The organism is Gordonia sp. w5E2 (assembly GCF_036540975.1).
Classification (GTDB): Bacteria; Actinomycetota; Actinomycetes; order Mycobacteriales; family Mycobacteriaceae; genus Gordonia; species Gordonia jacobaea.
The window spans coordinates 4,435,968-4,666,653 of record NZ_CP144213.1; the positions used below are offsets into that span (position 1 = coordinate 4,435,968).

211 protein-coding genes, 2 tRNA genes and 12 pseudogenes (2 of these 225 only partly in view) are annotated in these 230,686 nt (G+C 65.2%); 120 read left to right on the forward strand and 105 right to left on the reverse strand.

Going from position 1 to position 230,686, the window contains the following annotated elements; translation table 11 throughout:
• The 3 genes from RND64_RS20060 to RND64_RS20065 all read left to right on the forward strand — a co-directional run.
• The gene (locus tag RND64_RS20060) for an IS3 family transposase (RefSeq protein WP_227918568.1) occupies positions 1–198 on the forward strand; it begins 1,067 nt to the left of the window's first position. Within the gene, positions 1–198 belong to an annotated coding region that runs on past the window's edge; the region does not span the whole gene.
• On the forward strand, positions 158–403 hold the full coding sequence (locus RND64_RS23180; protein WP_227923718.1) for an integrase core domain-containing protein: 246 nt from the start codon (positions 158–160) through the stop codon (positions 401–403). Before RND64_RS20060 ends, RND64_RS23180 begins: the two co-directional genes overlap by 41 nt.
• Positions 404–1,197: 794 nt before the next feature.
• A complete protein-coding gene (locus RND64_RS20065) occupies positions 1,198–1,320 on the forward strand; it encodes a hypothetical protein (RefSeq protein ID WP_265416843.1) in 123 nt (40 codons plus the stop codon).
• A gap of 121 nt (positions 1,321–1,441) precedes the next feature.
• On the opposite strand, the gene RND64_RS20070 is transcribed toward RND64_RS20065, so the two are convergent.
• The 3 genes from RND64_RS20070 to RND64_RS20080 all read right to left on the reverse strand — a co-directional run bounded on the left by RND64_RS20070 (position 1,442) and on the right by RND64_RS20080 (position 3,319).
• On the reverse strand, positions 1,442–1,999 hold the full coding sequence (locus RND64_RS20070) for a hypothetical protein (RefSeq protein ID WP_005179606.1): 558 nt from the start codon (positions 1,997–1,999) through the stop codon (positions 1,442–1,444).
• Positions 2,000–2,161: 162 nt separating this feature from the next.
• Entirely contained in the window at positions 2,162–2,362 is a 201-nt protein-coding gene (locus tag RND64_RS20075; protein WP_040519378.1) for a hypothetical protein, read from the reverse strand.
• A gap of 762 nt (positions 2,363–3,124) precedes the next feature.
• The gene (locus RND64_RS20080) at positions 3,125–3,319 is read right to left on the reverse strand and encodes a hypothetical protein (RefSeq protein ID WP_005179596.1); all 195 of its coding nucleotides are present in this window, start codon (positions 3,317–3,319) and stop codon (positions 3,125–3,127) included.
• Positions 3,320–3,536: 217 nt separating this feature from the next.
• Between RND64_RS20080 and RND64_RS20085 the strand changes: the two genes are divergently transcribed.
• The gene (locus tag RND64_RS20085; RefSeq protein ID WP_005179594.1) at positions 3,537–6,161 is read left to right on the forward strand and encodes an AAA family ATPase; all 2,625 of its coding nucleotides are present in this window, start codon (positions 3,537–3,539) and stop codon (positions 6,159–6,161) included.
• Positions 6,162–7,125: 964 nt separating this feature from the next.
• On the opposite strand, the gene merB (RND64_RS20095) is transcribed toward RND64_RS20085, so the two are convergent.
• From merB (RND64_RS20095) to merA (RND64_RS20105), 3 genes are read right to left on the reverse strand one after another with little or no spacing between them, the layout of a single operon-like run.
• Positions 7,126–7,767: an organomercurial lyase MerB gene (gene merB, locus RND64_RS20095; protein ID WP_005179592.1), complete on the reverse strand. Its 642-nt coding sequence runs from the start codon at positions 7,765–7,767 to the stop codon at positions 7,126–7,128.
• A complete protein-coding gene (locus RND64_RS20100) occupies positions 7,709–8,260 on the reverse strand; it encodes a MerR family transcriptional regulator (protein WP_005179589.1) in 552 nt (183 codons plus the stop codon). The genes merB (RND64_RS20095) and RND64_RS20100 overlap by 59 nt, the downstream gene beginning before the upstream one ends.
• A 24-nt stretch (positions 8,261–8,284) precedes the next feature.
• Positions 8,285–9,721: a mercury(II) reductase gene (merA, locus tag RND64_RS20105; RefSeq protein WP_005179588.1), complete on the reverse strand. Its 1,437-nt coding sequence runs from the start codon at positions 9,719–9,721 to the stop codon at positions 8,285–8,287.
• 124 nt (positions 9,722–9,845) lie between these two features.
• Here merA (RND64_RS20105) and RND64_RS20110 point away from each other — a divergent pair, with 124 nt between their 5' ends.
• Positions 9,846–10,223 carry an ArsR/SmtB family transcription factor gene (locus RND64_RS20110; RefSeq protein WP_005179587.1) on the forward strand — a complete coding sequence of 126 codons (378 nt, stop codon included), beginning with the start codon at positions 9,846–9,848 and terminating at the stop codon, positions 10,221–10,223.
• A 612-nt stretch (positions 10,224–10,835) separates the two neighbouring features.
• On the opposite strand, the gene RND64_RS20115 is transcribed toward RND64_RS20110, so the two are convergent.
• The 3 genes from RND64_RS20115 to RND64_RS20125 form a co-directional block, all read right to left on the reverse strand.
• On the reverse strand, positions 10,836–11,057 hold the full coding sequence (locus tag RND64_RS20115) for a hypothetical protein (RefSeq protein ID WP_005179582.1): 222 nt from the start codon (positions 11,055–11,057) through the stop codon (positions 10,836–10,838).
• Between the two features lie 135 nt (positions 11,058–11,192).
• Positions 11,193–12,980 carry an MMPL family transporter gene (locus RND64_RS20120; RefSeq protein WP_235434486.1) on the reverse strand — a complete coding sequence of 596 codons (1,788 nt, stop codon included), beginning with the start codon at positions 12,978–12,980 and terminating at the stop codon, positions 11,193–11,195.
• Complete coding sequence (locus RND64_RS20125; protein ID WP_005179572.1) at positions 12,905–13,453, reverse strand: hypothetical protein; 549 nt, start codon at positions 13,451–13,453, stop codon at positions 12,905–12,907. The genes RND64_RS20120 and RND64_RS20125 overlap by 76 nt, the downstream gene beginning before the upstream one ends.
• A 115-nt stretch (positions 13,454–13,568) precedes the next feature.
• On the opposite strand from RND64_RS20125, the gene RND64_RS20130 reads away from it, so the two are divergent.
• From RND64_RS20130 to RND64_RS20155, 6 genes are all read left to right on the forward strand, one after another.
• On the forward strand, positions 13,569–13,958 hold the full coding sequence (locus RND64_RS20130) for an ArsR/SmtB family transcription factor (protein WP_005179570.1): 390 nt from the start codon (positions 13,569–13,571) through the stop codon (positions 13,956–13,958).
• Positions 13,955–15,919: a heavy metal translocating P-type ATPase gene (locus RND64_RS20135; protein ID WP_005179568.1), complete on the forward strand. Its 1,965-nt coding sequence runs from the start codon at positions 13,955–13,957 to the stop codon at positions 15,917–15,919. Before RND64_RS20130 ends, RND64_RS20135 begins: the two co-directional genes overlap by 4 nt.
• Complete coding sequence (gene lspA / locus RND64_RS20140; protein ID WP_005179567.1) at positions 15,916–16,446, forward strand: signal peptidase II; 531 nt, start codon at positions 15,916–15,918, stop codon at positions 16,444–16,446. Before RND64_RS20135 ends, lspA begins: the two co-directional genes overlap by 4 nt.
• Positions 16,397–17,974: a DHA2 family efflux MFS transporter permease subunit gene (locus RND64_RS20145; protein WP_049701014.1), complete on the forward strand. Its 1,578-nt coding sequence runs from the start codon at positions 16,397–16,399 to the stop codon at positions 17,972–17,974. Before lspA ends, RND64_RS20145 begins: the two co-directional genes overlap by 50 nt.
• A 93-nt stretch (positions 17,975–18,067) precedes the next feature.
• On the forward strand, positions 18,068–18,658 hold the full coding sequence (locus RND64_RS20150) for a cadmium resistance transporter (protein ID WP_005179560.1): 591 nt from the start codon (positions 18,068–18,070) through the stop codon (positions 18,656–18,658).
• Between the two features lie 312 nt (positions 18,659–18,970).
• Positions 18,971–19,312, forward strand: a complete 342-nt coding sequence (locus RND64_RS20155; protein WP_005179558.1) for a hypothetical protein — start codon at positions 18,971–18,973, stop codon at positions 19,310–19,312.
• Positions 19,313–19,455: 143 nt separating this feature from the next.
• Here RND64_RS20155 and RND64_RS20160 read toward each other — a convergent pair whose 3' ends face one another.
• On the reverse strand, positions 19,456–20,013 hold the full coding sequence (locus tag RND64_RS20160; RefSeq protein WP_005179554.1) for a hypothetical protein: 558 nt from the start codon (positions 20,011–20,013) through the stop codon (positions 19,456–19,458).
• Positions 20,014–20,850: 837 nt separating this feature from the next.
• On the opposite strand from RND64_RS20160, the gene RND64_RS20165 reads away from it, so the two are divergent.
• From RND64_RS20165 to RND64_RS20185, 5 genes are all read left to right on the forward strand, one after another.
• Complete coding sequence (locus RND64_RS20165) at positions 20,851–21,561, forward strand: helix-turn-helix transcriptional regulator (RefSeq protein WP_235434485.1); 711 nt, start codon at positions 20,851–20,853, stop codon at positions 21,559–21,561.
• The gene (locus RND64_RS20170) at positions 21,558–21,746 is read left to right on the forward strand and encodes a hypothetical protein (RefSeq protein ID WP_005179548.1); all 189 of its coding nucleotides are present in this window, start codon (positions 21,558–21,560) and stop codon (positions 21,744–21,746) included. Before RND64_RS20165 ends, RND64_RS20170 begins: the two co-directional genes overlap by 4 nt.
• Before the next feature lie 57 nt (positions 21,747–21,803).
• The gene (locus tag RND64_RS20175) at positions 21,804–22,493 is read left to right on the forward strand and encodes a helicase associated domain-containing protein (RefSeq protein ID WP_005179533.1); all 690 of its coding nucleotides are present in this window, start codon (positions 21,804–21,806) and stop codon (positions 22,491–22,493) included.
• Complete coding sequence (locus RND64_RS20180) at positions 22,493–23,161, forward strand: helicase associated domain-containing protein (RefSeq protein WP_005179528.1); 669 nt, start codon at positions 22,493–22,495, stop codon at positions 23,159–23,161. The genes RND64_RS20175 and RND64_RS20180 overlap by 1 nt, the downstream gene beginning before the upstream one ends.
• A tRNA-Leu gene (locus RND64_RS20185) sits at positions 23,112–23,231 on the forward strand. Before RND64_RS20180 ends, RND64_RS20185 begins: the two co-directional genes overlap by 50 nt.
• 93 nt (positions 23,232–23,324) lie before the next feature.
• On the opposite strand, the gene RND64_RS20190 is transcribed toward RND64_RS20185, so the two are convergent.
• Positions 23,325–24,632 carry a tyrosine-type recombinase/integrase gene (locus RND64_RS20190; RefSeq protein ID WP_331436278.1) on the reverse strand — a complete coding sequence of 436 codons (1,308 nt, stop codon included), beginning with the start codon at positions 24,630–24,632 and terminating at the stop codon, positions 23,325–23,327.
• Between the two features lie 269 nt (positions 24,633–24,901).
• Here RND64_RS20190 and RND64_RS20195 point away from each other — a divergent pair, with 269 nt between their 5' ends.
• From RND64_RS20195 to RND64_RS20265, 15 genes are all read left to right on the forward strand, one after another.
• Entirely contained in the window at positions 24,902–25,144 is a 243-nt protein-coding gene (locus RND64_RS20195; protein ID WP_331436279.1) for a hypothetical protein, read from the forward strand.
• Positions 25,141–25,281: a hypothetical protein gene (locus tag RND64_RS20200; protein WP_331436280.1), complete on the forward strand. Its 141-nt coding sequence runs from the start codon at positions 25,141–25,143 to the stop codon at positions 25,279–25,281. Before RND64_RS20195 ends, RND64_RS20200 begins: the two co-directional genes overlap by 4 nt.
• A gap of 2 nt (positions 25,282–25,283) precedes the next feature.
• Positions 25,284–25,529, forward strand: coding sequence for a hypothetical protein (locus RND64_RS20205; protein ID WP_270485634.1), 246 nt, complete (start codon positions 25,284–25,286; stop codon positions 25,527–25,529).
• Positions 25,526–25,771, forward strand: a complete 246-nt coding sequence (locus RND64_RS20210; RefSeq protein ID WP_331436281.1) for a hypothetical protein — start codon at positions 25,526–25,528, stop codon at positions 25,769–25,771. The genes RND64_RS20205 and RND64_RS20210 overlap by 4 nt, the downstream gene beginning before the upstream one ends.
• Positions 25,768–26,598, forward strand: coding sequence for a hypothetical protein (locus RND64_RS20215; RefSeq protein WP_331436282.1), 831 nt, complete (start codon positions 25,768–25,770; stop codon positions 26,596–26,598). Before RND64_RS20210 ends, RND64_RS20215 begins: the two co-directional genes overlap by 4 nt.
• A gap of 2 nt (positions 26,599–26,600) precedes the next feature.
• A complete protein-coding gene (locus RND64_RS20220; protein ID WP_331436283.1) occupies positions 26,601–26,900 on the forward strand; it encodes a hypothetical protein in 300 nt (99 codons plus the stop codon).
• The gene (locus tag RND64_RS20225; RefSeq protein WP_331436284.1) at positions 26,897–27,202 is read left to right on the forward strand and encodes a hypothetical protein; all 306 of its coding nucleotides are present in this window, start codon (positions 26,897–26,899) and stop codon (positions 27,200–27,202) included. Before RND64_RS20220 ends, RND64_RS20225 begins: the two co-directional genes overlap by 4 nt.
• A gap of 129 nt (positions 27,203–27,331) precedes the next feature.
• Positions 27,332–29,983 (forward strand): phage/plasmid primase, P4 family, encoded by a 2,652-nt coding sequence (locus RND64_RS20230; RefSeq protein ID WP_331436285.1) that lies wholly within the window; start codon positions 27,332–27,334, stop codon positions 29,981–29,983.
• A 34-nt stretch (positions 29,984–30,017) separates the two neighbouring features.
• Complete coding sequence (locus RND64_RS20235) at positions 30,018–30,641, forward strand: hypothetical protein (protein ID WP_270485646.1); 624 nt, start codon at positions 30,018–30,020, stop codon at positions 30,639–30,641.
• Positions 30,642–31,920: 1,279 nt separating this feature from the next.
• Positions 31,921–32,142 carry a hypothetical protein gene (locus RND64_RS20240; protein WP_331436286.1) on the forward strand — a complete coding sequence of 74 codons (222 nt, stop codon included), beginning with the start codon at positions 31,921–31,923 and terminating at the stop codon, positions 32,140–32,142.
• Entirely contained in the window at positions 32,142–32,588 is a 447-nt protein-coding gene (locus RND64_RS20245) for a hypothetical protein (protein WP_331436287.1), read from the forward strand. The genes RND64_RS20240 and RND64_RS20245 overlap by 1 nt, the downstream gene beginning before the upstream one ends.
• A 4-nt stretch (positions 32,589–32,592) precedes the next feature.
• The gene (locus tag RND64_RS20250) at positions 32,593–32,871 is read left to right on the forward strand and encodes a hypothetical protein (protein WP_331436288.1); all 279 of its coding nucleotides are present in this window, start codon (positions 32,593–32,595) and stop codon (positions 32,869–32,871) included.
• A gap of 83 nt (positions 32,872–32,954) precedes the next feature.
• Positions 32,955–33,383 (forward strand): hypothetical protein, encoded by a 429-nt coding sequence (locus tag RND64_RS20255; RefSeq protein WP_331436289.1) that lies wholly within the window; start codon positions 32,955–32,957, stop codon positions 33,381–33,383.
• 106 nt (positions 33,384–33,489) lie between these two features.
• Entirely contained in the window at positions 33,490–33,804 is a 315-nt protein-coding gene (locus RND64_RS20260) for a hypothetical protein (RefSeq protein ID WP_331436290.1), read from the forward strand.
• A 92-nt stretch (positions 33,805–33,896) separates the two neighbouring features.
• Positions 33,897–37,910: a transglycosylase family protein gene (locus RND64_RS20265; protein WP_331436291.1), complete on the forward strand. Its 4,014-nt coding sequence runs from the start codon at positions 33,897–33,899 to the stop codon at positions 37,908–37,910.
• A gap of 1,040 nt (positions 37,911–38,950) precedes the next feature.
• Here RND64_RS20265 and RND64_RS20270 read toward each other — a convergent pair.
• Together RND64_RS20270 and RND64_RS20275 are read right to left on the reverse strand one after the other, a co-directional pair.
• Entirely contained in the window at positions 38,951–39,163 is a 213-nt protein-coding gene (locus RND64_RS20270) for a hypothetical protein (RefSeq protein WP_005179525.1), read from the reverse strand.
• 516 nt (positions 39,164–39,679) lie between these two features.
• Complete coding sequence (locus RND64_RS20275) at positions 39,680–40,042, reverse strand: Rv2640c family ArsR-like transcriptional regulator (RefSeq protein ID WP_005179521.1); 363 nt, start codon at positions 40,040–40,042, stop codon at positions 39,680–39,682.
• Positions 40,043–40,139: 97 nt separating this feature from the next.
• Between RND64_RS20275 and RND64_RS20280 the strand changes: the two genes are divergently transcribed.
• Positions 40,140–40,625, forward strand: coding sequence for an ArsI/CadI family heavy metal resistance metalloenzyme (locus RND64_RS20280; protein ID WP_005179519.1), 486 nt, complete (start codon positions 40,140–40,142; stop codon positions 40,623–40,625).
• Between the two features lie 22 nt (positions 40,626–40,647).
• Here RND64_RS20280 and RND64_RS20285 read toward each other — a convergent pair whose 3' ends face one another.
• Genes RND64_RS20285 through RND64_RS20305 form a run of 5 tightly spaced genes read right to left on the reverse strand, consistent with a single transcriptional unit; the run spans position 40,648 to position 43,660 of the window.
• Complete coding sequence (locus RND64_RS20285) at positions 40,648–41,058, reverse strand: arsenate-mycothiol transferase ArsC (protein ID WP_005179518.1); 411 nt, start codon at positions 41,056–41,058, stop codon at positions 40,648–40,650.
• Positions 41,055–41,480: an arsenate reductase ArsC gene (locus RND64_RS20290; protein WP_012834432.1), complete on the reverse strand. Its 426-nt coding sequence runs from the start codon at positions 41,478–41,480 to the stop codon at positions 41,055–41,057. The genes RND64_RS20285 and RND64_RS20290 overlap by 4 nt, the downstream gene beginning before the upstream one ends.
• 41 nt (positions 41,481–41,521) lie before the next feature.
• Complete coding sequence (locus RND64_RS20295) at positions 41,522–42,205, reverse strand: arsenate reductase ArsC (RefSeq protein WP_005179509.1); 684 nt, start codon at positions 42,203–42,205, stop codon at positions 41,522–41,524.
• Positions 42,198–43,301, reverse strand: a complete 1,104-nt coding sequence (arsB, locus tag RND64_RS20300; protein ID WP_005179505.1) for an ACR3 family arsenite efflux transporter — start codon at positions 43,299–43,301, stop codon at positions 42,198–42,200. The genes RND64_RS20295 and arsB overlap by 8 nt, the downstream gene beginning before the upstream one ends.
• The gene (locus tag RND64_RS20305) at positions 43,298–43,660 is read right to left on the reverse strand and encodes an ArsR/SmtB family transcription factor (protein ID WP_005179499.1); all 363 of its coding nucleotides are present in this window, start codon (positions 43,658–43,660) and stop codon (positions 43,298–43,300) included. The genes arsB and RND64_RS20305 overlap by 4 nt, the downstream gene beginning before the upstream one ends.
• A gap of 156 nt (positions 43,661–43,816) precedes the next feature.
• Between RND64_RS20305 and RND64_RS20310 the strand changes: the two genes are divergently transcribed.
• Complete coding sequence (locus RND64_RS20310) at positions 43,817–45,097, forward strand: integrase core domain-containing protein (protein ID WP_174299167.1); 1,281 nt, start codon at positions 43,817–43,819, stop codon at positions 45,095–45,097.
• Between the two features lie 224 nt (positions 45,098–45,321).
• Here the strand turns inward: RND64_RS20310 and RND64_RS20315 are convergent, their stop codons facing one another.
• Together RND64_RS20315 and RND64_RS20320 are read right to left on the reverse strand one after the other, a co-directional pair.
• The gene (locus RND64_RS20315; protein ID WP_227918563.1) at positions 45,322–45,696 is read right to left on the reverse strand and encodes a hypothetical protein; all 375 of its coding nucleotides are present in this window, start codon (positions 45,694–45,696) and stop codon (positions 45,322–45,324) included.
• A 4-nt stretch (positions 45,697–45,700) separates the two neighbouring features.
• A complete protein-coding gene (locus RND64_RS20320; protein ID WP_227918562.1) occupies positions 45,701–46,105 on the reverse strand; it encodes a DUF2637 domain-containing protein in 405 nt (134 codons plus the stop codon).
• Between the two features lie 122 nt (positions 46,106–46,227).
• Between RND64_RS20320 and RND64_RS20325 the strand changes: the two genes are divergently transcribed.
• The 3 genes and pseudogenes from RND64_RS20325 to RND64_RS20335 form a co-directional block, all read left to right on the forward strand.
• Positions 46,228–47,577 (forward strand): Mu transposase domain-containing protein, encoded by a 1,350-nt coding sequence (locus tag RND64_RS20325; RefSeq protein WP_005180194.1) that lies wholly within the window; start codon positions 46,228–46,230, stop codon positions 47,575–47,577.
• A pseudogene (locus RND64_RS20330) lies at positions 47,574–47,807 on the forward strand (IS21-like element helper ATPase IstB); the annotation flags it as partial. The gene RND64_RS20325 and the pseudogene RND64_RS20330, both read left to right, overlap by 4 nt.
• A gap of 148 nt (positions 47,808–47,955) precedes the next feature.
• A pseudogene (locus tag RND64_RS20335) lies at positions 47,956–48,771 on the forward strand (DUF4158 domain-containing protein); the annotation flags it as partial.
• A gap of 57 nt (positions 48,772–48,828) precedes the next feature.
• On the opposite strand, the pseudogene merB (RND64_RS20340) reads toward RND64_RS20335, so the two are convergent.
• The 3 genes and pseudogenes from merB (RND64_RS20340) to merA (RND64_RS20350) form a co-directional block, all read right to left on the reverse strand.
• A pseudogene (gene merB, locus RND64_RS20340) lies at positions 48,829–49,404 on the reverse strand (organomercurial lyase); the annotation flags it as partial.
• A complete protein-coding gene (locus RND64_RS20345) occupies positions 49,289–49,699 on the reverse strand; it encodes a MerR family transcriptional regulator (RefSeq protein WP_235434484.1) in 411 nt (136 codons plus the stop codon). The gene RND64_RS20345 and the pseudogene merB (RND64_RS20340), both read right to left, overlap by 116 nt.
• A gap of 34 nt (positions 49,700–49,733) precedes the next feature.
• Entirely contained in the window at positions 49,734–51,170 is a 1,437-nt protein-coding gene (gene merA / locus RND64_RS20350; RefSeq protein ID WP_004018625.1) for a mercury(II) reductase, read from the reverse strand.
• Positions 51,171–51,292: 122 nt separating this feature from the next.
• On the opposite strand from merA (RND64_RS20350), the gene RND64_RS20355 reads away from it, so the two are divergent.
• The 7 genes from RND64_RS20355 (at position 51,293) to RND64_RS20385 (ending at position 54,927) form a co-directional block, all read left to right on the forward strand.
• Positions 51,293–51,679, forward strand: coding sequence for an ArsR/SmtB family transcription factor (locus RND64_RS20355; protein ID WP_004018626.1), 387 nt, complete (start codon positions 51,293–51,295; stop codon positions 51,677–51,679).
• Positions 51,676–51,999 (forward strand): hypothetical protein, encoded by a 324-nt coding sequence (locus RND64_RS20360; protein ID WP_005180211.1) that lies wholly within the window; start codon positions 51,676–51,678, stop codon positions 51,997–51,999. Before RND64_RS20355 ends, RND64_RS20360 begins: the two co-directional genes overlap by 4 nt.
• A gap of 86 nt (positions 52,000–52,085) precedes the next feature.
• Positions 52,086–52,601 carry a TlpA family protein disulfide reductase gene (locus RND64_RS20365; RefSeq protein WP_005180213.1) on the forward strand — a complete coding sequence of 172 codons (516 nt, stop codon included), beginning with the start codon at positions 52,086–52,088 and terminating at the stop codon, positions 52,599–52,601.
• Positions 52,601–52,939, forward strand: coding sequence for a hypothetical protein (locus RND64_RS20370; protein ID WP_442903978.1), 339 nt, complete (start codon positions 52,601–52,603; stop codon positions 52,937–52,939). Before RND64_RS20365 ends, RND64_RS20370 begins: the two co-directional genes overlap by 1 nt.
• Positions 52,909–53,400, forward strand: coding sequence for a helix-turn-helix transcriptional regulator (locus RND64_RS20375; protein ID WP_442903958.1), 492 nt, complete (start codon positions 52,909–52,911; stop codon positions 53,398–53,400). Before RND64_RS20370 ends, RND64_RS20375 begins: the two co-directional genes overlap by 31 nt.
• Positions 53,401–53,410: 10 nt before the next feature.
• Positions 53,411–53,797, forward strand: a complete 387-nt coding sequence (locus tag RND64_RS20380; RefSeq protein WP_005180136.1) for a VOC family protein — start codon at positions 53,411–53,413, stop codon at positions 53,795–53,797.
• 143 nt (positions 53,798–53,940) lie between these two features.
• Positions 53,941–54,927, forward strand: coding sequence for an IS481 family transposase (locus RND64_RS20385; protein ID WP_331436292.1), 987 nt, complete (start codon positions 53,941–53,943; stop codon positions 54,925–54,927).
• Between the two features lie 183 nt (positions 54,928–55,110).
• Here the strand turns inward: RND64_RS20385 and RND64_RS23185 are convergent.
• The 6 genes and pseudogenes from RND64_RS23185 to RND64_RS20410 form a co-directional block, all read right to left on the reverse strand.
• Positions 55,111–55,323 (reverse strand): annotated as a pseudogene (locus RND64_RS23185) (type II toxin-antitoxin system RelE family toxin); the annotation flags it as partial.
• Positions 55,320–55,595, reverse strand: coding sequence for a type II toxin-antitoxin system Phd/YefM family antitoxin (locus RND64_RS20390; RefSeq protein ID WP_039857037.1), 276 nt, complete (start codon positions 55,593–55,595; stop codon positions 55,320–55,322). The gene RND64_RS20390 and the pseudogene RND64_RS23185, both read right to left, overlap by 4 nt.
• A gap of 427 nt (positions 55,596–56,022) precedes the next feature.
• Positions 56,023–56,229 (reverse strand): hypothetical protein, encoded by a 207-nt coding sequence (locus tag RND64_RS20395; RefSeq protein WP_152930178.1) that lies wholly within the window; start codon positions 56,227–56,229, stop codon positions 56,023–56,025.
• 104 nt (positions 56,230–56,333) lie between these two features.
• A complete protein-coding gene (locus RND64_RS20400; RefSeq protein WP_049701070.1) occupies positions 56,334–57,506 on the reverse strand; it encodes a low temperature requirement protein A in 1,173 nt (390 codons plus the stop codon).
• A 96-nt stretch (positions 57,507–57,602) separates the two neighbouring features.
• Positions 57,603–58,397, reverse strand: a complete 795-nt coding sequence (locus RND64_RS20405) for an aldo/keto reductase (RefSeq protein WP_235434494.1) — start codon at positions 58,395–58,397, stop codon at positions 57,603–57,605.
• 856 nt (positions 58,398–59,253) lie between these two features.
• On the reverse strand, positions 59,254–60,345 hold the full coding sequence (locus tag RND64_RS20410; RefSeq protein WP_005180116.1) for a hypothetical protein: 1,092 nt from the start codon (positions 60,343–60,345) through the stop codon (positions 59,254–59,256).
• A 638-nt stretch (positions 60,346–60,983) separates the two neighbouring features.
• Between RND64_RS20410 and RND64_RS20415 the strand changes: the two are divergent.
• The 3 genes and pseudogenes from RND64_RS20415 to RND64_RS20425 form a co-directional block, all read left to right on the forward strand.
• A pseudogene (locus RND64_RS20415) lies at positions 60,984–61,196 on the forward strand (integrase core domain-containing protein); the annotation flags it as partial.
• Positions 61,197–61,506: 310 nt separating this feature from the next.
• Positions 61,507–62,889 (forward strand): IS1380 family transposase, encoded by a 1,383-nt coding sequence (locus tag RND64_RS20420; protein WP_064868524.1) that lies wholly within the window; start codon positions 61,507–61,509, stop codon positions 62,887–62,889.
• A 236-nt stretch (positions 62,890–63,125) separates the two neighbouring features.
• Positions 63,126–64,270 (forward strand): IS3 family transposase gene (locus RND64_RS20425; RefSeq protein ID WP_373279128.1). Its coding sequence is split into 2 segments (ribosomal slippage): positions 63,126–63,393 and positions 63,393–64,270, totalling 1,146 coding nucleotides; the frame shifts between segments, so codons are not numbered across the junction.
• 311 nt (positions 64,271–64,581) lie between these two features.
• Here RND64_RS20425 and RND64_RS20430 read toward each other — a convergent pair.
• Positions 64,582–67,017 (reverse strand): AAA family ATPase, encoded by a 2,436-nt coding sequence (locus RND64_RS20430; RefSeq protein ID WP_049701071.1) that lies wholly within the window; start codon positions 67,015–67,017, stop codon positions 64,582–64,584.
• Between the two features lie 648 nt (positions 67,018–67,665).
• Between RND64_RS20430 and RND64_RS20435 the strand changes: the two genes are divergently transcribed.
• Together RND64_RS20435 and RND64_RS20440 are read left to right on the forward strand one after the other, a co-directional pair.
• On the forward strand, positions 67,666–68,109 hold the full coding sequence (locus RND64_RS20435) for a hypothetical protein (RefSeq protein WP_233425552.1): 444 nt from the start codon (positions 67,666–67,668) through the stop codon (positions 68,107–68,109).
• A gap of 28 nt (positions 68,110–68,137) precedes the next feature.
• On the forward strand, positions 68,138–68,467 hold the full coding sequence (locus RND64_RS20440; RefSeq protein WP_005180014.1) for a hypothetical protein: 330 nt from the start codon (positions 68,138–68,140) through the stop codon (positions 68,465–68,467).
• Positions 68,468–68,520: 53 nt separating this feature from the next.
• Here RND64_RS20440 and RND64_RS20445 read toward each other — a convergent pair whose 3' ends face one another.
• The 3 genes and pseudogenes from RND64_RS20445 to RND64_RS20455 all read right to left on the reverse strand — a co-directional run.
• A complete protein-coding gene (locus RND64_RS20445) occupies positions 68,521–68,901 on the reverse strand; it encodes a BlaI/MecI/CopY family transcriptional regulator (RefSeq protein ID WP_005180013.1) in 381 nt (126 codons plus the stop codon).
• 47 nt (positions 68,902–68,948) lie between these two features.
• Complete coding sequence (locus tag RND64_RS20450) at positions 68,949–70,181, reverse strand: sensor histidine kinase (protein ID WP_005180010.1); 1,233 nt, start codon at positions 70,179–70,181, stop codon at positions 68,949–68,951.
• Positions 70,171–70,533 (reverse strand): annotated as a pseudogene (locus RND64_RS20455) (winged helix-turn-helix domain-containing protein); the annotation flags it as partial. The pseudogene RND64_RS20455 and the gene RND64_RS20450, both read right to left, overlap by 11 nt.
• 54 nt (positions 70,534–70,587) lie before the next feature.
• Here RND64_RS20455 and RND64_RS20460 point away from each other — a divergent pair.
• A complete protein-coding gene (locus RND64_RS20460) occupies positions 70,588–71,979 on the forward strand; it encodes an IS256 family transposase (protein ID WP_227918570.1) in 1,392 nt (463 codons plus the stop codon).
• Positions 71,980–72,040: 61 nt separating this feature from the next.
• Here RND64_RS20460 and RND64_RS20465 read toward each other — a convergent pair.
• A pseudogene (locus RND64_RS20465) lies at positions 72,041–72,421 on the reverse strand (response regulator transcription factor); the annotation flags it as partial.
• A gap of 243 nt (positions 72,422–72,664) precedes the next feature.
• Between RND64_RS20465 and RND64_RS20470 the strand changes: the two are divergent.
• The 7 genes and pseudogenes from RND64_RS20470 to RND64_RS20500 all read left to right on the forward strand — a co-directional run bounded on the left by RND64_RS20470 (position 72,665) and on the right by RND64_RS20500 (position 81,363).
• Positions 72,665–73,801, forward strand: coding sequence for a PLP-dependent cysteine synthase family protein (locus RND64_RS20470; RefSeq protein WP_005180004.1), 1,137 nt, complete (start codon positions 72,665–72,667; stop codon positions 73,799–73,801).
• Positions 73,802–73,804: 3 nt separating this feature from the next.
• The gene (locus tag RND64_RS20475) at positions 73,805–75,073 is read left to right on the forward strand and encodes an MFS transporter (RefSeq protein ID WP_005180002.1); all 1,269 of its coding nucleotides are present in this window, start codon (positions 73,805–73,807) and stop codon (positions 75,071–75,073) included.
• A 103-nt stretch (positions 75,074–75,176) separates the two neighbouring features.
• A complete protein-coding gene (locus RND64_RS20480) occupies positions 75,177–75,383 on the forward strand; it encodes a heavy-metal-associated domain-containing protein (protein ID WP_005195294.1) in 207 nt (68 codons plus the stop codon).
• A 92-nt stretch (positions 75,384–75,475) separates the two neighbouring features.
• Positions 75,476–76,435 (forward strand): hypothetical protein, encoded by a 960-nt coding sequence (locus tag RND64_RS20485; RefSeq protein ID WP_007239618.1) that lies wholly within the window; start codon positions 75,476–75,478, stop codon positions 76,433–76,435.
• A 62-nt stretch (positions 76,436–76,497) separates the two neighbouring features.
• Positions 76,498–78,855, forward strand: a complete 2,358-nt coding sequence (locus RND64_RS20490) for a heavy metal translocating P-type ATPase (protein WP_005179994.1) — start codon at positions 76,498–76,500, stop codon at positions 78,853–78,855.
• Positions 78,852–81,014, forward strand: a complete 2,163-nt coding sequence (locus RND64_RS20495) for a copper-translocating P-type ATPase (protein ID WP_007239617.1) — start codon at positions 78,852–78,854, stop codon at positions 81,012–81,014. The genes RND64_RS20490 and RND64_RS20495 overlap by 4 nt, the downstream gene beginning before the upstream one ends.
• Positions 81,011–81,363 (forward strand): annotated as a pseudogene (locus tag RND64_RS20500) (metal-sensitive transcriptional regulator). Before RND64_RS20495 ends, RND64_RS20500 begins: the two are co-directional and overlap by 4 nt.
• 22 nt (positions 81,364–81,385) lie before the next feature.
• Here RND64_RS20500 and RND64_RS20505 read toward each other — a convergent pair.
• Positions 81,386–82,321 carry a M23 family metallopeptidase gene (locus RND64_RS20505; RefSeq protein WP_005179985.1) on the reverse strand — a complete coding sequence of 312 codons (936 nt, stop codon included), beginning with the start codon at positions 82,319–82,321 and terminating at the stop codon, positions 81,386–81,388.
• A 269-nt stretch (positions 82,322–82,590) separates the two neighbouring features.
• Here RND64_RS20505 and RND64_RS20510 point away from each other — a divergent pair, with 269 nt between their 5' ends.
• Positions 82,591–83,244 carry a DUF305 domain-containing protein gene (locus RND64_RS20510; protein ID WP_007239616.1) on the forward strand — a complete coding sequence of 218 codons (654 nt, stop codon included), beginning with the start codon at positions 82,591–82,593 and terminating at the stop codon, positions 83,242–83,244.
• A gap of 28 nt (positions 83,245–83,272) precedes the next feature.
• Here RND64_RS20510 and RND64_RS20515 read toward each other — a convergent pair whose 3' ends face one another.
• Positions 83,273–84,223, reverse strand: coding sequence for a M56 family metallopeptidase (locus RND64_RS20515; protein WP_005179979.1), 951 nt, complete (start codon positions 84,221–84,223; stop codon positions 83,273–83,275).
• A gap of 235 nt (positions 84,224–84,458) precedes the next feature.
• Between RND64_RS20515 and RND64_RS20520 the strand changes: the two genes are divergently transcribed.
• Both RND64_RS20520 and RND64_RS20525 read left to right on the forward strand, forming a co-directional pair.
• Positions 84,459–84,776 carry a hypothetical protein gene (locus RND64_RS20520; RefSeq protein ID WP_039994217.1) on the forward strand — a complete coding sequence of 106 codons (318 nt, stop codon included), beginning with the start codon at positions 84,459–84,461 and terminating at the stop codon, positions 84,774–84,776.
• Between the two features lie 135 nt (positions 84,777–84,911).
• On the forward strand, positions 84,912–85,706 hold the full coding sequence (locus RND64_RS20525; RefSeq protein ID WP_005179971.1) for a F510_1955 family glycosylhydrolase: 795 nt from the start codon (positions 84,912–84,914) through the stop codon (positions 85,704–85,706).
• A 274-nt stretch (positions 85,707–85,980) separates the two neighbouring features.
• Here RND64_RS20525 and RND64_RS20530 read toward each other — a convergent pair whose 3' ends face one another.
• From RND64_RS20530 to RND64_RS20575, 10 genes and pseudogenes are all read right to left on the reverse strand, one after another.
• On the reverse strand, positions 85,981–86,151 hold the full coding sequence (locus tag RND64_RS20530) for a hypothetical protein (protein WP_157227924.1): 171 nt from the start codon (positions 86,149–86,151) through the stop codon (positions 85,981–85,983).
• Entirely contained in the window at positions 86,148–87,005 is an 858-nt protein-coding gene (locus RND64_RS20535) for a DUF6338 family protein (RefSeq protein ID WP_005179968.1), read from the reverse strand. Before RND64_RS20535 ends, RND64_RS20530 begins: the two co-directional genes overlap by 4 nt.
• Before the next feature lie 341 nt (positions 87,006–87,346).
• Positions 87,347–87,844, reverse strand: coding sequence for a hypothetical protein (locus tag RND64_RS20540; protein ID WP_005179966.1), 498 nt, complete (start codon positions 87,842–87,844; stop codon positions 87,347–87,349).
• A 121-nt stretch (positions 87,845–87,965) separates the two neighbouring features.
• A complete protein-coding gene (locus RND64_RS20545) occupies positions 87,966–90,794 on the reverse strand; it encodes a DNA methyltransferase (protein ID WP_049701056.1) in 2,829 nt (942 codons plus the stop codon).
• 1,264 nt (positions 90,795–92,058) lie between these two features.
• Positions 92,059–93,203, reverse strand: a protein-coding gene (locus RND64_RS20550) for an IS3 family transposase (RefSeq protein WP_373279128.1) whose coding sequence is annotated in 2 segments (ribosomal slippage) — positions 92,059–92,936 and positions 92,936–93,203 — 1,146 coding nt in all. Because the reading frame shifts where the segments join, the coding sequence is not laid out codon by codon here.
• Positions 93,204–93,268: 65 nt separating this feature from the next.
• The gene (locus tag RND64_RS20555; protein ID WP_331436293.1) at positions 93,269–93,604 is read right to left on the reverse strand and encodes a hypothetical protein; all 336 of its coding nucleotides are present in this window, start codon (positions 93,602–93,604) and stop codon (positions 93,269–93,271) included.
• Between the two features lie 142 nt (positions 93,605–93,746).
• A complete protein-coding gene (locus RND64_RS20560; RefSeq protein ID WP_235434497.1) occupies positions 93,747–94,787 on the reverse strand; it encodes a hypothetical protein in 1,041 nt (346 codons plus the stop codon).
• A 77-nt stretch (positions 94,788–94,864) separates the two neighbouring features.
• Positions 94,865–95,068: a hypothetical protein gene (locus RND64_RS20565; RefSeq protein WP_040519553.1), complete on the reverse strand. Its 204-nt coding sequence runs from the start codon at positions 95,066–95,068 to the stop codon at positions 94,865–94,867.
• 294 nt (positions 95,069–95,362) lie between these two features.
• A complete protein-coding gene (locus RND64_RS20570; protein ID WP_040519555.1) occupies positions 95,363–96,040 on the reverse strand; it encodes a hypothetical protein in 678 nt (225 codons plus the stop codon).
• Between the two features lie 117 nt (positions 96,041–96,157).
• Positions 96,158–96,580 (reverse strand): annotated as a pseudogene (locus RND64_RS20575) (helicase associated domain-containing protein); the annotation flags it as partial.
• Positions 96,581–96,684: 104 nt separating this feature from the next.
• On the opposite strand from RND64_RS20575, the gene RND64_RS20580 reads away from it, so the two are divergent.
• From RND64_RS20580 to RND64_RS20595, 4 genes and pseudogenes are all read left to right on the forward strand, one after another.
• The gene (locus tag RND64_RS20580; RefSeq protein WP_005180243.1) at positions 96,685–97,077 is read left to right on the forward strand and encodes a hypothetical protein; all 393 of its coding nucleotides are present in this window, start codon (positions 96,685–96,687) and stop codon (positions 97,075–97,077) included.
• Entirely contained in the window at positions 97,074–97,826 is a 753-nt protein-coding gene (locus RND64_RS20585; RefSeq protein WP_005180242.1) for an RES domain-containing protein, read from the forward strand. Before RND64_RS20580 ends, RND64_RS20585 begins: the two co-directional genes overlap by 4 nt.
• Positions 97,811–98,134 carry a helicase associated domain-containing protein gene (locus tag RND64_RS20590; RefSeq protein ID WP_005180240.1) on the forward strand — a complete coding sequence of 108 codons (324 nt, stop codon included), beginning with the start codon at positions 97,811–97,813 and terminating at the stop codon, positions 98,132–98,134. The genes RND64_RS20585 and RND64_RS20590 overlap by 16 nt, the downstream gene beginning before the upstream one ends.
• 120 nt (positions 98,135–98,254) lie before the next feature.
• Positions 98,255–98,878 (forward strand): annotated as a pseudogene (locus RND64_RS20595) (IS1380 family transposase); the annotation flags it as partial.
• On the opposite strand, the gene RND64_RS20600 reads toward RND64_RS20595, so the two are convergent.
• Positions 98,874–99,893 carry an IS481 family transposase gene (locus RND64_RS20600; protein ID WP_168699674.1) on the reverse strand — a complete coding sequence of 340 codons (1,020 nt, stop codon included), beginning with the start codon at positions 99,891–99,893 and terminating at the stop codon, positions 98,874–98,876. The pseudogene RND64_RS20595 and the gene RND64_RS20600 overlap by 5 nt on opposite strands.
• Before the next feature lie 113 nt (positions 99,894–100,006).
• Here RND64_RS20600 and RND64_RS20605 point away from each other — a divergent pair.
• From RND64_RS20605 to RND64_RS20640, 8 genes and pseudogenes are all read left to right on the forward strand, one after another.
• Positions 100,007–100,771: pseudogene (locus RND64_RS20605) on the forward strand (transposase); the annotation flags it as partial.
• A gap of 155 nt (positions 100,772–100,926) precedes the next feature.
• Positions 100,927–101,103, forward strand: a complete 177-nt coding sequence (locus RND64_RS20610) for a hypothetical protein (protein ID WP_157227934.1) — start codon at positions 100,927–100,929, stop codon at positions 101,101–101,103.
• 25 nt (positions 101,104–101,128) lie between these two features.
• Complete coding sequence (locus tag RND64_RS20615; RefSeq protein ID WP_049701078.1) at positions 101,129–102,124, forward strand: DUF3560 domain-containing protein; 996 nt, start codon at positions 101,129–101,131, stop codon at positions 102,122–102,124.
• 410 nt (positions 102,125–102,534) lie between these two features.
• On the forward strand, positions 102,535–102,780 hold the full coding sequence (gene nrdH / locus RND64_RS20620; RefSeq protein ID WP_005180267.1) for a glutaredoxin-like protein NrdH: 246 nt from the start codon (positions 102,535–102,537) through the stop codon (positions 102,778–102,780).
• Positions 102,781–102,866: 86 nt separating this feature from the next.
• Positions 102,867–103,523 (forward strand): DnaB-like helicase N-terminal domain-containing protein, encoded by a 657-nt coding sequence (locus tag RND64_RS20625; RefSeq protein ID WP_005180269.1) that lies wholly within the window; start codon positions 102,867–102,869, stop codon positions 103,521–103,523.
• Between the two features lie 5 nt (positions 103,524–103,528).
• On the forward strand, positions 103,529–103,738 hold the full coding sequence (locus RND64_RS20630) for a hypothetical protein (RefSeq protein ID WP_005180271.1): 210 nt from the start codon (positions 103,529–103,531) through the stop codon (positions 103,736–103,738).
• Positions 103,739–103,822: 84 nt separating this feature from the next.
• Entirely contained in the window at positions 103,823–104,005 is a 183-nt protein-coding gene (locus RND64_RS20635) for a hypothetical protein (protein WP_040519563.1), read from the forward strand.
• Positions 104,005–104,847 carry a Fic/DOC family protein gene (locus RND64_RS20640; protein WP_005180276.1) on the forward strand — a complete coding sequence of 281 codons (843 nt, stop codon included), beginning with the start codon at positions 104,005–104,007 and terminating at the stop codon, positions 104,845–104,847. Before RND64_RS20635 ends, RND64_RS20640 begins: the two co-directional genes overlap by 1 nt.
• A gap of 7 nt (positions 104,848–104,854) precedes the next feature.
• Here the strand turns inward: RND64_RS20640 and RND64_RS20645 are convergent, their stop codons facing one another.
• Together RND64_RS20645 and RND64_RS20650 are read right to left on the reverse strand one after the other, a co-directional pair.
• Entirely contained in the window at positions 104,855–105,190 is a 336-nt protein-coding gene (locus tag RND64_RS20645) for a hypothetical protein (protein WP_005180278.1), read from the reverse strand.
• Positions 105,191–105,277: 87 nt separating this feature from the next.
• Entirely contained in the window at positions 105,278–106,018 is a 741-nt protein-coding gene (locus RND64_RS20650) for a winged helix-turn-helix transcriptional regulator (protein ID WP_231894080.1), read from the reverse strand.
• Between RND64_RS20650 and RND64_RS20655 the strand changes: the two genes are divergently transcribed.
• The 5 genes and pseudogenes from RND64_RS20655 (at position 106,017) to RND64_RS20675 (ending at position 111,276) form a co-directional block, all read left to right on the forward strand.
• A complete protein-coding gene (locus RND64_RS20655) occupies positions 106,017–106,403 on the forward strand; it encodes a hypothetical protein (protein ID WP_005177618.1) in 387 nt (128 codons plus the stop codon). The two genes, RND64_RS20650 and RND64_RS20655, sit on opposite strands and share 2 nt — an antisense overlap.
• Positions 106,400–106,732, forward strand: a complete 333-nt coding sequence (locus RND64_RS20660; RefSeq protein ID WP_005177612.1) for a TfoX/Sxy family protein — start codon at positions 106,400–106,402, stop codon at positions 106,730–106,732. The genes RND64_RS20655 and RND64_RS20660 overlap by 4 nt, the downstream gene beginning before the upstream one ends.
• A gap of 76 nt (positions 106,733–106,808) precedes the next feature.
• Entirely contained in the window at positions 106,809–107,795 is a 987-nt protein-coding gene (locus RND64_RS20665; protein WP_227918561.1) for an IS481 family transposase, read from the forward strand.
• 935 nt (positions 107,796–108,730) lie between these two features.
• A pseudogene (locus RND64_RS20670) lies at positions 108,731–109,354 on the forward strand (TetR/AcrR family transcriptional regulator C-terminal domain-containing protein); the annotation flags it as partial.
• A 239-nt stretch (positions 109,355–109,593) separates the two neighbouring features.
• The gene (locus tag RND64_RS20675; protein WP_049700462.1) at positions 109,594–111,276 is read left to right on the forward strand and encodes an acyl-CoA dehydrogenase family protein; all 1,683 of its coding nucleotides are present in this window, start codon (positions 109,594–109,596) and stop codon (positions 111,274–111,276) included.
• Here the strand turns inward: RND64_RS20675 and RND64_RS20680 are convergent.
• On the reverse strand, positions 111,251–112,162 hold the full coding sequence (locus RND64_RS20680; protein WP_268760686.1) for a LysR family transcriptional regulator: 912 nt from the start codon (positions 112,160–112,162) through the stop codon (positions 111,251–111,253). The genes RND64_RS20675 and RND64_RS20680 overlap by 26 nt on opposite strands.
• A gap of 200 nt (positions 112,163–112,362) precedes the next feature.
• Positions 112,363–113,730 (reverse strand): FAD-binding oxidoreductase, encoded by a 1,368-nt coding sequence (locus RND64_RS20685; protein ID WP_049700460.1) that lies wholly within the window; start codon positions 113,728–113,730, stop codon positions 112,363–112,365.
• A 125-nt stretch (positions 113,731–113,855) separates the two neighbouring features.
• Between RND64_RS20685 and RND64_RS20690 the strand changes: the two genes are divergently transcribed.
• The gene (locus tag RND64_RS20690; protein ID WP_049700459.1) at positions 113,856–114,800 is read left to right on the forward strand and encodes a serine/threonine-protein kinase; all 945 of its coding nucleotides are present in this window, start codon (positions 113,856–113,858) and stop codon (positions 114,798–114,800) included.
• 266 nt (positions 114,801–115,066) lie between these two features.
• Positions 115,067–116,548: an amino acid permease gene (locus tag RND64_RS20695; RefSeq protein ID WP_049700458.1), complete on the forward strand. Its 1,482-nt coding sequence runs from the start codon at positions 115,067–115,069 to the stop codon at positions 116,546–116,548.
• Between the two features lie 22 nt (positions 116,549–116,570).
• On the opposite strand, the gene RND64_RS20700 is transcribed toward RND64_RS20695, so the two are convergent.
• On the reverse strand, positions 116,571–117,734 hold the full coding sequence (locus RND64_RS20700; protein ID WP_083444452.1) for an amidohydrolase family protein: 1,164 nt from the start codon (positions 117,732–117,734) through the stop codon (positions 116,571–116,573).
• A gap of 142 nt (positions 117,735–117,876) precedes the next feature.
• On the opposite strand from RND64_RS20700, the gene RND64_RS20705 reads away from it, so the two are divergent.
• Positions 117,877–119,028 (forward strand): FAD-binding oxidoreductase, encoded by a 1,152-nt coding sequence (locus RND64_RS20705; protein WP_049700456.1) that lies wholly within the window; start codon positions 117,877–117,879, stop codon positions 119,026–119,028.
• Between the two features lie 16 nt (positions 119,029–119,044).
• Here the strand turns inward: RND64_RS20705 and RND64_RS20710 are convergent, their stop codons facing one another.
• From RND64_RS20710 to RND64_RS20735, 6 genes are all read right to left on the reverse strand, one after another.
• Positions 119,045–120,229: a hypothetical protein gene (locus tag RND64_RS20710; protein WP_049700455.1), complete on the reverse strand. Its 1,185-nt coding sequence runs from the start codon at positions 120,227–120,229 to the stop codon at positions 119,045–119,047.
• A gap of 96 nt (positions 120,230–120,325) precedes the next feature.
• Positions 120,326–120,718 carry a heat shock protein transcriptional repressor HspR gene (locus RND64_RS20715; RefSeq protein WP_049700454.1) on the reverse strand — a complete coding sequence of 131 codons (393 nt, stop codon included), beginning with the start codon at positions 120,716–120,718 and terminating at the stop codon, positions 120,326–120,328.
• 3 nt (positions 120,719–120,721) lie between these two features.
• The gene (gene dnaJ / locus RND64_RS20720; protein ID WP_049700453.1) at positions 120,722–121,927 is read right to left on the reverse strand and encodes a molecular chaperone DnaJ; all 1,206 of its coding nucleotides are present in this window, start codon (positions 121,925–121,927) and stop codon (positions 120,722–120,724) included.
• A 137-nt stretch (positions 121,928–122,064) separates the two neighbouring features.
• Positions 122,065–122,652, reverse strand: a complete 588-nt coding sequence (grpE, locus tag RND64_RS20725) for a nucleotide exchange factor GrpE (protein WP_049700452.1) — start codon at positions 122,650–122,652, stop codon at positions 122,065–122,067.
• Complete coding sequence (gene dnaK / locus RND64_RS20730; protein ID WP_049700451.1) at positions 122,649–124,502, reverse strand: molecular chaperone DnaK; 1,854 nt, start codon at positions 124,500–124,502, stop codon at positions 122,649–122,651. Before dnaK ends, grpE begins: the two co-directional genes overlap by 4 nt.
• A gap of 295 nt (positions 124,503–124,797) precedes the next feature.
• On the reverse strand, positions 124,798–125,151 hold the full coding sequence (locus tag RND64_RS20735) for a hypothetical protein (RefSeq protein ID WP_270486314.1): 354 nt from the start codon (positions 125,149–125,151) through the stop codon (positions 124,798–124,800).
• A 213-nt stretch (positions 125,152–125,364) separates the two neighbouring features.
• Between RND64_RS20735 and RND64_RS20740 the strand changes: the two genes are divergently transcribed.
• Positions 125,365–125,892, forward strand: coding sequence for a DoxX family protein (locus tag RND64_RS20740; RefSeq protein ID WP_049700450.1), 528 nt, complete (start codon positions 125,365–125,367; stop codon positions 125,890–125,892).
• Positions 125,893–125,958: 66 nt separating this feature from the next.
• Here RND64_RS20740 and RND64_RS20745 read toward each other — a convergent pair whose 3' ends face one another.
• Positions 125,959–127,539: a molybdopterin-dependent oxidoreductase gene (locus tag RND64_RS20745; RefSeq protein ID WP_049700498.1), complete on the reverse strand. Its 1,581-nt coding sequence runs from the start codon at positions 127,537–127,539 to the stop codon at positions 125,959–125,961.
• Positions 127,540–127,740: 201 nt separating this feature from the next.
• On the opposite strand from RND64_RS20745, the gene RND64_RS20750 reads away from it, so the two are divergent.
• Positions 127,741–128,409 carry a fasciclin domain-containing protein gene (locus RND64_RS20750; RefSeq protein ID WP_049700497.1) on the forward strand — a complete coding sequence of 223 codons (669 nt, stop codon included), beginning with the start codon at positions 127,741–127,743 and terminating at the stop codon, positions 128,407–128,409.
• A gap of 94 nt (positions 128,410–128,503) precedes the next feature.
• On the opposite strand, the gene lon is transcribed toward RND64_RS20750, so the two are convergent.
• On the reverse strand, positions 128,504–130,840 hold the full coding sequence (lon, locus tag RND64_RS20755) for an endopeptidase La (protein WP_049700449.1): 2,337 nt from the start codon (positions 130,838–130,840) through the stop codon (positions 128,504–128,506).
• A 430-nt stretch (positions 130,841–131,270) separates the two neighbouring features.
• Here lon and RND64_RS20760 point away from each other — a divergent pair, with 430 nt between their 5' ends.
• The 3 genes from RND64_RS20760 to RND64_RS20770 all read left to right on the forward strand — a co-directional run bounded on the left by RND64_RS20760 (position 131,271) and on the right by RND64_RS20770 (position 135,838).
• Positions 131,271–132,647, forward strand: a complete 1,377-nt coding sequence (locus RND64_RS20760; protein ID WP_160318056.1) for a hypothetical protein — start codon at positions 131,271–131,273, stop codon at positions 132,645–132,647.
• A gap of 9 nt (positions 132,648–132,656) precedes the next feature.
• On the forward strand, positions 132,657–133,526 hold the full coding sequence (locus RND64_RS20765) for an immunity 49 family protein (protein WP_083444451.1): 870 nt from the start codon (positions 132,657–132,659) through the stop codon (positions 133,524–133,526).
• A gap of 221 nt (positions 133,527–133,747) precedes the next feature.
• Entirely contained in the window at positions 133,748–135,838 is a 2,091-nt protein-coding gene (locus RND64_RS20770; RefSeq protein WP_049700496.1) for an MMPL family transporter, read from the forward strand.
• Positions 135,839–135,854: 16 nt separating this feature from the next.
• Here RND64_RS20770 and RND64_RS20775 read toward each other — a convergent pair whose 3' ends face one another.
• Together RND64_RS20775 and RND64_RS20780 are read right to left on the reverse strand one after the other, a co-directional pair.
• Positions 135,855–136,685 carry an SDR family NAD(P)-dependent oxidoreductase gene (locus RND64_RS20775; RefSeq protein ID WP_049700446.1) on the reverse strand — a complete coding sequence of 277 codons (831 nt, stop codon included), beginning with the start codon at positions 136,683–136,685 and terminating at the stop codon, positions 135,855–135,857.
• A gap of 49 nt (positions 136,686–136,734) precedes the next feature.
• A complete protein-coding gene (locus RND64_RS20780; protein WP_235434446.1) occupies positions 136,735–137,220 on the reverse strand; it encodes a MarR family winged helix-turn-helix transcriptional regulator in 486 nt (161 codons plus the stop codon).
• 104 nt (positions 137,221–137,324) lie between these two features.
• Between RND64_RS20780 and RND64_RS20785 the strand changes: the two genes are divergently transcribed.
• Positions 137,325–137,672 carry a DoxX family protein gene (locus RND64_RS20785; RefSeq protein ID WP_049700444.1) on the forward strand — a complete coding sequence of 116 codons (348 nt, stop codon included), beginning with the start codon at positions 137,325–137,327 and terminating at the stop codon, positions 137,670–137,672.
• A 45-nt stretch (positions 137,673–137,717) separates the two neighbouring features.
• Here RND64_RS20785 and RND64_RS20790 read toward each other — a convergent pair whose 3' ends face one another.
• Both RND64_RS20790 and RND64_RS20795 read right to left on the reverse strand, forming a co-directional pair.
• Positions 137,718–138,557, reverse strand: a complete 840-nt coding sequence (locus RND64_RS20790; protein WP_152930137.1) for a hypothetical protein — start codon at positions 138,555–138,557, stop codon at positions 137,718–137,720.
• Positions 138,535–139,164 (reverse strand): TetR/AcrR family transcriptional regulator, encoded by a 630-nt coding sequence (locus RND64_RS20795; protein WP_235434445.1) that lies wholly within the window; start codon positions 139,162–139,164, stop codon positions 138,535–138,537. Before RND64_RS20795 ends, RND64_RS20790 begins: the two co-directional genes overlap by 23 nt.
• Positions 139,165–139,252: 88 nt before the next feature.
• On the opposite strand from RND64_RS20795, the gene RND64_RS20800 reads away from it, so the two are divergent.
• A complete protein-coding gene (locus tag RND64_RS20800) occupies positions 139,253–140,131 on the forward strand; it encodes an alpha/beta fold hydrolase (RefSeq protein ID WP_049700441.1) in 879 nt (292 codons plus the stop codon).
• On the opposite strand, the gene RND64_RS20805 is transcribed toward RND64_RS20800, so the two are convergent.
• On the reverse strand, positions 140,089–141,573 hold the full coding sequence (locus RND64_RS20805) for an MFS transporter (protein ID WP_049700440.1): 1,485 nt from the start codon (positions 141,571–141,573) through the stop codon (positions 140,089–140,091). The genes RND64_RS20800 and RND64_RS20805 overlap by 43 nt on opposite strands.
• Positions 141,574–141,713: 140 nt before the next feature.
• Here RND64_RS20805 and RND64_RS20810 point away from each other — a divergent pair, with 140 nt between their 5' ends.
• Complete coding sequence (locus tag RND64_RS20810; protein WP_235434444.1) at positions 141,714–142,256, forward strand: hypothetical protein; 543 nt, start codon at positions 141,714–141,716, stop codon at positions 142,254–142,256.
• On the opposite strand, the gene RND64_RS20815 is transcribed toward RND64_RS20810, so the two are convergent.
• Positions 142,244–142,732: an SRPBCC family protein gene (locus RND64_RS20815; RefSeq protein WP_049700494.1), complete on the reverse strand. Its 489-nt coding sequence runs from the start codon at positions 142,730–142,732 to the stop codon at positions 142,244–142,246. The genes RND64_RS20810 and RND64_RS20815 overlap by 13 nt on opposite strands.
• 12 nt (positions 142,733–142,744) lie before the next feature.
• Entirely contained in the window at positions 142,745–144,163 is a 1,419-nt protein-coding gene (locus RND64_RS20820) for a glucose-6-phosphate dehydrogenase (protein WP_083444457.1), read from the reverse strand.
• 103 nt (positions 144,164–144,266) lie between these two features.
• Here RND64_RS20820 and RND64_RS20825 point away from each other — a divergent pair, with 103 nt between their 5' ends.
• Complete coding sequence (locus RND64_RS20825; protein WP_049700439.1) at positions 144,267–146,045, forward strand: glycoside hydrolase family 15 protein; 1,779 nt, start codon at positions 144,267–144,269, stop codon at positions 146,043–146,045.
• A 22-nt stretch (positions 146,046–146,067) separates the two neighbouring features.
• On the opposite strand, the gene RND64_RS20830 is transcribed toward RND64_RS20825, so the two are convergent.
• The 3 genes from RND64_RS20830 to RND64_RS20840 are packed head-to-tail and all read right to left on the reverse strand — an operon-like array spanning position 146,068 to position 147,569.
• Positions 146,068–146,502, reverse strand: a complete 435-nt coding sequence (locus tag RND64_RS20830; protein ID WP_049700438.1) for a nuclear transport factor 2 family protein — start codon at positions 146,500–146,502, stop codon at positions 146,068–146,070.
• Between the two features lie 17 nt (positions 146,503–146,519).
• Positions 146,520–146,900 (reverse strand): DUF427 domain-containing protein, encoded by a 381-nt coding sequence (locus RND64_RS20835; protein WP_049700437.1) that lies wholly within the window; start codon positions 146,898–146,900, stop codon positions 146,520–146,522.
• A 12-nt stretch (positions 146,901–146,912) separates the two neighbouring features.
• A complete protein-coding gene (locus RND64_RS20840) occupies positions 146,913–147,569 on the reverse strand; it encodes a nitroreductase family protein (RefSeq protein ID WP_049700492.1) in 657 nt (218 codons plus the stop codon).
• Between the two features lie 124 nt (positions 147,570–147,693).
• Here RND64_RS20840 and RND64_RS20845 point away from each other — a divergent pair, with 124 nt between their 5' ends.
• A complete protein-coding gene (locus RND64_RS20845) occupies positions 147,694–148,800 on the forward strand; it encodes a lipase family protein (protein ID WP_235434443.1) in 1,107 nt (368 codons plus the stop codon).
• A gap of 250 nt (positions 148,801–149,050) precedes the next feature.
• Here the strand turns inward: RND64_RS20845 and RND64_RS20850 are convergent, their stop codons facing one another.
• The 3 genes from RND64_RS20850 to RND64_RS20860 all read right to left on the reverse strand — a co-directional run bounded on the left by RND64_RS20850 (position 149,051) and on the right by RND64_RS20860 (position 152,947).
• Complete coding sequence (locus RND64_RS20850; RefSeq protein ID WP_049700436.1) at positions 149,051–150,571, reverse strand: catalase; 1,521 nt, start codon at positions 150,569–150,571, stop codon at positions 149,051–149,053.
• Between the two features lie 155 nt (positions 150,572–150,726).
• Positions 150,727–151,464, reverse strand: a complete 738-nt coding sequence (locus tag RND64_RS20855) for an IclR family transcriptional regulator (RefSeq protein WP_049700435.1) — start codon at positions 151,462–151,464, stop codon at positions 150,727–150,729.
• Between the two features lie 13 nt (positions 151,465–151,477).
• Positions 151,478–152,947, reverse strand: a complete 1,470-nt coding sequence (locus RND64_RS20860) for an APC family permease (protein ID WP_235434442.1) — start codon at positions 152,945–152,947, stop codon at positions 151,478–151,480.
• Between the two features lie 486 nt (positions 152,948–153,433).
• On the opposite strand from RND64_RS20860, the gene RND64_RS20865 reads away from it, so the two are divergent.
• The gene (locus RND64_RS20865; RefSeq protein WP_082938021.1) at positions 153,434–154,939 is read left to right on the forward strand and encodes an amidase; all 1,506 of its coding nucleotides are present in this window, start codon (positions 153,434–153,436) and stop codon (positions 154,937–154,939) included.
• A gap of 14 nt (positions 154,940–154,953) precedes the next feature.
• On the forward strand, positions 154,954–155,979 hold the full coding sequence (locus RND64_RS20870; RefSeq protein ID WP_049700434.1) for an esterase/lipase family protein: 1,026 nt from the start codon (positions 154,954–154,956) through the stop codon (positions 155,977–155,979).
• On the opposite strand, the gene RND64_RS20875 is transcribed toward RND64_RS20870, so the two are convergent.
• On the reverse strand, positions 155,955–156,956 hold the full coding sequence (locus RND64_RS20875; RefSeq protein ID WP_049700433.1) for an oxidoreductase: 1,002 nt from the start codon (positions 156,954–156,956) through the stop codon (positions 155,955–155,957). The two genes, RND64_RS20870 and RND64_RS20875, sit on opposite strands and share 25 nt — an antisense overlap.
• Positions 156,957–157,112: 156 nt before the next feature.
• On the opposite strand from RND64_RS20875, the gene RND64_RS20880 reads away from it, so the two are divergent.
• Positions 157,113–158,141 (forward strand): alpha/beta hydrolase family protein, encoded by a 1,029-nt coding sequence (locus RND64_RS20880; RefSeq protein WP_083444450.1) that lies wholly within the window; start codon positions 157,113–157,115, stop codon positions 158,139–158,141.
• 131 nt (positions 158,142–158,272) lie between these two features.
• Here the strand turns inward: RND64_RS20880 and RND64_RS20885 are convergent, their stop codons facing one another.
• The gene (locus tag RND64_RS20885) at positions 158,273–159,637 is read right to left on the reverse strand and encodes a styrene monooxygenase/indole monooxygenase family protein (RefSeq protein ID WP_049700431.1); all 1,365 of its coding nucleotides are present in this window, start codon (positions 159,635–159,637) and stop codon (positions 158,273–158,275) included.
• Positions 159,638–159,787: 150 nt separating this feature from the next.
• Between RND64_RS20885 and RND64_RS20890 the strand changes: the two genes are divergently transcribed.
• Together RND64_RS20890 and RND64_RS20895 are read left to right on the forward strand one after the other, a co-directional pair.
• Positions 159,788–161,956 (forward strand): acyltransferase family protein, encoded by a 2,169-nt coding sequence (locus tag RND64_RS20890; RefSeq protein ID WP_049700430.1) that lies wholly within the window; start codon positions 159,788–159,790, stop codon positions 161,954–161,956.
• 220 nt (positions 161,957–162,176) lie between these two features.
• Positions 162,177–163,436, forward strand: a complete 1,260-nt coding sequence (locus RND64_RS20895; protein ID WP_049700429.1) for an acyltransferase — start codon at positions 162,177–162,179, stop codon at positions 163,434–163,436.
• Here the strand turns inward: RND64_RS20895 and RND64_RS20900 are convergent.
• The 3 genes from RND64_RS20900 to RND64_RS20910 form a co-directional block, all read right to left on the reverse strand.
• Positions 163,429–164,289: a transporter substrate-binding domain-containing protein gene (locus RND64_RS20900; RefSeq protein WP_049700428.1), complete on the reverse strand. Its 861-nt coding sequence runs from the start codon at positions 164,287–164,289 to the stop codon at positions 163,429–163,431. The genes RND64_RS20895 and RND64_RS20900 overlap by 8 nt on opposite strands.
• 94 nt (positions 164,290–164,383) lie before the next feature.
• Positions 164,384–165,331 carry an alpha/beta hydrolase family protein gene (locus tag RND64_RS20905; RefSeq protein WP_235434441.1) on the reverse strand — a complete coding sequence of 316 codons (948 nt, stop codon included), beginning with the start codon at positions 165,329–165,331 and terminating at the stop codon, positions 164,384–164,386.
• A 218-nt stretch (positions 165,332–165,549) separates the two neighbouring features.
• Positions 165,550–166,170, reverse strand: coding sequence for a SanA/YdcF family protein (locus RND64_RS20910; RefSeq protein ID WP_331436294.1), 621 nt, complete (start codon positions 166,168–166,170; stop codon positions 165,550–165,552).
• Positions 166,171–166,289: 119 nt separating this feature from the next.
• Between RND64_RS20910 and RND64_RS20915 the strand changes: the two genes are divergently transcribed.
• Complete coding sequence (locus RND64_RS20915) at positions 166,290–167,684, forward strand: WS/DGAT/MGAT family O-acyltransferase (protein WP_049700426.1); 1,395 nt, start codon at positions 166,290–166,292, stop codon at positions 167,682–167,684.
• Between the two features lie 34 nt (positions 167,685–167,718).
• Here the strand turns inward: RND64_RS20915 and RND64_RS20920 are convergent, their stop codons facing one another.
• Entirely contained in the window at positions 167,719–168,978 is a 1,260-nt protein-coding gene (locus RND64_RS20920) for a glycoside hydrolase family 26 protein (RefSeq protein WP_235434440.1), read from the reverse strand.
• A 49-nt stretch (positions 168,979–169,027) separates the two neighbouring features.
• Here RND64_RS20920 and RND64_RS20925 point away from each other — a divergent pair, with 49 nt between their 5' ends.
• On the forward strand, positions 169,028–170,017 hold the full coding sequence (locus RND64_RS20925) for a glycoside hydrolase family 26 protein (protein ID WP_235434439.1): 990 nt from the start codon (positions 169,028–169,030) through the stop codon (positions 170,015–170,017).
• Here RND64_RS20925 and RND64_RS20930 read toward each other — a convergent pair.
• Both RND64_RS20930 and RND64_RS20935 read right to left on the reverse strand, forming a co-directional pair.
• The gene (locus RND64_RS20930; protein ID WP_049700424.1) at positions 169,953–170,891 is read right to left on the reverse strand and encodes an STAS domain-containing protein; all 939 of its coding nucleotides are present in this window, start codon (positions 170,889–170,891) and stop codon (positions 169,953–169,955) included. The two genes, RND64_RS20925 and RND64_RS20930, sit on opposite strands and share 65 nt — an antisense overlap.
• Before the next feature lie 38 nt (positions 170,892–170,929).
• On the reverse strand, positions 170,930–172,591 hold the full coding sequence (locus tag RND64_RS20935; protein WP_049700423.1) for a glycosyltransferase family 2 protein: 1,662 nt from the start codon (positions 172,589–172,591) through the stop codon (positions 170,930–170,932).
• A gap of 758 nt (positions 172,592–173,349) precedes the next feature.
• Between RND64_RS20935 and RND64_RS20940 the strand changes: the two genes are divergently transcribed.
• From RND64_RS20940 to RND64_RS20960, 5 genes are all read left to right on the forward strand, one after another.
• Positions 173,350–176,937 carry a (Fe-S)-binding protein gene (locus RND64_RS20940; protein WP_049700422.1) on the forward strand — a complete coding sequence of 1,196 codons (3,588 nt, stop codon included), beginning with the start codon at positions 173,350–173,352 and terminating at the stop codon, positions 176,935–176,937.
• Between the two features lie 151 nt (positions 176,938–177,088).
• On the forward strand, positions 177,089–178,342 hold the full coding sequence (locus tag RND64_RS20945) for a pyridoxal phosphate-dependent aminotransferase (RefSeq protein ID WP_039854185.1): 1,254 nt from the start codon (positions 177,089–177,091) through the stop codon (positions 178,340–178,342).
• 163 nt (positions 178,343–178,505) lie between these two features.
• On the forward strand, positions 178,506–179,507 hold the full coding sequence (locus tag RND64_RS20950) for an alpha/beta fold hydrolase (RefSeq protein ID WP_331436295.1): 1,002 nt from the start codon (positions 178,506–178,508) through the stop codon (positions 179,505–179,507).
• Between the two features lie 26 nt (positions 179,508–179,533).
• Positions 179,534–180,496 (forward strand): metal-dependent hydrolase, encoded by a 963-nt coding sequence (locus RND64_RS20955; RefSeq protein WP_270486281.1) that lies wholly within the window; start codon positions 179,534–179,536, stop codon positions 180,494–180,496.
• A 23-nt stretch (positions 180,497–180,519) separates the two neighbouring features.
• Positions 180,520–181,659 carry a PDR/VanB family oxidoreductase gene (locus RND64_RS20960; RefSeq protein WP_049700419.1) on the forward strand — a complete coding sequence of 380 codons (1,140 nt, stop codon included), beginning with the start codon at positions 180,520–180,522 and terminating at the stop codon, positions 181,657–181,659.
• Here RND64_RS20960 and RND64_RS20965 read toward each other — a convergent pair.
• Positions 181,621–183,225 carry an MFS transporter gene (locus RND64_RS20965; RefSeq protein ID WP_331436691.1) on the reverse strand — a complete coding sequence of 535 codons (1,605 nt, stop codon included), beginning with the start codon at positions 183,223–183,225 and terminating at the stop codon, positions 181,621–181,623. The two genes, RND64_RS20960 and RND64_RS20965, sit on opposite strands and share 39 nt — an antisense overlap.
• Before the next feature lie 48 nt (positions 183,226–183,273).
• Here RND64_RS20965 and RND64_RS20970 point away from each other — a divergent pair, with 48 nt between their 5' ends.
• Together RND64_RS20970 and RND64_RS20975 are read left to right on the forward strand one after the other, a co-directional pair.
• Positions 183,274–183,852: a TetR/AcrR family transcriptional regulator gene (locus tag RND64_RS20970; RefSeq protein ID WP_049700417.1), complete on the forward strand. Its 579-nt coding sequence runs from the start codon at positions 183,274–183,276 to the stop codon at positions 183,850–183,852.
• A 16-nt stretch (positions 183,853–183,868) separates the two neighbouring features.
• The gene (locus RND64_RS20975) at positions 183,869–184,723 is read left to right on the forward strand and encodes a MerR family transcriptional regulator (RefSeq protein ID WP_049700486.1); all 855 of its coding nucleotides are present in this window, start codon (positions 183,869–183,871) and stop codon (positions 184,721–184,723) included.
• Here the strand turns inward: RND64_RS20975 and RND64_RS20980 are convergent.
• Both RND64_RS20980 and RND64_RS20985 read right to left on the reverse strand, forming a co-directional pair.
• Positions 184,700–186,091 carry a hypothetical protein gene (locus RND64_RS20980; protein WP_235434438.1) on the reverse strand — a complete coding sequence of 464 codons (1,392 nt, stop codon included), beginning with the start codon at positions 186,089–186,091 and terminating at the stop codon, positions 184,700–184,702. The genes RND64_RS20975 and RND64_RS20980 overlap by 24 nt on opposite strands.
• 136 nt (positions 186,092–186,227) lie before the next feature.
• Positions 186,228–187,649, reverse strand: coding sequence for a UDP-glucose dehydrogenase family protein (locus RND64_RS20985; RefSeq protein ID WP_049700416.1), 1,422 nt, complete (start codon positions 187,647–187,649; stop codon positions 186,228–186,230).
• Between the two features lie 222 nt (positions 187,650–187,871).
• Here RND64_RS20985 and RND64_RS20990 point away from each other — a divergent pair, with 222 nt between their 5' ends.
• The gene (locus RND64_RS20990; RefSeq protein WP_049700415.1) at positions 187,872–189,158 is read left to right on the forward strand and encodes a M20 metallopeptidase family protein; all 1,287 of its coding nucleotides are present in this window, start codon (positions 187,872–187,874) and stop codon (positions 189,156–189,158) included.
• Positions 189,159–189,162: 4 nt separating this feature from the next.
• Here the strand turns inward: RND64_RS20990 and dcd are convergent, their stop codons facing one another.
• The 3 genes from dcd to RND64_RS21005 form a co-directional block, all read right to left on the reverse strand.
• Entirely contained in the window at positions 189,163–189,741 is a 579-nt protein-coding gene (gene dcd, locus RND64_RS20995; RefSeq protein WP_049700414.1) for a dCTP deaminase, read from the reverse strand.
• Positions 189,742–189,841: 100 nt separating this feature from the next.
• Positions 189,842–190,393: a hypothetical protein gene (locus RND64_RS21000; RefSeq protein ID WP_331436296.1), complete on the reverse strand. Its 552-nt coding sequence runs from the start codon at positions 190,391–190,393 to the stop codon at positions 189,842–189,844.
• A gap of 72 nt (positions 190,394–190,465) precedes the next feature.
• The gene (locus RND64_RS21005) at positions 190,466–191,236 is read right to left on the reverse strand and encodes an SDR family NAD(P)-dependent oxidoreductase (RefSeq protein ID WP_049700413.1); all 771 of its coding nucleotides are present in this window, start codon (positions 191,234–191,236) and stop codon (positions 190,466–190,468) included.
• A gap of 168 nt (positions 191,237–191,404) precedes the next feature.
• Between RND64_RS21005 and RND64_RS21010 the strand changes: the two genes are divergently transcribed.
• Positions 191,405–191,475: transfer RNA gene (locus RND64_RS21010), tRNA-Gly, on the forward strand.
• Positions 191,476–191,516: 41 nt separating this feature from the next.
• On the opposite strand, the gene RND64_RS21015 is transcribed toward RND64_RS21010, so the two are convergent.
• Positions 191,517–192,155 carry a TetR/AcrR family transcriptional regulator gene (locus tag RND64_RS21015; protein ID WP_049700412.1) on the reverse strand — a complete coding sequence of 213 codons (639 nt, stop codon included), beginning with the start codon at positions 192,153–192,155 and terminating at the stop codon, positions 191,517–191,519.
• Between the two features lie 59 nt (positions 192,156–192,214).
• Here RND64_RS21015 and RND64_RS21020 point away from each other — a divergent pair, with 59 nt between their 5' ends.
• Positions 192,215–192,739 (forward strand): ester cyclase, encoded by a 525-nt coding sequence (locus RND64_RS21020; protein ID WP_049700483.1) that lies wholly within the window; start codon positions 192,215–192,217, stop codon positions 192,737–192,739.
• Positions 192,740–193,108: 369 nt separating this feature from the next.
• The gene (locus tag RND64_RS21025; RefSeq protein WP_152930135.1) at positions 193,109–193,366 is read left to right on the forward strand and encodes a hypothetical protein; all 258 of its coding nucleotides are present in this window, start codon (positions 193,109–193,111) and stop codon (positions 193,364–193,366) included.
• 46 nt (positions 193,367–193,412) lie between these two features.
• On the opposite strand, the gene RND64_RS21030 is transcribed toward RND64_RS21025, so the two are convergent.
• The 3 genes from RND64_RS21030 to RND64_RS21040 all read right to left on the reverse strand — a co-directional run bounded on the left by RND64_RS21030 (position 193,413) and on the right by RND64_RS21040 (position 199,839).
• A complete protein-coding gene (locus RND64_RS21030; RefSeq protein ID WP_290722836.1) occupies positions 193,413–195,539 on the reverse strand; it encodes an FUSC family protein in 2,127 nt (708 codons plus the stop codon).
• A gap of 160 nt (positions 195,540–195,699) precedes the next feature.
• Entirely contained in the window at positions 195,700–198,324 is a 2,625-nt protein-coding gene (gene mgtA / locus RND64_RS21035) for a magnesium-translocating P-type ATPase (protein ID WP_083444448.1), read from the reverse strand.
• A gap of 120 nt (positions 198,325–198,444) precedes the next feature.
• Positions 198,445–199,839: a carotenoid oxygenase family protein gene (locus tag RND64_RS21040; RefSeq protein WP_049700481.1), complete on the reverse strand. Its 1,395-nt coding sequence runs from the start codon at positions 199,837–199,839 to the stop codon at positions 198,445–198,447.
• Between the two features lie 237 nt (positions 199,840–200,076).
• Between RND64_RS21040 and RND64_RS21045 the strand changes: the two genes are divergently transcribed.
• The gene (locus RND64_RS21045) at positions 200,077–200,757 is read left to right on the forward strand and encodes a YoaK family protein (protein WP_049700409.1); all 681 of its coding nucleotides are present in this window, start codon (positions 200,077–200,079) and stop codon (positions 200,755–200,757) included.
• A 30-nt stretch (positions 200,758–200,787) separates the two neighbouring features.
• On the opposite strand, the gene RND64_RS21050 is transcribed toward RND64_RS21045, so the two are convergent.
• Both RND64_RS21050 and RND64_RS21055 read right to left on the reverse strand, forming a co-directional pair.
• A complete protein-coding gene (locus tag RND64_RS21050; protein WP_049700408.1) occupies positions 200,788–201,453 on the reverse strand; it encodes a phosphoribosyltransferase in 666 nt (221 codons plus the stop codon).
• A gap of 16 nt (positions 201,454–201,469) precedes the next feature.
• Entirely contained in the window at positions 201,470–201,931 is a 462-nt protein-coding gene (locus RND64_RS21055) for a nuclear transport factor 2 family protein (protein ID WP_049700407.1), read from the reverse strand.
• A 100-nt stretch (positions 201,932–202,031) separates the two neighbouring features.
• Here RND64_RS21055 and RND64_RS21060 point away from each other — a divergent pair, with 100 nt between their 5' ends.
• Positions 202,032–202,997, forward strand: coding sequence for an ABC transporter substrate-binding protein (locus RND64_RS21060; RefSeq protein ID WP_049700406.1), 966 nt, complete (start codon positions 202,032–202,034; stop codon positions 202,995–202,997).
• 124 nt (positions 202,998–203,121) lie between these two features.
• On the opposite strand, the gene RND64_RS21065 is transcribed toward RND64_RS21060, so the two are convergent.
• Entirely contained in the window at positions 203,122–204,003 is an 882-nt protein-coding gene (locus tag RND64_RS21065) for an SCO6745 family protein (RefSeq protein ID WP_049700405.1), read from the reverse strand.
• Between the two features lie 161 nt (positions 204,004–204,164).
• Between RND64_RS21065 and RND64_RS21070 the strand changes: the two genes are divergently transcribed.
• The 5 genes from RND64_RS21070 (at position 204,165) to RND64_RS21090 (ending at position 211,607) form a co-directional block, all read left to right on the forward strand.
• Positions 204,165–205,790, forward strand: coding sequence for a DUF222 domain-containing protein (locus tag RND64_RS21070; RefSeq protein ID WP_049700404.1), 1,626 nt, complete (start codon positions 204,165–204,167; stop codon positions 205,788–205,790).
• 88 nt (positions 205,791–205,878) lie between these two features.
• Complete coding sequence (locus RND64_RS21075) at positions 205,879–206,586, forward strand: TetR/AcrR family transcriptional regulator (protein ID WP_290722851.1); 708 nt, start codon at positions 205,879–205,881, stop codon at positions 206,584–206,586.
• A complete protein-coding gene (locus RND64_RS21080) occupies positions 206,583–207,863 on the forward strand; it encodes an MFS transporter (protein WP_049700403.1) in 1,281 nt (426 codons plus the stop codon). Before RND64_RS21075 ends, RND64_RS21080 begins: the two co-directional genes overlap by 4 nt.
• 110 nt (positions 207,864–207,973) lie before the next feature.
• Positions 207,974–210,094: a neutral/alkaline ceramidase gene (locus tag RND64_RS21085; protein ID WP_235434437.1), complete on the forward strand. Its 2,121-nt coding sequence runs from the start codon at positions 207,974–207,976 to the stop codon at positions 210,092–210,094.
• A gap of 115 nt (positions 210,095–210,209) precedes the next feature.
• Positions 210,210–211,607, forward strand: a complete 1,398-nt coding sequence (locus tag RND64_RS21090) for an amidohydrolase family protein (RefSeq protein ID WP_268760687.1) — start codon at positions 210,210–210,212, stop codon at positions 211,605–211,607.
• Positions 211,608–211,649: 42 nt separating this feature from the next.
• Here the strand turns inward: RND64_RS21090 and RND64_RS21095 are convergent, their stop codons facing one another.
• Positions 211,650–212,816 carry a carboxylate--amine ligase gene (locus RND64_RS21095; RefSeq protein WP_049700402.1) on the reverse strand — a complete coding sequence of 389 codons (1,167 nt, stop codon included), beginning with the start codon at positions 212,814–212,816 and terminating at the stop codon, positions 211,650–211,652.
• A gap of 273 nt (positions 212,817–213,089) precedes the next feature.
• Here RND64_RS21095 and RND64_RS21100 point away from each other — a divergent pair, with 273 nt between their 5' ends.
• Positions 213,090–214,328, forward strand: coding sequence for a DMT family transporter (locus RND64_RS21100; RefSeq protein ID WP_049700401.1), 1,239 nt, complete (start codon positions 213,090–213,092; stop codon positions 214,326–214,328).
• Here RND64_RS21100 and RND64_RS21105 read toward each other — a convergent pair.
• From RND64_RS21105 to RND64_RS21135, 7 genes are all read right to left on the reverse strand, one after another.
• Entirely contained in the window at positions 214,316–215,287 is a 972-nt protein-coding gene (locus RND64_RS21105) for a hypothetical protein (RefSeq protein WP_049700400.1), read from the reverse strand. The two genes, RND64_RS21100 and RND64_RS21105, sit on opposite strands and share 13 nt — an antisense overlap.
• 10 nt (positions 215,288–215,297) lie before the next feature.
• On the reverse strand, positions 215,298–217,913 hold the full coding sequence (locus RND64_RS21110; protein WP_049700399.1) for a helix-turn-helix transcriptional regulator: 2,616 nt from the start codon (positions 217,911–217,913) through the stop codon (positions 215,298–215,300).
• A gap of 98 nt (positions 217,914–218,011) precedes the next feature.
• Positions 218,012–218,800 (reverse strand): ABC transporter permease subunit, encoded by a 789-nt coding sequence (locus tag RND64_RS21115; RefSeq protein ID WP_083444447.1) that lies wholly within the window; start codon positions 218,798–218,800, stop codon positions 218,012–218,014.
• The gene (locus tag RND64_RS21120; protein WP_049700476.1) at positions 218,800–219,717 is read right to left on the reverse strand and encodes an ABC transporter ATP-binding protein; all 918 of its coding nucleotides are present in this window, start codon (positions 219,715–219,717) and stop codon (positions 218,800–218,802) included. The genes RND64_RS21115 and RND64_RS21120 overlap by 1 nt, the downstream gene beginning before the upstream one ends.
• A gap of 141 nt (positions 219,718–219,858) precedes the next feature.
• Positions 219,859–220,665: a thiazole synthase gene (locus tag RND64_RS21125; RefSeq protein ID WP_049700398.1), complete on the reverse strand. Its 807-nt coding sequence runs from the start codon at positions 220,663–220,665 to the stop codon at positions 219,859–219,861.
• A gap of 1 nt (position 220,666) precedes the next feature.
• Positions 220,667–220,864, reverse strand: a complete 198-nt coding sequence (thiS, locus tag RND64_RS21130) for a sulfur carrier protein ThiS (RefSeq protein WP_005209103.1) — start codon at positions 220,862–220,864, stop codon at positions 220,667–220,669.
• Positions 220,861–221,997 (reverse strand): FAD-dependent oxidoreductase, encoded by a 1,137-nt coding sequence (locus RND64_RS21135; protein ID WP_049700397.1) that lies wholly within the window; start codon positions 221,995–221,997, stop codon positions 220,861–220,863. The genes thiS and RND64_RS21135 overlap by 4 nt, the downstream gene beginning before the upstream one ends.
• 163 nt (positions 221,998–222,160) lie before the next feature.
• Here RND64_RS21135 and thiE point away from each other — a divergent pair, with 163 nt between their 5' ends.
• Entirely contained in the window at positions 222,161–222,871 is a 711-nt protein-coding gene (gene thiE / locus RND64_RS21140) for a thiamine phosphate synthase (RefSeq protein WP_049700396.1), read from the forward strand.
• A gap of 311 nt (positions 222,872–223,182) precedes the next feature.
• Positions 223,183–223,566: a hypothetical protein gene (locus RND64_RS21145; protein ID WP_049700395.1), complete on the forward strand. Its 384-nt coding sequence runs from the start codon at positions 223,183–223,185 to the stop codon at positions 223,564–223,566.
• Between the two features lie 34 nt (positions 223,567–223,600).
• Here RND64_RS21145 and RND64_RS21150 read toward each other — a convergent pair whose 3' ends face one another.
• Positions 223,601–224,080 (reverse strand): NUDIX hydrolase, encoded by a 480-nt coding sequence (locus RND64_RS21150; RefSeq protein WP_049700394.1) that lies wholly within the window; start codon positions 224,078–224,080, stop codon positions 223,601–223,603.
• A 248-nt stretch (positions 224,081–224,328) separates the two neighbouring features.
• Between RND64_RS21150 and RND64_RS21155 the strand changes: the two genes are divergently transcribed.
• The 3 genes from RND64_RS21155 to RND64_RS21165 are packed head-to-tail and all read left to right on the forward strand — an operon-like array spanning position 224,329 to position 229,330.
• Complete coding sequence (locus RND64_RS21155) at positions 224,329–225,771, forward strand: hypothetical protein (RefSeq protein WP_049700393.1); 1,443 nt, start codon at positions 224,329–224,331, stop codon at positions 225,769–225,771.
• Positions 225,768–226,808, forward strand: a complete 1,041-nt coding sequence (locus tag RND64_RS21160; protein ID WP_049700392.1) for a glutamate ABC transporter substrate-binding protein — start codon at positions 225,768–225,770, stop codon at positions 226,806–226,808. The genes RND64_RS21155 and RND64_RS21160 overlap by 4 nt, the downstream gene beginning before the upstream one ends.
• Before the next feature lie 11 nt (positions 226,809–226,819).
• Entirely contained in the window at positions 226,820–229,330 is a 2,511-nt protein-coding gene (locus tag RND64_RS21165) for a serine/threonine-protein kinase (RefSeq protein WP_049700391.1), read from the forward strand.
• Positions 229,331–229,356: 26 nt separating this feature from the next.
• On the opposite strand, the gene RND64_RS21170 is transcribed toward RND64_RS21165, so the two are convergent.
• Both RND64_RS21170 and pta read right to left on the reverse strand, forming a co-directional pair.
• The gene (locus tag RND64_RS21170) at positions 229,357–230,574 is read right to left on the reverse strand and encodes an acetate kinase (RefSeq protein ID WP_049700390.1); all 1,218 of its coding nucleotides are present in this window, start codon (positions 230,572–230,574) and stop codon (positions 229,357–229,359) included.
• Positions 230,571–230,686: the end of a phosphate acetyltransferase gene (gene pta, locus RND64_RS21175; protein WP_049700389.1), read on the reverse strand. Its footprint extends 1,987 nt past the window's final position; 116 of the gene's 2,103 nt are visible here — the last part of the coding sequence; its start codon lies off the right edge, out of view; its stop codon occupies positions 230,571–230,573. The genes RND64_RS21170 and pta overlap by 4 nt, the downstream gene beginning before the upstream one ends.

The window sequence follows — 230,686 nt, forward strand, 5'->3', positions numbered from 1 at the left end:
GCGGAATTAATTTACGGACCCGCCCGCACCGGTCCATGGAAAACGGTCGACGACGTCGAACTGGCGACCCTGGGCTGGGTGCACTGGCACAACACCGAACGCCTCCACGGCTATCTCGGCAACATCCCACCCGTCGAGTTCGAAACCATCATCTACGATCAGTCACGGGCCGACCAACACCGGGTCGGAATCCCATAACCCGAGCCTCCGGGAAACCCAGGGCGCATCATGCCTCAACCGCAACTGCTGGCCGACGTTGCTCGAGGCCCGTGTAGTCATCGCCGACTTCAAAGACGACCACAACCATCGGCACCGCCACTCGGCACTGGGCTACCAGACCCCGGCCGAGTACAGTGCCGGATGCACCCACCGGCATCACCCCGTGGGCTGCGAGATCGACTGATCAACTGCAAGTTAGGAACTGGCTCTAGAACTGACTGGACCGGTTATCGGGGACCTGCCAACTCGAGCTCGGTCACATCGTCCAAGACGCGTCCCTCCAAGAAGCTGGACAAGTATGGACACCCGGTTCTCGATGGATGGCCGCGACGCCTGGTTCTTCTGGTCCAGTACACCGTCGACTGACATTCGAGCCGTGCGTGTCGTCGTGGTCGGCGCGTCCGACCTTTGCGGGGTCTGGTCACCCTGCCCGTCGGTACGGACCACGCCTAGTCTAGGGCCGGGCGAACCTGAGTCCGCTAGCGACCGACGAACACAGACACCCAAGGACACGTTTCCCGCAGCCGCGGCCTGACCCCCCTTGTCCCTGTTGTACGCAAGTGGGCGCAAGCATTGCTGCAGTAGTTGCAACCGGCACGTTTGTCAACCGGACCCGTGCCTGGCGCCGCCGTTAACCACCGTGCCGTCCTCTCGGCTCCAACCGCTACAGGGCCTGGTAGCACCGGCACATACCGTCAGGCGTTACCTCATCGGTTGTCGACAACAGATAAGGCGACCTACTGGCTTGCGGGAAGGCCAGTAGGTCCCCATCCGGAAGCCATGAGGCGGCTGGGTTATCCGTGACCAGCGATCCGGATAGTCTTGTTTTGCACGATGATGCTGCATCGCTCGCGTCGACAGTTTCGGCACCGTGGCGCGCGGGCTGCGGCGGCGAAGCATCCGGGATGTAACCGCCCCAATAGGAATGGCACTCACGTCGCCGGACTCATCCGGACCGACACCTCAGGTAGCGGACCAGTGCCGGCCCCACCGGCACTGTTGACCCGGATCGCGCGCATCCTCACCACCGCAGCCGAGCACACAAGCAACACCGACCTGGCCGCAACGCTGCGCCGCGATGTCATGCGCGCCTCGGGCTAGTGGGTGGCGTGTAGCCGCGTAGTGAGGCTACAATCGGAGCCGCAGCCAGCCCATTGCGGTGGGTTTGGAAGTGAGCCACAGGATTACTCGCCGGACGACGAGGCCTGTGGCTCGCGGTCTTTTAGGGGCCGATGGTGTGTATTTCGACACCGGCGCCGAGTATGTCGAGATAGTCCCCGCGGCCGCACCGCTGTTGCACCACGGCACCGCACACGATGTCGGCAACCCACAGCGCCGGTTCGTGACGGCCGATAGCGTGGTCAATTCGCAGAGTCGGGGCGACGGCTTGTCGGGCGCGGAGCTTTTGCAGCATGTCCATGTCGCTTGCGTCCTGTTGGCCTCGGGATTCCAGCGTGATCGTGGCGCAAGGCATGTCGGCCAGGTGCGGCAGTAGGAACTCCATGCATTTGCATCGGTGCCAGCGATCCGAGGATTCCTTGTCGACGTGCACGACGACGAACCCTGTCAGGGGTAGTTCGGCGATCGCGGTGACGAGTTCGGTTCGTCGTTGCTCGCTGCTGCCGTGCCAGTGCACCTTCGGCTCGGCCAAGCGCAGCGCTTCCATAGCTGCGCGGAGGGTGTCGACGTCGTCTTCGTCGCAGAGGGCTGCGGACATCAGGTACGCGCCGGGGTCCATGTCCGGGCGCGACCCGCTCTCGTCTGCCCACGCCGTCAACATGATGGAACACCCTATTGGTCTGGTACGACTCGACAGGGCTCAGGGGACACACATGGACGGCTTTCTGAGCCCCTCCTCTCGCTCAAACGTCACCACTCCGCTCATGTGGCAACCGACCGCGGGGAGGGCGGCAGCGCAGCGCAGCGGAGAAGCTGTTTGTGACTATTGGAGCCGGTCGGCCTGTCCCCCGGTCTGATCGGCGTACGCCTGGGCTTCGTCGAGCTCGTTGGCGGTGTAGGTGCGGATGCCGGCGGGTTGGCCGGCCGGACGCACGATGAGCGTCAGGTCAGGCAACTCGACGCGGCCGCGTTTGGGTGCGACGCGGTTGGTGGGGCCTGCCCCCGTGTCATTGTTGTCAGTCATTGCGGTGCTGGGCCCTCTCGCGGTTGCAGTGCTTCGGGCGGCACCCACATGGTGATGGTGGCCGAGGAGACGCGGTTGGCGCTCTCGACTGGCATCTGACATATCCCGCGCCAGAGGCCGTTTGAGGTTTGGAGCCACGCTAATAGCAGTGCGGGCATGGTCGGCTCGATCCGGGCTCCGAATGCGCGGACTCGCAGTGACACTCCCCCGCCGGCCGCATAGGAGCGGCCGCACGAGGGGGCCGCGATCGCGATGTCGACAACAACGGGCTTCGGCGGGTCGAACACGCGCAGTGTTCGGGTGTCGGGGCCAGTGGTCGAACATGCACAGAGTGTCATCTCGCAAGACATCGGTGACAGTTCTGCATCAGGCCATAGGTGACAGAGTGAGGGGTCTTGGTGGTGACACTTCTTCATTTGGTTTCCGCCACGCACCGCTATGTGCCTTGCGTTGCGTGGCGCGGTTGCCTATGAGGGGGGCCTGACGCAGGTGCTCAACTGACCGCGCCTGCGACGGTTCAGCAGCACCCCGTGATGGCGCTGAGAACGCTGCGCAGCGCTTCCAACGACTCTGGCCGGGCACGGTAGTAGACGGGTGATAGAGCTGCAGCCTTGTTGATCGCGCTGATCGTGGAGGGGGTCAAATCGATTCTCGGAACAGCCTGGGCGGCGATCCGCGCGGTAGCCGCCTGAACTTTCTTCGAGGAGTCGGTACTATCGCTCTCCGACGGACTCATGTCGCCCCCTTCAGTAGCCCTCCTGACTAGCCTACTGGGCAGTTCCGCCACACCCGGAGATTATGTGCGCCGCTGGCGATGCTTGCCACGCCTGCCTCGTCGGTGAGGTCGATTCTGGTGGCACCGATCCGCTCGCAGAGAGTCTCGACGTCGGGACAGCCGTCCCAGATCAGGTAGTAGCACTCGTCAGGGGTGGTGGTGTGACGGGTCAGATGTGTCATCGCGACACCGATCTGCCAGATCTCTGAGGGGCCGGGCTCGCCGAAGTCAGGGATGTGCGCCTCACTTTCCTTCTGACCTATGACCGGGGCCGACAGAACGCAAACGGCTCGATGCGGACTGGCAGTCTCTGTATCGTCGATCGAGGTTTCGCAGCGTTAGCCGACTGCGTGTCAGCCTGCCCCATGTTTTCTCAGGCGATCGGAGGGTTGTCGATCAATGACTGCTGCAGCGCGCTTCTGGGCAGTTGATCTGCACGTTCACACGCCCGGTTCTAGCGACGCCAAGGACGAGCATTACGGCACGCCCGGAGACATTGTCGAGGCCGCGCTTGCCGCCGGCCTTGACGCTATCGCCATCACAGACCACAACACGGTCTCCTGGTGTAGTCACATCGCCGACGCAGCGGTCGGCACTCCACTCGTCGTCCTGCCCGGGGTCGAGATCAGCACCAACGAGGGCCATCTGCTCGCCATCTGGGAGCAAGGAACTGACCCGGCGCTGATCGAAGAGGTCCTGGTGAAGCTCAACATCGGCCAAGCAGACCGCGGCAAATTGGACATCAGCGCCAACGCTGGCTTCGCCGACGCCGCGACGAAGATCGCAGCCTCCGGTGGGTTGGCCATACCTGCCCACATCGAGAAGGACAAAGGGCTGATGCGGTTGACGGTTCCGGCTCACGTCAGGGAGATCTTGCTGCACGACGACGTCTGCGCCGTTGAGATCGTTCATCTCGACACCGCAGACGACGTCCGTAACAAACTCGGCGAGCAACGAAACATGGCCTTCGTCCGCGGATCGGACACCTGGGACAAGGACGAAAGCCATCATGCGCTGTCCGGAATCGGTGCGCGCCGCACCTGGATAAAGGCCAGCCGCCCGGATCTGATTGGACTCCGCCACGCGCTCGCCGACCCGCAGTTGCGCGTCTTGCTGCAGCAGCCAGCTCCGACCACCTACACCCGCATCGAAGACATTGAGTTCCTGGGTGGATTCCTCGGCGGCGAACGCATCCGCTTCTCGCCAGACTTAAATTGCCTTCTTGGCGGCACGGGGGCGGGCAAGTCTTTGGTACTGGAGGCGATTCGATTCGTTCTGAGCCAGCAGGTCGACGCCATCGCTTTTCCTCACATTCGAACCGAGATCGACTCGCGGATGGACAAGGCGCTGATGAACAACAGCACGGTCGTCGTGCATGTCGCCGGCGACGGCGTGCGATACCGGATGGAGCGGACGTACAACGCCGGCGGATCGCCAGCTGCCCGCGTCCTGCAACAGACCGGAAGCGACTGGGCTGAAATCAACGACGACCCCGCCCTCATCTGCCCGATCGCGGCGTTCTCGCAAGGAGAGATCCTCGAGTACTCCCGAGAGCCGGTTGGTCGCATGGCCCTGGTTGACGCGTCGATCGACCTGGAGGCGGTCAACGCCTCCATCGAAGCCGCGATCGGGGGCCTGCGGGTCAACGCCGGAAAACTGATCGCGGCTCGGCAACGCGTCCAGCGATTAGAATCCGAGACCGCTGGCGGGGCGGAACTTGGCGAACAAGTTCGCCAACTCGAGGAACTGTTCAAAACCGAGACGGTGAAGGAGCAGTCGGGGTGGACCGCAGAGCAGACCAGCTTGCACGGCACACGGAACGACCTCGCCGACCTCGACGCGCCCGCGTTCAATCTGCCCGAAGCCGAATTGCACGAGTCAGTGGGCGAGAACGCTGGCTTGTTCCTCGAAGCCAATGCCGTGCTGGCACTTCTACGCGAACGCCTCGACACGGGACGCACGCAGATTCTCGAAGCGATCGCCGAGGCTGCGAAGGCCATGGCGCGCATTGAGGGTCAGTGGAGAACGCGGTTCGACGAGTTCAAGATCCGCCTCGATGAAGAACTCGACAAGATTGATCCGGAAGCATCTCTTACGGCTTTGCGCGCGAGCCTCGAACAGTTGCAGTCCAAACTCACTCAACTCCAGGCTGCCAGGGCCGCGCTTGAACATCGCGCTCGGCCCGATCTGGCTCGACTGGAGCAGGAAAGACATGACCTCACCGACGCCCTTCACGCTGCGCGACGCACACGGCGGGACATGCGCCGGGCGCGGGTCATAGACCTCAACGCGAAGGCGGCTGGCTTCGTCAAGCTCGACGTTCCCAACCAAGGGGACCAGTCTGAGTTTCGCCGTGCGCTCGACCTGATCAAGGTGGGCTCACGGGTCAGGGAGGACTTCCTGAATGAACTCGCGCTTCGGACGCATCCGCTGAGGTTCGTCCGCTCAATGTGGTCGCATAACCTCGCCGAACTCGTAGATATCGATCATGGAATCGACATGGCGAGTCTCGCCAAGCTGCTCACGAACATCGACGAACGCAATTTGTGGGAGGACCTACTGAATCTGCAGGCCATCGACCGTCCCGATGTCCTCACCATCAAGTTCAAGAAGCCCGGCGACCAAACCTACACGGCGATCGAACAACTCGCTCATGGCCAGCGATGCACGGCCATCCTGGTCATTTTGCTCGCCGACGGTGACACACCGGTGCTCGTCGATCAACCAGAGGATGCGCTGCACGCCCCGTGGATCGAGGAGTACCTCGTCGATCGTCTACGTTCGCTGCGCAGCAGCCGCCAATATCTGTTTGCCACCCGCAGTCCGGGCATAGTCGTGAGCGGCGATGCGGAGCAGATCGTGACGATGAAAGCAACCGCCGGACATGGCCAGATCGAAGCGGTGGGTTCACTCGAGCGGTACGAACTTAACGCCTTGGCGTTGGAACACCTTGAGGGAGGCCGGGTCCCATTCAGTAGACGTACGTTGAAGTTGAAAGTGTCCGTCGACCCACCAACGCCCTAAAGCGACCGTGCCCCGTCGAACTCGACCGGTTGCACCACGTCGATGCGTTCGATCCCGTGATTCCGGCACACTTTCGTCACTGGTGACGAAACATATTGCAGTGCAAAGCAATTCGCCGATAACGTATCTTATGTCAAGTAAGCCCCTGCATATTGCATCAGATGCAACACGTGGCCTGAGATCCGTCATTTGGATGTCAGTTGGCGACCTGGGGATTCGTCACTCGTGTCAGTAGCGCTCGTCACCGGAGTCATCTACCCGTGCGTATCTCGAGCGCGCACCGCCACCCTGACTCTCGATCTGTAGATCAGCGGATGCCTTCGGCCGCCAGGCCCTCGCGCTGCTGGGTGGCGTCGATGCTGAATGCGCCGCCGTGGATCAGCTCACCGAGGCCACTACCGAGGCATTCCAGCAGTACCCCGACTACGCGGTGATCACCAGTTTTCCTGGCCTGGCTGACCTCTCCGGCGCTCGGGTGCTCGGCGAGATCGGCGACGACCGCGAGCGGTTCACCGACGCCCGTTCGCTGAAGGACCTACGCCGGTTCTGTGCTGATCACGCGGGCCTCCGGGCGCAGCATCTCGATTACCCGCCGCGTGGTGAAGAACAACCGACTCAACGCTGCAGGATTCCTTTGGGCGTTCGCCGCGATGGCGAAAGCCGGCGCACCCCAAGACCATTAACGCCGAGGACGCGACCGCGGCGATCGGCACGCCGCTGCGCTTCGGCACCTCTTCGACCGCTTGCTCGGGCAGCTCCACTACTGCTTGCAAACCGGTCAGCACTACGACCCGATCAAGGCGTTCGGGCCCGCTCAGGACGCGTCCTTCGAGATCGCGGCTTGACCTCTTGGTGTGATCGGAGGTCTTCTTCGGCGCGTTCAAGACCGATATCGACGCCGAACTCGCCCAGCTCGGCCCGACCGGGTACCGGCCCTTGTGGGTGCGCGACACCCTGTTCTGAGTCAGCAGCACGGCGCCTCGCCGGCCGGGTCGATGAGCGCCTCGGCCAGTGGGCGTGCGAGCTGGGTGTAGGCGTCGGCGACCGGTAGCACGGTCATCCCAGGATGCTCGGATCGCCACTGCTCGGCGGCGTCGGGAGTGGCCAGGAACATCTGCGGATTGCAGCAGGTGGCGCGGACCTGCCCGCCCCGGATCCCGGCGGGGTCGACGAAGGCCACCATCGCGGCGGCCGGTTGCAGGTCGGTGACTCCCGTGACTGGATCGACGGTCAATCGCACGGCGCTGACGGTAACCGGGCACTCGGATTCGACGTGTGCGCTCGCCCCGATCACGGCGGGGAAGACGAGCGTGTCGGGCGCACACCAGGTGTAGAGCTGATGGCCTGCGACGGTGAATCGGTGCGGGGTCGGATTCAGGGTCAATCCCCACCCGAGGACCCGGCCCTGCTCGTCGTATTCGATGTCGGCGCCGATCGGTGTCTCTTCGAGATCTCCGGCGTCGACACCGGCTGCGGCCGCCAACTCCGTGACGGTGACCGGCGCTCCGTGGGCCAGCAGCCGCAGCGCGGCCCGCAGCAGCGCCCGGTCACGGTCGGCTGGTGCGATCGTGGCGAAAACGTCGGCGGGAATGGAGTCGGTGCTCATGAGAGTCAGCCTTTCCGAGAATGCGTCGGGTGCGATGTCGATGACGGTAGGGTCTGCCCCCGGGGGCAGAGTCAAGCCCGCGTCGGGCATCGGCACGGACCTCGGTCCAGCACACATCGTCGGCGGCCCACCGCGCACGGTGGATGCTGGTGAAGTCGTCGATGCGGTCGAGGATCTGCTGGGCGTCGCTGATCCGGCGGTGCAGCCGCTGTCGCGACCGCTCCAGTAGCTCGGCCAGACGCGCGCCGACCGCTCCGTCTCCACTATCGACGGCGTCATCGGTGAGCTGGCAGATCTCGGCGATGGTGAGCCCAAGCCCGCGCAGCTCGCCGATGAACCGCACACACCACAGTGCGTCATCGGTGTACAGGCGGTAGCCGGCCGCGCTGCGCCCCAGGGTGTGGATGAGCCCGAGGTCGGTGTATTCACGCAACGCCTTCACCCTCACCCCGGTCCGCGCCGACAACACGCCGATCGTCATGTGCCCGTTCATCTCGGCCTTTCCTGGAGGAGATCGTCAGCCTGCGCAGCAGGACAGTTTCGTCACGTCGGTGGTGAAGGTCTGGGCGGTCAGTTTCAACGCTTCGGCCATGGTCAGATACGGCGCCCAGCTGTGGGCGAGCCGGTCGACGGTCATACCCGCGGTCATCGCGTATCCGGCGGCGGTGATCAGGTCTCCGGCACCCTCGGCCAGCGCGTGCACGCCCAAGATCCGGCCGGTATCGGCGTCGGCGACGATCTTGGCCAGGCCACGGGTATCGCGATTGACCAGCGCCCGCGCCACACTCGACAACGCCAGCGTCCGGCACCGGCACCGGTATCCGGCCGTCACCGCCTCGGCCTCGGTGAGCCCCACGGCGGCGATGGCGGGGCTGGTGAACGTCAGCCGCGGCACTGTGGCGTAGTCCAGGACCCGATCCGCGTCGGCGAACGCGTTGTCGGCCACCAGCGTTCCCTGCGCGGCGGCCACATACACGAACTGCGGGCCCCCGGCCACGTCCCCGGCCGCCCAGATCCGGGCATTGTCGGTGCGCTGACGGTCATCGACGATCACCGCGCCGCGCCCGTCGACACCGACCCCGACCGCCTCCAGGCCCAGCCCCGCGGTGTTCGGGCGGCGACCGGTCGCGACCAACACGTGTTCGGCCCGCAGCTCGCTGACCCTGGCCCGAGTGCGCACGCTCACCAGCTTGTGGCCGCCACCGGCCAGGACCTTCTCGACGGTGGCCGCGGTCAACACGGCGATATGCTCATCGGCGAAGACAGCCTCGATCGCGGCCGAGATTTCCGGTTCCTCGCCCGGCGCCAGCCGCCCCAGGGCCTCGATCACCGTCACCCGGGTGCCGAGGCGGGCGAACAACTGGGCTTGTTCGAGCCCGACAGTGTTGCCGCCGATCACGATCAGCGACTCCGGGAGCCGCTTCAGGTCCATGGCGGTGGTCGAGGTCAGATACCCGGCCTCGACCAGACCGTCGATCGGCGGGATCCACGGCGTCGCACCGGTCGCGATCAGGTAATGGCCAGCCTCGATCACCCGGGTCCCGCCGTCGTTCGCTCCGACCCGCAACCCCGGCGCCGCACTCGTGCCGTCGAACACTGCCGTGCCGGAGACGATCTCCCACCCGTACTCGCCCGCCAGCTCGATGTACTTGTTTGCCCGCAGCTGCGCGACCAGCGCGTCCTTACCGGCGATCAGGCCCGGAAAATCCAGCGGCACCGCAGCGGCACCCAGGCCGGGAAACCGGTCGGCGGCGGCTGCGGCGTGGCGGGCCTCCGCGGCGGCCAGCAACGTCTTCGACGGCACACACCCGACGTTCACGCAGGTGCCACCGACGGTGTCGCGCTCGATCATCACCACGGACCTGCCGTGGCCGACCGCGGCGATAGCGGCGGCGAACGCCGCCGAACCGGACCCGACGATCGCCAGATCCGGACGGGATTGTGTCGTGGCCACGCCTGCCTCCTGAGGGGTTGAGCAACCGCGTCGCCAGCCAACGGCTGCTATTCGCATTGACGAATACCTACAGGGCTCATACTATGCGCTTAAGCGAATAGTTCAAGTGGTGTGGAGGTGCCCCATGTCCCGGTCCACGACCGCCGTGCCCGGCGACGAGCTGGCGTGCACACATCTGGATACGACGGCGAAGTTCTTTCGCGCCCTGTCGGATCCGACCCGGTTGAAGCTGCTGGAATACATCCTCGCCGGCGAACGCACCTCGGCCGACTGCGTCGCCCACGCCGGCATCTCCCAGCCGCGGGTGTCGGTGCACCTGTCGTGTCTGGCCGATTGCGGATACATCGTCGCGCGCCGTGACGGCAAGAAGCTGCGGTACACGGTCGGAGACCCGCGCGTGGCCGAACTGGTGCTGCTCGCCCGGTTGCTCGCGGCCGACAACGCCGCCGCCCTGACGTGCTGCACCCGCATCGACCAGGTACCGGACGGTGACCGGACATGAACGCCCTCGACAGCCCTCACGTCTCGGCAGCCGCTCACCGTCGGCGGGTTCACCGCGGCTGGGACTGGGTGTCAAGCTCGCCGAGGTCGATGCCGAGCTCGCCGAACTCACCGCGGTCCGGCGACACCCTGGCCGCCGCGCTGGCGGCCGGACGCGAAGACCTGCTCGAGCGCAGCGAATCCCCCTGCTGCCCTGTCCCATCGACACCGAACCCAGCGCCAGGCAGCGGTGGCTCGGCGAGCTGCGGGGGAGGCCGTTGTGGCTGCTGCGACCTAGACACGCCGCTGGCGGGCTTGCATCGGGACCGCGGCACTGCTGCCTGGGCTGTTGCGCGGTGGTGCCCCGCTGCTGATCGCGGCCGTAGCACTGAGCAGCGGCACGCTGCTGGTGAGCCTGTCATGGCTCCAACCGCTCGGATTCGCCCATCGGACTCGGGCTCCTCGGACTGATCTGGTCCCGCCAATGACTCGCGCCCGCGGCTGCGATGAGGGCTGCGCAGCCACACCTTCCGGCGACGCGGGCACTCCGGCCCGCACCACCGCCGCGACCTGGCTCAGGCCGTCACCGAGTTTGGCGCCTGCGAGGCCACCACGGTGATCAGCACCGTAGCCATCAACGGCGCCATCGCCGGTGCTCACCGCGCGCCGAGACCCGCTGCCCGGTCCCGGCGCGCGGTACACCTGGGGTGAGCCACGCCAGCGTCAGTGGGATGACGATCAACACGAGGAACGCTTCCAGGAACGGTCCGGCCTCCACGAACTCGGCCAGATCCGACGTAGAGCCGCAGCTGGTGGCAGGGACACCGCTCCGCCGCGCCAGCTGGGTAATACGCATCATCACCACCCCGCGACCCTGAACCTTCGACTCGACTCGAAGGTCAGACCGGCCGTGACGGTTGCCCCCGAGGGCGGTGTGGCCCCGGCGGCCGGTCCCGTGTCCGCGACGAATCAACCTGGTCTGATCGCCGCGCTACTCAGCGGCGGCCCGTGGTGCGCGAGTGTTGGGTGGGCGAAACCTGAGGGCGGGCAGCCACCAGTTCCAGCCGCCGAGCAGGCGCATGAGGGCGGGGACGAGGACGAGGCGGATGAGGACGGCGTCGATGGCGACGGCGACGGCAAGGGCGAGTCCGAGTTGTTTGAGTTCGAGGATGTCGGCGGTGAGGAAGCTTGCGAAGATGGCGATCATGATCGCGGCGGCCGCGGTGATGGGGCGTGCGGTGTGGGTGAGCCCGGCCGCGACGGCGCGCTGGTTGTCGCCGCTGGCGTCCCAGTATTCGCGGATGCGACGAATCAGGAACACCTCGTAGTCCATCGAGAGCCCGAACAGTAGCGCGAACACCACGGTGGGTAGGTAGACCTGCACGAATCCGGGGCTGGTGAAGTCGAGGACGTTCTCGCCCAGACCCCACTGGAACACCGCGACGGTGATACCGAGGGCGGCGCCGGTGGCGAGCAGGTTCATCGCGATGGCCTTGAGGGGTAAGGCGATACTGCGGAAAGCGGCGATGAGGAAGACCAGCGAGGCGGTCAGCACCAGGGCTACGACCAGCGGAAGTTTGGTGGTCATTTCGTCGGAGAGATCGACGAATTCGGCGGTGCTGCCGCCGATGCGGATCTCGGCTCCGGCTGCGCCGGCGGCTGTGTTGCGCAGGTCGCGGACGAGGTCGGTGGCGGCCATCGAGTCGAAGGTGACCGAGGGGATCGCCATCGCGAGCATTCGACCGTCATTGAGCTGGGCGGGCAGGACGGTGTCGATGCGGGCGTCGCCGTCGATCTCGGTCAGGAATCGGTTGACCCGTGCTTCGGCGTCTGCGGTGAGTGGGGTGTCGCTGGGGCCGGTGGCGATGATCTCGACCGGGGAGAGTGCTCCGGGCGGGAAGTTGGTGTTCAATGCGGTGCTGGCGCGTCCGGTCGGGGTGTCGTCGAGGGCGGTGGTGCCCATGTCGAGGCCGTAGCGGATCCCGAATACCGGCAGCGCGGCGAGGACCAGCACCGCTGCGGCCGCGGTGCCGAAGAGGACGGGTCGGCGCATGACGAGATACGCCCAGCGCGCCCAGCGGCCACCGAGAACGCCGGGAGCGTCGGTGGCGCTGTCGGCAGGGCGCCAGCGGGCCGGGAGACTACCGCGGTTGACAGCCGGGCCCAAGGCGGCGAGCAGGGCGGGTAGCAGGGTGACGGCGACGGTGAGCATACTGGTGACGGCGGTGGCGACGCCGATGGCGATGCCACGGAAGATCGGTGCCTGGATGATGATCAACGCGCACAGCGAGATCATCACCACCAAGCCCGAGACCAGAATCGTTTTGCCTGCTGTGGCGAGGGAGCGACCGACGGCGCCGCTGATCGCGGCATGGTCTGGCCCGGTGTGGTGGGTGAGTTCTTCGCGGAAGCGGCTGACGATGAACATCGCGTAGTCGATACCGACGCCGAGGCCCACCATGGTGGCCATGGCCACGGTCAGCGAATCGAACGCGGTCACAGCAGTGAGGGTGAACAACACTCCGACCGCGGTCAGCATCCCGGCGATGGCCACTGCGATCGGGACCGCCGCTGCGGCCAGGGCGCCGAGGGCGAGGACGAGCAGGACCAGCGCGACCGGGATGCCGATTGCCTCGGCGCGGGCCAGGTCGGCGTTCTGCAGTTCGGTGGCCGCGTTCTGTACCGCCGAGTACCCGGTGACCCCTACGTCGATGGAATCGTCGCCGGTGGTGGCGATGGCGTCTTGCAGGTCGCGCGCGACTTTCGCGCGTTCGGCCATGTCGCCGTCCATGCCGGCGAGCGCGATCGCGACGTGACCGTCGGCCGAGATCTGGGATCAGATCCGGGCAGCCCGTCGTAGGGGCCGACGACGTCGACCACGCCCTCGACCGCGGTGGCGGCGGTGATCGTGCGAGCCACCGCTGCACGGAACTCGGCGTCGGTGGCGGTGACCGCGCCAGACTGCAGCACGATGACCGCCTGTTCCGTACCGAACTGCGGGAAGTGCCGGGCAACCAGGCGATCCACCTCGGTGGACTCCGAGCCCTCGACACCGAAATCCATCGCACCGAGCCGGTTCTCGAGCAGCGGGTAGGCCACCGCGCACACCACCAGCAGCAGTCCCCAGACCGCCAGGACCGCACGTCTGCGCCGGGCCATCAGAACGCCCCACCGATATAGCACTCCGGGCGAGCCCGGCGGCGATGGTTGCTGAGGCGAGTTCTCGACGACGGCGGACTTCTGCTGGTTCACGCGTTCTCCCTCCGTAGCGACCACGAATTGATCGCCATATCACGATGTAATCGTTGAAACGAGATTAATCACACTCTCACTCGATATCAATAGCTTTCGCCGCTATCATCGCTTTATGGCGATTAATGACGGCGGGGGTTGCCTCGTCGAGACGCAGGGGTTGGATCCGGCGGTGGCCCTGTTCCACAGCCTCTCCGATGCGACACGGTTGGCGATCGTGCACCGGCTGGCGTGCGGGGAAGCGCGGGTCTTGGACCTGATGGCCGGGCTCGGACTGGCTCAGTCAACGGTATCGGCGCACGTAGCGTGCCTGCGCGACTGCGGGCTGGTCGTGGGCCGCCCGCAAGGGCGGCAGGTGTTCTACAGCCTGGCCCGCCCGGAGTTGATGGACCTACTCGCCTCGGCAGAGACCTTGCTCGCGGCGACAGGCAATGCGGTGGCGTTGTGCCCGAACTACGGCACCGACTCCACCACCGAGACGGAGAGCGCGGAGGTACGAGCATGAGCGACGCATGCGGCTGCGGCCACGACGAACCCGCCGGTGACGGCGAGGCCGAGGAACGCGAACCCGAAAAGCTCTGGGAAGTCAGTGAACTGCGCGTCGCCGCGGTCGCCGGAGTGCTGCTGGTCGCGGCACTGATCGTCGGCTGGACCGGCGGCCCACGCGCCGTCGAGTTGGGGTTGGAGATCGCCGCACTGCTCGTCGGTGCATACACCTTCGTCCCCTCCACGCTCAAACGGCTGGCCAAGGGCAAGATCGGTGTCGGCACGCTGATGACGATCGCCGCGATCGGCGCGGTGATCCTCGGCGAGGTCGGCGAAGCCGCCATGCTGGCGTTCCTGTTCTCCATCAGCGAGGGCCTCGAGGAGTACGCGGTCGCGCGCACCCGCCGCGGGCTGCGCGCCCTGTTGAACCTGGTACCGGACCGGGCCACCGTGCTACGCGACGGCACCGAAACCGTCATCGCCCCTGCCGAGCTGCGCGTCGGGGATCGGATGCTGGTGCGCCCCGGTGAGCGGGTCGCGACCGACGGGGTGATCGTCGACGGGCGTAGCGCGCTGGATGTTTCGGCGATCACCGGCGAATCGGTACCGGTGGAAGCCGGGCCGGGCGCGGAGGTGTTCGCCGGGGCGATCAACGGCACCGGTGTGCTGACCGTCGAGGTCACCACGACCGCCGAGGACAACTCCCTGGCACGGATCGTGCGGATCGTGGAGGCCGAGCAGGCCCGCAAGGGCGACGCTCAACGCTTGGCCGACAAGATCGCCAAACCGCTGGTGCCCGGCATCATGATCGCCGCCACAGCCATCGCGGTGATTGGCGCGCTCTTCGGGGATCCGGTCACCTGGATCGAACGTGCGCTGGTGGTGCTGGTCGCCGCCTCACCGTGCGCGCTGGCGATCTCGGTGCCGGTGACCGTGGTCGCCGCGATCGGTGCGGCGAGCAAGCTGGGTGTGCTGGTCAAGGGCGGTGCCGCACTCGAGGCGATGGGCCGGGTGCGCGAGGTCGCGCTGGACAAGACCGGCACGCTGACGGCGAACAAGCCTGCCGTCGTCGAGATCGCCGCCACCGGCGGTGTGCACGGGGACCGGGTGCTGGCGGTCGCGGCCGCGCTGGAATCGCGCAGTGAACATCCCCTCGCCCGCGCCATCCTCGCCGCCGTCGACACCGTCACTCCCGCCACCGACGTCGAGGCGGTCACCGGTGCCGGGTTGACCGGCCGCGTCGACGGACGCCGGGCGCGGCTGGGCCGTCCGGGCTGGATCGAACCGGGTGTTCTGGCCGCCGATGTGGAACGGATGCAGCACGCGGGGGCGACCGCGGTGCTGATCGAGCTCGACGGCCAGGTGATCGGTGCGATCGCTGTGCGCGACGAACTGCGGCCCGAGGCACACGAGGTCATCGACCGATTGCACGCGCTGGGAATCCGGGTCTCGATGCTCACCGGTGACAACGCCCGCACCGCCGCCGCTCTGGCCGCTGAGGCGGGGATCGAGGACGTGCACGCGGATCTGCGCCCGGAGGACAAGGCCCACATCGTGGGCGAACTGCGCAGCGACCGGTTCACCGCGATGGTCGGCGACGGCGTCAACGACGCCCCCGCACTGGCAACCGCCGACCTCGGTGTGGCGATGGGCGCGATGGGCACCGATGTCGCTATCGAAACCGCGGATGTGGCGTTGATGGGTGAGGACCTGCGGCACCTGCCGCGGGCTCTCGAGCACGCTCGTCGGGCTCGCCGGATCATGTTGCAAAACGTCGGTTTGTCGTTGGGGTTGATCACGATCTTGATCCCGCTCGCGCTGTTCGGGATTCTCGGGTTGGCGGCGGTGGTGCTGGTGCACGAACTCGCCGAGATCGTCGTCATCGCCAACGGTGTCCGCGCCGGACGCACCAAACCCCTGGCCTCGCTGACCGATTCGGCGGCAAAGCCCGCACCGGTACTGGCCGGAGCGCCCGCGTGACCGCCACCGCGTCGTCTGCTCCCACCGTGTCGCGGTGGGGGCGGCGACTGCGGTGGGTCGCTGCCGCGGCCGCGCTGGCCGGTATCGACCTCACGCTCAAAGCGTGGGCGCAGACCACGCTGGCCGGGGCCCCGATCGAGGCGGGTCCGGTGGACCTTAAGTTGGCGTTCAACCCGGGAGCGGCGTTCTCGATCGCCGCCGACGCACCGAGCTGGGTGATGCTCACGCTCACCACGGTGATCACCACCGCGGTCGCGGTCGGCGGATGGGTGGTCGCGCCGCGCGCGAACCTGCTCACCCGCGTCGCGCTCGCCGCGATCCTGGGCGGTGCCGCCGCCAACGTCATCGACCGGGCCCCCGACGGTGTGGTCACCGACTACCTGCACACCGGCTGGTGGCCCACCTTCAACCTCGCCGACACCTTCATCGTGCTCGGCGCGACCGCCCTCATCATCGCCACTCTGATCGGAAACTCCGATGAGCGAGAACCACTCTCACCCGAACACCACGCCGACGACCGGGACTGAGCCGGGCCCGTCACGTCGGTGGGCAGGGCTGGCGGCGCTGGTCGTCGCCCTGCTCACCGTCGGGCTGGACCTGATGGTTCTCAACGTCGCCCTGCCCACCCTGGCCCAAGACCTCGGCGCGAGCACCACCCAGTTGCAGTGGATCGTCAACGCCTACACCCTGGTCTTCGCCGCGCTCATGCTGCCCGCCAGCGGCTTCGGTGACCGCTACGGTCGCAAACGGCTGCTGCTGATAGGTTTGGTCGCCTTCGTCGCCGCCTCGGCCTGGGCCGCTTTCAGCGGGTCCACCGGCTCGCTGATCGCCGCCCGCGCGGTCATGGGCATCGGGGCCGCGATCATCGTGCCGCTGTCGCTGGGGATCCTGCCGACCCTGTTCGGCCCCGACCAGCGTCGCCGCGCGATCGCGGTGTGGGTCGGTGCACTGGGTGTCGGGTTGCCGCTGGGGCCGATCGTCGGTGGCTGGCTGCTGCAGCATTTCTGGTGGGGCTCGGTGTTTCTGATCAACGTCCCGGTCGGTGTCGCCGCCCTGGTTGCCTGTGTGGTGCTGTTGCCCGAATCGGTCGACCCGCATGCACCGGCGTTGGACTGGCTCGGGATCCTCACCGCCGTGCCCGGTACGGCGGCGCTGGTATTCGGCATCATCCAGGCTCCCGCGTACGGGTGGACCGATCCCGTCGTGCTCGCGGCTCTGGCGGCCGGTGTGTGGCTGATCGCGGGATTTCTGGTGTGGGAAAGCCGTGCCCGCGACCCATTGGTCGATCTGGCACTGTTCACCAATCCGGCCTTCACCTGGCCCACCCTGGCCGCAACCGCGGGCACCTTCACCCTGGTCGGCGTGCTGTTCGTGCTGCCGCAATACCTGCAGATACTGCGCTACCACGACGCCTTCGGCACCGGCCTGCGCTTGGTGCCTCTGGTGCTGGCGATCATCGTCGCCGCAGCCGCTGTGGACAAGATCGTGACCCGACTCGGCGCCAAAATCCCGATCGCCACCGGCATGGTGATCGCCGCGGCCGGATTCGTGCTCGCATCCCGCATCACCGTCGACTCCGGCTACGGCTTCGTCGCGGTGTGCCTGGCGACCGTGGGCCTGGGAGCCGGGCTGGCGTTGGCGCCGGCTGTCGACGCGGTCATGGCGAGCCTGCCCGAGCATCGCAGCGCCGCAGGAGCTGGGTTGCTGATGGCCATTCGACAGGTCGGTGCCGCGTTCAGCGTCGCGATCCTGGGCACCCTGCTCACCGTCGTTTACACCCGCGACCTCGACCCCCACCTGAGCGGCCTGCCCGAACCAGTGGTCAGCGCGGCGCGTGACAACATCGCCGGAGCGCAACTTGCCGCGACCCAGATTCCCGGCCCAGCGGGCGCCGATCTGGCCGCGTCCAGCGCCCACGCCTACAGCCACGCCATGTCCGCAGTGTTCCTTGCCAGCGCCGCCATCAGCGCACTACTGGCCGCGGCCATCGCCGCCAAACTCCCCAACCACACTCCTGCGCCCGCGCCGACATCACCGGCGCGTGATCGAAACTGAAATAGCCACTCCCATGACAGCGGCTACGGCACGCGACACAACTGCGTGTCAGCCGAGCAGCAGTGCACTCCCAGAGAAAGGGCATCCGCCGGAATGGTTACCTCGATCCTGCAGGCCATCGGACTCTTCCTGGTGACCAACATCGACGACATCATCGTGCTTTCGCTGTTCTTCGCCCGCGGCGCGGGAACCCGCGGAACAACGGCCGCCATCGCGACCGGACAATATCTCGGTTTCGGAGCGATCCTCGCCGCGTCGGTCCTCGTAGCGCTGGGAGTCACGGCGCTGCTGCCCGAAGAAGCCATCGCCTACTTCGGGCTCATTCCTCTGCTGCTCGGTCTGCTCGCCGCCTGGAGAGCATGGCGCAACAACGGCGACGACGATGAACGGTTCGAGGGCAAGAAGGTCGCGGTCTGGACGGTGGCGGCGGTGACCTTCGCCAACGGCGGCGACAACATCGGCGTCTACGTCCCGGTCTTCGCGACCGTGGGTACAGCGGCGATCGTCGCCTACTCGGTCGTGTTCCTGCTCTTGGTCGCCGTGCTGGTGTTCACCGCGAAGTTCCTCACCACCCGCAAGGCCATCGCCGAGATCTTGGAACGGTGGGAACACATCCTGTTCCCGCTCGTGCTGATCGTTCTCGGAATCGTCATCCTCGTCAGCGGCGGCGCATTCGGCCTCTGACCGTCGTCCCGGTCTGCACGGCCCAGATCACGGAGGACAGCGGCGATCGGCTCCAAAGAATGAAGTGCTATTCGAGGCCGTAACCGGTAGACAGCCGTCCTTCGGTTGGTCCATGGTTGTGCTCAGGGGCGCTGCACCGTTGTGGCACTACTACCACTGTGGCACTACTACCATCGACGTAGTTCAAGGCCTCCGGCAACGTGGGGCTTCTACCGCGCCTAGCGGCGGCCGAACGATGATCGTCGTCGGCCGTCGGCCGAGATTGTCGGCTGGTTGTTGCGGTGCGATTGCGCCAGCCGGTCCAGTTCCGCGGTGTCGACCTGGACCGATCCGGTGCAGTGGGCGCGGGTGCCCTCAGCGTCCCTCGAGGACCTCGCCCGGCATCGCGTGTTCGCCCCCGACAGCGACGTCGATGCCGACGATCGGCCTGAGGTCGCGGAGGCCGCACGCGCGGTGTGGCAGCGTGACCATCTCGACCCTCTCGATGTCGAGGCCGAGATCCGCGCCGCCGCGGATGCCCGCAGGGAGGCTGACGCGCGACTCGACGTCGCGGTGGCTAGGGCTCGCCGTTTGGGCCGGTCATGGGCTGACATCGGGGCAGCGGCCGGGATGACACGGCAGTCGGCGAACGAGCGCTGGAGGGACAGGGTGTGACAAGCCTTCACGGCGTCGGGCGTGGGTGGCGTGTAGCCACGTAGTGAGGCTACAATCGGAGCCGTAGCCAGCCCATTGCGGTGGGTTTGGAAGTGAGCCACAGGATTACTCGCCGGACGACGAGGCCTGTGGCTCGCGGTCTTTTAGGGGCCGATGGTGTGTATTTCGACTCCGGCGCCGAGTATGTCGAGGTAGTCCCCGCGGCCGCAGCGATGTTGCACGACGGCGCCGCACACGATATCGGCAACCCACAGGGCCGGTTCGTTACGACCGACAGCATGATCGATCCGCAGTGTCGAGGCCACGGCGCGTTGCGCGCGGAGCTTTTGCAGCATGTCCATATCGCTGGCGTCCTGTTGACCGCGTGATTCGAGAGTGATCGTGGAGCACGGCATATCAGCGAGATGTGGGAGTAGGAACTCCATACACTTTCGTCGGTGTCGCCGATCCGAGGAGTCCTTGTCAACGTGCACAACAACGAACCCGGTCAGAGGGAGCTGCGCGACCGCAGTGACGAGCTCAGTTCGGCGTTGTTCGCTGCTGCCGTGCCAGTGCACTTTAGGCTCGGCTAGGCGTAGAGCTTCCATCCTGTGACGGAGGGCGTCTACGTCTTCTTCATCGCACAGGGCGGCCGACATCAAGTACGCGCCGGGGTCCATGTCCGGCCGCGACCCGCTTTCGTCGGCCCAGGCTGTCAGCATGGGGAACAACCTTATGCGAGGGGTCCGACGCGGCCTGAAAACGTCGAGACGGCTACCGGACGTGACGACGCCACTTCTGCGGCAACCGACCGTCGAGGGAGGGCGGCAGAGCGCACCGGAGACGGGTTTACGACTTACGCGAGCCGGTCGACCCGTCCTCCGGTCTGGTCGGCGTGCGCCTGGGCCTGGGCCTGGGCCTCGTCGAGCTCATCAGCGGTGTAGTACGGAGCTCCCGGCGGGTTGGCCGGGTGGCCGCCCGCACGATGAGGGCCAGGTCGCCAGCTCGACGCGGCCGCGTTGCCGAGGTTCCCACCGCAACACGATCCCGCCGCCTCTACATCAGCTACGGATCGGCGACCGGCTCCTCGCACTGATAGCGAGTCGCGAAGCGCACCGCCGGACGCCTACATGCCCAATCCGCCGGGTTACCAACGCCGGATCGACAGAAATCTGAGATCACCTCAATGGTCTTGTCGCGAAACAAGCGACTACGCGTATCTGCAAAATCGAGGTGTGGCATCTCGCATCAGCGTCGCATAAGTGTCGCACTTAGCATCGCACTAAGTATCGCATTCCCTATGAGATGGAACGGCACCGCAATCGGCAGGCTTCCGATCCGGATTCGATAGGTTCCCGTTTCGTGGCAAGCTGACGCTCATGGACAAGCAAATTCCGGCGTCTGGATCTGGCACGGTCCCCTCGCCTCCCCCACCCGCACCGAGCCCAGGTGCGACGCGGGAGAAGTTGCTCTCTTGGTCGCCGCGCAGGTACTCAGTCAACCGGTTTGTCCTCGTCCAACAGCCTGATGAGACGAAGCCGCGGCCGAGCACGGTGGGCGTGCTGACGAAGGGTCGGCATCACCGCGCGCTGGTCCTCTATCTGCTGCTGCTGACGTGGTGGCCGTGGCTCTCCTTGCGACACACTCCGCTGGCGGCCGAGGTGTGGGTTCGCGCACTGACCGCGGAGGGGCCGGGGACAGCGAACGCGCTCACCTGGTCGCCGTCTACGTTGTCGCGAACGTGGGGCGAGCTCGAGGAACTGGGACTGGTCGAACGTAAAAGGGAAGGGCGACTGACCCGCATCGTCCCGCGTCGCGAGGACGGGAAGGACGACTACGTTGCACCGGCTGGTCAGAAGAAGGATTGGTACAACGCCTACTTCACCCTCCCTCATGAGTTCTGGACAGAGCAGCACTTCGCGACGCTGAGTCCTGCCGCCCTCGCGGTGCTGCTGATCGTCTTGAAGGAGACAACGAAGAAGCCTGACGTCGAGCTCCTCCGGGAGAAGATGCAGGACTGGTACGGGATCTCAGGCAAGACGGTGACAAAGGGTATCCAGGAGCTGATGGCCGCTGGCCTGATAGAGGAGCGACTGCGGTGGGAGGAAGACCTGTCCGCGAAGCTCGGGTACGTCAAGCATCACCACTATGGGTTGACGGGTGTTTTCAGCACCGAGGAGAGGGCGGGGCGACGACGCGTAGCGCGGCGCAAGCGCAGGTTGAACGAACGCAAGAAGTCCAAAAAGGCTGCCCAGGAGGCGAAATCATGACTGCGAGCACACCGCCACCGTGGCCGCCGCACACGTGGTCGAAGTACGCATGGAAAACGATCGGCCAGGCGATGCGGTCGACGGCCACAACCGTCCGTTTCGTGGCGATCTTGGCAGCGATCTTCGTGCTGCCCAGCGTTGCCGCTGCGATCTCGTTCGTGATCGTCCGTTCCGTGTACTTCTAGGACTGGAACCGATGACGCTGATCCGGGGTGCTGATCGAGTGAGCTGGAGAGCTTCGAATGAGTAGTTATGAGGAGCGGTTCGAGGCCGGGCTCGCGCATCTGCATCGCTACGTCGCCGCGCACGGTTCGAGCTCGCCGCCGCACGGTTCGACGATCGACGGATTTCTGATCGGGAGTTGGGTCGGCAGCCGGCGCACCGAGTACCGCAGGGGCCGGTTATCGGCCGAGCGGATCCGCCGTATCGAGACCGAGTTCCCGGACTGGCGGTGGAACGTACGGGAGGCGATGTTCGACGTCGGCCTGGCGCATCTGCGCCGCTACGTCGCCACCCATGGGACGAGCCGCGTGGGTTACGACGAGGTGGTCGACGGATTCCCGTTGGGGCAGTGGACGAGGGATCGTCGCGCCGACTTCCGCACAGGCCGACTGTCTGCGGAGCGGATCGAGGTGTTTGAGCGCGAATTCCCTGACTGGCAATGGACCCCTCAGACCGCAGTATTCGCGGCCGCGTTCGAGACCGGGATCGGGCACCTGCATCGGTATGTCGCCGCGCACGGCACCCCCAACGCCCCCCGGCGTGATGTGATCGACGGATTCCCGATCGGCACCTGGATCCAGAGCCGCCGCGCCGACTACCGCAAAGGCCGGTTGTCGGCCGAGCGGATCCGCCGTATCGAGACCGAGTTCCCGGACTGGCAGTGGACCATCCGAACCAGCTCGACTCAGGGCACGATCGGTGGCCTGTAATGGGTGGTCCTGATGACCGACGGTTCGAGGTCGGGCTCGCGCATCTGCATCGCTACGTCGCCGCACAGGGTTCGAGCTCTCCCCCGCGCGGCGCAAGGATCGACGGGTTCCCGATCGACGTGTGGGTGGCCAGCAGACGCACCGACTACCGCAAGGGCCGACTGTCGGCCGAGCGGATCGAACGGCTCGCGACCGAGTTCCCGGACTGGCAGTGGAGTGTGCGCGACGCGCAGTTCGACGTCGGCCTGGCGCATCTGCGCCGCTACGTCGCCGCACATGGGACGAGCACCGTGAGTCAGCATGAGGTGTTCGACGGATTCGCCCTCGGACAGTGGGTGACGAATCGTCGCGCCGACTACCGCAAAGGCCGACTGTCGGCGGAGCGGATCGAGGTGTTTGAGCGCGAGTTTCCTGACTGGCAGTGGTCGCCTCAGGCCACGGCGGCGGCCGCCGCATTCGAGGTCGGGATCGCGCACCTGCATCGGTATGTCGCCGCGCACGGCACCAGCAACGCCCGAAATCGGGCGGTGATCGAAGGATTCGCGATCGGACAGTGGGTCGCCAACCGCCGCGCCGACTACCGTAGAGGTCAGCTCGCCACCGAGCGGATCCGCCGCATCGAGGCCGAGTTCCCGGACTGGCAGTGGACCGCACAACGCCGCTCCTGATCCGACATACGGCGCGCGGTGAGGCAACGGATTCAAAACCCGTCCAGTGTGAGTTCGAGTCTCACCGAGGGCACTAGAAATACCAGGTCAGAGTACGTTTTTGACCACATACCCGCCAGGGGTAACCCGCCAACTGCTCGCAACTGCTCGCAGGAGCATTCAGCTATGAGCCTGCGAGCAGGTCCGAGAGCGTCGATATTTGCGTTGGTGAGAGGTCGAGCATGGACACGATCTGCGCGATGTCGGCGGTCGATTCGGCAGGCTTCAGCGCGGCCGTGCGAGCGTCGTTCAGGGCCGTTGCCAGCGCGTCGAGTTCGTCGTTAAACAGGTGCCCATAGCGGTCGAGGGTGAGCGTCGCCGACTTGTGCCCGAGCATCCGTTGTACGACCTTCACGTTGGCGCCGGAGCGGATGGCCAGCGAGGCCGCGGTGTGCCTCAACTCATGGGGTGTGAGGCCCCCGACACCGGCAGCGGTCGCGGCCGGATCGAATCGCCATCGGAACTCGCCCGGTGTCATCCAGCCGTCACGGCCACCGAACACGAGAGTGCCGGTCGCCTTCGGCAGGGTGCCCAGGTGCTCGCGCAGCATTTCCACCAGGAACGCGGGGACGGGCACCGACCGCGCTTCGTGCCCCTTCGTCGTCCCCTCCACAGCCCCTTGTTCACGCACCCACGTCACCGACCGAGCAACGTCGAGGCGCCCGTCGTCGAGGTTCACGTCGACCCGGCGCAGCGCGACCGCTTCGCCGTAGCGCAGGCCCCCGTAGGCGAGCACGTACACCATTGCGCGATCCGCGACCGACGGCATCGCGTCGGCGAGCGCCTCGACCTGACCGTGATCAAGGAACCGCTTCGGCGCTTCGGCCTTCCGGGGCAACTCGACGCCGTCTGCGGGGTTCGCCGGGAGCAATTGCAACCGCACAGCGTCGCCGAGGACCTGCCGCAGCACTTGGTGAGCTTGGATCACGCGCGACGCCGAGAGCGCCCGTCGACGGGCACCTTCGGGCACGGCGTGTTCTCCCGCTTGCATCGCCAGCACCCACGACCGAACACCGGCGAAGTCGACACCAGCCAGCGGAGTGTCGCGCCACGTCGGAAGAACGCACGTGTCGAGTAGGGAGCGGTACCCTGCCACTGTTTTTGGCTTGCGCGCGGCCTTTGCCGCTATCCACTGTTCGGCGATCTCTCCAACGGTGCGCTCGCCCGCGGCCTTGCGGACGAACTTGCCTGTGACGAGATCGGCCGTGTTCTGGTCGACCCACTGCTGCGCGGCATCCTTCAGTGCAAAGGTTTTCATGTGCTCGTGGCCGTCAGCGTCGACGAACCGGCCTTGCCACCGGTTGCCCTTGCCGTACTTTGTTGATCGCTTACGGCGCCCGGTGACCGGGTCCTTCGCGCGGGTGTGCCAACGGTCCTCGACCCCGCCGCGGCGCCCGCGCTTCGGTGGTTGTTGTTCATCGGTCGTCGTCATGCCTCGACTGTACGGGTTAACGATCAATTGCGAGCAGACCCGTACACCCCAATGTGATATACATCACACGTTTGATTAGTTGTCACGGTTGGCGATCACGGCAATTTTCATCGCCGCAGGTAGCGCTATTTTCGGCAAAATTAGGGTGCCCTATAGTTGTCACGGTTGACGAACATAGATGCAGTTCAGAGCGATATTGACATTTGACGATCTCGTTTTGCTTGGTCATTGTTTGGGGTGTCAGAAACACCAAAGAAACCGGAGACAAAATGACCACCACGAACGTCGAGATTCGACGATTCACCCTCGACGAGGTCGCGAACATCATCGGCACGTCGCCCGCAGGTGTCCGCGAAATGCACAAGTACGGCCGCGGACCCGTCATGTACATCTTGGGCAAGCGCCTTGTGTGCGACGAACCGGACTTCGCCCGGTGGGTCGAGTCGCAGAAGGCGAAGAGCGCCCGCGGGGAGCTCGCCGACCAGTTCCGCGACCCGGCCGAGTTCGCATGACCGACGCCGAGCAACTGCGCACGATCCGCGAACACGCGCGCAAGGTCGCCGCCAGCGCACCCCCGCTCACTGAAGAGCAGCGCACCACGATCCGGCTCGCGTTCGCGAGTCGACCCCTCACCCACCAGGAGAACTAGTCATGCCCGAGAACACCGCAGCCGCCCGCGTCGACGTCGTCGGCGACATCACCACCATCACGACCGAGGCAGGCGCCCGAGTCGACCTCACCGCGACCGATCTGCTCACGCTCGCACCCGCGCTCTATGGCCTCGCCCGTTTCTGCTTGGCCGCATCGCCCCTCGACGAGGCCGAGACCGCCGAGCAGCTTCAGCAACTCGACACGGCGATGCAGGCCAGCGAAATCGAGTGGAGCGCGCTCCGGTGACCGCCGACACTATCCCCGAACCGTTCACGATCCCGGAGCGCGTCGACGTCGGCGAGATCGGCCGTCGGTTCGGGATGCGATGGCCGACCGGCACCGTCCCGCCGAAGCGATCCCTTGTCGTCCGACTCTCGAAACGCATTGTGCGAATGCGCGATTCGGGCACGACCCCCTACTACTCGGACCTCTCGCAGACCTTCCGTTGGGGTGTGCGTTTCAACTATCAGGGAGACCCTAACCGATGACCACGAACATCACCGAGACCCCGCCCGCCGCACTCGAAGGCCGCACGTCGAGCGCCGCAGCGAAGGCCTCCGACGAGCGCCTGCGCATCGCGACCGAGAGCACATCGTCGGCCATCGCCAGCGCCCATCGCAACGACGACCGGCCGCGTCCGAGCCTGAAGGCCGTGGTCAGCGGCCGAGCCCTTGAACTTTGGGAGCCTGTCATCAAGCGCACGCTCCGTGGGCACCAGCGGGCACTCGGCGCGCTCACCGTGCCGGAGTCGGCCGACCCGACCGCGCGCATCGTCAAGGAGATGCGCGCCAGCGGTGCAGCGGGCGAGCCCGTGGACCCGGACGGCGCACACGTCGCCGCGCTCACTGAGTTCCACCGCGCCCGCAACGACGCGGACGCGATGTCCGCAGCCCGCCACGAGGTCACCCGACAGACCGCGCGGGCACTCACCGACGACATCGCCGGGATGCGCCGAGAACTGTTGTCGGCGGTCGCCGCCGACCTTCGGGACGTCGCTGCCGACGCCGAGCAGATCGCCCCGGCCCTCGACGGTGTCACGACCGCCGACGAGGCGATTACCCGCGGGGTGGTCAGCGCGTGGAAGTCACGCGCCGACATCGCCGAACGCACGCTCGACGTTGCGAACGCGCTGCACTGGGTGCGCCGTCGTTGCGACCGCGGGTTCATCGTCGACGCGACGTCTCGGCCGGATGCGTGGCCCGTGGGGAATGACCACCGGCACACGTCGGCCGAGACGTGGGCCGTGGTCGACGACATCCTCGACCGGCTCGAAGTCACCGACGCTGCGCGTCGCCTGATGACCGGAGAGGCCTGATCATGGCGGGATTCGGAAAGTACCTGCTTACCGACGCGCAGGTCGAGGCGAATCGGCGCAAGGCGCCCGGTTACCGTCGCGGTTTCGGGCAGCACCTCGACGGCAGCAGAGACGCCCGGAACCTCAAGCGCAGCCAACTCGCCCGGCAACGGCGCCAGCGCATCGCCGAGGCGCAGCGGGCAGGCACGGCGAACTACGACCGGCAGGGCAAGCCGCTAGACCCGCTCGCCGACCAGCCCGATCTGATCGAAGAGAAATGGCGCGACGAGTTCGGGCCGAAGGATGACGGCGACGCGGCATGATCACCAACCGGCGACGTGAGGCGCAGTTCTTCGACCCGGACGGCACCACGTATCCCGTGTGCCGGACGTGTTGGTCGATGTCGGCGGTGCTTCGGCGTGGCGAAATCCACGTCGAGCGCCGTCGCACCGGCGGGGCAATCGCCCACCAGCGGCCGAAGTGCAAGGCGATTGTGCCGGGTTCGGACGTCGACCGCGACGTGTTTCTCGCGTACTTGGAACCTTCGCCAGTTGACGTCAACCGATACCGAAAACGACTGACCGGCAACGTTTCTCGCGACCGCAGTTCGCGCGTCGCGGGCTGATCGCAAGGTACAATCGACGCCGTAGCGGGTAGCGCCGCAACGACGAGAACAGGGATACACACACCGGGTCGAGCTACGGCGGGGACCGGGGAAGACGGTGTGTGTTCCCGATTATCTGAACGGAATACGATGTCGCACAACGAAAAACGCCCCCGCGAGGCGAGGGCGAGTTCCGAGCGTGTTACCGACGAGAAGGCGGAATACGCCTCCGAGTCTAGCACGCTCCTCACGGCCGCAGCCGAACTGATCGCATCCGGTCTCGGAACCCCGTTGCCGTTGCCGGAGGGCCAGAAATATCCGCCCCCGAAGGACACCACCGGCGGCAAGAATCCCCGGCCTACCGACGACGAAGCCCTCGCTCGGTTCGACGACCTCGTCGGCAACGTGTGCCTGCGCGTTGCCGACGGCGTGATCGGCATCGACGTCGACATCTACGGCGACAAGCACGGTGACCAGACCATGCGCGCGAAAGTGGAGCAGTGGGGACCGCTGCCAGACACCTACATGTCGACCTCGCGCGACCCCGAGACCGGTTCGGGCATCTACTACTTTCGGGTGCCCGCCGGGTTCAAGCTGAAGGGCAAGGTCGGCGCGGACGTCGAGATCATCCAACCGGGACACCGTTACGCCGTGGTCGCGCCGTCGGTCGTCGAGGGACGCGCCTATCGGTGGTTCGGCCCGGACCTCGAACCGTGCGACCCGCCGAACGTCGAGGACCTCCCCGAGCTACCGGCTGAGTGGTTCGATCACTACCTCGAAGGCGCCGCCGACGCACCGCGCGCAGACGTCGAGGAGATCGACGACCTCGCCGAGGCTCTCGCTTGGCTCGAAGAGAACATCCCCGGCTACGACGCGCCGATGTCCGGCCAGATGAACCGTCAAACAGACCCCGACAAGCTCGCCGAAGAGGCGACCGGCGGTGCCCACGACGCGATGCTCGCAAGGGTTCACGAGGTCGTCCGGCTCGCCAGCGAAGGCCATCACGGGCTGAAGGCTGCACTTGACCGGATCGAGTCGGCGTTCGCCGACGAGACGCTCGGCGCCAAGGGCGAAGCCCGGCGCGACCTGACCAGCGCCCGGCTCGAATGGAACCGCTCACTGTGCGGGGAAGTCTCAGACCTCGCCGACGACGTCGAGAACGACCGCGTGCGCATCTCGAAGGTCGGCGGTTACACCGCGGGGGACGCCGAGATCGACATCGAAGGATGGCACGCGAAGATGATCACTCAGCTTGCCGACCGGATCGAACCGGTCGACGCAACGCAGTTCGACCCCAACGACACCGGCGCCGGTTATATCTTCATCGCCGCATACGGGGACAACGTTCGGCCGGTCCTCGATAGTGAGGATTGGGTCTACTGGGACGTGCGCGCGGGTGCGCTGCGCCGACTCACGCCCGAGCAGATCAACGGCGAGTTGTGGGATCGAGCCGTTCCTACGGCGTGCCGTGGGACCGCCGACGACCTCGACGCAAAGGCGCAGGTTGCCGAAGACAGCGGCGAGGGTGACCCGGATGAACTCCGCAAGCAGGCCGCGGCTATGCGGCAACTCGCGGTGAAGATGGGCTTCCGCGCAATGATCACCAACGGGCTGAAGCAGGCTCACAGCCGTCACCCGAACCCCGTTGATCCGGCCGAGTTCGACGGCGGCGGTCTGCTCTTGGGAGTGGCGGACGGCGTTGTCGACTTCGGCGAGGCCGTGCCCAACGCTGACGGCGAGATCGGCGACCCGTACGCGCGCAAGGGCACTCCCGAGGACCTCGCGTTGACCTCGACGCAGGTGCCCTACGTGCACGGCTACACACACCCGCGGTGGGAGAGCTACCTCGACACGTTTCTTTCCGACCCCGATTATCGGCGCTACGTGCGCAAGGTGTTGGGGTACGCGGCGCTGTGCGCGCACAACCCGCTGAGGAAGATGATCTTCCTTCACGGTGGCACGTCCACCGGCAAGTCGACGATGGTCGAAGCCATGCAGGCCGCGGTTGGTGAGTACGCGGCGACGGTCGACATGAACGCGATGTTCCGACAGAAACGCGACGGTGGTCCGAACCCCGAGATGCTCGCCGCCTTCCCTCGCCGAGTCATCTTCGCGAGCGAGGTAGGGCAGCGTAACCGGTTGCACTCCGACATGATCAAGCGCCTCACCGGCGGGGACAGCATCACCACGCGCGCGCTCTACAGCAACAAAATGGTGCAGCGGGTGCCGCGGTTCACCCCGGTCATCGCGACCAACTCAATGCCCACCGTCGAGGACGCCGATGAGGCTTTCGACGGTCGATTGTTGGTGCTTCCGTTCACCCATCGCGCCGCGCCGCTGAAGGCCAGCGAGGGCCCGCTATGCGCTGACCCTGACGTTCTCCCCGCGGTGTTGGCATGGCTGGTCGCCGGATATGCCGACTACCTCGCCGAAGGCATCGCCGACGACTACAGCGACGCCCCCGACGTGGTGCGCAAGGCTCGGCGCCGTGCCCTGTCTGACGTGAACGACTTCCGGCGGTTCTTCACCGACAACCTGCGCGAGACCTCGACGAAGGTCACCACCGCGACGAGTCCCAAGCACTACCCCGTGACCGAGGCCGCGCTGGTCGACGAGTACGCGAAAGCGACCGACGTAAGGAAGGAGCAAGCGCGCCGCGAGATTCGAGCGCAGATGGACAAGTACCGGCCCGCATACCGAGATCGCCCGTATCACCGGGCGACCGGCGTCAAGGCGAAGAACCCGTGTCAGTGCTACCGCGGGGTGAGTTGGAAGACCCAAGTCCGCATCGTTGCGGAGTGATTGTGTTGCCGCGCAACGGCATCACGGAAAGTGAGTGACCAAAGTGAGAACCGACGAATACACCCGCAGCGCCGAGAATACGTTGCCGCACGAACAGGCCGCGTTCGATCTGGCCAAACGCGGCGTTCTCGAATATCGACCGCTGACACTCTCCCGTGCCGACCTCGGCGTCGCGCGGATGGCTTACGATCTTGCACCCCTGATCATCGCAAGCCTTCAGGCTGGCCATTGGCGACGCTACGACCCGGAGTCACACCCGCGTTTCTGCCATTGGCGGCAGACGCACAGTGAGACGCAGGTGTTGGGCAACCCCACGGAACCGGCCGAAGGGCCGTTCGCCCCGGAACTTCAGGCCGTGGTGTTCGCGGTCACCGATTGGCTTACCGGCGACGGGCAACGGGTATTCGACGATTGCGACGATTGCACTCTGACGTTCTACGGCACGAACGGCGAGCAACACCCCGCCGACTACGCCGGTGTCTACGGCCCGTTCGCCGTTCTCGCCGGTGTCATGGCGTGGGTCGAGGAACGCGGCCAATTGATCACCCGTGACGATTCGGTCTGTCTGTCATCGACGGCGCGCGGCCCCCGCAAGTGGGATTCGAGCGAGGGAGGCACCGGAGCGTTCGGGAGCATCTTGGTCGGGCTCGCCGCATAGCTCGACGACCTCACGGCCCCATGCCCTCGCTGGTGTGGGGCCGTTGTCGTGCCAGGGCTACCCCGCGATGGGTGGCGGCAGGGGTCGCCCACAGTGGGCAGGGTTGACGCTCAAGTGTGAGAGGTAGGGGTCCGGTTGACGCTCAACCGTGTGAGGTATGTGTCAGAGCCAGGGGTCTGTGACCAGGGCGTTTGCACAGTGACACAGCTTCTGACACAGCCCTTTGCGCAGGTCAGACCCCGGTTCTGTGTCACTGTGTCAGTACGGGATGCAAAGTCCCCCCTATACGTGCGCGCGACGCGCTTACCCCCTACACCCGATGGGGACTCTCTATAGAGATACTTCGTACATATTTGTTGACACAGTGACACAACATAGGGTCTGACCAGTGAAAAGGCTTGTGTCAACGTTGTGTCAGTCTTACAAAAGACCAGGTCACTCTGACACAGAGTTGACACAGCGAGGGGTCTGACCAGGGTTATCGGCCCTGAGATCGTCTCTGTCGTCCGTGTCGTGGTCGGCGAGCGGTTGCCGGTCGTCGGCCGGTTCGGCCGTTGGCGAGCGCGTCAGCGGGCGGTGAGGCATCGTGGAGCGTGGACGAGTAGGTGGGGGGGGGTGGGGACCCCTCCCCGGTCCGATGGCACGGAGCCCGCCCCGTACTGCGGGAATCCGCGTGAGACCCCCATAAGGGCACTATGTAGGGGTGCATAATCGGCCCTGACCAGCGGGTTTAGCCCCCTGAGAGCCCCGGAGCCGCCCACCGCCGCGGGGTGAGCCACGACGCCCCCACCAGCACAGACGCGCGAGACACGTTGTCGCGCAAGCCCTTTCGCCATACCCGCAGGCCAGACCCGCAGGCCCACGCCGAGCCCCACGCCGAGCCGCCGCCTTCGCGGGGTCACCACCCGCCGCCCTCGCGGCCCTCAGACGCCCGCAGGCACCCCCGGACCCCACACCGACACCCGAACCGCACGAAAACCCGCGAGCGGGCGAATGAGACCGCAGGAACGACGGCCGCATTGCGACCCGACCGGCACGCCCGGGACCATCGAGACGCTCACCCCACCCCCGCACCCGCGGGGTGAGCGTAGCCGGCAGTTGTCACGGTTGACGTCAACCGAAACCGAGATCGGTTGCAGGACAGACGAGTTCGGCGTGTCACTTTTGACAGACATGGGAGGATGGACCTCGACCGGCCCGCCAACACCCGCGCGCAACCCAGGTGACCCCCGCGGGCCGGTCACACAAGCACCGGCGACCAAACGACAGGAGCCCACCGATGCCCGAACAGAGCGCAACCCGACACCTCGACCTAGCCGAATCGCAGTTGGCCGAAGCGGAGACACTGTTCGGCGAAGGGCTGAAGGGCATCGGGTCGTTCAACGAGGTCCGCGCCGAGCGTCTGCTACAGACCGCAGGCCTACACCTGGGCATCGCGACCGCGAAGATGAACGAGGCGCCGTTCAATGCGCTGAACAACATCACCGACGGCGACGCCTGATGACGACCAAGCGCAAGCCCAGCACGACCGGCGCCGCGCTGCGACGGCACTACACCGAGTGGGCACGTGAGGAAGGTGTCGACCTCGACCCGTCCGATCACGCGCTGATCGAGCGGTTGGCCGTCGCAACCGACCTCGCGCGCAAGCTCGAAGCGAGCATTGCGAAGACCGGCCCGGTCGTCATCACGCCCGTGACCGGTGTCGAGAAACCGAACCCGCTGTTGCCATCGCTGCGCGGTCAGACGGAACTCTGCGCGAAGTTGGTGCACACCCTCGACCGGCGTATCAGCGACGCGGCGTCGGGCACCCCGGCCCACACCGGCGGGGTACAGCCGTTCACGGTCCGAGGGCAGTACGACAACACCGCCAAGACCGGCACCACCGATGACGACGCGGTGAGCATCGCCCGCAAGCCCAGCCGCACCCGACCGAAGAAACGGACGTAGCACGTTGGCACGCAAACGCAGCACCGCACCCACGGCGCCGACCGCAGCGCCGAAGCCCGAACCGCGCACCGAGGCCGAACTTCTCGCCGCGATCTCGGTCGAACCGAAGACCGCGGAGGAGTTCGCCGCCGCCTACGACGGACATACGGCCCGGTGCATCAGCACGCGGGAATGTTCCTGTAATCCGTTCGCGGAACACCCGCGGGTGGTCGCCGTCGAGGAGTGCGTGCCGTGGCGGCATTGGCGCGATGATCTCGCACACCGTCGATGGTTGGCCGCGTGACCGACCACCGATTGCACGTGCCCGCCGAGTGCGGCCGCGGACACGAATTAACCCCGCGCACAACGCATGTGCGACTTCGCACCATGCGAAACGTAATCATGCCCGCCGGGTGGGAATGCCTGCGCTGCTTGCGCGCCGAGTGCTACCGAGCCCACTATGGCCGTGACGCCGCGGTGCCCGATCACGTGCTCGACGAGACGTGTTTTCGCCGCCAGCCGCGGGGTGATGGCAACAAGGGCCGTGACGGCACCGCGTGGCCGGATCACACACAGGGACGATGGTGGACGCGGGTCGACTTCGCAGTTGGGTGGCAATTCACCGACCCGGACCCCACGCCGGAACTTCGCGCCGAGCGCGAGGCAGCACAGCGCGCACGGATCGCACGGGAGTTGGACGAACTCGAATTGCGCGACGCTCGCCAGCGGGCCGCGCAGCGACGGGCCGAGGCCGAGCAGGCGACGGACGCCATCCGGGCCGCGATGAGTGCAGCGAGGGGTGGGGTGGCGTGCTGAGTTCGGCGTGTCGCGGCGCTTCGGCGGGGTACGATGGTCACACCCTCGATACCCGCCATGGTGCTCGCGAAACCCAGACCTCGACCGCGGGGTCGGGGGTATTTTCATGCGCGTAGCACTGTGCATTTTCGGGTTCGAGGTGCTCGCGGTTGAGGTCGACGGTTACGAGGAGGACGTCGACCTCAGCGATTATGAACTGTCGAGCGAGACCGAGAGAGCCGACCTCGCCGCATGGCGTGAGGAGCATGACGAGGACGCCGAACCGCGGCCAAGGATCATCGCCGCCGGTGCCCACCGGGCCCGTCGTCGCCGCGCGCCCGTGATCGCGATCGGGACCAAGCACCGCAACGGGCCGGTTGACGTCAACCCAAAAACTAAGGGCACCAACGGGTTCGGGTTCGGGTCGTCGATTGAGTTTTGACAGACCATGAGACAATGGAACCGACGGCGCGGGAGCATGAAACCCCGCGCGACCGGGGAGGGTCGCACGTCGTTAGTTAGGTGATCCCTCACATGGCGGGGAAGACATTCCAGGTCGGCCAGGGTGCCGTCGCTTTGGTGCCCGATGCGCGTGGTTTTCACACCAAGGCGCGCAACGATCTGCGCCGAGAGAAGTTGACCGCCGACGTTGACCTACGGGCCGATGTCGGCCGGTTCGCCCGCGACACCAAAACCGCGCTTGGTGCGCAGGACTTCCGGGTCAAAGTCGCGATTACGCCGGAGGTCACCGAGGCCGCGTGGACCAAGTTCGAGGTCGACGTGAACCGTCGTCTGCGCCGAATGGACCTGCGCGTGGAGGTCTCGCCGTCCATCAACGAGGCCGCGTACAGGGCCACGCAAGCACGCCTTCGCGATCTCGCCCAGAACCGAACCAGCACGATCACGACCCGACACCGCAACGTCGGCGGGAGTGGCGCCGAGAACTTCGGCCGCGCGTTCGCCGGTGTCGCCGGTGCAACCAACACAATCGCCGGGCTCACCGGCGCACTCGGCGCCGCATCCCTCGCCGCGGGGTCATTGGTGCCGCTGGTCGGTGCGCTCGCGGTCGGAATCGGTGCGGTGGGTGTCGCCGCCGGTGGCGCAGGCGCCGCCGGTATGGGTGCCCTTGCCATCGGGATCGGAACCGTCAAGACCGCGACCGCCGGAGTCGGCGACGCGCTCAAATCGGCGTTCGACCCCGCGGAGTTCGACAAGTTCGCCGAGGCAATGGCGAAGCTCTCACCGCAGGCTCAAACCGCAGTTCTCGCGATCAAAGACCTTGGCGCGCAGTACAAGACCATCGTTCAGCAACCGGTGCAAGATTCGTTCTTTGCCGGGCTCGCGCCGCAGATTCAGCAGTTGACGCAGTACCTCGCCCCGCTACGCGACGCCATGCTCACCGTCGCCGACGGGTTCAACGAGGGCATGGTGTCCGCGCTGGGATTCGTGAACTCGGCGCAGGGCGTCGCGCAGGTCGGCACCCTGCTCACCAACTCGGCGAACATGACCGCGAACTTCGGGTCGGCACTCGGCAACCTTGTGCCCGGTCTCGCCGCAGTCGGTGCCGGTGCCTCGCAGGTCTTCGGACCGATGACCGACGGGATCGCCGGAGCCGCACGGGAGTTGTCCAACTTCCTGATCGAGGCGCAGCAGTCGGGACAAATGCAGGCGTTTCTGACCGACGCCGTGTCGATCGCCAAGCAACTCGGTTCAGTGCTGGGCCAGGTCGGCGGGATCGTCGCCGGTATCTTCAGCGCCGCCGGTTCGGCGGGAACCAACCCGCTCGCGGGCATCCTGAACACGCTCACGCAGATACACACGTGGGTCGATTCGATGGCCGGACAGGACGCTTTGGGGTCGTTCTTCACCAGCGCACAGGCCGCTATGGCCGCGATTGTGCCCGTGTTGCTTCAGGTCGCCCAAGTCATCGGGACCGAGGTCGCCCCGGTCGTCTCGCAGATGATTCAGCAACTCGCACCGGTGCTACTCCCCGCGATTCAGGCCGTCGGCGAGGGCATCGCGCAGGCCGCGCCGCAGTTCGTCGGGCTCGCGCAGGTGCTCGGCGGTCTGGTCGTCACGCTCACCCCGCTTATCCCGAGCTTGGTGCAACTCGCCCCCGCGATCCTCGCCATCACCGGCGGGATCAAGGCGTGGTCGATCGCGCAAGGGTTGCTCAACATCGTCATGTCGGCGAACCCGATAGGCCTGATCGTCATCGCGATTGCCGCGCTGGTCGCCGGGATTGTGTGGGTCGCAACGCAAACGACGATCTTTCAGGACACGTGGAACACCGTGTGGAACGCGGTTAAGGCCGCGTGGGACTGGGTGTGGGGCGGGCTCAAAGCGGGGTTCGAGGCGTTCGTCGGGTTCTTCACCGACACCATCCCGAACGCGGTCGGCACCGGTGTGCAGTGGGTCAAGGACAAGTGGAACGACGCCGTCGGATTCTTTAAGGCTTTGCCGGGCAAGGTGTCTCAGGCATTGTCGGGGCTCTGGGACGGCGTCAAGTCCGGACTTGCAACCGCGCTCAACTGGGCCATCGACAAGCTCAATTCGTTCATCGGGTTGCTGAACAAGGTGCCCGGTGTCGACATCTCGCCGGTGCCGCACGTGTCGTTCGCGACCGGTGGCTACACCGGTGCCGGTGGCAAATACCAGGTCGCCGGTGTGGTGCATAAGGGTGAGTACGTCGTGCCGCAGGAAGGCGTCACGCCCGCTTCGATGCCCCTACTCGCCGCGCTGCGCGCGGGTTGGGTGCCGAGCGCGGAGTTCCTGCGCGGCATGTTCGGGGACATGCCCGGATATGCCGACGGCGGCGCAGTCGGCTACGGCTTGCCCGCGGGGTCGTCCGGCGGTTTCCCCGATTGGATCAAGCAACTCGGCGCAGCCCACGGGGTGACGCCGTCGACGTACTCCGGACACCAGGAAAGCGACCGGCAAGAGGCCGGATACGCGCCGAACCCGCAGCACCTCAATCGGGGGGTCGACTGGTCGGGACCGGCCGATAAGATGCACGCATTTGCCCAGTACATGATGGGTGTCGCCGCGAAGGACCCGGCCGTCGAGCAGGTCATCTTCCAAGACCCCTCGACGGGTCAGCGCTTCGGTTGGGCCGGTCGATCCGACGTGTCGAACACTGGCTACTACGACAGCGATTACCCCGGCCATCAGGATCACGTGCATACGCGGTTCAACGCCGCGCTTGGCGCCAACGCCGCAGCACCGACCGCCGACCCGACCGCAGGCGCCGCAGCCGCAGCGGCCGGTGCCGGGTCGACTTTCAACGGTAAGACCAGCGGCAAGCTCACGCCGGAGTTCGAGAAGGGCACGCCGTCGCTCGACGAGGCGATGAAGGACCCAAAGCTCACCAAGGTTTTCGTGGTGAACATGCCGTCGGCGTGGAACTTCACCGCCGACACCAGCGGCACGTCCGGCGGGTCGAGCGGGTCGCCGTCCGTGTCGTCGAGCCCCTCGATGTCGGCACCGAGCAGCGCACCGAAGGCCAGCAGCGTCGACACCATCGCCCTGAAGAAAAACCCCGACGGCACTTACTCGGCCACCGACCCGGAGTGGAACAAGCTCATCCAGCGGGAATCGGGTGGACGGGCCGATGTCGTCCAGGGGATCAGTGACGCCAACTCCGGCGGCAACGAGGCCTCGGGGCTTTTCCAGATCGCAAAGGGCACGTGGGCCGGATATGGAGGCACGAAGTACGCGCCGACGGCCGGGCAGGCCACCGCCGAGCAGCAGGCCGAGATCGCGGCTGCCATCTTCAACAAGTCCGGCGGGAGCCCGTGGGGTTCGGGTGCCGGTCAGAACTTCGGCCGCGAGGACGAAGCGAAGCTACGCGCCGGGATTCAGCGCAAGGGAGCGCCGTCGGCACCCGTGCCGGTCGAGGTCACCAACCCGGCACCCGCTGCGCCCACGACGCCCGTCGACACCACCCCGGCACCCACCGCACCGAGCACCACGCCGAGCACGCCGTCGAGCACGCCGAGCGCAGCGCCGACGACCTCGACGCCGCAGCAGCAGACACAGCAAGAGTCGATGCTGAGTCGGTGGATGAAGGATCAGTTCGCCGCGGTCGTCGGCACGCCCAAGACCGACGGTTCGGGCAACGCAGCGCAGTTGACCCCCGACCAGCAACTCGCCCTTGACACGGCTAAGTCGTTCGCGACTCACACACCGCTGGGCATTGGCGGGCCGCAGTTGTCGACGATCGGCAAGAAGGCACCGGCGGTCGCCGAGATCGGGGCCGGGATCGCCAAGGCAGCACCGGCCTACGCGGCCCTGCTCGCGGGTAACCCTGCGCCCCTGCTCGCGCAGTCCGGCGAAGCGCTAGCACAGTGGGGCGCCAAAACGGCTACCGACTTCGCGTCGTATCTGCCCGAGGCCGCGCCGGGGATGCTTGAGAGCCTGCTCTCGGGGGTTGCCGGGCCGCTAGTCGGAACCATCAACACCGGCGCGTCGACCGATCAGGTGATGAGCACAATGCAAGACCTTCAGAATCGCCAAGCGCGGCGAACGAAGTTGGGCAGGCGAGGATGACCAAGCGACCCGACCCGGACCGCAGCCCGCAAGCGTACGAGGCGCACATGCGCGACCTCGATCTCGACTCGCGGTTGCGTCGGCAAGACCAGCGATATTCGTTCAGCCGCTACTGTCCGCCGGACGACCAGAGCGAAGCTCGGAGGGGTCACTGAGACAAGTCGGAGGCCGGTGGGAAAACCCGTAACCCACCGGCCTTTGTCGGCTTGTCCGACTGGAAAGGGCACCACCGGCGAGATCGTCGCGAGTGGTGCCCTTGTCGGCGATCAGCAACGGACCGGGGAGGTCGTCAGAGACGCCGACACGCTCACGGTATGGCGCCGCGATCTTGGTTGTCCAAACTCGCGGTTGCTGCTCGCAGGCTGCTCGCAGCATTCGAGATACCGGACGATAGTTGTTGTTGGTTGTTCGTGACGGTTGAGTGAGTCAATCCGTTGTGGCACTTGTATATTCACCGTTCAACCGTCACCAACACGCTAGAATCGCTCACATATCGCGACCTGCGAAAACGTGTTTGCACGGATTCAAAACCCGTCCAGTGTCAGTTCGAGTCTGACCGGGGGCACCAGGGCCCTCGCAGGCAAGCGCACATCGCTCGCACCAAATTCTCCTGGGAAACCTATTGATCTCCGGCATGTGACGTGCTAAGTTTCACATCCCTCTTTCTATGAGGGCTTCCCTCCAACTCTGAGGGTCTGATTGTGGTCACAGGTCCAGGCGGAGCTATATCCGCACCCAGGGCCCACGTGGTTCAGCCACTCAGACCTTCGGAAGGGGGTGAAAATGGAAGCGATGGTCATCCTCGGGATCATCCAGATCCTCATCGCAACAGCCCATCTCGTTGTAGACATCCTCAGCTAGCCCCAGCGAGGGGGCCGGGCACTCGCCCGGCCCCTCGCCTCGCCTGGCGGCATCCTTCGTGGAAAGGCTTGCGTACCGACAAAACCCCGGGCTGCGAATCGCCCACCTGCACAACGCAACCACGATGGCCCTGTGGCAACCGACCCGCCGGGGAGGGCGGCAGCGCAGCGCCAGCGGAGTCAGCTCGTGGCTTCCCCGAGTCGTTCGACCTGTCCGCCAACCTCGTCGGCGTACGCCTGAGCCTCGGTCGCCTCATTGTCGGTGTAGACCCGGACGTCTGCCGGCCTACCGGCCGGCCGCACGATCAACGTCAGCTCCCCTATCGCGACGCGACCGCGTTTAGGTGCGACGCGATTGGTGGGCCCGGCCCCGGCATCGTTGTTCTCGGTCATCGCTCGGCGGCGTCCTGTCTCGGTTGCAGCGCCTCGGGCGGCACCCACATGGTGATCGTGGCCGAGGAGACGCGGTTGGCGCTCTCGACTGGCATCTGACATATCCCGCGCCAGAGGCCGTTTGAAGTTTGGAGCCACGCTAAGAGAAGCGCGTTCATGGTGGGTTCGATCCGGGCACCGGATGCGCGGACTCGCAGTGACACTCCCCCACCGGCGGCATACGAGCGTCCGCAGGACGGGTCAGCGATCGCCATGTCGATCAGCACGGGCCTCGGTGGGTCGACCACGCGTAGTGTTCGGGTGTCGGGCCAGTGGTCGAACATGCCATCAGTGTCATCTCGCAAGACATCGGTGACAGTTCTGCATCAGGCCATAGGTGACAGAGTGAGGGGTCTTGGTGGTGACACTTCTTCATTTGGTTTCCGCCACGCACCGCTATGTGCCTTGCGTTGCGTGGCGCGGTTGCCTATGAGGGGGGCCTGACGCAGGTGCTCAACTGACCGCGCCTGCGACGGTTCAGCAGCACCCCGTGATGGCGCTGAGAACGCTGCGCAGCGCTTCCAACGACTCTGGCCGGGCACGGTAGTAGACGTTCATCCCTCGTCGGTCAGGTGCGACCATGCCGGCCTTGCGGAGCTGCCCCAGGTGGTGGCTCGTGGTGGCCTCGGTGAGGCTGACCGCGGTCGCGAGGTCGCAGGTGCAGATCCCCTCACCGGTGTCAGTGAGCAGAATCGAGACGAGTTTGATCCGGACCGGATCGGCCAGCGCCTTGAGCCGCAGAGCGATTTCTAGGGCGGTGTCGTCATCGAGAGGGGCCGCCGACACGGGCGCACAGCAGATCGGGGCACTGATGTCGACCATCGGCAGGGCCTTCGGCATGACCCGACCATACCCTGGTACTTGACATATGTCGAAAAGGTGGCACCCTGCAGGTGTCAGTAGTTCGATATATGTCTCACAGGTGAAGGTGATGGTCATGTCCCGTATGCAGCTCGCGCTCAATGTCGATGATCTCGATACCGCGATCGAGTTCTACTCCAAGCTGTTCAACACCACCCCGGCCAAGCGCAAGCCGGGATACGCCAACTTCGCGATCGTCGAGCCGCCACTGAAGCTGGTGCTGCTGGAGAATCCCGGCCAGGGCGGCACGATCAACCATCTCGGCGTCGAGGTCGAGTCGAGCGAGAAGGTGCACGCCGAGATCGCCCGGTTGTCCGGGGAGGGTCTGTTCACCCAGGAGGAGATCAACTCCACCTGTTGTTTCGCGACGCAGGACAAGGTGTGGGTGACCGGGCCGGCGAAGGAGAAGTGGGAGGTCTACACCGTGCTGGCTGACTCCGAGACGTTCGGGACCAGCCCGAAACTGTTGGAACAGAACGCCACCGAGGACGCCGAGCAGGGTTCGGTGTGCTGCGGCGGCAACGCCGCAGACCAGGCCGAGGCGCGCACAGCCTGCTGCTGACAGCCTCGGTTCGCGTTCTCGCCTACCGCGCGATGCGGTCGGCGAGGGCGCGGATCCGGTTGGTGATGTCGTCGCGGATCAGCCGCATTCGTTCGATACCGTCGATGCCCCGTCCGGAGGGTTCGTCGGTGTCCCACACTTCGAGGGCGACGCCGTCGGGTGGGGTGACCTCGGCGGTGCCGACCACCACGACCAGGTCCACGGCTTGCATCAGTTCATCGGTGAGTTGCCGCGGCTGATGTCCGACGACGTCGGCGCCGACTTCGGCGAGTACCTGGGCGGACAGTTCGTTGACCTGGCCGCCGATTTTCGCGTTGGTGCCGGCTGAGGATGGGGTGATCCGGTCGGTGACTGTCGGTGTGAGGTGTTCGGCCATCACCGATTTGCCGCGGTTGGACACGCACACGAACAACACCTGCGGTGGTGTGCTCATTGGCCGACCTGCTGGTCGGCGGGTACCAGTTCGTCGAGGAGGTTCGCGACGAGTCCGCGGATCTGATCGCGGATGGGGCGGACCGCGTCGATGCCTTGGCCGGCTGGGTCGTCGAGAGCCCAGTCCCGGTAGCTGACGCCGGGGAACACCGGGCACGCATCGCCACAGCCCATGGTGATCACGACGTCGGAGGATTCGACGGTGTCGGGGGTGAGGATCTTCGGTGACTGTGCGGAGATGTCGATACCGACTTCAGCCATCGCCTCGACCGCGGCCGGGTTGATGGAGTCGGCGGGAGCAGATCCGGCGGAGCGGACCTCGACGCTGCCCTGGCTCAAGGCGGTGAGGAAACCGGCGGCCATCTGCGAGCGGCCAGCGTTGTGGACACACACAAATAGCACCCTAGGTCGAGATGTAGACATGAGACACAAGCCCTTTCAGCTGTGAAGGAACATCAGATACGTCACACACGTTCGGTGGTGAGTTCGGTGAGAAGACCACGAACTCGGGCGTCAAGATCGTCGCGGATCGCGCGAACCTCGTCGAGGGGACGGCCCTGGGGGTCCGCGACCGTCCAGTCCAGATAGCGTTTGCCGGGATAGATCGGACACGCGTCGCCGCAACCCATGGCTACGACCACGTCGGCGGCGGCGACTACATCGTCGGTGAGCGGTTTGGGGTACTGCGTGCCCATGTCGACGCCGATCTCGGTCATTGCTTCGACGACGGTCGGGTTGATCGAGTGCGCGGGGGCTGACCCGGCGGAGCGCACGTGTACCCGCCCGGCGGCGTGGTGGGTCAACAATCCGGCGGCCATCTGTGAGCGGCCGGCGTTCTGGACGCAGACGAACAGAACTTCGGGCACATCCTTGGGCACCGATCCATCGGACTGGGCCAGGGCGCGTAACCGATCAGCCGCGAACCTGCCCGCCAAGGTCGTCAGGTGCGCATGCACCCGGGAGGTGCGCCGTAAGGCGGTGTAGGACTCGAACACACAGCGTTCCACCGTCTGGCGAGACACCACCCCCTCATACTTGGCGGCCAGGTCAGCGGCGGTACGGGCGAGCACGGCATGGGGCATCAACAGTTCGGGCTGCGCGCGGTGTTCACTGCGACTTAGCTGCTCGTCCAACAGATCCTCAGGCATCGCGAGCCGGCTCCTTCGACACATCCGGGCTGGAGGCAGTGGTTGGGGTGGTGAAGCGTTTCCGCAGTGCCAGGGACACGTACACGAGGGCGACGAGGACGGGGACCTCGATGAGTGGTCCGATGACTCCGGCCAGGGCCTGGCCGGATGTTGCACCGTAGGTGGCGATCGCGACGGCGATGGCGAGCTCGAAGTTGTTGCCCGCGGCGGTGAACGCCAGCGTGGTGGTTCGCGCATACCCCAGCCCCATCGCGGCCCCGAGCACGAACCCACCGCCCCACATCACCGCGAAGTAGATCAGCAGCGGCAGAGCGATCCGCACGACGTCCCACGGCTGCGACGTGATCTGCTCACCTTGCAACGCGAACAGGATGACGATGGTGAACAGCAACCCGTAAAGGGCCCACGGCCCGAGACGCGGCAGGAACGAGGACTCGTACCAGTCGCGGCCTTTGGTTCGCTCGCCGATGCGGCGGGTGAGGAAGCCTGCGACCAGGGGTATACCGAGGAAGATCAGCACCGACTTCGCGATCTGCCACGGCGAGGTGTCGATGGTGGTCTGCTCCAGGCCCAGCCATCCGGGCAACACCGAGAGGTAGAACCAACCCAGCACGGCGAACATGACCACCTGGAACACCGAGTTCAGTGCGACGAGAACAGCAGCGGCTTCGCGGTCGCCGCACGCCAGGTCGTTCCAGATGATGACCATCGCGATGCATCGGGCCAGGCCGACGATGATCAGTCCGGTCCGGTACTCCGGCAGATCCGGGAGCAGGAGCCAGGCCAGCGCGAACATCAACGCCGGTCCGATGATCCAGTTCAACGCCAACGACCCGAGTAGCAGGCGACGATCACCGGTGACCGAGTCGAGTCGGTCGTAGCGCACCTTGGCCAGCACCGGATACATCATGATCAGCAATCCGAGGGCGATCGGCAGCGAGATGCCGTCGAGCTCGACCGCCGCCAAAGTGTCACCCAGGCCGGGGACGACTCGACCGAGCAGCAGTCCGGCGACCATCGCGGCGCCGATCCACACCGGCAGAAACCGGTCCAGCGTCGACAACTTGCCCGCGACCGCGGTGTCGGTGGCGGTCACTGGTCGGCCTCACACGACCGCGTTTCCCCCACGACCGTGGCGAGATCGCCCAGCAGGCCCGACAGTTGTTGCAGCGCTTCGGTGTTCACCCGGTAGTACACCCAGGTCGCGCGGCGCTCGCTGGTCACCAGACCCGCCTGGCGCAGCACCTTCAGATGGTGCGAGATCGTCGGCTGCGACAGCTCGAACGGCCCGGAGATGTCGCACACGCACGCCTCGCCGCCCGGATGCGCAGCGACCTCCGACAGCAACCGCAGTCGAACCGGATCAGCGAGTGCCTTCAACAGTGGGGTGACAGCCTCGGTCTCGTCGCTACTGAGGCCGCGGCCGGGTGGCAGCAGGAGATTCTTATTCGACACGCGTCAATATTGACACACGTCGATGCAGGCGACAAGGTGGCCGACCTGGAAGCAGGCTTGCGCTTTCGCGTTGGTGTCCACGACAAGCAACCGGTTGGGCTCCGATCGAACCGCCATCCTCGGGTCAGCTCACGTGCCGCATTCAACGCTCAGACGGTGGCTGTTAATGAACCTATCGACCCTGTCGTCCGGCTAGCTATCTCGCAGTGGCCTGATGATGCACCCCGCGGAGCGGTCTCAACATTCTGCGTCGAACACGGAATTTCTCGAAAGTCGTTCTACGAGCTGCGTAAACGCGCCAAAGTCGAGGGGCCCGCGGCAGCCCTCGAACCGCGGACCCGCCGCCCAAAGTCGAGCCCGTCAGCGCTCAGTGACGAGGTCAAGTCACAAGCGGTGGCGGTGCGCGCCGCCTTGGAAAGGTCGGGTCTGGACCACGGACCGATCAGCGTGCACGACAAGATGCGGTCGATGGGCATGGCACAGGTCCCCTCGACAGCATCGCTGGCCCGCATCTTCCGCGATGCCGGAGTAGCCCGGCGTGAACCGAAAAAGAAGCCCCGCTCGGCGTGGCGGCGGTTCGTCTATCCCGCACCGAATGCGTGCTGGCAACTCGACGGCACCGAATACGTTCTGACCGGCGGACGTACGTGCGTCATCCTGCAACTGATCGACGATCACTCTCGCTACGCCGTGGGCTCCCACGTGGCCGCCGGTGAGACCTCCGACGCCGCGATCGCGGTGTTCGACAAGGCGGTGACCGCTCACGGCGTGCCCCAGCGACTCCTCACCGACAACGGGCCCGCTTTCAACCCCTCACGCCGCGGCCGCATCGGTCAACTCGTCGAACACGCCCACGCGCTCGGAGTCGAAACAATCACCGGCAAGCCCTACAAGCCCACCACGCAGGGCAAGAACGAACGCTTCCACCAGACACTGTTCCGCTACCTGGACAAACAGCCACTTGCCGACACCCTGGCCGAGTTGCAGGCCCAGGTCGACGCGTTCGACCACATCTACAACACCGAGCGGCCTCACCAAGGACTGCCCGGGCGGGTCACACCGTTGACCGCCTGGCAGGCAACACCGAAAGCCGACGCGCCACACCCCAAATTCGGTCGGCCGTTGCTCGATCCGCCGACACCACGCCCTCGGCCCGCACAGCGGCAACCCACCGACCTACCCGACGGCGTCCTGGCCAGAACTGTCAGCACCTCCGGCACCATCAGCGTGGACGCAGTCACCTACATGGTCGATGTGGACCACGCCTTCGACCAGGTCCTCGTTGTCACCGACGACAACACAATCGTCATCGCCAACACCGAAGGCGAAGTCCTCGTCGAACACCCCCGACCCGCCCCAGGAATCACCTACGTCGGAAATCGACAACCCCGCGGCCCACGCCCCACCAAGAAGACCGCACCGTCACCGAAGTCCTGACACACCAAGTGTCACCAATGTCCAGATGCAGAAACGTCACCGATGTCCCGATACATCACACGAACATGCACAGAGTCTAACCCCGGTTCTCGAATGGGTGTTCGATGCATGTGTAGTCTGTTCGGGTAGGTGGGGGTGTGCCTGGAACGGGAAGTCTGGGACCACACGCACCCCCGCCGACTCATGTATTCACGGCGTACTCACGAGACGATTGCCTGGCGTGCTCAGTGGGCGTGGGCGAGTGCGGGCTGATCCGCTGTGTGCACACGCTCGCTGCGCGGCGACGCGTCGGCGGTGCACTCGGCCGCGAGGTCGCGCCAACGGCCGATCGTGGTTCTGTGCACGCCGGTGAGGTCGGCGGTCTGCTCGCGGTGGACTCGGAGTCGTTCGGCGACGAGTACGCGCGCGACCACACGGTCGTCGTTGCGACCTCGGCTGCACACGAGTCGGGCCAGGTCGAGGTCGGAGTCGGTGATCTGTGCGTCGAGGTCCGTGAGGCTCAGTGGCGAGGTGTCTGCGTCGTCCTGTGCATTGTTGTGTTGCGGGTGCGGCTCTGTCGGTGCGCTGACCTGCGGGTGTGCATGGGGTGCACTGTCCACAGGGTCATGCTCGACGTCCGGCGTCCGGTTGTGCGCGGTTACTCCCCCGCCGGCCCAGACGTGCATGACCAGGCCGTGGATGCTTGCCAGCAGGGCCAGGGGCGCCACGATGGCGATGGCCACGGCCATCAGGCCGTGCATGACCCCTGGTCGCTGGCCAGGAATGCGTGGCCGGCATTGCCGGCGACACTGACTGTGCTGGAGATCGCCAGCATCGCGAAGTGGTATCGCTTGCCGGCGTCGTCGCGGCGTAGACGCACCAGGTGGCTTGCAGAATGAAGACGTCGATCACGACGGGTAGGAGCCAGGTCAGGCGGTCCGGGATGGCCCCGGACATGCGGGCGAGGTCGCTCAGTGCTGTGAAGCTCAGGGTGAATGAGGCCGCAACGACGATGATGACGGCGCTCATCGAAATTCCCCAGTGATGCTCATCTGAATTCCCCACCCGTGTGGCACCGCCAGAGTAGGCGGGCCTCCCGTGATGCTGATGGTCTCTGACCACTCACCAACTATCTCGGGAGGCCCGCTTTCATGTTGACACGGGAGAACGATGTGGAAGTACATGCACTACACAAACGGGGGTGGACGATCTCGGCGATCGCCCGCCACACCGGGCACGACAGGAAAACCATTCGCGCCTACCTCAAGGGTGAGCGCAGCCCGGGCGAGCGTAAGAAGTCGGCGGCGGATCCGTTCGAGCCGTTCCTGGCCTACGTCACCGCGCGTCTGGTTGAGGACCCACATCTGTGGTCACGGACGTTGTGCGACGAACTCGAGGACCTCGGCTACACCCAGTCCTATCCGACATTGACCCGCCAGATCCGGCAACGTGGCCTGCGTCCGACATGTGAGGCGTGCGCCCTGGTGACGGAGCGGGCGAACGCGGTCGTCGAGCATCCGCCGGGTGAGGAGACGCAATGGGATTGGGTGGAGTTACCGAACCCGCCGGACGAATGGGGTTGGGGTTCAACAGCATTCCTGCTTGTCGGGTCGTTGGCGCATTCCGGCAAATGGCGGGGCTACCTGGCGCCGGATATGACTCGCCCGCAGGTGATCGCCGGGATCGACCGCATCACCCGCCGACTCGGCGGGGTCACCAAGTCGTGGCGATTTGACCGGATGGCGACGGTTTGCCACCCGTCGACCGGCGCGTTGACCGCCGAGTTCGCTGACGTGGCCAAGTATTACGGGGTCTCGGTCGATGTGTGCCCACCTCGCAGAGGCAATCGCAAGGGTGTGGTGGAGAAGTCCAATCACACTGCTGCACAACGCTGGTGGCGCACCCTTCCCGACGAGACGACACCCGAACAAGCGCAAACCAGCTGCGACACCTTCTGCCGCACCCGCTCGGATGCACGGATGCGCCCGACCTCTGATGGTCGGGCGAGTGTGATCATGGTGGCCGCTCGCGAACCGCTCAGCGCCCCACCAGCGGCTCCGTATCCGGCCACGCTCACCGAGATGCGCACGGTATCGCGCCAGGCGCTGGTGGCGTGGCGCGGCAACCAGTACTCGGTGCCGCCGGAGGTGGCGATGAGTGAAGTCACCGTGAGCGAGCGGCTCGGGGACGGACACATCGACATCGCCACCGATTCGGGCATCGTGATCGCGCGGCACCGCCTCGCCACGCCCGGGTCGGGCGCCCAAGTGCGTGATCACGGGCATGTCGTCGCGCTGGAGACCCTGGCCAAAGCCGGCGCCTCCAGCAGCCGTCGGCCGCATCGCCGCAAAGAACGTATCCCACCCGGCCAGGCCGCCCGAGACGCCGCAAACACACTGCGCCACAACACAACCAACACCGACGATACCGGCCCGCAGGCATCGATCATCGACATGAGCGTGTACGAACGCGCCGCACAGAACAGGACCCACCTCCCATGACCACCAACACCAACACCGACACCGACACCGACAATGCTGGGCTGGACTCTTCGAATAGTGTTGGGCCACAGTCACAATCAGCGATCTCGGTCTACCAGCAACTACGCGGACATCTCGCCGTCCTCAAACTCGACGCCGCAGCCGAAGCCCTGCCCCAAGTCTTGGCGGCCGCCAGCGAGCACGAGTGGTCGATGACCCAGACTCTCGAGCACCTGCTGGGCATCGAGGTCGGGGTCCCGGTAGTAATGGCGCAAAAAACAACGAAGTTCGCGTAGTGCCTGGTCAGCGGCGATTTCTCGGTTCGGGCTGCGGGCCGGGGTGGTTGGTGCTTGGCTTGTCTGCCGATGAGGTTGGTCGGCGTGTTGGAGGCTGGGGTTCGTGGCGACGCGGGTATTCGCGGACGAGGAGTTGCAGCGCCTGCGGGAGTTCCCGGAGATCAGTCGTGAGGAGTTGTTCCGGTACTTCACGCTGACCCCGGCGGATCTGGCGTTTGTTGCTCCGCAGGGCAGGGGCCCTGCGGTCCGTCTGGGCCTGGCGGTGGCGTTGTGCACCTTGCCGTGGCTGGGGTTCGTGCCGGACAAGGTGCCGTCGGCGCCGCCGGTGGCGGTGGCCCGGCTGGCGGATCAGCTGAATATCGATGCAGCGCAGCTTCGTTCGTATGGCAAGCGGGCGCAGACGCGGACCGAGCATGTGCGGCTGGTGGCCCAGTATCTGGGGTGGCGGCCTGCCGGGGCGATGGAGTTGAAGGAGCTGGATGAGTTTCTGCTGGCGCGGGCGATGGAGCACGATTCGCCGACGCTGTTGTTCCGGCTGGCGTGTGAGTACCTGATCTCGGCGCGGGTGATCCGGCCGGGCCCGGAAACGGTGGTCCGCCGGGTCGCGCACGCTCGCACGCGGGCGCAGCGGGAGACCTACGACCGGTTGGCGCGCGAGTTCACGCCGCAGCGGTGTAAGGAACTGGATGCGTTGCTGGTCGTCGACCCGTCGATCGAGATGTCGCGGTTGCGGTGGTTGTCGACCGGCCCGGTGGAGGCGTCGGCGACCGCGGTGAAGGCCGAGGTCGAGAAGCTGGTGTTCCTGCGCAACCTGGGCGCGGATGAGCTGGACATGTCGGTGCTGCCGGCGGAGCGGCGGCGGTTCCTGGCGACGGTGGGCCGCCGCTTGACGGGCCAAGCCCTCGAACGCCGGGATCCGGTCGGGGTCGACGAAGGCCACCATCGCAGTGGCCGGTTCCAGGTCGCTGACCCCGGTGACGGGGTCGATGGTCAGGCGCACGGTGGTGCCCGTGATCGGGCAGTCGGATTCGATGCAGGCGGGTGCGCCGATGACGGCGGGGAAGATGAGGGTGTCGGGGGCACACCAGGTGTAGAGCTGGTGGCCACCGACGCTGAACCGGTGCGGGGTCGGGTTGAGGGTCAGGCCCCAGCCGACGATCCGGCCGGCCTCGTCGTATTCGACGTCGGCGCCGATCGGCGTCTGCGCGGGGTCGAGGTCGGGCACTCCCGCGGCGGCGGCGAGTTCGGTGACGGTGACCGGGGTGCCGTGGGCGAGCAGCCGCAGCGCGGCGCGCATCAGCGCCCGGTCCCGGCCGGCGGGCAGGATCTTGGCGAAAACGTCGGCAGTGAGGTTGTCGGTACTCATGGGATCGGACTCCTCGAGGGCGATCGGACAGTGACGGTGCCGACGGTAGGGTCTGTCCCCGGGGTGAGGGTCAAGCCCGTAGCTCGCATCCGCACGGGTCACCGGCCCAGCACAGGTCGTCGGTGGCCAGATGCGCACGGTGTGCGGTTTCGAAGGCGTCGATGCGGTCGAGGATCTGCTCGGCATCGGCGATGCGCTGGCGCAGCCGCTGCCGCGACCGCTGCAGCAGCTCGGCGAGATGGGCGCCGACCGAACGGCCGTGGTCGTCACGGTCGGTGGAGGTGAGCTGGCAGATCTCGGCGATGGTGAGCCCGAGGCCGCGCAGCTCGCCGATGAACCGCACGCACCACTCCGCGTCGTCGGTGTAGAGGCGGTAGCTGGCCGGGCTGCGGCCCAGGGTGTAGATCAGGCCGAGGTCGGTGTACTCGCGCAGCGCCTTCACCGGCACCCCGGTGCGGGCCGAGAGGTCCCCGATCGTCATGTGTCCGTTCATCACTGCCTCCCGTCCGACGGCGTCAGCCTGCGCAGCAGGACAGTTTGGTGACGTCGGTGGTGAAAGTCTGCGCGGTCAGTTTCAGCGCTTCGGCCATGGTCAGGTACGGCGCCCAGGTGTGGGCGAGCCGGTCGACGGTCAGACCCGCGGTCATCGCATAGGTGGCGGCGGTGATCAGGTCCCCGGCGCCGTCGCTGAGGGCGTGCACGCCCATGATCCGGCCGGTGCCGGCTTCGGCGACGATCTTGACCAGGCCGCGGGTGTCCCGGTTGACCAGCGCCCGCGGCACGCTCGACAACCCCAGCACCCGGCACTGGCAGGCCAGCCCGGCCGCGGCGGCTTGCGCGTCGGTCAGTCCGACCGAGGCGATCGCGGGGCTGGTGAACGTCACGCGCGGCACCGTGGTGTAGTCCAGGACGCGATCGGCACCGGCCAGGGCGTTGTCGGCGACCAGGGTGCCCTGCGCGGCGGCCACGTACACGAACTGCGGATCCCCGGCCACGTCCCCGGCCGCCCAGATGCGCGGATTGCTGCTGCGCTGGCGGTCGTCGACCACGACCGCGCCCCGCTCGTCGACGGCGACGCCGACCGCATCCAGGCCCAGCCCGGCGGTGTTGGGGCGGCGGCCGGTGGCCATCAGCACCTGCTCGGCCCGCAGCTCGGTGCTGGCGCCGCCGCCGGTGCGCACGGTCACCACCTTGTGCCCGTCGTCGGCGAGGACCTTCTCGACGGTGGCGGTGGTGAGCACGTCGATGCGCTCGTGGGCGAAGACGGCCTCGAGCGCGGCCGAGATTTCCGGTTCCTCACCCGAGGTCAGCCGGCTACGCGCGATCACCGTGACCTTGCTGCCCAGGCGGGCGAACAGCTGGGCCTGCTCGAGCCCCACATAGCCCGCACCCACCACGATCAGCGACTCCGGCAGCTGCTGGAGGTCCATGGCGGTGGTCGAGGTCAGATACCCGGCCTCAACGAGGCCGTCGATCGGCGGAGCCCAGGGCGCGGCACCGGTGGCGATCAGATACTGGTCGGCCTCGATCACCCGTACACCGCCCTCGGCGCGCGCGACCCGCAGCACGGGTGCCTCGGCGCTGCCGTCGAACACCGCGGTGCCGGAGACGATCTCCCACCCGTAGTCGGCGGCCAGGTCGACATACTTCTCCGCCTGCAGCTGCCCGACCAGCGCGTCCTTGCCCGCGATCAGGGCGGGGAAATCCAGCGGCACCTCGGCGGGGGTGAGCCCGGGGAACCGGCCCGCCGCCTCGGCGGCGTGGCGGGCCTCGGCGGCGGCCAGCAGCGCCTTCGAGGGCACACACCCGACGTTCACGCACGTGCCCCCGACCGTCCCGCGCTCCACCATCACCACCCGTTTGCCGAGGTTGACCGCGGCGATGGCGGCGGCGAACGCCGCCGAGCCGGAACCGATGATCGCCAGATCGGCGCGGGAATCTGTCAAGGTCACGAGGGTGCCTCCTGGTCGGGCAACCGCTGAACCGACAACGGCTGCTATTCGTGTTGACGAATATCTACCGGAACCATATTATGCGCTTATCCGAATAGTTCAAGTCTCGTGGAGGCGATCCCATGGCCCGGTCCACCACCGCCACTGTCACCGTGCCCGGTGCCGAGTCGGCGTGTACGCATCTGGATACGACGGCGAAGTTTTTTCGCGCCCTGTCGGATCCGACCCGGCTCAAGCTCCTCGAATTCATCCTCGCCGGGGAGCGCACCTCCGCCGACTGCGTCGAACACGCCGGCATCTCGCAGCCCCGGGTGTCGGTACACCTGTCCTGCCTGGCCGACTGCGGGTATGTCCTCGCGCGCCGCGACGGGAAGAAACTGCGGTACTCCGTGGGTGATCCGCGGGTAGCTGACCTGGTGATGCTGGCGCGGTCGCTGGCGGCCGACAACTCCGCCGCGCTGGGCTGCTGCCCGCGCATCCCCGCCGCGGACGGTAGTGGGCGGCGATGAACACACCCGACAACAAGGCGATGAACACACCCGACAACGACTCGGGCGGGTTCGGTGGTCTGCTCGCAGTGGCCGGTGGCGTGCTGGTGATGGTCGCCTGCTGCGCCGGTCCCGCCCTGATCGCCGGCGGCGTGCTCGCCGGTCTCGGCGGTGTCTTGACCAGCCCGTGGCTGCTTGCCGCAGGCGTGCTGGTCGTGGCCGCCGCCGTCGGCTACACCCTGCGGCGCCGCGCCCGTAAGGCCACGGGGTGTTGTCCGCCCCGACCCGGATCCCCTCGGTCGGCTCCGGCCGACCGCGACCGGACGGAAACCCCGGCATGACCGTCTCGAACTCTGACACCCCGATGAGCGGTCGCGAGACCGCGCTGACACTCCCTCGCCCCCGCACGAAAGGCCACTGTCCTCGAATGGCCACTCTGCCACGCTTTCGCCGCCCCGCCCTCGCCGCCGCCGCGCTGGCGCTGTCCGCAGCCCTGGCCCTCACCGGGTGCACCTCGACCGACACGACGGCGCAGGATCCGGTGGCGCCGGTGCAGGTCGACACCGTCACCGGCACCTCCATCAGCGTGCCCGGTGACAAGCCGACCGCGTTGTTCTTCTTCTCCGTCGGCTGCGGCGAATGCGTGGGCGGCGCGAAATCGGTGGCGCAGGCGGCCGGACAACTCGGCGACAAGGCGTCGTTCGTGCTGGTCGACATGGATCCGGGTGAATCCGCGCAGACGGTGGCCGGGTTCCAGGACTTCACCGGCACCCAGGCGCTGCCCGCCGTGATCGACACCGGCGCCACCCTCACCACACGACTCTCGGTGGCGTCGCTCTCGACGCTGGTCGTGGTCGATCCGGCGGGCAAGGTCACCTACCGCGCCACCGACCCGTCCGCCGACCAGATCACCACCGCACTGCGCGACGCGGGAGCGGCGTGATGGGCGGACTGCTGGCGCTGGCGTTCACCGCCGGGATGCTCGCCCCGGTCAACCCGTGCGGATTCGCGCTGCTGCCCGCCTGGATCACCCACACCCTCGGCGACACCACCACCGACGCGTTCCCGGTCCGCATGGCGCGCGCCCTGCGCGCCGGGACCGCGCTCACCCTCGGATTCGCGGGCACCCTCGCCGCGGCGGGCCTGGCCGTCAGCGCCGGCGCCCGCGCGCTCATCGCCGCGGCCCCCCCGCCTCGGCCTGGCCGTCGGCGCGGCGCTGGCGGTGCTCGGGCTGGTCATGCTCACCGGCCGTGGCCTTGGCCGGCTCGATGGTTGATGTGAATGATCTCTCGTGGCCCAGGCACCTGCTCGACCAGCTGCGGCAGTCAATGTGGCCACGACGGTTCCACCTCTTGGCGGCATTCCTCACCAAGAGGCTCGAGCAGCATCCTCATGCACCGCGCGCAGACCTGGTCGAGGCACTCGCGCGGATCCATCGGACCCGAGGCACGATCCCCATCTCCGGCCTGGCTCAGGACGTTGGCCTGTCCAGACGGCGGCTCTCAAGCCTGTTCGACCTCGAGACCGGTCTCTCGCCCAAGCGGGTGGCGCGCATCGCTCGCTTCACCCATGCCAAAGACTTGGTCCAGCGTGGCGCCCAGCCCTCGGACGTCGCGGCGATGGCCGGCTACAGCGACCAACCGCACCTGTCCCGGGAATGGAAGTCGATGACTGGATGGACGCTGCGCCAGTCGAAGGACGATTTCCCATTGCTTCAAGACACCGACATGCTTCCGGCGTGAGGCTAGAGCCATGACGACACCACAGCTGTTCCACTGCCTGCGCTATACAAACGCCGATCGAGGCATCGACTTCCTCCAAGCCATCGGCTTCACCACCGCCATGATCGTGCGGGATCCTGATGACGCGACCTTGGTGGCCCATGCGCAACTTGCCTGGCGTGACAACGGGGGCATCATGCTCGGCTCTGTTCGGGACGATGACCCGCATTACGGGCCGGGGATCTGCAACCTGGTGGTCGCCAGTGATGAGGACGTGGACAGCCTCTTCGCCGCAGCCCTGGCACACGGCGCGACCACCGTCACGGAGCCCAACGACGCCCCCCACGGAGGGCGCAACGCATGTGTCGCTGACTTCGATGGCCACTGGTGGAACCTCGACTCCTACCCAGGAGCCTGAGCCGGGGAACACCCCTCGACACCGTCATGTGCCACGGCTCACGAGTTCGTGCACATCTCAATGAGCCCTGACCCACACAATCTCGCCGCCCGCGGCGGCAACTGGCCTTCCTGGGCGGCGCATGCCCCCAGGAAGGCCTCGTCATGTCCCACGCGAACGCCGCTCTCACCCCTCGCCACCGCCTGATCGTCGGCCGCTTGGTCGTCGATGACGGCTGGCCGATCAGCCAGGTCGCCGCCAGGTTCCAGGTCTCCTGGCCCACGGTGAAGCGCTGGGCCGACCGCTACCGCACCGGCGAGCCAATGCAGGACAGGTCATCCAGGCCGCATCACTCACCGAACAAGACCAACCAGCAGACTGCCAGGCGCTGCGTCCGTCTTCGCCTGCGACTACGGGAGGGGCCGGTGCAGTTGGCCAGCCGACTTGGGATAGCCCCGTCCACGGTCCACCGCATCCTTACAGACGTGCACTTGAACCGGCTGTCGCACGTCGACCGCGCCACGGGAGAACCGGTGCGCCGTTACGAGCACGATCACCCAGGTTCGATGCTGCACGTCGACGTGAAGAAGCTCGGCAACATTCCCGACGGCGGAGGATGGCGCTACGTCGGGCGGCGACAGGGCGACAAGAACCGGGCCGCTACACCCGACAAGCCGAAGAACAAGCACTACGACCCGTTGATGGGCATGGCTTCCGTCCATACCGTCATCGACGACCACTCCCGCGTCGCCTATGCCGAGATCCACGACGACGAAACCGCCCGCACTGCCACCGCCGTGCTGGTCCGAGCCGTCGAGTGGTTCAACGCCCGCGGCGTCACCGTCGAGCGGGTCCTGTCCGACAACGGCGGCGCGTACCGCTCACACCTGTGGCGCGACACCTGCGCCGAACTCGGTATCCGGCACAAGCGCACCCGGCCCTACAGGCCGCAGACCAACGGGAAAATCGAGCGCTTCCTCCGCACCCTGGCCGACGGATGGGCTTACGCCCGCTGCTACACCTCCGAAGCCGAACGACGGGGCGAGCTGGACGACTGGCTGCACTACTACAACCATCACCGGCCGCACACGGCCTGCGGGAACCTCCCGCCCTTCTCGCGATTGATCAACGTCTCCGGGCAGTACAGCTAGTGCTCGACTGGAACCACCTCCGAGCACGTCGCGTCGACGCTCCCGCGTCGCCCCTGGACGACCCACTCGACACGCCCGCAGCACAGGTCATCAGCGACAGTCCCGCTTCGCGGACGGTCGGGGTTGGGTGGCTGTGATGTCGCTGCGTTCTCGTCGAGAGGATCAGCAGACCCGATCAGAGCCGATTGGGAAGTCACCTCGGCGGGCGCTGTGAAGGTCTGCGAGGTCGTCACGTAGCGGCTTGCTAAGCCGGTGCGGATTCTCGGCGAGCGGCCCGGAGATGAATTCGATGACAGCGTGAACGATCCGGGATGGTAGACGCCCGAGATCGCGGCGAGCTGGGGATGCGACCTCAGCTCGGTACGGGCTGACCGAGTCGGGCGGTGCATCGCTCATTTCGGCGGCATGCCGTGTTCGGCGCGCAGGTCGTCGATGGACACGGTTTCACCGGCCGCGTACTCGGCGTGTGCGGTAGCGACGTCGTCGCGGACGCCGGCGTGTGAGAGCCAGTAGATCGTGTCGTGCAGCGATTCGAGGTCGTCGGCCGACATCAGCACCGCGGCAGGTTTGCCGTGCTTGGTGATCGTGATGATGTCGTGCGTGCTCTCGGCGCTGTCGATGAGCGCGGAGAGCTTGTCCTTGGCTTCACCGAGGGGCACTGTCGTCATACGTTCAGTGTAGCCGCCACGCTGGCCAGGATATGGCCTGATTTTTAGCCGATAATCTACGTTATGTCACCACCCTGGCGTAGGCGGCCATCGCTCCGGCCAGCACGATTCCTCTGACGCCGACTTCAGCGCGACATCGAACCGGTGGCGCAGACCGCTGCGGGTCTAGTGAGCGTGCCGGGGCCGCGCGGCGTGTAGCTGGCGGTGCGCGGCGGCGAGTTGGTGGCGCAATCGAGCGTTTTCGGCAGCGAGGTCCGGGTTGTGACGGTGTCGGCTTTCTGTGGGTAGGGCGGTCGCGTCGGGCGTGGTGGGTCTTTCGGCTGTAGCGGCGGCCGAGGCTCTGATGCGGGCGAGGATGTCGGGTTGGGTGTAGATCCATGAGCGTGCGACGCCGGCTCGTTGACCTGGGGGCCTGACCCCCCCCGGCTCAGCCAGGCCCGGTCGCGAAGACGAGGTGGCGCAGGGTCTGGGAGAAGCACCACTCTCCCTCGACCGAGACGTCGACTGCGCCGTCCGGGAGCGCCGATGCGCGGTCGGTCGCCTGGCGCCATGAGCCGTCTACCGCGCCCCATGCCCCGCGCAGTCCCTCGGCGTCCTCGGCGCGCCGCTGCGTCCCGCAGGCTCCTGCCGACAAAGCGGGCACCCTCGAGCTTCAGCGAGTGGGGACCGCGGACACGTCTTCGAAGGTGCCAGCCGACCCCTGGATTCATTGTCAGACACGCCCTAGGCGTTCCGGCCTCAGTGGACTTGGCCGGCGGCTGCGGGACCGATCCGCGGCCGTCGCACGAGTTCGCACGTCAGGCGCAGGGCGCCGACCGCGGTGAGAACCGTCAACACTGACCATGCGGGCATGATCAGTGCTGGCGGGATGATGAGCAGGGATGCGGCCGCCGTGAGGAGGCGGTCCGGCACGAGCTGATGGTGATCGCGCCATCGGTAGGCGACATCGGCGGCGTAGAACAGACCCACCCCGCCACTGAGGGCGATGGCCGGCAGCAGCGGTAACGGGTCGAACACGTGCTCGAGCGCCACGCTGGCGCCGAAGCCGAAGAAGGCGACCCCGGCGACCAGGGGAAGGTGGAGGTAGCTGTAGGCGTCGCGGGCCAGTCGGGCGCGTTCGGGCCCGTCGGCGTCTTTGAGGCGTTGCTCGGCGCCGGCGGTCAGACCGAAGTAGGTCCACCACAACGAGGCGGCGATCAGGACTCCGAGGACAGCGGCGGCGAGCACGACCGGTTGCTGCAGGTGCTCGCTGGCCCCGGTGCCCAGCCCGACGACGGCTTCACCGAGCGCGATGATGATGATGTTGCCGTGGCGCTCGACGAAGTAGGAGGGCATTACCCGGAAAACCTCGACCCCGGCGACCAGGGGTCCGCCGAAGTCGATGATGGCTGCGCCGATCCAGAGCAGCTCTCGGTAGGGGGCTGGGAAGGCGGCGGCGACGGCGATCAGGACTGGTGCGATGAGCAGGCTCGGGGCCAGCCGCAGGAGGCCTGCACGGAGGTGTTCGTCGTCGTGGGAGGCGTCCACGACGAACAAGACCAGGTGGATGACGCGGATGGCGAGCAGGGCAAGCCCGAAGACGAAGGCTCCGGTGCTGAACGCGGTCGGGAGTGCGCTTACGGCCAGCAGCATCGCAGCCATGGCGGCGATGACCAGGCAGCGAAATACCACCCGATTCGTGGTGAAGGTGTTGGTGAGCCAGGTGTAGCAGACCCAGGCCCACCACACCGCCAGTAGGCCGAGCACACCATGACCGAAACCCCGCCACGAAACGTCGTCCCGCACCAGCTCGGTCAGCTGCGCCATGGCGTACACGAACACCAGGTCGAAGAACAGCTCTAGGTTGCCCACCGACCCGCTGCCGCTGTCCCGCGCGTCGGCCTCGCTGCCCGGCTCAGAGTTCTCTGACATCCGCGAAATCATCCCCTTTCAAGCCCGGCAACTCCCACCCTCACCGACGGTGCTGCCGCGCTGCCCGGACCGACCGGGCTGCGCCCTTGGTCAGGGTCACAGCATTTCTAGTGGTCGCGGTCCGCTCGGGGGCGGGAACGCACGGTCCAGAGCATCCAGGTCTTCGCGGGTCAGCTCCACGTCCAGTGCTGTGGCGTTGTCTCGCACGTGCTGCGGGCTGCTCGCCTTGGGGATCGTGCAGAGCGAGTCGCGGCGCAGCACCCAGGCGATGGCCGCCGCCGCGGCGCTGACGCTGTGACGCGCCGCGACGTCGTTCAGCGTCGTGTCGTGAAGGATGCGGCCCTGCTCGATCGGCGAATACGCCATGACCGGCAGCTGGTGGTCGGCGCACCACGGCAGGAGGTCGTACTCCGGTCCTCGCCGCGACAGGTTGTACAGCACCTGATCCGTGGCCAGCCCGCTGCTGCCCGGCACGTCCTGCAGGTCGGCGAGGGCCCGGTGGTCGAAGTTGCTGACGCCCCAGTATCGGATTTTCCCGTCCTCGACGAGCTGTTGGAAGGCCGCGACGGTGTCCTGCAGCGGGTACCTGCCCTGCCAGTGCAGCAGGTAGAGGTCGATCCGATCGGTGCCCAGGCGTTTCAGGCTGCGTTCGCAGGCCGCGATCGTGCCGGAACGGGAGGCGTGGGACGGAAGGACCTTGCTGACCACGAATGCCTCGTCGCGGCGACCCGCCAATGCTTCACCGACCACCTCCTCCGCGCCGCCGTCGGCGTACATCTCGGCGGTGTCGACCAGCGTCACGCCCAGCTCGAGGCCGGCGTGCAGCGCGGCGACCTCGTCGCCGCGGCGGCCGGGGTCCTCACCCCAGCCCCAGGTGCCCTGGCCCAGCACAGGGATGGACTCCCCGCTCGGCAGCGTTATCCGTCGCATCCGCGATCACTTCCTTCTGGTTGTCCTGAGGTGGGACGTGGGCTGAGATCCTCGAAGACATCTCAGGGGTGCAAGGTGTCAAGCGGCGAGGTTGATGCGGTGGCCCCAGGCGGTGTGTTCGTCGTAGAGAGTGCGGTGGGTGCTACGAGTAGTATTCTCCCCCAGTGCTTTTCAAGTGCCGATAATTTACCTTATGTCAGGTAAACCACTGCATATTGCATCAGATGCATCACCTCGCCACTCCTCCTGGTCCTGACCGCGGTCACGAATCCCGTTGCTTAGCAGCGGCATTCGAGCAAGCAACACGGCTTTGACGCGAGGCTGGGCGCTTGAGGCCGGGCTGCGTTGCCAGGAAGTCAACCCGATGACCTGCGGAGTGGCGTTGATGATGCATTGGATGAAATCAATGATGCATCAGATGAGACGCCCCGGCGATCTGTAAAAGGATTGCTGTGGCAACCCGGTCCGGCGCATAGTCGTGGCATGCTGCGCTTCTGTGCTGATGTCTCGGCCGCGGACTGGATCACGCGAAGTCGTGACGCGACCGACGACGTCGCGTCGGGCCAGGCATGGAAGTCACTAGCACTGTTCGGCCCTCCTGAGTTCGAGGCCTACGCGCGGGTCCGCTTCATGCCGGATCCCGGATCGACAGGTACAACAGCGCCCGCCCGCACACCCGCCTCGGCAACGCCCCACCCGCCGAGTACGAGGCAGCGCACTGCGCTGAGCCCACCAAGTCATCGCGACCGGCAATGACACCTGCATAGACGTGGCATCAACGCGTAGATGTTTCAGTTTCTTCTGTGCTGGGGCTGTGTCAGGTGCTGGACCGGGTGTAGGCAGCGGCGCGCACCACATCGTCGTCCTCCAGTCCAGCTCCTATTGCTCCGCCCACGGTGGCCAGGCTGGCGGTGAGCCAGCTGATCTTCGCGTAGTCCAAAGCGTTCACTGGGTGACCGGCGACACCGGCCAGTACCTGCTCGTCGATGAGCAGCAGCGCGCCGACCCAGGACAGTATGAATAAGCCGAGGTAGAACACCACAACCCCGATGGCCACGGTCGCGGTGGTGGCCAAATTGAACAGGATCACCTGCTCACGTTGGGCTCGCCGCCGTGGGCGCTCCCACAAGTCGGCTCCCAGGATCAGGGTGGCACCCACCGCCCCGATCGCCATCACCGCCAGCAGGACCAGGCGCACCGGCCCGTAGGCCATGGCCAGTACCCATAGGTCCGAGGCCACCAATGTCAGCATGCCGGTGGCCGCTGCCCCGACCAGCGCCCGGGAGAGCCGGGCCACGAAGGCCCAAGGCTGGTTGGCGCGGATCATGCCCAGCAGCAACCGCACGTTGCCGCTCAGCACTCGGGCCGTGAACTGCACGACGTTGTCGTCCGGGCGTTCGTCGAGATCGGTGGACAGCTGGTGGGCTCTTCGAGCAAGATCCCGCTGGGCGTTGGGGTCTTCGGCGTCGTAGCCCAGGAGCTGCCCGACCACGTGCACGGTGGTCTCTTGCACCTTCTGCCGCACGTGCACGGGTCCCAGGGTTGGGACGGAGACCAGTCCTACCCCGTGCACGGGGCTGAGCTGGGTGAGCACCGGACGTCGGCCGGTCTTCAGGGGGATCTCGGTGAGCACCACGGCCAAATCCCAGTTCTCCTCCAGCACGCGGTTTCGGGCCGCCTCCAGCAGGTCCAAGGTCTCGGTGGGTGGATCGACCAGCCGGTCTTCGGCCATCTTCAGTTGCCAGCGCACTCCCGGATACCGCTGCACCAAAATCTTGCGCACCGAGGTGGTGACCTCGGGGCCGAGCACCGCACTCAGGGATGGTGAGACCACCAGGCCGATGAGCAGCTCGGCATCGGAAAGGGGTTCGGCAGGATCGGCGGTGGATCGGCAACGCTCAGCAGTCACCCCTCCATGGTGAGGCAACCACGGTCGGATTGCCACTGGCTCGATGGAGCCCCCAAGGTTTCGCGCAGCACCGCGGGCCGGATTCGGTGGTCGCCTCGATCCCGGAAAGAGCGGTGCTGCTCACTGCGAAATCCTCTCCCCGCCGACGCCGCCAGCGCGAAGACATCACAGCCAGCGGGCCCGGCACCTGCCGGTGTCGAGGACGGCTTCTCGATGATGCTGCAGTGACGGATCGGTTAAAGTGCTTCGGCGGTGTGGGAGCAGTGATCAGCGTGGGGCCGGTCGATTCCGTTCGGACAGGTGATGCATCGACTGCCCAGCGGCAGGTGCGGTATCTGGCAAGTCCAGCCGTCACCGACCTCGAGAGGGTTGCTAGACATGAACCCGTCAACGTCGGACATGTAGGTGTCGGCGGCCCGCTTGGCGGCCCCACAATCAACGCCGGGAGTCAACGCCACAATGTCCAGGATGCCGTCTGGTCCCCAGGCCACCCCGCAGCTACGGTCCCTGATCCATGCCGGCGGCGGGGGAGTGACGATAGTGGTGGGCGCCTGGGTCGGCGACGAACTGGAGCCACTCGATGCAGTGTCCTCGCTGTCGCTACAGCCAACTGTGGTCAGTGCGATGGCGACCAGGCCGGGTTTATCGAGTCGTTCAACAACCGGCTGCGCGACGAATGCCTCAACCGCAACTGCTGGCCGACGTTGCTCGAGGCCCGTGTAGTCATCGCCGACTTCAAAGACGACCACAACCATCGGCACCGCCACTCGGCACTGGGCTACCAGACCCCGGCCGAGTACAGTGCCGGATGCACCCACCGGCATCACCCCGTGGGCTGCGAGATCGACTGATCAACTGCAAGTTAGGAACTGGCTCTAGAACTGACTGGACCGGTTATCGGGGACCTGCCACCGGGTCGAGCGGCCGGACGGACCACTCCGTCATTTCGGCAAGAACTTTGTCGGCCGATGTGAGAGTTCGCGTCGGAAACCACGCAGCTCAGCGCCTTCGAGCGTCTCAGGTATGTGTCATCGAGTCTTAACCTCGATCCACCGATTCGTATTCGTTTGGGCGGTGAGGGATAGACGAAATGCCCTGTCTGAGTGACAGAATGGGAATTGTCTAGGTTTCCATCCGTGCACGCAGAAGGGCATCTCGTAGATGCGATTGTCTCACAGTCATCCGGTCCGGTCTGCATCCTGTGATGATCCGAATCTCCTCGGCGCGGCGGGGTTGGTGCCGGTGATGACGTTGGCCGAGCAAGCGGGCCTGTCGGGGTTGGCTCTCGAGCATCTGACGGTGCCGACCGACAAGGGCGCCAATCCGGATCGGAAGGTGTTCTCGCTGGTCGCGGGCATGGTGGCCGGTGCCGACAGCATCGATGACATGGCCGTACTGCGGCACGGTGCGATGGGGAAGGTGTTCGACCATCCGTATGCCCCGTCGACGTTGGGGTCGTTTCTGCGCGAGTTCCGGTTCGGGCATGTCCGGCAATTGGATGCGATCGCCGCCCGCACGCTCGCTGGCCTGCACACCCACACCCCGGTACTGGCCGGGATCGACGGGCCGGTGATGGTCGACATCGACGACTCGATCATCGAGGTCCACGGCCCGGCCAAACAGGGCGCTGGGTTCGGCTACACCCGGGTACGGGGGCTCAACTCGGCGATCACCACCATCAGCACCGCCCACGGTGCACCGGTGATCGCTGCTCAACGACTACGCAAAGGAGCATGCAATTCCGCCCGCGGAGCCCATCGGTTGATCGCCGACACACTGGCTAGCGTGCGGCGTCTGCGGTCGACTGACGCGTCGGGGCCGGTGCTGGTGCGGGCGGATTCAGCGTTCTACGGTCACCGCGCCGTCAGTGCTGCGATCGGTGCCGGCGCCCAGGTATCGGTCACCGTGCGCCAAGACTTGCGGATACGTGCGGCGATCAGCGAGATCGCAGCCGATGCGTGGACAAAGATCGAGTACACCGACGCGATTCTCGACGCGGACACCGGACTGTGGATCTCACGTGCCGAGGTCGCCGAGATAGCGTTCACCGCGTTCACCTCCAAAGCCAAAGCGCTGCAGGTTCCCGGGCGGCTGGTGGTGCGCCGTATCCCCGACTTCCGACCCGAGGGCGACGGCCTGTTCGATGTGTGGCGATTCCACGCCTTCTTCACCACCAGCGACCTCGACACCGTCACCGCCGACAAGACCCACCGCGCCCACGCGGTCATCGAACAAGTTCACGCCGATCTCAAAGCCTCCGCGCTCGCGCATCTGCCGTCGGGAAAGTTCTGCGCGAACGCCGCCTGGCTGGTGTGTGCGGTCATCGCGTTCAACCTGACTCGTGCTGCCGCCAGCCTCAGCGGCGGGCGTCTGGCCAAAGCCACCACATCCACGGTCCGCCGCACCCTGATCTGCATTCCGGCGCGTATCGCGTCCTCAGCCCGGCGCATCACCATGCACCTACCCGCCCGATGGCCGTGGGAAACCGAATGGAACCTGTTGTTCGACAACACTATTCACCGAAGACCGCCAACCTGGCCCTAACCACCCCGGCCGAACAGCCTCGATCCCGAAACCCGGTGAAACAAGCCGACATCAGAGATCGGCAACTGACTCATGCCCGCCACCCAGGCCGAACGTGCTCAACACTTTTCACCACACCGCAAAAGCCGATCGGTGGATCGAGGCTTAACTAGGGTGGCGTGTCCCCCGTGAGCCGGTCCGGGTTGTTTTAGAGTCCTGATTGCCCTGATGAGGGCGGAGAAGGGACGATGAAGAACATGGCAGGACGCAAGCGTCACTCGGCGGAGGACATCGTGCGCAAATTGCGCCGGGCCGATGAGTTGGCCGCGGAAGGCAAGACCGGCGAGGAGATCGCTGCCGATCTCGAGGTGTCGGCGGCCACGTTGTACAACTGGCGCCGCCAGTACGGCGGTATGGACGGCGACGCCGCGAAGGAACTCAAAGAGCTGCGCGAGCAGAACAGCCGACTCAAGCGGCTGCTCGCCGATGCCGAGCTCGAGAAAGACGCGCTGCGGGAGATCGCCAAGGGAAAATTCTGAGCCCGACCGCCAAACGCGCCGCCATCGACATGCTCAAGGACGTCAAGAACATGTCAGAACGCATGGCGTGCAAGGTAGTTGGGCTTTCCCGTTCCGCCTATCGACGGCTGCCGCAAGCGCACACCCCGGCCGACCCCGACGCCGCACTGCGCGAGCAGCTACGCACGTATGCCCGCAAGAACCCCCGGCACGGGTTCCGGCGCGCGTGGGCACACCTGCGCTTCGACGACGGCATCGAGATCAACAAGAAGAAAGTGCATCGGTTGTGGAAAGAAGAGGGCCTGCAAGTGCGGCGCGCTCGGCGCCGCAAACGCGCCGGCCAGTCATCGGTCCCGGTCGTTGTCGCGGACGCACCGAAAGTGGTGTGGGCATTGGACTTTCAGTTCGATTCCACCGTGGATGGGAAGAAGATCAAGATCGCGTCCATGGTTGACGAACACACCCGGATGTCGTTGCTGAACATCGTGGACCGCTCGATTCCGGCTGAGCGGTTGATCGAGGAGTTGGAGAAGACGTTCGCGATCTGGGGTGGCCCGCCGATGGTGCTGCGCATGGACAACGGCCCTGAGTTCATCTCAGAAGCCCTGCAGGCGTTCTGTGCAGGGTCGGTCGGGATCTCCTACATTCCGCCCGGCACACCGTGGAACAACGGGTTCATCGAGTCGTTCAACAACCGGTTGCGCGACGAGTGTTTGAACCGCAACTGCTGGCCCACACTGATCGAGGCCCGCGTGGTCATCGACGACTTCAAAGACGACCACAACCACCGACACCGGCACTCAGCGCTGGGCTACCAAACGCCGGCCGAGTACGCTGCCGGATGCACCCACCAACATCACCCCGTGGGCTGCGAGATCGACTGACGATCACAACAAGGAACTGGCTCTAGAACTGCCTGGACCGGTTATCGGGGACCTGCCAAGGGTGTCAAAGTCCCAACTGCGTTGTCATCCGACAGAGGCGCCTTCATCCGCAGTCAAGAACAGCGGTCAATATCAGTACTGGTAATCCTGCATATTCGATTGCTGCATATTATGGCTCTGCGCCGTTCAGTGCTGACGAGTCATACGGCCAGCCAAACAGCGGCGATCGAAAGACAACCCACGTGGACGCGCCTGAGAGAGGCGCGGTTCCGCATACCGCTTTCCGGTCTGAGCTGTGGTGCACACGGAGCTTAAGCAGCGGGTGTTGGCCCGCCCTTAGAAGGCTTGCGCCTTGATGGCGATCTCGTCGCCGAGCCTTCAGGGACCGCGCCTCCAAGCTGCTCGCGGAAGAACTGCCGCGGCAGCTTCAACAGGTCAGGCAACGACTCCAAGAAGCCCGTTCCATCTTCGACGGCCGTGAGTGGATCTGTAGACAACTTGTGGTGCCTGCGAAGTTCGCTAAGACGCCGGCGGATCGGATCGTGTTCGTCGGTATCTTCTAGCACAGCTTCGACATCCCGCAAAACCCTACTTGCTGCGTCGCGAGACATCCCATCGGCGTGATCACGCACGAAAGACTTGATAACTCGTTCGACGCGGTCCAGGTCGCGAACGTTAGATTCCGAGGACGCCGCATCGTCGAGCCTATCTCGAAGGAAAGAAACGAGAGCCGCGAAATTCTGCTCAAACGCAAGCAACCCCGGGGGCCTCGGGGTAGCAGCAACCGCGTTCTCAAGGTAGTGAACCAATTCCTTGCTGAACCCGACCTTTTGTAACTTTCTACCGGAAAAGGCGCTCGAGAATGCCATTTGAAGTGCAGGGAACAGGCTCCCCCCGGTGCTCGCAAGGCTGGCATTTACATCATCGGATCGGAGCAGATTTACATCCGAAGCAGGAATACCTAAGAAACGACGGGCATAAAATCTAGCGCCTTCGACAGCGATGGCCACTGGAATCAGGTCCTCGGGCTCAGCAACGGTCACCCCTGACGCGACATTGATGTCAGCCCCCTTTGCCCAATCACCCAGATTGACGATGTGTCGATCTTGGAGTACTCGCTGTCGATCTGCCTCGCCTTGCGCCAATCGCGTTATTGCCTCCCGACCGGCGTCATCGTCGTCAAGCAAGGCCACGCACGGAGGCTTAAGCGTGTCACGTCCACGTGCCAGGTAGGCCATGTATGGCACATGGCTCGCAGAGGCGCAGGCCACGATCGTGACTTCATTGAGATCGATCAGTGTGCTCGGAGTTAGGCCCCGCCGGCGCAGCAGCGCTAAGGCACCAGTAAGCAAGATCTGATCTGTAGGGCCTTCGACAAGAAGGTTATTGCCGCCAATGAAGGCAGTTTCCGCAACGTGAGCACCGATCGACGTCCGAAGAGGCTCATAGTGATTATTTACAACGTCTCTGACGAGCCGCGTGCCCTCTTGGTCCGATCCCTTGTCGAGTACTCGGATCCGGTGACCGGCATTCTTATTGATCAAGAAGGGGGAGTGCGTCACATATATCACTTGATCCGTACGACCCCCCGCTTCTGGACGTGCAAACTCGTCCAGAACCCTCAAAAGATCGGCCTGAGCGGCACTCGACAAATACGCATCAGGTTCGTCCATGAGTAGGACCTCAGTATGAGTCAGCGAGCGTTCGTGAGCTCGTAGTTGTACGTAGTAGCCAAGAAAGTAGGTGAGACCCCTGCTTCGCTCGCTAAAAGAATAGTCTGTGCCAGTCTTGTCGCGTATAGTGAACGCGACCTCTCGTTCACGCGGGGCGAGGCGCAACTCGAAGTCCCGGTCCTGCCGCCACCAGCGGCGAAAGTTGAGGTGCCGTGCTATCGAACGGTTCATCTGCTCAATTAGTGCACCAACTTGCCCCTCCTTGCCGTCTCGGATCGCGCATTCCAGTTCTGAAAACTTGCTTGGGGAGATTCTTGCGACATTAAGCAATAGGTCGCGTCCAAGCTGTTCCGACTTCGCCACCGATGTATCTTCAAGCTCGACTGGATTCTCAGCTGGATCTGCTACACCAGCGATGCCATTAATCAACTGCGGCCAGGAGGATATCCCGCCAGAGCGCGGATTATCATCAAACTTGAATCGGTCGCGCCTTCTGCTAAGGAGACCGGGCTTTCGGTCAAGGAGAGCATCGAACGAGATGACATCCGGGATTCTAGCCCTCGTCTCCAATTGAAATGGCTTTGGAAGGACCGCTTGCAAACCGGCAAGGGTGCTGGCATCAAGCGGAGCCGGGGGATGTCCTTTTTGGATCAACATGTTATCCCCGGCTCCCATACGGAGTAACGTGACGCGGTCATCAAGGGCCAATTTCACGCCCGCGGCTCGCAGAGCATCGACGTCGTCCTGCGCGGTCAAAACAAACTCCGCACCGAAGTCAGGGCTACGAATCTCTCCAACCTCGACCGAGTACAACTGCGAGTAACGACAGAAGTCCCCTGACGAGATGTCCGCCCCAGACAGTGCGCGCATCGTCGCGCCGATGAGATGGCTCTTGCCCGATTCATTTGCACCGACGATCGCAGTCACTTCGGGGTCGATGTCGATCTCTACGAACGGAAACCACCCACGTCCCTGGATCACCTCCCAGTCGTACTCAGCTCCTCTGACCGCCTTCGCTTCCTGGTCATAGTTGAACGACCGATAGAACCGAACCAGCACTCGGGTTAGCAGCATTGGAGCCTCCGGCGAAACGACGTTGACTCGATAGTAGGGGCTAGGTCGACAGATGCGCCCGGCAACGTCGCATACGGTGAAGAAGAGCCGGCGGGAGGCTTCATTCCGCAGGCTGCCGGAACTTCTAAGGAGTCGCAACTCACCCTTTGACTCACGACGCACTCAACTGGGTCTCGATTACTCGGCGCAGTTCGCGTGAACGAGACCTGCGCGATCCAAGATCTGACGAGTTCCGAATTCCGGATACGTAACCTTGAACGATTTCCAGTGTTTCGTCTCCAGGAAGATTTAGTATCTCCGAGAGCTCGACCAACACTCCAGTGTTCTGCGACTTCCCAATTCTCTTGGTATCCGAAACCGCCCGTTGAAATATATCAAGAGCCCAAGAGACGCGTCGACCCGGGAGGCCTCGCCCCATCCACGGGGATATAGGGCTACTCCCCCTCCACTCAGCGCCCTCCGGTACACCTGAACTACTATCGAGGATAGTTTCAAACTGGTGTTGTTGGAGGCGTGGTGATCGCAAACATTGTGGCCCAAGGTGTACTCCTGGGACTGTTCGGTGCGGTCACAGCGTGTGGTGTCGCCGCCCGTCAGCCGGATCGAGGTGGGGAGGCGTGGCGGGCGCTTGTTTCGTGTGCGGTGGCCGTGAGTGCGGCCGTCGGCGTGATGGTGGTTGCTCCCCAGGGTGTTTTCGCGTCGGTGATCGTGTTGGCGCTGCTCTGTGTTGGGGCGCTCATGTTGTTTTCTGCTCATCTGCACGGTGCGTCGTTGGCTGTAATGGTTGACCCGCTGGTGTGGATGGCCTCGTCGATGTGGGTGTTCATCGTGTTCGCGGCCACGGGCGCGTCGATCGAGATTGGCGTGGTGCCTGCTGATCCGATTGCCGAGTTGGCGTTGAGGGCAGAGCTCAATCGACCCCCGAGGTGGGTCCGTACTGGCAGTGTGATCGCGATTTTCGGTCTGGTGGCCGCGATAGTCTTCCGTCTGGCCCGGCCGGCCTCCTGTGGTGATTGCTTCGAGACCCTCGTTCCCGGCGCCCACGCCCGATGGCCACAAAATACGAAGGTGGTTAGTAGAAGTGGGGTGTGATGCGGGTGTGCTGAGGAGATGGTTGGGCATGACTGACGGTGTCGAGGTGCGGCGTGCGGGTCGGTTCGGCCCGCGCGGTCCTGCCCGTACGATCTCCCGTGCGGTGGGTCTTGCTGTGGTGATGTTTGAGGCGGTGGCCGCGTTCTGGCTGGTGATGCTGCTCCGAACGTCGGATCTCGTGCCATCCGACCCCCGCTCAGGAGTCGGGCGCGGTGATCCGGTTGAGCTGCGGGTGCTGACCGCTGTGGATGTGCACGACTGGGTGTCGGCTCTGAGTGCTGCGGCCTTCGCTGCGGGTGTGGCCGGTGCGCTGGTGGCGCGTCTACTCCCAGCAGTCAAGGGGCGCGCGACCGGTTGAGTAGTCGGGCCTGGGCCTCGCCGGAGTTTCCCTTGTCGGAGGGTTTCTATGGCTTAGGCTTTGGTGCCGCCGCCGCGGGTGTGGCGAGGTTTAAGGGTGAGGTATTCGCTGAGCACTTCACGCTCGGCGGGTGTCACGGTCTGGGCGAAGTGCATCAGTACTGCCGCGGAGTCCCCGCTGGCGTCGAGGACCTGACGCAAGGTGCGTGAGGTGGCCTCTTCACGGGTCTGCATGGGGAAGTACCGGTAGGCGCGGCTGACTTTTTCTCGACCGACGAACCCTTTTTTGTGCAGGTTGGTGACGACGGTGAGCACTGTGGTGTAGGCCGGTTCGCGGTCGTGGAGTTCCTCGACTAGGTCGTGCACCGACATCGCCGCACCGGCTGACCACAGCACGTCCATCACTGCGCGTTCCAGTGAACCCAGCCCAGTCATTTTCACCCACCATCTCTAGATGCGGGTCAATCTTACGACGGACTACCTCAGTTAGTAGCTTGGTCCCGTTGGAGCGCATCGGCAGCGCCGCGACGCGTGCGGTGTTTGAAGGCCACGGAGAATTCGGTTCCAGGGGTGCTGCGGTGGATGTGACGTCGGGTGGTGGTCGGCAACGTGATGGTGAAGGTGGCTCCGTGTCCGGCTCCCAGGCTTTCGGCGAGCAAGGTGCCCCCATGGTCTTCGACGATAGAGCGGGCGATGGTGAGGCCGATTCCGCTGCCGCCGGCGTCTCTGGTGCGTGAGGAGTCGGTGCGGTAGAAGCGGTCGAAGATGTGTGGAAGGTGTTGAGGGGGAATGCCGTCACCGCAGTCGACGACGCTGATGCGCACCGCGTGTGCCGGGGCGGTGTCGGCTTTCACTACGACTCGCTGGCCCGGGGAGCTGTGTCGCAGCGCGTTGGTGAGCAGATTGAGCAGTACTTGGCTCATTCGTTCGGCGTCGACATGGACGTGTACGCGCGCGGCGGTGGTGACGATGCCTAGCGTGACTTTGGCGTCGGTGAACAGGTCGGCGGCTTCTTCGTAGGTCGCGATGAGCAGTTCGTTGACAGTGATCGTCGCCGGGTGGAGGGGCATCTGATGCTCGTCGGCGCTGGATACGGTCGCGATGTCCTCGGCGAGACGCTGCAGGCGGGTGGTGGCGGTGCGCACGACGTCAAAGGTCTGTGAGTCGGGAGCCCGGATTCCGTCTTCGATGGCGTCGGTGATCGCGCCGATGGTGGTCAGTGGGGTGCGCAGTTCGTGGGCAAGGTCTGAGAGCATCCGCTTACGGATGTCGTCTTGTGAATCCAGCCGTTGTGCAAGTTGGTTGATAGCTCGGCTGAGCTGGGTGAACTCGGTGCCGAGCTGGCGATCGGGTACGCGCGTGCGGTAGTTGCCGGCGCCAATAGCCACGGCTGAGCGGGCGACACTGGCGACTGACTGTTGTACGCGGCGAGCCAGGAACCAGCTGACGGCCGTGGCCAGGATCGTCGAGGTGATCAATGCGACAGACATTGAGACGACGATCGAGGAAGTGAACGCGGCTTCGACATGGTCGGCCTGAACTGACCCTGGCTCGAGGCGAGCTTGGCCGAGGTGGTCGTGGAAGGTGTGTGGAGCCACGAATAGTGCCACGATCGCGACGCTGATGCCGCCGCCGGCGATGACGATAGCTTGAGCGAGCATGAGCCGGGAGCCGAAGCTGCCGGGGATATGCAACCGTCGACGTTCATCGTTCATCGCTGGCTCCTCGAGGTTGGCCGTCACCCATCCGGTAGCCCACTCCGCGAACGGTGCGGATGAATCGGCCGGCTACGGCGCTGTCACCGAGTTTGCGGCGCAGACTGGCGACATGGACTTCGACGACGTGGGCATCGCCGACCCAGTCGGGTCCCCAGATTTCGGTGAGCAGTTGCTCTCGACTGAACACAACACCGGGCCGCCGCGTGAGCGCTTCGAGAACGTCGAACTCAGTCCGAGTCAGCTCCACGGGTGTGCTCTCCACCTGGACTTCACGACCCTGAGGGTCGAGGGTGAGCTCCCCTATCGTCCGCGGGTGCGACTCGCCGGTTGGGGTCGGCCGTGGTCGGCGGGGGGTGTCAGATGGTCTGTGTAAGTCCAGTGCTCATTAGTGAGAGGAAGATTTATGAGCATGGCGTTAGACGACAAGCAGCAGGACAACGACGACCACCCACCGCTGCCTGAGCTCGCAGAGCCGCGTTCGACTGCGGAGGTGGCCGAAGCGTTGCAGGCCTCGGGCATGGTCGATGAGTTGTTGGCCCAGATCGATTCGGGTCAGGTGCAGGTCACCGGGGACGGTGGCTTGATTCCGGGCTTGATCAAACTCGCCCTCGAACGCGGTTTGAAGGCCGAGCTGACCGATCACCTCGGCTACGAGAAGGGCGACCCGGCAGGCCGGGAACTGCCCAACGCCCGCAACGGATCAACCCCGAAAACGGTGGCGTCTGAGGCGGGGCCGGTCGAGCTGAAGGTCCCTCGTGACCGTGACGGCACCTTCACCCCACGTCTGGTGCCGAAGGGATCGCGTCGGCTCGGCGGCCTCGATGACATCATCATCTCGCTGTACGCCGGAGGCATGACGTTACGCGACATCCAACATCATCTGGCCGCCACGGTGGGCACCGATCTGTCGCATGAGACGATCTCCAAGATCTGCGACGAGGTTTGCGACGCGGTCGATGAATGGCAGAGCCGGCCGCTGGAAGCGTTGTATCCCGTCCTCTATCTCGATGCCCTGGTGGTCAAGGTCAAAGACGGTGCTCACGTTCGAAATAAGCACGCCCACATAGCTATTGGTGTCGACATGGCTGGCGTCAAGCATGTGCTGGGCATCTGGATACAGGCTGAAGAGGGCGCGAAGTTCTGGGCCGGGGTGTGCGCGAATCTGGCCAACCGCGGCGTCAAGGACGTGCTGATCGTGTGCTGCGACGGGCTGACCGGATTCCCCGAGGCGATCGAGGCGACGTGGCCTTTGGCCACCGTACAAACCTGCGTCGTGCACCTGATCCGCAACGCGATGCGGTTCATCAACTACAAAGACCGCAAACAGGTCGCCCGGGCGATCAAACCGATTTACACCGCCCCCGACGCCGAGACCGCGCGCCGAGAATGGGAGATCTTCCGAGATTCGGCGTTGGGTGTCACATATCCGAGTGCGGCACAGGCTTTCGACCGCGCCTGGGACAGATTCATCCCATTCCTGGCCTTCCCACCCGAGTTGCGCAAGGTCATCTACACCACCAACTCGATCGAGTCGCTGAACTATCAACTCCGCAAGGTCATCAAGAACAGGGGACACTTCCCCAACGACGTCGCGGTCCGCAAACTGCTCTGGCTGGCTATCTGCGACATCGAGGACAAACGAGCCAGGCAACGCGAGAAGGAACGCGGCAAGCCAGCCAGTCAGCGTAAAGCGCCCGGACGACTCGTCGAAGGGCAAGTCGTGACCAGCTGGAAACAGGCCCTCGGACAACTCGCCCTGGCCTACCCCGACCGCATCGAACCCCACCTCAACTAGACACCGAAAGCGAACCCAAGAAATCAGGAGTTACGTTCTTACACAGACATCTTGACAAGCTCGGTCGGCGCAGCATGGCGTCGATGCGCGCCATCAGCTCACGAGGGCGAAATGGTTTCGTGAGGTAGTCATCGGCCCCCACCGACAGGCCAACGACTGTGTCGACTTCGTCCGCGCGGGCCGTGACCATCACGATGTAGGCGTTGGTGAAGGTGCGCAACTGTCGACAGACCTCGACGCCATCGAGTGACGGCAAGCCCAGGTCGAGGATGACTACTGCCGGACTCGCCGTGCGTGCGGCGGCGACTCCCTCCTGGCCGTCGGGCGCAACGGTGACCGTGAATCCGCTGCGCTGCAGGTAGTCAGCAACGACTTCGGCAATGTCGGGCTCATCTTCGATCACCAGGGCGTGCAGACCGTGCGGTGGTCGGACCACCGGCATATGGAGGTCGTCGACGACGTTGCGATCTTGGGGCACGCTCCTATGGTGGCGGTGGTCTACACGATCATCCAACCTCGTGGGCATTCTTGAGCAGATCTTGATCCACGCTGCCGATCAGCCTTGAGGTTCGGTGGGCAAGGTGGCGGTGTCGCCGGGTGGAACGTTACGACACAGTTCCCTCTCACACTGATGATCTGATTTCTGCCCGGCGGCGTCCTGTTCAACAACGCAGAGGATGCCCGTGTGACTGTCTCCTACAGCCTCACCACCAGTGATCCATTCGCCAGTACCTTCCCCGCCGAAGCCGCGTCGCCCCGTGCTGGGCTGAGTCGTCAGCTGGTGGGCGGCACCCCGGTGTTGCGCATCGAGGAACCCTTCGCCGAGCACGGGCGCGGCTTCTGGGCCAAGCTGGAAGGCTTCAACCCCGGTGGTATGAAAGACCGGCCTGCGCTGCACATGGTGGAACGCGCCCGCGCCCGTGAAGAGCTGGCCCCGGGGGCGCGGATCATCGAATCAACTAGTGGGACACTGGGATTAGGCCTGGCTTTAGCGGGCATCGTGTTCGGGCATCCGGTGACCTTGGTGACCGATCCAGGACTGGAACCGATCTTGCGGCAGATGCTCGCCGCATACGGCGCCCAGGTCGATGTCGTCAGCGATCCCCATCCGGTCGGGGGTTGGCAACAAGCCCGCCGCGACCGCGTGCGCACCCTGCTCGAGCGCGACGAGGCTGCGTGGTGTCCCGACCAGTATTCCAACCCCGACAACGTGACCGGTTACAGCTCGTTGGGTGTGGAGTTGATCGCGCAGCTGCGACATATCGATGTGCTGGTGTGCTCGGTGGGCACCGGTGGGCACTCAGCCGGTGTGGCTCATACTCTGCGGCAGTTCAACCCTGAGCTGGAGGTTGTGGGCGTAGACACCATTGGCTCGACGATTTTCGGCCAGCCGGCACAGTCACGGATTATGCGGGGACTCGGCTCGAGTATCTACCCCCGCAACGTTGCCTATGACCAGTTCAGTGAGGTGCACTGGGTGGCGCCGGCCGAGGCAGTCTGGGCATGTCGCACCCTGGCCGCCACGCATTACGCCACCGGCGGCTGGAGCGTGGGCGCGGTGGCCCTGGTCTCGGGCTGGCTGGCGCGTACTCGTTCGGCCGATACGCGCATCGCGGCGGTGTTCCCCGATGGCCCCGCTCGCTACTACGGAACCATTTACAACGATGAGTACTGCCGCGCTCACGACCTGATCGGCGCCCCGGCGCCGCCCACTGAACCCCGCACCATCAGCGATCCGCTCACTCAGGTCGCGAGCAGCTGGACGCGGTGCCCTACCATCATCGACCCCACTTGCGTGCCGCACGCCGAGCCCACGAGCTGATCTATGCGACGCCTCTACCGCAGTTTCCGCAGCTTCGATCGCCCCAGCCAAGTGCTGATGGTCAATCAGTTCACCATCAATCTCGGCTTCTACATGCTCATGCCCTACCTCGCCGCCTACCTCGCCGGCCCGCTGGCCCTGGCCGCATGGGCAGTGGGCCTGGTCCTGGGGATACGCAACTTCTCCCAACAGGGCATGTTCCTGATCGGGGGAACACTCGCTGACCGCTGGGGTTACAAACCGCTCATCATCGCCGGATGCCTGATGAGGGTCATCGGATTCGTCCTACTGGCCCTGGTCAGTTCGCTGCCGGCGATCCTGATCGCCTTGGCGGCAACGGGATTCGCCGGGGCGCTGTTCAACCCCGCCGTACGGGCCTACCTGGCCGCCGACGCCGGTGAGCGCCGCATCGAAGCATTCGCCGTGTTCAACGTGTTCTACCAGGCCGGGATCCTGCTCGGGCCGCTGGTCGGACTAGCCCTGACCGCCCTGGACTTCCGGCTCACCTCTCTCTGTGCGGCAGCAGTTTTCGCGGTCCTGACCCTCGTGCAGATCAAAGCGCTACCCGCAACAACACCTGCCCCGAGCAGCACCTCAATCATTCAGGACTGGCGCAGCGTCGTCCGTAACCGGCGATTCCTGCTCTTCGCTGCGGCGATGGCCAGCTCTTACGTGCTGTCCTTCCAGGTCTACCTCGCCCTGCCCCTACATGCCGACCGCATAGCAGACAACCCCACCCTCGCCACCAGTGTTGTCACCGCAATGTTCGTGGTGACCGGTCTGGTGGCCATCGCCGGCCAGCTACGCATCACCACATGGTTCGGCAACCGCTGGGGCAGCACCGGCAGCCTGAGCGTGGGAATGACGCTGATGGCTGCAGCTTTCCTGCCCCTAGTCGCCAGCACCGCAACGCATCAGCGCAACATCGCCCTCAACATCGCCGCCCTGCTACTCACCGCAGCTCTGCTCGCCGCCGCCACCGCAGCAGTGTTCCCATTCGAAATGGACACGGTGGTGGGACTGGCCCGCGGCACGCTTGTCGCCACCCACTACGGGCTCTACAACACCATCGTCGGGATCGGGATTCTGCTCGGCAACGCCGCGACCGGGTGGCTGTTCAGCGCGGCCACCACCCGCGACATGCCCGAACTGGTGTGGATCGCTCTAGTCCTCACCGGCATGGCGGCGGCGTCTGCCCTGTTGCTGTTGCACCGCCGCGGATGGCTCAGTGTCGCCGCCCCCACCGAAGCTCAGCCCACCACAACCCATTGATTACCCTAGGGGGGTAAGGTATAACGGTGGTGTGGCGAGACGCCACAGCGACAGACCCCCTGAGGGTCGTTGGCACCACTGCTGTACCGAAAGGGCACATCTCATGAGCACATCGACAGTGATCGTCTCCGGAATGACGTGTGGGCACTGCGCGGCGTCGGTGCGTGAAGAAGTCGGCGCGCTGGCCGGCGTAACTGACGTCGACGTCGACGTGGCCAGCGGGCGAGTCACCATCTCTAGCTCGGCCCCGATCGAGGCCGACGCGATCCGCGGCGCGATCGAAGAGGCCGGCTACCACCTGGCGCAGTAGCCGACGAGGGGCTGAAGTGTCTGCCCCACTGGCGACTTCAGCCTCTCCCGGGCGGCGTGGGTGTCGCCACCACCGATGACAGGAATCCAGCGATGAATGTTCCAACCAAGCTCGGCGTCTTCGCCGCGGCCCTGCTGATAGTTTTCGCTGCGGCGTACGCCATCGCCGCTGGTGTCGCTCCCGACAGGGCGTCGACCTCCCCGGCTGAGTCCGCCCATGCCGATCACAATGCTGCACCACAGTCGCGAACATCCGCCTCGTCTCCGGGGGCCGATCAGGTTCGCGGAGTTTCGATGGCAGCAGCCGGCTTCATCCTGGGGAATGTGGTGGCACCCCATGCGTCCGGGGTGCAGGCTCCATTGAGCTTTGAGATCCTCGATGCCGCCGGGACCGCGGTCACCGACTTCGCCACCGAGCACGACAAGCAGCTGCACCTGATCGTCGTCCGCGCGGATGGCACCCACTTCCGACACGTGCACCCCACCCTCTCGCCCGAAGGGCGCTGGACGCTGCCCTGGCAGTGGGCGACGGGAGGCAGCTACCGGATCTACGCCGACTTCGTGCCCGCCGCCACCGGCCAACCCCTCACCCTCACCAGCACCGTCGAAGTCAGCGGTGACTACCAGCCGGCCCCACCCACCGCCGAATCACGACAGTCATCCGTCGACGGGTTCGACATCGAGCTGGCCGGTCATCTGCGCGCGGGCGCCGAGTCCGAACTGACCGTCACCGTGCGCCGAGCAGGACAACCGGTTACCACCCTGCAGCCGTATCTGGGCGCTTTCGGTCACTTGGTGGCCCTGCGTCAAGGCGACCTGGCCTACCTGCATGTTCACCCTGAGGGCGTGGCACCGACCGCCGGTCAACTAGCGGGACCACAGGTCCGCTTCGCCACCACCGCCCCCACCCCGGGCCGCTATCTGCTCTACCTCGACTTCCAGGTCGACGGCGCTGTGCACACCGCCACCTTCGTTCTCGATGCCCCCACCGGCACCCCTGCCCCGACACCTGACTCCACGGCCCCCTCGGCCGATCCGCACGCCGGACACTAACTCGCTGACCAGCGCCACCCCGGGGCATTGCGCCGAGGCATTCACCCACGAGGAACTCCCCCATGACCACCTCAGCTCCGATCCACCCACCTGCGGCCACCGCCGAGCAGACAGGCGCCGTCGATGTCGAACTCGCCGTGTCGGGCATGACGTGTGCATCGTGCGCGGCACGCATCGAACGCACACTGAACAAACTCGACGGAGTGAGCGCCTCGGTGAACTACGCCACCGAAAAAGCTCACGTCAGCGCACCCGCCGGTGTCGACCCACACCTGCTGATCGAGACCATCGAACAGGCCGGATACCACGCTGCGCTGCCCGCCACTCCCACCAAAGGTGCCGCCCCCGACGATGACCCTTCGGACGACGACGGGGAGCTCGTGGCCTTGCGTCACCGACTGATCGGTGCGGTGGTTCTCTCGGTACCGGTGATCGCGCTGGCAATGGTCCCGGCGTTGCAGTTCACCTACTGGCAGTGGGCGTCGTTGACGTTGGCCGCGCCAGTGATCGTGTGGGCGGCATGGCCGTTTCATCGCGCCGCGTTGCTCAACCTGCGCCACGGTGCGGCCACCATGGACACCCTCATCTCGGTCGGCACCACCGCGGCGCTGTTGTGGTCGTTGTATGCGTTGTTCTTCGGCACCGCCGGACAACCAGGCATGACCCACGGATTCACCCTGACGGTCAGCGCTTCTGACGGTGCAGGCAACATCTACCTTGAGGTAGCCGCGGGGGTCACGATGTTCGTCCTGGCCGGCCGATACTTCGAGAAGCGGTCCAAACGGCGCGCCGGTGCGGCGTTGCGGGCCTTGTTGGAGCTGGGCGCCAAAGACGTCACAGTGATCAGGGACGGCCACCAGCATCGGATCCCGATCGGCGAGCTCGCCATTGACGACGAGTTCAATGTGCGCCCCGGCGAGAAGATCGCCAGCGACGGTGTGGTGGTGTCCGGCACCTCGGCAGTCGATGCCAGCATGGTCACCGGCGAGTCGATGCCAGTCCAGGTCGCCCCCGCCGACACCGTGACCGGCGGAACGGTCAACGCCGGCGGGCACCTGCGGGTGCGGGCGACCCGCGTGGGAGCGGACACCCAACTCGCGCAAATGGCCGCGATGGTCGAACGCGCCCAGACCGGCAAAGCCCACGCCCAGCGACTGGCCGACCGGATCTCAAGTGTCTTCGTGCCGGTGGTCATCGCCGTCGCCATCGCTGTCCTCGGCGCGTGGATCGGCGCCGGCTATCCCCTGCAAGCGGCGTTCACCGCCGCGGTCGCTGTGCTGATCATCGCCTGCCCCTGCGCTCTGGGACTGGCCACCCCGACCGCACTTCTGGTCGGTACCGGCCGCGGAGCCCAACTCGGCATCGTGATCAAAGGCCCCGAAGTCCTGGAATCCACCCGAACCGTCGACACCGTTGTCCTCGACAAAACCGGCACGGTCACCACGGGACAGATGACACTCGTCCAGGTCACCACTGCTCCCTCCACCACTCGCGAAGACGTGCTCGCCCTCGCGGGGGCGGTGGAGAATGCCTCCGAGCACCCCGTCGCGGCCGCCATCGCTGCTGGTGCAGCCGCCGAAGTCGGGCCGCTCGACGAGGTCGACGACTTCCGCAACTTCGAAGGTCGAGGCGTGCGCGGTCTGGTCCAGGGACGTGTGGTCACCGTCGGGCGTCCGACGCTGCTGGCCGAACACGGCATCGCCGTGGATGACCCTCACCTCAACGAGGCGCAGACCGCCGCCGAAGAAGCCGGACAGACCGCCGTACTCGTCGCCTGGGACGGCCGCGCCCATGCGGTCCTGGCGGTCGCCGATGCGATCAAACCCACCAGCGCACACGCCATCGCCCGGCTCGCCGCACTGGGTATGACGCCCATCCTGTTGACCGGCGACAACCAGACCGTCGCCGATGCCGTGGCCGCTGAGGTCGGTATCGACACCGTCATCGCTAACGTCTTGCCGGCCGACAAAGCCGCCGTCATCACCGACCGGCAATCCGACGGCAAGGTTGTGGCCATGATCGGCGACGGCGTCAACGACGCCGCTGCCCTGGCCCACGCCGATCTCGGGCTGGCGATGGGCACCGGCACCGACGCCGCCATGCATGCCGCTGACATCACCCTGGTCCGCGGCGACCTCAACGCTGCCGCCGACGCGATCGCCTTGGCACGCACCACTCTGAAAACGATCAAAATGAACCTGTTCTGGGCATTCGCCTACAACGTCGCCGCGATACCGCTGGCCGCGCTGGGACTGCTCAACCCCATGCTGGCTGGGGCCGCCATGGCGTTGTCCAGCGTGTTCGTCGTCAGCAACAGCCTGCGGCTGCGCGCCTTCACCAGCCCGCCCCACTCATCGTCCACAGTTCCACCCACCAACCCCTCGACGTATACCCCCCAGGGGTATAAGGTAGCGGCATGAACGAGCACTCTTCCCCTGAGCACGTCGGTCACGACGCCGCCGATGAACGCCACCACGGCCAACTCGCCGCAGCGTCACACAACCACCACGATCACCATGCTGAGCGCGCCCGCGCAGACCATGATCACGCTGGGCATGGGGGGCATGGTGATCACGTCGGGCAGTTCCGGCGGCTGTTCTGGATCATGCTGGCCCTGGCTGTGCCGGTCGTGGCCTTTTCGCCCATGTTCGCGATGCTCATCGGCTATGACCTACCCGATGGTGAAGTGTTGAAGTGGGTCTCACCGGTGCTGGGTACGGTGATGTACTGCTGGGGTGGGCGGCCGTTCCTGGTAGGCGCCTATTCAGAACTGCGGTCGCGTGCACCGGGAATGATGCTGTTGATCGCCTTGGCGATCACGGTGGCCTTCGTGGCGTCCTGGGGTGCGAGCATCGGTGTGTTGCACCACGAACTGGACTTCTGGTGGGAACTGGCGCTGCTCATCGTGATCATGCTGTTGGGGCATTGGATCGAGATGCGGTCGCTGGCCCAGACGACCTCGGCCCTGGACTCGCTGGCCGCGCTGCTGCCCGATGAGGCCGAACGCGTCGATGGCGACCAGATCACCACGGTTGCTCCCAGTGAGCTGCAGGTCGGAGATGTGGTGATCGTGCGCCCGGGGGCCAGCGTGCCGGCCGACGGTCGCGTCGTAGACGGCTCGGCCGAGCTCGATGAATCCATGGTCACCGGAGAATCGCGCACGGTGCGCCGCGGCATCGGCGATCAGGTGGTGGCCGGCACGGTGGCCACCGACTCGGGGCTGCGGGTCCAGATCACCGCCACCGGCGATGACACGGCGCTGGCCGGGATTCAGCGCCTGGTGGCAGACGCGCAGAACTCCACCTCCCGCGCCCAGCGGCTGGCCGATTCCGCTGCAGCGCTGCTGTTCTGGTTCGCGCTCGGCTCAGCGATCATCACCGCCATCGTGTGGACGGTCATCGGCCAACCCGACCAGGCGGTGATTCGAACCATCACCGTGCTGGTCATCGCCTGCCCGCACGCACTCGGCTTGGCTATCCCCCTGGTGGTGGCCATTGCCACCGAACGCGCCGCCCGCGGCGGCGTGCTGGTTAAAGACCGGTTGGCACTTGAGGCCATGCGCACTGTGGATGCGGTGCTGTTCGACAAGACCGGAACCCTGACCAAGGGTGAGCCCACGGTCATCGAGATCGCGGCCGCCGACGGCGTCGATGAGGACACCGTGCTCGCCCTGGCCGCCAGCGCCGAAGCCGACAGTGAGCACCCGTTGGCGCGAGCGATTGTCGCAGCTGCCGGAGACCGCGCGCGGCCGGTGCCGGCGGCCACCGACTTCACCTCGTCACCGGCGGTCGGTGTGACCGCTCGCGTCGAGGGCGCCACAGTGCGGGTGGGCGGGCCCCGCATGCTCGAGGAACAGGGCCATCAGGAACTGGCCATCGCTGATCGCTGGCGCGCCGACGGCGCAATCATCCTGCATGTCACCCGCGACACTGAGCTGATTGGAGCTCTCAAACTTGCTGATGAGGTGCGCGGGGAATCCCGCCAAGCCGTCGAGGTGCTGCACGCCCGCGGGGTCGAGGTTGTGATGATTACCGGCGACGCCGAAGCAGTGGCGCACACCGTCGCTCACGACCTCGGTATCGATCGGGTGTTCGCCGGTGTACGGCCGGAAGACAAAGCCAGCAAGGTGGCCGAACTGCAGCACGAAGGCCGCAAGGTGGCGATGGTGGGCGACGGCGTCAACGACGCCCCCGCCCTGGCCCAGGCCGATGTGGGCATCGCGATCGGGGCCGGCACCGACGTCGCGATCGCCTCGGCCGGGGTCATCCTCGCCAGCGACGACCCCCGCTCGGTGCTGTCGGTCATCGAGCTGTCGGACGCCAGCTACCGAAAAATGAAGCAGAACCTGTGGTGGGCAGCGGGATACAACCTGATCTCTGTACCGCTGGCCGCCGGAATTCTCGCGCCCATCGGGTTCGTCCTGCCGATGTCGGTCGGAGCGATTCTGATGTCAGCCTCGACGGTCGTGGTCGCACTCAACGCGCAACTGTTACGCCGACTCGACCTGCAGCCAGGCGCGAGTACAGTGCGTGGACTGCAGCACAACCGACCGAGATCCATTGAGAAGGTGAGTCCATGACCGCTGCGTCCGCACCGGGACAATCCTCCACCCCGGAAGAATCCTCTGCCTCGGAACACTCTTCCCACGGTTACATCAGCGATAAGGGCAAATACCTGGCCCGCCTCAAGCGCATCGAGGGGCAATCCCGAGGTATCTATCGGATGGTCGACGAGGAGCAGTACTGCATCGACATCCTGACCCAACCCAGATTTCGGCGCTGACCAAGGCGCTGGAGGGGGTCGCGCTGGGTTTGCTCGACGACCATCTCACCCACTGTGTGCTCGATGCCGCCCACGCCGGCGGGGACGAGGCGCAGGAGAAGATCGCTGAAGCCTCGGCGGCCATCGCTCGCCTCGTTCGTTCCTGAGCCACCCACCACGCCGGGTTCGTCACAGGCGTGGTTCGCCGACCCACTGCGGCACCACCGGCCCCGGCGCGCGGGCGTCTGCATCAGCGGCCATCGCCAGAACCACCCCGCGATCGGCCAGCCACTGTGCCGGATCGACGTTGACTCCCGTCGGGTCGAGAACCTCGAAATGCAGATGCGGGCCGGTCGAGACCCCACGGTTGCCCACTGTGGCGATCGATTGGCCCATCCGTACTCGCGCGCCCTGCTCGAGCAGATTCTCGTCGTTGTGGCCGTAGGTGGTGATCGTGCCGTCATCGTGCCGGATCCGCATCCACAACCCGAACCCCTCGGCAGGTCCGGAGGTGATGACCTCCCCGTCAGCTACCGCGACAATGGGCGCGCCCAGATCATTGCCGATATCAATGCCCTGATGGCCCCGTCCGTCACCGAAGGTGGACGTGATCTCGCCCGCAGTCGGCGCCACCGCACCGCCACTACCGGGCAGCAGCGGTGTCGGCGTTCCGGGTTCCTGCGGCTGGGGGCCATGCGGCTCGTTCGGATCGTGCGGCACGATTGCGGCGATCAGGGTGGCTACCAGCCGAGCCAGCGGTAACGCGTCGATGATCCGGAACCCGTCTATCGGATCAATGAGCGAAAACGTGCCGAAGCACTGCAGTGCGGCTGCACTGCCCGCATCGCCGACGCTGCCCGACTGGGCCTGAGCGCCCAGGCAGGACGCCGTCTGCGTGATCGGCTTCCCCAAATTCGCCGCCGCGGCACCACCCAAAGCGGCCTTCACCGAGTCCTGCACGATCGCGATCAGCTCCCCGGCCACATGTCCATCGGTCGAGGCCGCCGCCGGTGCGGTGGCAATCACAGGCGCAACGCCCACGCACACCGCCGCTGCCACCCCCAGCGCTTTGGGGCCCCACTGCTGCCCCGCCTTGACCCGTAGCGATGTCAACACCATCTGCATGCGGTCGGACCTTTCCCGCGGACGTCGTAGACCCACGCACGAGTGCCATGCGTGTACCCGCGAGATCACACCACAAGTCACTTGTGCCCCACCAGTCACACGCGGCTCCACTACGAAGCGAACTAATCAGGCATTAGCGGCTTTGTTTGCGCAGTTCACCGCCCGTTTTGTGGGTGCCGGGCAGGCGACTAACTACTATCGGTGTTAGTAGAATTGTTATCGAAGCGCCGCCGGGCGGTGGCGAAGTACCACTCTTGAGGAGGAGATCGATGAGAGTCACACGAACGGGTGTCGTCGTTGCTGCCGCGGCGGCTGTTCTGACAGTGGTGGCCGCGTGTTCGGACACCTCGACTGAGGATCATTCCTCGATGTCGGGGATGGGTACCAGCACGGTCAGTACCGAATCGTCAGCGGCGGCCTCTGCCGAACACAACAGCGCGGACATCTCGTTCGCCCAGCAGATGATCCCGCACCACACCCAGGCGATCATGATGAGCGACATCCTGTTGGAGAAGGACAACATCAACCCCCAGGTCGTCAGTCTGGCCCAGCAGATCAAAGACGCTCAGCAGCCTGAGATCGAGCAGATGCAGTCGTGGCTGGAGCAATGGGGAGCCCCACTCGAGGGCCAGGGACACAACATGGACATGGGTACGTCGATGGCGCCGGGTTCCTCCCCGATGCCGTCGATGATGGGCATGATGTCGCCAGAACAGATGCAGCAGCTACGCGACGCGCAAGGAGCCGAGGCGTCGCGCCTGTTCCTGACGCAGATGATCGAACACCATCGCGGCGCCATCGCCATGGCCAAGACCGAGATTCAAGACGGCCAATCGCCCGAGGCGATCGCTCTGGCACGTCAGATCGTCACTGATCAGGAGAGCGAAATTGCGAGGATGCAGCAGCTTCTCAACAACCCCTAGCGGTCGGACCTGCCCGGGTCGGTCTCGGCTACACACACATCGCGATCACCATCGCCGAGACGACACCGGACACCGCTAGCGTGGTCGGCACCGCCACCACACCAGCCACCGCCGCGGCAGCACCCACATGATGACGTCGCGACCGGCACCGGTGACCGGAGTCCAAGCGGCTCAACCGAGGCCCCACCGACGACGAATCGCTGATCGACAACACACCCACCGGGCCCGCTACAGGTCCCGAACGGGCCAACGTTCCCAACGCCGAGCATACCGCCCGCGCACCCACCAGCTGGGCCGCGCGGGCATCGGCGGCTTGCTCGACCAAGCCGGCGACCTCACGGCCCGCGCGGCTGAACAACGGAATCAGCGGGAACGCACGCCCGAGAGCGCGGGCCGCCAACACCACGGTGTGATGACGTTGCCGCCGGTGTGCGCGCTCATGAGCAACGACGGCATCGAGTTCCTCACCGGACAACGCCGCCTGCAACCCGGTCGTGGCGGCAATGCCGGCATCCTTGCCCGGCAGACAAAACGCCATCGGCCGCCCGTCGGCGAGCCACCACACATCGGGATAGCGCTCACTGCGGGCGCCCACCAACCGCAACGACTGAAGATACTCCTCACGAGCACCACGCATCCGCACCGCCGATCGCACCGCGATCGTCACCGCTCGGACAATCGCTGCCACGGTCACCACCGCCAGCACGCCACCAGAGATCGCTTCCACCCGCGGGGATGCGCCGTGTGACAACACCCGCAGACACGACACCACCTCAGACAACGAATGGATGCCGAAATGACCGGGAACCGCCAGCGTCACAACAGCTCCCACCCACAACAACGCAAACACGACCTGCGCGGCCGGCCAGGCCACCAACACCCAACGAGCATCGATACGGCCCTGCACCCGGACCATCCATCGAGGCCACAGCCAGCCCAGCACACCTGCGGCAACAACTAACACCACCGCTGCACTCATGGATGCTCACCCATCGTTCGCCTCGATCCTCGACGCCCGCCGTCGTGCTCGCTGAGACCCACGCTCAATACACCTTCCCGGCGGTCCGCCACCTGCACCACCAGCCAGTATGCCCCAGGGGCTCGGCCGTGACGCCGCAACTCCAGCACCCACCGCGCCGCCAATTACTAGGCTTTATAGTAGTTAGATGACGCGGGTTGACCCAGCCTGCGCGTACTAGTTCGAGGGATGCGCTGTGACCGAGAACCCGAGGGGGACGCACTCGCCCCCGGACGACCACCGTCGTCAGTATCTGCATGCCATGCGCGACGTCTACCGGGCACCCACGCCATACTCGGCCCACCAGTTCTTCCACCGCGCCCATCACCTCAGCGTCACCTCGAACCGACGCCGCCACCTCGCCGCACACATCGGTCTCGTCCGCCACCTCGCTGCGATCGGCGACCTCGCCGGGGCGCGTCACCACCTCGGTACCGTCCTTGCCTCCCTCGTCCTCCAAAGACATTGCGGCCAACAACCTTCGCAGGCTTCCATCCCCATCCAGAAGTCGTGACCACGACCACGACGCCCCAGAGGGCCAGGGTGGCTCTCTACCGACCCTCTATCCCGGTCTCGCCGCCACACCGAGCACACCATCCAGCGCCGCCACCACCGAACACGGCCCTATCCACACGAAAGTCCTAGCCGCTTGCCTGCCTCGAGCCTGTCCATCCGCACTGTTGCGGTCGTAGTCATCGCCACGCTGACTGTGCTGACCGGTTGTGCCACCCAGGAACAACCCACATCTCTACCACCGCCGGCAATCTCAGCAGAGACAGCCACAACACTGACCCCAGAACTCGACCACCTCCACGCCCTGCACATCCGCGCCGGCGGCACCATCCTGGCCGGAACTCACACCGGCGTAGTCGCTCTCACCGCTGACGGAACCACCAGCCGGGTCGGCGCCTCCGACGACGACTTCATGGGACTGACCGGGGTACCCGGCTCTGACCGGCTCTTCGCCTCCGGCCATCCCAGCCCGCGGAGCTCGGCACCCAACCCGCTGGGACTCGTCGCCAGCGAAGATGGCGGGCAGACATGGACACCGAGATCGGTGGCCGGCCAAATCGACTTCCACGCGCTCGCCACCAACGGACAACTACTCGTAGGCTTCGACGGAATCAACCGCCTGCTCGTATCGACCGACGACGGGACAAGCTGGACCACCGGCGCGTCCCTGGCCGCAGCAGCACTCACGATCACCGACCACGGCGTCTGGGCGACCACCCCCGCAGGGCTGCAACACAGCACCGACGACGCCCAGACCTTCACAATCGTCCCCGATGCGCCGGCCCTAGCCCTCCTGGCGGCCGCACCCGATGGCACGCTCTGGGGCATTGACACCGCCAACACCGTCTGGCGCAGCCCAGACGGCACACACTGGGAACAACGCAGCACCATCAGCAGGCCACGTTGCGACCTTCAGCAGACGAACCAATGAACAGCCTTGGAAGAGTCACAACGAACTAGGGTACCGGCCTGACCGACGGAGGCGACTCGCTTTGGCTACTTCTTTGGCCGCTTTGGCTGCGCGACCCCTCCACCACCCGACGGCGGCTTCACAGGTCGCTGGGCTGAGGGACCTTGTGGACGCGGCACTCGGCCGCCTTTCCGTTCGAAGTCTCCCTCGCCAGGCTTCCTCGATGCACCTGAGGCTCGTGCGATCGGGCGATAGCCACCGCCGGTCAAGGATTCGGGCTCGCGGGACTGATCGTTCACTTCGACGCGTTCTTCCTGGTAGAGGACTTCGTTGCGACCCCTGCGCTGCCAGGCGGTGGCTTACGGCTTGTCGCTGTCTTGGTGCTGAACTCCCCGCCCGGGCGGTAACCGCCAGAGCGCGGCGCGATCCAACCGTTGCGGCGTCGCGAGTTCTGTTCCGTCGTCATCGTTGCCTCCTTCTCTCTAGTATCCGCGACACCCGCGTTCTGTGCACGAAGATAGCAACGCCAACGCTGGCAGCGATGATCCACCAATCCCTCCAGCTGGATCGCTCCGCACCCTCTTCGTCGGCGTCCGTGTCTTCCCCCTCAGCCGGCGGCGTAACATGCAGAAGCTTCGCATCGCTGCATGGAATCCAGATGCCTGTCGGTCCGGGAAGCTCGCGCACAAACACCCCGTCGTTATCGAGCTGCCATGCACGATCAACGTAGAGGTCTCGCGGCTCTGGATAGCTCGTGAAATACGACCCTCTGTCGGCTTGCCCGCCCAGCCAGGTGTCGTCGGGCAGGAGCACTCGGACAAAGCTGCCAACAGGAATATCCTGCGTTGCGAAGTCCCACGCAGTTGGGATTGGCGAATAGTCAGTGTCGCGACTAAATAGCGCTCGGCCCCAAGACAGTTCGTTATCGTCGGGTTCGGCCGTCGTGCGAACAGTTTCCCAAAACGTCATCGAGTCGGCGCTGCTGAAGTACCGCTTACGCGTCAAGTAGGCAGCAGATACATGCCCGGCCACGGCTGGGATGAAGAACACCAGACCTCCGACAATCAGGCCGACAGCCCACACATCGTCGTACCGCTGCTGAGGGTCTGATTCCAGGAAGCGATCGGCCAGAAAGTCACCTAGCGCGATCGCATAGACGACCAGGAAGATGACGGAGGTCACCAGCGCTCGGAGTAGTCGGATCGAGAGGTCTTGGTCTTCCAGGGAAGGTCCCACGCGGTGTCTCTTGACACCTTGATAGACGAACCCGGGGATGAGCACGATGATCAGGGTCAGTGCTTGCTGCCATCCGCTCACCATGTTGTGCGCTCCGAGAGTAGTAGTTGAGGATGTGGGACGCTCCGGGAAACCGTGTCACGGAAGGAGGCTTGTGGACAATCCCCCGCCCACTACGCCTTCGAGAGGGCTCAGGGTTGGCAAGGACAGCTCTCGGCGGAAGCCTAGACCAGGCGAGACAGGCTGTGCCGCAACATCCTCGCGAGCATGAGTCCTCACTCAACCAGCCGTGCGGGTGCCTACGATTGGGTTCGCGGTCGGGCCCGCGCACCCGCACGGCACGTAGCCGCGCAGCAACGCAAACCGTCGCTGCACCTGGCCATTGAAAGACAGGGGCCGGGTTCACGAACCCGACCCCATCTGGTCTAACCGCGAATCACAACCTCAATGGCTCCGACATCTACTCCGTAGGTTTCCGCGAGCCCGGCCTTTGCCTCCTGGATGGTGAGTCCACGTGGCGCGGGTGCCTCCGACGAGAGAACTGTCTTGGTTTGCGGTCCCGGCAGCCACTCCAGCCCATCGAGATCGATCCCGAGATCATCGAGGTCCATATAGCGGACAGGGTTGCGGTGCCCACCCCAGACCTCGGGTTCGCTGATCGCAGCGTACTCGCCGAATTCGATCCGCCAGCGGTCGTCCGCTGGGGCGATTCGGGAGATCTTTCCTAGAAGAAAGGCGCTCCCGTGCGGTTCGGTCGCGTCTGCGTAGGCTTCCGGGTTGTAAGCGTTCTGGGTGCACACCACATAGGTGCACTTTCGTGCACGTGCAGGGTCGAGCTTCCACACTCCGGAACCGCCCTCTGCGAGAATCGAGTCGAGGCTCTTGGCGGTGAAGACGACGATGGCGTTCTCTGTGCTCGACATGCCCCCAATCAAAATACTTTGATCATACTTTGTCAATAGTTGCGGCCTACTTTGTGGCAGCGTTTCCCTCGCGAGGCAGCGCTCGGAGTGGACCCACCGGCGGCGCAGTAGCCTCTGGCACTCAGGTGTTGGGTGGAGTGAGTCGGTAGCTGGTTGTGTACGTTCCTGGACGGCCCTGTCCGCCAGGGAGTGTGGCCACTTCGGGGTCGTTGGCGGCCGCCAGGTTTAGCGCAAGGAGTTGGGCTAGGAGGTCCTCGTCGGGGTTGAATCCGTAGGCACGGACGACGGCGGCGTCGAGTTCCTCGTGCAGCGTGCGCAGGACCGAGCGCCCTGGGCGACGAAGTGAGTCGTATTGGTCGCCGAGTGTAATTCCCTCGGCGAGTCGGTCGGCGCGGTATCCGATGATCCGTCCCATGACGGTGGCCACCCGTGCGACGTCGATCTCGTTGGGGTGGGCGGGCCACGGGAAGGAATCCCAGACAGTAGTCGAGGTGTAGCGAGGTCGGGCTTCGAGTCGTGAACATCGTTCATCAAGCCAGGCCCGGTGTAGTCCGGACGAGATCACACCGAGTGAGTAGTCGTCGTCGAGAGCGATCACCGTCATGGAGTCATCGGGATAGATGGCGGGGTCAATGAAGTGGAACACCGAGAGACGCTTCTCGGACGCCACCCGCGAGGTACCGATGTAGCGGCTCAGCGAGGTGATGGCAGTCAGCATGTCTGCACGGCGGTAGGCGTGTTGCCACCATCGACTCAGGAAATTCTGCTTATGCCGGTTGAGTCTGGCCGAAGGATTGCGTTCAAGAATCGCGGCGTTGTGACGGGCCTCGCGTTCTGCCGCCTCAGTACGTTTCGGCAGTATCGTTTGCTCAAGTCTTTCGACTGCTTTTGGCGCCTGCCTGCGGACAATCAGCGCATCATCATGAGGCAAGTCAATCACGTAGTGGGTGGGCGTTACCGAGTGCAGCAGGGTATCGCCTCCGATGACCGGGTGGATGAATTGAGCTGAGCGGGGGTCCTTAGCGATCAGGGCGGCGTGCTCGGCGGCGTCGAGTCGGAATGCGTCGACCGCTCCGGTGGTCTGCCCTTGGAAGATGCGCTTGGGTTGTCTATTGCCTGCCAGGGCGAAGGCGCGCCGCACATCGGTGGTGGGTCGCAGTGTCGGAGCTATCGTGTCGACGGGCAGTCGCAGGTCTCCATTGTCGAGCCAGAGGGTCTTTTTCTCGGGTTCGTGGTCCTTTCCCTTGATCCAGTTGATGATCGATACATGCACGGCCGCGTCTCCCGACCACGGTTTTGACGAGACGGCGTCGAAGATTGTGCCGTCGTGTTCGGTGATGTAATCCAAAGATGCTCGGCGGGAGTGGTTGTCTCGGATAGCTTGTGTGGCCACGAAGCCGGCGCGGCCGCCATCGGGCAGCGCTCGGTGGGCGAGGGGAAACCAGTAGGTGACGAAGTCTGACACACCTGGTCCTGGGTACTTTTCGTCGAGGCGGGCGACGTAGTCGGCGCCGAGATCCCTCGTCATCTTGCGGCGTCCGTTGTAGGGCGGGTTGCCGATGATCACGTTGGCTTTCGGCCAGGGCGTGAACAGGGCGTCGCCCCAGGTGATCACCGCGTCGAGATTGTCGAGTGGTAGTGCGGAGTCGGCGCTTTCGTCGAGCTCGTCGGCGGAGAGTTTCTTGGCCATCATCATGGTTACTTTGGCGACTTCGACGGCAAACTGATTATTGTCGAGACCGAGGAAGTGGTCGGGGGTGACGTAGGTCAGGGCGTATTGAGCCTTGTCTTTGGTTTTACGGCGTTGATCGATCCGCGTGAGAACTTCGGCTTCTAACCGCCGCATTTCCCTGTAGGCGACGTAGAGGAAATTTCCCGAACCACATGCAGGGTCGAGGACCCGAAAGCGACCCATATCAAATCGGATCTGTTCGAGCTCGGCGATGGATCGTGCCGCGTCGATTCGTTCCATCCAGGGATCTACGATGCATGGCGTCACCACGTGGGCGATATCAGCCTGCGAGGTGAAGTGCGCCCCGTAGGCATGGCGCTCCCCTTTCTCCATCGATGTCTCGAACAAGGTGCCGAAGATCTCGGGGCGGACCTCGGCCCAGTTCGTGAGCGCAGCGGACCGCATGGCAGCGAGTTCGCTGTCGGTCATCTCGATCGGTGTGACGGTTTCAAAGAGTCCGCCGTTGAAATACGGTGTCCCGATGAACATTCCGCCACCGGTACGCCCTGGGCTGTTCATCTCACGAAAGAGTGATCCCAGCAGATCGTATGCGTCGCGGCCTGTTGCAGCGTCCTGCAAAGTACGGGTGAAGAACTTTTCGGGGAGCAACCCGATATCTTCGGAGAACATCGCGACCACCGATTGCAGCGCGAAATGTTGTGCGTCGGTGCGTGGAACTCCCCGGTCTTTCATCGATCGGAACACCCCCGACACTTTGGCTGCGGCCTCTCGAGTGACCTCGACGAGGTCATTGAGAAAGATCGGTTTCTCGGGTTCGGGCAGTAGAAATGCCAGCGCTTCGCGGCGTTGCGGGAGGTCATCGAGCCGGACAGCGTCGATAGGTGCTTCCATCTGCTGGTCGAAGTCGTAGACCCAGAACTCGTCGAAGTTGCATAGCACCACATAGCGGGGTCGGCTAGGCACAGCTTCCATCCAATACCGGAATGCCTGCCGGAAGTGTTGCGACAGGTCGGTGCCGGCCTTCTTCATCTCGATGATGCAGCGCGGTTTCCAGATCAGGTCGGCGAACGAGGTGCCGCGTTCACCGACCTTGCGGATGCGGCCCTCAAGGGTTGCCCCGGCCTCACGTACACCGCCGTGCCCGAACGCTTGAAATAGGCGATCAAGAAAGACCTGGGCTTCGCCCTTCTCGTCTCCGATCAGGTGGGCGTGACGGTAGGTTACGAACGCTGCGAGAGCTTCCCTGTGCGATAACACACTTTCAGACCTTAGAGTTCGGGCTCGATCGCCTTGCCGCTGCACCCCACCTTCCACACCGACTTGGTCGAACCGCCGGTATTCCTCGGTGAGCGGGTGGCGTCCAGGTGCCACGTATGGCGGACCAGATAGTCGACGTCGACGCCGTTGAGAGCTCGGATCGTCCAGCAACTGCCCGACCGCGAAACCGCCGACCTCGTCCTTCCATGTATCCGCGCCGATAATCATCAGTTACGTCGACCCGGCCTATGGATGAACCTTCAATCCCTCGCGGCCTCGACCAGGTCCAGGATCAGCTATCTGTCACTAGTCTCACCGACGTGCTATCCACCTGATTGCGCATCCGATGACAGCATCCGAACACGGCAGCAAGTGCTGCCTCACCGTATGGCGTCAGTTACGGGATTCAGCCCCAAGGACCGTAGTTCTCGGCACGTAGGCTTTCCAGTGATTGTTACACTAGGTCGACACCTCACGCGCGAGCGTTATCAGGTTCTTTTCGCCATAGAGCCAGACGTCTCCGCCCGGTATAGCGTCTCGGGTCAGTCCAGTTGCTGCGGCAACGATGTGCCTCGCGAGGCTAGTCGGAGTCCAAGACCGGTCAGACTCTTCGTCGTCTGCAAGCCAGCGGAGTGGCTTATCCCTGTGACGCGTCCATGTCGCGTGTCCTCGCTCTGGACGTTCCCCGATCCACTGCTCTACTTCAGCCACTAGATCCAGCGCAATGGCGCCGCGCAAATTCAAATCAACGGTTGCTCCCTCTGGGATAGCGTGGTGGTCGTACAGGAGATAAGTCGACCGGGAAGAACGCTGTCGTTGCGCAATACGGGTAGCCGCTGACTCAATGCTTGCGACTCCAGGCGTAAGAACTCGAGTAGACGGGTCGTCTGGCGGGTACTGCCGTCTAAACACGACGCACGGCGCCGAGGGTTGATCCCCTCTTGTGTCATAGAACAGATTCACGGTGTGCATCTCGATAGCCAACGTCGGTGCGATATCTGACAACCACGCAACGGTCGTTAACGTCTGAGCGGCATATTTCGCGGCGATAAGAACTACCCTCGGCAGTTTGAGTATCTCGTCGTTCCAGTCATCGGTGACGTGCTGTTGTAGACGCTGTAATGCCTCTTCGTTCGAGCACGACTCCCCGACCGTCGCCATGTACTCGGCGTGGGCCTCCGCCAATGCTTGCTTGTCGAAACCCGCTGGCAGGTCCCCGATAACCGGTCCAGGCAGTTCTAGAGCCAGTTCCTTGTTGTGATCGTCAGTCGATCTCGCAGCCCACGGGGTGATGTTGGTGGGTGCATCCGGCAGCGTACTCGGCCGGCGTTTGGTAGCCCAGCGCTGAGTGCCGGTGTCGGTGGTTGTGGTCGTCTTTGAAGTCGTCGATGACCACGCGGGCCTCGATCAGTGTGGGCCAGCAGTTGCGGTTCAAACACTCGTCGCGCAACCGGTTGTTGAACGACTCGATGAACCCGTTGTTCCACGGTGTGCCGGGCGGAATGTAGGAGATCCCGACCGACCCTGCACAGAACGCCTGCAGGGCTTCTGAGATGAACTCAGGGCCGTTGTCCATGCGCAGCACCATCGGCGGGCCACCCCAGATCGCGAACGTCTTCTCCAACTCCTCGATCAACCGCTCAGCCGGAATCGAGCGGTCCACGATGTTCAGCAACGACATCCGGGTGTGTTCGTCAACCATGGACGCGATCTTGATCTTCTTCCCATCCACGGTGGAATCGAACTGAAAGTCCAATGCCCACACCACTTTCGGTGCGTCCGCGACAACGACCGGGACCGATGACTGGCCGGCGCGTTTGCGGCGCCGAGCGCGCCGCACTTGCAGGCCCTCTTCTTTCCACAACCGATGCACTTTCTTCTTGTTGATCTCGATGCCGTCGTCGAAGCGCAGGTGTGCCCACGCGCGCCGGAACCCGTGCCGGGGGTTCTTGCGGGCATACGTGCGTAGCTGCTCGCGCAGTGCGGCGTCGGGGTCGGCCGGGGTGTGCGCTTGCGGCAGCCGTCGATAGGCGGAACGGGAAAGCCCAACTACCTTGCACGCCATGCGTTCTGACATGTTCTTGACGTCCTTGAGCATGTCGATGGCGGCGCGTTTGGCGGTCGGGCTCAGAATTTTCCCTTGGCGATCTCCCGCAGCGCGTCTTTCTCGAGCTCGGCATCGGCGAGCAGCCGCTTGAGTCGGCTGTTCTGCTCGCGCAGCTCTTTGAGTTCCTTCGCGGCGTCGCCGTCCATACCGCCGTACTGGCGGCGCCAGTTGTACAACGTGGCCGCCGACACCTCGAGATCGGCAGCGATCTCCTCGCCGGTCTTGCCTTCCGCGGCCAACTCATCGGCCCGGCGCAATTTGCGCACGATGTCCTCCGCCGAGTGACGCTTGCGTCCTGCCATGTTCTTCATCGTCCCTTCTCCGCCCTCATCAGGGCAATCAGGACTCTAAAACAACCCGGACCGGCTCACGGGGGACACGCCACCGCCACGAGCGCAGCATAGGTGATGGCTTGTAGGTGAATTCGAGCGTCATTTCCTCGCTTGAGCTCGACGACAACGAGTTGGCCAGACTTGTCTAACGCGAGGACATCGAGACGTTCCCGTCCTAAGTCCCCCTCGCTCGAGGACCACTTAGAGTACTGTCGCGCGACAATCATCACACCTTCGCCGAGGACTACTGGGTTCTCTACCACCCACTGCTCGAGGTGGGTGGTTTCAAGGAACCCGGAAGCTGCGAAAGATCCGCTGGTGAGCGGCTTCGCTGCCGGCCCATCGACGGCCAGGATGTTGATGTCTGTCACACCGTCATGCTAGACCCGTTGACGAATTGGGAGCCCCGTTTGCATCTGTCGCGGACATCGCCCGTTCAGCGATCTGGCGGATGCCAAATCGCTAACCCGCTGCAGCACCGCGCCATTTCACGTCATCGACGACCGGGGGCTGCTAGTCGGGTGACGGACTGAGGTTGGTGTATGTCGTGGGGTCAGCCCATCGCAGGGTGCTGGGGTCGACGATGTAGTGTTTGCGATCCTCGCCGATGACCAGGTGCCGGGTGCCTGATTCCCACGCTCCGTCGACGTGGTGGGGATGGTATCGCCCCACTACGAGGCGGCCAGGTTGCTGACGACGCGCGGGCGGGAAGTCGCCGAGTGGGTAGTCGCTCAACCGGGCTCGAACGCGGTCTCCACCGCCGGCGCCTTCAGCGACGGGATAGGCAGTGTCGTCGTCGGTCCATTCGTAACCGCATGCAGCGCAGCGGTACTCCAGAGTGTGCCCGGTGATGACGCAGCCGGCGAGCGCGACGCCGGGCCCCGGAGGGCCCGCAGGCATACCCCAGATCACTTCCAGGGTGCGTTCGGCTGAACAAGACGGGCATAACGGCCGCCGCGCGCAGATGAGGTCAGGCAGGCTGGTGGGCAGCGGTCGGTGCAGCTGGCCGTGGCAGTCGGAACACACTGTAACCGGGGCGCCGTCGGCAAATGCGGGGTCCTCGTCGTCCCCGACGTCGCGGTGATGGGATTCGGCGGGCACGGCTGAGGTGAAGTGTCGGCCGCAGCCGAGACAGTCGGTCGGGCCGAACGGCGTGGGGGGTGATTTGTCGGTTGGCTGCCATCGGCACCAGGACTCGTCGACGTCGCGCCATGGGGTGGGGTTAACCTCTTCGGCCTCGATAGCGGCGAGCAAACGCCGGCCGAGGTTGTCGTCGGTAATCGTCGCCGGCGCCTCCGGCAACGTGTCGCCTAGCCGTTTTTCGATAGCCCGCAGCGACAGTCCCGCGTCGAAGGGGCCCCATTCCGAGTCGGGTGGGGCGTTGAGACCATCGTCGTCGTCACCCCTGGACAGGGTGTCGATCTTGATGATCGCTGGGCTGGGGGCGTCGACCACGTACACCATGATGTCGCCGGCGGCGTACGTTGGTGGCGTCCGCCAGACGAGGTCGCCGATATCGGGGTCGTCGTCATCGCCAGGGAAAAACCAATCCACGGCTTGCTGCCACGGCTGTAGTAGACATAACTGGACGCGTGCACTTGTGCCGTCGGCGTTGGGAGTTCCCTTTTGAGCTACGACTCTGCCCATTCGGCGAATTCCTTCCACGAGATGGGAATGACCGACCGCTTCTGTCCGTGTTTGGGTCGCCACTGGAGATTGCCCTCGGAAACGTAGAGGGTACCGAGGGTTTTTCCATCGATCGCAACGTCAAACTCGAAATCGATGCCGGCGACGCGCACTCTGCTGGTGCTAAATCGTACGTCGTGGTCCGCCACGAAAATTCCTCCCCAGAAGAGACGCTGTCTAGTGTCGATCCTCTCGCGAACGTAGTGAACGACCATGACTCTGGCAAGGATCTGCTAACCACCGATGGCACCTCGCCCGGTATAGGCCTGGCCCGCCACCTGGGCTGTGCTCCTGTGAACGACCAGCATCGAGATACTCAACTTCAGCAGCGAATCCTGGTTGAGGGATCAAACTTCGCATGCGCATGCGCATCGCAACGATCGAAGACGCCGCCGATGCGTCACGGAGCTTCGATTCCAGCAAACGCCACTCGTTGCGAGACCCTACTTTCTGCCGCGCTGGTATTGCCAAATGGCGTGGTCAAGATCAGTGGGCGACATGCCTATGTCCGCCGCGGCGGCCGTCACGATCTCAAATGCGAACTGCGGTGTGACACTGCGGCGGGCAAGCCCTAACGAGTCCGCAACGAAACGACAGATCATCCGATCCGGTTTCACGCCCGGTATCCCGGCCAGCATCTGCAGGTAATGCCAGGTAATTCCGCTGCGCTGCCCCGTCACAACGCACCACTCATCCCGGATCTGTGCCAGCTGCGTCTCGTCGTTGGCCGTCTCTCGGAGATCCTCTGCGGAGGCGATCCGCGCGCCGTCGAGCACGCGGGCCGCATCTCGGATCGCCTGCGACTTGAGGACCCCGCTGCGGGTGGAGGTGCGGTTGTTGTTGCCGATCTTCTGCGCCCAGCCACCCGGGTCACCGAGCTCGTCGAAGGTGGCAAGCAGCTCAGGGACACCGTCTGTGTCCGGGTCATCGCCATGAGCACGCCGATACGACCTGTAGCGGGCCACCACGTTCTCGACGCTGGAGTAGCTGACGCCGGTCGACTGCACCGAGTCGATCACGCACAGCGCTAATCCGTCGGGGTAGCCCGACGGCGCCTGCAACCCGCGAAACGGTGCGCAGGCAGTGACGAGGATGCGTCGTTGTTCGGTCGTATACGCCATGGCAGCGACGGTACCGGTGACAGGATTCGTGACCGAACGTCTCTGAACCGTCGCCGGCGCTATGTGCTGAGATCGGACGTTCCATTTCCAGTCGGGGAACTCGATTTCGAGCTGGGTGATCCGTTTGGGTGAGAGTCGGTGTTGTCGGTACTCGGTGCGGCGTTTGGCCGCCCAGGCGCCGATGGGGAATCCGTCAATCGTGGCGTGGCGGGGTGGCGAGCTGGTGCCGTGCGTGGCGACGTAGCGGTGCAGGTGGTCCAGGCCGACGTGGAACGGTGCTCGGGCCCTGAGGGTCCACTGCCAGTCGGGGAACTCGGCTTCGAGCTGGTGGGCGTGTCCAGGTGGCATTTGTCCGGACCGGTATTCGGCGCGACGGGTGGCGACCCAGGTACCGATCGGGAATCCGTCGATGACGTCCCGCTGGCGTGGGCTGCTGGTGCCGTGCACGGCCCGATACCGATGTAGATGGGCGATACCCTCATCGTATCGGCTGGTCACAGTCCTAGTGTGCCTGTTGCCGCCGGGCGGTCGACCACCCACCCGGCGTTCTCACTACGACCATCGAGGGGTTCGCGGCGGGCAATCCCGCTGGTGTCTAGCTGTCACACGGGATGGGATCTATACTGGGATCTGAGGTGATCACCATGACAGCAGCGCATCCCCGGCCGGATTTGGCCGCCTACGCCGAAGCGGCCCGTATGTCGCAGCCCGAACTCGTGGCTGCGTTGCGCGATCTGCTCGGCGCGAAGCTCGTGGCCTACCTGGGTCGGGTGAGCGAGACCCGGGCGGTGCGGCAGTGGGCTGAGGGCACCCGCACCATCGCCAACCCCGAGGACGTCGAACGGCTCCGGATCGCCTACCGCGCCGCCCGCCTGATCACCGAACGTGACACCCCCGCCGTCGCACAAGCCTGGTTCCAGGGCCTCAACCCGGTCCTCGACGACCGGGCGCCGGCGTTGCTGCTGCGCGACGGCGACCTCGCCGACGTCGGCCCCCAGGTACTCAACGCTGCCCGCCAGTTCGCCGCGGTGGGATGAACCAACCCCGCACGTCGACGATCGGCACCCTGCACGGCCCGATCACCACCAGCATCCGGGCCGCCACGCCCATCTATCGGGTCGGGTACGCACCCAGTCCGTGGGAGTGGACGCCGTGGGAGTACGCCACCGACGGCCGCTTCGCCGGCCGGTGGGACGACCCTGACGGGGTGTGGCGCACCCTGTACTGCGCCGACACTCCCCTGGCCTGCTACCTCGAAGTCCTCGCCTTCGCCCGACCCAGCCCGCAACTGATCGCCGAGCTCGACGACATCGTCGTCGACGACGAAGACGAGCAGGACCATCCCACGCTGCCGCCCGGGCGCGTCCCGCGATCGTGGTGTGAGGCAAGGATGCTCGGCCACGCCACCCTGACCGGACGGTTTGCGGTGCCCGCTGCTCCGGACAGCCTCGCCACCCTGCGAACGGTGTTTCGTCCGCTCGCGATCCGCTACGGGCTCGATGACCTCGACACCGCCGCGTTACGGGACGGGCGACCCCGCGGTCTCACCCAGGCCATCTCCCGCTGGCTCTACGCCCTCACCGACCACGGACAGGCAGCGGTCGACGGGATCGAGTTCGACTCTCGCCACGGCGACCAGCTGCGCATGTGGGCGCTCTACGAACGCGCGGCCGACCCCGACATCAGCCCCCACATCGACGTGGTCGACCACTGCCCCATCGACGCCGCGGATCCACAATTGGCCCGCGCCCTGACCCTCCTCGGACTCGAGTGGACCCCCGCATAGACCGACCTGAAACAGGCTGTCCCGCAACGTCGAACGAGCATGAGGCTGGCTCGACCAGCCGTAGTAATGCCTACGACCGTCTCTTCGACACCGGGATCGCCCACCTGCACCGCTACGCCGCCATGCATGGTTCCAGCTCACCTCCCCGCGGCGCGACGATCGACGGGTTCGCGATCGGTCAGTGGGTCGTCAACCGCCGTGCCGAGTACCGGCGGGGCCATCTGTCGGCCAAGCGGATCCACACCAAGACCGGCGAGCCATGCGCCGACCCATTCATGTGCCACCACGGCCACACCAGCGCACGCTAAGCCTCGATCCACCGATTCGTATTCGTTTGGGCGGTGAGGGATAGACGAAATGCCCTGTCTGAGTGACAGAATGGGAATTGTCTAGGTTTCCATCCGTGCACGCAGAAGGGCATCTCGTAGATGCGATTGTCTCACAGTCATCCGGTCCGGTCTGCATCCTGTGATGATCCGAATCTCCTCGGCGCGGCGGGGTTGGTGCCGGTGATGACGTTGGCCGAGCAAGCGGGCCTGTCGGGGTTGGCTCTCGAGCATCTGACGGTGCCGACCGACAAGGGCGCCAATCCGGATCGGAAGGTGTTCTCGCTGGTCGCGGGCATGGTGGCCGGTGCCGACAGCATCGATGACATGGCCGTACTGCGGCACGGTGCGATGGGGAAGGTGTTCGACCATCCGTATGCCCCGTCGACGTTGGGGTCGTTTCTGCGCGAGTTCCGGTTCGGGCATGTCCGGCAATTGGATGCGATCGCCGCCCGCACGCTCGCTGGCCTGCACACCCACACCCCGGTACTGGCCGGGATCGACGGGCCGGTGATGGTCGACATCGACGACTCGATCATCGAGGTCCACGGCCCGGCCAAACAGGGCGCTGGGTTCGGCTACACCCGGGTACGGGGGCTCAACTCGGCGATCACCACCATCAGCACCGCCCACGGTGCACCGGTGATCGCTGCTCAACGACTACGCAAAGGAGCATGCAATTCCGCCCGCGGAGCCCATCGGTTGATCGCCGACACACTGGCTAGCTGTACTGACCCGACAGGTTGGGTACGCGGTCGGCGGGTGAGTTGCCTCGGAGTGCGGTGTGGCCGCGTTCGTGATTGTAGATGCGAAGGAACTCGGGGAAGGCCGCGACGCGTTCGGTTTCACTGAGGTAGGGACGGGCGTAGGCCCATTCCTCCTGCAGGGTCCGGTTGAATCGTTCGACCTTGCCGTTGGTTTGCGGCCGGTACGGTCTGGTCCACTTGTGCTTGATCTTGTTGTCGTGCAACAAGTCCCGAAATATGCGGGACCGGTAACACGACCCGTTGTCGGTCATCACTCGCGCGGTGGTGACACCGATCGAGGCGAAGTGCGCCAACGCCCGAGTCATGAACGCGGTCGCGGTTTCCTTCTTCTCATCAGCGAGGATCTCGGAGTAGGCGTAGCGGGAGTGGTCGTCGACGGCGTGATGCAGATACGCGTACCCCAGGTTGGGGCGGCCAGCAACTTTGCGGGTTCGTCCAGGCTCGCGGTGGGCACTGGAGTTGCGGGTGCCCTGGGCGCGGCCGTGTACGCGATGTCCACCGCCGTCGGGGATTCTGCCGAGCTTTTTGATGTCGACGTGGATCAAGTCTCCGGGCGCTTGGTGTTCGTACCGGCGAATCTCGCGTCTGCGGGCACGTACCGGCGCCCCGGTTGCCGGGTCGATCCACGACAGTCGTAGGCAGCCGTAGCGGGTGAGGATGCGGTGCACCGTGGAGACGTTCAACCCCAGGTGGTATCCGATCCGGGCTGGCCCCCAGCGGCGGGAGACGCGTAACCCGACGACCCGGCGTTCCCGGCGCCGGCTGGTGCGATGCGGACACGATCGGGGCCGGCTGGACCGATCACCCATTCCGGCCGGCCCGTGGTCGCGGTAGCGATCCGCCCATCGCTTGGCCGTGGTGACTGACACGTTGAACCGGTCAGCTGCGCGGCGCAGTGGCCACCGGTCGTCCACAACACACCGAGCCAGACGCAACCGGCCAGTCGGGGACAGCGGTGAATTACGGTGGGACATGAAGACCTCCGGGTTGAGGAGCGGTTCTTAGACAGCTCCACACCTCACTCGGAGGTCTTCCCTATGTCACGTCGACTCGCCGAACTCTGTACCTAACGTTCCGGGTCAGTACAGCTAGCGTGCGGCGTCTGCGGTCGACTGACGCGTCGGGGCCGGTGCTGGTGCGGGCGGATTCAGCGTTCTACGGTCACCGCGCCGTCAGTGCTGCGATCGGTGCCGGCGCCCAGGTATCGGTCACCGTGCGCCAAGACTTGCGGATACGTGCGGCGATCAGCGAGATCGCAGCCGATGCGTGGACAAAGATCGAGTACACCGACGCGATTCTCGACGCGGACACCGGACTGTGGATCTCACGTGCCGAGGTCGCCGAGATAGCGTTCACCGCGTTCACCTCCAAAGCCAAAGCGCTGCAGGTTCCCGGGCGGCTGGTGGTGCGCCGTATCCCCGACTTCCGACCCGAGGGCGACGGCCTGTTCGATGTGTGGCGATTCCACGCCTTCTTCACCACCAGCGACCTCGACACCGTCACCGCCGACAAGACCCACCGCGCCCACGCGGTCATCGAACAAGTTCACGCCGATCTCAAAGCCTCCGCGCTCGCGCATCTGCCGTCGGGAAAGTTCTGCGCGAACGCCGCCTGGCTGGTGTGTGCGGTCATCGCGTTCAACCTGACTCGTGCTGCCGCCAGCCTCAGCGGCGGGCGTCTGGCCAAAGCCACCACATCCACGGTCCGCCGCACCCTGATCTGCATTCCGGCGCGTATCGCGTCCTCAGCCCGGCGCATCACCATGCACCTACCCGCCCGATGGCCGTGGGAAACCGAATGGAACCTGTTGTTCGACAACACTATTCACCGAAGACCGCCAACCTGGCCCTAACCACCCCGGCCCAACAGCCTCGATCCCGAAACCCGGTGAAACAAGCCGACATCAGAGATCGGCAACTGACTCATGCCCGCCACCCAGGCCGAACGTGCTCAACACTTTTCACCACACCGCAAAAGCCGATCGGTGGATCGAGGCTAAGCCGCCCCATGACCGACGAGACCACCACCGACCAGCCGCGCCGCGTCCCCTGGGTCAGCAACGACCAGGCACCCGTCTACCAACTCCCCCGACGCCGCCACCGGCACAGGCCACCACCACCGCCACCACTCGATGACGACACCCTGCGCCGACTCCGCGCCGCCATCGAAGCCACCACCGACTAACCCCAGCACCGAAAGGACCCCCGACATGGCTGACCTCACCATCACCCACACCCACGCCGACGGAACCCTCATCGACGGCACCAGCAAAGGCGACGGCACAAATGCGCTCCTGAAAAGCGCCGGGTGGCGGTGGTTTCGCACACTCGGCACCTGGGGAATCCCCCACAGCCGCGACCGCCAACCAAACACCCACATCATCGACCGCGCCCGCGCCGCCCTCGAACAAGCAGGCCACACCGTCACCCTCGACATCGACAACACCCACCGCGACACCGCCACCGTCGAAGCCGACCGCGCCCAACGCCAACAAGACCGCGCCGACGCCCTCGACGCCAAAGCAGCACGCCGCCACGACCAGGCCGACACCGCATGGCAACGCCACCACGACGCCACCGCCGCACTCCCACCATTCGGCGAACCCGTCCACGTCGGCCACCACAGCGAACGCCGACACCGCAACGCACTCGACAAAGCATGGAACAGCATCGGCACCGCAGTGCACGCCCAAAACGACGCCGACGAAGCCGAACGCCGCGCCCACGTAGCCAGCCGCACAACCGAACACCGCTACAACCCCGTCACCGTCGCCAACCGCATCGACAAACTCGAAGCCGAACAACGCGCCGACCAACGCCGACTCGACGGCCACACCCGCACCGTCGCCAACCTCCCCGGAGGCCAGAAACTCACCGAAACCACCACCGCCGCCACCGGCGACTACCGCCAAGCCATCACCGAGCGCATGGCCCAACGCGCCGACGACATCGCCTACTGGCGCGCCGTCCGCGCCGACCAGATCGCCGCCGGCCACACCGGCGACTACAGCCGCGACACCATCGCCAAAGGCGACCAGGTGAAGATCCGCTTCCACGGCTGGGTCCCCGTCGTCCGCGCCAACGCCAAAACCGTCAGCGTCGAAACCCCCGCACCCTACGGCGGCCGCCTCATCCGCCGCACCATCCCCTACCAAGAAATCCAAGGCCACCGCCCACCACACACCGACAACAACGAGACCCCCTAACCCAGCAACGCCCGGCCACCCCTCCCAGGTGGCCGGGCCGTGCCGGATCTGCCTGGCGCGGGCATCGAGCCCGCGCCAGGCAGTCACGCGTGGTCGCCACACGCCGCGCGCGATGGCCTTCCCTGACCGCCGGATTATCACAAGCACGAGCCGCGCCCCTGTCAATTACATTCCACCAACTGATTGGCACGCGCTCCATTTCGCTACCGCTCAATACCGCTTATTTCGCGCCAATTACCCGGCTCCATTACATGGACAGAAACACAACTCGCACGTGATCGGCAGCCAACAGGAAAAGACACATTAAGACATCACAAAATGGGCAATACATGTTGTGCCGCAACACAATACGAGATATAATCGAACGTATATCACAGACGTTCACGCTCCCCGAAAGAAGGTCACAGAAAATGAATGAGGACCCCGACATCACCGTTTACTCCAAGCCCGCATGTGTGCAATGCAATGCGACCTACAAAGCCCTCGACAAGCACGGATTGACCTACCGCGTGGTCGACGTCACCCAGGACTCCGACGCCCGTGACTACGTCCTGTCACTCGGCTACCTCCAGGCCCCCGTCGTCGTCGCCGGCGAACAGCATTGGGGAGGCTTCCGCCTGGACCACATCAAGTCACTTGCCGCCCAGGCCGCGTGAAAGGACTGATCTGGCATGGCAATTGATGACAAGCGCCTCGCCCACGAAGACGCCACCCGCGCCGTAGCTGCCTGACAATTTCCCTCATGGACCCCATCGACCCGGACCCCGACAGGAGTGACGACGACATGACCGCCACACTGAGCGAGCTACCCGTCGAGGAGATCCCGTCGGCCGACGTCGACGACCTCGTCGAGGACGACGCCTACACCTCAGTCGGATCACTCGGAGACGACCCCGAAGCGGAGATCGACGTCGCCACCGACCTCGAACAGGAACTACTGTCCGCGCTGATGTGGGCTCCGCCGGCCATCGCACGCGCCGTGACCGCCCAGCTCGACACCAAACACTTCTGGATTCCCCAGCACGCACGTATCTTCGCAGCGATCGCCGCCGTCGCCACGAACGCCGCACCCTCTCCTGCTCTGGTCAATGCGCAGTTGCTGGCGACCGGTGGGCAGGGCGAGTTCAGCACCCGAAGCGCCCAGCAGACCATGCTCAGCCTGGTCGCTCCCACCCACCGGCCGGTCGCTGTTGCCGGCCAGGTGCCCTACCTCGCTATCTGCGTCATCGACGGGTGGTACCGCCGCGGCTACACCGCACTGCTCACCGCGATGGACCAGCGCCGCCAAGAAGCACCGATCGAGGAACTGTCCGGGCACTGGGCGCAGCTCACCCGATACCAGCAACGCGCCGAATCCGAATGGCTCACCCGCCGCCAAGCCCTCACCGAAGTGGAGTGATGACAATGACCATGACCGACACCGAATACGGCCACGAAACAGACGAATACCGTCAGCGCCTCGCCCACGACCTCCACAAGATCGACGGCCTGCCCCTGGCCGCGGTCGCCGACGAATTCAACGTGTCGCTGCCTGAGATCCAGAACTGGATCGCCACCTACATCGCCCGCAGCGACGCCGCGGCCGCCGCCACGCAACCACCACTGTTCGAGTGAGGACACCACCATGACCGATAGCCCCGGTAACACCCGGTGAGCAGGTAGAATCAACCGTGAACCACCACAGGAAGGTGATTGCTGATGGCCACCACCACACGCACCGATGAACAGATCCTCGCCGCCGCCGATGCCGGCCACGAAATGGCTGGCATGGTGGCTACCGATGCTGACCGGGCCGCCGCCCTGCGCGTGCTGCGCGGCGAGACCACCCCCGAGCAGGAAGCCGCCAGGGTTCTCGCCGAAATCCGGTCACGCCACTCTTAGTGACCACGTCCTCATCATCCGGCGACGAGGCCGGGCAGGTTCGCGACAACCTGCCCGGCCTCTCGTCTGTCACCGACCTCGAGGAGTTCGAGCGCCGCATGGCCTACGTCCGGGTGGCCGAGCTCGAGCAAAATCCCGCGATTGCCGGCGGTGACTTCACGTTCGACACCCTGCGCGACATCCACGGTTGGATTCTCCACGACGTCTACCCATGGGCCGGGCAGCTGCGCTCTACCGACACCCAGGCGATGGGTATGGCGCACTGTCGGCCGGCGTTCCTGGCCGGCGAGCTGCACCGGGTGTTCGGCGGGATCACCACCGAGCGGCCCTCCCCCGTCGACCGGGAATCAGCGATCGCCACAACCGCCCATCACTGGGGTGAGCTGACCGGTGTTCACCCGTTCATCGACGGGAACTCCAGAAGCCAGCGGGTGTTCTTCCACCGCTACCTCGCCGACGCCGGATGGGACATCGACTGGCGCGTCATCGACGCCGCCGCGGTGCACGCCGCCCGCCACGTCGCGATGGCCACCACCGACTCATCGTTCCTCGCCGCCGAGCTTGCACCCGGGGTGGTGCGCCTGGGCGACACCGCGCCGGGGTCCCTGGCCGCCACCCAAGACACCCGAGATCCCGCGAAAGCGGCCGCAGTGTTCCGGGCGATGATCATGCACCGACGGGCCGGGGGAACCGCAGAAACGTTCCGGTCGGAGGCTGCGGCCGCGGGCCCGATGGCCGGCCCGTCCGGACAGATCGCCGCCTCACGGCCTTACCGGGGGCGCGGCGAGCAGAGCGCATCAATCCAGTCGCGGCCGGATCGGCCGCGCGGTCGGGGCCGCTAGAGCGAGGTCACCACCTGGTGGGTGCCGACGGGGTGTGGCGGGCACTGGTGCCGGCGACGCCGGCGAACGCCGCGAGCATAAGCAGCGGCAGCAGGAAGAACATCACGACCGCGGCGGCGAACGCAGCGCGCAGCAGGATCGGGCTCCAGGTCCGCGCGGGAACCCACCGCGGCCGGTAGCCCGGGCCGATCGGCGCCAGCCAGTGACCCGGGCGGGGTCGGCGCACGAGGAACCCGACGAGGACGCTGAACGCGAACGTCGCCGCACCGAGCATGAGCCACACGGTGAGGAACACCGCGCCGAAGCTGGCGTGGGCGAGCATGTTGTCGATCGCGTCGACCATGATGTCTCCTCATCGGCTGGTGGTCTGTTAGTGGTATCAGAGTGCTCGGACATTGCACTGCGCGCCATTCGCCGCGCGGATGTTGGTCTAGATGTACTGACCGGGGACGTTAGTCGACGCTTGCGGCGCCGGTAGAACTCGCGTCAGGGTCGCGGCATCGCCGGTGACATCCACGCCATGCGCGATAGCGGCGGGCAGAGGCATTGCGCCTTGCAGGAGGGCAACCAGTACCGGCCCGGGGCCTGCAACACGCGCCAGGGGGCTGACATCGCGCTGGCAAGGGTTCACCGTGATGGTCCCGTCGGCGGCGGTGAGGTCGAAGCCGTCGTCGAAGGTGCCGAACCGGATCACGATCGGTGGCTCGTCCGGTCTGTGATCCGCGAGGAGGAAGCGTGCCGGTTGGCTGAGCCAGTGCATCTGGAAGATCGCATCACTCGGCGCCTCTGGAACCGTCGGTGCACCCCACTTCAGAAGCTCGCGCAGCACTCCGTCCAGGGCCCGGCCACGCTCGGTAAGCCGATACGTTGGCGTGCCCGGGATTCCTGGGGCGGGCTCGCGGGCGACGACACCGTTGGTCTCGAGGTCCCGCAGGCGCTGGGTGAGCAGGTTCGTCGCGATGCCAGGCAGGCCGCGCTGGACTTCACCAAAGCGCAATGCTCCCCCGATCAGCAGCTCACGCACGATCAGGAGAGTCCACCTGTCACCGACGACATCCAGGGCGCGAGCGATCGAGCAAAGCTGTCCGTAGGACTTCACCTGAACCCCCTTGACTTTATCAAGTGCCTGCTTGAAAGTATCAAGCACCATTCTCACACCAAGGAGAGCCATGCCCGCCACCCTGTCTTCTGCCGCACCTCAGACACTCAAGGACTACTACCGGATCCTCGAGTCCGGCATCGACAGTTACCAGGACGGGGCTGACCTACGGCCTCTGCTGGATGACCACCTCGACTTCACGGGCTCCCTCGCTGGACACCTCCCCGACGCCACCGATGGCTTCCTGGGCGGGGTCGCCGGGTTCATCGCGACGGTCAAGCAGATCGAGATCATCCACGACGTGCACGGCACTAACAGCTCCGCCGTGCTCTACACGGCGACCATGCCCGGCGGTCCCATGACCTTCGCGGAGTTCTTCACCTTCGACGGCGGACGCATCGCGTCCTTGAACCTTCACTACAGCGGCCCCGAGTACATCGAGAAGGGTGGACGATGACGGCACAGAAGGACCTGGTCGAGCGAGTTCGTGACGCGCTAAGAGCTCGCAACCCTCGTGAGGTGTCGATGTTCGGGGGAGTGTCGTTCATGGTCGAGGACCGGATGGTTGTCGCCGCTCGTCGGGAAGGGACGCTCCTGCTACGCATCGACCCCACTGACGCGGAAGACCTGCTCACCCGCCCTGGTGCTCACCCTGCGCTCATGGGCGCAGATCGCCCCATGGGCGACGGCTGGATCAGCGTCGAGCAGGCCGCACTCCAGGGACCTGGGCTCGAGTCCTGGCTCGAGCCAGCACTCACCTTCCATGCAGCGCAAGGCGCCGAGTAGAGATCTCTACTCCAATTCCATCATCCGGTGGCCGGTCGCAAACGCGGCCGGCCACCGATCTATCTCAGGAGGCACTTTGAGTCATCGCAATGCCGCGCTGACCCCACGTCATCGTCTACGAGTCGCACGCCTCGTCATCGAGGAAGGATGGCCGATCAGCGAAGTTGCTGCCCGCTTCCAGGTGTCGTGGCCAACCGTGAAGCGGTGGGTCGACCGCTACCTTGCTGGCGAGCCGATGCAGGACCGGTCGTCACGGCCGAAGTCTTCGCCGAACAAGACGAGCAAGAAGACGACAAAACGGTGCGTGAGCCTACGAATGCGCCTGAGGGAAGGGCCTATTCAACTCGCAGCCCGACTCGGCATCGCCCCGGCCACGGTCCACCGCATCCTCACGACCGCGCGCATGAATCGACTTTCCTACGTCGACCGTGCCACCGGCGAGCCAATCCGCCGATACGAACACGACCACCCTGGCTCACTCGTGCACGTGGACGTCAAGAAGCTTGGGAACATCCCCGACGGTGGGAGCTGGCGATACGCCGGGCGACGTCAAGGATCGAGGAATCGTGCCGTCACTCCCGGCAAGCCGAAGAACAAGTGGCGCAACCCCAAGCTCGGGTATGCGTTCGTGCACACCATCATCGATGACCACTCGCGCGTCGCCTACACCGAGGTTCACAACGACGAATCCGCTGTCACCGCCGTCGGAGTCCTGCATCGAGCGGTCGAGTGGTTCGCCGACCGAGGGGTCGCAATTGAGCGCATCTTGTCCGATAACGGTGGTGCGTACCGTTCTCACCTGTGGCGAGACACGTGCGAGGCCCTATCGATCACTCCGAAGCGAACGCGGCCATACCGCCCACAGACCAACGGCAAGGTCGAGCGATTTCACCGCACCATGGCCGACGGTTGGGCGTATGCGCGCTGCTACACGAGCGAGAACGAACGCCGCGATGCCCTCCCCGACTGGCTCCACGAGTACAACCAGCACCGACCACACACCGCCTGCGGAGGCCAGCCGCCCTTCTCACGATTGATCAACGTCCCCGGTCAGTACATCTAGGCGAGCTGGTGACTCTTCGACGTTGAGTGAACAAGTCTGCTCGGCATCGAAACAATGGCCCCCAGTTCTTCGGGGATTTGATCTATTCCGGATTCGACCTCGCCGGGATCGGTTTCGGTCCCTCAGAGTGGCATTCTTACGGTTGTGCCGCGCTATGTGGTGGTCGGACCGTTGGGTCCTCCGAGCAGGGTCGTCGCGACTGCGTTGCTCCGCAACGACTATCTGATGGGAACGTCTCAGTCGCGTCCGGAACTGACCCATCCGCCGGGCGCCCCGACGCACCGGTTCACCTCCTCCTGACCCGGCCGTGGCACGCGATCTCGTCAAAGCTCCGCGCGATGGCAGTCCTGTCCACGCCGCCCACAGACGGTCGACCACGCTGAGTGAGAGAGTTTATGGCTGCAGAACAAGCAACGGGCCCTCTCGCTTCCGCTCTCGGTCGAACTGCCATCGCCCGGTACACTCACCATTGGTGACGTATATAGGAGTGCCCCCAGGCCCCTCATAGCCTTCTTATCTCCGTTGTCCCGCAGCACAATTCGACATTTTTCTTCTTCCAACCGCCTACTGTTCTTTCGACGAGGACCCCAATACAGCGCGCGAGAAGGCGGCTGGTCTCGCGACGTTTCACTGCCCGGAACCACGGGGTTGAAGGTCCGTCGCTTTCAGTACTGCGCCTTTAACCCCGCTCAAACGCACGCTCGCGGAATGTAGCCTCGTCGGCTGACTCGACCACACCGGACCGCTCCGCGGCGCCAGACGTCGACGCCCGACCGTCGGGCCCGATACACGCGGACAAGTACAAACAAGGTCACGATAGATCCGGAATATTCAAACTAGGCGCGGATCTCACAGTTCGTTCCCATTGACCTCGGCATCGAGCGCATTTATTGTGTGACATACAAACTTGTCGGGCATACAAATAGCGAGGTGGCGTGGCTTCTTCTACACCGCCGCGTGCGACGCGTAGCGCGGGGAAGCAGACGCGCCAGACGCTGCTGCACGCCGCCGACCAGGTGTTCCGCACGGAGGGTGAGACCGCGTCGGTCGCGCAGATCTGTGAACGCGCGGGGACGTTTCCCAACCAGGTCACGTACTACTTCGGCTCGAAGGAGCAACTCTTCGTCGAGGTGGCGTGCGCCGCGGTTCTCCGCGCGGGGCGCCATGCCGAGGAGGCGGCCGAGGCCACTCCGACTGTCCGCGACTACGCTCAAACACTCGTGACCACGCTGCTCGGACCGGAACTCCGGGGCGTCGAGATGTTCACCACAGCAATGCTTCTCGTATCGCGCCGGCCTGACCTGCGCGAGTTCATCACCACGACGCTGCATACTCTGCATGAGCGCGGCGAGGAAGCACTCATGCAGAAGCTGGTGCGTACCGGTTGGCAACTGCGCGCCTCGATCGGCGTCGAGGCCAAGGCGTTCTGGTCGGCGATTTTCGGTCTGGCGGTGCAGAAGTCGGCGACGGACGACAGTCTGGGGCCTTCACTCACCGACGCGGTCACGGTGATCTTCACGAACCTCGGCATCTCCGAGGAGGTTCTCAACGCGCCGCTGGGTGGTCTCGACAAGCTCGACCAGCGGAGAAGGCAGCTCGACCAGCGGGGAGGGCTCGACCAGGCTGGGCCGGGTGGTCTCGACAAGCTCGACCAGCGAGGGGAGCTCGACCAGCGGGCGGAGCTCGACCAGGCTCGGCTAGGTGGTCTCGACAAGCTCGACCAGCGGAGAAAGCAGCTCGACCAGCGTGGGCAGCGGGAGCAACCCGGCCCGCGCGGCGATCGACGAAAGGCATCACGATGACCTCCACCACCCCGACCACGCAGCCGCGGCCGCACGTGACGCACACGGTGTTCAACCAGTCGGCCCCGCGGGTCGACATCAATGAGTACGAGCTCAACACCGTGCTCGTCGAAGCCGTCAACCGGCACGACGCTGCTTGGGCCACAAGCGAACTCACCGACGTGGGCACACTCGTCGGCAGCGCGCAGTTCCAGCACGACGCCAAGCAGGCCAACACCATCACACCCGAACTGCACACCTTCGACCGCTGGGGCAACCGGATCGACGAGGTGGAGTACCACCCGAGTTATCACCGCATCATCGCCGCGGCCGTCGAGCACGGTGCGCACACCCGCTGCTGGGCCGACCCGCAGCCCGGGTCACATGTCGCCCGCGCGGCGATCTTCATGCTCTTCGGACAGATCGAGCCGGGCCACGCGTGCCCGGTGTCGATGACGCACGCGGTCATCCCCTCGCTGGAACTGCAACCTGACGTCGCGGCCCAGTGGGTGCCAAAGGCGCTGTCGCGCAGCTATTCTCCCGAACTGTCGGCCGAGAAGCCCTCGGCAATCTTCGGCATGTCGATGACGGAGAAGCAGGGCGGCTCCGACGTCCGTGCCAACACCACCGTCGCCCGACCAGTCGGGGCCGGCGGCCCGGGTGCGGAGTACCTGCTGACCGGTCATAAGTGGTTCTGCTCGGCACCGATGTCAGACGCGTTTCTCGTCCTCGCTCAGGCAGAAGGTGCTGGCGGAGAAGGACTCTCGTGCTTCCTCCTCCCCCGAATCCTGCCCGACGGCACCCGCAACTCGTTCCGCATCCAGCGCCTGAAGAACAAGCTCGGCAACAAGTCCAACGCGTCGAGCGAGATCGAACTCGACGGCACCGTCGCATTGATGGTCGGCGAGCCGGGACGTGGAGTGCGCACGATCATCGAGATGGTCGCCCAGACGCGACTCGACTGCGTGCTCGGCAGCGCTGCGGGTATGCGGCAATCGGTCGCCGAGGCCACCTGGCACGCCCGCCATCGCGCGGCATTCGGAGCGACACTCGCCGACCAACCGGCCATGGCGGCAGTGCTCGCCGACCTGGCACTCGAATCCGAAGCCGCAACCGTCACCGCGATGCGCCTCGCTCGGGCACACGACGAGGATGCCGACGACACCGAACGCGCCTTCCGCCGTCTCGCCACAGCGGTCGCCAAGTACTGGATCTGCAAGCGCGGCCCGCACCACGCCTACGAGGCACTGGAATGCCTTGGCGGAAACGGTTATACCGAGGATTTCCCCTTGGCTATGCGCTACCGCGAGCAGCCGGTGATGGCCGTCTGGGAAGGTTCGGGCAACGTCATCGCACTCGACGTGCTGCGGGCGATGACACGCGAACCCGAATCGATCGCCGCATTCGATGCGGAGGTCAACCTCGCACGGGGCGCAAGCACAATCCTCGACGCTCACCTCGACAACGTCCGTGCGCAGCTCTCCGAGTTGGCAACACTCGACGCGTCGTCGGCTCAGCGTCGAGCGCGGCGCGTCGTCGAATCCATGGCTCTGGCTCTCGAAGCCTCACTGCTGGTTCGGTTTTCGCCGACGCCTGTCTCGGATGCCTTTATCGAGGCTCGACTGGGAAACGATCGTGGGGCCGAGTACGGCACGCTTCCCGTCGGTGCAGATCTCACTGCGATTCTGCAACGGCACTGACACCCACGGCGTCGAGGATGCGGTTGCGCATCCGCGGCGCGGTATTGGGCAGCCACATCGCCATGACGGGGGTCAGCGGCGGATTGTCGAACGAGATGACGCGGATCTGGTCGTCGTACAGCCATCCGGGCTGGTTGGTGACGAACGCGACCGCCTGCGGATGTGCGATCACCGACGTGTGCGGCGGAGTGCCGCGGAGGTTGGAGACGATGATCTCGGGTTCGAAGCCCGCGCGACGGCAGTACGACACGATCATGTTGGTGTAGTCGGGCTCGAGCTCGGAGATCACGATCTGACACGACGCGACATCCTTCATCGCGCAGGTCTCGTTCTGCGCGAGCGGGTGGCGCGCATTGACGGCAAGACGCAGTTCGTGACTTGTCGCGATGGCACCCGCAAGGTCTGGCGGAGCCTCGACCGTGCGCGCGAGCGCGAGGTCGATGCTCCCGGCGAGCAACTCCTCACGAATGAATTCCGCGGCAACCGGACGGACGGTGATCGGCATCGTCGAGTCCTCCTGTACCGCCCCCTCGATCACCTGGAAGACCTCCGACGGCGCCAGGCCCTGGGTGTATCCGATCACGTAGGGGTCGGGATTCTGTGCGTCGACCATCCGCACTTCCGACGCAAGGTGCGAGCCACCGGCGAGCAGTGGGACCGAACCCTCGTACAGCGCTGTCCCGGCAGCAGTCGGCGTGAGTGATCGACGCGACCTCGAGAACAGCTGCACGCCGAGCTGCCGCTCGAGATCCCTGATCGCCGACGACAACGCCTGCTGCGAGATGAACAGACGCTCGGCAGCAACACGTAATGACGGCGCTTCGATTACTTCGACGAACATTCTGAGACGGCGAAGGTCCAGGTCACGATCAGATGAACTCGTCATAGCTCCCATTATCAACCTGAGATTGACAATTGTCCGGATATTCTCGATGGATGGTTGTGCAAAAGGTGATTACAGTGTCCTCAGCGGTACAAACTTGGAGTCAGCGCCTTCCACTTGAAGACGATAGCTGTGCTCGATCCCGGTCCGCATGTCGCAGCACAGAGGGGGCGTTGCGACATGCGGACCGGTGTTGTTTCACCCTAGAGAAGCACACCGGGGTTGAGTAGCCCCTCCGGATCCAGGGCAGCTTTGATTCTCGCGGTGAGTTCCATGACATCGGGTCCGAGCTGATCAGGCAGCCATCCCTTCTTCAATCGCCCGACGCCGTGCTCGCCGGTGATCGTCCCGCCGAGACCGATCGCCAGATCCATGACCTGGCCGAAGGCCGTCTGCGCACGCGCGCTCTCGTCGGCGTCCGCAGGATCGAACACGATCAACGGATGCGTGTTGCCGTCGCCCGCATGCGCGATGACCGAGATCATCACCTTGTTCTGCGCGGCAATGGCCTCGACCCCGTCAATCAGCTCCGGCAGGGCCGGCAGCGGGACCCCGACGTCCTCGAGCAGCAACGATCCGAGCCGTTCGACGGCAGGAATCGCCGCGCGGCGCGCAGCGGTGAACGCCTCGCCCTCGGCGGGGTCGGACGTCGCGAACACCTCGGTCGCTCCGCACCCGGAGAACGCCTTCTCGATCAGTTCCACCTCAGCGATGCCCGCTGGTCCCGGAGCGTCGGATTGGGCGACCAACAGTGCTCCGGCCTCGCGATCGAGACCCATCTTGAGCATGTCCTCGACGGCGTTGATCGACACAGAGTCCATGAATTCGAGCATGGCCGGTCGGATCTTGGCGGTGATCGCGAGTACCGCTTCACTCGCGTGGTGCACCGACGCAAACGTTCCGACCACCGTGCACGCCGACGCCTGCGGCGGCAGCAGCCGCAGCGTCACCTCGGTGACGATGCCCAGCAGACCCTCGCTGCCGACGAACAGCTTCGTCAGCGACAGCCCTGCCGAATCCTTGAGCTGTTTGCCGCCGATCCTGATCGCGCGGCCGTCGGCGAGGACGACCTCGAGTCCGAGCACATAGTCAGTGGTGACGCCGTACTTCACGCAACAGAGTCCACCCGCGTTGGTGGCGACATTTCCACCGATGGAACAGATCTCAAACGACGACGGATCGGGCGGGTACCAGAGGCCGTGTGCCGCGGCGGCAGCTTTGACCTCGGCGTTCAACAGGCCCGGCTGCGACACCGCCGTGCGGGTCGCGGTATCGATCGTCAGATTCCGCATCTTCTCGGTCGAGAGCATCACGGCACCGTCGACCGCCGTGGCCCCGCCGGACAAACTCGTTCCGGCGCCGCGGGTGATCACCGGAATCCCGTGAGCGGCACACCATCGCACGACGACCTGGACGTCGGCCGTCGTCACGGGGCGGATGAGTGCCATCGGCGTGCCTGCGTCGGGATCGTTGGCACGATCGTGGCGGTAGCCGGCAAGGATGTCGGGGTCGGTGACGACCATCTGATCGCCGAGCGAGGCGATCAGTTCGTCGAGTGGCGCACTGCTCATAATCCCAAGCCTAGGCTTCGTGCCCATCATCGATGAGCGTGTTGGACGGACCGCTCATTCGGTGAGAACGATGCCCATCGGACCGCAGCTCCACCCGATGGTCACCGCGCGGATACCCTGACGAGGTGTACCAGCCGGGAAGCGACGTGGCCGGCTACACCATCGATGCGCTGGTGGGTAGCGGCAGTAGTGCTGATGTGTACCGCGTTCACCGTGGCGACGAGCGCACCCCTGAGGCGCTCAAGGTGCTGCATTCCGATGAAACCGGCAATACCCGCGCTGCCGAACGTTTCGAGCGTGAGTTCACCATCGCATCCCGACTCCACCACCCGAACATCGTCGAGATGTACACGCGCGGGAAGATCCAACCCGACGCACAGACGAACCGCCGAGCACAGGCTCTCGGCGTCCCCGCAGACCGTGTTCCGCCGACGCTGTGGATCGCCATGCAATACGTCGACGGCCCCGCTGCTGTTGCCCTGATCCCCTCGCCGACGACCGAACCGGCAGTACCGACCATTGTCCATGTGGCCAAACAGATCGCGGCGGCAATCGATTTCGCGCACTCCCGTGACGTCTTGCATCGTGACGTCAAGCCCGCCAACATCCTGCTGACCTCATCGCGCCCCGACACCGACGCGTTGCTCTCCGATTTCGGCATCGCGCAGCTCGTCGACGACAATCGGCCACTCGCGCGCAACGGCCGAGTCCAAGGATCGATCGCCTACGCGTCTCCGGAACTCCTTCAGGCCAAGCAACTCTCACCGGCAACCGACGAATACGCCTTCGCCTGCACGCTCACCGAACTCCTCACCGGCGCTCCGCCTTACCCACGTGCGACGGCGTTCGGCATCACCAACGCGCATTTGCGCGACGACCCGCCGTTGCTGACCCGACGTCGACCGTGGCTTCCGTCGGCGCTCAATTCGGTATTCGCCAAGGCCCTCGCCAAGAAGCCGGCAGATCGCTACTCGACGTGTAGCGAGTTCGCCGACATCGTCGCCCGCAACCTTCGCGACGTCCCGGTCCCTCAGCCCGCCGCGGGGCGCCGGCCGTGGCGTCGCCCCTGAGAGCGGCGCCCGAGCGACATTCTGAGACGCCCGACCCGCTTTCGATATGTGACACACGACACAGTTGTTCGATTGTTAAATCGGACATCGAATCGGCATTCGGGCCGCGTCTCAACACAATTGGGCCAGCGCGCCGTCAAATCGACGGCCATTGGGTGTCGAGATCGTTAACATTCTGCGTCATCTCGACGTAGTGAAGAGCCGATAGCGTCAGGGGCCGTCCAAGTTGTCCACACGGTCTATCGTCCACAAGCGCACGGGGAGCCATGACAGCCGAACCAACGACGCAGTACGACAATTCAGCGCTCGCTCACGAGGACGAGGGCTATCAGAAGGCGCTCAAACCACGACAGATCCAGATGATCGCCATCGGTGGCGCGATCGGAACCGGCCTGTTCATGGGTGCTGGTTCCCGCCTTCACGACGCAGGCCCCGGCCTGTTCATCACCTACGCCGTGTGCGGCGTCTTCGTCTTCTTCATCCTCCGCGCACTCGGCGAACTCGTTCTCCACCGACCCTCGTCGGGATCCTTCGTCTCCTACGCGCGCGAATTCTTCGGTGAGAAAACAGCATTCGTCACCGGCTGGCTCTACTTCTTCAACTGGGCCGCCACCGCGATCGTCGACGTCACCGCCGTGGCACTCTACGTGCACTACTGGGGGATGTTCGGTGCGATCCCGCAATGGCTGATCGCGCTCATCGCCCTCTGCATCGTGCTGACCATGAACATCATCTCGGTCAAACTCTTCGGTGAGATGGAATTCTGGGCGTCGATCATCAAGGTCACCGCACTCGTGACATTCCTCGTCGTCGGAATCGTCTTCCTCGCAGGACGTTTCGACATCGAAGGCGCATCGACCGGGTTCAGCGTCATCTCCGACAACGGCGGACTGTTCCCCACGGGATTGTTCTCATTGGTGATCGTGACGTCGGGCGTCATCTTTGCCTATGCCGCAGTCGAATTGGTCGGCACCGCTGCGGGCGAGACGGCCGAGCCCGCGAAAGTGATGCCGCGAGCGATCAACTCGGTAATCCTGCGTATCGCCGTGTTCTACGTGGGCTCCCTGATCGTTCTCGCCCTCCTACTGCCCTACACCACCTACAAGGCGGACGAGAGTCCGTTCGTCACCTTCTTCTCGAAGATCGGCGTACCGGCGGCGGGCGGCATCATGAATCTCGTCGTGCTCACCGCGGCGATGTCGAGTCTCAACGCAGGCCTGTACTCGACCGGCCGCACCCTACGCTCCATGGCGCTCAACGGAACTGCACCGTCATTCACCGGCAAGATGAACAAGAACGGCGTTCCGTTCGGCGGCATCGCGCTGACCGGAGCGCTGACCTTCCTCGGCGTCATCCTCAACCTGTTCGTTCCCGAAGACGCCTTCAACATCGCGCTCGATCTCTCCGCGCTCGGAATCATCTCCACGTGGGCGATGATCGTCGCCTGTCAGATCCAGCTCTACCGGTGGGAGAAGAAGGGCATACTCACACGGCCTTCATTCCGACTGCCGGGCACGCCGTACACCAGCTACGCCACGCTGATCTTCCTCGCGGCGGTGGTCGTCCTGATGTGTTACGACGACATCTGGAATCTCATCGCGATCATCGTCGGAGCGCCGCTGCTGGTCGCGGGCTGGTATGCCTGCCGGTCGAAGGTGCTGGCACTCGCGGCGCAGCGTCAGGGCTACACCGGCGAATATCCCGTCATGCCCGAGCCTCCGGTTCCGGAGGGCCCCGAGGACAAATAGCAGTTCTTTCGTACGACGCCCCTCACGCCTGGCCGTGAGGGGCGTCGTCGACGTTGTACACACGTAGAGCGTTGTCGCGGAGGACCTTTCGCAAGAGATCGTCGCCCCACGGACTGAGTACGTCGAGGAGTGCGCCGACGACCATCGACATCGTCGCATTGGGCCGGTCGAGGGGAAAGTTTGACCCGAAGAGAAGTCGTTCCGATCCGAAATGGCTCACCATGTGCCCGATGAGAGGACCGATCATCTCGGCGAGGGTCTTTCGGCTCCCGATGTTGCCGTGGGGGTCGTGTCCGTAACCGAGAATCGGCATCGCCAATCCGGACAGCTTCATCACGATATTCGGTTGCGCGGCAAGGCTCACCAGCCGCTCATGCCACAGGCGCATGATGTCTGCACGCGCCGCGGCGGTGTTGCCGGTCCGCACACCCATCGGCCCGAAAACACCCACCGGCGCTCCGATGTGGTCGACGACGACCGTGGCCTCGGGATACTCGCGCGCCAAACTGATCACGTCGTAGAGCTGATGTGAATAGACAAACGCCTCCAACACCAAGCCCCGACGCACCGCCTCACCGAAGCCGCGTAGTGCGGACGTCGACGCCAGCAGACCCTCATCCGGCGTCGAATCACGGACGCGTGGATCGGGATGGCGTGCTGCAAGCACTCGGACTGCGCGCACGAGAGGCGTGATGTCGAGTTGTGCGTCGAGTTGCGTCGCAAAGTTGGGCGAACTCGGATCGCCGTGCACGATGATCGCTCCCAGCCGCGGGGCACCGTCGCGACCGAAGGGAAGTCCGATCGTGTAGCGGGTTTCCGATAGTTCCTCGGCCTCGACGTCGGAGATCATGTCGATGTCGCCCGCGTATGCCCGCCAGTGGGAATCAGCGACGATGACGGTGTCGATCGCGGCGCCTGCGACCGTGGGCACTCCCGCGATGTCTTTGACATAGTGTTCGGTCTCGTAGGGGCGCGCGATGACCGACGGCGTCAGAACGTATTCTCTGTCGGCCTGCGAGACCAGCAGGGTGAATGCGCGTTCGCCGAGCCACGGCGTGAGTCGTCGTACCCGCGCGAGGCCCTTTGCCCGCCAAGGAGTCTGACGCGGATTCCATTGCAACATATGCGCGTCGACGATTCCCGGAAGCACGTTTTCCAGGGAGACCACAAGTACAGGATCCCACATCCTGCATATTTTTGGATCAATTAGCTGTTTGGAAGGTGCGGATTCTTTCCACTGACACACCTTTCGCCGCCTCGGGCACTCCGCGCCGACGAGGGGGCAGAATAAGGAGGTTGTCGACGAGGCCACACGATCGGAGGTGAGCATGGGCGGGCACTCGCGCCACGCGCTGCATCACGTGCGTCAGGTCATCGGACGCGACCCCGACGCGTTCACGCGCGGCGTCTTCACGCGCCTTTTTGCTCTCGATCCCGACCTTCGCGACCTGTTTCCCGCGCAGATGTCGCATCTGCGTGAGGCGTTCTTCGGAGTGATCGACCACGCTCTCGAAGTGATTCCGGCCGACGACGGCCACACCGACCTCGTCGAACTGCTCGCACAGCTCGGGCGCGATCACCGCAAGTTCGGCGTGCTGCCTGCGCATTACCCCCTGATGTGCACCGCGCTCATCGGCGAGTTCCGCGCGGTGCTCGACGGCTACTGGGACGGCGACACCGAGGAGACGGTCACCCAGGCGATGATGTTGACCACCGGCGTGATGCGAGGTGCGGCCGAGATGGCGTCCGGGCCGCCGACCTGGACCGCGCAGGTGGTCGAGAAGTATCGGATCACCCGCGACCTCGCCGTCGTGCGGCTCGTCAGCGACGATCCGCTGCGCTTTTCGGTCGGGCAGTACCTCGAGGTGGCAATTCCGCAATGGCCACACGAGTGGCGGCATCTCTCGCCTGCGATTCCACCCAATGAGGATGGCGAGATCGAATTCCACGTCCGCGCCGTTCCCGGTGGCGTCGTCAGTTCTGCGATCGTGTCGACGACGCGCGTCGGCGATGTCTGGAAGCTGGCGCAGCACCACGGAACACTGCACATCGAACGGGACCAGGACGTCCTCATGGTCGCGGGCGGTACCGGACTCGCTCCGCTGCGTGCGCTGCTGATCGAGATGTCGAAGCGGGCCGACTCGCCGTCGACGCACATCTTCTACGGCATGCGCTACCCCGGCGAACTCTACGATCTGGCGGTGCTGGCGCGCATCGCGTCGACCAATCCGTGGTTGCGCGTTACTGCGGTGTCGCAGGAGACCGACGACCCGTGGTGGTTGAACTCGATCGCGTCACCCGAGGAACTCGGCGTCGATCACCGGATCGGTGTGCTGCCAGATGTTGTTGCGGCAGAGACAGATTGGAGCCGCCATCAGGCGCTCGTCGTCGGCTCTCCGCAGATGGTGACGGCCACGCGTCGTCGACTCATCATCGCCGGCGTGCGGGCGAGCAGAATCCAATCCGATCCCGTGTTCTGACGGCGCCACGGCGACCTCAGTTCTCGCCTGTCCCCTGCCCTTGCTCGCCGCCGCCTTCGGACTGCCCGGGCACGGTGACAGTGACCGTGGAGGTCTCGGTGACCGTCGCGGTCTCTGTCTCGGTACCTGCCGGGGCTTCCACCGTCCTGGTGACCGTCGGCGGTCGGACCGTCGTCGTGCGGACCTCGCTCCTGGTCTCGGTCTGCGTTTCGGTGACGGCGTCGCCCTCGCGCGTGACGGTTGCCTGTTGCGGGGTGTCGGTGACCGTCACCGTGGACGGCGTGGTGTTCGGTGTGGCGCTCTCGTTGTCGTTGCTGGCGTGCAGTGCCGTCAGTCCGATTGCGCCGAGTAGAACGGCGACCCCGATCGCCGCACCCAGCGCCCACCAGCGCAGCCCTGTCGCATCCCGAGGAGCGCGCGCGGGTGCTGCGGCGGCATACGCGCCCTGTTCCGAGTCGCCTGCCGGCAACACCGTCGTCTTCGCCGGGGTGGCGGCAGCGCCCGCGGCAAGAGCGAGGGCAGGCATCTCGGCTATCGACACCGGGCGTGTGACCGCATATTCGAGCGCAGGCGCGACGCCGGGCAATTCTGCGCCCGACCCGGTGCAGACGACGGAGCTCAACCGGGAGCCGCCATCGGCGTCGAGGATCAGTCGGGCGACATCGTCGGCGCCCTGTGGATCGGTGACCGGAATCCCCTCGAGCGTCGAGTTGTCGCGGGTGTCGAGCAACTGGCCGGTGGTGTTGTCGACGAGCGCCACGCACACGCCGTCGGCGGGCTCGCCTGTACGTGCAAGGTTCACCACGGCCGTCACGCCTGCCCCGCCCGGAGACGAGCGCGCGACGGCGAGCATGGCGCCCGCGATGTCGTCGACGCTGGTGATCCGGTACCAGGGCGGCGTCGACGGTCCGGGCGTGAAGGCCTGCGCGAGGTAGTTGCGGGTGCTCGGACGCGAGCAGGAAACGATGAGGTGATCGACCTCGAACGGGACCGACTCGACCAGTTCCGTGATGGCCGCGGCCGCCGATTCGGGGAGGTAATCGGGCAGATCGACGAGATTGCTGGCCGCGATCTCGTCTGCACCGCCGGCGCCGGAGCGAATGACGACCGACGCGATCTCGTCGCCGACAACAGACACGCCCAGGGACACCGGCCCTGTTTGCCCTGCGCCTGATGCCTGCGTCCCGGTCGGCTGTGTCACCGTTGACTCCCCACGTTGCTGTGAGAAGTCAGCCTAACGTGTGCTCCCCGGCGGCCAACCGGCCGTCGGGGAGCATGGGTAGAAAACAGCGTCTGCTCAGTCCTTGCGCTTGGTGCGTCGTGGTTGCCAGACGACCAACGCGCTCGTGCGTGGGACCGGCACCAACTCGCCACCGCGGCGACCGGACTGCTCGACTTGGCTCTGCAGTTCACCGACTCGCTGTTGGAGCGCGTCGACCTGATTGGTGAGGTCGATGATGCGCTTGATGCCCGCGAGGTTGACGCCTTCCTCCTGCGAGAGACGTTGGATCTCTCTCAGGAGTTCGACGTCGCGCGGCGAGTAGCGGCGTCCGCCTCCCGTCGTGCGTTGCGGCGTGACGAGTCCGAGCCGGTCATACGTGCGCAGTGTCTGCGCATGCATCCCTGCCAGTTCGGCGGCGACCGAGATCATGAACGTCGCGCTCGAATCCTCGAAGTCTCGACTCGCCATGGCTCATCGCCCCCATCCTGCACGGGGGTCGAATCCGCTCGCCTTCTCTGCCTCGGCGTACTTCTTCAGTGCCTCGGTCGCGGCGTCGTCGAGTGTGCCCGGCACCTCGACCTTCACGGTGACCAACAGGTCGCCCGCGCCTCCGGAACGCTTCGGCACACCACGTCCACGGACACGCAAAGTGCGTCCGTCTGTGGTGTTCGGCGGGATCTTGACTCCCACCGACCCCTCAAGCGTCGGCACGGAAACCGTTGCACCGAGCACCAATTCGGAGAAGCTGACCGGCAGTTGAACCTTGAGGTCGTTGCCGCTGCGAGTGAAGATCTTGTCGGCGGTCACGTGGACGACCACATACAGGTCGCCCGACGGTGCACCGCGTCGGCCCGCTTCGCCCTGGCCTGCCAACCGAATTCGTTGTCCGTCTTCGACGCCTGCCGGGATACGCACGTTGATGGTGCGCGCCCTGACCTTCACGCCGGAGCCGTCGCAGTCGCTACACGGATCGTCGATCCGCGATCCCGTGCCCTGGCAATCCTGGCACGGCTCACTGAAACCGAACGCGCCCTGATTGCGGCTCACCAGCCCGGATCCGTTGCAGGTCGGGCAGACTCGCGGACTCGTGCCCGGCTTGGCGCCACTTCCGTGGCATGTCGTACAGGGGGCCGGGCTTGTTATGCGGAGCGGTACGGTCGTACCGACCGCGGCATCCTTGAACGACAGCGTGGTCTCGGTCTCGAGATCGTTGCCGCGACGCGGCCGCGTTGCCGTCGATGAGCGCGATGACCCTCCGCGGTTGAACAGATCGCCGAACAAGTCGCCGAAGCCGCCGCTCGATTCACCTCCGCCACCGAACAGGTCGCCGAGGTCGCCGATGTTGAAATCGGCACCGTTGCTCGTCGAATAACGAGTCCCGCCGCCGCCGGGGAACCCTCCCGGGAAACCGTTTCCGCCGCCGCGGAATTGACCGCCGGCGAACATGGCACGGGTCTCGTCGTACTCCTTACGCTTGTCGGCGTCGGAGAGCACGCTGTGGGCTTCAGACACCCGCTTGAAGCGTTCTTCGGCTTCTTTGTCTCCCGGATTGGCATCGGGATGCAGCTCGCGAGCGAGCTTGCGGTAAGCCTTCTTGATCTCTTCAGCCGAAGCGTCAGAAGCAACGCCCAGGTCCTTGTAGAAGTCGTGTTCGAGCCATTCTCGTTGTGGAGCCACCAGACGTCACCTCCTTCGTAGTTGTGTGAAGTTGTCTGGTCTTGAGTTGTGAAAAAGTCGTGGGTTGTGGCGCCCTGTTGCGCCGACGGCGCGCCGCGTCATCTCACGCGACGCGCCGTCGGAGCATATGCAGGTGATTATTGTGCACCACTGTGACCGGTCGTACTCGGCTGTGCCGAGGGATCGGTCTGCGGGTCCGGGTCGGTCACGGTGACCATCGCCGTGCGGATCACCTTGTCGCCGAGCCGATAACCGCCGCGGTAGACCGCGCCGATGACGGGTTCCGTTCCGCTGCCGTCATTTTGGACGGCCTCGTGCAGTTCCGGATCAAACGGATCGCCCGGCGCACCGAACTTCGCCAATCCCTCTGCGTCGAGTGTGGCGATCAGCTTGTCGGCCACACCCTTGAGCGGTCCGCTCTCGAGATCGCCGTGCTCGCGGGCACGGTCGAGGTCGTCGAGAACCGGTAGCAGCTTGTCGATCAGGATCTGCTTGCCGTAGGCGACGCGTCCCTGCTTCTCTTCTTCGGTTCGCCGCTTGTAGTTGGCGAACTGTGCGCGTTCACGCTGCAGGGCGGCGGTCAGTTCGGCCACCTCGGCCGAGTTTCCGCCGGTCGCCTCTTCCGAACCCGACGCGGGGTCGGCGGTCGGTTCGACCGTCGACTCCACGTCGACTGCTGCGGTGTCTGCCGCAGTCGTGTCGAGCTCGGGCTCCGGTGAGGTCACTTGGTGTCCCCGGAGTTCGGCTCGTCGACAACCTCTGCGTCGACGACGTCGCTGTCGGCGTCTGCGGTGGCACCCTCGGCGGATGCGCCGTTCTGCGACTCAGCAGCAGATGCTGCATAGATCGCCTGGCCCATCTCCTGGGACTCCGCGGACAGCTTCTCGATCGCGCTCTTGATCGCCGAGATATCGGTGCCCTTCAGGGCATCGTTGGCCCCGGAGATCGCGGCGTTGACCTTGTCCTTGACCTCGCCGGGAACCTTGTCCTCGTTGTCCTTGAGGAACTTCTCGGTCTGGTTGACCAGCGACTCGGCCTGGTTGCGGGTCTCGGCCTCCTCGCGACGCTTGCGGTCCTCTTCTGCGTGGGCCTCTGCGTCCTTGATCATCCGGTCGATCTCGTCCTTGCTCAGGCCCGAGCCCTCCTGGATGCGGATGGAGTTCTCCTTGCCGGTGCCCTTGTCCTTCGCGGTGACGTGCACGATGCCGTTGGCGTCGATGTCGAAGGTCACCTCGATCTGCGGAACACCCTGCGGCGCAGGAGCAATACCGCCGAGCTCGAACGAACCGAGCAGCTTGTTGTGCGAGGCGATCTCGCGCTCACCCTGATAGACCTGGATCTGCACCGACGGCTGGTTGTCTTCGGCCGTGGTGTAGGTCTCCGACCGCTTGGTCGGGATCGTGGTGTTGCGCTCGATCAGCTTGTGCATCACGCCGCCCTTGGTCTCGATACCGAGCGACAGCGGGGTGACATCAAGCAGCAGAACGTCTTTCACCTCACCGCGGAGCACGCCGGCCTGCAGAGCAGCACCGACCGCGACGACCTCGTCGGGGTTGACGCCCTTGTTGGGCTCCTGGCCTCCGGTGAGTTCCTTCACCAGATCGGTGACGGCGGGCATACGAGTCGAACCACCAACGAGCACAACGTGATCGATGTCGCCGACGGAGATGCCTGCGTCCTTGATGACGGCCTGGAACGGAGCGCGGGTGCGCTCGAGCAGATCAGAGGTGATCTTCTGGAACTCGCTGCGGCTCAACTGCTCGTCGAGGAAGAGCGGGTTCTTGTCGGCGTCGACGGTGATGTAGGGCAGGTTGATCGAGGTGCTCTGCGAGGCAGACAGTTCGATCTTGGCCTTCTCGGCAGCCTCACGAAGACGCTGCATGGCCATCTTGTCCTTGGTCAGGTCGATGCCGGAGCTGCTCTTGAACTTCTCCACGAGCCAGTCGACGATGCGCTGATCCCAGTCGTCACCACCGAGGTTGTTGTCGCCGGAGGTCGCACGGACCTCGACGACGCCGTCGCCGATCTCGAGCAGCGAGACGTCGAAGGTGCCGCCACCGAGGTCGAAGACCAGGATGGTCTGTTCCTTCTCGCCCTTGTCGAGTCCGTATGCCAGTGCGGCAGCGGTGGGCTCGTTGACGATACGCAGGACGTTGAGGCCCGCGATCTGACCGGCCTCTTTGGTGGCCTGACGCTGCGAGTCGTTGAAGTATGCGGGCACGGTGATGACCGCGTCGCTCACGTCTTCACCCAGGTAGGACTCGGCGTCGCGCTTGAGCTTCATGAGCGTGCGCGCGCTGATCTCCTGCGGGGTGTACTTCTTGTCGTCGATCTCGACGCTCCAGTCGCCCTCGCCCATGTGGCGCTTGACGGACCGGATGGTGCGGTCGACGTTGGTGACGGCCTGGTTCTTGGCGGGCTGCCCGACGAGTACCTCACCGTTACGCGCGAATGCGACGACGGACGGAGTGGTCCGCGAGCCTTCGGCGTTGGCGATGACAGTCGGTTCGCCGCCCTCGAGCACGGACACCACGGAGTTGGTGGTGCCGAGGTCGATTCCAACAGCACGAGACATCTGTTATTTCCTCCTAGTTTGTGGGTGTGCACCCAAGTTCTCGGTCCCCTGGTCGAGCTGACGGCACGACCGAGGGGGTTGGTCGATGCAAACCTGCGTCTGGTCGGGGACCAGAGACTTCAGCGCGTCCGACTCAAGTCCTACTGGTTGAGCCTCACCGCGTCAAGTCTACTTGAGTCTGACCGACTCAGGTTTCTCGATAGGTCCAACTGTGCACAGATCCGGGTTGTTCCCGATTCGGAGAAAAAAGTTGAGCGCAGTTCGCGCAACTATGTGGAGGTCGATGTCTCGCTGGTCACGGAGCCGGCGGCAGCGCGTCGCCCGGTAGACCTTCGGCCTGATAGACCTCGAAGGTGAAGACGCCCGCCTGCACGGCCGGGTCGTCGTTCATGATCTTGGTGACCGTGTCGACGTCGCGGTCGAAGATGCCGACGCCGTGGATGTCGGCGTTGCCGCGGATGGGCAAGACGACGGCCAGCTCGCCCGCCTTGCGCAGCGCGAGGGTGCGACGGCCGTGCTCCTTGAGGAACTGTCCGGCATCGGCCGAGCTGAAGTTCGGTCCCGAACGGAGGATCGACACCGTGTACGGCTGGGCGTACTCGAGAATCGTCTGCATCTCGGCGTCGGTGATCTCGGGCAGGTCGGGCATCTCGGCTCCTCGCGATCGCAATGGCAACTCCACAATTTAAAACTTCTCAATGGCCAGCCTACGACCGCCGGCATGCGCACGGAACCTACTCGCATGAACCGTGCGCGACGCCCGCGGACGCCCGCAATGGCTGCGTGACCAGGGACACGTGGCCGCTCGACGCTAAGCGGACTACAGTCCTCTTAGGACATATCTGTAGGAAGGTTAAGAACAATGTCGAAGAAGACAACCAACTCCCGCGCGCTCGATGCCGGTCTGCTGACCCTGCGCGTCGCCGTGGGCGCCACCCTGTTCGCGCACGGAGCCCAGAAGCTGCTCGGCTGGTTCGGCGGTCCCGGAATCGACGGGACGACCGCGGGCATGCAGCACATGGGCTTCGAGCCCGCCAAGACCTCGGCCGTAGCCGCGGGCGTCAGCGAGGCCGCCGGTGGACTCGTCGCGCTCGGCGTCGGCACCCGCGTGGCAGCAGCGGCAGGCGCCGCGGCGATGATCGCCGCCGCCGACGTGCACCGTCCCAGCGGATTCTTCGCTCAGGAGGGCGGCTTCGAGTACCCGGCCGTGCTCGGACTCGCCTCTGCCGCACTGGCTCTGACCGGGCCGGGACGCTACTCCGTCGACGCCGTCGTGAAGCATCCCCTCTCACGTGAGGGTGCAGGCATTGCCGCTCTGGTCGCTTCCGCCGCAGGCGCAGCGGGCGTGCTCACTCGCCGCAAGAAGGCACTGGCACTGAAGGTCGGCTGAGCCGAACACCAAAAGCACAGCCGCGTCGTTCGTGTTTGTGCAGGACGTCTCGCAAGTGACCCTGCGCTAGGCAACACGGACGACGCGGCTGTGCCATCCGGTGGCGCCGTCGGGTATCGGCGCCACCCGCTGGTCGGTCTGCGTCTTGCCGTCGGCGTCGGTCGCGCGGCAGTACAACGTGTGGTTTCCGGGCGTTGCACCCCAGGTCCAGCTCCACTGTCGCCAGGTGTCGGTCGAGTATTCGGTCGCGAGCGTCGCCGTGTTCCATTCACCGTCGTCGACGCGCACCTCGACCTTGCGCACGCCCCGGTGCTGCGCCCAGGCAGTTCCCGCGACGACGACCGGACCGGCGGCGATATTCGACAGCGGCGCCGGGGTATCGATGCGCGAGGCCGTCTTGATGGGCGCTTTCACGCCCCAGCCACGCTTCGCCCAGTACGACTGGGCTTGGTCGAATCTTGTTATCTCCCAATCGATCACCCATTTGCAGGCGGAGACGAAGCCGTAGAGTCCCGGAATGACCTGCCGAGCGGGATACCCGTGCTCGAGTGGCAGTGGCGTGCCGTTCATACCTACCGCCAACATCGCGTCACGTCCGTCGGTGATCGCTTCGAGCGGCGTGCCAGACGTCCAGCCGTCGACGCTCGTCGAGAGCAGCATGTCCGCGTCGGCGTGCGGTTTCGCCATCGCGAGAAGGTCACGCATCGGATAGCCGATCCACCTCGCGTTGCTCGCAAGATCGCCGCCGACTTCATTGGAAACGCACGTCAGGGTGATGATCCGCTCCTGCGCCGACATCGCCATGAGATCGTTCCAGTCGAGCGTGATCTCGCGGTCGACCATGCCGTGGATTCGCAGTCGCCAATCCGACGTCGACAACTGCGGGACCTGCAGGGCTGTGTCGATGCGATAGAAGTCCGCATTGCTGGTGAGAAACGGGGTCGCACCGTCCACGTCGACTCCTGACGGAATCGGTGGCGCAGCAGACTTTGCGCGGGGCAACACGAGTCGGGCTCGCTCCGCGATCACTCCGCCCGCGTCGGCGACGCGTCGGGCAACCACCAGCGAGACCGCGGATGCCCCTGCCACGACCGCTGCCGCGACAAGGAAGGCGCGTCGCGATGTTCCGGAACTCGTTGTGTCGTCGGCGTTTTCGAGTACTTCATCGGGACCTGAGCTAACCTTTTGCGTCACAATCGATTTGCGACCCAGCACTATGAGAATTGCAACTGCGACCACACCTGCGACAATCGCCGGTATCACGTAGCTCACGTCTGCGGTGGGACGTGTGGCCGCCGCGAATGCGCCGAACGCCGCCACGAGGATGACGAGAACGACGCCCGCCGGGGGCCGCGCCACCTGCAGAATGCCCGCCAGCATCGAGAGTAGGGCGAGAGCGATTGCGACACCGATCATCAGCGCCGGTTTGTCGTTGGTTCCGAACGTCGTGATGGCCCACTCCCGAGCAGGAGCGGGTGAGTTGTCGACGAGAAATGCGGTTACCGCCTGGAAAGGCGAGGCCATGCGAGACAAGGGAATAGCCGCCAACTCGCCTGCCGCTATACCGCCGAACACGGCAAGCATGCCGGAAACCACAGCACGAAGCCACGTTTCGAACGGCCGACGTATTTCGGATCGCTGACGCATTTTCAATCGCTGACCCATGGCCACACTCCTCACCGAAGTCAGCGTCGTCGATCGTCGACTTCTGCAGTACTTCGTTCGAGTGCCCTGCGCGGATGGGTCGTGAGATTTCTTTTCTTTCCACCCATCCGGGGTCTGGTCTCCTGCGAATGCCCTCCGAGACTCACAGCACGGTGGGTTTGTTCCTCAATGATGGGATCGATCATGGTAGCCAACAGATTTCAACGCCTGACTCTCGCAGCAGCAGGCGCCGTACTGACCGTGGGAGTGATCGCGGGATGCTCTGACGACAGCAGTTCGTCGTCGGATTCGGCCACGTCGTCGATGGCCCCGATGTCGTCGTCGGCAATGCCGATGAGCAGCGGTACCGCCGAACCGGCGTCGCTCGTGGGGCCGGGATGTGCCGACTACGCGAAGGCCAATCCGTCGGGCAGTGGCTCGGTCGAGGGTATGGCGATGGACCCGGTAGCCACTGCGGCATCCCACAACCCGATGCTCAAGACGCTGACGCAGGCGGTGTCGGGGCAGCTCAATCCCCAGGTGAACCTGGTGGATACGCTGAACAACGGCCAGTACACCGTCTTCGCGCCCACCGACGACGCCTTCGCGAAGCTCGACGCCGCGACGATCGACAAGCTGAAGACCGATAAGGATCTGCTCACCAAAATCCTTACCTACCACGTCGTTTCGGGACAGATCGCACCCGACATGATCGACGGAACACACAAGACCCTCGAGGGTCAAGATGTGACGGTCACCGGATCGGGCAACGATCTCAAGGTCAACAACGCAGGCGTCGTCTGTGGTGGCGTCAAGACCGCAAACGCCACGGTGTACATGATCGACACGGTGCTCATGCCGCCGACCATGTGATCGTTTCACCGATGAGGTTCTCTGGATAAAGCGATGGGGCGCACCGTAATCGGTGCGCCCCGTCGTGTTCAGAGGTCGGGTTGATCGACCAGGATCAAGCGGCAGTCCGCGCGGCGTCGGCGACCGGCTCGAGAGCCTGTGCGACGACGTCGGCGACATCGGCCACCGGAGTGACCGTGACGGCGTCGAGGATCTCTGCCGGGACGTCGTCGAGGTCGGCCTCGTTACGCGGTGAGATGAACACCTGCGTCAGACCGTTACGTTGTGCCGCAAGCAGTTTCTGCTTGAGCCCGCCGATCGGGAGCACGCGACCGTTGAGTGTGACCTCGCCGGTCATGCCCACCTCGGCACGGACCTTGCGACCCGTTGCCATCGACACCAGGGCCGTCACCATGGTGATGCCGGCACTCGGACCGTCCTTGGGCACCGCGCCCGCCGGGACGTGCACGTGGATCGTGCCCTCCAGGTTCTTCGGATCGACGCCGAGTTCGCGTGCGTGTGCACGGACATACGACAGTGCGATCTGCGCGGACTCCTTCATGACGTCGCCGAGCTGGCCGGTCAGTTGCAGACCGCCCTTGCCCTCGCCCGTGTCGGTGCGATTGGCCTCGATGAACAGCACATCGCCGCCCATTCCGGTCACGGCAAGTCCGGTGGCAACACCGGGCACAGCCGTACGCTCTTCGGACTCCGGCGTGAACCGGGCGCGGCCGAGGTACTCCTTGAGATCGGACTCCTCGATCGTGACAGGCGTTGTGGCCTTGCCGCTTTCGACGTTGGTCGCGACCTTGCGGAACAGCTTGGCGAGCAGTCGCTCGTACTGCCGCACACCCGGCTCGCGGGTGTAGTTGGCAGCGATCTCGCGCAGCGCATCCTCGGTCACCGTGACCTCATCGTTGGTGAGCGCGGCTCGCTCCTCCTGCCGTGGGAGCAGGAAGTCGCGGGCGATGGCCACCTTGTCGTCCTCGGTGTAGCCGTCGATCGTGACGAGCTCCATACGGTCGAGCAGGGCCGACGGGATGTTCTCGATGACGTTGGCTGTCGCGAGGAACACGACGTCGGACAGGTCGAGGTCGAGATCGAGGTAGTGATCGCGGAACGTGTGGTTCTGCGCGGGGTCGAGGACCTCGAGCAGCGCGGCCGCGGGATCGCCCCGGAAGTCGGAGCCGACCTTGTCGATCTCGTCCAGCAGCACAACGGGATTCATCGATCCCGCCTCGCCGATGGCACGCACGATGCGTCCGGGCAGTGCGCCGACGTAGGTACGACGGTGACCGCGGATCTCGGCCTCGTCGCGCACACCGCCGAGAGCGACGCGCACGAACTTGCGACCGAGTGCACGGGCAACCGACTCACCCAGCGACGTCTTGCCGACACCGGGAGGACCGGCCAGCACCATCACGGCACCGGAACCGCGTCCGCCGACGACCTGCAGCTTGCGCTCGGCACGTCGGGCACGCACCGCCAGATATTCGACGATGCGATCCTTCACGTCGTCGAGACCGTGGTGATCGGCGTCGAGGATCTCGCGGGCACCCTTGATGTCTGTCGAATCCTCGGTGGTGACGCTCCACGGCAGATCGAGCACGGTGTCCAACCATGTTCTGATCCAACCGGTTTCGGGCGACTGGTCGCTTGCGCGTTCGAGTTTGCCGACCTCACGCAGTGCGGCTTCGCGCACGTTGTCGGGAAGATCGGCCGTTTCGACGCGACCGCGGTAGTCGTCGGCACCGTCGGGCTCGTCCTCACCGAGTTCCTTGCGGATCGCGGCGAGTTGCTGGCGAAGCAGGAATTCCTTCTGCTGCTTCTCCATCCCGTTGCGGACGTCGTCGGCGATCTTGTCGGAGACCTCGGTCTCGGCGATGTGCTCGCTGGTCCAGTCGATCAGCAGTTGCAGTCGTTCGCCGACGTCCGGCGTCTCGAGAAGCTGTCGCTTCTGGACGTCGTCGAGCCACGACGAGTAGCCCGACGTGTCGGCGAGATCCGACGGGTCGGTCATCTTGTTGACCGCGTCGATGATCTGCCACGCCTCACGACGTTGCAGCATGGCCAGCACGAGCTTCTTGTACTCGGCGGCCAGCGCCTTGGTCTCGGGCGTCGCCTCGACATCGTCGACCTCGGTCACCTCGACCCACAGCGCGTTGCCGTGGCCGGTGGTTCCGGTGCCGATGTGGGCGCGCGTTTCGCCCTTGACGACGGCAGCCTGCACACCGCCGGGCATACGCCCGACCTGCACGATCGACGCCAGAACGCCATAGGTGGGATACCGGTCGTCCAGGCGCGGAGCGACCAGCAGTTTTCCGGACTCACTGGCCCGGGCCGCGTCCACTGTCGCCTGAGCAGCGTCGTCGAGAGGCACCGGCACAACCATGCCGGGCAGGACGACCAGATCAGGAACGAAGAGGACGGGCACTGAATACGTGTCAGACATTTAACCTCCAAAGTTCAGTCTGATGGACTCAACCTGGGTGGCAGGATGTTTGTTCCCGGGCAGATTTCGCCTGGGGCGGAATTTGGGGGGCGTTGAGATCTGCCGCCGGGCCCGCGCCGGCCGAACGTAGCCGCCCCGGGCTAAATGTGTGTCTTATCGAAGGATGTGGGTGCTGCAACGCCCACATCCTTCGATTGGACACACATTGAGGGGCGCGGGGGCCTAATCACTCCCCGACGCTGCGAGAACGGACCACTTTCACAGCTGCCGGAACATTTCGGGTGGCCGGACGAATCGAACCGACACATACCGATTCGACGTCACGGAAGGTCCGACAATGTCTCGAAGCACGAGTGCTCACCCACCATCGACAGCGGGGAGCCTGCTCAGATCTGGTAGACGAGCAGTGGTCGGCGTGATTCTCGCCGTAATGGCGTCGATCGCCCTGATCGTGGCGACGCCGTCACAGGCGTTTGCCGCGCCCGCACCGGACTGCTCGACGCTCCACTCGCGAGTCCAGGCACTCCAGTCGCAGGCGAACACGCTCAAGGGCCAGATCGACGCACACAACTCCCGCGCCGGCGGCGTCGACAGGACGAACGCCGGGGCCGTCGGCGCCTACAACGCCGAAGCTCAGCAACTCAACGGCCAGCGCGATGCCCTGCAGGCACAGGCCAACGGGCTGCAGTCGGAGCTTTCAGCGTGCGGTTCGAAGGAGACAGCACCGGCGATCCCGAATACCGACGGCAGCACGCCGACGCCACCTGCGCCGCCTGCGCCGGCGAAGCCAGAGGCGCCTGCGAAGCCCGCGCCCCCGAAGTCGGACGCCAAGCCCGCGCCGCAGAAGTCCGCACCCGCACAGCCAAAACCCACCGCACCGAAACCTGCGCAGCCGACGCCCGCGAAACCGCAGACCGCGGAACCCGCACCGAAGCAGTCCGCACCGAAGCAAACCACGACCGCGAAGCCGACCGGCGTCGAGCAGCGCAACGCTCCGATGCAGACCAAGGTCAACGATCCGGAGTACCGCGCGAAGTACTACCAGAAGCAGGGATCCGACGGTGTCATCAAGCGTAAGCCGGGCAGCGGCGTCGACGCGAATGGCGATCTGGTTCCGGCCATCCGCGAGAATCCGAAGAAGCCGGGGAGCTTCGTCGAATCCCACTCGTCGCCGACAGTCCGTGCCAAATTCGACGGCCCGGCTCAGCAACGCGCGCCGACCAGTACCGAATCGTCGCAGATGCGCGAGAGTGTTGCTGCCCGAAATCGTGCCGTCGGTGACGTGAAGCGACTCAAGGCCGAAAGAGCGACCCAGCAGAAGACGGACGGCAAGGTCGATCCACGGACCGAGTCCGAGCTGAAGGATGCCTACCGTCGGCAAACCACGCAGGGCGAGCAGCTCGGCGAGGCGGCGGGACGACAGGCCATCGCGCGTGACTACCCGTCGTCGAAGTACGACGTTCGTGAGCTGACAAGCGCCCGTGGACAATCGGGTGCCGGCAGCCCGGACCAGGTGTTCGTGGTGCGACCCAAAGCGGGAGGCTCCGAGAGGATGGTCGTCCAGGAGGTCAAGGGGCCGTCGTCCAAGGCGGGATCTCGGATCGGCCTCGATGGCCAACGGTACGAACAGGGAACCCGCGGCTACTTGGATGCACTGATCGACGAGATGGCCCGAAACGGCGACCCACGCGCATTGAGCATGCGGAGCGCGCTCAACCGCGGTGCACTCAGCTACCGTCTCGTGAAGGCGCGCGTGTCGGGTGACGAGTGGGCAGGCTACAGCGTTCGCAACTTCGACATCGGATAGGACGACACGATGCAATCAGTGACAAGGCACGCACTTGGCCGATCGATCGACGAACTGCGTGAATCGGCAACCGAATCAGACGACGCCCTGGTATCGCACTTCGAGGACATCAGCCTCTACCCGGAGTCGACGATGCCGACCGCGGCACTCGCGGCCACCGGCGCCGCAGCACTCCACTTTGGATCGGACCCTTCCGGGGCACGCGTCGGGACCCGCGTCGCTGCCCGACGGGCCGAGCAGATCTACCTCGGGATGTACCAACTCGCAGCGCTCCCGCCGGGCGAACCATTCGTCCTCGAGATGGACTCTGCGGGTCTGCGCAGTCAAGGCACCGGGCACAATCCCCGCGCGGTGAACGCACAGACCTGGCTCGACGCCTACTGGTGGGCGCGCGCCACACGCAACGGGACTGCACGCGAGACGCTCGACGCCGTCGACCCCGCATTGCTGACGCAGGGCAGCCGCAACGACGCGGCGATGCTCGGACTCGTCGAGGCGCTACAGGCACGCGACCGCAAAGACCCACAGTGGGCCGAGATGCTCAGCGCCTGTGTCTCACAAGTCAATACGCCAACGATTTCGACGAAGGAAGAGGCCAGGCTGCTGCAGCTGGACCTGTTCGGGGTACTGGCCACCATCGGCAATGAACCCGACGACCAGGGCAACTTCACCGAGCAGCTGACCGACGCCCTGACCGACCACCGGGCGTACTGGGGTGCCAGCGAAGAACGCAGCGGCAATCCTCGCGGCTTCTTCTCGCTCCCGCTGTTCGGCCTGTGCGCCATGGCGTTCGACGAGGGTATGACGATCGACGTCGACTCCGACTATCTGCCCGTCGAACTCATTCAGAACCCGCCCTGGATGTTCGAACTGGGCTAGAGCGCTCCGAAGCATCGCCTTCGGCGCCAACCCGCCAGCTAAATATGTGTCGTATTGAAGGATGTGGGTGCTGCAGCACCCACATCCTTCGATTGCACACACATTCAGGGCGAGGCGCGTCGACTGTGACCCCGCGCCAACCAATCCGATGTGCCGCCGTCCACGAACAGTGAGTGGGGGACACCCCGCCGGAGGCAACGGACGAATATGGAGACGGCCACGTGACAACGCTTGCACGGCTGGTGGTTCGTCATCGGTGGTGGGTTATCGCGGCATGGATCGTCGTCGCGCTCTGTGGTGCGTTCGGGGCATCCCGCGCGACAAGCGCACTGAGCTACGACTTCAGCCTCCCCGGTCAGTCCGGGTATGAGACCAACGCCGACATCACACGAGAATTCGGCTCCGGTGGCGACAATGCGCCGGTGTTGGTGGTCAGCAAGGCCGCGCCGGGCGGCAGCGTCGACGTCGAGTCCGGTAGCCGGATCGCGGCAGCGGCGGCGTCGGCGGCACCGGGAGCCCGAATCGCTTCCTACACAACCCATCCCGAACTGATCTCCCGCGATCGGTCGACGGCGGTCACGGTGGTCTATCCGAAGGTGGTTCCGGGCGCCGACCCCTACGTCACAAGCCTGCCCGCCTTGCAGCAGGTGGCGAAGGAGTCGACGTCGGCAACCACATCGGTCGCGGTCACCGGCGTCGACGCCCTGAACGCGGGAGGCGGGGGCGGCGTCAACGTTCTCGTGGAGACCATCGTCGGTGGCGTCGGAGCCCTGGTGGTGCTGGCGCTCGTCTTCGGATCGTTCTTGGCCATCACACCGCTGCTCACCGCGGCGGCGTCGATCCTCACGACGTTCCTCATTCTCTGGGGACTGACGTCGATCACCGAGGTGTCGTTCATCGTGCAGTATCTCCTCGCGCTGATCGGTTTGGGAGTGGCGATCGACTACGCGCTCTTGATCGTCACCCGATGGCGAGAGGCCCGCGGCAATGGGTACGACGGCGAGCAAGCAGTCGAGCAGACTCTGGCGACCGCAGGCCGCGCCGTGCTGTTCTCGGGCATCACCGTCGCGGTGAGTCTGGCGGCGCTGATCGCTCTACCAGTGCCGTTTCTGCGGAGTATCGGATTCACCGGGCTGCTCATCCCGCTGATCAGTGTGGTCGCCGCGCTGACGTTGGTGCCCGCGCTGCTGTCCGTCGCGGGAACCAAGCTCGAATGGCCCCACCGCAGATCGACATCGCCGGACAGCCGGTTGTGGCGACGCGTCGGGACGGTAGTGGTCAGACACCGCTGGGCGTCGACCGCGATCGCCGTGATCGTTCTGGCCGTCCTCGCGATACCTGTTGCCTCGCTGAATCTCTCGTCCCCGACAAACGCCTCGCTCGCGTCTGTCGGCGGCCCGGCCGGGCAGGCAGTCGACGCCGTCGCCGACGCCGGACTCGGGTCCGGGCTCACCACGCCCGTCGAGATCGTCACGGACTCACCACAGAGCATCGTCGAAGCACTTCGCGGCCGGCCGGGAGTTGCAGGAGTTGTGGCACCGACCGAGTGGCAGCGCGGCTCGACGCACATCGTCGACGCCTGGACGACGGTGGACTCGTCCACTCCGGAGGGAGGTCGCGCCGCCGCCGACATCCGCACGGTTGCCGAACAGCACGGCGGGAGAGTCGGTGGGATAACCGCCCAGAACGCGGACTTCATCGACGCCGTGTACGGAAACATCTGGTGGGTACTACTTCTCATCGTCGTCGTGACGTTCGCCCTGCTCGCAACGGCACTACGTTCGATAGTGCTGCCGCTGAAAGCGCTTGTGCTCAACGCATTCTCGCTGGCGGCGGCTTTCGGGGTCACGGTGTTCATCTGGCAGGAGGGCCACGGAACGTCGCTGCTCTTCGGCCAGGACGGTGCAGGTGCCATCACCATATGGATTCCGGTGGCCGTCTTTGCCTTCCTGTTCGGACTCTCCATGGATTACGAGGTCTTCCTACTGAGCCGCATCAAGGAAGAGCACGATGCCGGCGCCAGTACCGACACCGCCACCATCGACGGCGTCGCGCGGACCGGACGTCTGGTGACCTCGGCTGCGCTCATCCTGTTCCTGGCATTCATTTCACTGGCGCAGGTGCCCGTGACCGATGTCAAGATACTCGCGACAGCGCTGGCACTCGGAATCATCTTGGACGCCACGATTGTTCGCGGCGTTCTGGCTCCGGCTCTCGTTGCCGCGCTGGGTCCCGCCAACTGGTGGGTGCCGAAGTGGTGGCCCGGTCGCGCCACTCGTCAGCTCCAAACTGAAAGCCGCACTGCCAGTTGAGACTCGGAGCCTTGCCTCACGTGATCGCAGCGATGGTCCTATCCGACATGCGTGGTGACATCAGGTCGATCGCAGGCAGCAGGTAGCGCACGAGAGCCGGCGACACCTCCTCGGGTCGGTGGGTGATCGCACGAACGATCCACCTCGCCGCCTCGTCGACCTCCAGCGCGCCGACGTCGTCGTATTCTGCTGTGGGAGCGATCATCTCGGTACGTACCAGCGGGAAGTAGACGTTGGTAGCCGTAACTCCTTCTGGCCGTTCGGCGTTCAGGCTGCGACCGAAGATCGCCAGTGCGCTTTTCGACCCCGCGTAGGCCGAGAACCTCGGAAACGTGTTGGCGTGCAGCGCCCAGGTGCACACGTTGACGAGCTGCCCCTCGCCACGTTCGACCATGCCAGGCAACAGCCCGAGTGAGAGCTGCACGGCGGCAAGGTAGTTGAGTCGTGCTGTGCGCTGATAGTCGTGGAACCGTTCGGTCGAGTCGACGATGGTGCGTCGAATCGAGTGGCCTGCATTGTTCACCAGAACGTCTACGGATTCTTCGGCGAGGTCGGCGATGAGTCGGTCGGTGGACGCCTCGTCGGAGAGATCGCACACCCGGTACTCGCAGCCGGTCTCGGCGGCCAGCTCGCGCAGCTTCTCCTCACCCCGCGCCACACCGATCACCCGCGCTCCACTCGCAACGAGTTGGCGCGCCGACTCCCGACCGATACCCGCCGACGCCCCGGTGATCACGACGGTCAGACCTGCGACGTCGCGGCCGCGCCCCGCCAGCGCGGCGTCGACGAATCCCGGCACGAAGCTTCGTCGCTGGACGAGAGCCTGGACCCTGCGCTGAATCGACATCGATCTCCCTTGATCCGAGTGCTCACCCGTGAAGCACTAACCCCCGAACCTAGCCCTCCCGCTCGAGAACGTCGGCGACATCCGGGGCGATCTCGCGAAGGATGCAGCGCGCAGATCTCCCGAGTGCGGCGAGATCCGCGTGACTGAGCGGGTCGACCACCGCCCGACGGACCTCCGCCGCATGTCCGGGTGCGCAGTCGGTCAGCTTGCGCACGCCGTCATCGGTGATCTGCGCCAGCGTGTGCCTCCCGCCGCCAGGGTTGGCAATGCGCGCCACCCAGCCCGAACGTTCGAGTCGCGTCATCGCATGCGACAGCCGCGACAGTGAACTCTGCGTCAGTAGGGCGAGGTCGGACAGCGGGCGGGTGCGGTCGGGCGACGACTCCAGACGGACCAGAACGTGGTACTCGAACATGTTCAGCCCGGCGTCGCGTTTGAGTTGCGAGTCGAGCGCGGCGGGCAGCGTCGTCAGTAGTGCCATCACCGATTTCCACTCCCTGAGCTGCGCGTCGTCTAGCCATGGTGCATCAGACATGGTGCCCAGCATACGCTGACTTGAACATTCAAGTAACTGCGTGTAGCTTTAGTTGAACATTCAACAACCCGTCTGCCACCGCAGCGGTTTACCCAGGAGCTGTCATGTTCATCGCCACCGTCGTCATCGCCATCGTGTTCGCACTGATGCTCGTCTTCTCGGGAGTGGGCAAACTGCGCCACGACCCCAAGCAGATGGGCGTGATGACCGAGGTCGGATTCCCCCAGGACAAGGTGGGCCTCCTCGCGCTCGCCGAGTTCGCGGGAGCGATCGGCCTCATCGTCGGCTTGTTCTGGTGGCCGATCGGCGTCGTAGCAGCGATCGGAACCTTCCTCTACTTCCTCGGCGCAGCGATCTTCCACCTGCGCGCGGGCGACAAGAACATCGCGCCCGTCGTCGTGCTGATGCTCGTCTCGATCGCGTACATCGTCCTGCGTCTGCTGAGCATCTGACAGCTGTATCCAAAGCGGGCGCCTGACCGCAGCGAACGGGCCGCCTCAGCCGCCCGCGAAGAACAAGCTGAGCGCCCGCGCGGGTTCCAGCGCGCTCGATATGTTGGCGACGCACAGCACCAGCACCGCCGCGGCCACCGTCAACGTGGCCGCGGCGGTTGCGGTTGCCGGAAGCGTCGAGTAGCTCAGTGCACCAATACCATTCGATGCAGCACGTCGGCCGCGCCACAGTCGAACCGCGAGTACGCCGAGTAGCGCCACGAATACCGCGGTCAGCACCGCCACCACGACGTGGTAGCGCGCGAAGTCGGCCACGAGGTGATCGGCAACCGGCGACGCACCCGGCGTGGCGATCCCGTGACGCACAGCGTCGATCGCCCCCGCCAGTGACGAATCACGTTGCGCGGGAAGCAATGACACCGCAGAAGACAGCGGCGCAATCGCACCCTGGATGTTGGCCATGAGCAACGCAGCGGCACTGATCGTTCCGAGTGAAACAGCCACGCCGGCGACGACGTACGCCACCGTCCGACCGCGGCTATCAGCCTGGCGCCCCTGAGACGACCTACCCTGATACGACGCCCAGAGTCGTCGGCACGCCGAGCACAACACCAGCAGCGCCAGCGCGGCGATCACCGCTTTCGCGACGTGATAGCGCGCCCAGTAGTCGACGACGGTCCTGAGGCTATCCGGGAGCACCGCGCTTCCCGAGCCCGAGTAGTCGATGAATGCGTTGCGCATCGACTGCACAAGTCGCGTGTTGTCGCCGTATCCGCCGTAATGGCCGCCCGCGAGATAGGCGGGCGCGAACACGAAGGCGATGCCGAGCACCGCCAGTATCCCCGCGTACGTTCCGGCCCACTTACCCGATGATGTCGACGTCACCCGATGACAGTAGCGCCGCGTACGCGGCCATGGCCTTGCCCGATGAGATGAGCGGATCGCGGGACCTCAACGTACGCGCCATCACGAATGCTCCCTCGAGAGCCGCCAGTACCGCGACGACGAGATCGCGTGCGGCTGGTGTTGTCATTCCTCGCGCAGACAACAGCTTCGTGCCCGCGGTGATCCACTCGTCGAAGATCTCTCCAGTCGTCGCGCGCAGCTCGGGTTCCACATCGGCCACCTCGCCCGCAATGGTCCCCACCGGGCACATATTGGCCCAGCCCGTCCCTTCGGCGGCATCTGCTGCCTCGCGAAAGGCAGACTCGATCGCCGTCGGAATGTCGTCACCCGCCATCATCAATCCGCCGACCAACTGGGCGTATGCCTGACCCATCGAGCGGAGGGCCGCGCCTGCGACTTGTCGCTTGCCCCCTGGAAAGTGGTGGTACAGGGAGCCGTTGGGCACTCCCGCGGCGTCGAGAACCTGCTTGATGCCCGTGGCCGAGTAACCACGACGACGCAACGACTCACCCATCGCGACGACGATCCGCTCCGCAGTCTGGCCGTCCTCGGCTGTGACTTTTTCCGACCGTGCTCCCGTTGACACCTTCACAGCTTAGAGCAAGTGCTCTAGAGTGGTTGCTCTAGAGCACTTGCTCCAGATCGGTCGGTAGATCTTGAATAGTGGAGGTCCGATGAACCACCGACTCAGCTCCGTCGGCATGCCCGCAGGAAGCATCGACTATGCAGACGAGGGCAGCGGTCCGCCCGTGGTGTTGCTGCACGGTTTGTTCATGGACCACACCCTCTGGGATCAGGTCATGCCGTTGCTCCCGTCCGGCTTCCGCTACCTGAGACCAGTCCTCCCACTTGGCGCGCATCGTCGCGCAATGAACTCCGACGCCGACCTGCGGATGCCGGGAATGGTGAACCTCGTCGCAGACTTCCTCGACGCCCTCGACCTCGACGACGTGACACTCGTTCACTCCGATTGGGGCGGCGGACTGTTCCTGACCGCAGCGAAACGCGACCAGCGGGTGGGACGACTCGTGATCCTGCCGTGCGAGGCGTTCGAGAACTTCCCTCCAGGATTGCCCGGCAAAATGGCCACCGTGTCGGCACATCTTCCTGGCGGCCTGACTCTCGCGGCACGGCTACTGCGAATCCGGTGGCTGCGCAACACACCGTTGCTCTTCGGCTGGATGACAGCTCGCCCGATTCCCGACGCTGTTGTCGAGGGGTGGACGAAATCCGTACTCTCCGACCGCAACGTTGCGCGCGACCTGGCCTCCTACGCCTCCACGCGATTCGACGCATCGAGCCTCATCCGTGATACCGAGGCTCTTCGCGAATTCACGGGAGATGCGTTGATTCTCTGGCCTGTTCGCAATCACGTGATGCCGCCCGAGCATGGCCGCCGCCTCGCCGACCTGATTCCCTCCGCGCGCCTGCGGACGATCGACGGCTCGGTCCTCCTCTCGCTCGACGATCCCGCCACGGTCGCCCGCGAGATCGGCGCTTTCCTGACCCGTCAGCCCGACGTCGACGAACGCACCCGTGTCGCGGGGTCCTGACACGCGGCGTTCACTGCCGGTGTCACCTGTGGTCGGAAGCCGGTACCGGACCGGATCGTGAAAGCCGCGACCACTCCGCCCAGTGCACAGAAGACCGCGGAGATGAGCATCGCCGTGGTGAATCCGGGACCGAGCGGCTGGCCAGGTCCAGCACTGATCCCCGCAACAGCAGGAAGAACCGCGACGGCGAGCAGACCCGCGATCCTCGACACAGCGTTGTTGACACCCGACGCCGCGCCGGCGTGCGCATCGTCGACCGCAGCGAGCGCCGCGGCGGTCAGGGGCGCGACGGTGATGGTCATACCCACACCGAACAGGATCACCGCGGGGAACACCGCGCCGAGATAGCTTGCCCCAGGGACGATCCGCGCCATCAATGCCAACCCGATGCCCGCGATGATCGGGCCCACGGTCATCGGAATGCGAGGACCCGTCTTCTGCGCAATCCGCCCCGACAGGGACGACCCGAAGAGCATCACGACGGTGCTCGGCACCATCGCAGCGCCGGCTTCCAATGCCGAGTACCCGAGGCTCTGTTGTAGTTGCAGCGCAACAAGAAACAGCGCCCCTCCGAGCGCGGCATAGACGAGCAGGGTCGTCGCATTCGCTCCGGTGAACTGCGCCGAGCGGAACATCGACAACTCGAGAAGTGATGCAGGCGTGCGTAGTTCGATCCGCACGAACACCACCAGAAGCACAACCCCAGCGACTCCTATCGCGATGATCCACGGCGTCCACCCGCGCGACGGCCCCTCGATCAGCGCAACGATCACACCCGCGAGTCCCAGCGTGATGGTGACGGCACCAGGAATGTCGGGCCGCCCTGCCACGTCGGGCTCCTTCGATTCGTCTATGTGCCGCAACGTGATCGCCGCCGCAACGAGCGCGAGCGGCACGCTGAGGAAGAAGACCCACCGCCACGACGCGGCGTCGACGAGCCATCCGCCGACGAACGGTCCGAGCGCACTCGTCGCCCCCGACATCCCCGCCCACAGGCCGACTGCCTGCCCTCGTTCCTCTTCGCGGATACCGGCATTGACCAGTGCAAGGCTGCCCGGCACGAGTGCGGCCGCCGCGACACCCTGGACAAGACGTGCCACCACCAACCACTCGATGGTCGGGGCAAGACCGCACGCGATCGAGGCGATTGCGAACACGATCAAACCGCCGACGAATACGGCCCTGCGGCCGTACCGATCTCCCGCGACACCACCGGTCAGCAGCAGCGCGCTGAGTGTGAGCATGTACCCGTCGACGACCCACTGCTGTCCGGCGAGCCCGGTGTCGAGGTCGCGCGCGATGGTCGGCAATGCGACGTTCACGACGGTGCCGTCGAGGAAGGCGACACCCGAACCGAGGACAGCCGACGCGATGAGCCAGCGACCCTTCGCCGACGATGCGCTGACCCCCGGAGAGCCATTGTTCGGCGCAGGCGTGTGCATATCGTTGCCCGTCTCTCACAGTCGTGGTGCAGTGGTGTCGGCGGCACGCGGAGCCGTAGGTAGTTCCCACGATGCTCCGATCGTGCACGACTTGCCAATGAACGCAGACCAGCCAGTGTTGACCACCAGAGGAGCCGACGATGACCACCGCCGCTAGACGCCTACTGACCGCGTTCGTTCTCTTCGCGTTGACCCTGGTCAGCGGACCGGCTTTGGCGAATGCCGCGCCATCGGCTCCCACGCGATCAGATGTGCTGACGTTCTCGATTCCCGCGATCGGCGGCGTCGAGACCGGTCCGGCCGGCGTGCCCGGCGGATCGCTGCGTCCGGTCACCGTCGTCGCGCAACCGGCGCCGCGCACCCTGCAGTTCCCGCCACCGCCCGCCGCCGTCACCTTCTCCGTGCCCTCACCGGCGTCGTATCACTACCAGTACTCGCATCGGTTCCTGTCGATCTCGTGGAACAACCTGCGGACCGGCAAGCACGGCGTGGTGTCTCTGCGGCACTGGCAGCTACCGAGCTATCCGGTGAGCGGCTACCCGTCGACGCTGAAGACGTCCGCGGTCGCGGTGACCGGGTCGGGTCCCGTCGTCGCGACGGTCAGCGTGCTGCGTGAGCAGCCGAATGCAGCGCCGCAAGTGATCAGCGTGATCCCAGGCGTGAACGCGATTCAACTGCCCTGATCGGCACGCTCCCGCCTCGCCGTGATCGCCGACGCCGCGCTCCGGAGGTCGAGGCGAACGGCAGGCGGGACGACCACTGCCAGAGGGATGAAGACAGGCGCGAGCATGATCGGCAGCGTGAGGACGGCTCGAGCCCCGACGGTCGTCGACCCATCGGATGCGCGGTCGACGGTGAGCACCAGCGCGGCGTCGACAAATCTCCACTGCCCGATCTCGACCCAGCGCCGTGGTCGAGCGCTCCGCACGACGTCCATGCGTGGGCGGACACACGGGACGACAGTGACGTCTGTCCACGACGTTCCGACGTCGCCGGGGTGATCGCCGAGGGGCATCAGGTCGGCGATCGCACGCAGGCTGGCTTGCCACTGCGGCCGGTTCTCCGGGTCGACGAGGTAGTCGAAGACCTCGTCGGGCGGGGCGTCGAAGGAGACCGACACGTCGGCGACGGCACGGCGGACGGTCGACGGAATGCGCATGAACGTCACCGTCTAGAGCGGCAGCGTCGGCCAGGCGTCGGGTCCGGCACTGCCCGCGGCGTAGTCGTCGATCGGCACCTTGTTGGCACGCCACGCGTCGACGATGGGATCGACGATGCGCCAACACTCTTCGGCGGCATCGCCGCGAACGGCAAGTGTCTCATCGCCTTTGATGATTCCCGACAGCACCTCGGCGTATGCCCGCATCGACGCGTTGCCGAAGTCGGCGTCGAGGTCAACGGTCTTGAGCGCGAAGGGATGTGAGCCACGATGGACGTTGAGCCGCACCGACATCGCGTCGTGACCGAACGTGAAACGCAGGACGTTGGGCTGGACTTGGTCCTCAAACTGCTCGGGGACGTGCCGCAGCGGACGGAAGGTCAGCACGATCTCCTTCGCCTCCGGATCGAGCGCCTTGCCCGAGCGCAGCGTGAACGGCACTCCCTGCCACCTGTTGGTGCGAACCTCGAACGTGGCTTCCGCCAGGGTCTCGGTGTTGTTCGACGCGTCGACACCGTCCTCGTCGACGTAGTTGGGCAACTGCTCGCCGCCCGCTTCGCCCGCCGTGTAGCGGGCTCGACGCGACGATGCCACGGCATCGTCGTCCCAGATGTGCACGGCACGCAGCGCCGCGCCGATCGCGTCACGCAGATCGCGCTCGCCGAGTGTCGCAGGCGGTTCCATCGCGACGACGGCCACCAGTTGCAGCAGGTGGCTCTGGATCATGTCCTGCAGCGCGCCGACCCCGTCGTAATAGCCTGCGCGGCCCTCTAATCCGAGGCTCTCGTCGTAGCGGATGACGACCGACTCGATATGTGTTCCCGACCACACCGGCTCGAACACGCGGTTGGCCAGACGCACACCGAGCAGGTCGAGCAACACCGACTGACCGAGGAAGTGATCCACGCGGTAGATCTGGTTCTCGGGTACCAGCTCCAGCAGGAGCTCGTTGAGTTCGCGGGCCGACTTCTGGTCGCTCCCGAACGGCTTCTCGGGGGCGAGCGTGGTGCCGGGCGGAAGGTCGACGTCGCGCAGCGCCTCGCACGCCTTGCGGGTCACCGACGGCGGCACCGCGAAGTACAGCACGGGACGGCCGTCGATATCGCTGAGAACACTTCTGAGATCGTCGGCGTCGGTCGGGTCGCCCCGGCGGTACACGGTCTGTTCTGCCACCCGGTCCCCCGCGTCCGACCGCTCATCGGCGAAAGCTTCGCGAACCTTGTCCCGCCACTGATCGTCGGTCAGGTCGTGCCTTCCGACGCCGATCAAACGCACGTTGAGATCGGGTTCGAGACCGAGCAACTGGCCGAGTGCGGGGAGCAGCAGCCGCTTGGTCAGGTCACCCGTGGCGCCGAAAATGATCAGCGTCGTCACCTGCGGTGACGTCTGGTCATCAGCGCTCGAGGTGTTGTCCGACGCCGGTCCGGTCACGTAGTCCTCCTCCACGATGAGCCCGTCCGTGCGGACTCTATTGGCGTGTGCCCGACTCGCGAAGTTTCGTCGGACAACTGCGATCACAGGCAGAATCGAGAGCATGGCCGCCTATATCGAAGACTACGCACTCGTCGGGGATTGCCGCACCGGAGCGCTGATCTCACGCAACGGTGACGTCGACTGGTTGTGCGTTCCACGCTTCGACAGCGCCTCGATCTTCGGGAGCCTCCTCGGCAAACCCGACCACGGATCGTGGCACCTTGCGCCAACCGACCTCGACGCGACGGTGAGCCGACGCTACGACGGTGAGACGTTGATCCTGGTGACGCGGTGGGAGACGTCGACCGGTGTCGCCGAGGTCCACGAGTTCATGCCGATCGACGGCGGGCGCGTCGATCTCGTGCGGCGAGTGGTCGGGATCAGCGGCAAGGTCGAGATCGATACGGAACTCCGCATGCGCTTCGACTATTCGCGGGTCGTCCCCTGGGTGCTGCAGCACGGCGACAACGAGCGACCGGCGCTGAGGGCGGTCGCGGGACCAGACGCCGTGATCGTCCGAGGCATCGCTCTGAAGGCCACCGACCACGTCCACCGCGCGACGAAGACGATCCACGCGGGCCAGACCCTTGATTTGGTGTTGACCTGGTACCACTCATATCGCGAAGAGCCAGAACCACTCGACGTCGATCAGGCGCTGCGCGAAACACACGACTGGTGGACCGAGTGGGCAGGCCGTATCGACCACACCGGGTCACGCGACGCGGCGATCGTCCGATCGCTGATCACGTTGCGTGCGTTGAGTAATCTCGACACAGGGGGGATCGTCGCCGCTGCAACCACGTCGCTACCCGAATCCATTGGTGGATCACGTAATTGGGACTACCGCTATGTGTGGCTACGTGACGCAGCCCTGACGCTCGACGTCCTCGTCTGCCACGGATTCATCCGCGTGGCCGAGCACTGGCGGATGTGGTTGCTGCGCGCCATCGCCGGCGATCCCAGTCAGTTGCAGATCATGTACGGCATCGCGGGAGAGCGAGAACTGCCCGAGATCGAGATGCCCCAGTTCCCCGGTTATGAGGGCTCCGCCCCGGTACGGGTCGGCAACGGCGCCGTCGACCAGTTCCAGGCAGACACTATCGGCGAGGTGCTCGTCGCACTCGACGCCGCCCGTGCCGCAGGCCTGCCGGAGAACAAGATCTCGTGGTCGCTGCAGCGCGAACTACTCAAACGGGCCGAGGAGAACATCGACAAACCCGACAACGGCATCTGGGAGATCCGCGGGCCGCTGCGCAAGTTCACGCACTCGCGGGCGATGGTGTGGGCGGCGTTCGACCGAGGCGTACGCGCCGTCGAAGAGCACGGACTCAAGGGGCCCGCGAACCACTGGAAAGCGCTGCGCGACAAGATTCGAGCCGAGATCGAGGAGACCATGGTCGACCCGCACACCGGCCGGTTCGTCCAGTACCCGGGCACGACGGAGGTCGACGCCTCACTACTGCAACTCCCACAGGTCGGCTTCTGCGACTTCGACGATCCGCGCATGCTCGCCACTGTCGAGGGCATTGAGCAAACGTTGATGCAGGGCGGCTTGGTGTTGCGCTACCGGACGTCGTCGCACGTCGACGGCCTCGACGGCACCGAACATCCCTTCATGGCGTGTACGTTCTGGCTCGCAGAGCAGTACGCCCGCAGCGGCAGGCGTGGCGACGCCGAAAAGGTTATGGCTCAGGGTATGGCGACGGCCAACGACGTCGGACTGTTCTCCGAGGAGTATGACGTCGACGCACGCAGGCAGGTCGGGAATACGCCACAGGCGTTGTCACACTTGGCATTTGTGCGCGCCGCGGATGCGCTCGCCGACTACCCGGACAACTGACCTCGACGCATGGCGAGCCGTGTCAGCGGGGAGATCCCAACGGGGAGTTGACAAACCACACGATCTCCTCGCGCATCGACCTGCTCTGCCAGCCGTCCTGTGTGCGTATGAGGGCGTGGTGGTAGTAGCCGCCGCACGAACTCTGCTCGCCGAGTCCCGGGATCTGCATGGGATTGAGGAACTGCGCGCGAACCGTCGCCGTGTCGCCGCTGATCTCGACGTCGATGTTCAGCACGTAGTGCATCGTCATCTCCAGCGACGACAGCCCGCGCTCGAGCCAGTCCACGACGTCGTCGACGCTGCCGATGATTCCGAACGGCGATGCCGTGTAGTCGATTTCGGCATCCTCGGTGAAGACCGTGCGGTACAGCGGCCAATCCCGGGCGTCGACGGCGGTTGCGTAGCGAGTCAGCAACTGCCGGATCTCCACCGTATCCCCGATGGTCTGGGCATCCACTTCGATTCTCCCCCTGCTCAATTCGGTGTGATATCGATGGTCACCGCGTCGGGATAGAACGCGACGTGACCCGCGATCTCGGCGACCGCGGGGTAGGGCTCGTCGTAGAACCACACCTTGTCGGCGAGCGTCGCACCGTCGGCACCGACTATCCCGTGGTATCCGGCCTCGCCCTTGTAGGGGCAGTACGTCTGATGCGTACTCGGAGTGAAGACGTCGGCGTCGAGGTCGTGGCGCGGAATGTAGTAGACCGGCGGATACGACGCTTCCCGCAGAATGAGCGCGTCGTCAGTCTCGGCGATGACGCGATCTGCCACGCGGATGCGCACGTGCTCTGGGGCAGGTTCGACGGTGATCGGATGGTCGTCGGTCGGTAATAGCACCTGGCGTTCACTCATGGGTCTCCTGTGTCACTCGTGTGCGGCCCGCAGCGGCGGACCGTCGAATCTTTCGATCGTCACGAACTCGTCGACGGGTTGCCTGCGCAGCTTCGTGAGTTGTTTGACGGGCCTGCCGATGGGCAGCACCGCGGCGACGGCGTGCGTCGTCGGCAACCCGAGCAGTTCTTGGACGGCGGGCTCGCTCGCCGCGGCCACCGTCGTGACCGTGCCACCGAATCCATGGGCGCGAGCCTGCAGCAAGATGTTCCACACCAGCGGATAGATCGACGCTCCGCTGATGACACCGATGCGGTCGAGGTCCTGGTCGGTCGCCGCGACGACGGCGAGGTCGACCGACACGACGAGCACCACCGGGGCGTTGATGAGCGGGGAGACGAATGCGTCGACGCCGTCGACGGATTCGAGGTCGCTCTCGGTGACCGACGTCGGGTTGACCGGATTCCACGGACTCTCGCCTGCCGCCTTTTGCGCGAGGTAGCGTCGGGCCGCAGGTTTGCTGAGGTCGGCGATCCGACGTTTCGTCTCGGCGTCGCGCACCACGGTCACGTGCGCGCCCTGACGGTTGCCGCCGCTCGGAGCGAAGCGCGCGACGTCGAGGATGTCGAAGAGCACGTCGTCGGGAAGCGGATCGTCGGTGTACGACCGCGCCGCGAACGTCGTGCGCATCGCCTCGCTCAGGTCGAACCCGCTCGTGCTTGTGTCGGAGTCCACCTCTTCACTATGCCAACCCGGTCAGGCGGCGGGAGCCGTACTCGACGATCCGGCGCACCAACGCGCCCGTGCTGATTGAATGGCTGTCGACACGCGATTGCCGACCGGCGGTCGACGCGGACAGATCACGGGGGTGACGATGAGCCGACGTTCGACGCTGCAGCGACTCGACCCGATAGGTTCGTGGGGCGGGCTGCACGCCGTGAGTCGGCTCGTGTACACCACTCCGGGGCCGGACGGAACGTCGGTCACCGCAACGGGATTGGTGTGTCTCCCCGACGGTCCCGCCCCCGCGGAGGGTTGGCGGGTGGTTGCGTGGACCCATGGGACGTCTGGACTGTCGGAGCACTGTGGGTTGACCGGCTCGCCGGATCTCGAGGCTGGGACCGGCGAGGTGATCGGTCGGCTCAACGCTGCTGGATACGCCGTCGTCGCCCCCGACTATCTCGGCCTCGGCCCGGGCACCATCGGTCCGCATCCGTACCTGCACACCGACACCGAATCGACCGCGACGATCGACGCTGTCTGCGCGGCGCGCATGGGCATCGACGAGTTGTCGCAGCACTGGGCCGTCGCCGGCCAGTCGCAGGGCGGTCACGCGGCACTGGCGGCCGGGCACCGTGCCGCGACGTATGCACCCGACCTGATCTTCCACGGCACCGCGGCCCTTGCCCCGGCGTCGAACATCGAGCACGTCTTCGCCATGGCCAGGCCTCAGATGCCGTCGATTCCCGGCTTTCCGGTCGGCAGCCTGCTGGCGGTGCTGACCGGGATGACGGCGACGCCGACCAAGGTGGACGTCCCCTCCTACCTCACCCCGGTCGGTCAGCGAATCTCCGACGAGATGACCGGTGTGTGCAGCGCCGCGTGGCCACAACTCGTAGCGGGGGTATCGACGGGTTCGGTGGTGGCGAAACCTCTGGGCGACAGCGATTTTCGACGCTCCCTGGCCGAGTACATGGCCGTGCCCACCGGCGGCTACGGCGCTCCGGTGTTGATAGTGCACGGCTGGAAGGACTCTCGCGTACCGCTGCCGCTGACGCTGCGCCTGCTGCGGCAGTTCCGGCGAGCGGGCACGCGCTTCGAGTTCCACGCCGTCAACGCGGGCCACGACGACGTCCGCGACGGCGCCGGCCTCATGTACCTGCTGGCATTCCTCCACCGCATCCTGCCCGCGCAGGGGTGACGCACGCCCATTCGGCGGGACGGAGCACCCACTCGGCGGGATGAAGCACCCACTCGGCGGGACAGAGCACCCACTCGGCACGACAGAGCGCACAGTCGACGAAATACAGCGCCCACTCGACGAAGTTCGGCGCACAGCCGACGAGAGTTCCCGTCGACTGTGCGCCGTATTCAGCCCACTGTGCGCTGTATTCAGCCCACTGTGCGCTGTATTCAGCCCACTGGGCGCTCGAGGCAGGCGACTGTGCGCGTCAGACCTTCTGCTGCATCGACGACCGGGCAGGGTTGCCCTGGTCGGCGGCCTTGGGGTCGGGCTCGTCGGCCTTCTCCGTGACGCCCTTCTTGATCTTGGCGCCGAGGTCGGCGTCGACGCGGCTCCAGTAGTCGAACGCCCGGGCCAACACCGGTTCGGACACTCCGTTGAGCAGGTGGCCGACGACGTTGTCCGCCAGTCGATCCCGCGCGGCGTCGTCGAGTACCTCACGGACCAATGTGCCCGCCTGGCTCCAGTCGTCGTCCTCGGGATGGTCGACGTAGGCGCTGCGGATGATCTCGCCGTCGGCGGCCCACTGCGGCTCCGGCTGACCCGAGAACGTCGCTGCGGGACCACCTTTCGAGTTCGGCGCATAGACCGGGTCGGTCACCGGATTGATACGCATCGCACCGTCTTTGGAGTACGTGTGGACATCGTTGCGAGGCGCGTTTACCGGGATCTGCTTGTAGTTCACGCCGAGCCGGGCACGATGTGCGTCGGCGTAGGCGAACACGCGGCCGAGCAGCATGCGGTCGGGGCTGAATCCGATACCGGGCACGACGTTGTTGGGCTCGAACGCCGCCTGCTCGATCTGTGCATGGTTGTCGGTCGGGTTGGTGTGCAACGTCATCTTCCCGACCTCGTGCAGCGGGTAGTCACCATGCGGCCACACCTTGGTCAGGTCAAAGGGATTGAACCGATACGAGACCGCGTCGTCGTACGGCATCAGTTGCACCTTGAGAGTCCAGCTCGGTCGACCGCCGCCCGCGATGTTCTCGAAGAGGTCGCGGGTGTGGAAATCGGTGTCGGCAGAAGCCATTTGGTCGGCTTCGTCCTGGGTGAAGAACTCGACGCCCTGATCGGAGATGAAGTGGTACCTCACCCAGTGCTTGACGCCCTGGGCATTCACCCACAGATAGGTGTGCGAGCTGTAGCCGTTCATGTGGCGCCAGGTCTTCGGGATACCGCGGTCGCCCATCAGCCAGGTGACCTGGTGCGCCGACTCCGGAGACAGCGTCCAGAAGTCCCACTGCATGTCGTGGTCGCGCAGGTTGTTGTCGGCGCGGCGTTTCTGCGACCGGATGAAGTGCTGGAACTTCAGCGGATCCTTGATGAAGAAGACCGGCGTGTTGTTGCCGACCATGTCGTAGATGCCCTCTGAGGTATAGAACTTCAACGCGAAGCCGCGTGGGTCGCGCCACGTGTCCGGGCTACCCCGCTCACCGGCGACGGTCGAGAATCTCGCGACCATCTCCGTCTTCACGCCTGGTTGGAAGAGCGCCGCGCAGGTGTAGGCCGAGACGTCTTCGGTTGTCTCGAACGTGCCGAACGCACCGCTCCCCTTGGCGTGGGGTTGACGCTCGGGGATGCGCTCGCGGTTGAACTGCGCCATCTGCTCGATCAGGTAGTGATCGTGCAGGACGATGGGACCGCCCGCTCCGACGGTGAGCGAATGCTCATCGCTTCCGGCAGGCGCTCCGGAGTCTCTTGTTGTGTAGAAATCGTTCTGATCCGACATATCGCCTCCAAGGGGCTGGGGTCGGCGAAAAGTTGTCAACGGGGGCGTCGGGCTGTTTCAACGCCGTGCTCTCGACACTAGACGTCGGACCGATATGCCGCAGAAACTTCGACTGCCCAGCCGAAAGGGCACCAGCAGGGTCAGTACAGCAGGGGTCAGTACAGCAGGGGGCCGAGTTCTGCGGCGAGTTCACGACAGCGGGGCACCAGCGAGGTGATGGCATCGAGACGCGCAGAGAATCCTGTCACCGTGACCGCACCGCGGACCACACCCTCGACGTCGAGTATCGGTATGGCGATCGACGCCTCTCCGTCGAGCATTTCGTCGACCGACACGGCGTAACCGCGCTGACGTGTCTCCTCGACTTGCGCTGCGAGTTCACGCATCTCGGTGACGGTCGACGGCGTCAGCGCGGGAAGTGTTGGCGGCAGAAGCTCGCGCCACTGCGAGTCCGCCGCGAGCAACAACTTTCCCGCGGCCGACGCGTGCAGGGATCGGATCATTTCGTGCTCGGCGACCAACGGATGGTCGGGATCCATGTCGACGATCCGAAGGGTCGCGGGACGAAAGTGCATGACGTACACGCCGAAACGCACCGATGCCCGGAACTTCTCGCAGAGTTCCTGTGCGCGGCTGGACATGTACGGGGTCACCGCGGAGTGCACCATGGTGTTCAATCTGTTTCCCAGCGCGAAACCGCGCAGATCCGCTGTCCGCACGAGGTACTCCTCGACGGCCAACGTGTTCAACAGGCGATAGATGTTGGCAGGCGGCACATCCAAACGGTCGGCGATCTCGCGGCTCGTTGCTCCCGGTCCGAGATCACCGACGGCCTCGATGATCTGCATCGCCCGCGCTATCGACTCACCCGCGCCGGGCCGTCCCATCCCCATCAGCCCATCCCCATCAGCGCAACCCCGGTAACGCCAGCACGTCGTCACGGTTCGTCTCGTCGAACACACCGACCCGAGCGAACCGCGCGGGCCACTGTGCATAGATCACCACCACCGCGATCGCAACGACAGCCACCGAACCGAAGAAGCACAGGAACGTCACCCGATCACCGGAGTCCGACATCGTGGCGCCCAACCCGAGAAGAATCACCAGGCCCGACGCGGTTCCCCAACTCGCGACCAGAAGGGGCCGCGTCAATTCCCCCATGCGTCGCAACAACCGCGGCGCCGCGAGACATGCCGCGACGTAGCTGCCCATGTAGCCGAGGGCGCTCAGGGTGAGAAAGTCACGGACACCCTCCTCGGGATCGCCGCCGAACCACAGGAACATCAACGGCCCGAGCGCCACCACCGACGTCGCGATCGCGGTGGCGAACGCCGGCGTGTGGAGTCGACGATGCGTGGCGCCGAACTGCTTCGGAATGATGTGCTCACGCCCGAGCGTGAAGAGCACGCGCACAAGCGCATTCACCGATGCCATAGCGCACGCCAGGAATGAGGTAGCGATACCGACGTCGAGAATCACTGCGGCGACGGGGCTTCCGTCCGAGAGGAACAGTGCCGCGAGCGGTGTGCTGCTCTCCCGTACCGACTCCGACGCTCCCGCCATTGCCGCCGACTGACTCGACACGGCAAGCAGATAGATCACGCCCGCCAACAACGGTGTCCACAGCAGCGCACGTGGCACCGACCGGAAGGGTCGACGCGCCTCGGCAGACAGCGTCGTCGAACTCTCGAATCCGACGAATGCACTCACTGCGACAACCACACTCAGTGCCAGTGAGCCGTCGGGATTCGGGTGCGCGTCGGACAGCCTCCATGGTTGGTCGCGATGGGTGTAGCCGAGCCACAGCATCAGCGCGACCATCACGACCACCGCGAGCAGCTCGATGCAGAGGATCACCACCGCCGAGACCTTCACTCCCCTGATCATCACGAAAGCCATGACGACAGCGGCGAGTACGACGATCGCACTCATCGCCACCTGTGATACACGTTGTGTCACACCGGCACTGATCGCAATGTGATTCGTGTACAGACCGACAGCCATGAGACCGGCGACGCTCACGGCGGTATAGCCGACGACCGCCGACCATGCCGTCACCATCGCCGTCCTCGCGCCATACGCCTGCGCCACATAGGAATAAAGACCACCGACGACCGCGACGCGTTGTGCCATCGGCCGGATGCAGAGTGCGACGAACATGATCACCACGAGCGCGGTCAGGAATGCCGCGATGCTCCTCGCCCCACCCGCCGCGACGATGACGAAGAGTGGCGTCACGGCGGAGGTGCCCGCAGGCGCGATCGCCGCGACAGACTGCGCGACAACCGCTACGAACGGGAGCTGCCTGCGCGTGAGCCCGCGGACCGGCGACTCGTCGGCAATCAGTGGCACCGACGGCACGGGCGGCGAGGGCACAGGCGGCGAGGGAACCGGTGAAGAGGAAGTCGAGGTCATGATCGCGTTCACAGTGGACCCCCCACGTTGCGCCTCGGCTAATTGAGGTCACGGTCGCGTTAACCGGGGTGAGAGACGTACTACGCCGGCCGTGCGCAATTGATCCAGGTCACCCGGGCTGCGCCGGGTCGGGCGTCGGTCACGGATCCTTGTGTGACAGACAGGTAAATCCGCTCGCGAGTGACGGACGCAGATCTTCGCAGTCAGTGCAACGCCGAGGCGATCGCCAGGTCACACCTGACTCCTAGAGTCATGCCATCGCCACCGGAACGCGCTGGCGATGATGACTCACGACGGCCGGGGCAAAGGGGAACCATGTCGGCATCACAGGCGGTAAGGGGCGCGGAGAGTGCGTCTCATTCACACGAAAACTCAACGGGGACAGCATCACAGGACCAGAGCGCGCAGCGTTCGGGATTCCGCAGACGTTCCGTCCTCGTCGGGGGTATGGCTGCAGCGGCAGCGGGTGCGGTTGCGCTGCAAGGCGTGACGGGGGCCGCACCCGCTGCTGCTGCGGGCCGTGACCTCGACCCGAACGACAAAAGCATCGCATTCGCGGGCGTCGTCGAGATCGCCAAACGCATTGCGGCAGGCGAGTTCACCGCTCGACAGATCACCGACTTCTTCCTCGCTCGGATCGACATGCTCAACCCGACGTTGCGCGCGTGGACGATTCCGCTTCACGAACGTGCCCGCGCCGAGGCGGACGCTCTCGACGCCAAGAAGGCGAGCGGCGCACGCCTTGGTCCACTGCACGGCGTGCCGATCGGGATCAAAGCCGAGAATCACGTCAAAGGTGTCCCGACAACCTATGGCGGTGCGGCATTCACCACTCCCGCGACCGACGACGCCGAAGTCGTGAAACGCCTGCGTGCCGCGGGTGCAGTCATCCTCGGGATCACGGCTATGCCGGAGTTCGGCATCTGGCCGTTCACGGAGACGTCGGCACACGGATACACCCGAAACCCGTGGAACATCCTGCACTCCACCGCGGGATCGTCGGGAGGGACCGCGTCGGCGGTGGCATCGGGCATGGTGCCCGCCGCGATCGGCGGCGACGGCGGCGGATCGATTCGGCTGCCGTCGTCGTGGTGCGGCTTGTACGGACTGAAGCTCCAGCGCGGCCGAGTGTCGGCTGCACCCAATGTCGACCTGTGGAAGTCTCTCGGCGTGATCGGCCCGCTGTGCCGGAAGGTCGAAGACACCGCGCTGATTCTCGACTGCATCCACGGCAGCGTCGCCGGAGTCGACCTCTACAAGGCTGATCCGTGGCCGTACTCCCTTACCGAGGCGTTGACGAAACGTGTTCGGCCACTAAGGATTGCGATCTCCACGGCGCAGCCCGCCGGCACTCACCTCGACGAGGACACCCGTCGCGCCGTGCTGCAGACCGGCGCCATACTCGGCAAGCTGGGCCACCGCGTCGTCGCACACGATCCGGTCTACCCTGCGACGCTCACCGCTGCATTCCAACCGCAGGTTCTCGGTGGTTTCAGCACCGAAGCCCGCCGCGCCGACCACTACGAACTGCTCGAGCGGCGAACCCGCGAGGGTGTCGATGTCGGACGGAGCACGGGCTTGTCGTCCGATCTCGCAGTGACCAAGGCCATCGAGCTCAGCAAGACCGTCGGAAAACAGATCCTGGCGTCGGTGTTTCCCGCCTACGATCTGCTGATCTGTCCGACCACGCCCGGAAAGGCCTATCCCATAGGACAACTCGACGGCGCGGGCTTCGTCGAGGCATCGGCCAAGGCGTCACCGGTCGCGGCGTACACATCCGTGTGGAACGTCGTGGGTAATCCGGCAGCGGCGGTCCCTGCCGGCTTCTCCGGCGGCCTGCCGTTGAGCGTGCAGCTCGTCGGCCCCAACAACAGCGAACCCCTGATCTGCCAGGTCGCGGCACAACTACAAAAGGCTCGACGCTGGCCCGACCAGACGCCGCCGAACAGCTGAGGCCCGGACACATCATGAACCGTTATCTCACAACGCTATTCACCGTCGCTGCCGCGACCATCGCCGCGCTCACCGCGACGATCGTTGCGACACCCACCGCAGCGGCCGCAACCAGTTACGCCTCCGACACCCGCGGCGTCGGACCGGAAATCAAAGGGTTCCAAGCCGCTTTCGCCTACCCGTTCCCGGAAGCCGCCCCGGCGGGCGCCAACGACTGGACGTGTCGTCCGACGGCCGCGCATCCTCGACCGGTTGTCCTGGTCCACGGCACCTGGGAGGGCGCATTCAGCACGTTCGCCCGACTCTCGCCCGCCCTCAAGCGCGCCGGATTCTGCGTCTTCACACAGAATTACGGCCGTGGCGGCGTCGCAGAAGGTGGCGCACTGTCGGTGATCCCCGGGCTATACGGGACGGGTCCCGTCGAAGACTCCACTGAGCAGCTCGCGCAGTTCGTGCAACGCGTGCGGAAGGCAACGGGAGCAAGCCAGATCGATGCCATCGGTCATTCGCAGGGCGGCGTGCTCATCCGTCGTTACCTCAAGTACAAGGGCGGCGCAGATCCATCCGACCCCACGCACAACGTCGTCGCGAACGTGGTGACGCTCGGCGCCACCAATCACGGGACGACACTGAGTGGCTCGGGCGCGCTCGCCGTGGTGCTGCGGGACGCCGGTGTCAACGTCGAACCAGGCGTCACGGCCATTGCGGGAAGCGCGGGATACGAACAGCTCGTCGGATCGTCGATGATCACCGACCTCAACCGCGGCGGCGAGACATTCGCCGGCGTCGACTACACCGTGATCGCGACCCGCTTCGACCAGTTCTCGACGCCGTATGCCGCCACGTTCCTGACTGCTGGTCCCGGCGCGAGGGTCAACAACGTCCTGCTCCAGGATGGCTGTCCGGTCGACATCTCGGGGCACTCCGTGATGACCTACTCCCCGCGGGCGATCTCCGTGACGCTACGTGCACTCGGCGTTTCGACGCCGCTCGTGTGCACCTTCCATCCGTGGAATCAGGACTGGGGATTGACCGGGTAGTCCGGCAGGTCGAAACCGACGCCCGTCGCCTTTTCCGCAGACTCCCACAATGCGCGAGCCAGGCGAAGGTCGTCGGTTTCCTCCGGCGGAGCAACCAGGACCGGCGCGCCGGACAGTTCCAGGAACCCTCCCGGCCCGATGTACTGGCCGCCGAGTAAACCGGGATCGGTCGCCGCACGCACAGACGACAGCGATCCCTCAGCCGGGTCCATGATGAAAGTCCGTCGCACCCACCGCAGGCTCGGCGTGCTGAACAGCCAGCTCAGCACTCCTTGATCGCGCATCACCCCGCTGTGGGTCGCACCCGGATGCGCCAGGACCGACGACGGCGCACCGTCGCCGAGCAACGCAAGCCGACGCTGCAGCGCCACGGCGAAGATCGCCTGAGCCAGTTTCGACCGCGAGTACGCGGCCGCGGCGCTGTAGCCGGTAGTCATCGCGAGATCGTCGGGGTCGAGTCGACCAACCGTCGACAGCTTCGAGCACACCGAGACGATGCGGGCGCCACGCGCGGCACGCAGCGGACCGAGCAGCAGCCCTGTGAGCGCGAAATGTCCGAGGAAGTTGGTCGCGAAATCCATCTCGACGCCGTCTTTCGTGACTTCACGCTCCGCGCGCATCACCCCGGCGTTGTTGACGAGGATGTCGATCGTCGGAAAGCGCTCGACCAACTCGTCGGCGGCGCGCCGCACGGAATCCAGCTCACTCAGATCGACCTGCACGATCTCGATGTCGGGAGAGATCCGGCTGTCGGGAGAGATCCGGCCGCCGTGGCCACCGGAACCGCCTTCCGCGACGATCACGTCCCGCGCGCGTTCCGCGGCCTCGACGTTGCGGCACGCGAGCACGACCCGCGCTCCGAGATGTGCCAGGTGACTCGCCGTCGCCAACCCGACGCCCGAATTCGCACCGGTGACCACTGCGGTACGTCCGGACAGATCCGGCGCATCGGACACCGACCACCGCGATTTACCCATCGCTGCATCCTCCCACGTCGGATATTCGTACGATCTCACACGTTCTGACAAGGATCGGGCGCCGTCCCGCGGGCACAATGGCATACGCGAACTCTTCGCCGCACTTTGCCAACCCGCACCCGACACCCGTCACCAATGCCGAGGACCTTGTCTCACGTGGCCACCACCCGCGACCTGCCGTCACCCGTCCGTGCTCTGACGGTCTCTGCGCTTGCTCTCGTGTGCGCGGTGACCGCAGCGTGCTCGACGCCGACACATGAGTCGGTAGGCGCATCGATTCCCGCACCGTCGGGGGCCGTACCGGCGACCGCCAAGGTGTCGGCCGCTGTTCCCCGGGGCGCCGCAGCCAAGGACATCAACAATCAGGCGACCGAGTCGAGGATCACTCTGCATCGCTACTTTTACGCGGTGTCGACCGGGCAGGCCGATCCGCGACAGAACTGGATGGACCTCTACCTTCCGCCTCGGGCGGGCAAGGTCCCTCTGGTCGTCCTCATCCACGGCGGAGGATGGCAGGCCAAGATCGGGGCCGGCACGTTCGCCACGTTCGCGCGACGCCTGGCTCAACGCGGACTCGCTGTGGTCAACGTCGAGTATCGCCGGCTCGGCAACGGCGGCGGCTGGCCGACGACCTTCGTCGACGTCGCGTCGGCGATGGACGCCATCCCCGACCTCGCGAAGGCCTATCCCCAGCTCAACCTCAACAATGCCGTCACCGTCGGACATTCTGCGGGTGCCCAACTCGCTGTCTGGGCAAGTACGCGACAGGATCTACGTCCGGGCGAGGTCGGCGCATCCCCGACGTTCCGCCCGACGACCGTCATCTCGCTCGCGGGTCCGCTCGACATGCGCAGGGCCGTCGCGATGGGCGACACGCGCATCGTGCGTGTACTCGGCGGCACACCGGACGAGGTTCCCGACCGTTACGCGTCGGTCGACCCGATCCAGAATCTCGATCCGCAGACGCCGGTCATCGCAGTCGCCGGAACGTCGGATCATGTGGTGCCGCATGTGCTTTCGCAGGATTACGTCGCCGCCGACGCCAAGGCGGGCGGCCGGGCACGGGCGATCATCATGCCGGGACAAACACATTCGTCGCTGGTCGATCCGAAGTCGAGGGCGTTCGAGCAGGTCCTCGAGCTGATCACCCGCGTCACGAACGACGTGCACGCCAACGGATCCTGACGCACCACGCCACCTGACACGAACCGCCTGACACCAACCAGCGGCCACGAACCGGCTGACAGAACAACGGGTTCCGGCCACAGGAGTGTGGCCGGAACCCGTTGCGTCAGAAAGTTTTTGCTGCCAGTCAATCAGGCGGGAACTGCGCGCGAATTGAAGCTTCCCAGCGGCTCGAACCGTCCGAGCACGTCGTCGGCCGGCTCGCCCGACACCGCCGAGATGAAGCCGAGCACGTCGTCGCGATCACCAAGCGTGAGAAGCGGATTGGGGTCGGACAGCAAGCCGAACAGCGCAGAGGCGACGTCGACGTTGACAGCCGCGGCCGGGAAGGCCAGTTCGAGGTGCGTCGCGTAATCGGGGTCGCCGAGGTAGAGCCGCGTCACCTCGACAGACGCGTGTCCTCTTCTCTCCCAATGCTTCTCGAATTCGTCGGCCAGCCACTGCGCGGAGAACTCCGCCGACGGGTCGTCGTCGAGGCGCGCCTTGGCGGCCTGCACCAGTTCGGCGACCTGGATCAGCGAGTTCTGCGCGCCCTGGCCGGCAACCGGGTCGACAGCGATCGCGGTGTCGCCGATCGCCGCGACGACGTGCCCGCTCTTCGTCGTGCCGACGGGCTTGCGGACCGTCGGGGTGACAGCGCCCTTCAACCACGAGTAGGGATCGGAGTCGATGACCGCGAGCTCGCGGATCGCCGGAGCATCCGCGGGGAACCACTCGTCGAAGATGTCGACGATCGCCTGCCGCGCAGACGCGGCGTCGGTGACCTCGTCGATCTTCGGCGCCCACGCGCCGTCGGGCTTGGCGAAGACGATGAACGACCATGTGGCGCCCGCGTCCTTGTGCAGGAAGGGTCCGACGAAGATCTCGCCGTTGTCGCTGTCGAGGTTGAACAGCGACTGCCGTCCGCCGTCGGCAGCACGGTAGGCGAACGTGTCGGGACCGTGGTCGAGTCCGGTCAGGGTGACCTGCAGGAGTCGACGCTGCGGCTCGCGATAGTGCGTGCGCTCGTCGTCGACCGGGAAGAACGACGCCAGGCCGCCCTTGCCGGTGGCGACGAGGGTCAGGTCGTTGTCGGCAGCGATCTCGTCCAGGCGGTCGGGATCGACGGCTTCGACCTCGAAGCGGCCGCCGCGCTCGAGGAATCGACCGAGGCGGTCATCAGCACGTAGACGCAGGTCGACGGCCTGCGCGACGTAGCCGTAGTCGGGGTTGAACTCGAGAACGTCGACGCGCTCGGTGCCCTCGCCCGACGACAGTCGAACGCTGATGCCGGTGGTGTTGCCCACCTCGTAGAGGTCGTCGATGATCTGCGCATCCCAGTCGCGCGAGCTACCGAACAGCACGCCGACGCCGGTCGGTGGGACCCTGTCTCGCAACGACTCTCGATCGCGGTCAGAGTAGAGAGTGACGTCGAATCCCGCGTCGAGGAAGCCGAGCGCAGCGCTCGTACCCGTCACTCCCGCGCCGACGACTGCAACGCGCTTCTGGTCTGCCATCTGTGCTCCTTGTGGTCTGAACTTTTCGACAATGGACACAGCGTGCGCGATGCACTCTGGTGGGAAAAGATTTAGAAGCACGAAGGCGCAAACCTCCCGCGCCGATGGGGTCCGCGGACTGGGTCATTCGCCGCGCTACCATCGCTGCCTGTGAGTTCCACGCTTTCCGACGCCGGGATCGCTCCCGGCACCCCCAACGAGGACGCCGCCACCGGCAACACCTCGGGGTACCGCCTCGACCTCGACGGCCTGCGGGGTATCGCGATCGCACTCGTCGCGATTTTCCACGTGTGGTTCGGTCGGGTGTCCGGTGGCGTCGACGTGTTCCTCACGCTGTCCGGCTACTTCTTCATCGCGTCGTTGCTCAAGCACGTCATCGCGACCAACCCGCCGAACGTGTCGTGGCGACGGGCGGTCAATCCGTGGCCTCGCTTCTGGCGACTGGCACGGCGCCTGCTGCCCGCTCTTCTCGTCGTCCTGGCTGTCATCACCGCCTTGATCGCGCTGATCATGCCCACAACTCGTTGGGGCCCTTTGGGTTCGGAGATCCAAGCGAGTGCGCTCTACTACCAGAACTGGCACCTGGCATTCGACTCACAGGACTACGCTGCCGCCGATTCGGCGAACAGTCCGATGCAGCATCTCTGGTCGATGTCGATGCAGGGCCAGTTCTTCGTCCTCACGCTCGTGTGCATGCTCGCGCTCGGCGGCGTCCTGAAGCTGCTCGCACGTCGCATCTCGGTGTTCGGCGAGGCCCGCGTCATCCGTGGCATCGTCGGCGTCGCCCTGCTTGCCGTCGCAGTCGTCTCGTTCGCCTGGGCGGTTTACCGGCACGACGTGAACCAGCCGTTCAACTACTACGACACGGTCGCGAGGCTGTGGGAGCCGCTCGCGGGTGGGCTGTTGGCCGTCGCAATCCCCCAAAGGCTCACGCAGGTCCACCGCAACCGCCTCGCAATGCCCGGTTGGCTGCGCGACGTCGTCGGTGTTGGTGCGCTTGCGCTGATCGTGAGCTGCGGCTGGTGGATCAGCGGGGTGTCGGAGTATCCGGGCGTCTGGGCGTGGATTCCGGTCGGCGCGACGCTCGCGCTGATCTGGACCGGTTCACCCGCCGCCCGCGACGCGGCGTCGAACGACACAGGGCTGGTCAGCCGGGCACTCGCGCACCCGCGGCTGGTGTGGCTCGGTTCGGTGGCCTACGCGCTCTACCTGTGGCACTGGCCGCTGCTCATCTTCTACCTCGCGTGGCGCTTCCAGGACGACGTGAGCTGGTACGAGGGCACAGCGATCCTCGCGGTGTCGCTGCTGCTGGCGTGGCTGACGACCCGGTACATCGAAGCTCCGCTGCGATCCGGAAGGGACACCGGTTTCGGCCGCTCGTATCGGGTCACGCTCACCGCTGTGCTCGTGATCGCGAGCGTCGTCGCGGGCACGACGGCCGTCGTCTGGCAGCGCAACGCCGCGAACGCGACGGTCAACACCGACAACCTCGATCCCCGGCTCTACCCCGGTGCTCGCGCGTACCTCGACGGCGCGCCGACGCCCCGCGTCGACCCCCAACCGAGTCCGGAGGTCGTCGACAAGGACTGGCCGATCACCTCGTACGACTCGATGATCAGCGGCTGGAAAGACCCGTCGATCAAGGTCGGCGTCTACGGCGATCCTGGGGCCACGCGCACCGTCGCGCTGGTCGGCGGATCGCACGCCGAGCAGTGGATCACCGCGCTCGACGCCGTCGGCAAGCAGCGCGGATTCAGGGTCACCACCTACCTCAAGGTCGGCTGCGCGTTGACCACCTCGCACGTCTTCACCTGGTTCGGGCAGAAGTACTACCAGTGCAACGACTGGTCACGGCGCGTGATGGACAGGTTGGCCGTCGACAAACCCGACGTCGTGTTCACCAACAGCACCCGCCCGGTCGAGAACGGGCCCGGCGACACCGTTCCGAAGGACTACACCGACATCTTCACGCAGTTCCGTGACCGGGGACAGCGGGTCGTCGCGGTGCGCGACAATCCCTGGGCGCATGGCAAGCTCAAGCCGCCGGAATGCCTGGCACAGGGCAAGAAACCGCAGGTCTGCGGCGTCGACCGGGATGCGGCGATGGCGGAGACGGACCCTACGGGGGCCATCGCGTCGCAGTATCCGAACATGTCGTTTCTCGACTACACCGACGCGATGTGCGGTACTGCCTACTGCCCGGCTGTCGTCGGCAACATCCTCGTCTGGCACGACTACCACCACCTGTCCGCGACGTTTGTCCGCAGCCTGATCCCTGCGGTCGACGCCGATCTGGGCCGTGCGCTGCGGTGGTGGTGAGTCTGAGCGCCGGTGAGACTCGCTGACAGCCACGTCTCAGGGAGCGTCCAGACTCCACTGATAAGCTCAGACGCGATAACGGGAGGATCACGGCCTATCAACGCGATGGGGCCGCAACGTTGACGCACGGGGCGAGCGTCGAGGCTCGAGCACCCCGTCAACGTGAAGAGATCCGGCCCCGCACACCGTCCACGAGAACTGTCAGGGGCTGAGTCTGAGTATGTCGACGACGTTGGTTTCGCGTGCAAACGAGTCGACGGCAGGTGCCGACGCCTCGACCACGCGACCGACGCGCCGCCCCTACCTGCACCAGGTCGACCTGATCCGCAGTGTGACGTTCTCGCTGGTCATCTTCGTGCACTGCCTCACGCAGACCACCAACGAGTTCACCAGCATGCCGGTGAACACCACGTCGCTGCTGCTGCATTTCACGCGCAACACGTTCTTCGCCCTCACCGGCTTCGTGCTGATGTACCAGAACTTCGACAAGCAGGATTTCAGTGCGCCGACGTTCTGGAAGCGTCGAATCAAGCTGGTGATCTATCCGTACGTGATCTGGTCGGCCATCTATTGGGTGGTCAACATGTGGCTGGCGGGCAGGCTCACCGAGGTCCCGACGAGCCTGACCAACTTCTTCTACCAGCTCAGCTGGGGTCTCTCCGGGTTCCAGATGTACTTCCTGTTCGTGATGCTGCAGGTCTACCTGATCTTCCCGCTGGTGGTCTGGCTGCTGCGCGCAACCGCCGGGCACCACGTCGCGCTGCTCGGTGTCAGCCTGGTGCTGCAGTTCGCCGTCGCCGCGACCATCACGCATTGGAATCCGCCCGCAGCCGTCGCGGCCCACTGGTGGCACAACTACGCGACGTTCATCCCGTATCAGTTCTTCATCCTGTACGGCGCTGTCGCCGCGGTGCACCGCAAGCAGATCGGCGCATGGCTGCAGGGCAAGGGCTGGTGGTTGTTCGGCGCGCTGCTGGTGACCGCAGCGATCGCCGTCGGCTCGTACGTCGGGGGCGTCTGGTTCGCGGGCAAACCGGTGCACGACAACAACTCGGCGTTCTACCCCACGTTGCTCCCGTTCCTGGTCGTCGCGATGACCTGCCTGTACGCGGTTGCCCTGCACTGGGCCGAGAACCGACGCGAGTTCACCCCGCGATTCGCCCGGGCCGTGAAGTACGCGTCCAACCGCTCGTTCCCGGTGTTCCTTGTCCACGTACTGGTGCTGACGATGATCATGTACCCGCAGCGCAACGGCACGTCGTGGGTGCTCGACGCCATCGGACAGCCGTGGGCGACCATCGTCGTCTACGTGGGCACGCTGGCCGGGTCGCTCCTCCTCGTCGAGATTCTGCGACGACTCCCCGGCGCGCTGTACCTGACGGGGCGTCCGCGAGTTCCGTTCCGTTCGCCGCGCGCGGACTCCGCGCCGACCCTCGCCGACGATGCGCCGAGCCGTCGCGAAGGCGTTTCCGTCAGCTGATCGCGGTGTTGATCGTCGACTGCTTGATCAAGCCGTCTTCGAGACCCCACTTGCGTGCGATACGACGCATCTCGCCGCTGTCGATGAGCCGCTGAACCGCGTCACGCAACGTGGGTCCGAGCGGCGAGTTCTTGGCGACCGGAAGCGCATAGGGCTCGGTGTCGAAGATGTCTCCTGCCAGCGCCAGGGCGTCGTGAGACTTGTGCACCGCGAACGCGATAGCAGGCGAATCGGCCGAGATCGCATCGGCCTTGCCCGCCTCGAGCCCAGCGACGGCGGCGTCGATACTATCGAAAGGCACTGCAGTGATTGCCTTTTCACCGACTGTTGTACACGCCTGGCTCTTTGCCGGAATCTCGACGGTTGCCTGCACGGTGCCTGCCGACACCGCGACCCGCAGTCCGCACGCATTGTTGGGGTCGACGTGCTTTCCCGTCGGTTGGGCCCATTGAGTACCCGCCGAGAAGTAGCTGACCAGGTCGACCCGACGCTCGCGGGCAAGGGTGTCGAAGATGCCGCGAAGCCCTGTGTCGTAGGTACCGTCCTGCACCCCCGCGATGATCGTCGAGAACGCCGTGGTGCGGAAAACCGGTGTGACGCCGAGCAATTGGCCCAGCACGGTCGCGACGTCCGCGTCGAATCCCACGTACTTCCCGCCTTGCGACGCGATGATCGGCTCGTAGGGTACGTCGGTCGCGATGAGGAGTTGCCCACTCTCGCGGATGCGCGCGGGCAGCTGAGCCGCGAGTGCGGAGTCGACGCTCAGCGACGCAGGCGCCGTCGACGTCGAACCGCTGTTCGCCGAGTCGGATTCGCATGCACCGAGCGCGACCGCACCTACTGCGACGATCACGGCGACGCTCGCCGAGCGTAGACATCTTCTCAAGCGCCACATGGGTTCTGGCCTCCTTTCACGTGCGGTGAGCTCGTCATGACCTGCGAGCCCGTCATGACCGGGAAGCATTGTGCGCGGCCCTGCTGATCGTTTCGACGACGAGCGGGAAGGTCGGAGCGGAGGGAGTCACGATCGACACGTGGTCGGCGCCGTCGAGCAGAACCACCGTGCCCGTTCCGCCCTCACGTTTGACCGCCTTGACGTAGTTCTGCGAAAGGATCGGCGGGACAACGTGATCGTTGGTCCCGACCATCGCGATGATGGGCGCTTTCGGGTCGATGTTCTGTATCGGATCGACCGACGTGTAGCGGTCGGGAATTTGCTCTGGCCGACCGCCGAGCGCCGTGACGATCCGATCGTCACCGAGTTTCACGGCTGTTCGCATGTCGAGCGGCCCTGCCAGCGAGACCACGCTCGTCGGCCAAAAGGCGGGCGATGCACCGACTTCGCGCGGCTCGAGGTTGTGTCGGGTTCCGGCCCACATCGCCAACTGGCCTCCAGCAGAATGTCCGACGACGACGGCATTCGTCGTGTTGATCTCCGGGTTGCTGCTGCGGACCTGCGGCACGAAATCGAGCGCGGCGGCAACGTCTTTGAAGGTCGTCGGCCAGCCACCGCCCGACCCGACTCGCCGATACTCGACGTTGTAGACGGCCAGGCCCCGCTCCGCGAGACGCCTCGAGAAAGTGACGAAGCTGTCCGCGCCGACCTGCGCCTGCCACGACCCTCCGTGAATCAGAATCACCAGCGGCACTGATCCGTCTTTGTGATCGCCGGGAGGGAGGTAGAGGTCAGCCCAGTTCTGCCGATCGTCGCGGGTGCCCGTCGTGGTCGGGTACAGATACCGCCTGGCTTCGACATCCGACGACGAGTTGACCTTGGCGAGTTGACCGTCGGCCGCGCCCGCATTGACCGGGGTCGCGGCAGGAGCAGACGATCCCCCGCCCACCGATGTGTCGGTCGCCGAGCAGCCCGCAGCGAGCATGACGGCAGAACACACGACGGCCAGCATGCCCGACGGTCCGATTGATAACCGCCGTCGAGTCACGAGAGCACGCCCACTTCCCGCGCGCCCACGTCCCGCACGACTGCGTCCACCGATCTTCCTATCGACGACCCTTTACCAGCGCCTTACCGCGCGAAGTTTAACAACACGAATGCGATGTTCGGGTGCTTTACTCACGGTTCCACGGCGCTCGCACGTGATCCAAAAGGTCGCTATCTCGATGGGGACAGCATGGACAGCAGCGCTCGCGGATTGGCGAACAGACTCTCGCGCACGTGGTTTCGTACCACTGTCGGCCATGGGCACTCACACGAGGCAATGACCGCGCTTGTGTCGATTCCGGCCGCCCGGCACAGCGTGACGGCACGGTCGGCATGGAAGTCCTGGGTGATCAGAAGTGCCGCCCGCAGGCCGAAAGCATCGCGGGCGCGAACGCAACTCTGTTCGGTGCTTATACCCGCAGCGTCGTCGACGATGGCGTGTGGCGGAACCCCGCGCTCTTCGAGATACGCGCGCATCACCGCCGGTTCATCACCCGCGTCGGCAGAACCGTTGCCGGAATTGATGATTCGCGTGACGATTCGCCGGTGATAGAGGTCGAGTACCGTGTCGAGCCGACCCCGAACATAGGTGCCGGGTTCGCCGTCAGAAACCAGCGAACCCAGGACGATGGCCGTCGCGGGGACCGAGCCGGGCCGCAGCGCGGCATCGTCGATGGCGTAGACCCGACCGTGCGCGCCGACGAACACCACGGTGGCCGCGACGGTGACGATCAGTTCCACAAGTACCGCCACCCACATCAGCGACAAGCCGATACGACGACGGTTGAGCACGTCTCACGGTAACCGCACCCTTGACGTGTGCCGGGACACAGTCCCGATATCGCCGTTCGTCGTATCTGACGCGCAGTCACGACGATACTGAGGTTATTCCGAACCGTGAGGGGGACAGCATGCCGTACATGCCGGTTACCGCGTCGATGTTCCTGCTCGCCGAGACCCGCGATCAACCGATCCACGTCGGCGGGTTACAACTCTTCATTCCTCGTGAGGGCCAGTCGTCGACCGAACTTGCCGAGGAGATCTTCGATACCTTCTACTCCTGCACCGACGTGCACCCCCTGTTCCGCAAGAGGCCTGCCCAGCCGGTCAGCCTCATCGGTTCGTTGATGTGGTCGTTCGACGACGAGATCGACTTCGACTATCACGTCCGTCGTGCCGTCTTGCCCCGTCCCGGGCGCATCCGCGAACTGTTCCGCTACGTGTCACTCCATCACGGCACACTCCTCGACCGGAACCGTCCGATGTGGGAGGTCCACATCATCGACGGTCTCGACGACGGTCGTGTAGCGCTGTACACGAGGATTCATCACTCGATCGTCGACGGCGTATCGGCGCTGCGGCTACTGGAACGCACATTGAGCGAGGACCCCGACGACCGGTCGGGTACCGCGCCGTGGGATCCGTCATTGAAGCGACGGCACCCCAAGCCGACGGCACCCGCGAAGGGGCTGCTGTCGCGCATCGGCGACATCGCGGGAACGGCAACGGGACTCGCGGGTGAGGTCGCCGGACTGGGCATGGCCGCAGCGAAGGTCGCCTACACCGGACTCACCGACGACGCCTTCGTCCCGCCGCTACATGCCGCACCGAAGACGATCCTCGACGTCCCCATCGGCAGTGCCCGACGGTTCGCCGCGCAACGGTGGGAGCTCACACGCCTACGTGCGATCGCCGACGAAATGCAGATCACCATCAATGACGTCATGGTCGCGATGTGCTCGGGAGCGATGCGCGCCTACCTGATCGATCAGGACGCGCTTCCCGACGCCCCGCTCATCGCGGCGATGCCGGTCTCGCTACACACCGACAACGATGCCGATGGCAACAACATCACCGCGATCATGGTGAATCTGGCCACCGACCAGCCGGATCCGGAACGACGGCTGGCCACGATCATCGCGTCGACCCGAAAGAGCAAAGAACTGGTGCGGAGCCTGTCTCCGGTGCAGTCGATGGCGTTGGGCGCGGCCAATTTTGCACCGCTCGCCCTCGCGACGGTCCCGGGATTCGTGCGATACACGCCTCCGCAGTTCAATCTGATCATCAGCAATGTTCCCGGCCCGAAAACCGACTTGTATTGGAACGGAGCCAAACTCGACGGTGTCTATCCGGCATCGATCCCGCTCGGCGGGCAGGCGATCAACATCACCGTCGCCACCACTGCCGACCACATCAACTTCGGTCTGACCGGCGCCCGCAAGGAAGTGCCGAGCCTGCAGCGGCTGCTCACCCACCTCGACACCTCGCTGGAGGAGTTGGAGAAGGTCGCGGACGTAGGGGCATGATCTGAACATCGGACAGATTGCAGAGCAATGTGTTTCAGCACGGGTGTACCGCGTCGGCGTAGTCGAGCCACTTCGGCAGGCTGCTGACGAATGCATCCCTGGTTTCCGGTGAACCGGCAGCACGCCAGTCGACGACATCTTTGATCTCGATCTCGTACTTGCGCCATTCGAACCAGTTGATCATCTTCAGCATCGGGTAACGCGACGGTATGTCGGCGGCGAAGACCTGCCGCCACCACGTCGACTTCACCGCAAGCTCCGAGGCACCCTGAGCCGCACGCGCCGGGGTATAGATCGCGGCGGTCTCGACAATCGCCACCGGCTTGTTGTGCTCCGCGCCGTAGATCTGATAGAAGTTCGGCACGGTGAGGTCGTGACCCGCGCTTCCGTTGTAGCGACCCTCCAGCATCGCGGTGAACTTTCCGGGTTCGCTTACCTCGTTGTTGCCCCACGGACGGCGATTTCCCCAGTGATACAACGAAATCCCCACCCAGTCGACCGCGTCGTCGCCCGGATAGTACGGCGCATACGCATCGTCGTCTGCGGTGAGTTTCCCGTCACCATTGGTGTCGGTCAACTGGTAGTCCTCTGTTCCGCTACGCGCCATGTACTTTCCGCCTTCAAACGGATACCCGCCGCCGTAATTCGGCGCCCACATCATCGCCGTCCCAGGCGCTTTGCGATGGACCATCGCGGCCACCCGACGGAATGTCTCGACGTAGGCCCTGGGTTGCTGACCCCACGCGTACCAGGAACCGTTCATCTCGTGCGCGAATCGAAGGATAACGGGCACACCCGAATCGTTCAGTTTGCGCAGGTCGTCACCCAGACGACCGACGACGCCCTCGGTGATCGCCGCCAATCCAGCGTGAGGCTCCAGGGTCAGCACCATGATGCCGCGTTCGTTACGCACCTGATCGGCGGCGGCGACAGTATGTGCCCAGGTCTCGTTGTTGTACGGGATGTCGGAGAACTGCACAGCAACCGCGGGAGCGTGCCCGAGGTTGTCGTGATGTTCTCGCAGGCTCTCGGACTGCCAGTCGAGATTGACGCCGAACAGAACTCCCGACGCCGGGACTGCCCGATGGTAGTCGGTGACCGCGCAGGGCGGTGTCGGCTCGGGCAGGTAGTGCTGAAACAGGGTGGCCGCGGCGCCGATTCCGACCACCATGGCGATGATCGGGATCAGTGCGGAGGGGCGACGCCGACGACGCCGCGACCACCGCTCCGCGAAGCCCTGCTCCGCCAGGTCATCTGGACGCGTCGTCTCGCTATCGATTGGCGGGCTGGTCATGTCATGCCACACTTTCCTCACCAGTGCTACCGAACGGAACGGAACTGTTGTGAGACCACGTACACAGACAGAGAATGTCGACGTCGCGCGTATCGCCTTGCCGCTCGTCGCACTGATCCTGGTGCTCACGCTCGGCGCGTGCAGCAACGGCGGCGACTCCGACGCTCCGCACCACATTCGTTGGGGCGCTTATCTTCCCGATCTGAAGGGGAGCGACGTCGACTCCGACGCCGGGGTGGTCGGGGTCACCACCCTTGCCGATCGCCCGTTGGATCTGATCCTCACCTTCAGCGGACTCCGCGAGCCGGTACCGAACGCGGATCTGGCCAGAATCGCCGAGACGGGTGCTGTTCCGATCGTGAGCATCGAACCGTGGAACCCGTCGGGCGGTGTCAACCAACCGGACTACCGACTGTCGCGAATTGCCGACGGCGCGTTCGATAGCGATCTCCGACGATGGGCGACCGGACTGAAGGAGTTCGGCAAGCCGGTGATCGTCCGGTTCGCCCACGAAATGAACGGCGACTGGTACCCGTGGGGAATGCACGTGAACGGCAACACGCCGCAGTCCTACATTGACGCCTGGCGCCACGTCCGATCGATCTTGACTTCGATTGACCCGCACAACATCTCGATGGTTTGGGCGCCGATGGCGGCGATTTCGGGCATCCCCGGATTCGACGCCGCCTACCCCGGCGACGACGAGGTCGACTACCTGGGGATCGATGGCTACAACTGGGGCAACGATGGCAAACACGGTTGGGCCTCACCGGGATTCATCTTCTCGGACGCGTTCGTCAGCCTCCGCCGACTCGGCGACAAGCCCATCCTGGTCACCGAAGTGGCATCCGCCGACGACCCGGATCCGACACGAAAAGCTACGTGGATCCATGACTTCGTCTCGCTCGTCAGTCGCGAGCCGGACGTCGACGGGTTCGTGTGGTTCCAGGCGAACAAGGAGCGAGACTGGCGCTTCAATTCGAACCCACAGAGCGAGAAGGCATTCCGGTCCGCATTGGACGCCGTCCCCGCGACCTAGCGTCGGGTACGCGTCGATCACGGGTCAGCGCCGCACTCCTATCCGGATAGAGCACAAGAATTTTTCCCGACCCGAGGGCGTCGAGGGCGTCGGCAACAGCGGGCGAGTGCCCGAAGATCCGCAGTTCTGCACGGAGCTTCCGCGCCGACCGAACCGCATGCATGAGATCGGCCATGCCCGAAGGCGTCACACGGGAGACACCGCCAACGTCTACGAGCACCAGCCTCGCACCGGCAGTGCACAGCTGGTGCACATCGATGTGGACAGTCGAGGACACGTCCCACAGGCCACTCACGGCGACATCGGCGATGCCCGATGAACCCTCCATGGCCTTGCCACCATCAACCTCGGCCGGCTTATCGACGTGAATCGCGTCATTGGCGCCAAGCTGTGTGACCACCTCTAGCTCCTCGGGGAGCGTTGCGTCCAGCGCATTACTAGCAGGACCCGACGCATCCGTGGCCCCGCGGGCGACCGAGAACAGACGCCTGCGTCGCGCGAATCGTGCTGTGCGCGTAACTTGTTCGATCCTTGTCTGATCGCGGTCAGCAGCTGCGGCGCGGTCGGTGTAGAGGACCATGACCCTACCGAGATCGAGGGCGTCAAGCGCGTCGAGCATTGCCACCGATGTTCCATAGATACGCAGATCGGCGCGGCGCGACCTTGCCCAGCGCACAGCGTGCATGAGTTCGGCCATACCGGATGGTGTCACCGTGGTGACCTCGCCGACGTCGACCAGCACGAGACGTGCGCCGCCCGAACATGCGCGGGCAACGTCGTCGCACAGACGCGACTTAACTTCTAGCCGGCCGGATACCCGGACGTCGGCGGTCTCATCGTCGAACTCTGCGAATGCTTCGTGGGCCAGTGACATGTTCTTCTCCAGGATTCAGGGGGCTGGGAGGTCGTCAATCAGGTAGAACGTTGTGGCGCAGGGCTATTGGTCAACACAGAACCATTGATGTACTGGTCGACCGGGTCGGTGGGTGTCGGGCGGTAGTGGGCGGCGCGGACGACGGACGAAAGCAGGAGGAGATCGAGTCCGACCCACCCGAGTGACAGGAAGGTCGGGAAAGTCTCGGCATCGCCGTGACTCCAGCGCAGGATGCCGACAACAGATGATGCGACAAGTGCCACCATGGCGACTATCTGCGGGATGATCGGCCGGTAGTCGACGCGCGCGTCGACCTGCTCCTTGGAGGTCACCGAGAAGGAGATGTGGCGTCGGAAGAAGACTGCCGCGGCAGCCGAGAGGGTGGCCGATATCCAGATCGGGAACAGTGCGAACGACATCTGCTGCCCACGCCACAGACCGCCGGACCGGTACCCGGCCACCTGGAACAGCAACTGACAGCAAACGAAGAAGGGGATGAACCTGGCGAAGAAGTCCAGGGGGTAGGCGTTCATGGGGAACACACCGAGCGTGAAGTAGATGATCGGCGCGGCGATGTAGACCACCGCTGCAAAACCGTTGAGGTACGAGGTCATGGTGGCCAGGTACATCAACCGCTGCGCAAACGTCAGCCCGGATTGGAAGAGCGGGTTGTCGGCGAAGAAGACCTGCATCGACCCCGTGGCCCATCGCTGGCGTTGGCCGAGCATTGTCGCGAGATCGTCGGGTGCGAGGCCTTCCACCAACACCTCGTGGTGGTAGACGCTCTCCCAACCCATGGCGTGCAGATGCATGGCGGTCGCCATGTCCTCGGTCACCGTGGCGGTGTTGATCGGCTGGATCGCCAATGCCTGGTCGATCCGAGACACTTCAACCGAGTCCATTGTCTTGTGCAGCTCGTCGACGACCTCTTCCGGTAGCCACGGGTGCGAGTCGAGGACGTCGTGAATACCGGCACGCAGTTCGAAGGCGACCTCGCCGACTGGCGCGCCACGCCGCAACCTGCGTCGCGCGCCACGCACGACGTCGAGCGCATCCTCGAGTGGGATGCGCAGTCCCGATCCATGCCCCGCTTCGTTGATGAGACCCTCGAGGCGCGCCCATTCGTCGCGAATAGCCCTTCTGACCTGCGGGTCAGCGCCGCGCGAGTACGTCCGTAGGCCCAGCGCCATCAGAGCCTCGCGCCGCAGGACAGCGTTCGAGCCGCAAAAGAATGCAGCACCCCAGCCGTCCTTACCCTGCTGGATGGGGCCATAGAACAGTTCGGCCTGACTACCCAGCGGATCGGAGTCAGGCACATTCCAGAAGTACTGCGGCGTCTGCACGAAGGCCACGGCGTCGTCGTCGAAGTAGCCGAGGACGGCGTCGAGGAACTCCGGCTTGGGGACCTGGTCGGCGTCGAGGATCGCCACGAACTCCGCGTCTGTGAGGAACAGCGCGTTGTTGATGTTGCCGGCCTTGGCATGCCGCTGGCGCCCGTTCCACTCCTCGCCTCGCGTGAGGTACCCGACGCCCAGCGCAGCCGCCGCGATCCGGAACTCCTCGCGATCACCGTCGTCGAGGATCCAGGTGTTGTGGGGGTATCTCACATCGCGCGCGCCGATCGCGGTGCGGACCACGAGCTCGAGGGGCTCGTTGTATGTGGTGATGAATACGTCCACGGTCAGGCCGGGTCGCGCCATGGGTGGAGCCGGGCGCTCCCGCGCATTCCACATCATAAATGCGAAAAGAATGGACTCAGAAAGCGAATATGTTTCCGCAATAACTAATGGAATAGCAATCCACCAAGCGGACCAGGCGATAGTGTCACTCCATCGCCAAAAGATATAGGCACAGCCGAAAGAAACCACAAGAATGGAAATGATTCTGACGGCAAACAGCCGCGCTGGCCCCACGATCCCCACCTCCGAGTTGACATCGATCCCACAACATCGACCCGCCTCGTCGCAGCTCATCCACGATTCTTGCCCAGTTCAGGGGCACCCGCAACCCGCCGTACTCCGTCTGGTGTACATATTTGAATTGTTTACCCAAATACAAAATTTGTGCGCCACACGAAACGGTTTTTGTCCCCAATTCCGTGGACGAATAAACTCCTTTCTGCTGAGACGTGCGACGCTTTATCCAATATGTGTGGCGTGGATCACTCTATTTCCTTCGGCGAGCGCGACCGCAGCACACAGCGAGACCCTTCATCAAGCAAAATGGCACCGGCGGGGCAGCGAGAGAGGTTTACGTCACTCGGAACTGACTGGATAGTCAGTTACTCGTGAGTATCATTCCTATATCGCAACGCCTAGTACCAGCTCCAGGTAAGGGCAGCCTTGGCAGCGCGAGGTACCGAGGAAGAATTACGGTTACCTGTAGTAGACGTCCGACCCCGCGCACGTCAGCCCTGCGCGACTAGGTCGATGATCAATATGAGAGGGGCCGGGACGCCGTGAATGCCACGACGATCACCATCGGCACTATTGCCGCGGTCATCAGCTTGTTCTGTTGGGCCAGTTTCCTGCGCGGCGTGTGGACCATGGTGCGCGCGATCGCCCAGGGCCAGAAGGTCGACAGCACCCGTTACTGGCCCGTCGGCCCGCGACTGTGGACGATGCTCAAGGAGTTCGTCGGCCACACGCGAATGGTGAAGTTCCGGACCGTCGGCTGGGCGCACTGGCTGGTGATGTTCGGCTTCATGATCGGTGCGATCTTCTGGTTCGAGGCATACGGCCAGATCTTCGACCCCGAGTTCCATTGGCCCGTGATCGGCTCGTGGAACATCTACATCTTCGCCGACGAGGTGCTGGGCCTCGGCACCGTCATCGGCATCATGGCGTTGATCATCATCCGCCAGCTCAACCACCCGCGGATGCCCAAGCGGCTGTCCCGCTTCTCGGGTTCACGCTTCGGTGCCGCGTACTTCGTCGAACTCGTGGTCCTGATCGAGGGCCTCGGCATGATCTTCGTGAAGACGTTCAAGATCTCGTCGGGCATCGAGGACCCGCCGATCTGGACGTCGTTCTTCACGCACTACTTCGCGCAACTCTTCGAGGGCTCGTCGGTCTACTGGGTCACCGCCGCCGCTGTCGTCAAGCTGATGAGCGGCATGATCTGGCTGGCAGTCGTCGGCGCGAACATCGACTGGGGTGTCGCGTGGCACCGCTTCGCCGCGTTCTTCAACATCTATCTCAAGCGTGAGCAGGACGGCGGCGTCGCGCTCGGTGCCGCCAAGCCGATGATGAGCCAGGGCAAGGTCCTCGACATGGAGACCGCCGACCCCGACGTCGACGCGTTCGGCGCGGGCAAGGTCGAGGACTTCTCGTGGAAGGGCTGGCTCGACTTCACGACATGTACCGAGTGTGGTCGCTGCCAGAGTCAGTGCCCTGCCTGGAACACCGGAAAGCCGTTGAGCCCCAAGCTGCTCATCATGTCGCTGCGCGACCACGCACAGGCCAAGGCGCCCTATCTGATCGCCGGCGGCCGCAAGGACATGGGCGGCGACGAGGTCGGTCTCGTCGACGCAGAGGGCAACGTCGATGAGGCGAAGCTCGCCAAGATCCCCGAGGCCGCGCGGGCCGAGGCGTCGCGCAAGTTGGTCGGTGAGTCGAAGGGCGCGATGGGCGGCGGCGAGGGCATCGTCGACGAAGACGGCGCATTCGACCCCGAGCAGCTCGGTGCTGTCATCGACACCGAGACCCTGTGGAGCTGCACCACCTGCGGTGCGTGCGTCGAGCAGTGCCCCGTCGACATCGAGCACGTCGACCACATCATCGACATGCGGCGCTACCAGGTGCTCATCGAGTCCGACTTCCCCACCGAGCTCGCGGGCATGTTCAAGAACCTCGAGAACAAGGGCAATCCCTGGGGTCAGAACGCGTCGGCGCGCACCAACTGGATCGACGAGATGGACATCGAGATCCCGGTCTTCGGTGCCGACGTCGAATCGTTCGAAGGCTTTGAGTACCTCTTCTGGGTCGGTTGCGCAGGCGCGTACGAGGATCGCGCAAAGAAGACCACCAAGGCTGTCGCAGAACTCCTCGACATCGCCGCGGTGAACTTCATGGTCCTCGGCGAGGGTGAGACCTGTACCGGCGATTCGGCACGACGTGCCGGCAACGAATTCCTGTTCCAGATGCTGGCGCAGCAGAACATCGAGACCATCAACGGGGTCTTCGAGACGGCGCCGACGCAGCGCAAAAAGGTCGTCGTGACCTGCGCGCACTGCTTCAACACGCTGTCCAACGAGTACCCGCAGCTCGGCGCGAAGTACGAGGTGGTCCACCACACGCAGCTCCTCAACCGCCTCGTGCGGGAGAAGCGCCTGGTGCCCGTGGCACCGATGGGCGAGGGCGTCACCTACCACGACCCCTGCTACCTGGGACGACACAACAAGGTCTACGACGCCCCGCGTGAGCTGATGGAAGCATCGGGTTCGACGCTGCGCGAGATGCCTCGCCACGGCGAGCGTTCCATGTGCTGTGGCGCCGGCGGCGCGCGTATGTGGATGGAAGAGCAGATCGGCAAGCGCATCAACATCGACCGCGTCGACGAGGCACTCGACACACTGGCTTCCGCGAAGGGGGCTTCGGGCAATGGGGCTTCGGGCAGCATCGGCGAGGCACCGCAGAAGATCGCGACGGGCTGCCCGTTCTGCCGCGTCATGCTGACCGACGGTGTGACCGCACGGACGTCCGGCACCGAGAACGAGGGCAAGATCGAGGTCGTCGACGTCTCGCAGATGCTGCTCGATTCGGTCAAGCGTGGTCTGCCGGAGGTCAAGCGGGGCGGCCGTTTCCTCGGACCGGTCGCCAAGCCCGCACCCGAGCCGGAACCCGAGCCCGAGAAGGTGGCAGCCGCAGCGCCTGCCGCGGCCGCAGCAGGTGCTGCAACCGACGCCAAGCCCAAACCCAAGGTCGGGTTGGGGATGAAGGGCGGCAAGAAGCCCGGCGCCGGGAGCGCAGCGACCAAGGCGCCAGCAGCGTCGGCACCGGCAGAGACAGCGTCGACCGACACAGCCGAGAAGAAGCCCGCCGCAAAGGGCTTCGGCATGAAGGGCGGCATGAAGAAGCCCGGCGGGGCGGCCAAGCCCGCGTCGGCGTCCGCGCAGCCCGCACCTGCTCAGGCCGAGTCGTCGGCGGCAGTCGAGAACGCGGCGAGTGATACGGCAGCAAGTGCCACAGCCGATGCGCCGAAGCCGGCCAAGGCCAAGGGCTTCGGCATGGCTGCCGGCAAGCGTCCCGGCGCCAAGAAGCCGGGCGCAGCGAGTACCGCAAATGCGGCCGCGTCCGATGCCGGAGTGACCGCCGCCGCGGAGAACAAGGTTGCAGAGACCGAGTCCGCACCCGACGCCGCCCCGACCGCCGACACCGAATCGGCAACGGCCGCAAGCACTTCTGCTGCCGCACCCGCCGCTGTGACCGAGGAGAGGCCTGCCAAGGCCAAGGGCTTCGGCATGGCCGCGGGCAAGAAGCGGCCGGGAGGCACCGGGTCGGGGGCTGCCAAGCCTGCCGCCTCGGCTGCGGAGGCTTCGGCACCTGCTGAGACGTCGGCGGCCGAGTCCGCTCCGGCAGAATCCGCTCCGGCACAGCCCGAGACCGGTGGCGAGGCCAGCGCGACCGAGGAGACGCCCGCTGCAACGGCGTCGACTGCAACAGCGTCGGCCGCAGCGGTGACCGAGGAGAAGCCCGCCAAGGCAAAGGGCTTCGGCATGGCCGCGGGCAAGAAGCGCCCGGGCGGGGCGTCGGCTCCCAAGGCCGCAGCTCCGGCAGCGTCGACGGCTCCCGCAGCGTCGACTCCGGAACCAGAAGCCGCTGCACCAGAGGCCGAGGCGCCCGAAGCCGAGTCAGCCCAAGCAGCACCGGCAGAAACCCCGGCAGAGGCGTCCACGGACACAGCGGCCGAGGGCGCGGCAGCGTCGTCGAACGGCAGTGCCCCCGCTGGCGCAGCTGATGACGGCCGAACGATCGCCGAGACCGGAGCGTCGAAGGCCAAGGGCTTCGGCATGGCCGCCGGTAAGAAGCGGCCCGGCCAGCGCTGATCGGCCGCCGGTAAGAATCCGCCGCCCGTCAGAAACACGCGTTTCTGACACCTGCGAGTGAAGTATCGCTCGCACGTGTCAGAGGCGCGTGTTTCTGCATTTCCGACGGCCCGAAAAAATCGATTTGCCTGCGGCTGAGACAATTGAACCCGTGAGTAGGCCGTATGTATCGCACCTGAACCAGAACCTCAAGCCGTTGGAGCAGTCCGAGAAGCTGCAGAACGTCTGCTATGAGATCCGTGGGCCGGTGCACGCGCATGCGGCGCGACTCGAGGCCGAGGGCCATCGGATCATGAAGCTGAACATCGGCAACCCGGCGCTGTTCGGCTTCGAGGCCCCAGACGTGATCATGCGCGACATGATCCACGCGCTGCCGTACTCGCAGGGGTACTCGGAGTCGGCGGGTGTGCTCTCGGCACGACGCGCCGTGGTCACGCGCTACGAGCTCCTCCCCGACTTCCCGTACTTCGACGTCGACGACGTGATCCTCGGCAACGGTGTCTCCGAGCTCATCACGATGACGATGCAGGCGCTGCTCAACAACGGCGACGAGGTGCTGATCCCCGCGCCCGACTATCCCCTCTGGACGGCCATGACGGCCCTCTCCGGCGGCACAGCTGTGCACTATCGCTGCGACGAGGACAACGACTGGAACCCCGACATCGCCGACATCGAGGCGAAGATCACCGACCGCACCAAGGCGATCGTCGTCATCAACCCCAACAACCCCACGGGCGCTGTCTACTCGCGCGAGGTGCTCGAGCAACTCGTCGACGTCGCCCGACGCCACTCGCTGCTCATCCTCGCCGACGAGATCTACGACAAGATCCTCTACGACGACGCTGAGCACATCAACATCGCGTCGCTCGCCCCCGACCTGTTCTGCCTGACGTTCAACGGGCTCTCGAAGGCGTACCGCGTCTGTGGCTACCGGGCTGGCTGGGTTGTGCTCACCGGCCCCAAGGACCACGCCAAGGGCTTCATCGAGGGCCTTGGCATCCTGGCGTCGACGCGCCTGTGCGCGAACGTTCCCGGACAGCACGCGATTCAGGTGGCCCTCGGCGGATACCAGAGCATTGAGGCGCTCGTCGCGCCCGGAGGACGCCTCTACGAGCAGCGCAACGTGACGTGGGAGAAGCTCAACGAGATCCCCGGCGTCAGTTGCGTCAAGCCCAAGGGCGCGCTCTACGCGTTCCCGCGCCTCGATCCCGAGGTCTACGAGATCCACAACGACGAGCTCTTCGTCCAGGACCTGCTGCTGCAGGAGAAGATCCTGGTCGTTCAGGGCAGCGGGTTCAACCTCGACGATCAGAACCACTTCCGCATCGTCACGCTCCCCTGGTCGCGCGATCTCAAGGACGCCGTCGAACGGATCGGCAACTTCCTGTCGTCGTATCGCCAGTAGTTCACGGGCCGAAATACCCACGATGACCTGCAGCGCGGCACCTTCTGCGCGATTCGCTGATCCCCGCCTGCACGTTATGTGACACTCTTCGTTGTCACCATCTCTGGACATAGCTGTGACGCTCGGTTACGTTAACCAGATCACGGTACCGAAGGGGTGACGCATGAAGCAGTGGGTCAAACGACTCATCGACGTCGACGGCGTACGGCGCGCGACTTTCGAGTTCGACGATCCTGCCGGTGACACATCCGCCGTCTCGGGAGCCGGCAACCCCGCCGGCCCAGCTACTCCCGAAAACGCCGAGCGTCCGACGGTGCTGTTCGTGCACGGATGGCCGGATACGCATGAGGTGTGGACCGAGGTTGCGGCGCGTCTTTCCGACGACGTCCGGGCCGTCGCGTACGACACCCGCGGGCTCGGAGTCAGCGACAACCCGCGTGGGGTGTCGGCGTATCGCATCGAAACGCTCGCGGACGACCTGTACGCCGTCGCCAGTGCCGTGAGCCCCGACGCGCCCGTCCATGTTGTCGCGCATGACTGGGGTTCCATCCAGTCGTGGGAAGCGGTGTCGCGCCCCGATGCCGCAGATCACTTCGCGTCGTTCACCACCATCTCCGGCCCGTGCCTGGACCACGTGGGAGTGCTCCTGCGCGAGAACATCTCTCATCCGACGCCTCGTCGAGCGCTCGACACCCTCCTGCAGTCCTTCTTCTCGACGTACATCGTGCTGCTGCACCTGCCATTTGGTCCGACGCTGATCTCCGCGACGCTCGGCTCGCCCGGCGCATGGCGACGTTTTCTGCGACTCATGGACGGTACGCCCGCCGAGCAGATCGTCGTCGCGCCATCGCTGCGGCGCGACATGCGTTCCGGCGCGCGCTATTACCGAGCCAACATGGTGCGCAAGGTGAGCAAACCCAACCCGCGCACGACCAACGTCCCCGTGCTGGAGATGGTCAACACCCGCGACTTCGCGGTGCGAACACACCTGCTGCGCAACACGAACCGATTCGCCCCCGATCTCACCCGTCTCGAGTCACCGACCACCCACTGGGCCCCGACGACCAATCCCGGTTACGTCGCCGACTCGATCCGCGACTTCGTACGACGCATCGCCGCCCGAACATCCACCGCGACCATCCCCGACCGCGCCGCTATCCGCTGACCTGCCATCGCGAAGGAGTTTCTACCGTGCACGCACACGCCGAGAAGGTGGACACCACCTCAGCTCACACATTCGCACCACACCCGTCCACACCACACGTAGTCCCACCTCAGAACAACGACACCGATCCCGGCGACGTCGAGCTTCACGCCCGCAACGTGACATTCGACTGGAGCGACGTTCCGCTGCACTGGATTCCGGGTCATCCGATCGCGTCCGACTTCATCAGCGTGCTCAACCTGCTTCTCCCCGAGGGAGAGCGCTGGTTTGTCCAGACCTACAACGAAGCACTCCCCCTGGTTCGTGACGAGGAGCTCGCCGCGACGATGCGCGGCTTCATCGGCCAGGAAGCCATGCACGCGGAGGCGCACGACCACGTGCTCTGGGAGTTCCTCGACCATCACGGAATCGACCCTCGGCCGTACTGCCGCCAGATGGAGTGGGTGTTCCGAAAGGTGTTGGGCCCTCTGGAAAAGGGCAGCGTAGAGGCCAAGCAGAAGCACCTCATCGAACGACTGTGGCTCATCGCCGCGATCGAGCACTACACCGCGATTCTCGGCGATTTCGCGCTCAACAACACCTGGACCGAAGTCGGGGCCGATCCGACGATGTCGGACCTGTTCACCTGGCACGGAGCCGAGGAGGTCGAGCACCGAGCCGTCGCACACGACGTCGCGGTCTACTTCGGTGACAGCTACCTCCGGCGCGGTCGGGCGATGCTGATCGCACTGCCCACCCTGCTGCTCCTACTCTTCCGCGGTTTCCGCTTCATCACCCATCAGGATCCGGCGATCAAGCACAACAACTACTTCTACCGCCAGTATCACTACGCGCGTGGCGTGCGGGCAGGCGTTCTCCCGACGATCCGCAGTGTGCTCTTCGCAACGGCGAGCTACTTCAGGCCTGGCTTTCATCCAACCGAAATCGGTTCGACCGCACAGGCTGTCGCCTACCTGGCGTCCTCGCCGGCAGCACGAAACGCCTCCTGAGTACACACGGAACCGAACAGACCATGAATCAACGGGCACACCCGCACACCACCGAAATGACTTCGGTGCCACCACATCTCTACGGACGGTGGCGCCATGATCCCCTGATGACCTTCGGCACCGTGCTGTCCAAGACGTGGCTGCCGTTCTGGCGTCCGTTCTCGCCACTGCGGTCGACCGCTGAGTACGACGGTGTCACGACGCTGCGCATCGTGGGACGAGAGGTCGTCGCGCAGGACGAGAACGTCGTCGCACTGACCTTCGCAGGACTCGACGATCAGCTTCTCGAAAGGTGGCACGCAGGAGCGCATCTCGACCTCCTGCTGCCGTCGGGCAGGATGCGCGAGTACTCCCTCTGCGGCGATTCCGCCGATAGGAAGACCTACCGAATCGCCGTGCGGCGCATCCCCGACGGCGGAGGCGGTTCGGTCGAGGTGCACGACACCCTGCGCGTCGGCGACACCGTTCAGATCAAGGGTCCGCGCAACGCATTTCCGATCGCACTGCCCGGCTACGGATCGCAAGCCCGCTCACTCCGGTTCGTCGCCGCGGGCATCGGCATCACGCCGATCCTGCCCATGCTGGCGGCCGCAGAGCGCCTCGGTCTCGACTGGTCGATGATCTACACCGGTCGCAGCATGGACTCGATCCCGTTCCGCGACGAGGTCGCGCGATTCGGCGACAAGATCACCATCCGCACCGACGACGAGCACGGACTGCCGAGCATGGAGGAATTGCTCGGACCGATCGACCCGCAGACCGGTAGGGCCCCATCGGGTCTCGCAGTCTACTGCTGCGGCCCGGTACCGATGTTGGAGTCGTTGCGGCGCCATCTACACGACCGCCCCGACATCGAGCTGCACTATGAGCGCTTCAGTCCGCCGCCGGTGGAGAACGGTCGTCCGTTCACCGTGACGATCGAGTCGACCGGGCAGGAGATCGACGTCGCGGCAGACGAGACCTTGCTGAGCGCGCTCCGCAAAGAGGTTCCGTCGGTGCCGTATTCATGCCGCCAGGGTTTCTGCGGCACATGCAAGATCAGGACGTTGTCGGGGGCAATCGACCACCGCGACAACATCCTGACCGAGCCGGAGCGCGCAGCGGGCTCCATCCTCACCTGCGTCTCACGCGCCGGTGGCGATCACCTGACCGTCGACCTCTGAGTGCGCATCCGACGTGAGTTCGACGCCGCGCGAGTGACTTTCGCCGCGCAGTAGAACCGCAGCGGCAACGGCAGCCACGGCGGTCACCGCGACCGCCACCCAGACTGCGCTGTGCAGCCCTTCGACGAAGACCTCCTGCACGGCGATGGTCATAGGGCTGGAGATCGACTCAGGAGCGCGGGCAGCGACTTCCGCTCCGCCCATCACCGACTGTTCGGCAATCTCGGCGATCTGACGCGGAAGCCCGAGCGCGCCAATCCTTTCCGATACGGAAGACGCATACACCGAGGTGAGCACCGAGCCGAGTACGGCTACGCCCAATGTTCCGCCGATCTCGCGCGTCGTGTCGTTGACGGCGCTGCCCGCGCCAGCCTGCTCCGGTCGCAGCGAGTTCATGATCACATGCGTACACGGGCCCGTGATCGCGGCGAGGCCCGCCGCCATCAGCGCCATCGACCAGATGATGAGTTCCCAGTAACCAGACATCCGTGACGAGATCTCCACCAGCGCAAAGCCTGCCGACATCAGCACCGCTCCCGCGGTCACCACCCAGCGTGGCCCGAACCGATGCGCAAGCGCCATGGCAACAGGCGAGCACACCGCGGTCACGATCGCGAAAGGCAGTGTGCGCAGGCCTGCTTCGAACGGCCCGTATCCCTTCACGGCCTGGAAGAACTGGGTGATCAGGAAGATGAATCCGAACAGCGAGAAGAACGCGACCGCCACCATTCCCGCTGCGGTCGCAAACCTGCGATTGGCGAACAGCGTGACGTCGAGGATCGGGTGCGCCACCACGAGTTCACGCCAGACGAAGAGTCCGATAACCGCAATCGCCACAACGATTCCCACGATGGTTCGTGCATCGGTCCACCCGTGGTGAGGACCTTCGATCACCGAGTAGGTCAGCAGGCCGAGTCCGATGACCGACAGCACCAGGCCGACGACGTCGAACCGCGACACCGATTCCGGTCGTGTGCCAGGTACCACCGCGAGCACAGCGATCGCGGTCACCGCCGCGATGGGTAGTCCGACCCAGAACACCGACGCCCACGAGTAGTGCTCGAGCAGCCACCCTCCGAGCACCGGTCCGATCGCCACGGCGATTCCCGACGTCGCACCCCAGATGCCGACCGCCGTGGCACGTTGCTTCCCTTCCGGGAAGATCGCGACGATCAGTGCGAGGGTTGCGGGAAACACCAGCGCCGCGAACACTCCCAGGCCGGCACGCGCAGCAATCAGTTGGCCCAACGTGTTCGACGAGGCGGCGAGGGCCGACACCCCCGCGAAGCCCGCGATACCCACCAGGAGCATCCGACGGTGCCCGAACCGGTCGCCGAGGTAACCACCCGTGAGAAGCAGCCCGGCGAAGACCAGCGTGTAGGCGTCGACGATCCACTGCAATCCCGAGATTCCCGCCCCGAGATCGCGCGACATTGTCGGCAACGCGACGTTGACGATCGTGTTGTCGACCATCACCAAGAGCTCAGCCAAACACAGCGCACACAGCGCCAACCAGCGAGAACGCATGCGAAATCCCTTCCGAGTGGATTGTCGTTCTACTGTTATAGAACGCCGTTCTTTTCTAGAAGAACACTGTTCTAGTAGGTTGTCAATATGGCTCCCACACGAAGTACGCGTCGTACCCCGGCGACCGAGGTACGCACGAACCTCATCGCGTCGGGGCGTCGAATTCTGGAACGAGACGGTGTCGCCGGCCTCACCGTGCGCGTGGTCGCGACCGACGCCGGCGTCGCACCCATGGGGGTCTACAACCACTTCGACGGCAAGGAGGGGTTACTCGACGCGTTGGTCAACGACGCCTTCGTCGAGTTCGCGCGCATGATCGACGTGACAGACGACGACGCCCGAGAGAGGTTGGCGCACAGCGGCAGGGCGTACCGGGAGTTCGCGCTGCGCTACCCGGTCGCGTACTCGCTGATGTTCTCGCGCGAGCACCACCCCGACTCCGACGTCGCCGAACACGCCTTCTCGGTGCTGACCGAACACATCAGGTATGGCCAGAACGCGGGACTACTGGTGAAGACCGATCCCCATCAGGCGACGATGCAGGTGTGGAGCTGCGTTCACGGTGCGGTGTCCTTGGAACTCGCAGGTACCCATCCCCCGACGATCGATCCCGACGAGAACTACGAGCACGTCTTGGCCGTGGTGCTCCGCGGCCTGAGCGCGTGATGCGAGAATGAGCGCGATGAGCAGCGACGACAAGGCCACCAACGAGTACCGGATCGATGATCTGGCGCGGGTGGCCGGGACCACCACACGCAACGTCCGCGGATATCAGGATCGCGGACTGTTGCCGAGGCCCCTGCGCCGCGGGCGCATTGCGATCTATACCGACCTTCACCTCGATCGCCTCAGGGTGATCAACGATCTGCTCCGCCGTGGATTCACCATCCGCCATATCGGCGAATTCCTCACCGGAATCCAGCGCGGCGACGACCTCGCCGACGTCCTCGGGCTGCGCGAAGTGGTCGCCGCCCCGTGGGGGAACACGACGAAGACCTCGGTGAGCGCCGACGAACTGCGCGAGTTGCTCAACAACAGCAACCCCGCATACTTCACGCGATTGACCGACCTCGGATTGATCAAGCCGGAGGGGACAGCAGATCCCCCAACGTCATTCACGGTGCTCGACCAAGACACCATCGACGCATATGCCCGCCTCGTGCGGCGCGGTCTGACACTGAATTCAATTCTCTCCGTGCATGAGAACCTCAGTACACAGATGGATTCGGTTGCGGAGGCACTCATCTCGGCCGGACGCGGGACGATCGCCGAAGAATACAAGGACGGTTGGATACCGCAGACCGCTGCCGAGGCAGATTGGGTGCGTGACCTTCTCGTCGAATTCAGACGAGCGGGGTCGACGATCGCGCACAATGCTCTCGACCGCGCGCTCGATCGCGACATGGCTCGTCAGCTCGACGACTATCTCGCCATCGCCGACGACTCCGTCGACCAGGATCCGCTCGACATACGGGGCGAACGCCAGAGCTCGACCGCCAAGGGACGAAAGCGGTCAGGGAACGACGATCGGGGGTAACCCTCCGGGTAGCGGAATGACCGCTCGCGGTTTGGGTTTCGGCCGAGGATTGCTGCGCGGGCGCGGTTGTTCGGCGCGCTGCGACTCCTTGGTCCGCGGCGGCGGCGGGGGTGGAGGCACGTAGGCAGCAGCGGGTGCGCGAGCCTCGTTGAGGTCGGCGAGATCTGCGTACAGCTGCGTTGTCGTCGAACTGTGCGTCGTGGTGACCGGGTTCGACGCCGATGGCGAAGCGGAACCACCACTGAGCCCAAGTGCGGTGGCAGCCAAGGCAACTCCGACGACGCCGACTGCGCCGGCACCGATCAGGATCCTCTTTCGACCGCGCGGCGGTGTCTTGTCAACCGCTGCCGCATCAACCGCTACGGCTTCTTGCTCGCGAGGCTCGATTCTGGGGGATATCGGAACGAATTCGTCTGCCGGAAAGTAGTTTTCGGTGTTTCGCCCAACACCCACGGAGTGCAGATACGCGGGCGCCGACGGATCTGAGTACGCGAGCCTGACGGGCTCGATCCGATCAGTCACATCGAACTCGTTGTCGACGGACCGCGCCGGCGGAGCGAGCGGCGGGTCGAGTGGCAGTTGTGCATGGCCCGCTTCTACGACCGAGTCGCCACGGATTCCCGCGACGGGGGCACCCTCGGGCTCCGCGACGGGGTCTGCACCCACGTGCGCGACCGGCTCGCGGTGGACCTCGACGTGATCGGTGGTCTCGGCCACTGGTTCTGGCCCCCGTACCGCGGCTGGCCCCTGCACGGCGGCAGCGTCGGGCATCGCCAGTGTCACGTCGTCGAGAACGACGATCGGGACGTCGGCGACCGGAGCGAGCAATTCCGGGAGTCCTGGCCACACGGTGTGCGTCGAATCGAAGACCATCGCGCTGACCTGACGACCCGTCGATTCCGCGCACTGCGCGACAGCGTCGGGCACGTTCTCGGCGCGGGCGAGTGTCGACTGTGCGACGTCGCGTCGTGTGACACGGAACAGTCGGACGTGCTTCTCGCCCATGATGAACGTGCCGTCGGACTCGGCGAGGCGGTATCGGCCCTTGTGACTCAGGAGGTGCAGTTCTGCCGTCCACTCGTCGGAGTCGGGGGCGTCGACGCGGCCCGCGCGCACGAGGTGGTCGGAGATGAGGGCGTCGAGTTCGGCTCCGCTTGTGCCTGCGGCGCGTCTGCGTACGACGGCCGCACCGGATTCGACGTCGACGAGCGTCACATCGACACCGTCCTCGGCGACGCTCACCACAGCGAAAGAGTCGACGAGCGTCGAGTGGCGGCGTCGGAGGTGGTCGGAGACACGACTGATCACGGACGCGTCGATAACCCGCCCGTCTTCGATCACCCCGTTCGGGATCGCCCCGTTGTCCATAGTTCGGTAGTCCCCGTCATCGAGAAACCCCACGCGCATTCTCGTGAGTCGGGCCCGGTAAACCTGTGTTCGTTCACCCGTGCCGCGCTCGTTCGACCACTCCCCCGCACTTCTGAGTGTTCAACCTAGCATGACGTCAGCGGTGCGCCACTTGTGTCGCACCTTCGAAGGACCCGCGGCCGAGACCGGCCGAAGCACGCTGATCTGCGTCGAACGCGTTCTCCGGAGTCGCAACCGCGCCACCGAGCGCGGCGTACGACCAGCCTGCTCGCCGCCACGACTGTGGGTCCAAACAGCGACGACCGTCGACGATAACGCGTGAACGCACGACTGGATCGAGTTCCGATGGCGCCATGTGCACGAACTGCGCCCATTCGGTGGCGATTGCGACGACGTCGGCGTCCTGGGCGGCCTCTGCGGCCGAATCGGCATAGCCGAGCATCGGATACATCCGTTGGGAGTTGGCGTTGGCCTTCGGGTCGAATACCGTGACCGACGCCCCGCGTAGTGCCAATTGTCCTGCGACACTCAGCGCGGGTGAATCGCGCACGTCGTCACTCTCTGGCTTGAAGGCCGCGCCGAGTACCGCGATGTTGGCGCCCAACAACTCTCGCGGGCATACCTGTGCGATGAGCTCGACCATGGCGGAGCGTCGTCGCATGTTGATCGTGTCGACCTCGCGCAGGAATCGGAGAGCTCCATGCGCCCCTAGTTCTTCGGCGCGCGCCTCGAACGCCCGAATGTCCTTGGGCAGACACCCGCCGCCGAATCCCAGGCCCGCGTTGAGGAATCGGCGCCCGATCCGCTTATCGTGACCGATCGCGTCGGCGAGCGTCGAGACATCAGCGCCGACGATCTCACAGAGTTCACTGATCGCGTTGATGAACGAGATCTTCGTAGCGAGAAAGGCATTCGCCGATACCTTCACCAACTCTGCTGTGGACCAGTCGGTTTCGATGACCGGAAGCCCGGTGTCGATGATCTCGCGGTACACATCACGCAGCACCGCACGTGCGGCCCGCGCGTCGGAATCCGGATCGGTGCCGATAACCAGCCGATCGGGACGAAGCGTGTCCTCGACGGCGTAGCCTTCGCGTAAGAACTCGGGGTTCCACGCGAGGTCAACAGTGGCGTCTGGTGCCGTCAACGTGCTGATCCGTCGAGCCAGCGACGCTGCGGTGCCCACTGGGACAGTCGATTTGCCGACGATCAGGTGGTCACCACGCAGGTGTGGCACCAGTGCGTCCACCGCACTTTCGACATACGACGTGTCGGCCGCATGCCCACGTGCCCGCTGCGGTGTACCCACCCCGATGAAGTGCACCGAACCGTGTGCGGCAGCGGCGTCGGCCTCGGTGGTGAACGAGAGTCCTCCCGCAGAGATGTTGCGGCGCAGAATGTCTCCGAGTCCTGGTTCGAAGAACGGAACCTCGCCCGACGACAGGCGAGCCACCTTATCCGGATTGACGTCGACGCCGAGCACGTCGTGTCCGAGTTCGGCCATACACGCTGCGTGTGTCGCCCCCAGGTATCCACACCCGATCACTGTCAGCTTCATACCTGAAGTGACTACGTGGGCCGATCTGCCAACTTGCTACGAGCACGTGACCAGTCGCAGGCGCGCGTGTGAACGTCGTGTTCAGGTGTTGAACGGCAGTCGAATCGAGGTGACCCGGCAGGAGAATCGCAGGACAACGCCTCGTCGAATTCGGCAAGAGAATACCGACATCACCGGCGAATTCGGCACCGCCGGACCGGGTTCGCGGGCACACTCGATTATGTGACCTCCTCGACGATCGCTTCGGCCCTCGATTCCGCAGCACGCGATGTCTTCGATGACCTCGTCGCCTGGCGACACCACCTGCATTCTCATCCCGAGCTCTCCAATCGCGAGCATCACACCGCGGAGTTCATCGTCGAACGTCTACGCGACGCAGGTATCGACGAGATCCGCAGCGGTATCGCGGGCACCGGCGTGGTGGCCATCCTCCGCGGGGGCGAGAGTGAAGGCGAAGGCGACAAACGCCTGGCCGCGCTCCGTGCAGACATCGATGCACTGCCCGTCAAGGAGACGTCAGGGGTCGACTTCGCGTCGACCGTCGTCGACAACGACTATCCGGGCGGCCCGTTCCCCGTTGCGCATGCGTGCGGCCACGATTGCCACACGGCAACGGTTCTCGCTGCCGCGCATGTGTTGGCCTCGGTTCGCGATCGGTTGCCCGGCGACGTCATGTTCATCTTTCAGCCGGCCGAAGAAGGAGCGCCCGTCGGCGAGAGCGGTGGCGCGCAGGCGATGGTCGACGACAACGCCTTCGCCGACCACACCCCAACCATGGTCTTCGGAATGCACGTCGTGCCGCTGCCGATCGGGATGGTCGGTGTACACGTGGGAAATCAGTACGCGGCGTCGTGCATGATCAAGATATCCGTCGAGGGCAAACAGGTCCACGGGTCGACACCGTGGATGGGAATCGACCCGTATCCCGTTGCAGCCGAGATTATTTCCGGAAGCGCGCAGATCTACCGGCAGGTGCCCGCGAACGACGCCATCACGGTGTCGTTCGGACACGTCGACGACGTCGGACGCTTCAACATCATCGGCCAGACAGTGACGCTCTGGGGCACCATCCGCTGCCTCGACGGCGCCGATATGACTGCGGTACAAGACAAACTCCGACGTCTCGCCGAGAACACCGCTGCGGCGTACGGCGCGAGCGCGACCGTCGAGTATCTGCAGGATGTTCCGCCCGTGGTCAATACACCGGAGTGGGTCAACAGGATTCGACCTGTGATCGACGACGTCATCGGCAAGGAGCGCGTCGTCGACGTGCCCGGAGCGCTCGGATATGACGACGTCTCGGTGTTCGTGCGCGACTTCGGCGGCGCCTACTTCACCTACGGCGTGCAGGACGCTCAGGTCAGCGCCAAGGGATTGACTCCGACGCCGGGTGGGCGCGGCCTCGCGTCGAATCACTCACCGGATTTCTACGCCGACGACGACGCTCTGCTCGACTATCTGCGGATCTTCGTGCACGTCGCCTACGCACACCTGGCGGAGTCGAGCTGACGGACTACTTGTCGGCGTCGCGGATGAAGTTCAGATACGCCTTCGACGGCGTCGGGCCGCGCTGGCCCTGATACTTCGATCCGACCGCGGCGCTGCCGTAGGGATTTTCCGACGGGCTGCTGAGCCGGAACAGGCAGAGCTGCCCGATCTTCATGCCGGGCCAGAGCGTGATCGGCAGGTTGGCGACGTTAGACAGTTCGAGCGTGATGTGGCCGGAGAAACCCGGATCGATGAAGCCCGCCGTCGAATGTGTCAGCAGACCGAGCCTGCCGAGCGACGACTTGCCCTCCAGTCGGCCTGCCAGATAGTCGGGCAGGCTGCAGATCTCCAGCGTCGAGCCGAGGACGAACTCGCCCGGATGCAGAACGAACGGCTCGCCGTCTGCGGGTTCGACGAGCGTTGTCAGCTCGTCCTGCCGCTGCGCCGGGTCGATGTGGGTGTAGCGGGTGTTGTTGAAGACCCGGAACAGATTGTCGAGCCGGACGTCGACGCTCGACGGCTGCACGAGAGCAGGATCGAACGGGTCGATCGACAGGTTGCCGTCGGAGACCTCGGAGCGGATGTCGCGATCGGAGAGCAGCACGCCTGCGAGCGTATCGGACGGTGTCTGGTGCAGGTACGACGACGGCGTTCTGCGGTCTCACACCGGGTTATCGGGACGGAACCGTGCGACGCAGGGCGCCTCAACCCCCGGAATTGAGCTCTGCGCGGCACTCCTCGGTTGTCTTGGTCTGGATGCAGTCCGACCACGCCCGCTGGTCGTCGGCCCATTTGTGCTCGGGAGTCTGACCGGTGTTGAGTTGCCACTGATAGTCGGTGCGGATGATGGCGTTGCCGTTGGCGTCGACGGCTGTCCGGCCGATGTCCGCGCCGATGCAGTTGTCGCCGAGCGCCGGTCCCGCGGTGGTGGTCTCAGGCAGATTCGGATTGGGTGCGACACCCTGAACGCTGGACCACACCGCGTTATCGGTACCCGCGAGACGAGAGCAGTAGGCCGTCGAGCCGTCCGCGAATACTGCGGTCGCCCCGATCGGGCCGCACTGGGCACCCTCGTTGACCGGGGCGACTGTGGGTGTCTCCGGCGGTGCGGTGGTCGTCACCGTGGGCGTCTGCGTCGACGCGGTAACCGTCACCGTGACTGCCGGGGCACTCGATTTGTGCTGACTGGTGGTCGTCGCGGTGCCCGAGTCCGTGGCGCAGCCCGCGAGGACGAGAACCGACGCCGCTGCCAGCATTACCCATCTCGATCGCATGGCAATCGGTTTACTCCGTCCGCCGCTGGTTGGCGCCGGTAATGGACTACTTGCTCAGCTCACGGCGCGCTCGGCGATAGCCAGCACGAGCCGACGCGGAGCGAGCCGTGCACCGTACGCACCGATGCGATTGACGAGACCGTCGACGACGCTCGGCTTGCCGGCCTCGAGCGCCTTGAACGCAGTGTCGACGACCTGCTCGGTCGTGCGCCGCGACTTCATCGCCGAGCCGTCGCCCGCAACGTCGAAGAACTCGGTGTCGGTGGCTCCGGGACAGACGGCGAGGACGTGGACGCCCTTGCGCTTGCCCTCCGACCAGAGCGCCTCGCTCAGCGACAGCACGTATGCCTTGGTGGCCGCGTAGACCGCCATGCTCGGAACCGGTTGGAACGCAGCATTACTGGCGATATTCACGATCGCCCCTGTACCCGCTTCAGCCATGCGCTTGATGTAGACCGTGGTGAAGTCGGTGAGTGCGCCGACGTTGAGCTGGACCTCGTCGCGGATGCGCGACGGGTCGGCGTCGGCGAGGTATCCAAAGGTGCCGAAACCCGCGTTGTTGACCAGGACGTCGACGCGCAGCCCGCGGCCATCTGCGTCGGCGACAACCTTGTCGACTGCGCCCGGTATCGAAAGGTCGGCGGGGATGACCTCGGCGCGGACTCCGTGGCGCGACGCCAACTCGTCGGCGAGCGCGACCAGCTTGTCCTCGCTGCGAGCGACCAGGATCAGGTCGGCACCTCGTGCCGCGAGGGCGCGCGCGAACTGTTCGCCGATCCCTCCGCTCGCCCCGGTGATGAGTGCTGTGCGGTTGCGGTACTCCATGAGTGGTCTCCCCGTCGTCGTTTGTCTGTCGCAGCTGTGTGTCGCAGGCGGTGTGTCGCACCGGGCGCCTACGCGAGCCTGGTCGCGAGGATAGCCGCGACGTCGCGGCCGGTCACCGTCATCGGGGCCTGGGTTTGCTAGGCTGTCGTTCGCGAGCAGACCTCGCACGCCGATGTAGTTCAATGGCAGAACATCAGCTTCCCAAGCTGAATACGCGGGTTCGATTCCCGTCATCGGCTCTCATATCACCGCGATGTCACGTAGCCCGAACCGGTTCGGCTCAGACCAGTTCGGCGATCATCGCGCGGACCATCCAGTCCCGGTAGTCGGGGATCGTCCAGCCACGCATCACGACAAGCAGTTCATAGAGTTCCGGCGCGATCAATGTCCAGAGCGTGTCCCGTGCGTGTTCGACGGTGACCCCGGCCCGCAGGCTGCCGGAGTCGGCGAGGTGCTCGGCGAGTTTGGTCATCCCGAACAGTCGCTGCTGTAGCGCAGTCGTCCACAGCTCGCGTAGTGCTGGATCGGTGCGTGCGCCGTCGCGGATCGCCAGCATCAGCCGTCCGGCACGGACCATCCGCGGCACCGCTGCCGCCACGTACAACTCGAGCTTGCGGCGGGGGTCGGGTTCGGTCTCGACGGCCCGGGTCTCGGGCCGGTCGGCCACCTCGACTTCTTGGTCGTCGCCAGCCAATGCCTGGTCGAAGGCGACCTTGATGAGTCCGGCCTTGCCGCCGAAAGACTTGTAGATGGTTTCGGGGGAGACATCGGCGGCGTCTGCGATGTCGGCGACCGTGACTCCGAAACCGTTGCGCTCGAACAACTCTGTGGCGGACAGAACGATCTGGCGCCGTCGGGCACGGGCCTGGTCGCGTCGCCCCGACGCGTCGTAGCCTCGCCTTCTATTGACTCCAGTCACCCTGTAATCAATACTTGATTTTCAATACAGTCTCTATGTATCGAAAGTCGAAGGTCGTCATGAGTATTCAGGAACCAGCTGGGGTGGCCGTTCGCGCAGTGACCGACATGGGTGCCGGCGACCGGGCAGCGTTCGACGCGACGATGCATCCCGATGCGGTGAATCGGGAGGCGCACGCGGAGCCACCGAACTGTCGCGGCGTGGGGCCGGAAGCGTTCTGGGCGTCCGCGCTCTGGTTGCGGGCCGCCTTCCCGGATCTGCGTCATGAACCGCATGTCGCCGTCGTCGACGGCGAATTGGTGGTCGTCCACGCGACAATGTCCGGCACACACCGCGGACCGTTCGTCGTTTACGACGCTGCCGGCCGCGTGGAGCAGGTGTTCGCGCCGACCGGCAAGACCTTCGCGGTAACCCAGACCCACTGGTTCCGCATGCGCGACGGGCTGTGCGCCGAACACTGGGCCAACCGTGACGACCTCGGGATGGGACAGCAACTGGGCTGGTTCCCCCCGTCACCTCGCTACCTCTGGCAGTGCGCCCAAGCGAAGCGCGTGGCGCAGCGCGCCGAATCCGGCTCGCGCTGAACGAGATTCGCATCGCTCGGGAGTCTCGATACGCTCGGCGGTCTCTAAGCAGAGAGCTCGCGAGCGTGCCGAAGGGCGTGCGCTCGCCTGGCTATTCGATCAGCGAGACAGCACAGGCTTGAGAGGCGGCCGCGTTCGCCACGACCATCACGCAGCCGACGGCGATCAGCCATATCGATCGATCAACCGACAGAAACTGGCTTTCAGGCGGCGCTGGCAGGTGAGGCGGCCCATTCTTGTTACAAGCCCCGCATGTGGGCGATCGGATGACCGTCGATCGGAGGAATCATGTGTTGTGGAGATGATGCGAGTCCGGCGCAAACGCCGAACGAAGAGGGCGTTCCCATATCAGCGGGTGACCTGGAGCGGGTGCGCGTGCTGCGATCCGCAGCCGTTGAGGCATTACTGGAAGTGAACGCGATTCTGTCGAAATACGTTGATGTGGACGCTGATTCGATCGATTCGGTGACCATCACGTTGCGGGGCGGCGGCCCTGAGTTCGACGGGGTGCCGCCGGTCATGCTGTGCAGTCAGTTCAATTCCGGCGGTGTGTGCGCCTACGTCGAGTGTGACCCTCCCGGCGCCACGTATCCGTGTCCAGTGGTCACACTGCCGCCGCCGACGTAACCGCTCTGGTTAACGTGGCCCCTTGTGCGCCGTCGCCTGGGTGCTGTCATTGTCGGCTCGGAGTAGTAGACGCGACGGGAGCGGCAACGGTATCCGGAAGCGTGCGGAGGAGATGGTCCAGGCGCACGGACGCAGCGACACCTGCGCCGCGGGCGGTATCCGGTCGGGCGTCGACGCCACTGAGCAACTGCGCCAACGATTCACCTCGTTCGGCGTGTGCCACGGGCTGTTCCAGAAAGACCTGATGGAGGTCCTCGGCGTCGGCTCGCAGTCGGCTGACCGCGGCCCCAACCACCTCGGCGTCGTGCCCGGTGTACACGAGTGATGGGTCGGCAGACAGCGCACTCGAAGTCTGCGCCAGCACGTGTGCACTTCGAGTGAGGCGGCCGAGTTGTAGTGAACGAGCGCGGCGTCGTGCGCCGAGACCGACGAGCATCGCCGCCGCCATGTTCGACAGGGTCGACCGAACCCCCTGATGCGCGTTGTCGAGTGCGATCGCCGCGTCGACGACGGGCTTCGACTGATGCGCGGACGTCTGCGCCTCACCGCACGACACGATCAGATGATCAAGTGCCGCAAAGTATTTGTCGACGCTGGCGGCCACAGCACCGTCGGATCGCTGCGACGTGACGATGTAAGCGCACACCACGCCGACGATCGCACCCGCGATGGTTTCGTCGAGTCGAACGAAGGCGAGCGTCCAGTTGTGGAAGCCCAGGAGGGCGTAGATGACCGCGAACTGGATCGTGAAAAAGATGGTGGGCATACCGTTGTTGGCGCCCTGGTAGTAGTAGCCGAAGAAGACACAGACCAAGAAGAGGATGGACAGCGGGAGCGGGTGCCCGACGAGCAGGATTGCCACCACCGCACCGAATGCCACCCCCACCAGAGTCCCGACAACGCGCCACGACGACTTGGTCAGCACGTCGGCACGGGTGGCGGCGGTCATGAAGACAATGAACGTCGTCATCACCGCCCAGTACCAACGCCCCGCTGCGATCGCCTGTCCCACACCCGCTGCGATGGCGGTCGCCACCATCACCTGAATCGCCATCCGCGAGGTTGGCCGCAGGTGGTCCCACCAACGCACCACGGCCGCAGTGTTATTGGTGACGTGGTCGTCGGTGGCGGCCCCATCGGTAGTGGAGACATCGGCATCAGACACGACGGGTTCGGGCGGGCTGGGGTTATCCACGTCGGCATCGCCACGCGCGGCGTCGTCGAGGTCGAGTTGGGCGAGCAGCGCGCGGGAGACGAAAAGCGTTGTCAGGCCAAGTGGAGTCGACGGGTCGACCGTGGTGATCGCCGAGCGTGCCGTGAGTTCCGCGGCCGCGACGTCGTGGCTCGACGGCGTGCCGCTAACGACGGTCATCAGCGCATCAAGGACACCGGAGAGCGTGGCATCCGAATGCGGATCGACACCCGATTTCGCTAGAGACTGCAATTGTTCGCATGCCAGCTCAGTTGCGCTTTGTGCGTCGAACATTGTGCGGCGCAGCGTGTTCGGGTCCACTCCGAGCGACGCGACGTCAAACTGTTGTAGCCACCCGGCCATGGCAAGGGTGAGGTCAGGCAGGTGATTCACCGGCACCAGGATCTCGGCGTCGGTTCCGGGTCGTTGGGACCGCTCGAGCGCTTCGGCGCACGACGCCCGAAACTGCCGCAGGTGCAACCTGAGTCGGCGTGCCGGGAACTCGATCAGCATCACCGTCCGCAGGAGCACACCGCAGAGGAGTGCGCCTCCGACGACGAGAAGGATCTGCTGCAGGTTCGCCCCGGGCTCTCGCATGGCCAAGATCGCCATCAGGTAGGCGAAGAAAGTCACACCACCCACGGCCAGGCCGCGCCAACCGAATCGTCGTACCCAGATACAGAATCCGGCCATGGGTATCGACACGACGATCTCAGCAGGAGAATGATGCGTCAGCACGACACCCAGCGCCGCTGCGGCCAGCCCCGGGACGACGACGGTCACCGACGTCAGCCAGCGGGCTTTCGCCGTGACGTCACCGGTCGCTCCGAACGCGACCATGCCGATGATTCCGCCTGTCACCAGCAGAATGTCGGGTCCGTGGGTGGCCACGATGACGAAGTGGGCAACCAGAATCCCCAACGCCGTCGCGATCGTCGTCGACGTGGCATAGATCAGCCAGGTGTGGCCCGGGTCGTACACCCGGAGTGATCTGATTATCGAAGATTGTGAGTTGTGCACATCCACTCCGAGGTCCTGTTTTTGCTCTCGGATTCTATGTTGCGGGAACCGGGGGCCGCGCCGAATGGCATTCTTTCGCAAGTGCTTTCGAGGTGCCACTCCCGGTCACACCCACTCTCGGTCACGCCACAGCGGTGAAGCGTGAGGAACGGCGTTCCAGGCGGTGTTGAAGCCCACGCCAGCGCGGCGGCAGCTGTGGCCGGAACGTCGCGGTCGAGTAGTACACGTGTTTCGCGAGTTCCACGACGACCAGATAGCCGATCACCATCACGAGCAGGAACACGTAGAACGACACTGGCAACGCCTCGAAGCCAAGTGGCCTGGCCAACGGAGTGAACGGCAGCACCACCCCGATCACCAGCACTATTCCGACCGCCGCGATCAACAGCGCCGACGGGCGGCTGCGGAAGAAAGGGATACGACGAGTGCGGATCGCGAACACGATCAGTATCTGAGTCGCCAGCGATTCCACGAACCATGCCGTGTGGAACTCGGTGGCCTGAGCATGGAAGATCTTGATCAGCGCGGCAAAGGTCAGAAAGTCGAACAGCGAACTGATCGGACCGAAGAACACCATGAACCGCCGGATCGCAGCGATATCCCAGTGCGACGGCGACCGCAGGGCTTCGGCGTCGACCCGGTCGCTTGGGATCGCAAGCTGGCTCGAGTCGTAGAGCAGATTGTTCAGCAGGATCTGGCTGGGCATCATCGGCAGGAACGGCAGGACCGCGGAGGCACCGGCCGCGCTGAACATGTTGCCGAAGTTGCTCGATGCGCTCATTTGCACGTACTTGATCGTGTTGGCGAAGGTGCGTCGTCCCTCGGCAACGCCCCGCGCGAGCACACCGAGGTCCTTCTCCAGCAGAACCACATCAGCGGAATCCTTCGCGACGTCGGTGGCGCTGTCGACCGAGATGCCGACGTCGGCGCGGTGCAGGGCCAGGGCGTCGTTGACCCCGTCGCCGAGGAAGGCGACGGACTGCCCGTGCGTCTGCAGCGCGCTGACGATCCGTGCCTTCTGCTCCGGTGTGACCCGAGCGAACACTGTGCGCTCCCGGGCCGCTCGGGTGAACTCCTCGTCGTCGAGACGGTCGAGTTCGGCCCCGGTGATGCTGCCACCCGACGTCATACCGAGGTCGGCGACGACTTTGTCGGCCACCACCACGTTGTCACCGGTGGCCACTTTGACCGTGATGTGCAGGTTGTCGAGATCGCGAAGTGATTGTGCCGCCGACTTTTTCGGCTGGTCCAGGAACACGAGGAAACCGACCAGGGTCAGCTCGCGTTCGTCGTCGTCGCCGATCGTGGTCTGAGTGGCGGGCATCTCCCGAGTGGCCAGCGCCACCACTCGCGAGCCCTGCGCGAACAGCCGGTCGAGCGTCTCCTCGGCCTCCGGTCCGGTTCCAGTGCAGCGCTCGAGGATTCGCTCCGGTGCGCCCTTGACGGCCAGAGTGTGTCGGCCATCGGGTCCCGCCGAGATCGCCGACGCCATCTGCCTGACGTGATCGAACGGCCGTGTGGCGATTCGGTGATAAGCGGTCACCCGGTCCGCGACCGGCCCGGCGCCGCGCCATAGCGCCGTATCGAGTTCGTTGCCGCTCGACGACTGCGTGTCGGCGGCGTCGGTGGCCAGCAGACCGGTGAGCAGTACGTCGTCGTCGGGTCGGCCGTCGGGGGCCAGCGCGCCGATCAGCGATATCTGCCCCTCGGTGAGGGTGCCTGTCTTGTCGGTCAGCAGGATGTCGATGTCGCCGAGGTCCTCGATCGCCACCAGACGTTTGACCAGCACCTTTGCCGCGGCAAGTCGTCGGGAGCCGGCGGCAAGGGCGGTGGTGACGACGGCGGGCAGCAGTTGCGGGGTGATTCCGACCGCGATCGCGAGGGCGAAGAGCAACGACTCGACGAGCGGCCGGCCAAGGATGAGGTTCGCAGCGATGATGAACACCGTCAGGACGATCGCCACCTGCAGCAGCAGCACCGAGAACCGGGACAGGCCCTTCTGGAACGCGGTCTGCGGCGGATCGCCCCCGAGACCTGCTGCGACGGCACCGAATTCCGCGTGTGCTCCGGTCGCGACGACGATCCCGGTAGCGGTACCCGACTGCACCACCGTCCCCATGTATGCGCAATTGGTGCGGTCGGCCAATGGCGTATCGGCGGGCAGTGGGTCGATCTGTTTGGCGGCGGCAGTGGACTCGCCGGTGAGCACGCCCTCGTTGCAATCCAGATCGGTGACCTCGGTCAGCCGGATGTCGGCGGGCACGAGTTGCCCGAGCACCAGACGGACGACGTCACCGACCACGAGTCCGGTGACGTCGATCGTCTGCGCGGTGCCGTCACGGATCACGGTTGTGCTGTGGTGCACCCGGTCGTGCAGCGCTTCGGTGGCCTTCGCGGCCCGGTATTCGTTGACGAATCCACCGAGAACGCTCGCCGCGAGGATGATGCCGATCACCACCGCGTCGTTGCGGTCGCCGAGCGCAAAGGCGAGGATGGCCGTCGCGATCAGTAGCACCATCAGGGCGCTGCGGAACTGGTTGACCAGGATGTGCAGCGGCCGGACATGCACGGTGTGCAGCGCGTTCGGACCGTCTCTCATGAGTCGGGCCGCAGCCTCCGCCGAGGTCAGGCCACCCGGACCGGTCTCCAGCGCGCTCGTGACATCGCTGGTTGTCGCCGCCCAGGCGTGCGCGACGATGTCCGACGATGCTCCGCTGCGGGGGCTGTCGGTCGACAGACCACTCATGCCGCTGATTCTGCTATTTCCTCGCCGCCTCCGATACCGGGGACAGCTAATCGAGGTCCAAGGTCGCAGTGGTTGCGAACATGCCGCAGATCGCACTTTGCCCGCCGACCGGCACGATGCTCACCCAGCCAGCCACGCCCCATGCAGGCCCGCCGGTACGCGCTGCGGCAGGTCGATCGTCGCGATCGCACCGGACGCCGGATCGTCGGCCGAAAGCAGATAGAACCGCGAGCTCATGTCTGCGGGGTCGGTGCCGATCGCGCCCCAGAAATCGCCCTCGGCGCCGGGGATGAAGATCGGCTCGCCGATGGCAACGCCGGGGGTCCAGCAGGTTTCGGTATCCGCGACCAGGTCGTGGAACCACAGACTGTCCTGATCGCCAACGTCACCGGGCCCCTTGGCCACGGTGGCGACACGGCGATGATCACGGGTCAGCAGTCGGTCGTCGACACGTGGGAACTCCATGTTGGTGTCTCTTCTGCTGAGGGCGGTTCGCGAAAGGCGGCCATCCGGGGACACCACGGCCCGATTCAAGGTCGACGACGACGGGTTCGGCTCCGTCGCGAAACCGCCGGGATAGCTCCACTCCACGTAGTCGACGGTCACCGAGCCGTCGGGGTTGTCGAAGGCGTTGGCGAAGTGCCACACCCAGAACGGGTCGGTCGTGATCCAACGCACCGCACCACCGTCGCGGGGAATCAGCGCAATGCGAGTGCCATCATCCGGACGCCACGACAGCAACGAGCCACCGGTCATCGCCGCTTCCAGGTCAAAGATCAAGGGGCACAGGAACAATACGATGTAAGTGCTCGTGAGAGCCATGTCATGAATCATCACCGCGTCGGTGAGACCGTCGACGGGCGTCGGCTCCACCTTCGTGGTGCCATCGGCGTTGATCACCGACCACGTGAGGTATGGAACCTCAAGCGTGTAGTTGAACAACACGAGCTCGCCGGTCGACGGGTCCAGCTTCGGATGAGCGGTGCTACCCACCCGCATCGCGCCGGAACAGTCGGTGCGCCCCAGTGTCGCAAGGTCTTTGGCGTTGAGCAGATACGGCTGATCGGCCTCGGCCATCGCCATCAGCTTGCCGGCATGCGAGACGATGTTGATGTCCGGGAGCTCGCGGACGGTCCCGGCAAGCTTGTCTCCCACTTCCTCCGCCGGTGGCGTGTACCCGTCGGTGATACCCGACCAGATCGCTTGTCCGGCAGCCTCTTCCGCTACCACCATGGGTGTGCGGACGAAGCGATTCATGTACGACGCCCGCCCGTTCTCGATGCTGACGCGGTGCACCATGGCATCGCCGTCGAGGGGGTACACGTAGGACCCGATCGGATCGAACCGCGGGTTGGGTCCATTGCGCAGGTAGCTGCCGGTCAGCGATTCGGGCAGTTCGCCTGTCACCGGCAGGTCGGCGACGTCGACCTCGGTTCGCTGCGGCGCAAAGATCCCGGCGAGATGATTGTGGTGGGTGAGTTCCACAGGCGTTGGTCGGGTCGGTGTGGCGGTCATGGTGTCCACTCTCTGTCGAGCCACCTACAGGATAAGTCGCGAGTCCACTCGCCGAGCGTCATACGCGACTTCTCCCGCCACTGTCTGGCGGTGCCGATTCACACAATGACGTTCACTGCCATCACCGATAATGGCCAGCGCGGCTAATGTGTCACCACACACGGTCACCACACACGTCCCTGTGCGAGGTTTCGGTGACCCGCCACGAGTACGCAAGACATTTGGAAGGTTTCGGCGATGGCAGCAACACGGGCGTTCCTTCCGCCGACTCGGGGCGAAGTCGGACTCATCAGTGCCGTGCTGATGACCGTCGTCGGCGGGTACGTCGACGCCTTCCTCTATCTGCGACACCAGGTGTTCGGATTCGCACAGACCGGCAACGTCGTGTTCTTGGCGGTCGGGTTGGTCAAGGGTGACGAATGGGCGAAGTTCGCCTGGCCGTTGCTGGCCTACCTTGCGGGTCTCGTTGCCGCCCAAGTGCTTCGCACACTGGTCCCGACGCTCCCGGCGCGCGCGCTCGGCTCGGTGCTCGTCTTCCAACTCGTCGTCTTCACCGTGCTGGCATGTCTGCCGTCGAGCGCTCCTGCCGCACTGTTCGTGATCCCCTTGTCGTTCGTGGGCGGGGTACGGCTCGAACTGTTCCGCACCGCGGGCGGAATCTCGTTCGTCAGTATCGCGACAACGGGCAACCTGATGCGGTTCGTCGCCGCGGCAGCAGACCTCGTACGCGGGAGGTCGTCGGCGCAGGTCCGCGCCGCTGTCGCCACCGCCATCGTGGTGCTCGCTTTTCTGGTTGGCGCACTGTGCGGCGCAGGCGTTGCGCAGACGATCGGCCCGGCGCTGTGGGGAGCGGTGCTTCTCGAGGCAATCGGCCTCGCCGTCTTCATTGCACAGGTGCGCACCCGGCCAGCCGCCTGACCCTGGAGCACCCCTAGCTGCAGCCCCGCATCATCGATCACGTAGACAACTCACCACGTCATCATCGGGGACCTGACCGAAATCGCGGTACGAAAACCCAACGGCACTAAAGGGTTCGGGAACGTCGACTGCCACCACCCGGTCGATGTCGGGATCGTCTGCGAATCTGCGCAGGGCATCGCGCGGAGCGGTCGGCACGGCGATCATGATCCCAGCAGCGCCCGCCGCACGAACGGCACGCGCCGCCACTGCCATCGTGGCACCCGTCGCGATCCCGTCATCGACCAGGACGACGAACCTTCCGGCAAACGAATACGGTTGCCGCTCTTGGCGATATTTCGTTTCTCGCTCGATACGCAGCGCGTCTTCGCGCATCACGATCTCATGCAATTGCCGATCCGACACCCCTAGTCGCCGCGGCACGTCGTCGGCCACGAACACCTGCCCCGCCGCGATAGCACCCATCGCGTACTCCGGCTGACCGGGAGCGCCGAGCTTGCGCACAACCAGCACGTCGAGCGGAGCGTCGAAAGCCTCTGCGACCTCACGAGCGACAGGCACACCACCTCGTGCGAGGCCGACGATCAGCGGAAGCGGTTGTTCTGCAGACGAACCCGGCAAGAGACCTCCGGTGGCCCTGATGCGCTCGGCCAATAGTTGCCCGGCATCGGCTCGATCTGCGAACAGGTACGACATAACCGGTACCCCGGACTCACGAGGAAGTGGCGAGAGTGATCGCCCGGCCAACCGTGACGGAGAAGCTCGGTACGTCCTTCAGATCGACGGTCGCCTCGTACGTCCGGTCGTAGCCCGTCGCGCAGATGCGCCAGCCGTCGTCGGTTCGGCGGTAAGTATCCGCGTAGAACGCCGCTCCGATCATCATGAAAGAGAACTCCGGCACGATGACGCGATCCTGTAGATACCACCGACCGGTAGCGGAATCGCCGGCGACGACGATCTCGGGATGATCGACGCGATGCTCGGTGATGACACCCGGTCCGACGGAGCTGCGCATGTACCCGACGAGTTCATCTCTGTCACCGAAGGATAGCTTCTCGCCGTAGTCGCCGGTGACGTCCTCGGTAAGCGTCGCGGCGAATGCATCCCAATCCTTGGTGTCGAGTGCCCGCAGGTAGCGGTACTTGAGCGCCTTCACTTGCTCGAGATCGTCCATGCCCAACGTCTACTCCGCGCGACCGGTCGGCGGGGGCGTTTGGGCACAACCGCTCGCGTCAGGCCTATCGCACAAACCGGACATAAGTTAGCTTTGCCTAATGAGATTCAAGTTCGGCCATCTCGCGGTGGTGCTCGCAGCAGTGTCACTGGTAGTCGGAGCCTGTTCGAGCGCCGATTCCGATTCCGATTCGTCATCGTCGTCGTCCGGGCCGGTGACGATCACACACCAGTACGGCACCACCGAGATCCCCAGCACGCCCAAGCGCCCTGTCACGTTGAACTGGACCTGGGCAGACTCTCTGATCAAACTCGACGTTCCGATCACCGCAGAGTTCGTTCTGGAGGGCTACTCGGGCGAGAACAACCGGTTCGAGTGGACGCCTGCGCATTCATCGACCGTCGTGCCCTACACCGCGACCCCCGATATCGCGACCCTCGCGAAGTACAAGCCGGACGTCATCCTGGCCGGCTTCCTTCCCGACAAGGCGTCGTGGGAACGCCTGCAGCAGATCGCCCCCACCATCCCCGTGCTCGAGCAGGGCACCCAGGTGGATAGCTGGGAGGACGTGACCACCACGGCAGGCGAGATCTTTGACAAGCGCACGCAAGCCGCCGATGCTGTCGCAGAGGTCAATGATCAACTGGCGCAGGTCAAGTCGACGTATCCGAAGGCCCAGGGCAAGACATTCTCGTTCGCACAGTTCACTCAGGAGAATCAGCTCGGCGTGATCACCTCCGACAGTGATGCGGCGTCGAAGCTGATGGGTCAGATGGGTCTGGTACTCGACCCGACGGTGAAGTCGTTGTCCCCCAACGGTGATCGCACTCTCGTGTCCCCTGAGCGGATCGACGTGCTCCGCTCGGACCTGCTGATTCTCTGGCCACTGGCGGGAGGACCCGAGGTCTTCGAGAAGGTTCCGGGCTTCACGTCGCTACCCGCAGTACAGCGCGGCAGCACTGTGTACCTGGACAACAACAACGCGGCAGCCTTCAGCAGCCCGTCGATCTACTCCGTGCCGTGGGCGATCAAGAAGGTCGAACCCGCTCTGGCCAAGATTCAGTGACATGCAAATTCAGTGACCTGTAAGCCAGCGACTCTGCCGCACAGACGATTCGCGTGAGCCGGTCCGTCGGCGCCGCCCGATGCGGCGCCGACGGGGATCAGGTCAGGAGAATCGGATCACCCAGCTACTTCTTCTTGGTTCCGGGAAGCACGCCCGCGTCGATCACGGCCTTCACGAACGGCCGGGAACGCTCGAGCAGTTCGTCGACATCCTCACTCGCCCAAGCCGAACCGGTGATGGCGTCTGTCTCGGCTTCGATCGCGCGGTAGAGATCGAGACCGGCCGGGGTCAACTCGTGCCCATCGTCGTCGATCCTGGTGGCAAGCCCTCGCTCTACCAGCCTGGCGACCGAAGCCTCCCACGCCTCGTCCGACCATCCGCGGGTCAACTGAGCGAGTCGTCGGCCCAGTGCTCGACGTCGAATTGTCGGGTCGGGCAGTCCTGCCTCGTGGAAGGTTGCCGCGTCGATTCCGTCGAGACCGTTCTGGACGAGGACCGCAATGTGGTTGTCTCCCCGCCACTCTCGCAGTACGGACAGCGCGTGCCAGAGCTCGAGGTGCGGAGAATCCGGCGGTGTCAGAGCCGCCCATGCCGAGGCCAGCGGCCTACCTCCCATCGGGAGACAAGATGCGATCTCTTGGTAACGCTCTGCGAGAGAAGCAAGTTCAGGTTCGACGACCCGCTCGCCCAGAATCTCGCGGAACTGGGCGTCGAGCATCTGCTCTCGACGCGCGGCAACCTTGTCGAGACCGACCTTGCGCGCGGACTCCCACGCGTTGGTGATGAGTTCGGGCGCGAAGTTGTAGAACGACGAGACGACGACCGGGGCTGCGCAATCGCCGAGTGGAGCCCCTCGCGCTCCTACGTAGAAGGCGTGCGGGTCGAGGCTCAGATCACCCTGTGCCTCAGCGAGTCCCGGGTTGAAGTAGGCGAGGACGTGGAAAGGTTCGAGTGTTTCGTACGCCAGCCTGGCGCGGGCGGCTGCGGTGTCGTCGACTGTGACCATGTGCTCCACCCTCGCGGTCGGGAAGGCGTCGAGTCAAGAATGAAGTCGACGTGGCCGACCCGGGCAGTACTCAACAAGCAAAGAGATTCTCCTTGACATGTCCGATTTGACGGGTACGTTGGAAATAGAACGTCAGTTCGACACCGGAGGCGGGGGCGGGCATGGGGACCGAGAGTTCAGACATCCACGAGGGGCACCTGGCCGGAGAGACTGCTGCGCCGAATCCTGTTGCGCTGTATGAGCAATTGCACGCATTGCTCGATCAGATCGACGACGTCGACACCAGCGGCGCAACGGAGGCCGAGGTGGCGGCCATGGCGATCGAACACGAGCGTGCGGCGCGCAGGATGATCTCGATCGGCAACAGTCGAATCATGGATGTGTCCAATCGTGCGGCGTATCGCGCTGTCGGCACACACTCGTTGTCGGACTTCATGATGGGCGCGTTGCGCCTGCACGACGCAACCAAGCGCAGGCGGCAGATCCTGGCACTCAACGAGACCTTCACGATCACCGGCGACACGATGCCCGCGCTCTACCCGCTGCTCGCCGACGCACTGCGCAGCGGCACGCTCGGTGCCGATCACCTCACCGCAGCACTCACCGTGCTGAACAAGATTCCGGAGGGCATCGATGCGGAGCAACTGACCCGCGCCGAAGCCGAAGTCGCCGAGTTCGCACAGAAGCTAGCGCCACGCCAGATTCTCGCCGCAGGCAACCGTTTACTCGCCTACCTCGACCCGGACGGCACGATCACCGACGACAATGACCGCAAGCGTCAGCGCCGACTCACCGTCGACAATCAGGACACACAGTCGATGTCACGAATCCTCGGCACCCTCGATCCCACGACCCGCGCGATGCTCGATACAGCACTCGCAGCATGGGCAGCACCCGGAATGAACAATCCCGACGACGAGGCCTCGCCCACCGGCAGCAACGAGTTCGCCGATGTGGACGCGCTCAAGGAGGCAGCGGCCCGCGACACTCGCACCCAGTCGCAACGCAACCACGACGCGCTCTCCGCGATTCTCAGGGCCGTCCTCGACGGCGGGCTGCTCGGCGCCAGCCATCGCGGACTTCCGCCACACCTCGTCGTACGCATCTCCGACACTCAGCTCCGCGAGTACGCGGGCTTCGGACAGACCACCACCGGCGCCGACATCCCGATGCCCGACCTGATCCGTTTGGCCGCACAATCGGTCATGCACCTGGCGGTGTTCTCCGAGCACACCGGTGCACCCCTCTACTTCGGCACGGCCAACCGCCTCGCGAACGAGTCACAGCGGTTCATGCTGTTCGCGAACTACGGTGGATGCTCCATGCCCGACTGCCCCCGCCCCTTCAGCCACTGCGAAATCCACCACGCCGAACAGGATTGGGCAAAGGGCGGACGCACCGACATCGACGAGCTCGCACCAGCCTGCGGACCCCACAACCGCGCGGTCGGCGACGGTCCCGGGCAGTTCACCACCGAAAAGATCCCCGACGGCACCGACCGCGGGAGATACGGTTGGCGCTCCAACCCGGACCCGGCATTCCCCGGGAAGCCTACTGCGCTGCGCACCAACAACATTCACGATCTCGACGCGATCATCGACGACAAACTCGAGCGGTGGCGAGCCGAGCTGACGCCGCCAGCCGCGGTAGCAGAATCAGCAACTCCACCGCCTGCAAATCCGCGACCCATCGACGACTACACCTACCCCGAGGACGTCGCCGACGAGATCGTGCGCATGCTGCACGACGGCACCCTGATCACCGTCGGCGAACTCGAACCCGCCTGACGGCGGCGCCGATTGCGGCGCGGTTAAATCGCAGCGCTCCTGTTGCGGATTTCGAGCGAATCCCGCACATTTGTCGACAGTTGATCGTATGGTCAACTCGCACACGACAGATGACCAGGGGGATTCGTTGCGTCGAATGACTTTCGAGGACCGGCGGCAGGCGCTGGTCGATGCCGCCGTTCGCGTCATCGCACGAGATGGGCTGGCCGCCGCGACGACCAGGGCGATCGTCGGCGAGGCAGGGATGCCTCAGGGCGCGCTCTTCTACATCTTCTCGTCCCGCGATGCGCTGATCACCGAGGTCATCACGCACATCACCGAGCAGGAGCGCCTCACCGCGGTCTTGTCTGCCGACATGGTGGCCGACGACGCGAGCCTCCACGAGGTACTCAGCGAGGCCATGCTCGGCTACCTGCGCATGCTCGAGGAAGATCCCGCGCGTGAGCTCGCGCTCCTCGAAGTGGCGACGCACGCAATCCGCCACGACCGCGCGGCCGTGAACAAGCAGTGGCAGACCTACCGCAGCGCCGTCGCCGACGCACTGAGTTATCTGGCCGAACGCATGTCGATCACGTGGGAGCTACCGCTGACGCAGGTCGCTCACCTGGTGACGTCTGCGATAGACGGTCTCACGCTGTCGTGGTTGACCGACCGGGACACCGAGGCTGCGCGTCGAAACATCGACGTACTCGCGACCGCAATCGTCACACTCGCCGCTCCGACGGCGGACCCGACATCATCACCGACCCCGGCACCGGCAACAACACCGACGTCGCCGGAAACCGACGCACGGTGACCCTCGACCACGACGCCCACCACAGTCCGACGACGCCGTGGCAACGCGTTTCGTCGAAGTGGATCGGCCTCTTCGGACTCTCCTGGCTCGGCATCTGGCTCGCGCAACTCGCACCGTTCCAGCTCACCCTTCCCAACCAGATCAACGACTGGCTGGATATCGGCACCAATGTCGACGAAAGCAATTGGAAGCAAAGCGTTCTCACGTTCGGCGTGGTATCGGGAATCTCTGCGGCCTTCGCGCTCGTGGCATTTCCCCTCACCGGTTCGCTGTCGGATCGCACGACGAGCCGATACGGACGGCGTCGACCATGGATCGTCGGCGGTACGGCGCTGTTCGCGGCGGGACTCATCGCACTTGGCTTCTCCGACAACATCATTGCGATCACCATCGGGTGGTGCGCGACGCTGACAGGCTTCAGCGCCGTGTCGGCGGCGCTAACCGCTTTGATCAGCGATCAGGTTCCGGTCTTCCAACGCGGTGTCGTGTCGAGTTGGGTGTCGGCCCCGCAAGCGATCGGTGTGATCATCGGTATCGCACTGGTGTCTGCGTTCGGACTCGGATTTCTCCCGTCGTACGCACTCTTCGCGGTCTTGCTGATCGCCTGTGTCGCACCGTTCGTGCTGTACCTGAACGATCCGCCCAACCCGCGACACGACAAGGGTCGGATCAGTATCCGGGCCGTCGTATCCGAATTGTGGATCTCGCCGCGTGAGCATCCCGATTTCGGATGGACACTACTCGGCCGCGTGTTGGTGAATCTTGGTAACGCCCTTGGCACTTCGCTGCTCTTCTTCTTCCTGAAGTTCGGTATCCACTCCACCGACGCCGACAGTGACATCTTGCTAGTGACAGCGGTCTACATGGTGTTCGTCGTCATCAGCGCACTGGTGTCGGGCAAGCTGAGCGACGTCGTCGGGAGACGAAAGCCATTCGTCCTCGCCGCAGGTGTCTCGCAGGGCGCGGCGGCGGTCTGCATCGCTGTGGTCGCCAACCTCCCCATGACGATGGTCGCGGCAGCGCTGCTCGGCGCCGGCTTCGGCGCCTTCCTCGGTGTCGACCAGGCACTGGCAACACAGGTCCTCCCCGACGCCGAGCACAACGGTCAGGACCTGGGAATCATGAACATCGCGATGGCCGTCCCGCAGGCACTCGGACCTCTGGTCGGCGCCGCGATCGTCGAAGCAACCGGCGGTTTCACCGGATTGTTCGTCGCCTCAGCGATTTTCGGAATCCTCGGCGGCGTGTCGGTTCTACTGGTGCGCAGCGTGCGTTGAGCCAACGAGACCTGGCGTCATACCCGGTCACCCGAAACATACTTCACTGACCCACAACGCATCCCATTCATCCATGCATTCGAACGTCCACATTTCACCAGGGGGTTGAGATGAGCACCAACGCATCCCGCGGAACACCGCATCACACGTCACACGACGGCGCAGCTCCGAACGGAGTGACCCGACGCGGGTTCCTCGGCGCCTCCGCGGGAGCCGTCGGAGCGGGCGTGGTCGGGATCGCCATGACAGGCGCGCTCGGAGCCGGAACGGCAACGGCCGCACCGTCGTCGGGCTACCTGGTGGGGGCGGGCAAGGGTGATCTCACAGGCGCCATCGCGGGCCAGGGAATGATGGGATACTCCGACCTCAGCCAGGTGGCCACCGGTCTGTTGCAACGCGTGTGGGCGCGCGCCTACATCATCGCCGACACCGCGTCGGGTAAGCGAATCGTCTTCGTCAACGCCGATCTTGCCTGCGTGTTCGAGTCCCACCACGTCGGCGTGATGAACGAATTGCGCCAGCGCTTCGGCAACCTCTACACCGAGGAGAACGTCAATCTCAACGCCACCCACAATCACAACTCGTGCGGCGGAACGGCCTGGGACTACGCGTATGTCCTTGCCGCACTCGGACATCGGGAGAACTCTTACCGCGCAGAGGTAGCCGGTCTCGTCGACGCAATCGTGGCGGCCCACCACTCACTGGCGCCGGGAACCCTCGAACTCGGGCATTCCGAGTTGCACGACGCCAGCGCCAACCGCTCACTGCAGGCGTTCGTCAACAATCCAACCCCCGATCGTCGACACTTTCCCGAGCACATCGATCCGCAGGTCACCTCGCTGCGAATTCGTCAGGGCGGCAACGTGATCGGCGAGATCACCTGGTTTGCCACACACGGCACGTCGCTGACCGACGCCAACACGTTGATCTCGGTCGACAACAAGGGCTACGCGTCGTACCTCGCCGAGCAGAACAACCCCGACGTCGTCGCATCGTTCCCGCAGACCAACGCCGGCGACATGACTCCGAATCTCGCTGTGCGCAAACTGCATCCGTCCGGACCGACCGAAGACCACCGCGCCAACTGCACCATCATCGGTCAGCGGCAGTTCAAAGCCGGCCAGCGGGCATTCGCCTCGGCGCGTTCGCTGTCCGGCGGACTGTCGTATGCGTACCGGTTTCTGAACCTCTCCGACATCGCGATCGACGGCGCGTACACGCCAGACGGCCGTCCCGCGCGCACGAGTCCCGCGATCATGGGTGCGGCCGCCGCGGCGACGAGCACCGAGGACAACACACGCAGCCAGCTCTCGTTTCTCAAGGAGGGCACCGTACTCCCCTTCGCGGCAGCACTCGGAGCGACGTCGAAAGTCACTCCGCCGGAATGGGTTCAGCAGGTCCAGGCGCCGAAGCTACCACTGTTCCCCCTGGGCTACATGCCGCCGCACCCGTGGATTCAGCAGGTTCTGCCGATCCAACTGATCCGCATCGGCGATCTGATACTCGCGGCAGCACCGGCCGAGTTCACCATCACCGCGGGACTGCGTGTGCGTCGGATCGTGGCGGCCGCATTCTCACTGCCTCTGGAAAACGTTCTGCTACAGGGATACTCGAACGGCTACAGCCAGTACGTCACCACTCCCGAGGAGTACCTATCTCAGCAGTACGAGGGCGGCGAAACTCTCTTCGGGCGATACACACTGTGCGCGTACATGCAGGAATTCGACAAGCTCGCACGCGAAATGGCAGCCGGGAAGTCATCGTCACGCGGCCCCAAGCCACCGGATCAGCGCGGCCCCCAACCCGATCTGCTGACCCCGGTACCCGCCGACACCCCCATCAGCGGTCGACGCTTCGGCGACGTCGTGCGTGGACCAAAGACTTCGTATCGGTCTGGTGACACCGTGTCGGTCGAGTTCTGCGGCGCGCACCCCTCGAACAAGGTGCACAGGGTGCTGCCGGGAAGCAGCGCAGCCAAGGATGGCTACTTCGTCGTCGAACGGTACGAGTCGGGTCGCTGGGTCGCGGCCGCCGACGACAACACCTGGGGCACCGAGCTCACCTGGAAGCGGCCGTCGGGCAGTTCGACGGCGTCGAGCGTGACCATCAGTTGGACGACCGGCCCGGGAGTCTCGGGGCGTCACCGCATCCGGTACTTCGGCGACGTCAAGCACACCAATGGCGCGCTGTCGTCGTTCGTCGGGACGAGTCCCGCCTTCGACGTGAAGTGATGCCGGTCCCGACAGGCCGAACCGTCGAACCTGTGGTTGTGTTGTGCGCGTGAATGCCCCCGACGTGACAAGCCCCGGCACCGCAGCGAATCCTGGCACCTCAGCACAGCGTCGTATCCATCGGGGACGCATCATGCACATCGCAGGCTCGCCGACGGTCTCGGACGCCGACTCAGCGCTCGTCGACATCCCCGATGGTGCGCTGGCCATCACCGCCGATGGGCTGATCGACTTCTGCGGCCCCTTCGACGAACTGCCCGCGCAGCCCGGCGATGTCGTCGTCGACCATGGCGGCGCCTTCCTGCTGCCGGGATTCGTCGACGCCCATGTGCACTTTCCGCAGACCTACGAGCTCGACGCGTACGGCGGCGGCCAGCTGCTGGAATGGCTGAACAACTGCATCTTTCCCGCGGAGTCGCGACTGGCCGACCCGGTGTTCGCCCGCACGATCGCGCGCGACTTCACCCGCGCCAGGATCGCCGCGGGCACCACAGCCGCGATGGTGTTCGGTTCGGCCTTCCCCGTGGCACAGGACGAACTATTCGAGGCGACACAGCGCGCCGGACTGCGCATCGTCAGCGGTCGCGGCATCCAGACCCAGGGTCCGGATTCGGCTGCCCCGCTGATGACCTCGGAGGCCGACGCGATCGCATTGACCACCGCCGAGATCGATCGGTGGCACGCGGCCGACACCGGAGACCCCGACACCGCTCGACTGCTCACCGCGATCGTGCCCCGCTTCACACTGTCGGTGACAACGCAGACCCTCGCGGCGCTCGGTGAGCTCTACGCGCAGGTGCGCGACCGCGGCGTCTACATCCACACACACCTCAACGAGAACAACCGGCCCGGCACCGGCGAGGTCGACCTGGTCAAGCAACTCTTCGACGTGGAGTGCTATCTCGACACCTACGACGGCAAGTTTCTCCCGGGTTCGGCCGTCGGCGGCGAAAGCCTGCTCGGCAGGCGCACCATTCTTGCCCACTGCGTGCACTGCACCGACGCCGAACTGGCTCGGATGGCGGAGACCGGCACGTCGATCGCGCACTGCCCGACGTCCCAGTTGTTCCTCGGCTCCGGCACCATGCCGTGGAACCGCACCGTCGATGCGGGGGTGACCATCGCGCTGGGCAGCGACTGCGGAGGTGGCGACGAGTGGCTGATCTCGAAGGTTGCCGGTGACGCCTACAAGGTGCACATCTCCGAAGCGGGCGAGGCGAGCGTTGCCATGCATCCGGCCCAGATGCTGTTCAGCGGAACCCTCGCGGGCGCACGCGCTCTCGACGCCGAATCACGCTTCGGCAACTTCGACGTCGGCAAGGAAGCCGACTTCCTGGTGATCGACCCGCAGCGATGGCCGCCGCTGGAACGGATGCTGCGCAACGGAGTTCGCGACGACGACCCGCAAAGAGCGCGCGACCAAACACTTTTCGCGCTCCTGATGGGCATGCGCGAACCGGCGATCGCCGAGGTCTACGTCGGCGGCGACAAGGTCGACTTCGGCGCGGTGTGAGCGCTACCGCAACCCGACGCAGTAGCTCGACAACTCAGTGGCTCAGATCGGGTGGCCGTCCCATTCGTGGTCGTGCATGAAGCCCTCGGCCAGGCCGACGTGGTAGCGACGGCAGTCGCGCAGAATCGACGCGTAGGCGACCGGCAGCATGACCCCGGGCTTCATGTCGCCGCGCTCGAAGATCACGTCCTCGTACGAGCGGAAGTCCTTCCAGAACTGGCGCATCGACCGCCCCTGGCGTGATGCCTTCGTCCAGCCGTAGAGCAGCATGCCGAGTCCGATCATGCGGTCGACGTCGGAGTCGGGAACGATGAGGTCGTCGTTGTGGCCGAAGAACGCCGCGGGTACGTCGTTGTGGGGGCGGAACATCATGATCCCGCTCGTCGATCGGGGGTTGCACTCGATGCAGTAGAGGCTGCCGTCGGCACCCTCGATGAAGTCGAATCCGGCCTGGCCGGTAAACCTCTGCGCCGCAACAAATTCGGTGATCCAGTCCAGGATCGGTTGATGTTCGATCGAACTGAACGACAGGCACGAACTGCCGCCGATCGCGTAGCTGACGGGGTAGGTCGCGTGTGCGTTGACCTTGCCGTCGCGACAGACCGAGTAGGTGCAGTACCGCTTGCCTTCCATCCACTCCTGGGCAAGCCACGGATTCGTCGGATCGTATTCGACCCAGTCGAGGTTCTCGCCGGGAGTGATCTTGTGCACTTTCTGCGACCCGCGCGAATAGCACTGCTTGAGCGCGAACGGGACGTCGAAGTCGAGCGCTGCGGCGTCGTCGGGTCCTTCGACGACGGCGAACTTCAGCGTGGGAATGCCCAGTGAGACCAATTCACGCTGGAAGTCGTACTTGTTGTGCAGCTTGTTCTCGGTGTCGAAATCGGACAAAAACACCTCGCACTCCGCAGGGAACAGTCCGACCATCATCGACAAGATGTCGGTTTCCTCGTGGATGGGAATGACCATGTCGACTTTTTCGTCGACGACGATTCGAGCGAGTTCGCGGCAGTAGTCGCGGGGCTCGAACTTCGGTGGAGGCACCTTGTGAAATGCGTCGACCGAGTTGGAGAAGCGGCTGACACCGATCGGGATGCTGTCGACGACGGTCACCCGATGACCCGCCGCCGACATCAGCCTCGCCAGGTTCAGCGTGAGGAAAGAGCGGCCGAAGGTGATCAGTACGTGCTTCTTCGGGGATGTCGCCACATCGCGAGTCTAGTCAGTGGTCGGCGTCCGCCCGAGGCGGGCGGGGACGGCCTGAGACGGGCGGCGACGGGATTGTCGGTACCTCGGTGAATACTGAGAGTGGAATAATAACTCGCTTGCCGACCGTTGACCGATGAGTTGTGGTTGTAGGGGGAGTCTTCATTGCACGACCACTAGGGCCGGACGATTCCTCGGCTCCCGTCCACCGGGGCCGACTCCGATGGACCGGGTGGATAACACGAATAGACGACGAATAGCAGAGAGGCGGGTCGCATGTTCCTCATAGGCGTCATCGCGGCGAGCCTCGCCGCGGTGGCTTACGGGATGTCGACGGTGCTGCGCGCCCTCGGGGCTCGTCGTGCCGCGCAGATCGACCGTGATGAGGGCATCGAGACCACCAATGCCGCCGGGGGTCCGACGCTTCGCTCGACAGCGTCGACCTTCGTCGACCCGGCGTTCATCCTGGGAACGGTGCTGGTGACCGTCGGTTTCGCCGGCGGCGCCGTCGCGGCGCGCTACCTGCCGCTGTTCTTGTCGCAGACGATCGTCTCGGCCAACCTGGTGATCACCGCACTGCTCGGCACCATCATGCTCAACATCGCGCTGCATACACGCGACTGGATCGCCATCTGGCTCGTGGTGTTCTCGCTGTGCCTTCTCGGCATGTCGTCGTCGCATCAGACAGGTGATTCCGGCGACCACTCATTCCATTGGCTGCTGTTCTTCGCCACCATCGTCTTGAGCGGGCTGGCGTTGCTGTCGGTGTACCGACTCGGCCGACACGGAGCGATCGCGGGCGGTGCTGCCGCAGGCCTGCTGTTCGGTGTCATCGCCATCGCGGTGCGCATCCTCGACGGCATCCACCCGTTCGACCCCGTGCGACTGCTCCTCGATCCCGCAGCATGGACCATCGCGATCGCGGGTGCCGTCGGTTTCTTCGTGCAGACCGTCGCGCTACAGCTCGGCGCTGTCAACGGCGTCACCGCGGTGCTCGTTGTCGGCGAAACGGCAGGTCCGAGCCTCATCGGCGTCATGTTCCTCGGCGATCAAGCCAAGCCTGGCCTTGGATGGCTCGCTCTGGTCGGCTTCCTCGGAGCTGTCGTCGGCGCCGTACTGGTCGCCTGGTACGGCTCCGGAGATCCCGACCACTTCGGTGAGGCACCCCCGATGAAAGGCGGGTGGCGTCGCGGACGTGAAGACGATGAGTTCGACGACTACGACGACAGCGAATTCGAGAGCGGGCAATTCGAGAGCGGGGAGCTGCGCTCCGATATGACCGCTTCCGACGAGATCGACTCCTTCGGATTCGCGCCCGCCGACTTCGACGACGATGACGACGACGAGGGCCGCAGCAGTAATGGGAGTCGCAGCGGTAATGAAAGTCGCAACGTTGGTGAGGAGCACGGCCGCGCTGAGGACCACGGTGTTGCCGACTCGTCGTCGAGGTCGGACATCGACTTCACCGACGCCGACCTCGACGACCGGCAGCCCTCACGCCGCTACTCGTGCTGATCGCTGCCCTCGACCTCTAGTCCGTCTTCTCCTTGACCTTCTCCTTGACCCGCGGCGGCCCGCACGGCGGCGCGGAGGTTGCGTATGGCGCCGAGTCGCCACGCGGTGACAAACCAAGTGACCGTCACGAACGGCGCGATGATCAGCATCGACCACAGGTAGCTGTTGTTGGGCATGACGTCTGAGATCACCTGCGCTCGTGGCACGCCGTCGATGTCGGCAGGCAGCCACGCCTCGAGGATGTTGCGCGTGAGCTTGACCGGCGCGAACGGACCGGCGCTCGATGCGAGATAGAACGAGATCAGCACGATCAGCAATGACCCGAGCCACCCGATGACTTTGACCTGCGAGCCCAGGATCTCCGCAGATGTCCTGATCGACTCGGCGGCGAAGCCCAACATCAGCACCAGCAGCAGACACGCGACCTGCGCGGAGAGCAGTTCCTCTATCACCGAGGATTCATCGTCGCTCGACGCCATATTCGGCAATCCGATTGCCAACGAGATCAATCCCGAAATCAACGCGACGAGCGTCACCGAACTGGCCGCGCCCTCGATCCGGCCGAATGAGCCGCGCAGCGCACCCTCGGTCGCTGCGCTCGCCACTTTCGGACTGACGTCGTAGACGACCAGCACGACGAGTCCGGAGATCAGCGCGCTCAGCAGCCACGCAACCGTCGTAGTGCACACGGCCGCGAGCGCGAAGGAGCCGATCAGCGGTCCGAACAAGCTGTCGGCGTTCTCTGACAAACGTGTCCCGACGAGCGGCAGGACTCCGACGATCGCGATGACGAGTCCGCCGGCGAGAAGTGGACCGGAGAACTCCGTTATCTCGACGGCGTCGAGGTCGGGGTCGGGGTCGCGACCACGGATGACCTGCCATTCGGCGGTCGTCAGTTGTCGCAGGCCGCTTCCCCACCGCGTGCGGTCGCTCTCGGCGCCGGGCCGTGTGTTGCCCACGTCCAACAGGTTAAGGACTGACCGCCCGTTGTTGCGTGAGGATCGCCGCGATGTCGGCGCGGTCGGTCACGTCGAGCTTCACGCAGGCACGGTAGATGTGCCCCTCGACTGTGCGCACGGAGACCACGAGGCGCTCGGCGATCTGCTTGTTCGAGAGTCCTGCGGCCACCAGGTTGGCGATCTCCCGTTCGCGCGTGGTGAGCGGCAACGGTTGTGCCGCACGCACCAAAGCGGGTGTCCGCAGACCGCCGCACGACGCCGAGATGCGGTCGGCCATCGCCGCCGACGCGACCGTCGCCGAACGGTGTGAAGCGTTGTCGTGCAGCACACTTGCCTGCGCGGCCGAGTCGGCCGCCGAGAGCAGGTAGCCCAGCTTCTCGAAATCGGCGGCACACAGATCGAGTTCGACGCCGTCGCCATCGGCACTGGCCCGCGCGTGGCGTGCATAGAGGCCGACGAGCGGCCCGTCGACGACGCCGCTGAGTTCGGCGAGCCTGTCCGCAACCGTTGTATCGCCGAAACGTGCAGCGGTGTGCAGTGATTCGGCTTCGACGGCGAACTGCCCTGCCTCACGCGCCTGCTGCGCCGCGTCATTCGCGAGGGCGATCGCGGTGGTGATCATCCCCGCGGACGCGGCCTGCCAGGCGGCAGCGACACCGAGCATCGGCCCGAACACCGCGACCTGCCTGCCGTAGTGCTCGCCTGCTCGGGCGAGCGCGATGTCGGCTTCGTCGGCCAATCCCATTGCCGACAGTGACTCGATGAGGAACAGGTAGGCCGGGAAGTTCCAGGTTGCCGAGTATTCGTCGGTGTCGAGCGTCGCGAGGGTCTGTTCGATGCGTCGTGTGACGGCGGTGCACCTGCCGCGCGCGAGGTCGACAGCGGCAACGAGTTCTCCCGCCATCGCCCAACCGAGGTACTGCGCGGTGTCGGCGAAGGTGGCGTACCGCTGTGCCGCGACCTGCGCCTCATCGAGATGGCCGGTGAGCGTGAGTGACAGTACCTCGCCGATGCCTGCCGGAAAGCGCAGCATCCCATCGGTTTTCGCCTCGGCGTCACGTGCCTGGGCAGCAAGGGGCGCGACGTCGTCGCCATGTCCCTGTAGCGCGCGGGCGAGCATGCCGCCGAACGCCGCCCACTCGACTGCCCAGGGCAGCGGAGACGACGCCGCGAGCACATCGTCGGAAAGCTCGACCGCGCGTGCGAGATCGTTCTCGAAAAGTGCACATGCCGACCCGATCGCGTCGACGATCGGCGTGAGCAAGGGTTCGGTGACGCACGCACGCACTTCATCGAGCAACTCGTCGGCGCGTTTCGAATCGCCCATGGCCCAGAACATGTTTCCGACGCGCAGGACGCCGATGCGGGTGGCTCTGACCTCACCGAGATCGGCGAGCCGGTACTGCGCGAGTAACTGCTCCGCCTGATCCGGCCGGGCCTGCCACATCAACGCGCGGGCCAGCAGCTCTGCCTCATCCGGGCCACCCCCGTCGGCAATTGCCGCGCGCGCGAACCGCTCACCCATCGGAACCTGCGCCAAGTTGAGTGCGTCGCGGGCTGCCGAACCGAGCAGCGACGGGTCGATGGCACCGACGTCGCTTTCAAGTGCCAGGTCGGCGAGTCGAATTCGCGCCGCGGGAGTGTCTTTGGGCCGCGAGTCGAGTGCTCTGACGAGCGCACCGCGGAGTCGACGCGACGACGCGAGTCCGAGACCGTGCCGGATGACCTCTCCGAACAGGGGATGGTGAAAGGAGACGTTGAGGCTGCGGCCATCTCGGGCAATGCGGACGAGGCCGTCGATCTCGGCTTGTTCGACGGCCTCTTCGCTGGTGAGATCCGACAGCACATCGATGTCGAGAGGTTCGCACAGGCTCAGGTACTTCAGAGCGGCAAGGACATCGGGCTGCAGTTGTTCGACGCGGCCGGCGAGAAGCGAGGCGAGCTCGGAGGTGATCGCAGCGCGTCCGCGGAGCTGCCACACACCGTTGACCTGCCGCAGGGTGCGCGCTGCCCGTGCGCCCTCGACGAGATGTCGCAGAAACAGGGCGTTGCCGCCGGAGGCTTCCCACATACGGTCTGCGGAATGCTCCTCGAGTTGTCCGCCGAGGACGGACTCGATGAGATCGACGCTCTGCTCTTTGGTGAACGGCGACAACGTGATTCGGATGAGGTGGTTGTCTTTCCAGAGCGAGGTGACGGCGTCGGGCACGGCCTCACCGCTGCGCACGGTTGCGACGATCTGCACGGCTCGATCAATTGCGAGTTGATGGAGCAACGTCGCCGACAACTCGTCGAGGAGATGCGCGTCGTCGACGCCGATGATCGTATCGCCCTGTGCCAGAAGGCTTTCACGCGCCGCTGACAGATACGTCACCGGGTCGCTCGACACCGCGGGACCGACGAGATGCGCGAATACTCCGAGCGGTATCGATCGAGCCGACTCGGTACCCGCGACCCAGCGAACCCCCGTATCGGTACCCGATGTGACCAGCCGCGCCAACGTCGTCTTACCGACGCCCGAATCGCCTGTCAGCACCACCCCGCACACCGAACCGCCCGGATTCAGCGCAGACTGGATCGTGCGGAATTCCTGCTCCCGCTCGATCAGTGGCCACGTGCCCTGCATGGGTTTCGAGTCTAATCCTCGACCCGCAGCTCTCCGACTCCCACGAGAAAGGGCTGTCCCCTGAACGGACTACTCAACGCGTCTGGCTCCGGGTCCGGCTACCCGGCGTCGCGTCGATTCACCAGGAGCACACCGACAGCGAAGACGATCGCGGCGAAGATCCCGAAGTAGACCAGCGAGACCCACGAATTCCAGTGGTAGCCATCGCCGGGAAAGTCGCCGTCGAGGAATCGAGAGCCGTTGCGGAACGGGAGAAATGGCCCGATTCGACGTCCCACGACCGGCAGTGCCGCGGCAACGTTCTCGAGGACCAGCATCCACACCAGCACCACCGAGACCGCACCAGCGGTCTGTCGCACGATGGCACCGACACCGATCCCGACGACGACGCACAGCGCCGCCCAGACCGCGGTACCCCAGATCTGCCTGATCACGTGTTCGCTGCCGAGGTCGAGACCAGCCGAACCGTTCACCGCCTTCACGAGCAGAACGCTGCACAACGACAACGGCACGACGACGACAAACGTCAACGCGATGTACACCAATGCCTTCGCGCACAACACATTCTGGCGACGAGGGGTCGCCAGGAACGACGTACGGATGGTGCCGAAGCGGAACTCGGTGGTCACGCCGAGTACCGCCATGATCATCAAGATGACGACTCCGAAGAAATTCACCCCGATCAGATAGACCGACGCCGCGCTGCTCTGGTCGACCGATCCGTCGGTCCCGGCTCCCTCGGGTTGGTCGGCGATCGCGCCAGCACCGCGAGTCACGAGCGCGATCAGTCCCGCGATACCGAGACCGAGTACGACGACCGCCGCTATGCACCACCACGGCGCACGGGTACTGGTCAGCTTGATCCGTTCGGACCGGACCACGCCCATCAGTGCTGCCCTCCCCGGTAGTCGATCGACTCGGCTGTGGCTGCCATGAAGACCTCTTCGAGCGACGGGGTGTCGGACACCAACTCGTGTAACCCGATTCCCGCAGCGGCCGCGACATCGCCGACCTGGTCGGTGGTGGCGTCTGCGACGGTGAGGTACACCCGGCCGTCCTGTCCGGCGACCGGGGTCACCGCCAACCCAGCGGCCTCGAGTGCCCGGTGGAGTTCCGCCGGTTGCGGGGTACGTACCCGGGCCACCGGGCGCGCCCGCGCGGTGAACTCCGAGATCGAGCAGTCGGCGATCAGCCTGCCCCGCCCGATGACGACCACGTGGTCGGCCGTCAGCGACATCTCGGTGAGCAGATGGCTCGACACGAACACCGTCCTGCCCTCCGCGGCCAGCGCCCGCATGAAGTTGCGGACCCAGACGATGCCTTCCGGGTCGAGTCCGTTGACCGGTTCGTCGAAGACGAGAGTGTGCGGATCGCCGAGCAGTGCGCCCGCGAGCCCGAGTCGCTGCGACATACCGAGCGAGAAACCGCCTGCCCGTTGGTCTGCGACGGACGTCAGGCCGACCATCTCGAGCACTTCGTCGACTCTGCCGACCGGGATGTCGTTGGTCGCGGCCATCCACCGCAGATGATTGCGCGCGCTCCGGTTGGGGTGCACCCACTTGGCGTCGAGCAGAGCGCCCACCTGACGCAGTGGATGGTCGAGTTCGCGATAGAGCCGACCCCCGACAGTTGCTGTTCCCGACGTCGGCCGGTCGAGGCCGAGGATCATGCGCATCGTCGTGGATTTCCCCGCCCCGTTGGGCCCGAGGAATCCGGTCACGCGCCCCGGCGCGACGGTGAAACTCAGGTGGTCGACGGCGGTCACGCCCCCGAAGGTCTTGGTCAGATCGGCCGCGGCAAGCATTGATTCGACCATAGCAATCGAGTTCTGCGCGCTGGTGATTTCGACTCGGCTGCTCGCTGGCCGAGCGCTATCCGCCGGTCGAGCTTGTCGAGACCACCGCTGGTGATTTCGACTCGGCAGCTCGCTACGCTCGCGGCCGGCTCAATCAGCGGAAAGGACCACCCGCCCCGGCGACGAGGCCTGCGCCCAGAAGCGCGTCGGGATGCGGCCCGCCCCGGCGGCGAGGCGGCCTGCGATCACCGCGTGGCGCATCGCATTCGCCATGCGTTCCGGGTCGTCGGCGCGGGTCACGGCCGACGCGAGCAGCACGCCGTCGCAACCGAGTTCCATTGCCCGCGCGGCGTCGCTTGCGGTCCCGATGCCGGCGTCGAGGATGATCGGCACCTGCGCCGATTCGACGATCATCTCGATGTTGTGGGGGTTGGAGATCCCGAGACCGGTTCCGATCGGCGACCCGAGCGGCATCACCGCGGCGACGCCAAGGTCGGCGAGTCGTGCCGCGAGCACCGGGTCGTCGTTGGTGTAGACGAGCACCGTGAAGCCGTCGTCGACGAGTCGTCGTGCGGCGTCGATGAGTTCGATGGGGTCGGGCAGCAGCGTGCGGTCGTCGGCGACCACCTCGAGTTTCACCCACGACGTCTCGACTGCCTCGCGTGCGAGTTGCGCCGTCAACACCGCCTCCGCGGCGGTGTGGCTCCCGGCGGTATTGGGTAACACGTCGATCTTCAAGCGCCGCAACAGATCCAGCACCCCGGTCGTCGATCCCGCGTCGATCCGCCGCATCGCCACGGTGGTCAGTTCGGTGCCCGAGGCGACCAGCGCGCGCTCGAGCACCGCGAGGTTCGCCGCCCCGCCGGTGCCCATGATGAGTCGGGAACCGAAGTGGCGGTCGGCAATTCGCAGTCCGCCCAGATCCTGTGTCGGCGTTTCGGTTTCCGCTGAGCTCATCTCAACCACCCTGCACAGCCGTGACGACCTCGACGACGGCGTCGGACGGAACAACCGTGTCCCATCGTCCACGCGGCACGACGGCCCCGTCGACGGCGACCGCGACGCCGCGGTCGGGCAATCCGAGACGTCGGACAAGCGCGTCGACGGTCGGCTGTGCGTCCCACTCGTGGCGCTCTCCGTTCACAGTGAAGCTCACCGTGCCTCCTCGTATCCGTACACGTCGTCTTCGTGACCGACCTCTTGCTGAACATCGTTGTGCTGCAGTATTTCCAGAACTCGCTGTGCGGTGTACGGCGCGAGGACGATCCCGTTGCGGCCATGGCCCGCCGCAACGACCACCCGCTCGTCGATACGACGGATCAGCGGTAGTCCGTCTGGCGAGCACGGCCGGTACCCCACACCGACTTCGGCGAGCGTGTAGCTCGCGAGTCCGGGCATCACCGTGAGCGCGTCGTCGAGCAGGTCGCGAACGCCCGCAACCTCTGCACCCGGCTCGTCGGATTCGTATTGTGTTGCGCCGACGACGATTCCGTCCGCGCGCGGAACCAGATACACCATCCGGCCGTCGACCCTGGCACGCACGACGTGACTCGGCGGCGGCACCGACCAGCGTGTGCGAGTCAGCCGCAGGATCTCGCCCTTCGCACGATGAATGCGCGCACCGGACCAGAGCTGCGGCACACCGGCCCCCGCGGCGAGAAGTACCTGTCGACCCGCCACAGCATCGAGATCGGTGATCGTGTCGTTCCGCAGGTGCGCGCCGGCATCCCGCAGCGCACCGCGCAGCCGGGCGAGCAGCAAGCGGTTGTCGACTGCCCCCTCGCCCGTCGCGAGAAATCCGCCGCGCAGTCTCGAGGTCAGCGCGCCCTCCAACTCGCGGATGTCGGCGGGGCCGATCGCTCGGATCTCACGCCCGGCACCGAGCGCGGGCGCCCACACCTTGTCGGCCAGGCGCGTGAGGTGTTCGAGATCGGTGGCGGTCGTCGCGACGAACAGCGAGTCGGCAGCTGTCGCGATCGTCTCGCCGGTGTCTCCTGCACCAGTGTCCTCTGCGCCGGAGCCCTCTCGGGAGCCGTCGCCGAGACGTGCCAGCAGCGTCGGCCACTGCGCAACCGACGCCGACGTCGCGGCGAGCAGTGCTTCTTCACCCGGCAGTCCCTCGCCGAGCGAACCGAGCATGCCGCCTGCGACGTGCGAGGCGCGCTGCTGTGGTCCGGCGTCGTGAACCACCACGCGCATGCCCGCGTCTGCCGCGGCGAGTGCACTGGTCAGTCCGATGACTCCGCCGCCGACGACAGCGAGGTCGGGGGTGTCGATTACAGCCGTCAACTTCTCGAGATCCTTCCTTCGCCGGCATGACCCGGATCAGGTACGACGGTCAGCGGGGGCGTCCCACACTCTCAGCCCGCCGATCCGCGGACTCCCGTGTCTTTCGAGTCCACCTTACTGCGACCCGTTTATCAGGCAGCGACCCAACCGCGCCGCAGGGCGCATGGCTACGCTGGCGATCGTGACAGCCCACCACGCACGCACCAAGCGACTGGAGTCCGCGACCCTCTATCTGTGCACCGACGCCCGGCGCGAGCACGGCGACCTTGCCGAGTTCGTCGACGCCGCGCTCGCAGGCGGCGTTGACATTGTTCAGTTGCGCGACAAGGGATCTGCGGGCGAGAAGCGCTTCGGAGCGCTCGAGGCCCGCGAGGAGTTGGAGATCCTTGCGGTGCTGCGCGAGATCACCCAGTCACGCAATGCACTGCTGGCCGTCAACGACCGCGCCGACATCGCGACGCTCGCAGGGGCAGACGTCCTGCACGTCGGCCAGGACGATCTTCCCCCTGCCGCGGCGCGTCGGATCGTCGGCAACGATGTGCTCATCGGCAAGTCGACCCACGATGTCGATCAGGCCGCAGCCGCCGAAGCAGATGCCGACGTCGACTATTTCTGTGTGGGTCCGTGCTGGCCGACGCCGACCAAGCCGGGGCGTCCGGCGCCCGGTCTCGACCTGGTGCGTGCGGTCGCGGCGAGCGAATCCGCCGAGAACCCGCGCCGCCGCAAGCCGTGGTTTGCGATCGGCGGCGTCGACGCCGAACGACTCCCGGAGGTCACCGAGGCGGGTGCGCGGCGGATCGTCGTCGTGCGTGCGATCACCGCGGCGTCCGATCCGTCCGAAGCGGCGTCGCGATTGCGCGCCGGGCTCGCCTGACGCACCCCTGGGAGTTGAGCCCAGGCAAAACCCGCTTGCGTCATGTGGGGTGGGCAGCGATAAAGTGAACGTCACCATGTTGTGCGCACCGAGCCTCCTCGTACCCCGCCGCAGCGGGGTCTAGAATCGACCGACCCCCCGCTGCGGGGTCGTCGTGCGCTCGTCGGTCATCGACTCTTTGACCGAAAAGACCTTCAACGATGCACAACCTTCACTTTTCCCAGCCATGCTGTGACAGCAATGGCGCAGATCCTCTCTGGCAGCGGACCGGCCACGCACTCCCCAACGGAATCCGTCAGGAGGCAGCTGGAATGACTTGGCAGCAGTTCGTCGACGAGTACACAACCAACGGTGCGATCCGCCTCGGCTCGTGGAGCGTCGCCCCAGCACCCGGCGACATGGTCGAATGCCGGGCAACTATCGCCTACGACGACCGGATCATGTCGATGACCGCGACGGCGGCCGGGCCGGTTGGCGCGATGACCTCGATCCTTCACGACCTGGGAGTCTCGGTGCAGATCGTCCGACTGCACCAGCGTCGGCTCGACGACCGAAACGTTTCGTTCCTGCTGTGCGAACACGATCGTCGGCAGTGCTGGGCGACGGGCGACGGCGATACCACCGCCGACGCGAACATCAACGCGCTGATCGCTGGGGCCAACCGACTGCTCGAGGGCAGCGACCTGCACGCCTGAGCTGTCTCGGGTCTCTCGGCGCAGGTCGTCTGACTCAGGTCGTCGAGTCCAGCGACGCGAGGCGCTCACGAAGTTGTGGCCACGCGCTGCCGAAGGCGGGATGCAGCGGCAGCGTCGCCACATGCGCCTCGGGAACCCAACGCAGTTCGGCCGATTCTCCATTGGCGGTCGTGATGACCGGACGCTGCGCGTCGGCGATGACCGTCGTGTAGGTCCATCCGCCGATGGTGCGGTGCGTGACCAACGCTGCCACGACCGACACGTCGCCGGGTGCGATGCCTGCTTCCTCGCCCGCTTCGCGGATCGCGGTGTCTACTGCCGTCTCGTGCGAGTCGCGTGCACCGCCGGGCAGACCCCAGGTGCCGCCCTGATGCGACCACGCCGCGCGGTGTTGGAGAAGTATCCCGACCTCACCGTCGGGAAGCGGTGCCCGCAGCAGAAGCCCGGCCGCGCCGTGCAGCCCCCAGTACCTCGCACCGTCGTCGAGAACCCAACCGTCACCGTCGCCGCGCACCGCGCCTCCTGCTCGTCCCCACGCCATGGAAATGATCTGGAAATACTCTCCGAAAGCCCCGTACCTCCAACTTAGGTGAACTCCGATCGCGGTGACACTCCCTCGCCGTCACCTCAGACTCGCACCCGTCATACCCCCGCGGCCCCGGCGTCTCGGACTAGGGTGGAAACGGACTCGACGTGGCGTGCGACATACCCAGAGAGAGCAGGTAACACCCGCTACAGACCGATGCAGAGGGGAGTGAGACGGTGACCGGCGATGCATCCCCCGTGCGGGCTGTGCTGACCCGCGCAGGGCGGACCGTACGCCCGGCAACGACGTCGCCTCCGCTTCGTGAGGTACTCAGTGATCGTCGTGAATTGGTTGCGTCGGCACGTGCGGCGGCGCAATCACCGTTCTCGTCGTTGCGGCACTATTCCAAGACGACGCCGGGGAAGCTGATCCTTCTGTGCTTCGTCGTCGCGGTCACCGCACTCGGAACCGGGTGGTACGCGTCGACGACGCTCAACAACCGAACACATCAGTTGCAGACGATGATCGACCGCTCCGAGCCGCTGTCGGAAGCAGCGCAGGTTCTCTACAGCTCGCTCTCGATCGCCGACGCCGCGGCCAACTCTGCGTTCATCTCCGGCGGGCCGGAGAACCCACAACTACGTCAGCGATACTCCGATGCCCTGGCAACGGCGTCGTCGTCTCTGCTGGTGACCGCGGGCAGCGATAGCGGTCCCGGCGCGGATGCGACCGCGCAGACCAGGGCACTCAACTCCGACCTCGAGGTACTCACGACGACCATCCCGGTCTACAGCGGGCTGGTCGAGACCGCGCGTACCAACAACCGGCTGGGCAATCCTGTCGGATCGGCGTACCTCGGTCAGGCGTCGGCGCTGATGCAGGACCGGATTCTGCCCGCGGCCCAGCGAGTGTACGAGCGGCGCGCGCTCGCCATTGCCGATCCCCAGAGCGCACTGACGACTCCGCCGTGGGGGGTCTACGCCGCGCTGCTGATCCTGGCGCTCCTCCTGATCGGAACGTCGCGCTATCTCGCTCGACGGACCCGACGCCGCTTCAACGTCGGGATCGTGGCGGCAATGGTCGCGATCATCGGCGGACTGATCTGGTTGCTCACGTCGGGATTGCTGTCGGTGGCGGCAACCAGTTCAGCCAAGGACGACGGTGCGACGCCGTTGCGTGAACTGACCGAGGCCCGCATCCTCACCCAGCAGGCACGCTCGGCGGAGACGCTGTCGTTGCTTCGACGCGGCGATCAGGCCGGGCTACAGGACACGTTCGAGCAGGCGACCACCCGGATCGGGATGGTGTTGGACAGCCTCGACGAGGCCGACGGGTCGTCGGGTTCGTTGAGCGGCGACCAGATCACGTCGCTGCGCGCCGCGCTCGACCAATGGAAGAAGACCGACGCGCAGGTACGCGACTCGATGACCTCCGGAGACTTCACCCAGGCACGGATCATGACGGTCGGTTCGTCGCCGCAGAGTTCGGAGACCAGCTACAACGCCGTCGACTCTGCCCTGGTGAACGCGATCACGACCACGCGGTCGTCGTTCCGCGACGACATCAACACCGCACAGCGAGTACTCGGCTTCACCGGTAACGGCATCCTCGCGCTGTCGATCTTCGCGACCGTCGCGCTGATCCTCGGGATGATCCCGCGTATCCGGGAGTACCGATGAATATCCCGACTCTGAATATCCCGACTCAACTCAACGCCACCGCTCAACACAGAACCTCGGTGAGGACCGCGATCGCGTTCGTCACGATCGCGCTCGCCACCGTGGTGCTCGCCGGGTGCGTCAGTTTTCCCGCACCCGAGTCGCCCGGGCCGAGTGCCACGGCGCAAGTACCCGAACCACTCGGGGCGCAGTTCGACGTCGCCAAGGAGGCGCCACCCAACTCGTCGTCGTGTGACGCCACGCAGAGCCTGCGCCCGGCGGCGCAACAACCCGAGCCCGCACAGATGCCGCCGGGAAGCACCATGGACGCCATTTTCCGACGCGGCAGGCTGATCGTCGGCACCGACATCGGCTCCAATCTGTTCAGTTTCCGCGATCCGATCACCGGCGACATCCAGGGATTCGACGTCGACCTCGCACACGAGATCTCCCGCGCGATCTTCAACGACCCCAACCGCATCGAGTTCCGGGTGTTGAGTTCGGGCGAACGCATGGACGCCCTGCGCAATCAAGAGGTCGACCTCGTCATCAAGACCATGAGCATCACATGCGACCGCCTGCGTGATATCAGCTTCTCGACCCCGTATTACATTGCATCGCAACGCATTCTGTCGCTACGCGGGTCGGGGATCACCGGGCCGGAGCAGCTTGCGGACAAGAGGGTGTGTGCCGCGCGCGGGACCACGTCGATCGGCCGCATGCAGCAGATAGAACCCCGTGCGAAGATGGTGACCACCACTACCTGGGCCGATTGCCTCGTCATGCTGCAGCAGTCGCAGGTCGACGCCGTGACCACCGACGACGCGGTTCTCGCCGGCCTGGCGACTCAGGATCCGTGGGCGCAGGTCGTCGGCCCGAGCCTCGGTCAGGAGAACTACGGAGTCGGCATACCCGTCGGACACGACGACATGGTGCGATTCGTCAACGGCACGATCGCCGAGATGCGCGCGTCCGGCAGATGGCAGGCGATGTACGACAAGTGGCTGTCCATCCTGGGCCCCGGGTACGGACCGCCCCAACCCACGTACCGCGATTGAGGCGACGCGACATGCCACGAAGTGACAAGCACAGCGCAACGCCGGCCGTGGAGGTCGAGCGTGACGCCACGACCGACGCCACCAACGGCAGCGCTGACCGGGCTGCCGATCTCGACGTCGGCACCCAGCGCGCAGACCTACCCGACCTCGACGTCGGGACCCAGCGTGCCGACCTGGCAGCACTCGACGTCGGGACCCAGCGGGCCGATTTCGCAGCGACGCAGGCGACACCGAGCATGGGGATGCGCGACGAGTCGACCGGCCCGGTCACCTCCGCGCGCGCCCTTGATCCCAACGAAGCGCTGGTCTCGGTCGGGCAGACGCGCAGACTCGTGCCGCGGCGACGGCCACGCGTGCACGACCGTCGACTCGGGTCGGGGCTGGTCGAACTGCCCAAGGTCACCGATACCGAGCCGCAGGATGCTGTGCTCGATTCTCCGGTCATCGCCGAGGGCAAGCGCAATTGCTGGCGCTGCGGACGTCCTGTCGGCCGCTCGTCCGGAGCCGGTGCGGGCGAACTGACCGGAGAGTGTCCCCACTGCGGCGCGCGCTACTCGTTCGTTCCGGGACTCGCGAAGGGCACGCTCGTCGCGGGCCAGTACGAGATCGCCGGGGCCATCGCCCACGGTGGACTCGGCTGGATCTACCTCGCGATCGACCGCAACGTCTCCGACCGACCCGTCGTCCTCAAGGGCTTGCTCAACTCGTCTGACTCCGAGGCGCAGCAGGTCGCACTGGCCGAGCGACAGTTCCTCGCTTCGGTGAACCACCCCGGCATCGTCAAGATCTACAACTTCGTCGAGCACGTCACCGACTTCGGCGAGCGGTTCGGCTACATCGTGATGGAGTACATCGGCGGTCGGACGCTCAAGCAGATCACCGGCGAGGGTGATGAGGGCGACGGGGACGGCTCCGACCATCTGCTGACCGTCGAGCAGGCAATCGCGTACATGCTCGAAGTGCTTCCCGCCGTCGGGTATCTGCATTCGGTCGGATTGGTCTACAACGACGTCAAACCCGACAACATCATGGTCGGCAGCGACGAGGTGAAGCTCATCGACCTCGGCGCCGTCTCGCCGGTCAACGGCTACGGACATCTCTACGGCACACCGGGTTTCCAGGCCCCGGAGATCGTGCAGACCGGACCACAGGTCGTCACGGACATCTACAGCATCGGACGCACCCTGGCTGCGCTGACCGTCGACATGCCGATGAAGGACGGGCGGTACGTCGACGGTCTCCCCGATCCCGACGACACCCCCGTGTTCCGCGACAACCCGTCGTTCTACAAGCTCTTGCAACGTGCGACGGCGCCCGATCCCGACGACCGCTTCTCCTCTGCGGAGGAGATGACGACACAGTTGCTCAACGTGCTGCGTGAGACCGTCGCCGTGCACACGGGTGTGCCACGGCCGTCGCTGTCGACGGTGTTCACGCCGCAGCGCTCGACGTTCGGCACCGAGTTGATGCTCGCCCCCGTCGATGGCTTCTTCGATCCCGACCTCGCAGCCTTCTACGATCCCGTCGACATGGCACGCGCACTGCCGGTCCCCCTCGTCGATCCCACCGATCCCGCTGCAGGACTGCTCAATTCGGCGGCACTGAGCGATCCGAGGCAGACACTCGATTCCATTCACGCGGCGCGGGCGGAGGGATTCCGTTCGCTGCTCGGACAACCGACGTCTGCGGCGCATCCGTCACTGGAGATCGACCTCGCCGAAGCGCGGGCGCACCTCGAACTCGACGACGTCGACACAGCACTCGAACTGCTCCGTGATGTGTCTGTGCAACACGGCGATTCGTGGCGCGTGCAGTGGTACATGGGAATCTGCTCGCTGATGAACGACGAGCCGGAACTGGCGTACGGCTGGTTCGATGCAGTGCTGCAGGCAATGCCGGGCGAGGTCGCCCCGAAGCTCGCGGTGGCGGGTACCGCCGAGCTCATCGGGCGCTGGCTCTCGGACGAGAACGAACCGTCCGAGGGCTCCATGGACCGCATCACCGACATGTATCACGTTGCGGCGCAGAACTATCACGACTTGTGGCTCACCGACCACAGCATCGTCACGGCAGCGTTCGGCATGGCACGCCTTGCCGTCGCCCGCGGTGATTACGACGCCGCGATCGAGCCCCTCGACGAGGTACCCGCGACGAGCCGCCATTTCAACACCGCTCGCGCGACGGCGGTCATCGCCCTCGTCCACGGACGAGACCCGTCGCAGTTGCGCAAGGATCAGCTCGTGGAGGCCGCCAAGCGGATGGAGGCCATGCCCGACAGCGAGCCCCGCAAGCAGCGCCTGAAACTGATCGTTCTCGGCACCGCGCTCGGCTGGGTGCACGGCCATCCCGACGAGGCGGGAGAACCCCCACTGCTCTTAGGGTTTCCGTTCACCGAGGAGGGCCTGCGCACCGGAACCGAGAAGTCGCTGCGCTACCTCGCGCGGCAGACGCGCACCAACCGCGACCACCGGTTCCTACTCGTCGACCTCGCGAACTACGTGCGGCCCTGGTCGCTGTTCTGAATTGAGCCGCTGTTCTAACTGGGTCGCTATTCCGGCTGCTCCCCGCGCGCCACGGCTGCTGCCTGGCGTGCGATGGCCAGTTCTTCGTTGGTCGGCACCACGAGCACGTCGATGGCGCTCGAGTCGGCCGAGATGCGTCGAGCCTGCTTGCCGCGCACGGAGTTTCGCTCGTCGTCGATGACGATTCCGTAGGTCTCCAGACCGGCCAGCGCGTCGCGACGCACGTTATCGGCGTTCTCGCCGACACCCGCGGTGAAGGTGATCGCGTCGACCTTGCCCAGCTCGATCATGTACGCCCCGATGTAGCGGCGCAGGCGGTGGATGTAGACCTTATACGCACGCTTGGCGTTCTCGTCGCCGTTGTCCATCCGCGAGGTGATGGTGCGAAAGTCGTTGTCGCCGCATAAACCCTTGAGTCCGGAGTTCTTGTTGAGCAGGGTGTCGAGTTGATCGTTGGAGAGCTTGGCGACGCGGCTCAGGTGCAGCAGTACGCCGGGGTCGATGTCGCCGCTTCGGGTGCCCATCACCAGACCCTCGAGCGGCGTCATGCCCATGCTGGTGTCGATCGGTTCGCCGTGTGCGATCGCCGACGCCGACGCACCGTTACCCAGGTGCAGGACGATCTGGTTCAGATCCGCGTAGTCGCGACCGAGGAACTCCGCGGCCTTGCCCGAGACATACTGATGGCTCGTGCCGTGAAAACCGTAGCGCCGCACGGCATGCAGGTGTGCGACACCGCGGTCGATGGCATAAGTCGCGGCCTCATCGGGCAGATCGTGGAAGAACGCGGTGTCGAAGACGGCGACCGACGGGACGTCGGGAAGCTTCTTGCGCGCCACCTCGATACCAGCGAGGTTCGCCTTGTTGTGCAGGGGTGCGAGGGTTGAGATCCGCGAGATCTCCGATACCACCTCGTCGGTGACGAGCGTCGGATGAAAGAAGCTGCGCCCGCCGTGCACGACGCGATGTCCGACGGCGCTCAATCCCGCTGTCGCCAGGTCGGTTCCCGACTGCGCGAACATCTCCGACGCCGCGTCGAGTGCAGCCGAGATGTCGTGGAGCGGCTCGGTGCGCGTCGACTTCTCGCCGTTCTGCTCGTGAGTGATCGACGACTCGTCCTCACCGATTCGCTCGGCTATCCCCTCGGCGATCACCTCTGCCGTATCCGGATGCAGTAGTTGATATTTCAACGACGACGACCCGGCGTTGAGGACCAGCACGGCGCCCTCGGTGGATGTACTCATCGGCCTGACTCCTGTGCGTCGATGTTCTGGGCCTGGATGGCGGTGATGGCGACGGTGTTGACGATGTCGGAGACCAGTGCGCCACGGGAGAGGTCGTTGATGGGGCGTCGAA

Bases quoted from the DNA above. Each gene is read 5' to 3' on its own strand.
- RND64_RS21050 (WP_049700408.1), bottom strand. From the start codon at position 201,453: ATGTCGTACCTGTTCGCAGATCGAGCCGATGCCGGGCAACTATTGGCC.
- RND64_RS20765 (WP_083444451.1), top strand. From the start codon at position 132,657: ATGCAATCAGTGACAAGGCACGCACTTGGCCGATCGATCGACGAACTG.
- RND64_RS21100 (WP_049700401.1), top strand. From the start codon at position 213,090: ATGTTCCTCATAGGCGTCATCGCGGCGAGCCTCGCCGCGGTGGCTTAC.
- RND64_RS20190 (WP_331436278.1), bottom strand. From the start codon at position 24,632: ATGACGACGACCGATGAACAACAACCACCGAAGCGCGGGCGCCGCGGC.
- RND64_RS20655 (WP_005177618.1), top strand. From the start codon at position 106,017: ATGCCCGCCACCCTGTCTTCTGCCGCACCTCAGACACTCAAGGACTAC.
- RND64_RS20505 (WP_005179985.1), bottom strand. From the start codon at position 82,321: ATGCAGATGGTGTTGACATCGCTACGGGTCAAGGCGGGGCAGCAGTGG.
- dnaK (WP_049700451.1), bottom strand. From the start codon at position 124,502: ATGTCTCGTGCTGTTGGAATCGACCTCGGCACCACCAACTCCGTGGTG.
- RND64_RS20110 (WP_005179587.1), top strand. From the start codon at position 9,846: ATGTCCCGGTCCACGACCGCCGTGCCCGGCGACGAGCTGGCGTGCACA.
- RND64_RS21045 (WP_049700409.1), top strand. From the start codon at position 200,077: ATGGCAGCAACACGGGCGTTCCTTCCGCCGACTCGGGGCGAAGTCGGA.
- RND64_RS20950 (WP_331436295.1), top strand. From the start codon at position 178,506: ATGAAGCAGTGGGTCAAACGACTCATCGACGTCGACGGCGTACGGCGC.
- RND64_RS21040 (WP_049700481.1), bottom strand. From the start codon at position 199,839: ATGACCGCCACACCGACCCGACCAACGCCTGTGGAACTCACCCACCAC.
- RND64_RS20815 (WP_049700494.1), bottom strand. From the start codon at position 142,732: ATGCGCATTCCGTCGACCGTCCGCCGTGCCGTCGCCGACGTGTCGGTC.
- RND64_RS20885 (WP_049700431.1), bottom strand. From the start codon at position 159,637: ATGGCAGACCAGAAGCGCGTTGCAGTCGTCGGCGCGGGAGTGACGGGT.
- RND64_RS21120 (WP_049700476.1), bottom strand. From the start codon at position 219,717: ATGCTTGCCGCGGCCGATCTGACCAAGACCTTCGGGGGCGTGACCGCC.
- RND64_RS20645 (WP_005180278.1), bottom strand. From the start codon at position 105,190: ATGGTCGACGCGATCGACAACATGCTCGCCCACGCCAGCTTCGGCGCG.
- lon (WP_049700449.1), bottom strand. From the start codon at position 130,840: ATGTCTGACACGTATTCAGTGCCCGTCCTCTTCGTTCCTGATCTGGTC.
- RND64_RS20430 (WP_049701071.1), bottom strand. From the start codon at position 67,017: ATGCTGCTAACCCGAGTGCTGGTTCGGTTCTATCGGTCGTTCAACTAT.
- RND64_RS21055 (WP_049700407.1), bottom strand. From the start codon at position 201,931: ATGGACGATCTCGAGCAAGTGAAGGCGCTCAAGTACCGCTACCTGCGG.
- RND64_RS20610 (WP_157227934.1), top strand. From the start codon at position 100,927: ATGACCGACGAGACCACCACCGACCAGCCGCGCCGCGTCCCCTGGGTC.
- RND64_RS20845 (WP_235434443.1), top strand. From the start codon at position 147,694: ATGGCTGTCGACACGCGATTGCCGACCGGCGGTCGACGCGGACAGATC.
- RND64_RS20130 (WP_005179570.1), top strand. From the start codon at position 13,569: ATGGCGATTAATGACGGCGGGGGTTGCCTCGTCGAGACGCAGGGGTTG.
- RND64_RS20285 (WP_005179518.1), bottom strand. From the start codon at position 41,058: ATGAGCACACCACCGCAGGTGTTGTTCGTGTGCGTGTCCAACCGCGGC.
- RND64_RS20275 (WP_005179521.1), bottom strand. From the start codon at position 40,042: ATGCCGAAGGCCCTGCCGATGGTCGACATCAGTGCCCCGATCTGCTGT.
- RND64_RS21165 (WP_049700391.1), top strand. From the start codon at position 226,820: ATGCCACGAAGTGACAAGCACAGCGCAACGCCGGCCGTGGAGGTCGAG.
- RND64_RS20775 (WP_049700446.1), bottom strand. From the start codon at position 136,685: ATGTCGATTCAGCGCAGGGTCCAGGCTCTCGTCCAGCGACGAAGCTTC.
- RND64_RS20760 (WP_160318056.1), top strand. From the start codon at position 131,271: ATGGCGTCGATCGCCCTGATCGTGGCGACGCCGTCACAGGCGTTTGCC.
- RND64_RS20280 (WP_005179519.1), top strand. From the start codon at position 40,140: ATGTCCCGTATGCAGCTCGCGCTCAATGTCGATGATCTCGATACCGCG.
- RND64_RS20295 (WP_005179509.1), bottom strand. From the start codon at position 42,205: ATGCCTGAGGATCTGTTGGACGAGCAGCTAAGTCGCAGTGAACACCGC.
- RND64_RS20195 (WP_331436279.1), top strand. From the start codon at position 24,902: ATGACCACCACGAACGTCGAGATTCGACGATTCACCCTCGACGAGGTC.
- RND64_RS20740 (WP_049700450.1), top strand. From the start codon at position 125,365: ATGTCGAAGAAGACAACCAACTCCCGCGCGCTCGATGCCGGTCTGCTG.
- thiE (WP_049700396.1), top strand. From the start codon at position 222,161: ATGGCTACGCTGGCGATCGTGACAGCCCACCACGCACGCACCAAGCGA.
- RND64_RS20715 (WP_049700454.1), bottom strand. From the start codon at position 120,718: ATGGCGAGTCGAGACTTCGAGGATTCGAGCGCGACGTTCATGATCTCG.
- RND64_RS21020 (WP_049700483.1), top strand. From the start codon at position 192,215: ATGAGTATTCAGGAACCAGCTGGGGTGGCCGTTCGCGCAGTGACCGAC.
- RND64_RS20615 (WP_049701078.1), top strand. From the start codon at position 101,129: ATGGCTGACCTCACCATCACCCACACCCACGCCGACGGAACCCTCATC.
- RND64_RS20800 (WP_049700441.1), top strand. From the start codon at position 139,253: ATGAACCACCGACTCAGCTCCGTCGGCATGCCCGCAGGAAGCATCGAC.
- RND64_RS21075 (WP_290722851.1), top strand. From the start codon at position 205,879: ATGGTCAACTCGCACACGACAGATGACCAGGGGGATTCGTTGCGTCGA.
- RND64_RS20220 (WP_331436283.1), top strand. From the start codon at position 26,601: ATGGCGGGATTCGGAAAGTACCTGCTTACCGACGCGCAGGTCGAGGCG.
- RND64_RS21085 (WP_235434437.1), top strand. From the start codon at position 207,974: ATGAGCACCAACGCATCCCGCGGAACACCGCATCACACGTCACACGAC.
- RND64_RS21125 (WP_049700398.1), bottom strand. From the start codon at position 220,665: ATGAGCTCAGCGGAAACCGAAACGCCGACACAGGATCTGGGCGGACTG.
- RND64_RS20085 (WP_005179594.1), top strand. From the start codon at position 3,537: ATGACTGCTGCAGCGCGCTTCTGGGCAGTTGATCTGCACGTTCACACG.
- RND64_RS20660 (WP_005177612.1), top strand. From the start codon at position 106,400: ATGACGGCACAGAAGGACCTGGTCGAGCGAGTTCGTGACGCGCTAAGA.
- RND64_RS20260 (WP_331436290.1), top strand. From the start codon at position 33,490: ATGCGCGTAGCACTGTGCATTTTCGGGTTCGAGGTGCTCGCGGTTGAG.
- RND64_RS20245 (WP_331436287.1), top strand. From the start codon at position 32,142: ATGACGACCAAGCGCAAGCCCAGCACGACCGGCGCCGCGCTGCGACGG.
- RND64_RS20345 (WP_235434484.1), bottom strand. From the start codon at position 49,699: ATGACGATCGGGGACCTCTCGGCCCGCACCGGGGTGCCGGTGAAGGCG.
- RND64_RS21000 (WP_331436296.1), bottom strand. From the start codon at position 190,393: ATGCTGGCAGCGGCGTCGGTTCTCGTCCTCGCGGGCTGCGCCACGGAC.
- RND64_RS20810 (WP_235434444.1), top strand. From the start codon at position 141,714: ATGACCACCGCCGCTAGACGCCTACTGACCGCGTTCGTTCTCTTCGCG.
- RND64_RS20635 (WP_040519563.1), top strand. From the start codon at position 103,823: ATGGCCACCACCACACGCACCGATGAACAGATCCTCGCCGCCGCCGAT.
- RND64_RS20180 (WP_005179528.1), top strand. From the start codon at position 22,493: ATGGGTGGTCCTGATGACCGACGGTTCGAGGTCGGGCTCGCGCATCTG.
- RND64_RS21145 (WP_049700395.1), top strand. From the start codon at position 223,183: ATGACTTGGCAGCAGTTCGTCGACGAGTACACAACCAACGGTGCGATC.
- RND64_RS20145 (WP_049701014.1), top strand. From the start codon at position 16,397: ATGAGCGAGAACCACTCTCACCCGAACACCACGCCGACGACCGGGACT.
- RND64_RS20970 (WP_049700417.1), top strand. From the start codon at position 183,274: ATGGCTCCCACACGAAGTACGCGTCGTACCCCGGCGACCGAGGTACGC.
- RND64_RS21005 (WP_049700413.1), bottom strand. From the start codon at position 191,236: ATGGAGTACCGCAACCGCACAGCACTCATCACCGGGGCGAGCGGAGGG.
- RND64_RS20355 (WP_004018626.1), top strand. From the start codon at position 51,293: ATGGCCCGGTCCACCACCGCCACTGTCACCGTGCCCGGTGCCGAGTCG.
- RND64_RS20440 (WP_005180014.1), top strand. From the start codon at position 68,138: ATGACTGACGGTGTCGAGGTGCGGCGTGCGGGTCGGTTCGGCCCGCGC.
- RND64_RS20365 (WP_005180213.1), top strand. From the start codon at position 52,086: ATGGCCACTCTGCCACGCTTTCGCCGCCCCGCCCTCGCCGCCGCCGCG.
- RND64_RS20070 (WP_005179606.1), bottom strand. From the start codon at position 1,999: ATGTTGACGGCGTGGGCAGACGAGAGCGGGTCGCGCCCGGACATGGAC.
- RND64_RS20985 (WP_049700416.1), bottom strand. From the start codon at position 187,649: ATGAAGCTGACAGTGATCGGGTGTGGATACCTGGGGGCGACACACGCA.
- RND64_RS21115 (WP_083444447.1), bottom strand. From the start codon at position 218,800: ATGGGCGTGGTCCGGTCCGAACGGATCAAGCTGACCAGTACCCGTGCG.
- RND64_RS20475 (WP_005180002.1), top strand. From the start codon at position 73,805: ATGCGACGCCTCTACCGCAGTTTCCGCAGCTTCGATCGCCCCAGCCAA.
- RND64_RS20270 (WP_005179525.1), bottom strand. From the start codon at position 39,163: ATGACCGAGAACAACGATGCCGGGGCCGGGCCCACCAATCGCGTCGCA.
- RND64_RS20400 (WP_049701070.1), bottom strand. From the start codon at position 57,506: ATGTCAGAGAACTCTGAGCCGGGCAGCGAGGCCGACGCGCGGGACAGC.
- RND64_RS21110 (WP_049700399.1), bottom strand. From the start codon at position 217,913: ATGCAGGGCACGTGGCCACTGATCGAGCGGGAGCAGGAATTCCGCACG.
- RND64_RS20745 (WP_049700498.1), bottom strand. From the start codon at position 127,539: ATGCGTCAGCGATCCGAAATACGTCGGCCGTTCGAAACGTGGCTTCGT.
- RND64_RS20495 (WP_007239617.1), top strand. From the start codon at position 78,852: ATGAACGAGCACTCTTCCCCTGAGCACGTCGGTCACGACGCCGCCGAT.
- RND64_RS20960 (WP_049700419.1), top strand. From the start codon at position 180,520: ATGAATCAACGGGCACACCCGCACACCACCGAAATGACTTCGGTGCCA.
- RND64_RS20625 (WP_005180269.1), top strand. From the start codon at position 102,867: ATGGACCCCATCGACCCGGACCCCGACAGGAGTGACGACGACATGACC.
- nrdH (WP_005180267.1), top strand. From the start codon at position 102,535: ATGAATGAGGACCCCGACATCACCGTTTACTCCAAGCCCGCATGTGTG.
- RND64_RS20205 (WP_270485634.1), top strand. From the start codon at position 25,284: ATGCCCGAGAACACCGCAGCCGCCCGCGTCGACGTCGTCGGCGACATC.
- RND64_RS20490 (WP_005179994.1), top strand. From the start codon at position 76,498: ATGACCACCTCAGCTCCGATCCACCCACCTGCGGCCACCGCCGAGCAG.
- merB (WP_005179592.1), bottom strand. From the start codon at position 7,767: ATGAGCACCGACTCCATTCCCGCCGACGTTTTCGCCACGATCGCACCA.
- RND64_RS20685 (WP_049700460.1), bottom strand. From the start codon at position 113,730: ATGAGCAGTGCGCCACTCGACGAACTGATCGCCTCGCTCGGCGATCAG.
- RND64_RS20170 (WP_005179548.1), top strand. From the start codon at position 21,558: ATGACTGCGAGCACACCGCCACCGTGGCCGCCGCACACGTGGTCGAAG.
- RND64_RS20230 (WP_331436285.1), top strand. From the start codon at position 27,332: ATGTCGCACAACGAAAAACGCCCCCGCGAGGCGAGGGCGAGTTCCGAG.
- RND64_RS21160 (WP_049700392.1), top strand. From the start codon at position 225,768: ATGAATATCCCGACTCTGAATATCCCGACTCAACTCAACGCCACCGCT.
- RND64_RS20075 (WP_040519378.1), bottom strand. From the start codon at position 2,362: ATGACTGACAACAATGACACGGGGGCAGGCCCCACCAACCGCGTCGCA.
- RND64_RS20630 (WP_005180271.1), top strand. From the start codon at position 103,529: ATGACCATGACCGACACCGAATACGGCCACGAAACAGACGAATACCGT.
- RND64_RS21060 (WP_049700406.1), top strand. From the start codon at position 202,032: ATGAGATTCAAGTTCGGCCATCTCGCGGTGGTGCTCGCAGCAGTGTCA.
- RND64_RS21070 (WP_049700404.1), top strand. From the start codon at position 204,165: ATGGGGACCGAGAGTTCAGACATCCACGAGGGGCACCTGGCCGGAGAG.
- RND64_RS20320 (WP_227918562.1), bottom strand. From the start codon at position 46,105: ATGAGCGCCGTCATCATCGTCGTTGCGGCCTCATTCACCCTGAGCTTC.
- RND64_RS20780 (WP_235434446.1), bottom strand. From the start codon at position 137,220: ATGTCTGATGCACCATGGCTAGACGACGCGCAGCTCAGGGAGTGGAAA.
- RND64_RS20175 (WP_005179533.1), top strand. From the start codon at position 21,804: ATGAGTAGTTATGAGGAGCGGTTCGAGGCCGGGCTCGCGCATCTGCAT.
- RND64_RS20225 (WP_331436284.1), top strand. From the start codon at position 26,897: ATGATCACCAACCGGCGACGTGAGGCGCAGTTCTTCGACCCGGACGGC.
- RND64_RS20895 (WP_049700429.1), top strand. From the start codon at position 162,177: ATGTCGACGACGTTGGTTTCGCGTGCAAACGAGTCGACGGCAGGTGCC.
- RND64_RS20460 (WP_227918570.1), top strand. From the start codon at position 70,588: ATGAGCATGGCGTTAGACGACAAGCAGCAGGACAACGACGACCACCCA.
- RND64_RS20600 (WP_168699674.1), bottom strand. From the start codon at position 99,893: ATGTCCCACCGTAATTCACCGCTGTCCCCGACTGGCCGGTTGCGTCTG.
- RND64_RS20680 (WP_268760686.1), bottom strand. From the start codon at position 112,162: ATGACGAGTTCATCTGATCGTGACCTGGACCTTCGCCGTCTCAGAATG.
- RND64_RS20735 (WP_270486314.1), bottom strand. From the start codon at position 125,151: ATGCCCGACCTGCCCGAGATCACCGACGCCGAGATGCAGACGATTCTC.
- RND64_RS20100 (WP_005179589.1), bottom strand. From the start codon at position 8,260: ATGAACGGGCACATGACGATCGGCGTGTTGTCGGCGCGGACCGGGGTG.
- RND64_RS20160 (WP_005179554.1), bottom strand. From the start codon at position 20,013: ATGCTGACAGCCTGGGCCGACGAAAGCGGGTCGCGGCCGGACATGGAC.
- RND64_RS20875 (WP_049700433.1), bottom strand. From the start codon at position 156,956: ATGGGTAAATCGCGGTGGTCGGTGTCCGATGCGCCGGATCTGTCCGGA.
- RND64_RS20200 (WP_331436280.1), top strand. From the start codon at position 25,141: ATGACCGACGCCGAGCAACTGCGCACGATCCGCGAACACGCGCGCAAG.
- RND64_RS20420 (WP_064868524.1), top strand. From the start codon at position 61,507: ATGCGATTGTCTCACAGTCATCCGGTCCGGTCTGCATCCTGTGATGAT.
- RND64_RS20535 (WP_005179968.1), bottom strand. From the start codon at position 87,005: ATGGTGAGCGGATGGCAGCAAGCACTGACCCTGATCATCGTGCTCATC.
- RND64_RS20915 (WP_049700426.1), top strand. From the start codon at position 166,290: ATGCCGTACATGCCGGTTACCGCGTCGATGTTCCTGCTCGCCGAGACC.
- RND64_RS20975 (WP_049700486.1), top strand. From the start codon at position 183,869: ATGAGCAGCGACGACAAGGCCACCAACGAGTACCGGATCGATGATCTG.
- RND64_RS20530 (WP_157227924.1), bottom strand. From the start codon at position 86,151: ATGACGACGGAACAGAACTCGCGACGCCGCAACGGTTGGATCGCGCCG.
- RND64_RS20290 (WP_012834432.1), bottom strand. From the start codon at position 41,480: ATGTCTACATCTCGACCTAGGGTGCTATTTGTGTGTGTCCACAACGCT.
- RND64_RS20450 (WP_005180010.1), bottom strand. From the start codon at position 70,181: ATGAACGATGAACGTCGACGGTTGCATATCCCCGGCAGCTTCGGCTCC.
- RND64_RS20935 (WP_049700423.1), bottom strand. From the start codon at position 172,591: ATGGCGCGACCCGGCCTGACCGTGGACGTATTCATCACCACATACAAC.
- RND64_RS20325 (WP_005180194.1), top strand. From the start codon at position 46,228: ATGTTGACACGGGAGAACGATGTGGAAGTACATGCACTACACAAACGG.
- RND64_RS20135 (WP_005179568.1), top strand. From the start codon at position 13,955: ATGAGCGACGCATGCGGCTGCGGCCACGACGAACCCGCCGGTGACGGC.
- RND64_RS20855 (WP_049700435.1), bottom strand. From the start codon at position 151,464: ATGGGGATGGGACGGCCCGGCGCGGGTGAGTCGATAGCGCGGGCGATG.
- RND64_RS20705 (WP_049700456.1), top strand. From the start codon at position 117,877: ATGGGCGGGCACTCGCGCCACGCGCTGCATCACGTGCGTCAGGTCATC.
- RND64_RS20240 (WP_331436286.1), top strand. From the start codon at position 31,921: ATGCCCGAACAGAGCGCAACCCGACACCTCGACCTAGCCGAATCGCAG.
- RND64_RS20930 (WP_049700424.1), bottom strand. From the start codon at position 170,891: ATGTCACTGGCCCACGAAGCATTCGCAGAGTTCGACGATGAGACCGCC.
- RND64_RS20675 (WP_049700462.1), top strand. From the start codon at position 109,594: ATGACCTCCACCACCCCGACCACGCAGCCGCGGCCGCACGTGACGCAC.
- RND64_RS20750 (WP_049700497.1), top strand. From the start codon at position 127,741: ATGGTAGCCAACAGATTTCAACGCCTGACTCTCGCAGCAGCAGGCGCC.
- RND64_RS21170 (WP_049700390.1), bottom strand. From the start codon at position 230,574: ATGAGTACATCCACCGAGGGCGCCGTGCTGGTCCTCAACGCCGGGTCG.
- RND64_RS20840 (WP_049700492.1), bottom strand. From the start codon at position 147,569: ATGCGCACGACGTTCGCGGCGCGGTCGTACACCGACGATCCGCTTCCC.
- RND64_RS20785 (WP_049700444.1), top strand. From the start codon at position 137,325: ATGTTCATCGCCACCGTCGTCATCGCCATCGTGTTCGCACTGATGCTC.
- RND64_RS20370 (WP_442903978.1), top strand. From the start codon at position 52,601: ATGGGCGGACTGCTGGCGCTGGCGTTCACCGCCGGGATGCTCGCCCCG.
- RND64_RS21065 (WP_049700405.1), bottom strand. From the start codon at position 204,003: ATGGTCACAGTCGACGACACCGCAGCCGCCCGCGCCAGGCTGGCGTAC.
- RND64_RS20700 (WP_083444452.1), bottom strand. From the start codon at position 117,734: ATGTGGGATCCTGTACTTGTGGTCTCCCTGGAAAACGTGCTTCCGGGA.
- RND64_RS20360 (WP_005180211.1), top strand. From the start codon at position 51,676: ATGAACACACCCGACAACAAGGCGATGAACACACCCGACAACGACTCG.
- mgtA (WP_083444448.1), bottom strand. From the start codon at position 198,324: ATGAGTGGTCTGTCGACCGACAGCCCCCGCAGCGGAGCATCGTCGGAC.
- RND64_RS20835 (WP_049700437.1), bottom strand. From the start codon at position 146,900: ATGAGTGAACGCCAGGTGCTATTACCGACCGACGACCATCCGATCACC.
- RND64_RS20390 (WP_039857037.1), bottom strand. From the start codon at position 55,595: ATGACGACAGTGCCCCTCGGTGAAGCCAAGGACAAGCTCTCCGCGCTC.
- RND64_RS20445 (WP_005180013.1), bottom strand. From the start codon at position 68,901: ATGACTGGGCTGGGTTCACTGGAACGCGCAGTGATGGACGTGCTGTGG.
- RND64_RS20080 (WP_005179596.1), bottom strand. From the start codon at position 3,319: ATGACACATCTGACCCGTCACACCACCACCCCTGACGAGTGCTACTAC.
- RND64_RS20650 (WP_231894080.1), bottom strand. From the start codon at position 106,018: ATGGCTCTCCTTGGTGTGAGAATGGTGCTTGATACTTTCAAGCAGGCA.
- RND64_RS20265 (WP_331436291.1), top strand. From the start codon at position 33,897: ATGGCGGGGAAGACATTCCAGGTCGGCCAGGGTGCCGTCGCTTTGGTG.
- RND64_RS20380 (WP_005180136.1), top strand. From the start codon at position 53,411: ATGACGACACCACAGCTGTTCCACTGCCTGCGCTATACAAACGCCGAT.
- RND64_RS20870 (WP_049700434.1), top strand. From the start codon at position 154,954: ATGAACCGTTATCTCACAACGCTATTCACCGTCGCTGCCGCGACCATC.
- RND64_RS20850 (WP_049700436.1), bottom strand. From the start codon at position 150,571: ATGTCGGATCAGAACGATTTCTACACAACAAGAGACTCCGGAGCGCCT.
- RND64_RS20980 (WP_235434438.1), bottom strand. From the start codon at position 186,091: ATGGACAACGGGGCGATCCCGAACGGGGTGATCGAAGACGGGCGGGTT.
- RND64_RS20510 (WP_007239616.1), top strand. From the start codon at position 82,591: ATGAGAGTCACACGAACGGGTGTCGTCGTTGCTGCCGCGGCGGCTGTT.
- RND64_RS20920 (WP_235434440.1), bottom strand. From the start codon at position 168,978: ATGACCAGCCCGCCAATCGATAGCGAGACGACGCGTCCAGATGACCTG.
- RND64_RS20255 (WP_331436289.1), top strand. From the start codon at position 32,955: ATGCGAAACGTAATCATGCCCGCCGGGTGGGAATGCCTGCGCTGCTTG.
- RND64_RS20485 (WP_007239618.1), top strand. From the start codon at position 75,476: ATGAATGTTCCAACCAAGCTCGGCGTCTTCGCCGCGGCCCTGCTGATA.
- RND64_RS20215 (WP_331436282.1), top strand. From the start codon at position 25,768: ATGACCACGAACATCACCGAGACCCCGCCCGCCGCACTCGAAGGCCGC.
- RND64_RS20695 (WP_049700458.1), top strand. From the start codon at position 115,067: ATGACAGCCGAACCAACGACGCAGTACGACAATTCAGCGCTCGCTCAC.
- RND64_RS20515 (WP_005179979.1), bottom strand. From the start codon at position 84,223: ATGAGTGCAGCGGTGGTGTTAGTTGTTGCCGCAGGTGTGCTGGGCTGG.
- RND64_RS20480 (WP_005195294.1), top strand. From the start codon at position 75,177: ATGAGCACATCGACAGTGATCGTCTCCGGAATGACGTGTGGGCACTGC.
- RND64_RS20385 (WP_331436292.1), top strand. From the start codon at position 53,941: ATGTCCCACGCGAACGCCGCTCTCACCCCTCGCCACCGCCTGATCGTC.
- RND64_RS20585 (WP_005180242.1), top strand. From the start codon at position 97,074: ATGAACCAACCCCGCACGTCGACGATCGGCACCCTGCACGGCCCGATC.
- RND64_RS20120 (WP_235434486.1), bottom strand. From the start codon at position 12,980: ATGGCCGAACGCGCGAAAGTCGCGCGCGACCTGCAAGACGCCATCGCC.
- RND64_RS20580 (WP_005180243.1), top strand. From the start codon at position 96,685: ATGACAGCAGCGCATCCCCGGCCGGATTTGGCCGCCTACGCCGAAGCG.
- RND64_RS20540 (WP_005179966.1), bottom strand. From the start codon at position 87,844: ATGTCGAGCACAGAGAACGCCATCGTCGTCTTCACCGCCAAGAGCCTC.
- RND64_RS20115 (WP_005179582.1), bottom strand. From the start codon at position 11,057: ATGCGTATTACCCAGCTGGCGCGGCGGAGCGGTGTCCCTGCCACCAGC.
- RND64_RS20805 (WP_049700440.1), bottom strand. From the start codon at position 141,573: ATGCACACGCCTGCGCCGAACAATGGCTCTCCGGGGGTCAGCGCATCG.
- RND64_RS20865 (WP_082938021.1), top strand. From the start codon at position 153,434: ATGGCTGCAGCGGCAGCGGGTGCGGTTGCGCTGCAAGGCGTGACGGGG.
- RND64_RS20825 (WP_049700439.1), top strand. From the start codon at position 144,267: ATGGCCGCCTATATCGAAGACTACGCACTCGTCGGGGATTGCCGCACC.
- RND64_RS20150 (WP_005179560.1), top strand. From the start codon at position 18,068: ATGGTTACCTCGATCCTGCAGGCCATCGGACTCTTCCTGGTGACCAAC.
- RND64_RS20570 (WP_040519555.1), bottom strand. From the start codon at position 96,040: ATGGCGTATACGACCGAACAACGACGCATCCTCGTCACTGCCTGCGCA.